Genomic DNA, 229,531 nt, shown 5'->3' on the forward strand with positions numbered 1-229,531 from the left:
AAACTCGCTGTTCGCGCCCGGTCGCGTGATGCTGCCCGCATAGAACACCGGATCGCCGACCTTGAACAGCGTCACGTCCGGACCTGCTGCGACGACCGTGCCTGCGGCGTCCCAGCCGAGCACGCGCGGCGCCTTTTCGACGGTATCTTTCGGCGCGCGCACCTTGGTGTCGACCGGATTGACCGAGATCGCCTCGACTTTCACGAGCAGATCGCGACCCGTCGCTTCGGGTTTGGGGATATCCACGTCGATCAAGGCTTCGTCCTGGTCGATGGGCAAATAGCGGTAAAGGCCAACGGCTTTCATAAGTGCTCCCGTGTTTGTTCGGATGAGGTTGAAGAACCGGTGAGGTCCGCACGGGTTTTGATGCTTGCTGCCCGCGCCGTTTCACAGAGACCGCCGATCCATGGACATGATCGTAAGCCGCCTCTTACTTCGATAAAAGCGGCATAATCGCTGAAACATCTTTTTGATTTTCCAAATAATGGACGTTCCGGCATCTACTCTTCGCGATTCGCGGCTGGCTGGCAGCGAACGCGATCGGCTGGACTTGCTCGACGTCGCACTATTCGTGCGCGCCGCGCTGCTGGCAAACGTGTCGGCGGCGGGACGCGAGTTCGGCCTGTCTGCGGCGGTGGCAAGCTCGCGGATCGCGCAACTGGAAAAGCTGCTCGGCGCCCGGCTGCTGCATCGAACCACACGCCGCATCAATCTCACGCAGGACGGCGAAGTCTTCATGGCGCGCGCCGAAGCGCTGCTCGACGCGGCCGCCGCAGCACGCGCTTCGGTGGGCCGAGGGCAAGCGGAACCGCAAGGCCGCCTGCGCGTGTCGATGCCGTCGTCGTTCGGGCGGCAACACGTGTCGCCCGTCATCACAGAGTTTCTGCGGCGTTATCCGGGCGTGAGCGTCGATTTGCGGCTGACCGATCAGCTTGTCGATCTCGTCGATGCGGGTATCGACGTGGCGATCCGTATCGGCGTGCTCAAAGATTCTTCGCTGGTCGCGCGCCGCCTCGCGGTCAACCGGCGTGTGTTGTGTGCGGCCCCGTCCTACCTGGCGCAGCGCGGCACACCACATCATCCATCGGATCTCGTACAGCACGAGTGCATGATTCTGTCGGATCAACGCGACTGGGCATTCGAAACGCCGGCTGGAACGCTCGACGTGCGCGTGAGCGGGCGCATGGTCACCGACAACGGCGAAGTGATCCGCGACGCGCTCCTCGCGGGTTTCGGCATCGCGCTCAAATCGACATGGGACGTCGCGCCGTTTTTGCGCACAGGCGAACTGGTGAGCGTGCTCGAAAACTACCCGCTCGCCGAGAAGGTGGCGATCTGGGCTGTGTATCCGAGCCGCGCCTTCGTACCGCCGAAGACGCTCGCGTTCATCGACTTTCTTGCCGCGCATTTCGGCGATCCACCCTTCTGGGACGTGGAGCCGGAGTGAGATTGGTGACATGCGGCATCGCTGATCTGAGCGCCGACGCGGACTGTGAGAAGGACAGCAGGTTCGCGAGGTCGTCGTGAACCATGCGTCCGTTAGCCTCGGTTCGGCATAACTCACAGATAGAAGATCTGCAGCTAGCGCCAAGCCGACTTCCGTCAGCAGCCGGAAGTCAGCTTGCAATACCTCACGAGCCAGCCTTGCCGGCTGCGTTACCTGACGATTTCCCATCGGTGTTCACGTCGGCCTGCGCGTCGTTCTGCGTCTTTTCCTGATACTCGCCGCCGCCGCGGCGATCCGTGTCCTGCAGCCCACGCTCGACGTCGCTATGCGCCTGCTTGCCGACACGCCGTGGCTCTTCGTCGTGCTGCGAGCCGGCGCTCTGGTCGTTCTCATGGGGCAACGGCGCGGCTGCGTCTTCCAATGACTCCGGATGCTTCTCGGCATGCGGATCGGCCTGCTTGCCGCCGTCCGACGATTGCGGTGTGCTTTTCATAACCCGCTCCTTGTGCGTTCACTATTACAGCCGACGCGAACGCGCCGGCTACGCTCCGTTCAGGCGTTTTCTCATTGCCGCGGTGATGCGCTGGCGAGTCTTCGAGTAGTCGGCCCACGGGTCGCTCTTCAGATTTGCAAGACGCTCATGCAGGTTCGCGATATTCCACTGATCGCCGCCAGTGGTTGACGCCACTTCGTCCCAGGCGAGCGGCACCGAAACGCCGAGCCCCGGCCGCGCCCGCGCGGAAAACGCGGCGACCGTGCTGGAGCCGCGGTTATTGCGCAAATAATCGACGAAAATCTTCTGCTTGCGATTTTGCGCGCCCATTTTCGCGCTGAAATATTTGGGCAGCGTGCTCGCCATGTGCTGAGCGACCGCCTGCGAAAACTCTTTCACCTCGTCCCAACCCGCGTGTTTCGACAGCGGCACCACGACATGGAAGCCCTTGCCGCCGCTCGTCTTGCAAAAAGACGTGAGGCCGAGTTCGTCCAGCAGCGAGCGCGTCAGCTGAGCGGCCTCGATCATCCGGTCCCATCCCAGCGACGGATCCGGATCCAGGTCGAACACGACGCGATCCGGTTTTTCGATGTTCGATGCGACGCCATTCCAAGTGTGAAATTCGATGGTGCCCATTTGCGCGGCGCCGACCAGCGCCTTCACACTCTCCACGGTGATGAGCGGAGGATGACCGGGGTCGAGCCCGGGGTGCTGCGTGATGTTCGGGATCGACAGCTTCTGGCTGTGCTTCTGGAAAAACAGTTCACCGCCAATGTCTTCGGGTGCGCGCACGAGCGACACAGGCCGGTCCGCCAGATGCGGCAACATCCACCGCGCGACCGATTCGTAGTACTGCACGAGGTCGATCTTGCGCGCGCCGGTGCTCTTGTCGATCACGCGGTCCGGATGCGATACGCGAACGCCGGCGACTTCGGCGGGCGACGCGGATTTTTTCGATCGCGATGCGGCGGGTTTAGTGTCCGCGGCTTCGTCTTTCAGTGTGGCGGTTTTGGCAGCTGCTTTGCTCGCTGTCTTTGCGGCCGGCGTGGTTGTCGTTGCTTCGCCAGCAGTTTTAGCGGTCGTTTTAGTGGTCGTTTTAGCCGACGCCTTCGCGGTGGCTTTTACGCCCTTTTCCGTGTCGTTGTCCGTTGCTTCTCCCGCCGCCGCTTTGCCGGCAGAGCGCTTCTTATTCGCGCCTGAAGTCTGCACGTCGTCATCCGCTTCAGCCGCCGCGCGCCGTCCTGAACGTTTCTTCGGCGCCGTGTCGGATTGGGCCTCGATATCGGTTTGCTGTTGCACGTCGTCCCCCTTGCGTGGTGCTTCCTTGACGATCTGGCGCGCCGGCTTGTCGCTGCGCAAACTGACGAACGACGCCTGGCGCACGATACCGTCGCTCGTCCATTCGGCGAAATTGCATTCGGCGACGAGCACGGGCTCGACCCAATGCACCGGCGTGCGACTGCGCTCGCGCGGCGGACTCGCGAACGGCATGCGTTTCGTCTCGTGTGCGTCGAGTTCTTTCTTCACCGAGCGCAGCAACGCGGCGTCGAAACCGGTGCCGACGCGCCCCGCATATTGCAACTTGCCCTTGCTGTCGTACACGCCGAGAAGCAGTGCGCCGAAGGCCGCGCGGCTGCCCGAGGGTTCCGAATAGCCGCCGATCACGAACTCCTGGCGTCGGCGGCATTTGAGCTTGATCCAGGTGGCCGAGCGGCCGGAGCTATAGCCGCTGTCGCGCCGCTTACCGATGATCCCTTCGAGCGCCATATCGCACGCGCTTTTCAGCAGATCGTCGGCGCTGAACTCGAAGTCGTTCGAAAAGCGCAGCACGCTGTCGTCGACGGGTTCGAGCAGCGCGCGCAGAATCGCGCGTCTTTGCTGCAGCGGCACGCCGCGCAAGTCGTAGCCGTTCAGAAACGGCACGTCGAACAGATAGACGACGATGTCTTGCGGCCGGTTCGAATCGAACGCGTTTTGCAACGCCTGAAAGTTGGGCACGCCGTTCTCGTCGAGCACCACGGCTTCACCGTCGAGCCACGCGCTTTCCACTCCGAGTCGTTCGAACGCCTTCACCTGCTTGCCGAACTTCGCGGTCCAGTCGTTGCCCGCGCGCGTGAACACCTGCACGTCGCGGCCCTTCCCGCTCGCGTCGATGCGAGCGAGCACGCGATACCCGTCGAACTTGATTTCGTACGACCAGTCGTCCCCGGGCGGCGTAGCGTCGACGAGCGTCGCCAACTGTGGCTTGAGCGTCGCGGGCAGTTTCGCTGCCACCGCGCCTTCTATTGCCGGCGCAGCAGCGAGTTCGCGCAGCGACTCGCTGCTGCGCGTCGCCACGATGTCCGGACGCTTCGGATCGCCGCGGACGGGAGCCGCCGCAGTTCGCTTCGCTGCAACCTGCTTGTCTTTTGGCTTGCTCGTCTGCTTGCTCGTCTGCTTGCTGGCCTGCTTGCCGCCTTTGCCATTGGAGGCCGGCGCGGCGCCGAGCACACTGCCCGGCTGTTCTGCGAGAACATCATATTCGCTCTCGGGACGCGCCTCGTCGTCGCGTTCCTTGATGAGCAGCCATTGCTCCTTGTCGGCGTTGCCGCGCATGTGGCTGCGCACGAGCGTCCAGCCGCCGTGCAGTTTTTCGCCGTGCAGATGGAACTTGAGCTTGCCGGCCCGATAAGCACGCGCCGCCTCGGCCGCGCCGCCGACCGGCTCCCACGTGCCGCGATCCCAGACGATCACCGTGCCCGCGCCGTAATTGCCCGCCGGAATTTCGCCTTCGAACGAACCGTACTCGACCGGATGATCTTCGACATGAACGGCGAGACGCTTGACCGATGGATCCAGACTCGGCCCTTTCGGCACCGCCCACGAAAGCAGTGCACCGTTCAATTCGAGACGGAAGTCGTAGTGCAGGCGCCGCGCGTGGTGCTCCTGAATCACGTACGACAGGCCTTCGTCCGGTCCTGGCCGCGCCGCATTGCGCCCGACGCGCTTTTTGGTCGCCTTGTTGCCGGCGGGCTCGGGCGTTTCGTCGAAGCGGCGCTTGCGGTTGTAGAGATCGAGTCGGTCGTTCATCGCGCGAACTCCATCGGGGTCGAGGTGGCGATGGCTTGCGGCGCCTGAACCGAGTCAACGCAGCCAACCGAGCGAACGGAGCCGTCGGACCGGCGCACGAGCGGGTTCATGCCGCGGTTCTCGCCGCTATCTCTGCCCTGTTGCGCCCGCCGCTCCATCATGCCGCCGCGCGGCGCTTGCGCGCGGTCGTAGTCGACTTGGCTGTGGCCCGGCCGCCTCCACTGCCGCTGCTAGTGCCGCTTCCACTCGAGCGAGGCGCGCGCGTGGAGCGCGTCGTGCGTGGCTTTTTACGCGACGCCGTCGAGCCGCTGTCCTCTTGCGAATCGCTGTCTTCGTCGGCAGTCTCGTCGGCGGCAGCGCGCTTGCGCGTGCCCGAAGCAGGCTTGCTCTTACCGCGACCAAGGCTGCGCTTGAGCAGGTCGGACAAGTCCAGAATGTCGGCCGATTGACGCGACTCGCGCGGCGCTTCGATATCGGTGATTTCCTCGGTCTTGCCCTCGCGGACCTTCCGGTCGACCAGCGCCATGATGTCGTCGCGGAACGTGTCGTGATACTTCGATGGGTCCCAGGTATCGCTCATGTCGTCGATCAGCTTCTGCGCCATGTCGAGCTCACGCGCGCTGACGCCCGCCGCCTTGGTGCCTTCGGCCGGCAGCTTGAATTCGTCGAAGTCGCGGACTTCCTCTGCCCAGCGCAGCGTGTTCAGGGCGAGCACCGGGCCGACCGGAATCAGTGCGGCAAGATGCTGCTTGTTATGCAAGACGACACTCGCCACGCCGACCTTGCCCGACGATTTCATCGCCTCGCGCAACAGCGCATAGACCTTTTCGCCTTTGCGGTCGGGCGTCAGAAAGTACGGGGTGTCGAGGTAGAGAAACGAGATGTCGGGCGCGTCGACGAAAGCGAGAATATCCACCGTCTGCGTGGATTCGGGATTCGCGGCGCGAATCTCGTCATCCGTCAGCACCACGTACTTGTCCTTCTCGTATTCGAAGCCGCGCACGATGTTATCGCGCGTCACGTCCTTGCCGGTGCGCTTGTTGATCTGCTTATAGCCGACCGGATCGATCGTGCGCTTGTCGAGCAGGTTGAAGCCGACCTTCTCCGACTTCGTCGCCGGATACAACTGCACCGGTACGTGGACAAGGCCGAAGCTGATCGCGCCTTTCCAGATCATATGTGCCATCGTGCGCTCCCTGGGCCTAAGACCCATGGAGAAGCACCAAGCGTGCCACGGTTTTTTGACGACGCGCGGCGCAAGGCCGTTGGGCTATGCGCACGCCGCGCTGTAAGTCTTGCATGTTGGCGGCAAAAACTACGGAGTCCCGTGCATTGCCGCCCTTACCTCTATCGGCAAAGCAGCGGTACCGAAGCGAAACCGCGAAACCGCACGCGTCCGCCGCGCGTCGGCTCTCCGTCCAGTCGATAAGCAGGAAACCGCTGGACGAACCGACCAATGGCAATGCGCGCCTCGAGCCGCGCGAGCGACAGACCCGCGCACTGATGGATGCCGAAGCCGAATGCGAGGTGGCGGTTGGGCGCGCGGCGGATATCGAAGCGGTCGGGCTCCGCAAACTGCTCCGGATCGCGATTGGCGGCGCCGATGCACAGCGTGATCGGCGTGCCGCGAGCTACCGGCAGGCCGCCGATCTCCGTGTCGCTGGTCGCCATGCGGTTGCCGAGCTGGTTGGAGCTCTCGAAGCGCAAACATTCTTCGACGGCCGATTCGATCAACGACGGATCTTCCAGCAGCGCGGCGCGCTGATCGGGCCATTCGGTCAGCGCGACAAGCCCGTTGCCGATCAGGTTCGTGGTCGTTTCGTGGCCGGCATTCAGAATGAAGATGCAGTTCTGCAGCAACTCTTCTTCCGACAATTGTTCGCCGTCGCCGCTTTCGCCGCGCTCGCCTTGAATGAGGCGCGTGAGGACATCGTGTTGAGGATCGCCCGGTTCGCGCCGGCGCCGCGCGACCAGATCGCGCAGGTAGTCGACGAACTCGGTCACCGCGCGATTGCCCCGTTCGAACTGCTCGCTGGTGAGCGAAGGTTCGAGCGCGCCGAGAATAGCGAGCGACCAGTCGCGCAACGGCTCGCGTTCCGCATGCGGCACGTCGAGCAGGTTGCCGATGATCTCCACCGGAATCGCCGACGCGAATTCGCCGATCAGATCGATGCGCCCACGTTCAGCCGCGGCATCGAGCAGACCGTCGACGAGACGCACCAGACCGGGTTCCATCGCCGCTATCGCGCGCGCGGTCAGCGCGCCGGCGATCAGCTTGCGCACGCGCGTATGGCGCGGCGGATCGTTGAACACGAGGCTCGTGGTGTGATGCGTGTAGAGCGGCGAGTCGCCGTACTTGGGCTTGAATTCGACGGTCTTGTCCGAACTGAAGGTCTTCGGGTCGCGATATACGGCCTGCACGTCGCGAAACCGCGTCAGGAAAAGCGAGCCATCCGGCATGCGCTTCACTGGCTCATGCGTGCGCAATGCGCTGTAAACCGGGTATGGATTCGCGTAGAACTCGGGGCTCAGATGGCGCAGGTCGAAGTCGCGCGCGAGGATGGCTGTGTCGCCGGCGGTCGCCGTGGGCATGCGTTGTCTCCGTATAGTGTGCGTTGTTGCTCCTGCATCGCAATGACCGTGCTCCGCGCATTTAGTGTGTTCTGGCGGTGCTTTGCGAGCGAGCGGTCGTCAAAGCCTTTCTCGTTGAAGGCGCTCTCGCGCCGACTCGAAGGCCTGGATGCAGCGAGCGTGGCGCATCGTTTGACTCGTCAGTATGAACGAGGCGCGCGGGGATTGCATTGCCGCTAACCCGCGTTTTGACGCCCGCGACGGCGCACCCTGTCGAGCCGTTACAATAAGCGGATTTCCTGCGAGCCCCGCGCTCGCCTTTTTCTCGTCAATGCGTCGTTCATGAACCTCGTCATTCAAAGCCCCGCGCCGATTTCCGCCGATCATCACAAAACGCTCGTTGCGCTCTCGCGCGGCTCGCACGCCACCGTCGCCGACGCAAACGCTATCCGCATCTCCGACGCCGATATTGCACAGCGTCCGGACCTGGACGTTTATTGCGGCACGCATCGGCTGGATTACGCGTTTGTCGAAGCGGGCCGTCAGTTGCGCGACTTCGGCCTCGTCGCGATGGACATGGATTCGACGCTGATCACGATCGAATGTATCGACGAAATCGCGGACTTCTGCGGTCTGAAAGCGGAAGTCGCCGCGATCACCGAGGCCTCGATGCGCGGCGAGATCAAGGACTTCAACGAAAGCCTGACGCGCCGCGTCGCGCTTCTCAAGGGACTCGACGCAAGCGCGCTCGAACGCGTCTATGAAGAACGCCTGCAGCTTTCGCCCGGCGCCGAGCAGATGCTGGCAGGCGCGAAAGAAGCGGGACTGAAAACGCTACTCGTTTCCGGCGGATTCAATTTCTTCACCGAGAAGCTGAAGGCACGGCTCGGCCTCGACTTCACGCGCGCCAATACGCTCGACATCGTGGACGGCAAGCTGACGGGCAAAGTGATCGGCGAGATCGTCAATGCCGATGTGAAAGCGCGCACGCTGCGCGAGACCTGCGCGCAGCTCGGCATCGAGCCGTCGCGCGCAATCGCAATGGGCGACGGCTCCAACGATCTCAAGATGATGGCCGAAGCGGGACTTTCTGTTGCGTTCCGCGCGAAGCCGGTCGTACGTGAAGCCGCCAGCGTGGCGTTCAACTATGTAGGACTGGATGGGTTGTTGCGGTTGTTTTGAAGTCTGCTGCGCGCGGGCGTGGTTGCGTCATCGTTGCGCCTGATGGCCGCGACTCGCTGAGCGCAGCACAATAAAAAGCCCACCGCGAATGCGTCACGGTGGGCTTATCTCACTGCGCCGACGCAGCGTCAGTTCACGCGAGTGCCGCGAGACACTGCTCGATATCCGCGCGCAAATCGGCTTCTTCCTCGAGGCCGATATAGAACCGCACCAGCGTGCCGCGATGTGGCCACTCGCCTTCGGTGCGCATCGATGCAATGTCGTACGGCATCACGAGGCTATGCGCGCCGCCCCAACTCCAGCCGATGGCAAACAGCTCCAGCGACTCGCAGAAGGTGTCGATCTGCGCGGCGCTATACCGTCCGTCGAACACGACGGAAAATAATCCGCCAGCTCCCGTGAAGTCGCGCTTGAAGAACTCGTGCCCCGGACAGTCTTCAATCGCCGGATGCAACACCGCGGCGATCTCCGGCCGCGTCTTCAGCCACTGTGCGAGCGCGAGCGCCGAGCGGTCGTGCTGCTGGAAACGCACCTGCATCGTTGGCAGGCTGCGCAGGATCAACGAGCAGTCATCCGACGACACGCCGATGCCCATGCGCATGCGCGCCGCCTTGAGCTTCAGATGCAGTTCGCGATCGACGGTAATGGTGGCGCCCATCAGCACGTCGCCGCCACCCGACTGATACTTCGTGAGTGCCTGCACCGAGATGTCGACGCCGTGATCGAACGGACGGAAACCGAGCCCGGCGGACCAGGTGTTGTCGATCGCCGTCACCACGTTGCGCGCGCGGGCGGCCGCGGTGATAGCAGGCACGTCGGCCACTTCCATCGTCACGGAACCGGGTGCTTCCAGCCAGATGAGCCGCGTGTTCGGCTGGATCAGCTCGGCAATGCCCGCACCGATCATCGGATCGTAATAACGAACGGTCACGCCAAAGTCGCGTGCGAGCCAGTCGCCGTGATCGCGGTTCGGCGAGTAGACGTTGTCGGGAATCAGCACGTCGTCGCCCGCTTTGACGAGCCCGAAGTACACGTTCGAAATAGACGACAGTCCCGAAGGCTGCAACAGCGCGTGATTGCCGCCCTCGATCGTGGCAAGGCGCTGCGCAAGAGCGAGCGACGTGGGCGTTGCGTGCAGGCCATAGCGCCATTGGGCGTCGTTTTTCCAGTCGAGCGCGCGCATGGTCGCGAGGTCCGGGAAAACGACGGTCGACGCGCGCGTGACCGGCATGGAGAAAGACTCGAAGCCCGGCGTGAGCTTGTCCTCTGCGTGCACGATGCGAGTCTGCAAAGACCGTTTGAGTTTGGATTGGGTCATGATGAATTCAATGAAGAAAGACGATGCGAAAAGCGGCGAACGCCGCGCCGCTCACGCAAGAGTAGACGAGTCGGCGGAATTTCGCCGCGCCGGGTGTGGGTGCCGCGAATCCGCGAAGATCACCGGACGCGGAATCACTCGCCGGTTTGCAGGTTGCTGACGCCGCCTACCGGCCGGCCCGCACCCGTTGGCGCTGCCGGCGGAGCCGCGGCTGCGGGCGCCGCCGCATCGGAGCGAGTCGCGGAAGCCGCGCCGCCCGCAGCGGTTTTGCCGTCTTTCGGAGCAGCGGCCGCTGCCGGCACCGCTTGCCCGGCTGCCAGCGGCTTGAGATCGAACGGCTGGGGGTTCGAATCGTCCACGTTCATCCGGTCGCCCGCCACGGAACCGTCCGCCGCGAACTTGCCGACCCAGTTGCCGGTAATGTGCGTGCCGTCGTTCGACTCCTCGACTTCGAGCGTGTCGCCATCGCGGTCGCCGGCGATCAGAATCACTTCACCGGTGTCCGTGAACTGATACTCGCCATGAACGCCGGACGGATCGTCCGTCTTCGGACCAAGGCGCAGCACGATCTGGCGGGAGCCGAGCATGCCGCTATAGCGCGGAAATCTGGCGAACTCGGGGCTCGGCTTGAGCGGCAACTGGATCGGCGGGGGCGCGGCGAGTTCCTTTACCGCATCGCTTTGCGCTCGCGCCGTTTCCGGCGCCGACACCACCACGCTCACGGACAGCAATGCGGCAACGCTCATAGCCGTCCAGCCGCGCCGACGCATCGCGCCTTTAACCGGTTTCGATTCCTGCATCCGTTCTTTCCTCAATTACCTTGGCTACTGCCTGCTGCGCTTCAGGCGACTCAGATCCGTTCGAAGATCGCGGCGATGCCCTGCCCGCCGCCGATGCACATCGTGACGAGTGCGTAGCGGCCGCCAATGCGTTGCAGTTCGTACAACGCCTTCACGGTGATCAACGCGCCGGTGGCGCCAATCGGATGACCGAGCGAAATGCCCGAACCATTCGGGTTGACCTTGGCCGGATCGAAGCCCAGTTCCTTGCTGACCGCACAGGCTTGCGCGGCGAACGCTTCATTGGCCTCGATTACGTCGAGGTCCGCAACCGTCAGCCCGGCACGCTCGAGCGCCTTGCGGCTCGCGGGCACGGGACCGATGCCCATATAGGCGGGATCGACGCCCGCATGCGCGTACGAAACGAGCCGCGCCAACGGCTTGATGCCGCGCTGCTCGGCAACGCTGCGCTCCATCAGAACGACCGCAGCGGCAGCGTCGTTGATGCCCGAAGCGTTGCCCGCCGTGACCGTGCCGTTTTCTTTCGCGAACACGGGCTTGAGCTTGGAAAAATCTTCCGCCGATGCGTTCATGCGCGCGTGTTCGTCGGTATCGAACACGGTGTCGCCTTTCTTCGACGGAATCGTGATCGGCAGGATCTGTTCCTTGAAGTAACCGCTCGTGATCGCGTTGGCTGCGCGGCGATGCGATTCGAGCGCGAGCGCGTCCTGCGCTTCGCGTGAAATGTCGTATTTGCGAGCAACGTTCTCGGCGGTCACGCCCATGTGAATGGACTGGAACGGATCGTTCAACGCGCCGACCATCATGTCGACGAGGCGGGCGTCACCCATGCGCTGACCGAAGCGCGCGGCGGGCATCGAGTAAGGTGCGCGGCTCATGTTCTCCGCGCCGCCGCCGATCGCGATGTCCGCGTCGCCGAGCAGCACGCTTTGCGCGGCCGACACGATCGCCTGCAAGCCCGAGCCGCACAGACGGTTCACGGTCAGCGCGGGCGTGTGCTGCGCGACGCCGCCGTTGATGGCGGCCACGCGGGCCAGATACATGTCTTTCGGTTCCGTATGCACGACGTTGCCGAACACCACGTGGCCGACTTCGTCGCCGGACACGTTTGCACGCGCGAGGGCCTCGCGCACGACGCGCGCGCCGAGGTCGGTGGGCGGAAAGTCTTTCAGACTGCCGCCGAAACCGCCGATTGCCGTACGCACACCGCTCACCACCACCACGTCCCGTTGCATTGCTCGCTCCTCGTTTAGTCTCTCAAGATGGTTCGCTCTGGCTCGACCCGTATTGCGGCGCATATTGCGACGCTTGATGCGGCTCGTAATGACGCGTAGTTTGGCGCGTAATGTGACACGTAACGCGCGACGCTCAGCCCGCGAGAATCCGTTCGACCGCCGCCCGCGAAGGAATCGGCGCGACCGCGCCGTAGCCTTGCGTGGATAACGCCGCGGCGACGTTCGCATAACGCGCCGCTTCGAAGGGATCGTCGCCTTCGACTAGCCGTGCGATGAACGCGCCGCCGAAGCAGTCGCCCGCGCCGGTTGCATCGACCGCGTTGACAACGTGACCAGGCACGACGCGCCGCTCGTCGGGCGTCGCGATGTATGAACCTTCCTTGCCCAGCTTCAGCGCAACCACGCGCGGGCCGTGCGACAGAAGGAAATCGACGATCTCGTCGCGACCGGTCAAACCGGTGAGTTCGGTGACATCGTCCCAGCTTGGCAGGCAGATGTCGGTCTGGCGGATGGCTTCGAGCATCACCGCGCGGGCCCGGTTCAACGGCCACAGCTTCAGGCGCAAATTCGTGTCGAAACTTACCTGCACGCCATTGGCGCGCGCATGCGTAATGGCTTCGAGCGCCGCGTCGCACGCGCTCAGGCTGATCGCGAGACTGATACCCGACAGGTGAATGACTTTGGCAGCGGCGATTGCGTCGAGCGGTAGGTCGCGCGGCGCATAACGGCTCGCCGCGGAACCTGCGCGCAGATAGTCGAACGCGTGACCGTCCGGACCATGCGAGACGAAATAAACGCCAGTGGACGCATTCGGGTCGACGCGTACGAGCGCGGTATCCACTTGCTCGCGCTCCCACAGATCGATCAGCAGGCGTCCGAAATGATCGGCGCCGACCGCGGACACGAAGCCGGTACGCGCGCCTTGCCGCGCCGCCGCGACGCAGAAGTTCGACGTGTCGCCGCCGAAGCCCTGCAGATAGTTCGGCTCGTCTTTCGCGGACTGGTTGAACTCGATCATCGCCTCGCCGAGCGCGAGGATTTCCGGTTTAGCCGACGTGTTCACCGACATCGTTCAGACCTCGCCCCACAGGTCGTGGCCGTCCGCGCCAGTGATTTTCACCGACACGAAATCGCCGACCTTGTAACGCTTCGACGCCTTCACGGCGGGCGCGATATACACGACGCCGTCGATCTCCGGCGCATCTGCCGCGGTGCGGCCGATACCGCCGTCGGCATTGATCTCGTCGACCAGCACTTTCAGCGTCTTGCCGACCTTCTTGGCGATGCGTTTCGCCGACACCTCTTCGGCCACTTCCATGAAACGCGCACGGCGCTCCTCGCGCACTTCATCGGGCAACGCGCCGTCGAGTTCGTTCGCCGTAGCGCCTTCAACCGGCGAGTAGGCGAAGCAGCCGACACGATCCAGTTCGGCCTCGCGGATGAAGTCGAGCAGCGTCTGAAACTGTTCTTCGGTCTCGCCCGGAAAGCCCGCGATAAACGTGCTGCGGATCGTCAGATCGGGGCACATTTCGCGCCACGCCTTCACGCGCTCCATCACTTTCTCGGCGTTGGCCGGGCGCTTCATGCGCTTCAACACTTCAGGATGCGCGTGCTGGAACGGCACGTCGAGATACGGCAACACGTGACCCTTGTATGGGCCTGCCGCCATCATCGGGATGACCTCGTCCACGCTCGGATACGGATACACGTAGTGCAGGCGCACCCACGCACCGTATTGGGCGGCCAGTTCGCCGAGCGCGCCAACCAGGTCGGTCATGCGCGTCTTGATCGGCTTGCCGTTCCAGAAGCCCGTGCGATATTTGACGTCGACGCCGTATGCGCTCGTGTCCTGCGAAATAACGAGCAGTTCCTTCACGCCGGACTTGAACAGATTTTCCGCTTCGAGCATCACGTCCGCGACCGGGCGCGATACGAGATCGCCGCGCATGGAAGGGATGATGCAGAACGTGCAGCGGTGATTGCAGCCTTCGGAAATTTTCAGATACGCGTAGTGACGCGGCGTGAGCTTCACGCCAGCGGCCGGCACGAGATCGACGAACGGATCGTGCGGCTTCGGCAGATGCGTGTGCACATGCTGCATCACTTCGCCCAACGCGTGCGGACCGGTGACGGCCAGCACCTTCGGATGCACTTCTTCGATGAGCCCCGAGCCGCTCGCGCTTTTCTTCGCGCCAAGGCAGCCGGTAACGATCACCTTGCCGTTTTCATTGAGTGCTTCGCCGATCGCGTCGAGGCTTTCCTGCACCGCTTCGTCGATGAAGCCGCAGGTATTGACGACCACGAGGTCCGCACCGTCATACGTGCCGGAAATCTCATAGCCTTCGGCGCGCAGCTGCGTGATGATCTGCTCGGAGTCGACGAGAGCTTTCGGGCAGCCGAGGCTGACGAAGCCGACCTTCGGACTGGAAGGCGTCGGCGAGGTGGAGGAAATGGTCTGCGGCATAGGTGAATCCGGCGTATAGCGGTGACGTGGCGACAATGGGGACGATCGGGACAGCGCGGCGAGGACGGGAGAACGGGTCGTTCACAACGCCCAGATCCTGAGAACGAGCGTCCCGCGCACGCAACCCGCTATTGTACCGCGCTCGCGCCGCTCAGCCTGCCGCGCGCCGCACCAGCCATGCCGCAAGTCCGCGCCGCTATGCGCTGCACGGCGAGACGCCGCGCCTGGCGGGCTCGGACGGCTACTTCTTTTCCGGTTCGGGATTGGCCTGCGGGCTAGCGGGCGCCGCGGTATTGGCTCCGCCCGGCACGTTGACCGCGCCGCCCGGCGTGAACGGGAACGTGGCGAACATGGACTTCGCCTGGTTCTGCATCTGCTCCTGCATCTGCACGAACATGTTCTTCGACTGCTCGATGTAGCTCGTCATCATGCCCTGCATCATCGGCGCCTGCATGTTCATGAACTGCGACCACACCTCGGGGTTCATCGCCTTGCCTTCATACAGGTTCTTCGACTGATCGGCGAGCTTTGCCTGAATGTCGATGAAAGCCTGGATGTTCTTCTCCAGATACGTGCCCATCATGCCCTGCATCGCGTGGCCGTAGAAACGGATGATCTGCGACAGCATCGACGACGAGAACATCGGCAAGCCGCCGCTCTCCTCCTCGAGGATGATCTGCAGCAGGATCGCACGCGTCAGGTCTTCGTTGCTCTTGGCATCGATGACCTTGAAATCCTCCTGGTCCAGCACGAGTTGCTTGACGTCCGTCAGCGTGATGTACGTGCTTGTCTCGGTATCGTACAGCCGACGATTCGGATATTTCTTGATCAGTCGTTCGGCTGCTTTCTTTGTAGTAGTAGTCATGTAACGCCTTTGAGCGCAAGTAGAGCGCGGACGGCGTGCCGGCTGCGCAATCGGGCATTTGCGCAACCGGGACGCCGCCGGAACCATCCGAGCCAGACCGCGCTGCCTTGTGAGCGGCGCGCCTGTAACTCAGCCCATATGCAAACCGCCGTTCAGCGAAAAATCCGCGCCCGTCGAAAAACCCGATTCTTCCGACGCGAGCCACGCCACGATCGAGCCGATTTCGTCCGGCTGTCCGAGGCGGCGCACCGGAATCGTCGCAACGATCTTTTCCAGCACGTCGGGGCGGATCGACTTGACCATGTCCGTGCCGATGTAGCCCGGCGACACGGTGTTGACCGTCACGCCCTTGGTGGCCACTTCCTGCGCGAGCGACATCGTGAAGCCGTGAATGCCGGCCTTCGCGGTCGAGTAGTTGGTCTGGCCGAACTGCCCCTTCTGCCCATTCACCGACGAAATGTTGATGATGCGGCCCCAGCCGCGCTCCACCATACCGTCGATCACCTGCTTGGTGACATTGAAGAGACTCGTTAGGTTGGTATCGATCACCGCGGTCCAGTCTTCGTGGGTCATCTTGCGGAACACCACGTCGCGGGTGATGCCCGCATTGTTCACCAGCACGTCGATCTCGCCGACTTCGGCCTTGACCTTGTCGAACGCGGCTTTGGTCGACTCCCAATCGCCGACATTCCCTTCGGACGCGACGAAATCGAAGCCCAGCGCCTTCTGCTCTTCGAGCCACTTCACGCGGCGCGGCGAATTCGGACCGCAGCCCGCGATGACCTTGTAGCCTTCCTTGTGCAGCCGCTGGCAGATGCTCGTGCCGATGCCGCCCATGCCGCCCGTTACATACGCAATTCGCTGTGTCATGACCTTGACTCCATTATCGTTTTCGAGGCGCCGACCGGCTGTTCCGACCGGCTACCTCTGCCCTCGCCTGATGCTTGATCGCGCCGCCCTCTCGCGAACGGCTGTGAGGCCGCTACTGCGCTCGCGCGCCGCGTGCGGCGCGCCTGAACACCTGGTCCGGCACCTCCTGGCGCCTCGCGCACAGGCGGGGCGCGCGCTCGTTCAAACCCGCTCGAGCGCCAGTGCGACGCCCATGCCGCCGCCGATACACAGCGAAGCGAGACCCTTCTTCGCATCGCGCTTCTGCATTTCATACAGCAGCGTGACGAGAATCCGGCAGCCGGACGCACCGATCGGGTGGCCGATCGCAATCGCCCCGCCGTTCACGTTGATCTTCGACGTGTCCCAGCCCATCTGCTTGTGTACCGCGAGCGCCTGCGCGGCGAACGCTTCGTTGATTTCCATCAGGTCGAGATCGTTCACGCTCCAGCCTGCCCGCTCGAGGCAGCGGCGCGAAGCCGGTACCGGGCCCATGCCCATGACCTTCGGATCGACACCCGCGTTCGCGTACGCCTTGATGCGCGCAAGCGGCGTGAGGCCGAGCGCTTCCGCTTTCTTCGCGGACATCACGAGCACCGCCGCCGCGCCGTCGTTCAGACCTGACGCGTTGGCCGCCGTGACCGTGCCTTCCTTCGAGAAAGCCGGCTTGAGCCCTGCAAGCGATTCAGCCGTCACACCGTGGCGCACGAACTCGTCGGTGGCGAAACGCACCGGGTCGCCCTTGCGCTGCGGGATTTCGACCGGCACGATTTCGTCGTCGAAACGGCCCGACTTCTGCGCGGCTTCGGCCTTGTTCTGCGACAACGCCGCAAACGCGTCCTGCTGTTCGCGCGTGATGTCGAATTCCTTCGCGACGTTTTCAGCCGTTACGCCCATGTGGTACTGGTTGTACACGTCCCAGAGGCCGTCGACGATCATCGAGTCGATCAGCTTTGCGTCGCCCATACGGAAACCGTCGCGCGAGCCAGGCAGCACGTGCGGTGCGGCGCTCATGTTTTCCTGACCGCCGGCGATCACGATGTCCGCGTCGCCCGCAATGATCGCGTTGGCGGCCAGCATGACCGCTTTCAGGCCTGAACCGCAGACCTTGTTGATCGTCATGCCGGGCACTGCCGCAGGCAGGCCGGCCTTGATCAGCGACTGGCGCGCCGGGTTCTGCCCCGAGCCCGCCGTGAGCACCTGACCCAGGATTACTTCACTCACCTGCTCGGGCTTCATGCCCGCGCGTTCCAGCACCGCGCGGATCACCGTCGCGCCGAGTTCGGGCGCCGCGATCTTCGCCAGCGACCCACCGAATTTGCCTACTGCCGTACGGGCGGCCGATACGATCACAACATCAGTCATTTCGATATCCTCCGGGCACATCGGCTGATTACGCCGCAGCCCGTCACGTTAAAAATCTTGTTGCTCGTCAAAAACGCTCACTCGTCCCGTTGCCTGCGTCCGGTCGAACCGCACGCCGTAGCGCCTTACTCGCGCTGCCGCACGTAGCGCCCCGGCGCCGGCTCGATTACCGGGAACTCCTGCGATCCGGCCACCGCGCGCGGCTTCACCTTCTTGCCGCCGTACTGATCGAGCCATGTGGTCCACTCGGGCCACCAGCTGCCGGGCACTTCTTTCGCCGCGCCGAGCCATTCGTCGGGCGTTTCCGGCAATTCCGCGGTTTCGCCCTCGAGCGTCCAGTAACTGCGTTTCTTTTTCGCGGGCGGATTGATCACGCCGGCGATATGACCCGACGCGCCGAGTACGAACTTCAACGGACCGGTGAGGAGCGGCACCGACGCATAAGCCGTTTGCCACGGCACGATATGGTCTTCGCGCGAACCGTAGATGAAGGTGGGCACGTCGACCTTCGACAGGTCCACCGGCTCGCCGCAAGTAGTCAGCGCGCCTGGCTCCCGCAGACGGTTTTCGAGGTACGTATTGCGCAGATACCAGACATACATGGGGCCCGGCAGGCTTGTCGAGTCGCTGTTCCAGTACAGCAGGTCGAACGGCACCGGCGTGCGTCCCTTCAGATAATTGTCGACCACGTAGTTCCACACGAGGTCGTTCGGCCGCAGGAACGAAAACGCGTTGGCGAATTCGACCCCGCGCATCAGTCCCGGCGGCGTACCGTTCTTGCCGCCGATGGTCTGCTCGCGCATCTGCACATGCGCTTCGTCGACGAAGATATCGAGTACGCCCGTATCGGAGAAGTCGAGCATCGCGGTGAGCAGCGTCATGGACGCAGCCGGATGTTCGCCGCGCGCCGCGGCCACCGCGAGCGCCGTGGCGAGCAGCGTGCCGCCTACGCAGAAGCCGAGCGTGTTGATCTGCTCGCGCCCGCTGATCCGGCTCACCGTTTCCAATGCCGTGAGAACGCCATCACCGACGTAGTCGTCCCACGTTTTATGGGCGATCGATGCATCCGCGTTACGCCAGGAAATCAGAAACACCTGATGTCCCGAATCGAGCACATGCGCGACCAGCGAGTTCTCCGGCTGCAGGTCGAGAATGTAGTACTTGTTGATGCAAGGCGGCACGATCAGCAACGGACGCTCGCGTACGGTCGCCGTGCGCGGCTTGTACTGGATCAGCTGCATCAGCTCGTTTTCGAAAACGACCGAGCCTTCGGTGGTCGCGAGATTTTCGCCGACCACGAAGCGCGATTCGTCTGTTTGCGAAATCTTGCCGCGCTGCATGTCCGTAAGCAGATTCATCACGCCTTGACGCAAGCTCTCGCCATGGCTTTCCAGCAAGGTTTTTTGCGCCTCGGGATTCAACGCGAGGAAGTTGCTCGGCGATGCGGCGGCCGTCCATTGCTGAACTGCGAAGCGGATGCGCTCGCGCACTTTCGGTTCGGCTTCCAGCGCGTCGACCATTTCCTGCAGATAGCGCGCGTTCAGCAGATACCAGGCGGCGGTGAATGCGAAGGCCGGCGTGGAACTCCATGCGTCCGAACTGAAGCGGCGGTCCTTGAGTTCGGGCGCCTTTGGTGCCGCGCCGTTGCCGCTCGCCTGCTGAAGCAGAACCATTGCTTCGCGCGTGTAGTCGGCTTGCAGTTTCTGCAGACGCTCGGGCGGAATCGCCGCGGCTGGCATGTTCAAGCCTGCCAGCGACGGCATGGCTGGCATCGCACCCGCTGCCAGCTTGCTGAAGTCAGGCATGCCTGGGAAGCCGGGGAAAGACCCGAGTCCAGGAAACGTCGCTGGGAATGTTCCAGGAAATGTTCCTGAAAACGACGGCATTTGCGGCAAGCTCCAGGGTGCTGCGCCTTGCGCTGGAGGAACCTGCGGCATGGCGAACGGCGTGCCGTTGCCAGCGGGCGCCGCGCCGAGCGCGCGCCACGCATTTAACCAGGCGTCGAAAAATTGCTGCATGCCCGCGGCCGGTGTAGCTCCGCTCGTGTCGGCCTGCTGCGTTTGCTCCTTCGAGGAGTCGGTGCTGGGGGAAGCTGAGGAATGAGAAGCTGCCATACCTGCTTTTGACCGGTAAGTCCTTGCGGACGGTTGAGAGGCAGGTTCATGCGCACGTGGGCGATCGCTCGCGCCCTCGTCACGCCCTGTCCCATGTACGAGGAGCTGTGAGAAACATTCTTGCTCCCCATCGCAAGGCATGTCAATGCTTGTTCCCGATTTTGCCGCAGTGCGATAGTTTTTTAATTATCGTTTTCCCTGTATCGCCTGACGTGATTTTCGGCCATATGTCAAACGCATGGCTGATCTGCAAAAAAGCTCGCGTTCTACGGCGCTTTAATCACATTTATTAAGCGCAGCACAGCGCTGAATCGCGGCTGGTTTATCGACTCGATCAGGTTCCGGCAGCGCAGCAAAAAGCGTAGTTCCCGCTATGGGAAACGGGCAGACGCGTGCTCCTAGATAGCGCGGCGTGCGACGCGTGCGAACGATCGCCGTGTGCCGGGGCCGCACGTTAGTCGTCATATCGTTAGGCCTCGGATCACACCGCGGGTCAGTCGCTGAACGTCAGTCACCGAGTGTTTGTGCCTGATCGTCGAGCCAGATCAAGGCGGCCATCCGGCCAGTCTCCCGATCGCGACGATACGAATAGAACCGTTCACGTTGCGTGACCGTGCACAGATCGCCGCCGGCAATGCGCGTCACGCCGAGCCGCTGCAAACGCAAGCGCGCGAGCGCAGGAAGGTCCGCAAGGTATTTGCCGGCGTTTCGCGGATGTTTGACGAAAGCACCAGCCGTGGCCTCGCGCCCGCTTTCGTCCGTGCCGTTCATGAAGGCGTCACGCACGTCCGCACCTACTTCGAACGACTCTGGTCCAATGCACGGTCCGAGGTACGCGTGCAACGCGCCCGCTTGCACGCCGGCGAGTTCCGCGACACGCTGCGCCGTTTGCTCCACGATGCCTGCCGCGAGTCCGCGCCATCCCGCATGCGCCGCGCCGACTGCGCGCCCCGCTTCGTCGCACAACAGCACCGGCATGCAGTCGGCGATCATCACGACGCACGCGATGCCCGCGCGATCGGTAACGCTCGCGTCAGCCTGCGCCGGCGCACCGCTCGCGCGCGCTTCGCTAAGCGCGTCTTCTGCACGCACGATGCGCGCTCCGTGAACCTGATCGAGCCACGCTGCCTCAGTCAAGCCAGCTAGTTCCAGGAGCCGCGCGCGATTGGCGGCGACGGCCGCCGGATCGTCACCGGATTTCATCCCGAGATTCAGGCCGCCGGGCTGGTCCGCGCCGTCGCGCCAGCGCCCGAACGGCGGCTCGCTCACGCCGCCGTCGCGTGTGGTGACGAGCGCACGCACGCGCGGCGCCACGTTCCAGGCGGGTTGCACGACATCGGCAAAGCTCAGTTGCGGCAGGCTCGTCATGCGCGATCGTCCTCGTCTTGCTCTGAATGGTCCGCGGCTGCGTCGCCTTCATCGTGCTCATCGAGGTCGTCCATCTCCTCGCCAAGCGACGCTTCGTAGCCGTCTTCCTCATAGTACGTCTCGTCGAACTCGCCCGCATCGTCGCGGCCGAGACCGAGCGCCGCCGACAGCGCCGCGATGTCCTCGGGCACGTCGGCGCGCCATTGCATCGTGCGGCCGGTTTTCGGATGAATCAGACCAAGGCGCCATGCATGCAGCGCCTGACGCGCGAACTCGCCCGGCAGCGGCGTCACCGAGCGCTTGCCGCGGGCGCGCCCATAGACAGGATCGCCAAGCAGCGGATGGCCAATGTGCGCGCAGTGCACGCGAATCTGATGCGTGCGTCCTGTTTCCAGATCACAGTGGATCGCGGTGACCGGCTGACGCTGCCAGATTGCCGTATCGACGCGCCGGAAATGGGTGCGCGCCGGTTTGCCCGATGCGCCCGTAACCACTGCCATGCGGGTACGCTCGCGCGGATCGCGGCCGATCGGCGCGTCGATCGTGCCTTCTTCGGGCATGTTGCCCCACACGAGCGCGAGATAGCGGCGCTTCACCGTGCGCGCCTGCAACTGGCGCACGAGGTCGGTCTGCGCTTCGAGCGTGCGCGCAACCACCATCAGCCCTGACGTTTCCTTGTCCAGCCGATGCACGATGCCCGCGCGCGGCAAGCCCGCCGCCGCGTCTCCGTAACGGTACAGCAGACCGTTCAGCATCGTGCCGCTCCAGTTGCCGGCCGCGGGATGCACGACCATGCCGGCCGGTTTGTTGATGACCACGAGCGTGTCGTCTTCGTAGACGATTTCCAGCGGCACTGGTTCGGGCGTGAACGCGAGCTGTTCGGGCAGCAGATCCGGCACGAGTTCGATCGTCGCGCCGAGCGGAACCGGCTGGCGGATTTTCGCGGGCTTGCCGTCGATGCGCACGCGCTCCGCCTCGATCCAGCTTTGAAGGCGGTTGCGCGAAAACTCGGGGAAGACGCGCGCGAGCACCTTGTCGAGGCGCTCGCCCGCCAGTTCGTCCGGCACCACGACATGGCGCGGGGTTTCGTCGGTGACACGGTTCGCCACGGTGGGTATCGTGCTCGCCGCACGGGCCTCGCCGAGCGCGTCGACGCCGAGATCGTCGTCGAGCGAATCGGCGCCCAACGCGTCGGAGGGGTCGGCGCTTACGTTATAATCTTCGTTGCTATTCCCGGCACCGGTTGCAGCGCCTGGAGTATTTGAGCGGGTCATTGAGTCTGGGTCACCTGGACGTAAAGCTAGACTGGAAAATGCGAGCCTTGAACACCATCACTAAAGCGGCGATCAATTTGAAGGCCATGAAGAACGCGGCCCGGAAAGTGGCCGGATACATTGCGTGTGCCGCAGCCGTCGCGGTTGTTGCGGCTTGCCACGGCCTGCCGGAGAAGACCGACGAAACGGCAACGTGGAACAACAACAAATTATATACGGAGGCGAACGACGCCTTGAGCGGCGGCGATTTCGGCAAGTGCGCGAAATACTTCGAAATGCTCGAAGGCCGCGACCCGTTCGGCCACTTCGCACAGCAGGCGCAGATCAACGTCGCGTATTGCAACTGGAAAGACAATGAAGCCGCGGCCGCCGACCAGGCTATCGACCGCTTCATCCAGCTGCACCCGGATCACCCGGACATCGCGTATGCGTACTACCTGAAGGGCATGATCCACTTCAACGACGACCTCGGTCTCTTCGGCCGCTTCTCCGGTCAGGACATGAGCGAGCGCGATCCGAAGTCGCTGCGTGAGTCGTACGACGCGTTCAAGGTCGTCGTCGACCGTTATCCGAACAGCAAATACGCGCCCGACGCCGCACAGCGCATGCGCTACATCGTGAACGCGCTCGCGTCTCACGAAGTCCACGCGGCAGATTACTACTACCGCCGCGGCGCCTATGTGGCTGCGATCAACCGCGCGCAACTCGCGTTGAAGGAATACAAGAACGCACCGGCTATCGAAGACGCACTGCACATCATGATGCTGTCGTACGAGAAGCTGAACCAGCCGCAACTGGCCGACGACACGAAGCGCGTCCTGGCCGGCACCTTCCCCGACAGCCCGTACATCACGGGTCATGCAAGGCCGGGTAAGGAAAAGTCGTGGTGGCAGTTCTAAGCCGCGCGGCACGCTGAAACATCGGCTGCAAGTGAAAAACGCCACGACGTAAGTCGTGGCGTTTTGCTTTGCGCGGTGGATCCAAGCGTCGGTCTATGCGTTCGCTGATGCGTTCTGCGTTCGCGCTTCGTCAATCGCGCTCGAACAACGCAATCGACTCCACATGCGACGTGTGCGGGAACATGTTGACGACACCCGCACCCACTAGCCGATAGCCCGCCTCATGCACGAGCAGACCGGAGTCGCGCGCAAGCGTCGACGGGTTGCAGGACACGTAGACAATACGCTGCGGCAGCGGCCCGTCGCCGCTCTGAGCAATCTCCGCCAAAGCTTTCGCGACCGCGAGCGCACCTTCGCGCGGCGGGTCGATCAGGAACTTGTCGAAGTGGCCGAGCGCACGAATGTCGTCGGCGGTGACTTCGAAAAGATTGCGGCACGCGAACGACGTATGCGCCGCCACGCCGTTCAGTTCCGCGTTGGCGAGCGCGCGCGAGGTCAGCACTTCGCTGCCTTCGATACCCACTACTTCCTTCGCGACACGCGCGAGCGGCAGCGTGAAGTTGCCGATGCCGCAGAACAGGTCGAGCACGCGGTCGCTGCGCGCCGGGGCCAGCAGGCGTAGCGCGCGGCTCACGAGCACGCGGTTGATCGCGTGATTCACCTGCGTGAAGTCAGTCGGCTTGAACGGCATCCGCATGTCGTATTCCGGCAGCGTGTAGTCGAGCTGCACATCGAGCGGATAGAGAGGCGTGACGGTGTCGGGCCCGCCCGGCTGAATCCAGAACTGGACCTTGTGCTCGTCGGCGAATTCGCGCAGCACCTGCTCGTCGGCAGGAGTCAACGGCTCCAGGTTGCGGACGACGAGCGCCGTCACCGACGACCCGACCGCCAGTTCGAGCTGCGGCATGCGATCGTAAATGGACAGCTTGCGCACCATGAAGCGCAGCGGCATCAGCATGGCTGACACATGCGGCGGCAGAACTTCGCAAGTTTTCATATCCGCGATGTAGCTGCTTTTCTTCTCGTGAAAGCCGATGCGCATGCCGCCTTTTTCCGGCAGAAAACGTACCGCGAGACGCGCGCGGTAGCGGTAGCCCCAAGCCGGTCCGTGAATCGGCCGGAACACCGTTTCGGGGCGCAGCTTCGCCAGATGCTGAAGGTTGTCCTCGAGCACGCGCTGCTTGACCGCGACTTGCGCGCGAATATCCAGATGCTGCATCGAACAGCCGCCGCAAATGTCGAAGTACACACACTTCGGCTTGGTGCGCATCACGCTTTCGCGGAACACCTGGACGACTTCGGCCTGCTCGAATTTCGGCTTGCTGCGATGTGTCGAGTAGCTCACGCGCTCACCGGGCAGCGCGCCTTCGACGAAGACCACCTTGCCGGGCGTGCCGTCCTCGCTCTCCATGCGGCCAACGCCGCGGGCTTCCATATCGAGTGAAACGATTTCAATGACCGGTTCATTGCCGGTAATGACGAGCGCTGGCGCCGGAGCGGGCGTCTTATGAGATTTCGACGGGCGCTTCGGCGAGCGACGGTGGGGGGCAGTTCGGGACACCTGCTACTTCCTGGCAAACTTTGGGGAAAGGCGAGATTGTAGACGAAGCGCCGGGCGACGCCCTCACCCCACGCGCATCGCCGGACCGCCTGCAGCGCTACTGATCGAACGCTGCAAGATACTCCGCCCATTGTGGCGCCGTTTCGACCGCCAGTGCGTTCTTGACCAGATTGATCTCGTCGGCGTATTCCGCGGCGGAAAACGCACCGCGAATGAGCTGAAAGCGGCAATAGAGCAGATACGTATTGACGACGTCGGTCTCGCAGTAATTGCGGATTTCCCCAATCCGCCCTTCCTGATACGCATGCCACACCTGGCTGCCATCCATGCCCATCTTGCCGGGAAAGCCGCACATCTTCGCCAGCGCGTCGAGCGGCGCGTTGGCGCGCGCCTGGTACATCGCGAGCACGTCCATCAGATCGGTGTGGCGCGCATGATAACGGCTGATGTAGTTGTTCCACTTGAACTCGCGGTCGTCCTCGCCGAGATCCCAGAACCGGTAGGCGGGTATCCCGTTGACGAGCGCGCGATAGTTCAGCACCGGCAAGTCGAAGCCCCCGCCGTTCCACGACACGAGCTGCGGCGTGTACTTCTCGATCACGCGATAAAACGACTGCACGAGCGCCGCTTCGCCGTCTTCCAGCGTGCCGAGCGAGCGCACGCGAAAACCGTTGTTGTCGCGGAACACACAGGAAATTGCGGCGATCCGTTGCAGATGATGCGGTAGAAAATCGCTGCCCGTCTTCTCGCGGCGGGCAGCGAACGCATGCTCGGCGACTTCGGCGTCGCTCATTGTGGCGGGCAAATCTTCGAGGCGGCGGATGCCGGCGACATCGGGAATCGTCTCGATGTCGAAAACAAGAATCGGTGTCATCTGGTCAGAGAACGGCGTCTTTCCGAACGCCGTTAGAGGCGAAAAAGCGCTTCAAGCGCACGAGCGCTTCTTGCTGGATCTGGCGCACACGCTCGCGCGTGAGGCCCATTTCATCGGCGAGTTCTTCGAGCGTGGCGGGCTCGATGTGGTTCAGGCCGAACCGGCGTTCGATCACATGACGATGCTTGTCCGACAAGCGTGCAAGCCACGCGCGCGTGAGCGTTTCCAGTTCGCGATGCTGGACCTCCGCGTCCGGCGACTGGCTCTGGTCATCGGACAACAGATCGAGCAGGCTGCTGGCGGGATCGAGATCGAGCGGTGCGTCGAGCGACGCCGTGTGCTCGTTCAGCGCGAGAATGTCAGTGACTTCGTCAGTGGTCTTACCAGTCAGATACGCAATGTCGTCGATGCTGGCGTCGCGGCGCTCGGCTGCTTCGCCCGAATTCATCGAGTTTTTTTCCAGATGGCGCTTTGCACGCAGCACCTGATTGAGCTCGCGAATCACGTGCACCGGCAAGCGCACGGTGCGCGCCTGGTTCATGATCGCGCGCTCGATGCTCTGTCGGATCCACCACGTCGCGTAAGTAGAAAACCGGAAGCCGCGCGTGGGATCGAATTTTTCGATCGCATGCATCAGGCCGAGGTTGCCCTCTTCGATCAGATCGAGCAGCGGCACGCCGCGGTTCAGATAACCCTTAGCGATGCTGACGACAAGCCGCAGATTGCGCTCGATCATTACCTGCCGTGCTTCGAACTCGCCCGCCTTCGCAAGACGGGAGTACTTCTGCTCCTCTTCGACAGTGAGGAGCGGCTTTACGCTGATGCGGTTCAGATAATGCTGGATCGTGTCGGCCGTCAGCTCGGCCTGCAGCAGCGCGCGGAAGTCGTCGGCGTCGGGCACGACTTCGGCCGCGCCTTCGCGCGCGTCGCCGCCTTCTTCCGCGCTTTGACGCTCGTCGAGTTCGCGTTCTTCAACAGTCTCTTCTTCCGCTTCGGAAGCGCCGCTTTCGTCCACCGAAGCGGACGTGGCATCGCTGATCGTTTCAGATTCGGCTTGCGGCAGGCGGCGCTTCGATTTCGGCATGGTCGTATCGCTTATTGCGGCGGCAAATACTTCAGTGGGTCGACAGGTTTACCCTGTCGGCGAACTTCGAAATGCAACATGACGCGGTCTGAATCGCTGTTACCCATCTCGGCGATTTTCTGCCCTTTCGTTACCGCGTCCCCCTCTTTTACCATCAAAGAGCGGTTGTGTGCATATGCGGTGAGATAAGTTGCATCATGCTTGATGATAATGAGATTGCCGTAACCACGCAGCCCATTTCCGGCATAAACCACGCGGCCGTCGGCGGAGGCCTTTACTGCATCGCCCGCCGCGCCGCCAATGTTGACACCTTTGTTTGTCGAATCGTTAAATGTACCGAGCAACGGGCCACGCACCGGCCACGCGAAGTTCACGTTGCCGGATGCGCCGGCGCTCGAATCGCTCGCCGCACCTGCCGCACCTGTACTGGACGGCGGCGTGAGCGCAGCGTTGTTCGCAGTCGTACCGTAGATCGGCGGCGCGGCGACGCCGGCCGCACCACCTGCGGGCGGCGACGTGCCGTTAAGCGGCGCGCCCTGCACTGTGCCGGTGCTGCCGATGGGCGCGGTCGTCACGCCCGGCGTCAACGCGGCGGTATTCGCGCCCGGCGGCACGACGCGCAGCAGTTGATCCACCTCGATCTGATTCGGGTTCGTGAGATTGTTCCACGCGGAAATGTCACGGTAGTTCTGGCCGTTCTCGAGTGCGATCCGATACAGCGTGTCACCGGGCTTCACGCGGTAGTAGCCCGGCGGCGGCGGCCCGAGCGGCACCGGCGGCTGCTGCGCAGCTTGCGTGCTGAGCACATTGCCGCCGGAGCGGTCGACGACCGGCGCCTGATCGAGCCGGGATGCACAGGCTGTCATCAACAGGGACAAGGCGAGCACGCACACGCTGCGCTGGGTTACGGACATAGGGATATTCAGACTGGTTCTTTGCATCGCGCGCAACATACTCATCGGTGTCAAATCACTCCGGATTTTAAGGGTACAAAGAAAACGCGATCAAGCCGCGACTCGCGCCACTGCGCCGGTCCGAGACGCTCGACGAGCGTCAGTACCTGGCTCTGACCTTCCTGCGAGCCGACCGGCGCGATCAGACGGCCGCCGATCGAGAGTTGTTCAAGTAATGCTTGCGGTACGTCGAGGCCCGCGGCGGCGATCAGAATGGCGTCGAACGGCGCCGCCGATGGCAGACCCAAACGCCCGTCGCCATAGTGCAGCCGGATGTTCGGAATTCGCAGCGGACGCAAGTTTGTCTTCGCGCGCTCGGACAACGGCTTGATCCGTTCGATCGAATACACCTCGCGCGCGACCTGGCTCAGCACCGCCGCCTGATAACCGCAACCCGTGCCGATTTCGAGCACGTTGGTCAGCGTGCGGCCCGCCGCCGCGAGTTCGATCATTCGCGCGACCACCGACGGCTTCGAGATAGTCTGGTGATGCCCGATCGGCAGCGCGGCATCTTCGTAGGCCTGAACCGCGAGACCCGGGTCGACGAACATGTGGCGCGGCACGACCGACATCGCATTCAACACGCGCTGATCGGTAACGCCGTTTGCACGCAGGCGTTCGACCATGCGTTCGCGAACCCGTTCCGAGGTCAACGCCATGGCCCCGTTCAAAGCGACGTTCGGCGCTGCGCTGCGCTCTGCCGGCCGGCTTGCGGATTTTGCCGACGACGCCAGTTGCGCAGCCGGTTTGGCTGGCGCTCGCGTGGGCGCCGGTGCCGGCGCAGCGGTTCTGCCCGATGACGACGGCCGCACGGTCGCACTTTGCACGACAGGCTTCGCCGGCGTTTTCGCTGCAGGCGCGGGCGCGGCGAGCGGCTTTGGCGGCGTCATGACCTGTGGCCTCGCCTGCGCACCGGCCGGCGACTTTGCCGGGACCGGCGCCTGCACTCGACCTTGCTTCGACTGCGGTTTGCCCGCTACACCGGGCTGCAGATTCCTGGCGGGCTGTTGCCGCGCATTGAGCGCCGCGCTCGCGGCAAGTGCTGCGGCGCGCACCTCGCCCGGACGGCCTTCCGGCCGGCGCGGCTCGCGCACCAGATCCTCGAGACCGAGCGGGAAGCGCTTCGCGCGCTCGCTCGTCATGAAGCGCCGCTACCCGCGCGCGCCCAGTCGCGCGCCGCCGGCAACATCTGCGTGTGGGTCAGATCCAGTTGCAGCGGCGTGATCGACACATGACCGTTGGCGACTGCGTGGAAATCGGTCCCTTCGCTAGCATCGCGGGCGCTGCCCGACGGTCCGATCCAGTAGATCGGCTCGCCGCGCGGATTAGTCTGGCGGATCACCGGCTGGGACGGGTGCCGCTTGCCAAGACGCGTGATATGCCAGCTGCGCAATTGCTCGTACGGCAGGTTCGGAATATTGACGTTCAGAAGCGGATGCCCCGGCAGCGGATGTGCAAGATAGTGCGCGACGATCTCTGCGGCGACGCGCACCGCGTCTTCGAGATGCACCCAGTCCTTGTCGACCAGCGAGAAGGCGATGGCCGGCACACCGAACATGATGCCTTCCGTAGCGGCCGCGACGGTGCCCGAATAGAGCGTGTCTTCGCCCATGTTCTGACCGTTGTTGATACCCGACACGACGAGATCGGGCGTGTGGTCGAACATGCCCGTCAGCGCGATGTGCACGGAGTCGGTAGGCGTGCCGTTCACGTAGTAGAAACCATTGGCCGAGCGCAGCACCGAAAGCGGCCGCGACAACGTCAGAGAATTGGACGCGCCGCTGCAGTTCTGTTCGGGTGCCATCACGGTCACGTCCGCGAGCGGCTTGAGCGCTTCGTAAAGCGCGGCAAGGCCGGGCGCCAGATAACCGTCGTCGTTGCTGAGTAGAATTCGCATGCGGCGATTGTAACCGAGGAAAGAAGGCGCGCGAACGACACGACCGGGGTGTTGCGCGCACCACGCAAAGCGCAGGCGCCGGGCTCGCCACAAGGCGAACGAGGCTTGCAGCAACGCGACCTGCGCGCTCCGCCAACGGGGATAAACGTACGGTCGTACGGATGCTTTACACTCGAAGCGACTGTGAACCCCGACCGAATGGAGACACGATGCGCGCGATTCGCTGCAATCAATATGGGCCGCCCGAAAGCCTCACCGTAGAGAACCTGCCGGAGCTTTTGCCCGAGGCCGGGCAGGTCGTGATCGACGTGAAGGCCGCCTCCGTCAACTTTCCCGATGTGCTGATCATCGAGAACAAGTATCAGTTCAAACCGCCGTTGCCCTTCACACCCGGCTCCGAGGTCGCGGGAATCGTGCGCGCGGTCGGCGCGGGCGTCACGCAGTTCACGCCGGGCTCACGCGTGGTCGCGTTCACCGGTTCGGGCGGCTTCGCGGAGCAGGCCGTAGCGAGCGCGTCGGCATGCGTTCCGCTTGCGGACGGCGTCGACTTCGAACTCGCTGCGGCGTTCACGCTGGCGTATGGCACGTCGCACCATGCGGTTGTGGATCGCGCCGCGTTGCAAGCTGGCGAGACGATGCTCGTGCTAGGCGCGGCAGGCGGTGTCGGCCTCGCGGCTGTCGAAATCGGCAAGGCGCTCGGCGCTCGCGTGATCGCGGCCGCTTCAAGCGACAAAAAGCTGGGCATATGCAAAAAGCATGGGGCAGACGCGACGATCAACTACAGCACCGAAGACTTGCGCGAGCGCATCAAGGCACTCACCGACGGGCGCGGTCCAGACGTGATCTACGACCCGGTCGGCGGCGTGTATACGGAGCCGGCGTTTCGCAGCATCGGTTGGCGCGGGCGCTATCTGGTGGTGGGTTTTGCGAACGGCGAAATTCCAAAGCTGCCGCTCAATCTGACGTTGCTCAAAGGCGCAAGCGTGGTCGGCGTGTTCTGGGGAGATTTCGCGAAGCGCGAGCCCGAGCGCAATCATGCCGCGTTCGAACAGATGGTCGGCTGGATAGGCGAAGGCAAGCTCAAACCTTACGTGTCGGCGCGCTACCCGCTCGAAGAAGCAGGGCGCGCGCTGCGCGACATGGCCGAGCGCCGGGTGATCGGCAAGGTGGTGATTACGCCATGACTGTCGGCGCCCTGTGGCTACGGTAGGGCTGCGGCCCTGCAGCAGACCACTGGGCGTTCGGCAAAATAAAACAGCGTGTGGCTCTTCAGCTCACACGCTGTTTTTCTTTTCTGCGGCGGTTGCGATCCCTAGAGCTTTTCGGTATCGCCGGTTTTCGGCTGCCACTTCATCAGATGCCTTTCCCCGACGCCGACGATCGCGTCGAGCACCAGCGCGAACGCGGTCAACACCAGGATGCCGGCAAACACCGTGTTGATGTCGAAGGTGCCTTCGGCTTGCAGAATCAGGTAGCCGACGCCGCGCGCCGAGCCGAGATACTCGCCCACCACCGAGCCGACGAAGGCCAGGCCCACCGACGTATGCAAGCTCGAAAACACCCAGCTCATCGCGCTCGGCAAATAGACGAAACGCAGCAGCTGCTTGCCGTTCGCACCTAGCATGCGCGCGTTGGCGAGCACGACCGGGCTCACTTCCTTCACGCCTTGATACACGTTGAAGAACACGATAAAGAACACCAACGTGACGCCCAACGCGACCTTCGACCAGATGCCGAGCCCGAACCACACACCGAAGATCGGCGCGAGAATCACGCGCGGCATCGAGTTCGCGGCCTTGATATACGGATCGAATAGCGCGCTCGCGAGCGGCGACAGCGCAAGCCACAAACCGACACCAAGACCGAGCGCCGTGCCGAACGCAAACGCGAGCACGGTCTCGAGCAGCGTGATCCACAGGTGCAGATAAATCTCGCCGGTCGTGAACCACTCCCAGATTCGCAGCAGCACTTTTTGCGGTTCGCCGAAGAAGAACGCTGCCTTGTTCGGGTCGTCGAAATAAAACGCCGGCAAGAGCGTCGGGCTCGTCAGCACGTACCAGAGCACGAAGCACAGCACGAGCAGCAGCCATTGCCAGATCACCAGATTCGCCCGGTTAGGGCGCAACGTCTTCCACATGACTCGGTTTGCCTTAGACGATTGATAGACGTAAAACGTGACGCGCGCCAACGGTCATTAGACGGCGCTCAGTTGTTGCTGATAGCCCTTGAGCACCTCGTCGCGCAGCACGCTCCAGATTTGCGCATGCAATTCGACGAAGCGCGGATGCGAGCGGATTTCCGCGACGTCGCGCGGACGCGGCAAGTCGATCGTGAATTCGCCGATGGGATGCGTACCCGGCCCCGCCGACAGAACGACCACGCGGTCGGACATCGCGATCGCCTCGTCGAGATCGTGCGTGATGAAGAGCACTGCCTTGCGTTTGGCCGCCCACAGCTCGAGCAACTCGTTTTCCATCAGCTGACGCGTCTGGATGTCGAGCGCCGAAAACGGTTCGTCCATCAGGATGATGTCCGGATCGAGAATCAGCGTCTGCGCCATCGCGACGCGCTTGCGCATGCCGCCCGACAACTGGTGCGGATAACGGTCGCCGAAGCCGCCGAGGCCCACGCGCTTGAGCCATTCGTCCGCCTTCTCGCGCGCCTCGGCCTGCGGCACGCCGTGAAATGCGAGGCCCGCGAGCACGTTGTCGATAGCCGAGCGCCAAGGCATCAATGCATCGGCCTGGAACATGTAACCCGCGCGCCGGTTGATGCCCTTCAACGGCTCGCCGAATACGCTGACCGAGCCCGACGACGGCCCAAGCAAACCAGCGCCGACGTTCAGCAACGTGGATTTACCGCAGCCGGTCGGGCCCACCACGGAGACGAACTCGCCCGGCGCGATTCTCAACGTGGTGTCCTTGACCGCCGTGTAGCGTTGCGCGCGGTTGTCGCGCGCAGCGAACGTGCAAGTGATGTTTTCGAGCGCCAGGGCTGCAACGGTCATCGTTCGACTCTGTTCGTGGATCGGTTCGGAATGGGACGTCACGCGCCGAGCGAGGCGTGACGTGACGTGACGTGACTTAGTGCGAGGAGAACGACCTTAGGCCTTCACCGTGGTCAGCGCTTTCTTGACGAAGTCGTTCGTCCACGTCTTCGATACGTCGATCGGCTTGCCCTGCACCGCCGGATCGAACGCCTGCAAGGTTTTGAGCGCCGTCGCAGGGCCATCTGCGGGCATCAGGCCATCGGGCGACATCGCTTCCTTCACGTGCTGCCATGCGTCCAGATAGACCGCGCGATCTCCGAGCAGATACCCTTCGGGCACCGTGTTGATGAGTTCCGTGCCGGTCGCGGTCTGCAGCCACTTGAGCGCGCGCACCATCGCGTTGGTCAGCGCCTGTGTGGTGTTCGGATTCTTCGTGATGAAACTTTGCGATGCGTACAGGCACCCTGCCGGCATGTCGCCACCGAACACGCTGCGCGTGTCGGCGAGCGTGCGCGTATCCGAGACGACGCGAATTTCGCCGGTACGTTCGAGTTTCGTCATGACGGGGTCGAGATTGGCGAGCGCGTCGATCTGCCCGGACTGCAGTGCCGCGATTGCGCCGGCGCCCGCGCCGACGCCGATGAACGCAACGTCTTTCGCGGTCAACCCGCCCTTGGCCAGCACGAAGCTCGCCATGATCGAAGTCGACGATCCCGGCGCCGTCACGCCGATTTTCTTGCCCTTCAGATCGGCGATCGATTTGTAGTTCGGCATGGTCTTCTTCGACACCGCGAGCACGATCTGCGGCGCGCGCCCCTGCAACACGAACTCGCGAAACGACTGCTTCTGCGCCTGCAGCAGCAACGTGTGTTCGAACGCGCCGGAGACGACATCCGCGCTGCCGCCCACCGCCGCCTTCAACGCTTGCGAGCCGCCGGCGAAATCGGAAATCTCGACGTCGAGTCCTTCGTCCTTGAAGTAATTGCGGCGCTCGGCGATCGTGAGCGGCAAATAGTAGAAGAGGTTTTTTCCGCCGACAGCAATGGCCACTTTCGTGGTTTCCAGTTTGCTCTGTGCGAAAGCGAGCGGCGTGGCCGTCAGCGAGGCGCCAGCAAGCGCGGCGGTACCGGCGAGGAAGCTTCTGCGATGCATGTTCGTTGTCTCCAAGGCTCTTGCAAAATCTGGTCTTGCGATTTTATTTATTCGGCTGCAGCGGGCGTGGCTCACACGCGTGGCTCACACGCGTGGTTCACACGCGTGGCTCACACGCGTGGTTCACACGCGTGGTTCACACGATTTGTTGCGCGTGCAACCTTGCGATGTGGTCTGCATCATAACCTAGCGATTGCAGGACTTCATCGGTATGTTCACCCAGTTCGGGGCCGAGCCAGCGCGTCTCGCCAGGCGTCTCCGAGAGCTTCGGCGTGACCGCCGGCAGCGTGATCTCGCGGCCGTCCTGCCACTTGAAGCGCTGGATCATCTGGCGCGCCATGTACTGCGGATCGGTGAACATGTCAGCCACGCTATAGATGCGGCCCACCGGCACGTCTGCTGCGTTGAGCACCGCGAGCGCTTCGTCGATGGTGCGTGTGGCGAGCCACGCAGCAATCGCAGCGTCGATTTCCTGCGTGCGCGGCACGCGGCCGTCGTTATGCGCGAGAGCGGGATCGTTCGCGAGGTCTTCGCGTTCGATCGCGATCATCAGGCGCCTGAAGATCGGATCACTATTGCCGCCGATCACGATGCTGCCGTCGCGGCAAGGATAGGTGTTGGACGGCACGATGCCAGGCAGCGACGCGCCGGTGCGCTCGCGCACCATGCCGTAGACGCCGTATTCGGGCACGACGCTTTCCATCATGTTGAACACGGCCTCGTACAGCGCGACGTCGACGACCTGCCCCTTGCCGCCGTTCACCTGCTTGTGATGCAGCGCCATCAGCGCGCCGATCACACCGTGCAGCGCCGCGATCGAATCGCCGATCGAGATGCCGATGCGCGGCGGCGGCAAATCCGGATAGCCGGTGATGTGCCGCAAGCCGCCCATCGACTCCGCGATCGCGCCGAAGCCGGGCCGGTCACGATACGGTCCGCTCTGGCCGTAGCCGGACAGGCGCACCATCACGAGCCCGGGGTTCTCCGCCGACAGCACGTCATAACCGAGCCCAAGTTTCTCGAGCAGGCCAGGCCGAAAATTTTCGACGACGATATCCGCTTCGCGTGCGAGACGCCGCACGATCTCCTTGCCCTCCTCGGCCTTCAGATTGATCGTGACGGATTTCTTGTTGCGCGCCTGCACGGCCCACCATAACGACGTACCGCCGACTTCCGGATAGAGCTTGCGCCATTTGCGCAGCGGATCGCCGCCCTTGGGGTCTTCGATCTTGATCACGTCCGCGCCGAACTCGCCGAGAAAGCGGGCGGCAAACGGCCCCGCGATCAGCGTGCCGAGTTCCAGCACCTTCACGCCGGCAAGCGGTCCGGGTTGGCTTTGCGGCGCCTCTTTCGCCTCGTTGGCGCCTGATTCGGGAGTTGCGCTCATAGTCTCCTTCTTTCTGTTCTGTTTTTGTGGCGGCGACGCCGCTCGCGCGATTGCAGCGCGGTGTCGCTACATCGTGCGGCGATCGAGCATCGCGCGGGCTATTGTGCCGGCGTCGACGTATTCGAGTTCGCCGCCTACCGGCACGCCGCGCGCAAGGCGCGTGACGGACAGCCCGCGCGCCTTGAGCGTCTGCCCGAGGTAATGCGCGGTCGCCTCGCCTTCGTTAGTGAAATTGGTTGCCAGCACGACTTCTTTCACGACGCCGTCAGACGCTCGCCTGACCAGTCGGTCGAAATGTATCTCCTTCGGGCCGATACCGTCGAGCGGGCTCAGACGGCCCATCAGCACGAAGTACAGACCGCGGTACGTCATGGTCTGTTCGAGCATGATCTGGTCGGCAGGCGTTTCGACGACGCACAGCAGCGTTGGATCGCGCTCCGGGTCCAGGCACACTTCGCAGATCTGCGCTTCGGTGAAGGTGTTGCACTTCTCGCAGTGCTGCAGATGCTCGGTCGCGAACAGCAAGGCGCGGCCCAGCTTTTCCGCGCCGTCGCGATCGTGCTGCATCAGGTGATACGCCATGCGTTGCGCGGACTTTGGCCCGACTCCGGGCAGCGCGCGCAGCGCTTCGACGAGCGCCGACAAGGCGGAAGGTTGTTTCATGCGAATCGGCGTCGAGGTGGGGTTGCCAGGGCAGATGGGTTTGTAATGCGGTTCGGCGTGTTGCGGTTCTTCAGATGCTGTCAGGCTTTGCCCGCCTGCGGATGGATCGCAGGAGCGGGTTTGAGTCTCATGTCCGGCGCCAAGTCCAGGCGGCATCCAGAGGGCGCGCCTGCGCGGCGCGCAACGACCGGCTCTTGGATGCGAAGCCGGTGATTGCAGCGCGCAGCCGTCAAACGCGACGCCCGTCGCTCACACGCGGCGTTAGCTCACCGTTCGAGCCCGCTCCAACTTGCAGCGTCGCTTTTAGAACGGCAGCTTGAAGCCCGGCGGCAGCGGCAGGCCCGAGGTCATGCCGCCCATTTTTTCCTGAGCGGTGGCTTCGGCCTTGCGCACGGCGTCGTTAAACGCAGCGGCGACGAGGTCTTCCAGCATGTCCTTGTCGTCGGCGAGCAGGCTCGGATCGATCGACACGCGGCGCACGTCGTTCTTGCAGGTCATCGTGATCTTCACGAGACCGGCGCCCGACTGCCCCTCGACTTCGATCTGAGCGAGCTGCTCCTGCATCTTCTTCATGTTTTCCTGCATCTGCTGGGCTTGCTTCATCAGCCCGGCGAGTTGACCTTTCATCATGGAAATGCTCCTTCTTGATAGCGTGAAATTCTAAAATCGCGCGCGCCCCAGTGTGTTTCCGGCGTGATCGCACAGCGAATCAGTGAACCGAGGACGCGCCGTTCGGGCCGGCGTCCGGACTAATCGAAGTACTCGAACTAATCGGGCGGATCGAGCCCGGCACGATGCTCGCGCCGAACTCGCGGATCAGCGACTGCACGAACGGATCGGCGCCGATTTCGCGCTCCGCTTCCTGCTGACGTTGGGCCCGCATGGCGGCGTCGTGAGCGGCTGCCGTGCGGCGCGCCGGGCCGACCTCGACCTGCACGTCGACATGCTGGCCCAGCTTTTCGACGAGCGCGCTTTTCAGTTTCGCAACCTGCGAAGCCTCCGCGTACTGCGGCACGGGCACGTTCAGTTTCAGGGTATTGCCTTCGAGCGCCATCAGTTCGCTGTTGAATGCGAGCTGATACGAGATGCCCTTGAGCGGGAGGTCGACGGCGAGCGCAGGCCAGTCGCCTTTGAACCCGAGCGGATCGAGCGGCACAGCGGGAGGCAGCGGACGCTTATCGACGACCGGCGTCGGCGCGGACGCCGGCGCGCTCACGCGGACGTCGTCAGGGCCGCTGTCGAACACGGGCATGTAGTTGTCGTCGGGTGGCCCATAGTAGCCGTCATCCGATGCCGACAGCGGCACATAGTCGTCAGGCGGCATGTCGTCCCACGGAGGAACCGCCGAGCCGTTCGGCTGCGACTCTTTGCGCGCCGCCGGTTGTGCCGGCGCCGCAGCTGCTAACGCGCGCGCGCCCGAGGCGGACTCCGGCTGTGCCGCGCCACGCGGCGCGCCGGGCGTTGGCACGGGAACCACCACGAGCGGCGCGGTTGGCTTCGTCGCGGCCGCACTCGCGTTGGCCGACGCCGCAGGCTTCGGGGTCGACGCGGCATTCGCGCGGCCACGGTCGGACGACACCTTCAGGCCAGCGCTGCGCAGAACGTCGAGTGCGGCGCTCGCGCCGCCCGCACGGCGCGGCGGTGCGTCGGGCAACGTCGCAGGTGCGGCTTGGGCCGCTTCATTCGAATCCGCCGAGGACGCGGCTTCGCTCGCGCGCGCGAAGGCGGCGGCAGCCGGTGCGCTGAGCGTGGCGGGCGGCGTGCTCTCCGAAGATGCTGTTTCCGCCGACGTGGATTCCGATGCGAGCGCAGCAGGCGTACTCGCTGCTGCGGGCGTCGGTGCAGGTTCGGGGGGCACTGAAGCGGATCCGGACGCTGTGTCGACAGCACCCGGGCCCGTCGCCAGGTTCGCGGCAGACGAAGCGGGCTCATCGTCCCACGGAGCCAGCGCACGCGCTGTCGTACTTTCCGAAGCGGCGGACGTTCCCGCGACCGGCGTGGGCACATCGACGCGGGCAGGCGTCGGGGTAGCATTCGCTTCGTTCGGGATCGGGGCTGACTCTTGAGCCGTGTGTTGAGCGACGTCGCTGGAAGTTGACACAGCTTGTGTGCTCCGCGCGAAGTCCTGCCTCTGACCGGCGCTTGCAGGCGCACCTCCGGCAGCACCGGCAACGCGTCCCGGCTCACGAGCCGGCTCAGCAGGAGAAACCGCGCCGCGCGGGCCCGCCGCCAGCCGTACGGGCGGCGCAGCATCTCCCGCCGACGAACCCGCCGCCGCTACCGCGGGCGTCGCCGCCCGCTTTCCTCCGCTCGCGCCTGTCTGACCAGACTGCCGGCCAGGTCCAGCAGCTCCGCCGCCGCCCGTTGGAGCAGGTTCGAACGCAAGCATGCGCAGCAGGGTCATCGTGAAACCGGCGTATTCGTCGGGCGCGAGACCGAGTTCGCTCCGGCCGATCGTCGCAATCTGATAGAACAGCTGCACCTGTTCGGCGCTGAGGGTCTCGGCAAAGCGGCGCAGGTCGCCCGCCTCCGGCCACTCGTCCAGTACCGACGACGGTGCGAACTGCGCCCACGCGATGCGATGCAACAGGCTCGCGAGATCCTGCAACGCGGTCGAGAACGACAGACTGCGCAGCGCCATTTCGTCAGCAACCGACAGCACAGCCGCGCCGTCGCCTTCGGCGAGCGCATCGAGCAGCCGGATCAGGTAGCTCTGATCGAGCGCGCCGAGCATGCCTCGCACAGCCTCTTCATTCACCTGGTTAGCCGAATACGCGATAGCCTGGTCGGTCAGCGAGAGCGCGTCGCGCATCGAACCGTCGGCGGCACGCGCGAGCAGGCGCAACGCCTGGGCCTCGTACGGCACTTTTTCTTCGCCCAGAATGTGTTCGAGGTGCGAGACGATGTGGCCGGCGGGCATCTGCTTCAGATTGAATTGCAGACAACGCGACAGCACCGTGACCGGAATTTTCTGCGGATCGGTCGTGGCGAGAATGAACTTGACGTGCGGCGGCGGCTCTTCCAGCGTCTTCAACATTGCGTTGAAGGCGTGGTTCGTGAGCATGTGCACTTCGTCGATCATGTAGACCTTGAAACGTGCATCGACCGGCGCGTACACCGCGCGCTCCAGCAAAGCCGCCATTTCGTCGACGCCGCGATTACTTGCCGCGTCCATCTCGACATAATCGACAAAGCGCCCTTCGTCGATTTCACGGCAGGCCCGGCAGACTCCGCACGGCGTGGAGGTCACGCCCGTTTCGCAGTTCAGCGCTTTGGCGAAGATGCGCGACAGCGTCGTCTTGCCGACGCCACGCGTGCCGGTAAAAAGATACGCGTGATGCAGACGGCCGCCGTCGAGCGCGTGCGTGAGCGCGCGCACCACGTGCTCCTGTCCGACGAGCGACGCGAAATCTTTCGGCCGCCATTTGCGTGCGAGAACTTGATAGGTCATCGGGAAATTGTATCAGTAACAATGCCGTGCAAAACCGATTCGCGACCCGGCGCCAACGCGCGCGGCCGCAAGATTGAACCGCGCGATTGAAAGCGACTAATGGAGCGATAGAAAAATATATTGGCGGCATCGCGAAGCGCCGTTGCACATCGTCCGGGCGACATGCACAGCCTTATGGCTGAAGGCGCGGAGCGAATGGGCAGCCGTGCAGTGCGAACAACAGCACATAGGCAACCGGCATCTGAAACAGACGCGATCAAAGCGAGCGCAAGGGGAGAAAAACAGAACGAACAGAAAGAGGAAGGTGACGAGCCTGACCCTCGGCACTGGTGGAAAACGGCTGTGGCTGCTTCGTTCCCGACCTGACCAGGTTGACCATCCCTCCATGCGAGGAGGCCCGTCACGAAACATTCTATCACTGCCTGGCTCTTCGCGCGACTGTTAATACGATCAAAGCGACGATCGAAGCGCAAAGCGCGCACCGAATCGCCGCCGTTCCCGTCTCGCCACACGGCTTGTGCCGCGTTTGTGCCGCGTACTTGAGTTTGATCGCCGGACCTCCACATAGGCTACGTCGTAGTTGATGAAACACGGTGGCACTTCATCGGCAGCTCTCGGCCCCACTGCCCCTGATGAGTACTATCGCCCCCGGCAACGCATAGCGAATTAAGCTAAACTGCCGTACGGATGACCCGCATGCGCGAGCCTTCCGCCCACGCAGACTGGTCTCCGACTTTTCGCGCGCAGGTGGTGAGGTTCGGAGTGCGGCTAAGCGAACGGAAGTTTCCCTAGGTTTTGACGTATCGTGGCGAGCAATTCAGGCGGGCCTCGAACCGATAGAGGTATTCATACAATGAGCGAACAAATCAAGCATATTAGTGACGCATCGTTCGAACAGGACGTCGTGAAATCCGATAAACCCGTGCTGCTCGACTTCTGGGCTGAATGGTGCGGTCCGTGCAAGATGATCGCGCCGATCCTCGACGAAGTCGCCAAGGATTACGCCGATCGCCTGCAAATCGCGAAGATCAACGTCGACGAACATCAGTCGACGCCGGTCAAGTTCGGCGTGCGCGGCATCCCCACGCTGATCCTGTTCAAGAACGGCGCTGTCGCCGCACAGAAAGTCGGCGCATTGTCGAAGTCGCAACTCACCGCGTTCCTCGACGGCAACCTGTAAAACGGTCGCGCAGGCGCGCCGCGAGGTCTACCGGACCCGCGCGCGCCTCGTCTGCCCTGTTGTGGGGCGGCAACGTTTCCTACAAGAAAGATGCCGTAGCGCCCCACTGGCGGAAACTGGCGTGTGCTATGCTAGAATCCGCAAAACGTCGAAAAGACGTGTAGGTCCTTGAGCGGTTCCGCTCACTTCTCCTCCCAGATTCCATTTCGTCGCACCTTCTCCTGCGGGTTCTCCGTATGCATTTATCCGAGCTTAAGACTCTGCACGTGTCCGAATTGATCGAGATGGCCAATGGCCTCGAGATCGAAAGTGCGAACCGCCTGCGCAAGCAGGAATTGATGTTCGCCATTCTAAAAAAACGAGCCAAAACGGGCGACACGATCTTCGGCGACGGCACGCTTGAAGTGCTGCCGGACGGCTTCGGCTTCCTGCGGTCGCCGGAAACGTCCTATCTCGCCAGCACGGATGACATTTACATCAGCCCGTCGCAAATTCGCCGCTTCAACCTGCATACGGGCGACACGATCGAAGGTGAAGTGCGTACGCCGAAAGACGGCGAGCGCTATTTCGCGCTGGTGAAGGTCGACAAGGTCAACGGCCAGCCGCCGGAAGCCTCGAAGCACAAGATCATGTTCGAAAACCTGACGCCGCTGCACCCGAACAAGGTGCTGCTGCTCGAACGTGAAATGCGCGGTGAAGAGAACGTCACCGGCCGCATCATCGACATGATCGCGCCGATCGGCAAAGGCCAGCGCGGCTTGCTGGTTGCGTCGCCCAAGTCCGGCAAGACCGTGATGCTTCAGCACATCGCGCACGCCATCAAGCAGAACCATCCCGACGTCGTACTGTTCGTGCTGCTGATCGACGAGCGTCCCGAAGAAGTGACGGAAATGCAGCGTTCGGTGGCTGGCGAGGTGATCGCCTCCACGTTCGACGAACCCGCCGCGCGTCACGTGCAGGTCGCCGAAATGGTGATCGAAAAAGCCAAGCGCCTCGTCGAAATGAAGAACGACGTGGTCATTCTGCTCGACTCGATCACGCGTCTCGCGCGTGCATACAACACCGTCGTGCCGGCTTCGGGCAAGGTGCTGACGGGCGGTGTCGATGCCAACGCATTGCAACGCCCGAAGCGCTTCTTCGGCGCGGCGCGAAATATCGAGGAAGGCGGCTCGCTCACAATCATCGGCACGGCGCTGATCGAAACCGGCAGCCGCATGGACGATGTGATTTACGAAGAATTCAAGGGCACCGGCAACATGGAAGTGCACCTTGAGCGCCGTCTTGCAGAAAAGCGCGTGTACCCGTCGATCAATCTGAACAAGTCCGGCACGCGTCGCGAAGAATTGCTGATCAAGCCTGAAGTGCTGCAAAAAATCTGGGTGTTGCGCAAGTTCATTCACGACATGGACGAAGTCGAGTCCATGGAATTCCTGCTCGACAAAATTCGCCAGACGAAGAGCAACTCCGAGTTCTTCGACATGATGCGCCGTGGCGGCGGCAGCTAAGAAAAGCTGCGCACGTACACTGTATGAGAAAACCGCTCGTCACCGACGAGCGGTTTTTTTTCGCCCAGCAGATCTGCAATAGCGCGGCTTCGACTCCAGCAATTCAGTCCCACATTCCAACCTGTACGTGAACGTACACGTTGAAGTAAAATCTGACGACGCTTTTCTGTCAGGCCATGCTTATGTCGAACGACTCACCCACTCTGCTTACCGTACGTGACGCGGCCGAGCGCCTCGGCGTCACGCCTCGCACGTTGAAATACTACGAAGAGCGCGGGCTTGTATCGCCCGCTCGCAGCGAAGGCCGCTACCGTCTTTACGACGACAACGACTTACAGCGGTTCGGGCGCATTCTGCGTTTGCGTTCGTTGGGTTTCTCGCTGCACGGCATTACTGAGATGCTCAAACGGCCGCTCGAACCGGTCGGGGGCGGACATCGTTTTTCAACCGAATCGCTGCAGCAGATCCACGACGCGATCGCTGGACAGGTGGACGCACTCGACGCACGCATTCAAGCCATGCGCCGTGAGCTCAAGGAAGCGCAGAAGCTGCGCGACGAATTGAGTCCGGACCTCGATTATCTGAAGCGCCGTCTAGCGGGCGAAAACGCGGACGCCCTGCTCGAACAGCGCCGCAATGCGCTGGCGAAAGGCGCGAAAGCTTCGAAGACTGCCAAAGGTCGTGAAGACCCTCAAGCGCCTAAGATCGTCAAACACAAGGAAGCCGGCGCAAGACCCGCTGCGAAGCCCGGGAACAAACCGCGCGCCTCGACAGCGGGCAAGCGGTCATGAGCACAGCGTGGCCTCGCACCCGCTGGCCCGGTGCGGAGAAACTGCGTGGCGATGTATTCCCCTGGGTGCTGGCGGTCGTCACGGGTCTCGACTATTTCGACAACTCGATTTTTTCGTTTTTCGCGAGCTATATCGCCGGCGGCGTGAACGCGTCGCCGGACGAACTCGTGTGGGCTTCGAGCGCTTACGCGGTGGCTGCAGTGCTGGGCATTCTTCAGCAGGAATGGTGGGTCGAGCGCTTCGGATACCGCCGATATGTCGCCGGTTGCATGCTCTTCTACGCGATGGGCGCCGTAGCGGCCGCGCTGTGCGAATCGTCGGTTGAACTTGCGTTCGCACGCGGCTTTCAGGGCTACTTCATCGGCCCGATGATGGGCACCTGCCGCATCCTGATCCAGATGAGTTTCACGCCCAAACAACGCCCCGCTGCAACCCGGGCGTTCCTGATCCTGATCGTCCTGAGCAGCGCGCTCGCGTCGTTGATCGGCGGCCAGCTGGTTTCGTACTTCGGCTGGCGTGCACTCTTCGCCTGTACCGCCCCCGTCGGCATGCTCTTCATGGTTCTCGCCGTGCTAGCACTGCCCGACGCGGGCAACCGTCTGCCCGAGGAGCGCGGTTCAGCACACTTCTGGCCGTACATCGTGTTTGCCTTTGCGCAAGGCGCACTGCAAATCGTCATGCAGCAGGTGCGCTTCCAGTTGTTCAGCGCGTCGCCCGGCCTGATCCTGCTCACACTCGCCGGCATCGTCGCGCTCGGCTGGTTCGCGTATCACCAATGGCATCACCCCTCGCCGCTCATGCGCCTGCACGCGTTGCGCGAGAAGGTGTTCCAGGTCGGTCTCGTGCTGTACATGTTCTATTACTATCTGTCGACGGCGTTTAGCTATCTCATTTCCCGTTTGCTCGAGAGCGGTCTCGGCTACCCGATCGAGAACGCCGGGCAACTCGTCGGCGTCACGTCGCTGATTTCAGCGAGCGCGCTTTTCATCTACCTGCGCTTCGCAAAACTTCTGACGCGCAAGAAGTGGATCATCGTGCCGGGCTTCGCCATCGCCGCGCTCACGGCCGCGTGGATGACCCGCATGTCGCCGTCCGTCGGCGAAGCGGCGCTGGTGGGGCCGCTCCTGTTGCGCGGCCTGCTGTTGCTGTTCATCGTGCTGCCGGTCGCGAATCTGACCTTCAGGATATTCGCGATAGAGGAATTCACGCACGGTTACCGGTTGAAGAACATCGTGCGGCAACTCACGATCTCCTTCGCCACCGCGTCTGTGATCATCGTCGAGCAGCATCGGCAGGCGATACATCAGGCGCGACTCGCGGAGTTCGTGAATCCGTACAATCCATTGTTTCAGGACTCGCTTGCCGCGCTCACGCGCACGTTGTCCGCCGCGGGCCGTTCGCCGTCGGACGCGCATTCGCTTGCGCTCGTGGAGATCAGCCGGTCGGTGGTGCGGCAGGCCAGTTTTCTGACCTCGCTCGACGGCTTTTACTTTCTGATCGGCATCGCGATTTGCGGCGGTATTTTTGCCGCGTGGCAAAAACAGATCGACTAACGGTTTCATCGGCCCATGCTTTCGAAACTCACTCAATGGCTCGGCGCCCGCCGGCGCGAGCGCGCGCTGCGCGACTACGCAATCGGCGATGCCCTGTGGCAGGCCACGCTCGACGGTTTGCCGTTCCTCGCGCAGCTGGATGCCCCGGATCGCGCGCGCCTGCGCGAGATGAGCAGCCTTTTCATCGCACAAAAGGAGTTCTCGACCGCGCATGAGCTCGAGTTGACCGACGCAATGACCGTCGCCATTGCGGCCCAGGCGTGCCTGCCTGTGCTGAACCTGAGCCTCGATCTTTATCGCGGATGGGTCGGCGTGATCGTATATCCGGGCGAATTTGTGATCCGCAAGACGGTCGAGGACGAAGACGGCGTCGTTCACGAGGTCGAGCACGACGCGAGCGGCGAAGCATGGGAAGGCGGCCCCGTCGTCCTGTCGTGGGAAGATGCGCAGATGACGGACGGCACGGACGCATATAACGTGGTGATTCACGAGTTCGCGCACAAGATCGACATGCTCAACGGCGAAGCGGACGGCCATCCGCCGCTCGTGCGCCGCTGGCACGCGCCACTCGACTCGCAAGCCTGGGCGGATGTGTTCGACGCCGCCTACGATCAGTTCTGCGCCCGCATCGACGCCGTGCCGCAACGCCGCTGGACGCGCTTCGAGCGGGAATCGCTGATCGATCCCTACGCCGCGGATCATCCATCGGAATTTTTCGCGGTGTGCAGCGAGGCGCTGTTCGTCAAGCCCCAAGCTTTCGAAGCGGAGTATCCGGAGCTGTATCGGCTTCTCGCCCGATATTATCGACAGGACCCGGCGCGAGTCGGCCTGACGTTCGCGTCGCCGCAATAGGCGAAATATGGGCAAAACACCTGACGGAATTCGTCAAGCGACTGATTTTCTGGCATAATCGCCGTTTTTCGACCACAGGCAAGTGGCTCGCGCCTAGATGCAGTCCGCGCATAAGCGACCGCACGCGGGTTGGCTACCGCCAGATTAAAGGAAAGATCATGAAAGAAGGCATTCACCCGAATTACCGCGAAGTCCTGTTCATCGACATGTCGAACGACTTCAAGTTTGTGACGCGCTCGACCATCCAGACGCGTGAAACCGCCGAATTCAACGGCCAGACCTACCCGCTCGCCAAGATCGAAGTGTCGTCGGAATCGCATCCGTTCTACACCGGTCAGCAAAAGATCATGGACACGGCAGGCCGCGTCGAGAAGTTCAACAAGAAGTTCGGTTCGCGCGCTACCGGCAAGGCAGCAGCGAAGTAATACCCGCCGCTTTGGCTGGCCGGGCAAAATCAGGCCTTTTGGCCACTTTCGTCCGGCAGCGAAGCAGCAAAAGAAGGGCAGCGCGAGCTGCCCTTTTTTGTCGCCTGCGCGCAACTGGAAAGCCGGTGCCGACGTGGCCAACGTTCAAGCCGCCTTACACGTGGACAGCCGGCTCGGTGTAACGGCACGCTCGACGCCGTTGCAGCCCCGCCGTTGCAGCCCATTACCGGCCGTGACGCGCACACTGGCTCCCGACTACAATGCCGGATGCTCCAATAAGGCCATGCCAGCCGGACCGGCCGTCCAGTGGCGGCTTTCGCTTATTAAATATCCCAAACCGCATGAGACCTGTCGTTCGCCTCACTGCTTCCGCGACCAGTGCGCTCCCGCGCTGGCTGCTGTTGACCATCTGTATCGTCTACGCGTCGTTCGGCCTGTTCGGCCGCGATCCGTGGAAGAACGAGGACGCAGCCGGCTTCGGCGTGATGTGGACCATGGCGAACGGCAGCGCGCATGACTGGCTCCTGCCGAATCTGGTCGGCAAGTACCTGACCGAAGACGGCCCCCTTGGCTACTGGCTCGGCGCCAGTGCGATCCGCGTGTTCGCGCCGTGGGTGGACGCGAGCAATGCGTCCCGTGTCGTTACCGGCTTGCTGTTTTGCGCGGGCTGCGCTTTTGTCTGGTACGCCGCCTACCTGCTCGGCCGGCGCGCCGAAGTCCAGCCGTTCAAGTACGCGTTTGGCGGCGAGCCGGAACCTCGCGACTACGGTCGCACACTCGCCGACGGCGCCCTGCTGATCCTGCTCGCCTGCTTCGGCCTCGCCGAGCGCGGCCACGAAACCACGCCGCAGTTGGTGCAGTTCGTGTGTATCGCAATGCTCGTCTACGGGCTCGTGCGAATGATTGACAAGCCGATTCAGGGCGCGGCGATCTGGGGCCTGGCGATGGGCTTCGTCACGCTCGCGAGCAGCCCCGTGCTGGTCGGCGCGCTTCTGCTGGGCACGCTCGCCATGACGTTGATCGTCCGCGAGACGCGCTCGCGCTGGCTGCTGCTCGCAGGTCTGCCGATCGCGCTGGCGCTCTCGGTCGCGTGGCCGATCGCCGCGCTCTGGGCTTTTCCCGTCGACGCCGTCTGGTATCTGAACCAATGGGTGCACGTCAGCCTGAGTTCGTTCGCCGGCCCGCCCGGCTCGGTCGCGGCTTACGCGCTGAAAAATCTGCCGCTCTTCACGTGGCCCGCATGGCCTCTCGCGCTCTGGGCATGGTTCAGCTGGTCGGGTCTGCGCCGCGCGCCGCACGTCGCGATTCCGCTTTCCGTGATCGGGCCGCTGCTCGTGCTCGTCGTGTTGCAGAGCCATCAGTCGAACCGGCTTTATATGTTGCTGCTGCCCGCGCTCGCAGTGCTGGCCACCTTCGCGCTGCCCACGCTCAAACGCGGCGCCATCAACGCAATCGACTGGTTCGCATTGCTCAGTTTCACGATCCTCGGCAGCTTCGTCTGGCTCGTGTACGTGGCCGGGCTGACCGGATTCCCGCATCCGCTCGCGCGCAACCTCGCGCGTCTCGCGCCGGGCTTTGCGCCGCAGTTCAAAATACTGTCGTTCGTCTGCGCGGTCGCGGTGACGATTTGCTGGTTCGTGCTCGTGCAATGGCGTCTCGCGCGCCATCCGAAGGTGCTGTGGCGCAGCGTCGTGCTCTCGAGCGCCGGCACGACGCTCATGTGGGTGCTGCTGATGACCTTGTGGTTGCCGGTCGTCAACTACAGCCGGACTTACAAGGACGTCGCCGAACAGATCGCGAGTCACTTGCCTGAGGACTACACCTGCATATCGCCGGTGCGCCTCGGCAATGCGCAAATTGCGACGTTCGCGTATTTCGGCGACATGCACTTCGCGTTCAATCAGGATTGCGACGTCATTCTGCGCCAGGACACGCAAGACTTCGGCGAGCCTAGCGCGATGTCCGACTTCATGTGGAAGCTGGTGTGGGAAGGCCGCCGCGTGGCCGACCGCGACGAACGCTTCCGCTTGTATGTGCGTATCGACCGTCCGAAGCCGCCGGTCGTGAAACGGCGCAACTGGCACAAGAAGCCTGGCTGACCATGCTTGCCGACGTACGGAAAATCGCCGGGCTCGCGTGGCCGGTGCTGATCGGTCAACTGGCTATCATCGCTTTCGGCGTGATCGACACGGCCATGGTCGGCCGTTACTCGGCTGTCGATCTAGCGGCGCTAGGCCTCGGCTCGTCGATTTACATCTCCGTCTACATCGGCTTGACCGGTATTCTCACCGCGCTGCAACCGATCACCGCGCAACTGTTCGGCGCACGCCGCTACCAGGAGATCGGCGAGGAAGTCCGGCAATCGCTGTGGCTCGCACTGGCGCTCACGGTCATCGGCTTTCTGATCCTGTTCTTTCCCGGCCATCTGCTGCATCTCGCGCGTGTGCCCGATGCGCTGCACGAGCGCACGGTGTCGTATCTGCGGATACTCGCATTTGGCCTGCCTGCCGGCCTCGTGTTTCGCGTCTACGGTTCGATCAGCAATGCAGTGGGCAAGCCGCGACTCGTAATGATCCTGCAGATCGGCGCGCTGTTGCTAAAGGTGCCGCTCAATACGTGGTTCATTTTCGGCGGCCTCGGCGTGCCGGCACTCGGCGGCCCCGGTTGTGCGCTTGCCAGCACCTTGATCAACTGGGGGCTCGCGCTCGTCGGCATGGTGCTGCTCACCCGTGTCGACGTCTTCACGCCGTTCGCGATCTTCAAGCGCTTCTGCTGGCCCGTCTGGCGGCGCCAGGCCGCGCAGCTGCGACTGGGCATTCCGATGGGACTGTCGTATCTGATCGAAGTCACGTCGTACACCTTCATGGCGCTCTTCATTGCGCGCTTCGGCACGACGACGCTCGCCGGGCACCAGATCGCCGGCAACATCGGCGCGGTGTTGTATATGACGCCGCTGTCGATCGGCATTGCTTCGTCGACGCTGGTGGCTCAGGCGCTCGGCGCGCACCGCCCGGAAGCCGCGCGCACGTTGTCGCGCCACGGAATCATGATGGCGGTCGCCCTCGCCTGCTGTTACGGCGCAGTGCTGCTCGTGCTGAGACCCTACGTGATCAAAGGCTATACGCCGAACGCGCAAGTCGTGGCGGCGGCGCTGCCGCTCGTGCTGATCGTCGTCTGCTATCACCTGTTCGACGCGCTGCAGATCACCACCGCGTTCGTGTTGCGCGCGTACAAGGTCGCCGTCGTGCCGACCGCAATCTACGCTGTCGCGCTGTGGGGCGTGGGTCTCGGCGGCGGTTATCTGCTGGGCTTCAATGTGACCGGCGCGATCCCGACCTGGCTGACAGGGGCGCGCGGCTTCTGGGTCGCGAATACGGCGAGTCTTGCGATCGCGGGCATCGGCTTGCTGCTTTACTGGCGCGTGGTCAGCAAACGGCATGTGCGCGCGGGCGCGGTGCTGCGATCCGAAGCGGCTGATTGAGGGCGACGTTGGCGGCATCGTCACTTGCTCCCAACAGCCACCCGCAATCAACCCGATCAATTCCTGTCTGCGCAAACCGCGCGCTTTAGCGGCACGCGTCGCTCCTCTGCCCGTTCCGCATGCTCACCCCGCATGCGTCAGGTTCTCTGCCCGTTCCGCATGCTCACCCCGCATGCGTCAGGTTCTCTGCCCGCTCCGGCCGCACCTCATGCAATCCCTGATCGTGGCGCTCGAAAACCTCGCGCGCGGCGAACAGCGCGTTCAATGCCGCCGGGAACCCGGCATACAAGGCCATCTGCATGAACACCTCGACGATTTCCTCGCGCGTGCAGCCGACGTTCAGCGCCGCCTCGATATGCACCTTCAGCTGCGGTTGCGCACAGCCGAGCGTCGCAAGCGACGCGATGGTGGCAATCTCCCGCGCGCGCAGATCGAGTTGCGGACGGCTGTAGATATCGCCGAAACCGAATTCGATCAACAGTCGCCCGAAGTCCGGTGCAATCGGCGCAAGCGCGGCGATCACCTGCTCGCCGGCAGAACCGTCGATTTCCCTCAGTTTGTTCCAGCCTTGCGTGTAACGCTCGTTTTGCGCGTAGTCCATGGTGACTCCTTTTCCTTTTCCGAGTGTGAGAACGATGAGGTGTCGTCGATCCGTCGTGACTGACTCTCCGCTGCGGACGTCTGGCCAGCCGCTTCGCCTTCGTAATACGCGATCTTGTCGACGATTGCGCCAAGGTTGGCCTGCAAGTCGGCAATCCGCGCCAGAACCGCATCGCGATGCGCTACCAAAAGGTCGCGGCGCGCACCGAACGTCTGCTGACCCTCGGCACGCAGCGCCGCGAAGGCCTGCATGCCGACGATCGGCATGCCGGTGGCTTTGAGGCGCATCAAAAACCGCAGCCAGTCGAGGTCGGCCGGCGAATACAGGCGATGCCCCGCCTGCGTGCGGCCAACCGCGCGAATCAGCCCGGCCTGCTCGTAATAGCGCAGCGTATGGGTTGAGACGCCGATGGTGTCGGCGACCTGCCCGATGGTGAGTGCGTTCGACGTGTTCGACATGACAGGACTCAGGTTAGGACTTAGAGTGCACTCTAAGTCAAGTGCGTCGCGCTGTCATTCTCACGCGACCTCGGAACTCAGCCGGCCCTGCAATGCGGTGCGATCGCGGTTCAATCGCGGTTCGATGCAAGCAATCCGGCTCACAACCGCCTTTTTGCCAGGCAAAAGGTTTAAAGATTGTTCACGACGATTTACTTGCCGTTGATCGGCCGGTATAAATCGTCGGCGGTCGCCAATAAGCGCGCGCGTTTGTCCTATGCTTAAGCGCAGCGCCTGCTGACACATTGCGTCGTCCGTTCCCGGCTAACTTTTGCCCTCAATGGAGTGCTTGCCATGCTGAAAAAGCTCGTGATGCTGTGCGTTGCCTTGATGTTGTCGCTGTCGGCGGGATTCGCGTCCGCTGTCGAAGTGAATTCCGCCGATCAGGCCGCACTCGAATCGGTCAAGGGCATTGGGCCCGTGCATGCGAAAGCGATCATCGAAGAACGCACGAAGAACGGGCCGTTCAAGGACGCCGACGATCTGGCCACGCGCGTCAAAGGCATTGGCAGCAAATCGGTCGTGAATCTGGAAGCGGCGGGCCTGACGATCAACGGCTCGTCTACGCCGCCAACGGGCGCGAAACCCGCGGCAAAGTCCACGCCGACGAAGACCGCGCCTGCGGCCAACACCGCGGCCACTACTGCAACGACGGCAACGACGACCGCAACCCCGGCCGCCCCGGCCGACGCCTCAGGCGCAAAAGCTTCGAAGTCGTCGAAGAAAAAGGCTAAGGCCGCAGCCTCGGACGCGGCCGCGGCATCCGCGCCGCCGCCCACTGCCACTGCACCGGCAGCCCCCGCCGCTGCAGCCAGCGCGCCTGCCGACGCATCTGGCGCAAAGGCGTCGAAGAAGAAAGCGAAGAAGAGCAAAGCCGCGTCGGCAGCGGCGGCTTCGGGCGGCGCATAAAGAACCTGCGCGCAAAAATCGGATCAGAGACTGACTAAGCCAGCAAGGCAGAGCGCCAGCAGCGAAGTTTCGGTGCAATCCGCGCGATCCGCGTGTGACGAGCATGCCACGCTGCCGGCAATGCGCCTGCCTTCCCCCGACGCCGCGCAGCCGCGCGGCGCGTCACCCGCCGACCCGTCATCGACGCGTCGGCATTCAAGAGAGACCGTCATGAGCCTACTCGACACCCTCGGTTCCCTGGTTGGCAAAACGCCCGAAGGCGGCGGCCAGCAAGCGCTGATCGCCGCCGCACTCGAATTCGTCAATAGCCAGCCGGGCGGCCTGAACGGCCTGATCCAGCGCTTCCAGGAGAAGGGCCTCGGCGACGTCGTATCGTCGTGGGTCAGCAACGGCGAGAACCAGCCGATTGCAGCCGATGCTTTGCACAGCGTGCTCGGATCCGAAGCCGTCACCGGACTTGCCGCCAAAGCCGGCGTGCAACCGGATCAGGTCACCGGCCTGCTCTCGCAGATCCTGCCCCACGTGGTCAACGCCGCAACGCCAGACGGCGAAGTGCCGGCCGAAGGCAAGCTGAACGCGACCACCGTGCTTGGCGCGCTCGGCGGCCTGTCCGCGCTGTTCGGCAAGGGCACTGCGTAAAGGCACTGCATAAGCGCGCTGAGCGACGCAAGCACTGCCTTGCCTGCCCATTGAGCAGGCAAAAAAAGCGGCAACGAAGGTGACTTCGTTGCCGCTTTGTCATTTGCGAAGCTAGTGCGTGACACGTCGCCCGGCGTAGGGCGTCAAATCAAATCAATGCGTGATCAATGCGTGGGCCAACGCGCCGCATTGATACGACGCGTCAGCACACGACATCGATTAGTGCACGACTCGCTCGAACACCAGGTTGCCATCTTCCAACTCGACCGGAATCACGTCCTTCGGACCGAACTTGCCGGCCAGAATCAGCTTGGCGACCGGGTTCTCGATCTCCTGCTGGATTGCGCGCTTTAACGGCCGCGCGCCGAACAGCGGATCGTAGCCGACCTTGCCGACATGCTCCAACGCCTCGTCCGACACCACGAGTTGCATGTCGAGCTTGGCGAGCCGCTCGTGCAGACGCTGCAGCTGGATTCGCGCGATGGACTGCACGTTCGAGCGATCGAGCGCATGGAACACCACGACGTCGTCGATACGGTTCAGGAACTCGGGGCGGAAGTGCAGCTTCACCTCTTCCCACACCGCGTCCTTCACGGCTTCCTGCGGTTCGCCGACCATTGCCTGAATGACCTGCGAACCGAGGTTCGACGTCATCACGATCACCGTGTTCTTGAAGTCCACGGTACGGCCCTGGCCATCGGTCATGCGGCCGTCGTCGAGCACCTGCAGCAGCACGTTGAACACGTCCGGATGCGCCTTCTCGATTTCGTCGAGCAGAATCACGCTATACGGCTTGCGGCGCACGGCTTCCGTCAGATAACCGCCCTCTTCGTAGCCCACATATCCGGGCGGCGCGCCGATCAAACGCGCGACGCTGTGCTTCTCCATGAATTCGCTCATGTCGATGCGGATCAAGTGATCTTCCGAATCGAACAGGAACGCCGCCAGCGCCTTGCACAACTCGGTCTTACCTACGCCGGTCGGTCCGAGGAACAGGAACGAACCGTACGGACGGTTAGGATCCGACAGACCCGCGCGCGAGCGGCGGATCGCATCGGCCACCGCGCTGATCGCCTCGTCCTGACCGATTACGCGCTCATGCAGCTTGTCTTCGATCTGCAGCAGCTTTTCACGCTCGCCCTGCATCATTCGCGAAACCGGAATACCGGTAGAGCGCGACACGACTTCCGCGATTTCCTCCGCGCCGACCTGCGTGCGCAACAGACGCGGACGCGTCGGATTGTTCTGCTCCTTCGCTTCGGCCTGCGTGACTTCCTTCAACTGCGCCTCGAGGCCCGGCAGCTTGCCGTATTGCAATTCCGCGACCTTTTCCAGCTTGCCTTCGCGCTGCAAGCGCGTGATTTCCGCACGCGTCTTGTCGATCTCTTCCTTCAGTTGTGCGCTGCCCTGCACTGCTGCCTTTTCCGCAGTCCAGATTTCTTCGAGGTCCGAATATTCGCGGTCGAGCCGCTCGATTTCTTCTTCGATCAGTTGCAGACGCTTTTGCGACGCTTCGTCCTTCTCTTTCTTGACAGCTTCGCGTTCGATCTTCAGTTGGATCAAACGACGGTCGAGCCGGTCCATCTCTTCGGGCTTCGAGTCGATTTCCATTTTGATCTTCGACGCCGCTTCGTCGATCAGGTCGATTGCCTTGTCCGGCAGGAAACGATCGGTGATGTAGCGATGCGACAGTTCCGCCGCCGCGACAATGGCCGGGTCGGTGATGTCCACGCCATGGTGCAGCTCGTACTTCTCCTGCAAGCCGCGCAGGATCGCGATCGTGGCTTCGACCGTCGGCTCGTCGACCAGCACCTTCTGGAAGCGACGTTCGAGCGCAGCATCCTTTTCGATGTACTTGCGATATTCGTCGAGCGTGGTCGCGCCGACGCAATGCAGTTCGCCGCGCGAGAGCGCCGGCTTCAGCATGTTGCCCGCGTCCATCGCGCCTTCGGCCTTGCCTGCGCCGACCATCGTGTGAATTTCGTCGATGAATACGATGGTTTGCCCTTCGTCTTTTGCGATGTCGTTCAGCACCGCCTTCAGGCGCTCTTCGAATTCGCCGCGATATTTCGCGCCCGCCAGCAACGCAGCCATGTCGAGCGACAGCACGCGCTTGCCCTTGAGCGTTTCAGGCACTTCGCCGTTGACGATCCGCTGCGCGAGCCCTTCGACGATCGCCGTCTTACCCACGCCCGGCTCGCCGATCAGCACCGGATTGTTCTTCGTGCGGCGTTGCAGAATCTGAATGGACCGGCGGATTTCGTCGTCACGGCCGATCACCGGGTCGAGCTTGCCGGCACGCGCGCGCTCGGTCAGGTCGACCGTGTACTTCTTCAGCGCCTCGCGCTGGCTTTCGGCATCCTGGCTATGCACTTGCGAGCCGCCACGCACGGCGGCAATCGCGCTTTCGAGCGACTTGCGCGACAAGCCATGCTGGCGCGCGAGGCGGCCGGCTTCGCCCTTGTCGTCCGCGATCGCAAGCAGGAACATTTCACTTGCGATGAACGTGTCGTTGAGCTTTTGCGCTTCCTTGTCGGCCTGATTCAGCAGACCCGTGAGCTCGCGGCCGATCTGCACGTTGCCGTCCGTGCCTTGCACCTGCGGCAAACGCGTGATGGCGTCGTCGAGCGCAGTTTGCAGCGCCTGAACATGCACGCCGGCGCGTGAAAGCAGCGAGCGCGCAGAGCCGTCCTGCTGCGCGACCAACGCCGCGAGAACATGAACGGGTTCGATGTATTGATTGTCATGGCCGACCGCGAGACTCTGCGCGTCAGCCAGCGCTTCCTGGAATTTAGTGGTGAGTTTGTCGATTCTCATGCGAGACCTCCAATTTCGATTACCACCAAAATGAGGCGTTTTATTCAGGTTTCAAGCGCTTTTTTAACGTCGCAACGGAGTTTTTAACATCTCCCGCGAAGAAAATGCGCGGCTGTGTGTCACCGCCGCGCTCAGGAAATAGACACCGACTTGTCGCTCGCCGTCGTGACAGGCGTTAACGGCACGACCGGAATGACGGTGCGTATGCCGAGCAGCGCCGCAAGCGGACCTTGCGGACCCGCCACTTCGTCGATCGTATGGCGATCGAGTTCTGCGAGAAAAGCATGACGCGCCGCTTCGAGCGCGCCGCGCAGCCGGCACTGGGGCGTAATGACGCACGGTCGGCGTTCCCCGTTCTGATCCGGCAGGCAGGCCACTAGCGCGAAGTCGCTTTCTGTTGCGCGCACGACCTCGCCGACCGTCAGCGAACGGGTTCGTCCGGCAAGCCTCAAGCCGCCGTTGCGGCCGCGCACGGTTTCCACCCAGCCGAGTTCGCTCAGCTGCTGCACCACTTTCATCAGGTGATTTTTGGAGATGCCGTACGCCTGCGATATGTCCTGAATGGTCGATAAGCCCTCGCCTCGAACCGCGAGGTATAACAGGACGCGCAGCGAATAGTCGGTGTAGTCGGTCAGTCTCATAGGTGCAGTATCACAATGAGCGCAAGCCGCGATCCGTGGGATAACCGCGTCGATGCAAGGGTTGCCGGAGGCCGCAGCTTCGCCATAAGATGCACATGGCAGATATTTATAATGCTGCTTGAGTAAAAGTTGGGCGTTCGCGCCCATGGTAACGTTTCCCGCCGCGCCCATTCGCAGGAAAAGCGCGCTTTTTTCAGTCCACTTCGGCGGAACGCGCCCTATTTCCGGCGGTTCGTGCCGGTGCGCGGCGCGCTGGGGCAAGCGACGAGCCAATCGTCGCACACTTCCGGAACTTGCATGAAGCCTTCTTTTCCCGCCGCGCCGGTTGTCGAGCGCGCCGCCGAGCCTGACGAAGCCAATATCCGCAAGCTTGTGTACGGTTTCTACGATCGCGTACGCGCAGATCCGCTGCTCGGGCCGGTTTTCGATGCGAAGCTGGCCGGCCGCTGGGACGATCATCTACCGAAAATGTGTACGTTCTGGGCGAGTCTGGTGCTGGGCGCTAAGCAGTACCGCGGCAATGTGCAGCAGGCGCATCAGCCACTCGAAGGGATCGAGCCGCAGCATTTCAGCCGCTGGCTGTACCTGTTCCTCGATACTGTCGAGTCGCGTTATGAGACGGCCGCCGCCGTCCGCTTCATGGAACCGGCGCTGCGCATTGCGCAGAGTTTGCAATTGAGCCGTTTCGGTTGGGACTACAAGATTCCGGCGGAACAACAGGCGTTGCTCGAACGCGTGGCGCCAAAGCGCTCTCCCCGCGGCGATGAACCGCAGCTCCCCGAGCGGCCCCCTGGGGAGCCGTTTCCAACGCGCATTATCGGGCGGACGCGCGACGAGTGACGGTGATTGACGGCCCGAGCGGCACGCCTCATCACGCTGTCTCGCAACCCGCCGCTGATGCGACGAGCGCGGCAAACGCCTACTCTGAAGATCCGTTCCCGGATTCGATGCCCCATCGTGCGAGCGCTGTATCGTCGGTCACGCGGGCGTCGACCCAGCGCTCGCCCGCTTCTGTCTTCTCCTTCTTCCAGAACGGCGCCTGGGTTTTCAGATAGTCCATCACGAACTCACACGACGCAAACGCGTCCCCGCGATGCGCGGCCGTGGTCGCCACCAGCACGATCTGGTCGAGCGGATAAAGTTTGCCCACGCGATGCACGATCAGCACCTCGATGCCCGGCCAGCGCCGGCGTGCGCTTTCCACAATCGCTTCGAGCGACTTCTCAGTCATGCCCGGATAGTGCTCGAGCTCCATTGCCTCGACGGCGCTGCCCTCGTTCAGATCGCGCACGGTGCCGACGAAGCATGCCACGGCGCCTATCTTCGGATTGCGAGCGCGCAGCGCGGCAACTTCGGCGCTGAGGTCGAAATCTTCGGTCTGGACACGTACGGGCATGGCGGGCTCCTTGCGGTTCAACCGCCGGTGACGGGTGGAAAAAACGCGACCTCGCAACCCTCGGTGATTCGCGTGCCGGCGTTCGTCATGACGTGATTGCAGGCCATGCGCAGCGCGCGGCCTTCGGCGAGCGTGTCGGCCCAGATGCCGCCACGCACACGCAGCCAGGCGCGCACGTCGCCGACGGTCGCGACGCCTTCGGGCACGTCAACGGTTTCGTCAGCCAGATCGAGCGCTTCACGCACGCTCGCAAAATATCGCAATTGAATCTTCATGGGATGCCGCCGGCGTTGCCGGCCTCAATTCAGCAATTCGGAAAAAGGAATGAAACGCACGGTTTCGCCGGCGCTGATCGCATGATTGGGCGGATTGTCGATCAGACCGTCGCCCCATACCGTGGACGTCAGCACGGCCGAGCTCTGGTTCGGGAACAGATCGAGCCCGCCAGCGTTGTTGATGCGCGCACGCAGAAATTCGTTGCGGCGATCGGCCTTGTTCTGCGTGAAGTCCGCGCGCAAAGACAGCGCGCGCGGTGCGGCGGCCTGCACGCCCGCAAGCCGCAAAATGAACGGACGCACGAACAACAGAAAGGTCACGAAGCTCGACACAGGGTTGCCGGGCAGACCAATGAAAAACGTTTCGGCCGACGCAGCGGCATGCTCCGCATCAGATGCGTGATTAGCGCTGGTTTCACCACTAGGCTCGCCGCTCCCCGCGCCGCGACGCACGGCGCCGAACGCGAGCGGCTTGCCGGGTTTCATCGCGATCTGCCACATCGCGAGGCGTCCTTCCGCCTCGACGGCCGGCTTCACGTGATCTTCTTCGCCGACGGACACGCCCCCGCACGTCAGGATGAGATCGTGCGCGTGCGCGGCTTTACGCAGCAGGTCGCGCGTCGCATCGAGGCGGTCGGCGACGATGCCAAAGTCGCTCACCTCGCAGCCGAGCTTCTCTAGGAGTCCACGCAGCGTAAAGCGATTTGAGTTGTAAATCGCGCCGGGCTTCAGCGGCTCGCCGGGCATGGTCAACTCGTCTCCGGTGAAGAAAACGGCAACCCGCACCCGGCGACGAACTTCCAGTTCAGCACAACCGACCGACGCGGCAAGCCCCAACGCCTGCGGCGTGAGCCGCGTGCCGGCCGGCAGGATGACCGAACCGCTTTGAATGTCGGCGCCTTGCGCGGTGATCCATTCGCCGGGCCGGGGGCTGTGCAAAATGGTGACCTCGTCGCCGTCGGCTTCCGTTTGCTCCTGCATGACGACGGCGTCGGCACCCGGCGGCACGGTCGCGCCGGTGAAAATGCGGGCTGCCGTACCGGGCTTCAGCGGCTCGGGCGCGTGGCCGGCCGGGATGCGTTGCGACACCGGCAGACGGCGATTGCCGTGCGTCGTCACGTCGGCGGCGTGGATCGCGTAGCCATCCATTGAACTGGTATTCATTGGCGGGACGTCGAGCGGCGAGACGACATCCGCCGCAAGCACGCGGCCTGATGCTTCGAGCGTCGGAATGAATTCGCTGCCGATGACCGGACTCGCAGCGCTGAGCAGGGTCGCCAATGCGTCGGCGGTGGCGAGCATCGGAGCGCGGGGCGTGGGTGTGGACATCTGGGGTTCGAAGCCGCAGGTTAAAAGAACATTGTAGCGGCCGAAGGCTGAGCCTTGTCACGCCCGCTCTTATCGGAGCGTTTCGCCGCGCGCGGCGGAGTTCTGAGGCGCTTGTCGCAGCGAGTGCGGCAAGCGCGCCGCGTCCAACGCGACGCGACCGCCGGCTCGGCTTCCGCACTATCGGCGCGGCATGTCACGCGGGCCGCTGGCCCGCGCGCCAGTCGCAATTACGCGCTGGTGTTCGCCACGATGAAGTCCTTCACGCGCTGTGCGTCGGCGGGCAGCACTTCAAAACGCTGCGGCAGCGACTCCAGCCCCGTGAACGCGGCCGGACGCTCCGGCTCGCGCAACAGCGCTTCGCGAATCGTTTCGCCAAACTTGATCGGCTGCGCCGTCTCCAGCACGATCATCGGCACGCCGGGTTGCAGATGTTCGCGCGCCACTTTCAGGCCGTCTGCCGTATGCGTGTCGATCATCGTGTCGTAGCGCTGGAAGACGTCGCGAATCGCTTCAACGCGGTCGTCGTGGCTGCTGCGGCCCGATACGAAGCCGAACTCCTTCACACGAGCGAAGTCGCCGCTCGCCGCGAGGTCGAAACCGCCCTTTTCCTCGACGTCGCGGAACAATTGCAGCACTCGCGCCGGATCGCGGCCGAGCAGATCGAACACGAAACGCTCGAAGTTCGACGCCTTCGAAATGTCCATGCTCGGGCTGCTCGTGTGATACGTCTCCGCGGCCTTGCGCACGCGGTAGATGCCGGTGCGGAAAAATTCGTCGAGCACGTCGTTTTCGTTCGTAGCCACCACGAGTTTTTCGATCGGCAGACCCATCATGCGCGCGATGTGACCCGCGCACACGTTGCCGAAATTGCCCGACGGCACCGTGAACGACACGCGCTCGTCGTTGCTCTTGGTCGCAGCGAAATAGCCCTTGAAGTAATAAACGACCTGCGCGACGACGCGCGCCCAGTTGATCGAATTGACCGTGCCGATCTTGTACTTCGCCTTGAACGCGTGGTCGTTCGAAACGGCTTTGACGATGTCCTGGCAATCGTCAAACACACCTTCGACCGCGAGGTTGAAAATGTTCGGGTCTTGCAGACTGTACATCTGCGCGGTCTGGAACGCGCTCATCTTCTTGTGCGGCGACAGCATGAACACGCGAATGCCCTGCTTGCCGCGCATCGCGTATTCGGCGGCGCTGCCGGTGTCACCCGAAGTCGCGCCGAGAATGTTCAGCGTTTCGCCGTGTTTTGCGAGCGCATATTCGAACAGGTTGCCGATCAACTGCATCGCCATGTCTTTGAACGCAAGCGTGGGACCGTTCGACAGTTCCAGCAGCGACAGCGGCGCGCCGTTCTCGACGCCGAGTGTTTTGAGCGGCGTGATCTGTTCCGCGCCTTCGTCGTCGCGCACGTTGCAATACGTTTGCGCCGTGTAGGTCTTCCGGGTCAGCGCGCGCAGGTCTTCAGCCGGAATGTCGTCGCTGAACTTCGACAATATTTCAAAGGCGAGGTCCGCATACGGCAGCGTGCGCCAACGCGCGAGTTCGTCGGCGCTGACGCGCGGGTATTCGGCCGGCAGGTACAGCCCGCCGTCTTTTGCGAGACCGCCGAGCAAAATGTCGGAAAAAGTGTGGCGCTCGCCGGCTCCGGCGCCGCGCGTGGAGAGGTAGTTCATAGTTCGGCCTAGTTCAGCGCTTCCATGCGCAGCTTCGTAACTTGCGAGACAACGGTCTGCAACGCTTCGATCGAGCTGATCGCCGCATTGACATTTTTTTCAACCGTTTCGTGCGTGATCAAAATGATGTCGGTCTCGCCCTTGCCGTTTGCATCGACGTGCTCCGATTCCTTTTGCAGCAGCGCGTCGATCGAAATGCCCGTGTCGGCCAGAATGCGCGTGATGTCGGCCAGCACGCCCGTCACGTCCGCGACCCGCAAACGCAGGTAGTAGCCGCTCGTCACTTCGTCGATCGGCAGAATCGGTGTGCTCGACAGGCGATCCGGCTGGAAAGCCAGATGCGGCACGCGATGCTCCGGGTCGGCCGTATGCAGGCGCGTCACGTCGACCAGATCGGCGACCACCGCAGACGCCGTCGGCTCCGCGCCTGCGCCCTTGCCGTAGTAAAGCGTGGTGCCGACTGCGTCGCCGTGCACGACGACCGCGTTCATCGCGCCTTCCACATTGGCGAGCAGGCGCTTTTCCGGAATCAGCGTGGGGTGCACGCGCAATTCGATGCCCTTGTCGGTGCGCCGCGCGATGCCGAGCAGCTTGATGCGATAGCCGAGTTCCTCGGCGTATTTGATGTCAATTGCGGCGAGCTTGCTGATGCCCTCCACATAAGCACGGTCGAACTGCACCGGCACGCCGAACGCGATCGCGCTCATGATCGTGGCCTTGTGTGCGGCGTCCACGCCTTCGATGTCGAAGGTCGGATCGGCTTCTGCGTAACCCAGTTCCTGCGCGGCCTTCAGCGCGGTCGCGAAGTCGAGCCCGCGGTCGCGCATTTCCGAAAGAATGTAGTTCGTCGTGCCGTTGATGATGCCCGCGATGTACTGGATGCGATTGGCCGTGAGCCCTTCGCGCAGCGCCTTGATGATCGGGATGCCGCCCGCCACCGCCGCCTCGAACGCGACCATCACGCCATTGGCGCGCGCCGCTTCGAAGATTTCCGTGCCGTGCACCGCGAGCAGCGCCTTGTTGGCCGTGACCACGTGCTTGCGATTCTTGATTGCGCGCAAAACCAGGTCGCGCGCCACGCCGGTGCCGCCGATCATTTCCGCGACGATGTCGATCGAAGGATCGTCGAGCACCGCGTTGAAGTCGTCGGTGAGCGCCACGCTCGCCGCGTCAGCGCCCAGCGCCGCGGTCGCCTTCGCCGGATTGCGCACTGCAATGCGCGACACCTCGATGCCGCGGCCGGCCCGGCGTTTGATTTCTTCCTGATTGCGGCGCAGTACCGTGAAGGTGCCGCTGCCTACCGTGCCGAAGCCCAGCAGTCCAACTTTGATCGGTTCCATGCAGCGTGTTTTCGAGTAAATGTTTAAAAAGTGGCCCCAGCCCCAGCGCTTCGCGCCAGGCCCCGAGGGGGTGAGAAAGCCCGGGCGGCCCGGCGTTTTCTCACGAGGAAACGGGTGTCGGATGCAATGCGCCGCCGAAGCGCGAGTCGCCTATTGTGCGCTAGGCCGTGTGACGTTTGCGATAACCGTCCAGAAAACGCGCGATCCGGTTGATGGAATCCGCGAGGTCGTCGACATTCGGCAGGAACACGACGCGGAAATGATCCGGCGTTTTCCAGTTGAAACCTGTGCCCTGCACCAGCAGCACGCGCTCTTCCAGCAACAGGTCGAGGATGAACTGCTGGTCGTTCTGGATCGGATAAACCTTGGGGTCGAGGCGCGGGAACATGTACAGCGCCGCTTCCGGCTTCACGCAGCTCACGCCGGGGATCGACGTGAGCATGTCGTACGCGAGCTCGCGCTGTTTGTAGAGGCGCCCGCTCGGCACGATCAGGTCGTTGATGCTCTGATAGCCGCCGAGTGCGGTCTGGATCGCGTACTGGCCGGGCACGTTCGGGCACAGGCGCATGGACGCGAGAATGCCGAGTCCTTCGAAATAGTCTTTCGCGCTGCGGCGGTTCTCGCCGGTCAGGCCCGAAATGAACATCCAGCCCGCGCGGTAGCCGCAGGAGCGGTAGCTCTTCGACAGGCTGTTGAACGTGACCGTCAGCACGTCTTCCGAGAGCGCCGCCATCGACGTATGCGTCTTGCCGTCGTAGACGATCTTGTCGTACACCTCGTCGGCGAAGATCACGAGGCCGTGCTGCCGCGCTATCTCGATCAGCCCGAGCAGCAGTTCGTCGGAGTACAGCGCACCGGTCGGATTGTTCGGGTTGATGACGACGAGCGCGCGCGTGTTCGGCGTGATTTTCGCGCGGATGTCGTCGAGGTCGGGCATCCAGCGGTTGCCTTCGTCGCAGATGTAGTGCACCGGCGTGCCGCCCGCGAGGCTCACGCCGGCCGTCCACAGCGGATAGTCGGGCGCGGGCAGCAGCACCTCGTCGCCGTCGTTCAGGAGCCCCTGCAACGCCATCACGATGAGCTCGGAGGCGCCGTTGCCAATGTAGATGTCATCCAGCTCGACGCCGTGTACGCCCTTTTGCTGCGTGTAATGCATGATCGCCTTGCGCGCGGCGAACACACCCTTGGAGTCCGAGTAGCCGGACGAGCCCGGCAGATTCAGGATCATGTCCTGAATGATTTCGTCGGGCGCCTCAAAACCGAACGGCGCCAGATTGCCGATGTTCAGCTTGATGATGCGGTGGCCTTCTTCTTCGAGCCGCTTCGCGTGTTCGAGGACGGGCCCGCGAATGTCGTAGCAGACATTCAACAACTTGTTGGATTTGAGAATCGGTTTCACGGCGGGCACTTCATCCTGGTTAATTGGCTTGGAGCCTTGGGCCTGCAGCTTCGGGCGAACGGGTACGGCCGGCGCGGGTCGGGCCGCCCTGCGCGGCCACTTCCCGAGGTTTAGTGCAGAGTCTGCCCGGAGCTCTTTGCGGCGGATTGCGCCGATGCACCAGCGAGACCGGCTAAAGCGGGCTAGAGCAGGCCAAAGCGCAAGCTAAAGCGGAACAAAAGCGGACGAAAAGCGGGCAAAACCAGGGCGCGTGGCCGATAGACCCGCCCCGGATCGTCAGCGCGGCTTGTGGCGGCGCTTGGCGAGAGGAGCCGCTGGGCGGCTGTAGGGTAGCCCCCTTTCCTCTCGGAAAAAGGGCCCCCTTGGAACTGTACGTGCGGCTTTCACCGCATACAGCTCGAGCCTACAAACAATGCTCCGTCTACGACGGGACCGGCTTCGTTACTACAAGTTTACCAGCGTGCACTTGCTGGTGGCAGTGCGGGTGAAGCAATACCCGGTTAGACAGCGCGTCCGACCCGCCATGCATCCGATATTCAAGATGATGGTCATGCCAGCCGGTGTCCTCCGTCAGGGCACAGCCACAGTGCGCACACAACCCGCTCTGCGACATATATAGCGTCGCCCATTGCTTCCGGTAACGCACCGATTCCCACATGCGTTCCTGACGCAACTGCTCGCCATACTGCTCCCACGTCGGATCAAAGGGATGGTAGTCCCCTTTGACCTTCTTGTGCCGTTTGATAACCGTACCGTTGATCTGGTGCAGCTCAAACAGTCCCTTGCTACCGTCTTTCCAAACCACGGGAGCGGCAAAGACCCACTGTCGTTCACCAACGGAGTGGAAGTACTTTTGTCCCACCCATCTGGCGTTCTTCTGCGGGTGTCGCCTCTTCGACCACCACCAGAGTCTCCGGAAAACCAGATACTCCATGCGGTTGTACGCCTGCTTGGCCACGACGGGACTGTGATACTGCGCCCAGCCCCGTAGCATCGGGTTCAGCAGCCGGATCAGATCCTCCTGCCTCACCGTCTTGTTGCCGCTGATCGTTTCCGACACCTTGCGATAGAACGCTTGCGCGTTTTTCTTGCTCGGCTTGATGAGCAGTTTTCCCGAGTACTTCCGGAAATTCCACCCAAGGAAATCGAAGCCGTCATCAATGTGGGTGATCCGCGTTTTCTCCTCCGACAGTCGCAGTCCCCGAACAGCAAGGAATGCTTCCACCCAAGGCTTGACCTCGCTCTCCAGCATCTCTTTCGAGTCGCCGGTGATCACAAAATCATCCGCGTACCGCACCACATTCACTTTCAGCTTCTTGGCCTTCGCGATCCCGAATTTCGCACCGAGATGCGCAACCAGTTCACGTTCCAACCCATTCAGCGTCACGTTGGCCAGCGTCGGGGAAATGATGCCCCCCTGCGGCGTACCGGCCTCCGTCGCCTGCAACTGACCTTTATAAATCAGGCCAGCCTTCAACCACTTCAGCAGAATGCCTCTGTCCATTGGGACATTGGCAGCCAGCCAGTCGTGATTGATCCAGTCAAAGCAGCCTTTGATATCGGCTTCCAGCACCCATCGGGCAGAGCCCTTCTGGGACGTGGCGACGAAGATCTGCGACATGGCATCGGCCGTCGAACGATTGAGTCTGAACCCATATGAGTTCGGATCGCTCGTCGATTCCGACACCGGCTCCAGTGCCAGCAGATACAGGGCCTGCATCGCCCTGTCCCGCATGGTCGGAATGCCCAGAGGGCGCTCCTTTCCATTGGCCTTGGGGATAAAGACCCTCCGTAATGGCAGAGGCTTGTACCCACGCCGCTTCAACCTGCCGACAGCTGCCCATCGGCTCTCAGGCGAGTCCCATAGCTCGCGATCGACTCCGGCCGTTCGCGCACCCTGGTTCTGCGTAACACGTCGTACCGCGTACAGCTTTGCGGACAACGTGCGGGTCAGCATCCGTTGCAGGGCTTTCACCCTGCGCCAGTCACTTTCCCGCGTCGCCTTCGCAATTCGTATCTGCATCCCTCTCACGTTCCGTTCGACCCGACGCCAATCTACGGCGTACCAGTGGTCAGGCACGTGGGAAAGCGCAGATCCATCCTTCCGGACGGATACTTTCATGCTGCTCTCCTACCTTGGGTTGATCATTCCCACAGCAGAAGGCGCATCTTCCCCAGCGGGGTAGATACACCCCGCTGGGGAACAACAGTTGAACAAGTATGGGCGCATGCGCCCATACGTCATCCATGTACTACGCACGGACGCGAGCGTCCGTGTCTACCAAAGTACCAAGGTCTGTCAGCCATCTTGCGACGGTAGACCAGACGGAAGTCTGCCCGCTTTCGCGTGGGATGATGTCTCAACCCCTATCCGGGCCATTACAGCCCGGCATTCGCTTTTTCCGTCCTCCCATACCCGCACCGTCAACAGCGTTCCTTGCGGTCCACCTGCCAGCCAAACCGCGCTGGCAACGATACGGGCTTACCGCGTTCCCGGTATGTCACACGACTGACGTAGGTTCTGCCTATTCCCCGACGGTCCAACGACGACGCAATCCGACCTTCTAGCGGATTGACCGACCGCGTACCTTTTGGTTAGTGCCTACCAGCAGCTTTGGCACTGCATTATTAACGAGGTTTATCAGCAGTTCACTTACATTAACCTTATCAGCCAGCCTAGCTCCTTGACCCCATTGCTGCTAGGAGTCTCCGGATGACCACCTCACGGCATTCATCCGCCCGAAACCGCCGGGGGCTACATTGTCAGAGAAGCTTCACACCCCACCGTTACCAGTGACGCATGTCCTCCTAGGCTACTGCTGGTCGCACAGCAGGTTCCCTACCGCACAGGGGGTTACCCTGTGTGGTTGAACAATGACAAACCGAGCTTGCGCTCGACCTACCCTGAAATCACATACTCCAATCCGCTTTGTTAGCGGAGTTGAAGCCGCTAACTGGGCGGAACCTGACGGTAATCAGGTCAATGCAATTGCGCACAAGAGTCCGAAGACTCCAACGCGTCTAAGGCTACGATTCCAAGCCAGACAAGCACCCGGTTTCGCTTGCTACACAAGGGGTGGCCACAAGGTGCCACCAATGGGACGGCTTTCGCCGTCCAGTCGATGCGACTCGCGTCGCACAAAAAGTTATAATTTAGCGGATTTTGGCCGACTTCCGCAATGCACCAACCGTAACGGGACCACAACGAACCGTGACGGAACCGCAACGGGAGCTTTTTCGGCCCTTTCGTGTCCCACCGCGTCTGACCGCCCTGCTCGCGCTTGCCACGACCAGGCCGCCAACACGCATGATGTCTCGCGACGACTTCGGAAAACGAATTTGAAATTACATCAGGATTCCAGCGGCGCCCTCAATACCGTGACCGGTTACGGCGACGGCTATGTCGAAATCAATCTGGTGCGTCATTCCGGCAGCATCCTCGTGCTTCCGGAAGCGCCTGTCATTCCCTGGCCTGTCTCGTCCTTCGAGGAACTGAGCCCTGAGCTTTTCTCGATGCTGGTCGAACCGGCGCCCGAAGTGGTGATCTTCGGCAGCGGCGAGCGGCTGCGGTTTCCGCACCCGCGCCTGACTGCCGCGCTTACCGCCAAACGCATCGGCGTCGAAACGATGGACTTCAAGGCCGCCTGCCGCACGTACAACATCTTGATGGCCGAGGGCCGCAAGGTCGCGGCCGCGCTGCTGATCGAAGGTTAGCGGGTCTGGCAATCGGTGCGCCGACGCCGTATCTGTTGCGTCGGCGGCCCTGGGTCGACCGCAGCGGCGCGACTTGGGCGGATGCGTTGAGCTAGCGTTGCTGTCGTGGCCCGGAGTGCGGGCCGGGTTGCTGGCCACAGCGCTGCTTCAAGAGCGATCAGGAGCGCCTCGCGCGAATTGCAGCAGCCCCGCCCTCGCCGGGTCACGGACGATCACGTACACTGCGCGCCATCGATGCGAAGCCGGCGGTCCGGACATCAGCGATTTCGGCTCCCGCTGCCCCCGCTGCGCGAGCCGCTCAGCTCACCGAGGCAGCGGCCAACGCCTGTTCGTAGGGCACCGGTGCCCTACGGCGCACGCAGCGGCGCGCGAAATGCGCCGGCACGTGAGCGGCCATAAGATCTGGCGCGAGCCAAGGCGCAGCAGCACAGCAGCAGGCCACGAAGTCCGGGCCTGCCGCCCATTCCGAATAACAACGCAGCGCCGCCCATGCGGCGTCGCCAGAAAGGTTTAAATCGATGAACGATACGCCGTCGAGGCTACCGCTCAACCGCACCGCGATTCTGCTGCTGGTGCTGGCCCTTGCCGTGATCTGGTTCGTGCCGCTCGGGTGGCGCCATCTGCTGCCGAGCGATGAAGGCCGCTACGCCGAAATGGCGCGGGAAATGTTCGTGACCGGCGACTGGATCACGCCGCGCTACAACGGCTACAAGTACTTCGAGAAGCCGCCGCTGCAAACGTGGGCGAACGCGCTCACGTTCGCGTGGTTCGGCATCGGCGAATGGCAGGCGCGGCTCTACACGGCGCTCACCGGATTTGCCGGCGTGCTGCTGATCGGTTTCACGGGCGCGCGCGTGTTCAATACGGCGACCGGCGTGTTCGCAGCGCTGGTGCTCGCGACGTCGCCCTACTGGAACCTGATGGGCCACTTCAACACGCTCGACATGGGCCTGTCGTTCTGGATGGAACTCACGTTGTGCGCATTGCTGCTCGCTCAGCGCCCGAATCTCGAGACCGCCCGTGTGCGAGGCTGGATGTGGCTGTGCTGGGGTTCGATGGCGCTCGCCGTATTGTCGAAAGGCCTTGTCGGCGTCATTCTGCCGGGCGCCGTGCTGGTGATCTACACGCTGGTCGCGCGCGACTGGGTGGTGTGGAAGCGCCTGCATCTGATCGGCGGCCTCATCGTCTTCTTCGCGATCGTCACGCCGTGGTTCGTGCTGGTGCAGCAGCGCAATCCCGAGTTCCTCAACTTCTTCTTCATCGTTCAGCAGTTCAAGCGGTACCTGACGCCCGAACAGAACCGTCCCGGGCCGTTCTATTATTTCGTGCCGGTGCTGATCGTCGGCTTCCTGCCCTGGCTCTCGGTGGTACTGCAGAGTGTGCGTCACGCGTGGCGCCTGCCGCGCCAGCCGAATGGCTTTGCGCCTGTCACGATGATGCTGGTGTGGACCGGCTTCATCTTCCTCTTCTTCAGCGCGTCGCATTCCAAGCTGCTCTCGTACACGCTGCCGATCGCGCCGCCCATCGCGCTGCTGATCGGAATGTATCTGCCGCTCGTCACGCGGGACCAGTGGCGCCGCCATCTCGCCGGCTATGCACTATTTCTCGTAGTGGCCGCGTTCGTCGCGCTCTTTCTGCCGCGCTTCGGCAGCCAGCGCAATCCCGCCGAGCTGTACGCGCAGTACCGCACGTGGGTACTGGCCGCGCTTGCCGTCGCGTTCGTGCTGACGCTCGCCGCACTGTGGTTCAATCGCCGCAGCCGCGCCGGCAGCCTCGGCACGATCGCGAGTTTTGGCGCGGCGTGGCTGTTGCTCGGCACGATCGCCGGCATCGGTCACGACGTGTTCGGCCGCCTCAGTTCCGGCGCGCCGCTCGCGCCCGCGATCAAGGCGCAGATGGCGAAGTTGCCGGCGGACACGCCGTTCTACTCGGTCGGCGTGCTCGACCACACGCTGCCGTTCTACATCGGCCATACGATGACGATGGTCGAGCATCCCGACGAACTCGCGTTCGGCGTGTCGGTGGAGCCGCAGAAATGGCTGCCGTCGGTCGAGGCGTGGGTCGAGCGGTGGAAGGCCGACCGCTACGCACTGGCACTGATTCCGCCCTCCACTTACGAGCGGCTCCTGAAAGAAGGCCTGCCGATGCAGGTCGTTGCGCAGGACTCGCGCCGCGTCGTCGTAATGAAGCCGCTCGCTGCGGGCGCGGTGGCCGCGCCCGTGGAAAAAACCCAGCAGTGACCCCATATCAGGACCTGAACGACCGATGAACCCCATTTCCCTCTTTTGCATTCTCGCCGGCGTCGCGTTGAACGCCGGTGCGCAGTTGCTGCTCAAAGCCGGAACGAATGCGGTTGGACACTTCGAATTCACCCGTGCGAACATCGTGCCGATCGCCTTTCGCATTGCGACGCAGCCGCCGATCGTCGGCGGTGTGGCCTGCTATGTGATCAGCCTCGCCGTCTGGATCGTCGGGCTGTCGCGCGTGGATGTGTCGATTGCCTATCCGATGCTGTCGCTCGGCTATGTCGTCAACGCTTTCGCCGCGTGGTATCTGTTCGGCGAGGTGCTGTCGGTGCAGAAACTGGTCGGCATCGGCGTCATTCTGGTGGGCGTGGTGATAGTCGCGCGCAGCTAGCGCGGCCACGAACCAGGCGCAGCAAAGTTGCCGCAAAGATAGCGTAAGCCGGCATCCGCACCGGCTAAGCAAAACGTAAGGTTGATCGCGGTATGCTCCGCGGTTTGCACCCTTTTTAGCCTTGGCCCGGATTTGCGCGTAGTGTGTGTTCACCGCGCCCCTTCAGGCCGCGGCCCTTTCGATCGAGCGAAGTATTCATGACCCAGTCAACCGTTCCGCCTCTGCCGTTCCTGCCGTTCGTCAAGCCGGAGATCGATGAAGAAACGATCCGCGGGGTAGCCGACGTCCTGCGCTCGGGCTGGATCACCACCGGCCCGCAGAACCAGAAGTTCGAAGCGGCGCTCTCTGAATTCTGCGGCGGCCGTCCCGTGCGCACGTTCAACTCAGGTACGGCGACGCTCGAGATCGGACTGCGCATTGCCGGCGTGGGCGAAGGCGACGAAGTGATCACGACGCCCGCCTCGTGGGTGTCGACCAGCAACGTCATTTACGAAGTCGGCGCGACGCCGGTGTTCGCCGACATCGACCCGGTCACGCGCAACATCGACCTCGACAAGCTCGAGAAGGCGATCACGCCGCGCACCAAGGCGCTGATTCCGGTTTATCTGTCAGGCCTGCCCGTCGACATGGACCGCCTGTACGCGATTGCGCGCGAGCACAAACTGCGTGTGGTGGAAGACGCCGCGCAGGCGTTCGGCTCGACTTGGAACGGCAAGCGCATCGGCGCGATCGGCGACATGGTCTCGTTCAGCTTCCACGCGAACAAGAATCTCACGTCGATCGAAGGCGGCGCACTCGTGCTGAACGACGAGGACGAAGCCGTCCTCGCACAAAAATACCGGCTGCAGGGCATCACCCGCACGGGTTTCGACGGCATGGACTGCGACGTGCTCGGTGGCAAATACAATCTGACGGACGTCGCCGCGCGCGTGGGCCTCGGTCAGTTGCCGCACCTCGAACGCTTTCTCGCGCAACGCAGGAAACTGGCGCGCGCATATTTCGCCGGCTTCGAGGGCGGCGCGGCACTGAAGCTGGGCGTTGGACTGCCTTTCGCCGACTTCGAGAACAGTAACTGGCACATGTTCCAGATCACACTGCCGCTGGAGAAGCTTTCGATCGACCGCGCCGGTTTCATGGGCCAACTGAAGGAACGCGGTATCGGTTCGGGCGTGCACTATCCGGCCATTCATCTGTTCTCGCTGTACCGCGCGCGCGGCTTCACGGAAGGCATGTTCCCGCACGCCGAGCGTTTCGGCGCGACGAACGTCACGTTGCCGCTCTTCACACTGATGAACGAAGGCGACGTAGAGCGCGTGTGCCGCACGGTCAACGAAATTTGCGAACAATACGGAAAATAAGCGGAAATGATTTATACGGAACAACGCGCCGTCGCACCGGAAGTGTCGATCATCATTCCGGTGTACAACGAGGAAGCCGGACTTGCGGCGCTATTCGCGCGGCTCTATCCGGCGCTCGACGCGCTCGGCACGTCTTATGAAGTGATCTTCATCAACGACGGCAGCCGCGACAAATCCGCCGCGCTGCTCGCCGAGCAGTTCCGCGCGCGCCCCGACACGACCCGCGTCATCCTGCTGAACGGCAACTACGGGCAGCACATGGCGATTCTCGCGGGCTTCGAACAGTCGCGCGGCGAGATCGTCATTACGCTCGACGCCGATCTGCAAAACCCGCCGGAAGAAATCGGCAAGCTGGTCAACAAGATGCGCGAAGGCTTCGACTACGTCGGCACGATTCGCCTGCAACGTCAGGACAGCTTGTGGCGCCGCAAGGCTTCGCGCGTGATGAACCGTCTGCGCGAGCGCATCACGCGCATCAAGATGACCGATCAGGGCTGCATGCTGCGCGCGTACAGCCGCCACATCATCGACACGATCAATCGCTGCGGCGAAATCAACACGTTCATTCCGGCGCTCGCGTACACCTTCGCGCAGAATCCCGTCGAGATCGAAGTCGCGCACGAGGAGCGCTTTGCCGGCGAATCGAAGTACTCGCTCTATTCGCTGATCCGCCTGAATTTCGACCTTGTGACCGGCTTCTCGGTCGTGCCGCTGCAGTGGCTGTCGTTCATCGGCGTGATCCTGTCGCTCGGCTCCGCGGCGTTGTTCGTGCTGCTGCTGATACGGCGCTTCATCATCGGGGCGGAAGTTCAGGGTGTGTTCACGCTGTTCGCCATTACGTTCTTCCTGCTCGGCGTGATCATCTTCGCGCTCGGGCTGCTCGGCGAATATATCGGCCGGATCTATCAACAGGTGCGCGCGCGTCCGCGCTATCTGGTGCAGACCATTCTCGAACAGCGCGACGGCGCGGCCGTGGTTGAAATGCCGCGTCAAACCGTCGTGCAGGCGATTCAACCGGCGCCGCTCGCCGACCATCAAGGCGAGGGCCCGAACCGATGAAACCGCGCGCCGTCGTATTCGCGTATCACAACGTCGGCGTGCGCTGCCTGCAGGTACTGCTCGCGCGCGGCGTGGACGTGGCGCTCGTCGTCACACACGAAGACAGCCCTACGGAAAACATCTGGTTCGGCAGCGTGGCGACGGTCGCGGCCGAGCACGGCATTCCTGTGGTGACACCGGCAGACCCGAAGAGTCCCGAATTGCGAGCGGCCGTCAGCGCGGCACATCCCGACTTCATCTTCTCGTTCTACTACCGCCACATGCTGCCGGTCGACCTGCTCGCGCTCGCCGCGCGCGGGGCCTACAACATGCATGGCTCGCTATTGCCGAAGTACCGCGGCCGCGTGCCCACCAACTGGGCGGTGCTGCACGGTGAAACCGAAACCGGCGCGACGCTGCACGAAATGGCCGCGAAGCCTGACGCGGGCGCGATCATCGCGCAAACGCCAGTGCCGATTCTGCCCGACGACACCGCGGCGCAAGTGTTCGACAAAGTCACGGTGGCCGCGGAACAGACGCTGTGGCGCGTCCTGCCGGCGTTGCTCGCCGGCGAAGCGCCGCATCTGCCGAACGATCTTTCGCACGGCAGCTACTACGGCGGGCGCAAGCCGGAGGACGGCCGCATCGACTGGACACAGCCGGCTCAACAGGTCTACAACCTGATCCGCGCAGTCGCGCCGCCCTATCCCGGCGCGTTCACCGACATCGACGGCCGGCGTTTCGTCGTCGCGCGCGCGCGGCTTGCGGCGCCGGGCGCGCTTCGCCCAGATTTGCCGCCGGGCCTGCACGTAGGCGATAATGGCGTTTTCGCGATATGCGGCGACGGTCGCGCAATCGCCATCCACGAATTGCGGCATCAGCACGACGGCACTGAAACCGTCGTCACTCCGGCCACATTCGCCCAGCTCATTCAAACTCCCCGACATTTATGAAGAAAGTCCTGATCCTGGGTGTGAACGGCTTCATCGGCCATCACCTGTCCAAACGCATTCTCGAAACGACCGATTGGGAAGTCTTCGGAATGGACATGCAGACCGAACGTCTGGGCGATCTCATCAATCATGAGCGGATGCACTTCTTCGAAGGCGACATCACGATCAACAAGGAGTGGGTCGAATATCACGTCAAGAAGTGCGATGTGATTTTGCCGCTGGTCGCGATCGCCACACCGGCTACCTACGTGAAGCAGCCGCTGCGCGTGTTCGAACTCGACTTCGAAGCGAACCTGCCGATCGTGCGTTCGGCGGTCAAGTACGGCAAGCATCTGGTATTTCCGTCGACCTCCGAGGTCTACGGCATGTGCACGGACGAGCAATTCGATCCGGAAGAATCGCAACTGTCGTACGGTCCGATCAACAAGCCGCGCTGGATCTACGCGTGCTCGAAGCAGTTGATGGACCGCGTGATCTGGGGCTACGGCATGGAGGGTTTGAACTTCACGCTGTTCCGTCCGTTCAACTGGATCGGCCCGGGCCTCGACTCGATCTACACGCCGAAGGAAGGCAGCTCGCGCGTGGTCACGCAGTTCCTCGGCCACATCGTGCGCGGCGAGAACATCAGCCTCGTCGACGGCGGCGCACAAAAGCGCGCGTTCACGGATATCGACGACGGCATCGGCGCGCTGATGAAGATCATCGAGAACAAGGACGGCGTCGCAACGGGCAAGATCTACAACATCGGCAACCCGACCAATAACTTCTCGGTGCGTGAACTCGCGCACAAGATGCTGACGCTCGCCGCGGAATTTCCGGAATACGCGGACACCGCGAAAAAAGTCCAGCTGGTCGAAACGTCGTCGGGCGCGTATTACGGCGCCGGCTATCAGGACGTACAGAATCGCGTGCCGAAGATCGACAATACGATGCAGGAACTCGGCTGGGCGCCGAAGTCCACCTTCGACGAAGCGCTGCGCAAGATTTTCGAAGCGTATCGCGGCCACGTCGGCGAAGCACGCGCGCTCGTCGAACAGCAGTAAGGGCTGATCCTTGGCCCGAATCGTCCTGAAAATCGACGTCGACACGCTGCGCGGCACACGCGAAGGCGTGCCGAATCTCGCGCGTATTTTCGACCGCTTCAAGGCGCGCGCTACTTTCCTCTTCAGCCTCGGCCCCGATCACACGGGTTGGGCGATGCGCCGTGTGCTGCGGCCGGGCTTTTTGCAGAAGGTGTCGCGCACGTCGGTGGTCGAGCACTACGGGCTCAAGCAGTTGATGTACGGCGTGCTGCTGCCGGGACCGGACATTGGAGCCAAGGCGTCGGCGGAAATGCGGGCGATCCACGAAGCCGGTTTCGAGTGCGGCATTCATACCTGGGATCACGTGTACTGGCAGGACAACGTGCGCTCGAAAGATCGCGCGTGGACGTCGGCGCAAATGCAGAAAAGCCGCGACCGTTTCACCGAAATCTTCGGTGCGCCGCCCGTCACGCACGGCGCGGCCGGCTGGCAGATGAACGGCCATGCGTTCGAGCAGATCGACGCGTGGGGCATGCACTACGCGTCCGACGGCCGGGGTCATTCGCCGTATTTCCCTGTGGTCGACGGAAGAACGCTCGCGCATGTGCAGATGCCGACCACGCTGCCAACGCTGGACGAAGTACTCGGCGTGGACGGCGTGGACGAACACAACGTCGCGGCCTTCATGCTGAAGCACACAGAAAATAATCCGCACGATCAGGTGTTCACGCTGCACGCGGAACTCGAGGGCCAGAAGCTCGCGCCGATCTTCGAACAGTTACTGGAAGGCTGGCGTGCACAAGGCCACACGTTTGCGACCATGGGCGATTACTACGCCACGCTGGACCGCGGCGCGCTGCCATCGTACCCTGTTACGTGGGGCGAAATTCCAGGGCGCTCCGGCGAACTGATCGTCCAGCCGTGACTGGCCGCCCGGCATGCTGACTTCACGCAGCCGTTGAGTTGTTGTCCGGCAGCCCGTCCTGACGACCCGACCGCCACGCGAGAACATGCGTGCACCGGTAGCCCTTTCCCCCAACTCGATGCCAGGCCGACGCCGCCTTGTCGGATTCACACCGCGCCGCCGCCTATAACAACCGGAGAACCTCGTGTCCATCGCAGTCGACCAACCCATCCCCGACTTCACCGCTCCCGCCACCGGAGGCGAGATCACGCTGTCCAAACTGCGGGGCAAGAAGGTGGTGCTGTATTTCTATCCGAAGGACAACACACCCGGCTGCACGACCGAAGGTCTGCAGTTCCGCGATCTCTATCCGAAGTTCAAGAAGGCCGGCGCGGAAATCATCGGCGTGTCGCGCGACAGCCTGCGCTCGCATGACAACTTCAAGGCAAAGCTCGAATTGCCGTTCCCGCTGATCTCGGATCCGGAAGAAAAGCTGTGCGCGCTCTTCAACGTCATCAAAATGAAGAAAATGTATGGCAAAGAAGTACGGGGAATCGAGCGCTCCACGTTTCTCATCGATAGTGACGGCGTGCTGCGCACGGAGTGGCGCGGCGTGAAAGTGCCCGGGCATGTCGACGAGATTCTGGAGGCTGTACAAGCGCTTTGAGGCGCGTTATATTGGGTTGCAATGAGTGCCTGTCCACCCCAAAATTTTCGTCGCTGCGCCACATTCGACGGCTGCTTTGCCGGATTCATCGGGTCCGTCGGAGTCGTCAGGCGCAATGCGAACACCGTAGGCGAGCCGCTTGCCCCGTACGCCGGGGCGGCGGCTTTTTTATTGCGCGCAGCCGTTCGTTCACTCGGCCGCGCGTTCATCGTTAAGGAGCCGATCGAAGACCAGGCGAACCGGCATCTCTAGACCGAATGCGCGCCTCCGGGCGCAAACTGCGTGCGCAACATCGGCACGGGCAGAATGCGACAGGCGGCGCACGATATGTGACCCGATTATTTCGAGGGAAACCATGCCTTTGCCTACCCCCCCCAGCAAGCTCGGCAATCTCCTGCCGCCTGACGAATACAAAGCCAAAGCCGCCGCACCGGCGCGCTCCGCTTCGAAGAAACAGGCCGAAGGCGAATCCGCGGAGCCGGCCGATTACGGCCGCGCGAACGTCGCCACACCCATGGCGCACGCTGCCAATGCCGCGACCACGTTGCGACCGGTGCCGGCATCGTCGGCGGCCGTAACGGGGACCGCAGCCGACGAGGCCGTTCAGGCACGCGGCGCGTCGGGCTCCGGGCGCAAGACGAGGCAAACCGCCGCGCTGCTGCAACCGGTTCCCGCTGCCCGTCCGCAAGCCGAACCCGCCGCCGAGCCGCAGCCGGCCGTCGCACGCACGCCGAGCGCGAAGCAGCCCACGGCGAGCACGCCGGCCGCCGCGCCTACCGCGCGCGGCACGAATAAAAAACGCGGCACCGCCGCCGAGCCGGTCGAAGTCCAGAAGCTCTTCGTGCTGGACACGAACGTGCTGATGCACGACCCGAGCTGCCTGTTCCGTTTCGAGGAACACGACGTCTATCTGCCGATGATGACGTTGGAAGAACTCGACAACCATAAGAAAGGCATGTCGGAAGTCGCGCGCAACGCTCGTCAGGTGAGCCGCACGCTGGACGCACTGGTCGCGAACGCGGGCAACATGTCTGAGGGCATTTCGCTCGCGCGTCTGGGCAGCCGCGAGGCGTCCGGGCGTCTGTATTTCCAGACCAAGCTGACCGCGATCGAACCGGTTGAAGGTCTGCCGGAAGGCAAAGCCGATAACCAGATTCTCGGTGTCGTGCGTGCGTTACAGCGCGACCGGATGGATCGCCAGGTCGTGCTGGTGTCGAAAGACATCAACATGCGCATCAAGGCGCATGCGCTGGGCCTGCCCGCCGAAGATTACTTCAACGACCAGGTGCTCGAAGACAGCGACCTGCTGTATTCGGGCATCCGCGCGCTGCCGCAGGATTTCTGGACCAAGCACGCGAAGGGCATGGAAAGCTGGCAGGACACCAAGACGGGCACCACGTATTACCGTGTGACCGGTCCGCTGTGCCCGTCGATGCTCGTCAACGAATTCGTTTATCTCGAGCCGCAGAACGGCGAGCCGGCGTTCCACGCGTTGGTGCGCGAGTTGAACGGCAAGACAGCGCTACTGCAAACGCTGCGCGACTATGGCCATCACAAAAACAACGTGTGGGGCATTACGGCGCGCAACCGCGAGCAGAACTTCGCGCTGAATCTGTTGATGAACCCCGAGATCGACTTCGTGACGCTGCTCGGCCAGGCCGGCACCGGTAAGACACTCGTTGCGCTCGCGGCAGGTCTCGCACAGGTGCTGGACGACAAGCGCTATAACGAGATCATCGTGACGCGCGCCACGGTGCCGGTTGGCGAAGACATCGGCTTTCTGCCCGGCACGGAAGAGGAAAAAATGCAGCCGTGGATGGGCGCCTTCGACGACAACCTCGAAGTGCTGCAGAAAACCGACGACGCAGCCGGCGAATGGGGCCGCGCCGCGACTCAGGAACTGATCCGCTCGCGCCTGAAGATCAAGAGCATGAACTTCATGCGCGGACGGACTTTCGTCGACAAGTACTTGATCATCGACGAGGCGCAGAACCTGACGCCCAAGCAGATGAAAACGCTGGTCACCCGCGCGGGTCCCGGCACGAAAATCATCTGCCTCGGCAATATCGCGCAGATCGACACACCTTATCTGACGGAAGGTAGTTCGGGCTTGACGTATGTGGTCGACCGTTTCAAGGGTTGGGCGCACAGCGGTCATGTGACACTCGCCCGCGGCGAACGCTCGCGCCTCGCCGATTACGCGTCCGAAATCCTTTAAGAATCAATTAGCTGGCTGTACCTCGAAGCCGCGCCCGGAACTTTCCGGGCGCGGCTTTTTCATTGCCGCGGCGTCTTTGGCCAGCAACACTTAGCGCACGAACTTCAAGTAATTTGTCAAGAATTCTTGCCGCTTCCGCATTTCACCGGCTACCATCCGGACATCGTCCGTCATTAAACGAGCGTTTACCGCTTTACTCTTCATGCGCCGACTTGCGTTCTCGCTGCTGACCGTGTTGCTGCTCGCCGCCTGTGCCGGCGCGCCGCAGAAGACGTCGTCGCGCGGTTCGTCAGGCGCCGTTAACGTCACAAACGGGGCGTACCGCGCGCCGCCACCGGGTTTCCCCAACTTCGTCGACCACAGCATTGGCCGCGAGGAAATTTCTATTCAGGCAATGAGCCTGGTCGGCGTGCCCTACCGTTGGGGCGGCAACACGCCGGATAGCGGCTTTGATTGCAGCGGCCTGGTTCGCTATGTGGTGTCGCGCGCGGCTTCGGTGAATTTGCCCCGCACGACCGCCGATATGAGCGGACGCGGCGAATCGGTCGAACCGGACGAGATCGCGCCTGGCGATCTGATTTTCTTCAACACGACCGGGCGCGCCCACTCGCACGTGGGCATTTATGTGGGCAAGCTGCGCTTTGTCAACGCGCCGTCGACGGGCGGCACTGTGCGGCTCGATTACCTGACCAATCCTTATTGGGCAAAGCGCTTCGACGGCATTCGCCGGGTGGCCGGACCGGCCGCGAAGCCGGTACCGTTCGACGCGCCTAGTTACCAGGCGGCAGCGCCTCAGACGGAGCGTGCGGTAACACAGGCGGCGAGCACGGCAGATCGCAGCGGCGAAGCGCCGGCGGCGAACGCACCGTTGGCTTCGACTCGAGCAGTTCCCGTCTATGCGACCGGTTCGTCGGCCTCCCCAGTAACGGCTCGCGCTGGCGCCGAGCCGCGCGCGCCATCGACATCGCCATCGACCGCGGCGGCCGAGCCGGCCCTTGCGGCAACGGCGGCAACGCGCTCGCCGCAAGCCGATCCCTTCGAACCACCACCGCCTGCTATGAGCGCGGCGCAGGTTCAGGCGCGCGCAGCGGGCGCAAAGTCGCCGACGCCTGCTATGTCTGCTCAGGCCAGTGGGTATGACGGCGGCGCGAGCGCACAGGCTCAACGGCAAGCCGCTGCAGGTTCCCCGCCCGTTTCCGAAACGGCCGCCGCGCGAGGCGCCGATGCGATCGACGCAGCCGCCGATGCGTTCGAGCCGCCACCGCCCTCTTCAGTCGCAGCTCGTCAGGCACGCCAGGCGCGGCAGGCAGACGCGGCAGAACGCACACCGGGCGATAACGGCAGCGTACAGATCATGCGAGCCTCGACGGCCTCACGAGGCGTCGCGGCCCCATCGCAAACGAACGACGACCCGATCGCCCGGTTTGCCAACGGAAATTTCTAGCTAGCCGACCTATCTGACCGTGCGCCGTCACGCATGCGCACGGCTGAAATGGCTATGGACCATCGGCGTTGCGAGGGGTCACAAAGTGGCCGCATTCTCTTCACCCCCAGCGGCGCCGGTCATGACAATGCGCTCAGACATGCCGATTGAGCTCTTCGAGTGTGATGGGCGCCGTGCCGATCTTCCCGACAACGACACCGGCGGCCGCGTTAGCGAGGCGCGCTGCACTTTCCATGTCTTGGCCGGCAGCCAGCGCGGCGGCCATGGTGGCAATCACTGTGTCGCCCGCGCCGGATACGTCGTAGACCTCGCGCGCCTGTGCGGGAATACGAACATGCCGGTTGCCGACAACGAGGCTCATGCCCTCCTCGGATCGCGTAACGAGCAACGCGCCCAGTTCCAGATCGTCGCGCAGTTTGAAGGCGCGCCGCTCGAAGTCCGACTCGCCATTCCACTTTCCCGCGGCCTGCGCGAATTCATCTCGGTTCGGCGTAACGACGCTCGCGCCGCGGTATATCGAGTAGTCCGGTCCCTTTGGATCGACCAGAATGCACGCGTTCGCCGCCCGCGCGTCGCCCATCATCATGCGTAGGTGCGCAAGGCCGCCCTTGCCGTAATCCGAGAACACGACGGTCTTGCAGGTCTTCAGCTTCTCCCGGAACTGGGCCACTAGCGGAAACAACAACTCGTGGTCCGGACGCTGTTCGAAGTCAGCGCGCACGATTTGCTGGTTGCGTGAAATGACGCGAAGCTTCACGGTGGTTTGCAACGCCGGATCGCGGACGAACGCGCAATGAACATTGCGAGATTCCAGCAAAGACTGCAAGGCACGCCCATCGTGATCGTCGCCCACGACCGACAACAGCGTTGTCTGAACACCGAGGTTCACCGCGTTGACGGCGACGTTCGCCGCGCCGCCCGCCACGTCTCGCGTGCGCTGAACGTGAACTACCGGCACGGGTGCCTCTGGCGAAATACGCGTGCTGTCTCCAAACCAGTAGCGATCCAGCATGACGTCACCCGCGACGATGACGGAAGCCGATGAGCAGTCTAGACTCACTTCAGGATTCCTTTGAGATGTTGTTGACGACGTTTCAAAACGCGGTGTGCAGATGGCGTATCAACCGCTTTTGGCTTCGCTGGCCGCGTTGTCGGCTGGGGCCGGTTCGCGGCAACCACGGGTAGACGTCGCCGCGCAGTAGGCCGGGGAAGCCGAGATAGCCTTTGTCGTAGCTCGTGATAAAGACCAGCAACCCGGACAGCGCAGCTAGTCAAATGATGCCCCAATCGGCTTCTCATAATTCGTTATCCTGAATTAATAGTCGCGATCCACGAACAAGTCGCGTGGGCCAGGCGCGCGGACATTCCTATACATGAGATGGCGAGCCAAAGCCGTCTGAAGTTTTCACACCAACATCACGGCAATCAGATTCGTGCGATTTCCGCGCGCACAAGCGCCGTCCGGAGTCGCGGCTCGGCCAGCACACGTTGGCCGCCGATCTGCTATCGTCATCGGTATTCTTCCGAACGGGTGGCGACAATGGATCTCGGGCTGAAAGACAAAGTGGTGCTGATCACGGGCGGCAGCAAGGGAATCGGCTTTGCGTGCGCCCGGGCCTTCGCGCTGGAAGGTGCGAAGGTGGCAATCGTTTCGCGTGATCCGGCCAATCTGGCGCGCGCTTACGAACAGCTCAAGCAGGAAGGCTTGCACGTGCATCGCACGCGCGCCGATCTGCATGAGCCGCATAGCGCCGCCGACATCGTCGAGGAAGTGAGCACGGCCGTCGGCCCGATCGACGTGCTCGTCAACAGCGCCGGCGCGGCGCGTCGCTACGACCCCGAAACGCTCGATGCAGACGCGTTTCGCGCCACGATGGAAGCGAAGTATTTCCCTTACATCTACTCGCAGCAGGAAGTGCTGCGCCGCATGGCCGAGCGCGCGAAAAGCGGCGATCGCGGAGAACCGGGCACGATCGTCAACATCATCGGCATGGGCGGGAAGATTGCGAGCGATATCCATATCGCCGGCGGCGCCGCCAACGCTGCACTGATGCTGGCCACGGTCGGCCTCGCCCACTACTACGCGCGCTACGGCATTCGCATCAACGCGATCAATCCGGGAGCAACGCTCACTGAGCGCGTCGAAGAAGCAGTCAAGCTCGAAGCAACGCAACAAGGCATTCAGAGCGCCGAAGCGCTCGCGCGTGGCCAGGCCAGAGTGCCGCTCGGGCGCTACGCAAAACCGGAGGAGATTGCAGATGTCGCGCTGTTTCTGGCGAGCCGCCGCGCGAGCTATGTGACGGGCGCGATCGTCCCGATGGATGGAGGCAGCGCGCCGCTAATCTGAGCAACGCGCGCCGTGCGTCGAGCCTGTACCACGGCGCTGCGGCTGCGGGCGAACGGTCCTGCCGTCCGGCCCGGAGCCTGCCAGTTACAGGAAGTGGTGGCCGAACCACCAGGCGGCGGCGGCGAGCGCCGCTGACGCCGGAATCGTCAGAATCCATGCCCACACGATGTTGCCGGCCACGCCCCAGCGAACCGCGCTCAGCTTCTGCGTCGCGCCCACGCCGACGATCGCACCGGTGATCGTGTGCGTGGTGGATACCGGAATACCGAGCCAGGACGCGGTGAACAACGTGATCGCCCCGCCCGATTCGGCACAAAAACCGCCTACGGGCTTGAGCTTGGTGATTTTCTGACCCATGGTACGGACGATCCGCCAGCCGCCGAACAGCGTGCCAACCCCCATCGACAGATAGCAGCCGCCGATCACCCACAGCGGTGGCGCCTCAGCGATCGACGACGCGTAGCCGGTTGCGATCAACAGCATCCAGATAATGCCGATTGTTTTCTGCGCGTCGTTACCGCCGTGGCCAAGGCTGTACAGACCCGCCGACACGAGCTGCAGACGCCGGAAGCGCCGGTCGACCTTGCTCGGCGGCGTACGGAAATAGATCCACGACACAGCCAGCATGAAAAACGAACCGAGCACAAACCCGAGCAGCGGCGAAATGAAAATGAACGCCACCGTCTTGAGCAATCCGTCGAAGTTGAGCGAACCCCAGCCAGACTTGGCAAGCGCCGAGCCGACGAGTCCGCCGATCAGTGCGTGCGAGGAACTCGACGGTATGCCGTAATGCCACGTGATCACGTTCCAGCCGATCGCACCCACCAGGGCGCCGAAAATCACGTAATGATCGACGATGCCCGGGTCTATCGTGCCTTTGCCGACAGTTGCGGCCACTTTCAGGTGAAACACGAAATATGCGACGACGTTGAACGCGGCGGCGAAAGCCACTGCCTGCTGCGGCTTCAGAACGCCTGTCGAGACGACGGTGGCAATCGAGTTGGCCGCGTCGTGAAAGCCGTTCATGAAGTCGAAAATGAGCGCGACGGCGACCAGGCCGGCCACGACCCAGATAGCGAGTTGTATCGATTGCATTATGCGTTTTCCAGCACGATGCCTTCGATGATGTTTGCTACGTCTTCACACTTGTCCGTGATCGTTTCAAGCAATTCGTAAATGGCTTTGAGCTTGATCAGGGTTTTGACGTTGTCTTCTTCGCGGAACAGCTTGGACATGGCCGAGCGCAACACCCGGTCGGCCTCGGACTCCAGCCGGTCGATGTCCTCGCACGCTTTCAGAATCTGACTTGCCTGCTTCATGTCGGACAACAGGCTGACGGCGAATTGCACCCGCTCGGAAGTCGCCGTGCAGATGTGCGCAAGCTGGCTTGCCTCGGAGGTGACCGACTGGACGTCGTAAAGGGAAATAGCGGTGGCGACGTCCTCCATCAGATCGAGGATGTCGTCCATCGTGGTGATGAGCTTATGGATCTCATCGCGGTCGAGCGGCGTGATGAAGGTCTTGTGCAGCAGGTCGATGGTTTCGTGCGTGAGTTTGTCTGCAGCCTTCTCGGCTTTCTGCACGTTTTGCTTATGAGTTTCGGCGTCTTGCAGGTTGTCGATCAGGAGCTCGAGTTCGCGGCTCGCCGAGACGATGCACTGTGCGTGCGCATTGAAAATATCAAAGAACTTGCCCTCGGTGGGCATGAATCGACCGAACATTGGGATCCCGAAAATTGGTCACTTAATGGCTGACATAAAACCGCCATATTGTACCGTTGCGGGCCCGATGTAGCACTTTGCAAAGCGCGGTTACAACAGCGGCTATTGCGTTTGCGCGATTTTCCGGTCGCGCCGCCGCTATTTACGGTTAATCGCCGTAGAAATTCTGCGCGCCCGCAAAGTTGTCGAACTTCGTGTATTGGCCGTGGAACGTGAGCCGAACCGGTCCGATCGGGCCGTTCCGCTGCTTGCCGATAATGATTTCGGCCGTGCCTTTATCCTGGCTGTCGGGGTTATACACTTCGTCACGGTAGATGAACAGGATCACGTCGGCGTCCTGCTCGATAGCGCCCGATTCCCGCAGATCCGACATGATCGGCCGCTTGTTCGGACGTTGCTCCAGACCGCGATTGAGCTGCGACAAAGCGATGACTGGCACGTCCAGCTCTTTCGCGAGGCTCTTGAGCGATCGCGAGATTTCCGAGATTTCGGTGGCGCGGTTTTCACCCGACGACGATCCGCTCATCAACTGCAGGTAGTCGATGATAATGAGCCCGAGCTTTCCGCACTGACGCGACAGACGCCGCGCGCGCGAGCGCAATTCCATCGGATTCAGACCGCCGGTTTCGTCGATGAAAATCTGCGCCTCGCTCATTTTTTGCACGGCGTGCGTGAGCTTCGGCCAATCCTCGTCGGTCAGGCGGCCGGTTCGCATGCGGTGCTGATCGAGGCGACCGACTGAGCCGAGCATACGCATGGTGAGCTGAGAGCCCGGCATTTCCATCGAGAACACAGCGACCGGCAAGCCGTATTCGACAGCGACGTACTCGCCGATGTTCATTGAAAACGCCGTTTTACCCATCGACGGACGTCCTGCAACAATGATCAGCTCGCCGCCGTGCATGCCCGAAGTCATGCGGTCAAGGTCGACAAAACCGGTCGGCGTGCCCGTCACGTCGCTCGGATTCGCCGTGTGATACAGCGTGTCAATCCGCTCGACGACCTGAGTCAGCAGCGGCCCGATTTCAAGAAAGCCCTGCGTGCCACGCGCGCCGTCTTCCGCGATCGAAAACACCTTCGATTCCGCCTCGTCCAGCAATTGCCGGACTTCCTTGCCTTGCGGATTGAAAGCGTCGGCCGAGATTTCATCGGCGACGGAAACCAGCCGACGCAGTACCGCGCGGTCGCGCACGATTTCCGCATACCGCCGGATATTCGCCGCGCTCGGCGTGTTCTGCGCGAGTGCGTTCAGGTACGCGAGGCCACCGACCTCTTCCGCCTTGCCCGATGTTCCGAGCGCTTCGTAAACGGTAATGACGTCGGCCGGACGCGTCGCCGCGATGAGCTTGCCGATGTGCTCGTAGATGATGCGGTGATCGTAGCGATAGAAGTCGCTTTGCGACAGGAAATCGGCAATCCGGTCCCATGCGGCGTTGTCCAACAGCAAACCGCCCAGCACCGATTGCTCGGCCTCGATCGAATGCGGCGGGACTTTCAGCGACTCGAGTTGGGGATCTTTGGACGGTGCGTTCATGGAGAGGAATTATCGTGGAAATCAGGCGACCGCGGCCAGCGGAACGAGCAAAAAATAACGGGCACAAAAAAGGCAGGGGCCGGTTGCCCGGCCCCTGCCCTCAGCCAGCAACAACCTGGCCAACACTATCTGATGCTTGATGCGGTCGATTCAGACGCGCTCTTAAACGTGCTCGCCGAGTACCGACACCGTCACGTCGACAACCACGTCGGTGTGCAGCGAAACCTGAATCGGGTGGTCGCCCACCGTCTTCAGCGGGCCTTCCGGCAGGCGAACTTGCGCCTTTTCAACCGCGAAGCCTTGCTTGCCCAGTGCTTCGGCGATGTCGGCGTTCGTCACCGAGCCGAACAGACGGCCGTCCACACCGGCCTTCTGGCCGATCTGAACCGTCGAACCGGCCAGCTTTTCGCCTTGAGCTTGAGCAGCAGCCAGCTTTTCAGCGGCGGTCTTTTCGAGTTCAGCGCGGCGGACTTCGAATTCGGCCAGCGCTTCCTTCGTTGCACGGCGAGCTTGCTTGTTCGGGATCAGGAAGTTACGTGCGTAACCGTCCTTGACCTTCACGATATCGCCCAGGTTGCCCAGATTGACGACTTTTTCCAGAAGAATGATTTGCATTCGGATGCTCCTTATCGCGTCGTCAGGTTAGGCCTTGTGCTGGTCGGTGTACGGCACGAGCGCGAGGAAACGTGCGCGCTTGATTGCCGTGTCCAGCTGGCGTTGATAGTGCGACTTCGTACCCGTGAGACGCGCCGGCGTGATCTTGCCGTTTTCGCCGATGAAGTCTTTCAGCGTTTCGATGTCTTTGTAGTCGATGTATTCGACGCCAGCAGCCGTGAAACGGCAAAACTTCTTACGCTTGAAGAGCGGATTTTGTTGCTGACGACGCTTGTCGAATTTCTTACCAGTCGGGCGGGGCATGTTCAGTCCTTTCCAATGTCCTGCAATGCTGTGATGTGAAATACCAGAGTTCTTGCGTTGCGGTGCTTTTTCGCCAGGAAGCCTGTGAAGAGCGTTTCCACGCCCATCGGACAGCTTTCCAGCTTACCGCTCGCCTCGCCTGCGGCTACCGCCTGCATGGTCAGTTCGACTTGCCGGGCAATACCGGCTTCGACGACTTCCGTGCGGTGGTGCAACGTGCAGCTGGCAATCGGAACGCCGGCGGGGGTGTACCGCACCGGTTCGCGTTCGACGACGCTGGCTGTGAGCTGCAGCCGGTTCATGAAGCCTTTGACAAGGGCGACGCTTGATCTGGTAGCTTAAATAGTGTGTCTTAAGCCTGCGCTTCGGACGGTTGCGTAGCAGCCGACTTCTTGGCTTCTTCGCGCTGCACTTCCTTCATCATCGGCGAAGGGCCGGTTTCGGCTTTCTTCATCTTGACGATGAGGTGACGCAGAACGGCGTCGTTGAACTTGAACGCGTGTTCCAGCTCGTCGAGCGTGGTCTGGTCGCATTCGATGTTCATGCAGACGTAGTGAGCCTTCGCGAGTTTCTCGATCATGTAGGCCAGTTGGCGACGGCCCCAGTCTTCGATACGGTGGATCTGGCCACCGTGCGACGTGATCGTGCTCTTGTAACGCTCGATCATGGCGGGCACTTGCTCGCTCTGATCGGGATGCACGATAAAGACGATTTCATAATGACGCATACACACTCCTTGTGCTGACTTTTGGATAGAAGCCACCCGGGCGTCGAACCGGTGTGGCAAGTGAGAAGCCGAAGATTGTAGCCCGATTGGGGACGGACTGCAAGACATTGCACCGTCCCAAGCTGCGATTGAGGCGTGTTTTCAACGATTTAGCACCAACCTGAACGCGGCGCATGAACCAACGCCGTTCAAATTTAGCCTTCATGCGCTGCGGGCAGCTGCCGGCGCTGCTCCCTCACGCAGCTTCGTGGCCGGCGCCTACAGAGGCCGCTCCAAGCCTCAGCCGTGCCCGACACCGCGCCGCAGCGTCCCGGAGCGCACCGCTCGCGCATGCGTGGCGTGGCGTGGCGTGGCGTGGTCGTGCGTCAGCGCTAAAGCGCGCTAATACCCCGGCCGGTTCCAATAATCCTCGCTTGCGTAGATCTCTTTCAGATAATCGATGAAATAGCGGACCTTGGCCGGCACATAGCGCTGCTGCGGGTAGACCGCGAGAATGTCGTAATCGGGCAGCGCGAATTCGTCGAGCACCGTTTCCAGTTCACCGCGCGCGAGCTGCTGCTGGATTTCCCAAGTGGACCGCCAGCCGAGTCCGAGCCCTTCGGACACCCAGCGGTGCAATAGTTCGCCGTCGTTGCAATCGAGCGTGCCGCCTACCCGCACCGTGACCAGCTTGCCGTTACGGCGAAAATACCAGCCACGGTTCTGGCCGCCTTGCAGATTGAACGCGAGACAGTTGTGCCGCGGCAGGTCTTCGAGCGTTTTGGGCTTGCCGTGCTGGCGAAAGTAATCCGGCGTGCCGCAAACCACGCGCCGGTTCGACGCGAGTTTCACCGCCACGAAGTTCGGATCCACCGCGCCGCCGATCCGTATCGACAGGTCATAACCCTCCCGCACCAGATCCACGACGCGATCGGTCAGGTTGAACGACACCTGCAATTCCGGCTTGTCGGCGACAAACGCCGGCGCGAGCGGCGCGACGTGCTTGCGTCCAAACGCGGCCGGCGCCGACACGATCAGATGACCGTTCACCGCGCGCCGCCCGGCGCTCAGTTCGTTCTCGGCCTGGTCCCATTCGGTCAACAGTCCGCGGCAACGTTCGAGAAAGGCCGCGCCGTCCTCGCTGACGACGAGCCGCCGCGTCGAGCGATACATCAGCTTCACGCCGAGGCGCTTTTCGAGCGCGTCGATGCGCCGCCCGAGGATCACCGGCGACACGCCCTCCTCCAGAGCCGCGGCCGCAAGGCTACCCGCGTCGGCGACGCGCACGAAGGTTTCTATCTGCTTGAATCGATCCATGGCGGTCTCCTTGCGGACGCACGCTGCGTGTGCCCGCATTCCATACTTTTTGTTTCGAAATAAGCGACGCGGACTGATCTTATCAAACCTTTAGGTCAAGCCTAAAGTGCGTTCAAGAGCCTTATTCGCCAATTTCCAAACATTGAGGAGACATTCATGGCCAAGATGAGAGCCGTCGACGCCGCCGTGCTGGTGCTCGAAAAAGAAGGTATCGACACCGCGTTCGGCGTGCCGGGCGCAGCGATCAACCCGTTTTACTCGGCCATGCGTCGCGCGGGCAACATCAGCCACGTGCTCGCGCGCCACGTCGAGGGCGCTTCGCACATGGCCGAAGGCTATACCCGCGCGCAGCCCGGCAATATCGGCGTGTGCATCGGTACCTCAGGGCCTGCCGGCACCGACATGATCACCGGTTTGTACTCCGCTCAGGCCGACTCGATCCCTATTCTGGCTATCACCGGACAAGCGCCGCGCGCGCGCCTGTACAAAGAAGACTTCCAGGCCGTCGACATCGAATCGATTGCGAAGCCGGTCACCAAGTGGGCCGTGACCGTGCGCGAGCCGGCGCTCGTGCCGCGCGTGTTCCAGCAGGCTTTCCATCTGATGCGCTCGGGCCGTCCGGGACCTGTGCTGGTCGACCTGCCCATTGACGTGCAGCTCGCCGAAATCGAATTCGACATTGACACGTACGAACCGCTGCCGGTCTACAAGCCAAAGGCAACGCGCAAGCAGATCGAAGCCGCCCTCACCTTGCTCAACGATTCCGAGAAGCCGCTGATCGTGTCAGGCGGCGGCGTGCTGAACGCAGCCGCTGAAGATCTGCTCGTGCGCTTCGCCGAAACCGTCGGCGTGCCGGTGATCCCGACGCTGATGTCGTGGGGCGCGATTCCCGACGACCATCCGCTGATGGCCGGCATGGTCGGCCTGCAAACCTCGCACCGTTACGGCAACGCGACGATGCTCGCGTCCGACTTCGTGCTCGGCATCGGCAACCGTTGGGCGAACCGTCACACGGGCAGCATCGACGTTTATACGAAGGGCCGCAAGTTCGTGCACGTGGACATCGAGCCGACGCAAATCGGCCGCGTGTTCGGTCCGGACCTCGGCATCGTGTCGGACGCGAAGGCCGCGCTCGAACTGTTCGTCGAAGTCGCGAGCGAATGGAAAGCCGCAGGCAAGCTGAAGGATCGCAGCGCATGGGTCGCCGATTGCCAGCAGCGCAAGCAGACCATGCATCGCAAAACTCACTTCGACAACGTGCCGATGAAGCCGCAGCGCGTCTACGAAGAGATGAACCAGGTGTTTGGCCGCGACACGTGCTACGTGAGCACGATCGGCCTTTCGCAGATCGCCGGCGCACAGTTTCTGCATGTCTACAAGGCACGCAACTGGATCAACTGCGGCCAGGCCGGCCCGCTCGGCTGGACGATTCCGGCTGCGCTCGGCGTGCGCGCAGCAGATCCGCAACGGCCGATCGTCGCGCTCTCGGGCGACTACGACTTCCAGTTCATGATCGAAGAACTCGCGGCCGGCGCGCAATTCAAGCTGCCGTACGTGCATGTGGTCGTGAACAACTCGTACCTCGGCCTGATCCGCCAGGCGCAGCGCGCATTCGACATGGACTTCTGCGTGCAGCTCGGCTTCGAGAACATCAACTCGCCGGAAATCAACGGCTATGGCGTGGATCACGTCGCGGTAGCCGAAGGCCTCGGCTGCAAGGCGATTCGCGTGTTCAAGCCGGAGGAACTCAAACCGGCGTTGCAAAAAGCGCAGTCGATGCTCTCCGAGTTCAACGTGCCGGTGATCGTCGAAGTGATTCTCGAGCGCGTGACCAACATCTCGATGGGCACCGAGATCGACGCGATCAACGAGTTCGAGGAACTCGCCGTGACGCGCGAAGACGCGCCGACTGCGATCAGCATTCTCGACTGAACCGGACGGCCGAAATCGCGGGGGCGCGATTGCACGACTGCACTGCAATCGCGCTATGAAGTTTTTCAATGACCGACCAGAGAGACCTGAGCACCATGCCCAAATTCGCAGCGAATCTCACGATGCTTTTCAACGAAGTTCCGTTCCTCGACCGCTTCGCGGCCGCAGCCGACGCGGGCTTTAACGCCGTCGAATTCCTGTTTCCGTATCCGTACCGGATCGCCGAGCTGAGCGAGCGTCTTCAGCAGAACCGGCTGAAGCTCGTGCTGCATAACCTGCCCGCGGGCAACTGGGAAGCCGGCGAGCGTGGCATTGCCTGCCTGCCCGATCGCGTAACCGAGTTCCAGGAAGGCGTGGGCCGTGCGATCGAATACGCGAGCGCGCTGAAGGTGCCGCAACTGAATTGCCTCGTGGGTATTCCGACGGCGGGCGTCGATGCCGACAAAGCGCGCGCGACCATCGTCGATAACCTGCGTTTTGCAGCGGGTGAATTGAAGAAGGCCGGTATCAGACTGCTAGTCGAGCCGTGCAACTCCTACGACATTCCGGGCTTCGCGTTGAATCGCTCGAGCGAAGGCCTCGACGTGATTCGCGCCGTAGGGTCGGACAATCTGTTCCTGCAATACGACATCTATCACATGCAACGGATGGAAGGCGAACTCGCGGCAACGATCAAAAAGAATCTGCCGCAAATCGCGCATATCCAGCTTGCCGACAACCCGGGGCGCAACGAACCCGGCACCGGCGAAATCAACTACCCGTTCCTGTTCGACCTGCTCGACTCGATTGGCTACGACGGCTACGTCGGATGCGAATACAAGCCGCGCACGAACACCACTGCCGGCTTGTGCTGGGTGCAGAGCGTGGCCGGGCAAAGGCGCGGCGCCGCGCACGTCGCCGCCTGAACGATGCGCTGAACACCGCGTCGTGCAGACCGGGCGCGTGACGCCTCGAAAGAAGTCCCGCCAAGGGACCGCTAACAACACTGGAAACACTGGAGATTCAGACACATGGCAAAGATCGGTTTCATCGGGCTCGGCATCATGGGCGCGCATATGGCGCGCAACCTCCTCAAGGGCGGTCACACGCTGTTCGTGAACGGCGCGTACCCGGTGCCCGAAGATCTGGGCAAGAGCACGAACGTGGTGTCCGACTCGACCGCTGTCGCGCAAGCCGCCGACATCGTGATCATCATGGTGCCCGACACGCCTGACGTGGCCAACGTGCTTTTCGCCGACGACGGCGTCGCCGCCGGCCTCACAGCAGGCAAGCTCGTGATCGACATGAGCTCGATCTCGCCGCTCGATACTCAGGCGTTCGCGAAGAAGATCAATGCGCTCGGCGTCGATTATCTCGATGCGCCGGTGTCCGGCGGCGAAGTCGGTGCACGCGAGGCAACGCTCACGATCATGGTCGGCGGCCCGGAGAAAGCCTTTGCGCAAGCAAAGCCGCTCTTCGAACTGATGGGCAAGAATATCTCGCTGATCGGCGACAACGGCGCGGGTCAGACGTGCAAGGTCGCGAACCAGATCATCGTGGCGCTGAACATCGAGGCAGTGGCCGAAGCACTGCTGTTCGCATCGCGCTCCGGCGCCGATCCGGAACGTGTGCGCAAGGCCTTGATGGGCGGCTTCGCTTCGTCGCGCATTCTGGAAGTGCACGGCGAGCGCATGACGAAGCGCACTTTCAATCCGGGCTTCCGGATCGAACTGCATCAGAAGGATCTAAACCTCGCACTCGACGGCGCGCGCAAGCTCGGCATTGCGCTGCCGCACACCGCGAGCGCGCAGCAACTGTTCAGCGTATGCGCGGCGAACGGCGGCAAGGCATGGGATCACTCGGCGATGGTTCGCGCGCTCGAAATCATGGCGAATTACGAAGTCGCACAAGCGCCGGATAGCGAAGCGAAAGCAGCTTGAACTTGCAGCGTTTCTTCGCGGCTTGCGAATCAGATGCAGCAATGGCCGCATGCATGGAGAAGCGTAAATAGCCTGGTAATACCCGGTTACCGCGGATGTTGCCTCGTCAACGCTACGGCAATCGCAGGTGGGGCGCCCGGTTCGTCGCGCGGCATCGCGGCGGAACGGGCAAATCGTGCCGCTCTGGGCTGAGAGCGGCAAAGTGGGGTCCGCAGCGGCACCCGGCGGCGCCGGGGAAGCCTTGGTCGGTCAGACGTCGTCGTCGGGTGTCCGGCTGTCGGATTCATTCTCAGGTTTTCTCCGCCACTCAATGGCGTAGCGCGCCCTCATGCGGCGCCGGGATGCACGCACGTTTGCATTTGCTTGCAACTTCGTGGCCACTTCCTTACCTTTCTTGACACTCCGTCACCCGCTATCTCCTACACTCGTGAGTCGTTGCATGCATCCGGGCGCGCCTGCTGCCTGATCAACGCGTTCGCGTTGTGCGGCGTGCTCAGCATCGCAACGAGTGCTTAACTCGTACGCAAAGCATGCTTGCGTACCAACATGAGGAGTGTGATCGATGGGTATTCTCAGTTTCATCAAGGAAGCCGGCGAAAAATTGTTCAGCGCCGCGTCCACGACGGCCAAGGCCGAATCCGCGCCCGCCGCACCGGACCTCGCCGCGCTGAACAAGACCGCAGGCGACGCGATCGCCACTTACATCCGCAGCCAGGGTCTGAACGCAACGAATCTGCAGGTGACGTACGACGGCACGAGCCATACGGTCACCGTATCGGGAGAAGCCGCCGACCAGCCGACCAAGGACAAGATCCTCGTGGCAGCCGGCAATGTGCAGAACGTCGACAAGGTCGACGACCAGTTGAGCGTGACCGCCCCCGCCGCGGCGCCCACGCAATTCCACACGGTGGTGCCGGGCGACAACCTGTGGAAGATCGCGGAGAAGTACTACGGCAGCGGCGCTAAAAACGACGTGATCTTCCAGGCCAATACGCCGATGCTGAAAAGCCCGGACAAGATCTATCCCGGCCAGGTGCTGGTGATTCCGGCTGCTTAATAGCCGATCGCAAATGCCCGCCTCGGGCGGGCAAAAACAGTGCGATAAAACGCAACGCGGCGCTCGAAGTCATTACTCGAGCGCCGCATTTTTCTTTGATAACTTCTATTGAACGCCGCGAGGCGTCAATACGTATCGAACGCTTTTTGCAAAGCGACTGGTCCGGCGCCGCCAGCGGCCAATGCCACCATCAGCAACACACGCGCCTTGTACGGATTGAGCGAGCCGGCGCTGACAAAGCCGAGTGCATCGTCGGCGGCCGCGCCGTTGCGCATTACATGCCCTGAGCCCACACGCGACGAACGCACTACCGCGACGCCCTGCGAAGCGGCATCGGCCAGAGCCTGCGTCAGCGACGCGTGAATCGAACCATTGCCCGTGCCCGCAACGACGATGCCGCGCACGCCGGCTGTCACGAGCGCATCGACGGCAATGCGGGACACGCCGGCATAGCTCGCGACGATTTCCACATGCGGCCAGTTCGCACCGATCACGAATTCAGTGGACAACGTATGCGGACGTACGACGCTGCGCTGAAATTCGACGCGCCCGTCCTGCACCCAGCCAAGCGCACCGACTTCGGGCGACTGGAATGCATCGACGGCATAGGTGCTCGTCTTGACCACGTCACGCGCACTGTGAATCTTGTTGTTGAATGCGACTAGAACGCCCTGTCCGCGCGCGCCGGCATTTGCCGCGACGGTCACGGCGTTCAGCAGATTGAGCGGTCCATCGGCGGAGAGCGCGGACGCGGGGCGCATTGCCGCTGTCAGCACCACCGGTTTGTCGGACTTGACCGTCAGATGCAGCAGATACGCGGTTTCTTCGAGCGTATCGGTGCCATGCGTGACCACCACGCCGTCGATGTCGTCGTCAGCAAGCAGCGCGTTGATGCGTTGCGCGAGCGCGGTCCACAGCGGCATCGCCATGTCCTTGCTGTCGACGCTCGCAATCTGCTCCGGCGCGATGCGGGCTACCGTCGACAACGCCGGCACCACGGCCAGCAATTGCTCGACGCCGACCACGCCGGCCTGATAGCCAGACGTATTGGTAGCGTCCGCGGCCGCGCCGGCAATCGTGCCGCCGGTGGCGAGCACGGCGATGCGCGGCAGCAACGCGGCGGCGCTGGGAGAGGAAGAAGAAGTCTGTGCGTTCATGGCGGCGATTGTAAGCGATGACGCGCCGCCGTCGCGCGCCTTTGAAGCGGCCAAGGCCGCTTTCCCCGTTAGCGCCTCACACTGCCTCGCGCAACTGCGCGGCGATTTCCGCCTCGGTCAGTTGCGGTGCGAACATCTCGATCAACCGGTAGGCATATGCGCGCAAAAACGCGCCCTTGCGCAAGCCGACCCGCGTCGTGCTCGCCTCGAACAGGTGCTGCGTGTCGAGCGCGACCAGTTCGCTGTCGCGCTTCGGGTCGTAGGCCATTGCCGCGACCACGCCGATGCCCATGCCGAGCTCCACATACGTCTTGATCACGTCGGCGTCGATCGCGGTCAGCACCACGTCGGGCAGCGCCCCCGCTTTCGCGAACGCCTGGTCGATATGCGAGCGGCCCGTGAAGTCCTGGTCATACGTGACGATCGGGAATTCGGCGATTTCGTCCAGCGTCAGATTGGGGCGGCCGACGAGCGGATGATCCTTCGGCACGACCACGACGTGATGCCACGAATAGCATGGAAACGTAACGATGTCGGGGAACCGGTCGAGCGCTTCCGTCGAGATGCCGATGTCCGCCTCGCCGTTGATGATCATCTGCGCGATCTGTTGCGGGCTGCCCTGGCGCAGCGCCAGATGCACCTTCGGAAAAACCTCGGTGAATTGACGAATTACCTTCGGCAGCGCGTAGCGTGCCTGCGTGTGCGTGGTCGCGACCACCAGATGGCCACTGTCCTGATCCGCGTACTGACGCGCGACGCGGCGCAAATTCTCCGCGTCCAGCAGCATCCGCTCGATCAGTTGATGCACCGCCTTGCCCGGCTCCGTGAGACCCGTGAGCCGCTTTCCGCGTCGAATGAAAATGTCGACGCCGAGTTCGTCCTCGAGATCCTTGATCTGTTTCGATACGCCTGACTGCGACGTGTACAGCACGTTCGCCACTTCGGTCAGGTTCATGTTCTGACGCACGGCCTCGCGCACGAAGCGCAATTGCTGGAAGTTCATCTTGAAGAGTCCGGTTCAGCGAGAGTTGAGTTGTTCGAGTTATTCAGTTCATTCGCGTTGGGTCGCATCGGGTCATGCGCTCATTGCGCCGGGAAGACCCGGAGCGCGCGCGGCACCGCCGTCACGCCGTCGCCGATCGAGAGACGCAACTCGCGCCATGCTTCCCGATCGAGTTCGGCTTCGAGCAGATTGCCCTCGCGGCCCGCGAGCTCGACCCGCACGGAGCCGCCCAGTGTCACGACGCGCCGCACATCGACGACGATCCCCTCGCGGTGCCCCGCCGACTGCGGATACAACTGCAAATCGTGCGGACGCACATAAGCGAAAGCCGGACCGCTGAAGTCGGTGCTGATGGCGACCGGCAACGCCGCGCCGTCCACCACGAACCCGCTCGCGTCGACGTTGCCGTGCAGGCGGTTCGCCGCGCCGAGAAACTCATACACAAACGACGTTTGCGGATGGTCGTACACGTCCTGCGGACTGCCGACCTGCTCCACATGTCCACGATTGAGCACCACGATACGGTCCGCCACTTCGAGCGCCTCTTCCTGATCGTGCGTGACGAAAATCGTCGAGATATGCAGATCGTCGTGCAGACGCCGCAGCCAGCTGCGCAATTCCTTGCGGACCTTCGCATCGAGCGCGCCGAACGGTTCGTCGAGCAGCAGCACTTTCGGCTCGACGGCAAGCGCGCGAGCGAGCGCGATACGCTGCCGCTGCCCGCCCGACAATTCCGACGGATAGCGCTGCGCGAGCCAGTCGAGTTGCACGAGCTTGAGCAGTTCATGCACCTTCTCGCGAATCACCGCTTCCGACGGGCGCTCCTTCCGAGGCTTCACTCGCAGCCCGAACGCCACGTTCTCGAACACCGTCATATGACGGAACAGCGCGTAGTGCTGGAACACGAAACCCACTTCGCGCTCACGCGCGCCGACGGTCGCGACGTCCTGGCCCTGCAGGACGACCTGCCCGCCGTCCGCGTATTCAAGGCCCGCGATCACGCGCAGCAACGTGGTCTTGCCGCACCCCGAGGGCCCGAGCAGCGCAACCAGTTCGCCCGGCGGAAAATCGAGCGAAACGTTATCGAGCGCGACGAAATCGCCGAAGCGCTTCTGCAGGTTACGTACGGTGATACCCATTACAGCTCTCCTTGCTTGAGCGGGTGTTGCTGCGAAGATTGCATGTTCAGCGACTGCGCGGTCGACGGCAAAGCGGACGGCAGCGTGACGGGTCCGGCGTGCGCCGGCACGTCGCGAGCGTCCGACAGTTCCGCCGACATATGACGCTCGGCGAGCAGTTTCAGTGCGAGCGTCACGAGTGCGAGCAAGGCCAGCACCGACGCCACGGCGAACGCCGCCGAGAAGTTGTATTCGTTGTAGAGAATTTCGACGTGCAGCGGCATGGTGTCCGTCTGGCCGCGAATATGGCCCGATACGACCGACACCGCGCCGAACTCGCCCATCGCGCGGGCGTTGCACAGAATCACGCCGTACAGCAGGCCCCATTTCACATTGGGCAGCGTGACGCGGCGAAAGATCTGCCAGCCGGACGCGCCGAGCACATGCGCGGCTTCCTCTTCGTCGTTGCCTTGCGCCTGCATCAGCGGGATCAGTTCGCGCGCGACGAACGGGAACGTCACGAAGATTGTCGCGAGCACAATGCCGGGCACGGCGAAGATGATCTGCACGTTATGCGCTTGCAGCCACGGACCGAACCATCCTTGCGCGCCGAACATCAACACGTAGATGAGACCCGAGATGACGGGCGAAACCGAGAACGGCAGATCGATCAACGTGGTGAGGAGCGCCTTGCCGCGAAACTCGAACTTCGCGATGCACCACGAAGCCGCGAGGCCGAACACCAGATTGAGAGGCACGGCGATTCCCGCTGTAATTGCCGTCAGCTTGATGGCCGCCAGCGCATCCGGATCGGCGAGCGACTCCAGATAAAAACCAAGCCCCTTGTTCAACGCCTGATAAAACACGGCGACGAGCGGCACGACGAGAAAGAGCCCGAGAAACAGCAGCGCAATGCCGGTCAGAATCCAGCGGACAAGCGGCGGTTCGGTGACCGGATCGGGCCGGCGCGCAATGTTCAGTGGCGCGCGCGGAGCCACGGCGTGCGGCGTGACGCCGTCGGCGTTATCGACGTGACCTGCCGAATGGCGGCTCATTGCGCACCTCCGCCAATGCTTGCAACGCTCGCGGCGCCAGGCGCCGGACCTGCGTTGCCGCGGCTCGTGCGGCGCTGCAGATACCACTGCAGCGTATTGATGAAAAGCAGCATCAGGAACGAGACTACGAGCATCACGACGGCAAGCGCCGTCGCGCCGGCGTAGTCATACTGCTCGAGCTTCGTGATGATCAGCAGCGATGTGATTTCCGACTTCATCGGCACATTGCCTGCAATGAAAATGACCGAGCCGTATTCGCCTAGTGCGCGCGCGAACGCGAGCGCAAAGCCCGTCAGCAGTGCCGGCAACACGGCCGGCAACACCACGCGGCGAAACGTCAGCCAGCGCGATGCGCCGAGGCAAGCAGCAGCCTCTTCCTGCTCGCGCTCGAACTCTTCGAGCACCGGCTGCACCGTGCGCACGACGAACGGCAAACCGATAAAGGTCAGTGCGACGAGCACGCCCACCGGCGTAAATGCGACCTTCAGACCGAGCGGCTCCAGGAACTGTCCAATCCAGCCGTTGCCCGCGTACACGGCCGCGAGCGAAATGCCGGCCACCGACGTGGGCAGTGCGAACGGCAGATCGACCACGGCGTCGACGATGCGCTTGAACGGAAACCTGTACCGCACGAGCACCCATGCGACCAGAAAGCCGAACACCGCGTTGATCAGTGCGCCGCCGAGCGCGGAGAAGAACGTCAGCCGGTACGAGGCCAGCACGCGCGGCGAGCTGACGGCGCGCACGAACTGACTCCAGTCGAGGGTGGCTGTCTTCAGAAAAGTCGCCGCGAGCGGAATCAGCACCACGAGGCTCAGATAAGCCACCGTGATGCCGAGTGTCAGGCCGAAACCGGGCAAGGCGCTTGGTTTGCGGAAGGTCAACGTGGTCATGCTCGATACTCTTTCGGTTGATGCTCGTGTTGCCGGCCGCCTGGTCCTGATCGGCCAAAAGCGCGCCAGCGGCGCGCTCCGGAAAGTGACGCGCCGTGGCGCGTCACGTTGCCTCGGTTCGCGCCTGCCGCGGCGCGGACATGGGCGGTGTTACTGAGGCTGGTAGATCGAATCGAACACGCCGCCGTCGGCAAAGTGCGTCTTCTGCGCGTTGGCCCAGCCGCCGAACGAATCGTCGACCGTGTACAGCTTCAGCTTCGGAAACTTCGAGGTCAGTTCGGCCGGAACCTTGTTCGAACGCGGACGGTAGAAGTTCTTCGCCGCGATTTCCTGGCCCTGCTCGCTGTACAGGAAGTTCAGATACGCTTCGGCCAGCTTGCGCGTGCCATGTTTGTCGACGACCTTATCTACCACCGCCACCGGCGGCTCGGCCAGAATGCTCACGGACGGCACGACGATTTCGAACTTGTCCGGACCGAATTCCTTCAGCGACAGAAACGCCTCGTTTTCCCACGCAATCAGCACGTCGCCGATGCCGCGTTGCACGAAGCTGGTGGTCGCGCCGCGCGCTCCGGAATCGAGCACGCCGGCATTCTTGTACAGCTTGCCGACAAACTCCTTGGCCTTCTGCTCATTGCCGCCCGGCTGATGCGCTGCATACGCCCATGCCGCGAGATAGTTCCAGCGCGCGCCGCCCGAGGTCTTCGGATTCGGCGTCACGATCGACACGCCGGGTTTGGTCAGATCGTCCCAATCCTTGATGTGCTTGGGATTGCCCTTGCGCACCAGAAACACGATCGTCGACGTATACGGCGACGCGTTGTCGGGCAAGCGCTTCTGCCAGCCTTTATCGATCAAACCCTTGTTCGCGATGGCGTCGATGTCATAAGCGAGCGCGAGCGTCACGACGTCGGCCTGCAAGCCGTCGAGCACCGAGCGCGCCTGCGCACCCGAGCCGCCGTGCGACTGCTTGAACGTGACGGTCTCGCCGGTCTTCGCCTTCCATTCTTTGGCGAAAGCCTGGTTCACATCCTGGTAGAGCTCGCGAGTGGGGTCGTAGGACACATTGAGCAGCGTCGTGTCGGCGGCTTGCGCCTGGCCCGCCGCGCCAAGGACGCCAAGCGCGGCTGCCGCGCCGAACGCGAGCGCTGCGATAAGTTTTCGGCTCCTGCCTGCCCGGCCCGCTTCGTGATTGTTCATGCCAAGTTCTCCGCATGTTGGTGCGCTGAAACAGCGTGTGTTGTTTTGCGTCGGGTCACGTGCACATGAGCGACTGGAGGCTAGTCTATCCAGGGGCTTTCATCATTAAAAATAATGTTTATTCATTTTTTAATACGCAAAAGTGGTAATGACAGCCAGATAAGGCGTTGCGGCATGAAAACGGATGTCTTGACGTCGATTTACGACGTTCCAGCGAGGGGTCGAGCCGCAAACTTAAAGTAAAGCTTGAATTGCGCCGGATACTGTATAAAAATACAGGCACCTGTTCATCCATACAGTGGCGCCATGACCAAACTCACCGCACGACAGCAGCAGGTTTTCGATCTGATCCGCCGGGCCATAGAGCGCACCGGTTTTCCGCCCACGCGTGCGGAAATCGCCGCCGAACTGGGCTTCAGCTCGGCCAATTCGGCTGAAGAGCATCTGCGGGCGCTTGCACGCAAGGGCGTGATCGAACTCGCGGCCGGCGCGTCGCGCGGCATTCGCCTGCTTGCTGGCCCGGACGAGGCGCCGCATCAGTTCACGTTGCCGCACGCCAGCATCATGCAACTGTCGCTGCCGCTCATCGGCCGGGTTGCCGCCGGCAGCCCGATCCTCGCGCAGGAACATATCGCCCAACACTATGCGTGCGACCCGGCGCTCTTCTCGAGCAAGCCCGACTACCTGCTCAAGGTGCGCGGGCTGTCCATGCGCGACGCGGGTATCTTCGACGGCGATCTGCTCGCGGTGCAGAAAAGAAGCGAGGCCAAAGACGGCCAGATCATCATTGCGCGGCTTGGCGACGACGTCACGGTCAAGCGCCTGAAGCGCCGCGCGAACGGTATCGAGTTGATTGCCGAGAACCCCGATTACGAGAACATCTTCGTTGAGACAGGCAGTGCGGATTTCGCGCTGGAAGGAATCGCTGTCGGGCTTATCCGCCCGGGCGAATTCTGACAGCACGGGTTTGGCTTAATGAGCGACAAGCTCAGTGCGTCATTAGCCAACCGCTCGCCTGCTCACCGACTAAAGCAGTACTCATGTTGAATCGCCCGGAGAGACTCATGGAACGCCTTGCCCGCCTGTTGCCGTTTCGCCAGTTCGGCCGTCTGCGCCATCTGCGCAAGCTGGTACCTTGCTCACTGATCGAAGCGTCCACGGCTGCTACCGCGTCGCTGTTCGACTTGCCCGCTCGCGGGTCCGACCGGCAGGCTGCGTTGCCGTCTTCATTGCCGGCATTCGCTCGCGTGTCGCTGAACTCGGGGCTCAATACTGCCGAGCCCGAGCGCCGTGCGCCGGTGCGCGTGTACCACGGGCCGTCGCGGCTCATCATGGTCGGCACTGTAGACGCGGTGTGCCGCATGATTGACCGTTGCATCGCCGAGGAAACCAACGTCCACGGAGCGGTGTTCGAGTCCTGACGAGTTGTGAGGTGTGGGGCGCGTCGCTCACATGGTTTGTGGCAGCGCACGGATCGTTTCAGCGCGGTTGCGGTCCACGTTAGATCACACCTGATGGAGATTTCCGCTCGATGGCAGTTTCAACACCCAGGAAGCGCAGCGCCCGTCCGCTTGCAGTCACGCTTACCGTCACGTTGATCGTGATCGCGCTGATCGCGGCGTTGGGCTTCGCTTATGCCTCCCCGTATATCGCGCTCAACAACCTCAAACGCGCCGCCGACGCACGTGACGCGCAGACGGTGAATCGGTATGTCGATTTTCCTGCATTGCGCGAGAGCCTGAAGCAGCAAGTCACGGGCTTGCTGACGCGGCGGCTTGACTCACATGGAAACGGTATTCCGTTGGCTGCGATCGGCGCGATGATTGGCGTCGCGTTGATCGGCCCGCTCGTCGACGCGTATGCAACACCCGACGGCGTGGCTGCGCTTTTGAACGGCATGCCGCCGCGCGGCGAGCCGGGTGAGCGGCCCAACGCCGCGCCGGTGACCGGCAATCCGCCCGCTGCCAATGCGCCCGCCCCCGCATCGTCCGGTGCGGACAGCCGCACGCCCGGCGGCGCTACGGGTGATCCGAACGGCAACGCGGTTGATAGGGCCACCCCGCCCCAACCGCCGCAAACCACAGCCGGCTACCGCGGCCTCAACGAGTTCGCCGTCACATACCAGCACGGTGCCGGGGACGCGCGTTACTCCGCCATCTTCATGCGCGAGGGTCTTTTCACGTGGAAGCTGGCGGCGGTCAATCTGAACGAGTGAGCGCCAGGCGCGGCTTGACACATCGAACGCGCACGCGGCCGATCTGACGCAATGCACTCGTAATGCACACGCGCCGCCCGCTACTCCGTCCTCCGCGTTCATCCGGACCAAAGCTCACGAGCACCCACCCGCACCAAGGCTGCATGCCCGGCGCGGGTGGCCGTGCGCCCGAACCGCATCGTCAGGCCGCTTCCTGCTGCTGCTCATGCGCTGAAGAGCACGCGACCAGAATGCTGCATGACACCCGGTCGAGCAGCGGTGTATTGCCGGCACCCATCCACCATCGGGACAAGCCTGTGCGGCAACGGTGGCCCACCACCACCAGGTCGACGTGCAACTCGTTGGCAAGATTGGCGATCTCGTCGATCGGATGGCCGAACGCAAAGTGACCCTGCGCGTTGACGCCGCGCTCGGTCAGCCAGTCCACGCCCTCTTGCAGGATGTCCCGCGCGGTCTTTTCGAAGCTGCCGCACGCGACGTCCGTCAGCAGTCCCGCGCTTTGCGCAATGCTCGAACGCATGTCCACCACCGAAAGCAGATGCGTTTGCGCCTTCAGATCCAGCGCAAGGTCGGCGCCGCAACGCAGAGCCTTGCGGCCTTCACGCGAGCCGTCGTAGCACAGCAGGATTTTCTGGTAGCTCGCCATCGTTCTTCCCCTTTCCGCAAAAGCGCGGTCTGAATCAATCATGGTGCGCCGCAATTCAGCTTGCAAGGGATGGAAAACGCTAAGTGCGATTGCTGCACGCCCCGGCCTTGTGCATACGAGGCACACTCGATGAGGACAACGCCGGCGACGCCTTTGCGGCAGTGCAAGAACCCACAGCGCGGGGCGCTCCTTAAACCGCCATTTCCCGGCTGATGACCTAGAATGAGCAGCCTTCCCGTCGATTCGCCTCTTTTGCCTGAGCCTCGATCCCTATCCATGCCCGACACCGCTATCGAATTCCAGCAGGTTGAAAAAAGTTACGGCGAAAAGAAAGTTGTCGACGGACTGTCGTTTCATGTCGACGTCGGTGAGTGTTTCGGCCTGCTCGGACCGAACGGCGCCGGCAAGACCACCACATTGCGCATGCTGCTCGGCATTGCCACGCCGGACGCCGGCTCGATCCGCCTGTGCGGCGAGCCGATTCCCGGCCGGGCGCGCATCGCGCGGGCGCGCGTGGGCGTGGTGCCGCAGTTCGATAACCTCGATCCCGACTTTACCGTCCGCGAGAACCTGCTGGTGTTCGGCCGCTACTTCGGCTTGAGCGCCGCGCAATGCCGCGCGATGGTGCCGTCGCTGCTGGAATTCGCGCGGCTGGAGAGCAAGGCCGACGCGCGCGTGAGCGAACTGTCGGGCGGCATGAAGCGGCGCCTCACGCTCGCGCGGGCGCTCGTCAACGATCCCGATGTGTTGATCATGGACGAGCCGACTACCGGCCTCGACCCGCAGGCACGCCATCTCATCTGGGAGCGACTGCGCTCGCTGCTCGCGCGTGGCAAGACGATCCTGTTGACCACCCACTTCATGGAAGAAGCCGAGCGGCTATGCGACCGGCTGTGCGTGATCGAAGAAGGACGCAAGATTGCGGAAGGCGCGCCAAGGGAGCTGATCGAGTCGGAAATCGGCTGCGACGTCATCGAGATTTTCGGCCCCGATCCGTTCGCATTACGCGATGAGCTTGCGCCGCTCGCACAGCGAACCGAGATCAGCGGTGAGACGCTCTTCTGTTATGTGAACGACGCCGGGCCAGTGCATGCGAGACTGAAGCAGCGAGCGGACCTGCGCTATCTGCACCGCCCGGCGAATCTCGAGGATGTATTCCTGCGCCTCACGGGCCGCGAAATGCAGGACTGACTTCCATCGACACTGCACGAGACACGCAATGGATGCACGCACTTATCGAAGCAACGAAGCCACGCCACCCATGCAGGCCCCCTTCGCCGCGTTGCCCGCGAACGCGGTCAACTGGATTGCGGTCTGGCGCCGCAACTACCTTGTGTGGAAGAAGCTCGCGCTCGCCTCCATGTTCGGCAATCTCGCCGACCCAATGATCTACCTATTCGGCCTCGGTTTCGGTCTCGGGCTGATGGTCGGCCGCGTCGACGGCGTGTCGTATATCGCGTTCCTAGCAGCGGGCACCGTTGCGTCGAGCGTCATGATGTCCGCGAGTTTCGAGTCGATGTATTCGGGCTTCTCGCGCATGCACGTGCAACGCACGTGGGAAGCAATCATGCACACGCCGTTGACGCTCGGCGATATCGTGCTTGGCGAAGTGATCTGGGCGGCCAGCAAGTCGGTGTTGTCGGGCGCCGCGATCATGCTGGTGGCGAGCGCGCTCGGCTACGCCAGTTTTCCGTCAGTGCTGCTCGCGTTGCCCGTGATCGTGCTGACCGGCCTCGCGTTCGCAAGTGTCGCGATGGTCGTGACCGCGCTCGCGCCGTCGTACGACTTTTTCATGTTTTATCAAACGCTGGTGTTGACGCCGATGCTGTTGCTCTCCGGCGTGTTCTTCCCGATCTCGCAGTTGCCTGCCGCCGCGCGTGGTGCGGCCGAGGTCCTGCCGCTGGCGCACGCGGTCGATCTGATACGGCCTGCGATGCTTGGTCGCCCGCTCGACAACGCCCTGTGGCACGCGGCCGTGCTGGCGGGTTATGCGGTGGGCGGGTTTATCGTCGCTGCAGTGCTGTTTCGGCGCCGGATGATGAAGTAACTCGTGCTGAAGTAACTCGTGCCGCGCGGCAGAGAGGCGCGGACAATTCGAGGGCTGCTGACCCGATGGGTCAGCGCCCACGAATGAATTTGCTGCACGGACGCGAGCTCAGTCCTCTTCGTCGGTCCAGGGAATGTCGACGTCCGAGATGAACGCGACTGTCGCAAACGGGCCGCCTTCGTGACGGCCGATCTTGCCATCGGCACGCTGCCATTCAACCCGGAACATCGTGCCCGGATCGTCGGCAATCAGCCGCACGGTGCGGATCTCGTCCGGATCGGCGTCCTCGACCGGACCGTCGAGCGAAATCTGCAGTTCTTGCGGCCAGAGACCGTCGGCCGGATCGTAAATCTTGTCGCCGTCCGGAATCAGTGTGAATGCTTCGACGCCGATCGTCGCCGAAGCATCAACGATCATTTTGGCTAGCGCGCGCAGCAGCGCGGTGGCCCGCGCCGAATTCGCCTGACGGATCGCAAGGTCCCCGCGCGTCAGCGCCTGCTCGAGTTTTGGGTTCGTTTTTTGTTGCGCCATTCGATGTCCTGAGTGCTATCGCCGAGTGTGAACAGTGCGGCTGAAAACCCGCCGCCGCTGCCGATTTTCCGGGCTGCATCCTACCATTCGTGCGCGCCGCGCCGCGCGCAAAAGCACGACACGAAGGCAGAAGCCCGTCCTGCTCACCACAGTTTAGGTCGTGATTTGCCGACAGGGAGGGACATTTGCCTTTCGTTGCATGTCCCAGCGAACTCAGGGCGCCGGATTCGGCTGCAGCTGATGCAGTGCGTCGATTTCATCGAGCACGTCCTGCGACAGCTTTACGTCGGCGCTCGCAATGTTCTCCTTCAACTGATCGAGCGAGGTCGCGCCAATCAGATTGCTCGTGACGAACGGCCGGCTATTGACGAAGGCAAGCGCCAACTGGGCCGGCGACATGTGATGGCGCTTTGCCAGTTCGACGTAACGCGTGGTGGCCTGGATCGCCTGGGGCTTGCTGTAGCGCTGGAAGCGCTCGAACAGCGATATGCGTGCGCCAGCCGGCCGCGCGCCGCCTTCGTACTTGCCGGACAGCCAGCCGAACGCCAGCGGCGAATACGCGAGCAGGCCGATGTTGTCGCGGTGCGCGTATTCGGAAAGCCCCACCTCGTAAGTGCGGTTGAGCAGACTGTACGGGTTCTGGATGCTGACGATACGCGGCAAGCCGAGCTTTTCCGACGCGCGCAGGAACTGCGCGACGCCCCACGGCGTTTCGTTCGACACGCCCACATGGCGCACCTTGCCCGCCTTGACGAAGTCGGCGAGCACGGACAGCGTTTCGTCGATAGGCACTGTGTATTCATCGTCGACCCACGGATAGGCCGGACGGCCAAACGTCATCGTATTGCGATCCGGCCAGTGCAACTGGTACAGATCGATGTAGTCCGTTTGCAGGCGCTTCAGGCTGTCGTTCAGCGCCTCAGTGAGGTTTTTACGGTCGAACTGGTTGGTCTCGCCGCGGATATGTCGCGGGTTATGCGGCTGGCGCGCGGGGCCCGCGATCTTCGTAGCGAGCACGATTTTCTCGCGCGCGCTGCGATGCTTCGCGAGCCACGTGCCGATAAATCGCTCGGTCGAACCTTGCGTCTCGGCGCGCGGCGGCACCGGATACATCTCCGCGGTGTCGATCAGGTTGACGCCATGATCGAGCGCGTAGTCGATCTGAGCGTGCGCGTCCTGCTCTGTGTTCTGCTCGCCCCACGTCATGGTGCCGAGTCCGATCAGGCTGACCTGTACATCCGAATCGCCGAGTCTGCGGTATTCCATGGAAGCTTTCCTTGTTAGTTATATGAACATAAACCGCTCAAGTTACCATGCCCGCGCGATGCCTGCAGCACGGCTAGAATGCCGTGCAGGCGTGCAGTGCAAGCACGCGTCGCCCAACATTCCTTGCGCCGGTGCATCACGATGAATCCCGAACACCTCGAACTGCTGGTCACGCGTGTGATGCCCTACGGCAAGTACAAGGGTCGCCTGATAGCCGACCTGCCCGGCCATTACCTCAACTGGTTCGCGAGCCAGGGCTTTCCGCCGGGCGAGATTGGACAGCTGCTCGCGCTGATGCACGAGATCGATCACAACGGTCTGTCGTCGATGATCGAACCATTGCGCAAGCGCTGAAGCGTTCTTCCGATCAATTGCATCGCATGATAAGAGCAGCGGCGGGCTGTTCTGTTGCAGAAGATTAACCAGGTGTTACCGCGCAATGGATGCGCCGATGCGCCTTCGATCGCCGCATGCAGCACGCGCCTTGGAGTACCGGTGCGGCGCAAGGGTGCGCGTTGCGCAGGCACTCGGTGCGATCGTAATGCGCGGACACAAATGCGGCTGAACTCTCGGGCTCGCGATCTTTCTGATCCTTTATGTGAGGACGGGAGGCGATTGTGAGCAGACTCTTTGCATCGATGGCATTGCTGGCCGTGGTCGCGGGCGTCAGCGGATGCGCAGTCGCGCCCGGCTATGACTACGCCTACGCCCAACCCTATTACCCCGCTTATGGCTACGGATATGGCACACCCTACGCGCCGGTGTACGGCACGGTCGGCATCTGGGGCGGCTGGGGCGGACCGTGCTGCTACTACCACGGCGGCGGCGGACACTGGGGCGGCGGTTGGCACGGCGGTCACGGCGGCTGGCATGGCGGCCACGGCGGCGGATATGGGGGCTATGGGGGATCCCACGGCGGCAGTTCGTGGAGCGGCGGCGGGCATGGCGGACGCAGCCATTGAATCAAGCGGTCGATTCGACGACTGGGAACGACTTGGGACCTAAGGCGCCTGTCCGTGCATTCAGACAGCTGATCGGCAAATCCAGCGAGGCCGCGGGCCACTCGGGCGCCGCCGGGGCAATCGCCCGCGTTGCGCTAAAATTGCGGTTTCGATTCAAGCCTTTGGCCGCCCCATGTCTTCAGCTAGTACTGCCAGTCCGCGCCGCGTCAGTGTCGCCCCCATGATGGATTGGACCGATCGTCATTGCCGGTCGCTTCATCGCATCATCTCGCGTCACACGTGGCTCTACACAGAAATGGTGACGACAGGCGCACTGCTGCACGGCGATGTGCCGCGCCATCTCGCATTCACGCCCGACGAAGCGCCCGTCGCGTTGCAACTCGGCGGCAGCGAGCCAGACGATCTCGCGCGCTCGGCGAAGCTCGGCGAGCAATGGGGCTATGACGAAATCAATCTGAATTGCGGCTGCCCATCGGAGCGTGTGCAGCGCGGCGCGTTCGGCGCGTGTCTGATGAACGAGCCGCAACTGGTGGCCGACTGCGTAAAGGCCATGCGCGACGTCGTCTCCGTGCCCGTCACGGTCAAACATCGAATCGGCGTGGATGCCGTCGAGGATTACGGCTTCGTACGCGACTTCGTCGGCACCATCGCAGGTGCCGGTTGCAACGTCTTTATCGTTCATGCGCGCAACGCGATTCTCAAAGGGCTGAGCCCGAAAGAGAACCGCGAGATCCCTCCGCTCAAGTACGACTACGCGTATCAATTGAAGCGCGACTTTCCGCAACTGGAGATCATCATCAACGGTGGGATCAAGACGCTCGACGAAGTGCAGACACATCTTGCACACGTCGACGGCGTGATGCTCGGGCGGGAGGCGTACCACAATCCGTATATGCTGGCCGATGTGGACGCGCGCTTCTACGGGTCCACCGAAGCGCCGCTCACGCGCGAGCAGGTCGAGGCGAAGCTCATCGAATATTGCGGAGCCGAGATGGCGCGCGGCACTTATCTTGGTGCGATCACTCGTCACGCACTCGGTCTCTATCGGGGCGAAGCGGGTGCGCGCGGCTGGCGTCGCGTGCTGTCAGATAGCAAGCGCCTCGCTGCGCGCGACCTCTCTATCTTCAACGAGGCGAGACAGCATCTGCGTGAGCCAGCCGAAATTTTTGAATAAAGGACTAGGCAAACGCGGAATGTGTTCGTATAATCTCGTTTCTTCGTTGGCGAGTCAGGTTTTCCGGCAAGTCAAAGCAGATCTCAGTGGTGGCTGTAGCTCAGTTGGTAGAGTCCAGGATTGTGATTCCTGTTGTCGTGGGTTCGAGCCCCATCAGCCACCCCAAAGAATTTCGGCAGTAAAGATTGAAGTTGATTGCAAACGGCGTTGTGAGAAATCACAACGCCGTTTTTGTTTTGGGTCGTTGGTTTGGTTATCGTCTCCGCTTCCGTGACGCCCCGCTGTTTGTCCGCTAATCACCCCGTAAAACCCCTTCCCGATCAGGTCTTTAACCCGCATCTATCGCTTGGCGATCGGGGCCAGACCGTCGCTGGGCCCCGCCCGCTCTACGATCGCCCGATTATTTCACCAGCAAGAACAGTAATTTCAAATTATCGGCACAAATTCTCGATAGTAGGGGTATACACTGCCTCCATCGACGTTGCACCCACAGCCCCGGCTCCTGCGACGCCATTCCGAAAGTCGAACATCATTGGAGGTACATCATGAAGACCAAATTTATCGCCGCCCTTCTCGTTGCCGTTTCCGCCTCGATCGCTGCACCGGCTTTTGCAAGCGGCTACGGCCCGGCACCGTTCTATCGTCCGTCGGTCGGCGCACCGGCTTCGCAACAAGGCCAGAACGCGCAGACCGTCGCGGCTGAACGCGCTAACGCCGAATCGAACGCTTACGGTGGCGTGAACAACGCGTCGTCGCAATCGGGCACGCGTGAACCGGCATCGGGTCCGCAGTCGGTTTTCTTCGGCCACTAAGCATTCGCTGCCGAGCTTGCTGCGCTTAGCGGCAAGCTCAGAGGGCGCCGAGCATCGGGTTCCGATGCCGGCGCCCTCTTCAGTTTACGGATTCAAGCGGCCTCAACCCGCAACACCTGCGTCGATGACTTCGCGCGCGGCCCGAAAACCTGCTTCGGCCGCGGCGTGCTCGGTGGGCCACAGGCTGTCGATATGCACCAGCCGCCAGTCGACCACCACTGCGCTGCCCCGCAGCACCCGGAAATGCGCCTTGACGCCGGTGAGCACCTGTTCGACCGCGACTTCGATGTCGTAGTCTTGATAGCGCTCCTGGTAATCTCCCATGTCGAGCCCTTTCGGCTCCATCTTCACCTCCACGTCTGCCGTGCTTCCCGAGGACGTTCGCAGCGGCCAGCGTGCCCGCCGCGTCAACGCGATACTTGCGCCGCGCGAACGCCGTCACACGCGCTGATGCCGCATCGCGTAATCGCCGGCATTCATGCTCAATCGCAATCGCCTGAAAGGTACTGCCTGCCGTTACAGGTGATTTCGACTTCGTCCCCGCTTGCCTCGGCGACGAGCCCGCAAGCCAGCAATTCAGCGGTTACGGTCTGTGGGAATCGCGGCGGCGGCTGACCCACGCCGACCTCGTTCAAGCGGCGCAACGCTTCGATCGCTTCGGGACTCAATGACTTCGACATGGCTGCCTCCGTCGAAATGGCTAAATTCATCCTAGCAAGTTTCGAGAGCGAATGCAGTCGCATTGGTGCATCGTCATGGCCGAATGGCTTTGCGCGTGAATTTTCGCCGGCAAGCCGGGTCTATCCCGAACTCACGCAATCCGACCGGCTGCGAAGCACGCACAAGGAGAAGGAGATGAAGCGAAGCACTCTGACAGCTCTGTCCGCAGTCGCCGCACTGGCAGCGATGTGTGTAGGCGAAACGGCGCCGTGGGCAGGAACGGCCAAAGCGGCCAAAGCGGCCGAAGCGGCGCAAGCCGGATCAACGGCTTCCAAAGGCTCCGCTGCGCCGGCAAAGCAGCCGGCGGCGCCGGGCGACGCCGCGTCGTCGATGGCGAAGCCGCCCGAGGCGGCCTCCGGCTCGACAGGATCGAGCAACCCGGACAACATGCCGATCAAGCGTCCGCGCAAGCCGACCAACGACAAGATGATGCACGAGCCGCCCGCGAGCGGCGCGAACGCGAAATAGCGCGGCGCTTACAGGCGCGCGATCGAGACCTCCGTCGACTTGACGAGCGCGACGACTTCCGAGCCGACCTGCAGGTCGAGTTCGTCGATCGAGCGCGTGGTGATCACAGAAGTCACGATGCCAAACGGCGTGTCGACATCGACTTCGGACACAACCGGTCCACGGATGATTTCCTTGACCTTGCCTCTGAACTGATTGCGTACGTTGATTGCGGAAATGCTCATTGCAAGTGACTCCAGGGAAGCGATTAAAAACAGTCAGTCAAGGACGTCAGACAGCCCAGCGGACGTCTGTAGGCCGCCGGAAGCGGCCCTGGCTACGCGTGCCGCGTGCGTCTTCGGGCTGTCCGGACAATGCGTCGTCGTTTGGCGCATTTTTCAGAACGCGCTGCAGCACATGTTCTTCGAGCGCCGCGAAGCCCGCCGACGCACGCGCTCGCGGGCGCGCGAGCGGCACCGGCTGATCCAGCGCGATGCGCCCTTCTTCGATCAAAAGGATGCGGTCGCCTAACGCGACGGCCTCGTGCACGTCATGCGTGACGAGCAAGGCGGTGAACTTGTGCTCGCGCCACAGGCGCTCGATCAGCGAATGCATTTCGATGCGCGTCAGTGCATCGAGCGCGCCGAGCGGCTCGTCCAGAAGCAGCAGTTGCGGACGATGCACGAGCGCCCGCGCCAACGCGACACGCTGACGCTGACCGCCGGACAGTTGCGCGGGCCAGTCGCCGGCTCGCTCCAGCAATCCAACTTCGGCCAGCACCGCACGCGCGTCTTCCCGCGCGCTGCGGGGCAGTCCGAGCATCACGTTCTGCAACACGCTCTTCCACGGCAACAGGCGTGCGTCCTGAAACATGATGCGAGTGTCGAGCGGCCGGCCGTCTTCGGCACGCTTTTCGAGCACGCCCGCCGTGGTCTTCTCCAGACCGGCGACGAGACGCAGCAACGTCGATTTCCCACAACCGCTACGGCCGACAATCGCGACGAAACTGCCGCGCTCGATCGACAGGTCGAAGTCCGTCAGCACCTTGCGCTCGCCATACTGCTTGCCGACGCCGCGCAACCGGACCGAATAGTCGGCCGCGTTGTTCTCGCGACGTGGACCGTTTGGTTCGCCCGCCGCGCTCGCGTCGCGCACATAGCCGTGGGCTGTGTCGCGTGGCTGCGAGTCCGCGGCCAGGCCGGCGTCGCGATCGGCGATGCGCGCCTGCGCCAGTTCCGCTTCGAGATCGCTGCCCGCGATGCCGCCGAACGACGATGAGAATGTCGTTGCGCTCATGCCTTGCCTCCCCGTTGATAAGCCGGATGCCAACGCAGCGACACGCGCTCCAGGCTTTTTGCCAGCACGTCGGCGACCTTGCCGAGCGCCGCGTACAGCAGAATGCCGACCACGACGACATCGGTTTGCAAAAATTCGCGCGCATTCATCGTCATGTAGCCGATGCCCGACTGCGCGGAAATCGTCTCCGCGACGATCAGCGTCACCCACATCAGCCCGAACGCGAAGCGCACGCCGACGAGAATCGACGGCAAGGCGCCGGGCAGGATCACATGGCGATAAAGCGCGAAACCCTTCACGCCGTAGCTGCGCGCCATCTCGATGAGATTGGAATCGACCGAACGGATGCCGTGAAACGTGTTCACGTAGACGGGGAAAAACACACCCAGCGCTACGAGAAAAACCTTCGCCTGCTCCTCGATGCCGAACCAGAGGATCACGAGCGGGATCATCGCGAGCGCCGGGATATTGCGGATCATCTGCACGGTCGAATCGAGCGCGATTTCGACCGGCTTGAAGAGGCCCGTCGCGAGTCCGAGCACGAGACCGATCCCACCGCCGATCGCGAATCCGGACACCGCGCGCCACGTGCTGACCTTCACGTCCGCCCACATCTCGCCCGACTGGATCAGCGACCACGCGGCCTTCACGACGGCGAGCGGTTCGGGCAGAACGCGCGTCGACAGCACGCCGCTGCGCGCGGCGGTTTCCCATGCGAGGAGAATCAGAAGCGGTGCGACCCACGGCGCGAGCGACGCGCCGACTTGCCGTAACGACCCGACAGCGGACGCCAGCGCGGAACCGAAACCGGCGTCGCCGCGCGCGCTCGCGTCCCGATCCGCACTTACAGTAGATTGAGCCATGGTTACTTCCCTCATTGCGTGTCGAAGATGCCGTACCGATGCGGGCGACGCTCAGCTCGCGCTCGCCGCCTTCGGCAAATAGTTGTTGCCGACAATCTCGCCGAAGGGTCCCGACAACGGCCCGTCCGAAGTCTTGCTCTGCCGGTTCGGCAGCAGCGGGAACACGAGTTCGGCAAAACGATACGACTCTTCGAGATGCGGATAGCCGGACAGGATGAACGTCTGGATACCGAGGTCCGCGTACTCCTTCATGCGCGCTGCCACCTGCTCCGGGTTGCCGACGAGCGCGGTGCCCGCGCCGCCTCGCACGAGACCCACGCCGGCCCACAGATTCGGATAGACCTCGAGCTCGGCGCGCCCGCCCCGTTTGCCGCCGTGCAGCGCGGCCATGCGGCGCTGGCCTTCGGAATCCATCTTCGAAAACGATGCTTGCGCACGCGCGATGGTTTCGTCGTCCAGCTTGCTGATCAGCTTGTCGGCTGCGGCCCATGCTTCTTCTTCGGTCTCGCGCACGATCACGTGCAGGCGAATGCCGAACCGGATCGTGCGGCCGTGCGCGGCGGCGCGGGCCCGAATATCGGCGATCTTCCTTGCAACCGCGGCGGGCGGCTCGCCCCAGGTCAGATAGGTGTCGATATGCTCGCCCGCCATGTCGTGCGCGGCGGGCGACGAACCGCCGAACCACAGCGGCGGATGCGGCTTCTGCACCGGCGGATACAAGGCCTTGCCGCCCTTCGACTTCAGATGCTTGCCGTCGAAGTCGATCGCGTCGTTCGTATGCGCGGCGCTCAGCAGCTTGCGCCAGATGTGCAGGAATTCATCGGTGATCTCGTAGCGCGTGTCGTGATCGACGAACACACCATCGCCCTCGAGCTCGGCCGCGTCGCCCCCCGTCACCACATTGATCAGCAGGCGCCCGTTCGACAGACGGTCGAACGTGGCCGCCATGCGTGCCGCAAGACCCGGCGACGAAATGCCCGGCCGGATCGCGACGAGAAACTTCAGGCGCTTCGTCGCGGCGATGAGGCTCGATGCAACGACCCATGCGTCCTCGCACGAACGGCCGGTCGGCAGCAGCACGCCCTCGTAGCCGAGCGTATCGGCGGCGACGGCGATCTGCTGGAAGTAGTCGTAATCGGCTGCACGCGCGCCTTGCGACGTACCGAGATAGCGGCTGTCGCCATGAGTCGGAATGAACCAGAACACATTCATTTACTGCTCCCTGCGAATTCAAAACTGGATTGAATAAAGACGGTGCATGCCGCGCGCTAAACGCCAGGGCGAAACCAGACACCGGCGCAGGCGCGGGCCGCGCGCATACAGCCGGTCATCGGAGATGAGCCGGGCGATGCATCGCTAAAGAACGGAAGATGCGGTGTCGACGCTAAGGGCGACGGCGGCAAGCGCCGTCTACATGGAGAAAGAGTCTATGGAGCGGAGCGCGGCTTTTGAACGATTTTTTTGAGCTTAGGTTTTCCACTTCCGTGATTAGCCCGACGCTAAAGCATACGAACGCGACGCTTCGCGCAACCGGAAAAGCCGTCACCGCTGGCTATAATGGCGCACGTTTCCAATAATCCGGTGCGGGCAACGCGAACCACGCGCCTGTACCCTGGCGGTGCAATGCATGCAAAAACTCATCCTGCCGTTCGTCGCCGGTTTTCTGGCTTCTCTGTTCTTCCATGAATCGACGCTGGCGCTGCTGAATGCAGCCGGTGTTATCGACAAAAGCGGTTTTTCGACTGCCCCGTTTCTACCGCTCGGCCTGCCCGAGTTCATTGCTAACGCAATCTGGAGCGCGTTCTGGGCCGTACTCATGGCGTGGCTCTTGCGCGTGGCTCCCGAGCGACGCGCGCCGTGGCTGCCCGCGTTCGTGTTCGGCGGCATCGTGTTGACGGCGGCAAGCGTGTTCGTCGTGGATCCGCTGCGCGGGATCTGGCCAAGCGGCAACATGCTGCCGCGCCTCGCCATGGGCTTCGCGGCGAACGCAATGTGGGGCTGGGGCGCGCTCGTCTTCATGCGCGCCTTCATGGCGAGCGAAGAGGCGGATTGAGTCGGCCAGGGCGGTTCGTCGCGTCCGCCCGCGCCTTAACCGTGCAGATCCCGCAACGGATGTTCGTTGGCCGGCCACGGGCTTTCGAACATTTTCGCGACATCGGCGGCGCTCACGTCCTCAATGCGCGCGAAGCGCCAGTGCGGTGCGTTGTCCTTGTCGATAATGCGCGCGCGAATCCCTTCCACCGCGTCGCCTTGCAGGAAACTCGAACGCGTGAGATCGAGATCGCCGCGCAGCACTTCGGCCATCGAGCCTTCCGCGCGCGTCACCACCTCCAGCGAAACGGCCATGGAAAGCGGTGAGCGCTCCCGCAACACGGCAATGGTCTGCTCGGCCCAATCGGCGGTATCGCGATCGCACTTCTGCTGAAGCGAGGTGAGAATGCGCGGCACGTCGGGAAGCGCAAAATGCCGGTCGATCAAGCGCCGCGCGCGGGCAAGCGGCGACTGCTCCGGCTGCGGCGCGACCTGATAAGCGCGGCTTTCCCGCTCGACGCACGCAACGACGTCCGCGCCGCGCTCGAACAGTTCGCTGCGCAAGATGTCGATGAGCGCGGGCAGCGCGGCATCGTCGATATAGAGATCGGCGAGGCCGGCGTACAACGCGTCGGCAGCGCCTATCGCTTCGCCGGTCACCGCGAGATAGCGGCCGATCGCGCCGGGCGTGCGCGCGAGAAACCAGCTAGCGCCGACATCGGGGAAAAGGCCGATGCGCGTTTCCGGCATCGCCATTTTTGTCGACTGGGTAACGACGCGCAGGCCGCCGGTACGATGCGCGCCCTGCGAGATGCCCATGCCGCCGCCCATCACCACGCCGTTCGTCAATGCGATGTAGGGCTTCGGGTAAGTGAAGATTGCGTGATTGAGCCGGTATTCCTCGATGAAAAACGCGTCGCGCGCTTCGTGTTCGCCACGCTTCGCCGACTCGTAGAGGAAGCGGATATCGCCGCCCGCGCAGAACGCGCGAGGATGCTGGCTGCGCACGACGACCGCAAGCACATCGGGATTTTCGCGCCAGTCGTCGAGCGCGGCGTGGATCGCTCGGATCATGCCGAGCGACAGCGCGTTCAGCGCCTTCGGCCTTTCAAGCTCGATGAAACCAATGCAGTTGGCTACGTAAGTCGCGACTTCGTCGCTAGCTTCGGGCGAGGCGGAAAGAGACATGAAAGACAACGCACGGCGGCGCAAAGACGTGGAAACCCAACGTTATCACGGCCCGCGACTCGGGGTCGGTTTGGGGTGCAAGGCGCAGCCTTGCGCGACTTCGGGTGGGAACGCCGCCAAGGTAGGCGGTGACTCGTTGCCTAACGCGCCTTCTTCGTTGCGCGGCGCCGCGTAGCTGCGGGTTCCGCGCCCGGGCCATCTTGCACCTCGGATGGCGCCTCTGCTTGCGCCTCGACTGGCGCATTGTCTTGCGAAGAGCTTTGCGCGCCCGCGGCACCGGCCCTCTTCCTGCGCGAGACCGCCCCGTTAGCGTTCGAGCCTGCGATGCCAACTGGATCTGCATCCGCAGCGACACCGCCCGCCCCAAGCCAGGTGTCCATTGCGATTCCCACAACGGTGTCGAGTGGCGCCGACGGAAAAACCGGGCACGTCAGATGGAGCGCGACGATGCCATGCAACGTGGCCCAGAAAGCGTCGGCCCAGACCCTCGGATCCACCGATGCAGCAAGGCGCCCCGCCGCTTTCAGCTCGTCGAGTGCGGAAATCATGAATTGCAAGGCGGCCGCGCCCGGATCGTCTTCCGTGCCGGTCTGCTCCGCCTGAACCCGCGTTTGCGCCTCGCTCCCAATTGCCGGGGCGGACTTCAACGGGCTGGACACCGCGGCGGCCGCCTTCGCACCGAGCGCCGCGCCGGTATAGCTTGGATCTTCCATGAAGATCAACCGATACGTTTCCCGATGAGCGACGCCAAAGGCAACATAAGCCCGCCCCATTCCCTTGAGCCGTTCAGCCGGGTCGGCAATGCCCGCGAGCGGCTCGAAGGTCTGCAGCAACTGTGCATAGCCTTCCGCGCACAGCGCCCGGGCGATCTCGTCTCGGCTCGCGAAGTGCAAATACAGCGCAGCGGGCGAATACTCGATCGCTTCGGCGATCTTCCGCATTGAGAGCGCGGCAAAGCCTTCACGCATCACGATATGTCGTGCGGCTGCAAGGATGCGTTCCCGCAACGCCTGCTTCTCCCGATTCTTTCTTTCAGCGATTCCCATGCGAGGCATTTTCCAGTTGACAAACTGAAAAGTCAAATTAAACTGAACACCGTTCACTGAACACTGTTCACAAAACATTGACCAATCAACAGCTGGCGTGCATCGAGGCGCGCCGCGTCACCTGGAAGGTACCGTCATGCACAACGAAGGAAAGGTCGGCCTGTTCGGAGCTGCCGGCGCCGCCGGCCGGATCATCGCGGCATCGCTTGGCGCGGCGGGCCGCGACTACCGCGTCGTCGGCAGGTCGCGGGAAGCGCTGGTCGCCGCTTTCGGCCACGATCCGCACGCGGAGATCGTCACGTGGAATCCGGACGATCCGGCTTCTATCAGCGCCGCGGCAGAGGGGCTGCAGAGCGTCGTCTATCTGGTCGGCGTGCCCTACGACCGCTTCGCCGAGCACCCGCCGCTAATGCAGAAAACGCTCGCAGGCATCACGGCAGCGGGCGTGGAACGCTTCATTCTGATCGGCACCGTCTATCCCTACGGTCGTGCGGTCAGCAATCCGATCGCTGAGGACCATCCTCGCGAGCCGCACACGTTCAAAGGAAAAATGCGGCTCGCCCAGGAAAATCTGGTGTTGCAGGCGCACGGAAAGAACGGACTGTCGACGCTGGTTCTGCGGCTACCGGATTTCTACGGCCCGGGCATCGAGCGCAGTCTGCTCAACGGCGTATTCGAAGCTGCCGCAAATGGAAAGCGCGCGCAGATGATCGGTCCCGTCGATGTGCCACACGAATTCATTTATCTGCCGGATATCGGAACCGTGGTCGAGACGCTTACGCGCACGCCCGAAGCGTATGGGCGCTGGTGGCACCTTGCCGGCGCGGGCACCATCACGCAGCGGGAAGTGGCACGACAGGCTTATGCACTGGCAGGCGGCCAGCCGAGGCTGATGGTGGCCGGAAAGACGATGCTGCGCGTGCTCGGCCTCTTCAATCCGCTGATGCGTGAGCTGGTCGAGATGAATTACCTGATGACCGAACCGATCGTGCTCGACGACTCTGCGTTGACAAAGCTGATCGGTCCGATCGCGAAGACGTCTTACGAGGAAGGCATCCGCCAGTGCATGGCCGCCGCGCTCGGTTCTGCTCAGCCTAGCGAGCCGCGTTCCCAGGCGGAAAGTGCCCGCTCTTGAGCAGCACAGGCGTGCCGTTACTGATCTGCAAGTGCTCGCGCGCCACGGCTTCTATGCGCGGGCGTCCGGCGTCGAACGCGCGCATCCAGCCTTCCAGGTCTTCGGAATGTGCGCCGAAGTGGTCTTCGAGCGCCTCGACAGAGATTGCGCACGGTACGGGCTCACCGTCCACCAGCGCGGGAAAGACAACGGTCAGATTGGAATCGCGGTAGGCTGGCGCGCCCTCGGGAAACCTGATTTCCATGGTCGCCTCATCAGAAGTATCCGGCACACAACCGGAGCCCGCGAGAACCGGCCGGCCCCGGACGACCTGAATATGGTACTCGCGCGGCCGGACCGAGGTCCACCCCGCCGAGGGGCCGGAATCGCGAGATGCGTCGGCATGAGTTCGCGCGCGGGCTCGCTCGTCAGGTGCCCTCATGACCTACCTCGAAGCAGACGTTCGCCGGTCATGACTGGCCTCCCAGCAGACGGTCGACGTAATTGCGCGCGGCCTGTTCAACGTAGGCGAGCGCCTCTTCTTCGCTGCCGAACCGTTGCTGATCGCCGAGATCCAGTAGTGTCTCGATCCGGTGTGCATCGTCCGGACCAAGCTGGGCCAGGCTGACCGAGCCGACGTAGGTGCCGGCGGTGCCGTCGGTGCTGTCGGTGCCCTGGTCGCTGGACGCCGGCACGAGGCGCGCGGCGGCACTGATGTAGTAGCCGCGGTAAGGGCCGCTGACCCGTTCAGCCATGTTCGTTCTCCTCGTTGCGATAGATCAGGTAAGGCGCGCGGCGATCGAATAAGTTCTGTACGTTTTCACGGTTGCACTTGTCGGATCCGTCGAGGTCGAACCGACTTTACGGCACGTTCCGTGCTGTTGCAGTGCCTCCATTTCGAGTTCAGCGAGCGCAATATGGGAAAATATTTTCTGCACGATCACGAACTGCCCGAGCCGGATGCGGCGAACAAATGGTTTGCGTATGCCGAAAGCCATGATATCGACATCGCGAAAGCCATCAGCATCTGGGAAGACGCGGCCACTGAAAGCGGCGCCGAAAGCCGCCGTCTCGTCAGCGCGGCGGGCATTACTGTCGAAACGCCCTGAGCTTGCGCCTGCGCTTGGCAAGCCAACCGATCAAAGGAAACAATCACGATGCATTTCATGACGCAACGGCCGGGCCGAAGTCATTCGCCGCGTGGCAACGCGCGGGCTCTGCTGCGCCACACGTCCCTCCTTCTTGCATTCCCAGCGGCAGTTGCGCTGGGCGCGGGCCTGGCGGGGTGTGCGTCGTCGAACACGACGTCCCTCATCAATCTGCCGAACGGCCAGACCGGCTTCGCGGTCAATTGCAGCGGCGCCGACGCCGGTTCGAGCTGGGCCTCGTGCTATGTGCAGGCGGGCAAGGCGTGCGGCGCGACCGGCTATGACATCGTGTCGAAAGACAACGACGAAGGCGGGACCGCGGGCGGCAGCGTGACGAACGTCGTGTCGGCCAACGTCAAAAACCGCTCGATGATCGTGCGCTGCAAGTAGGAACCGACAGGAGCCGACGTCACCGGCAAGCCCCGGCAAAGCTCGATCGCATGTACAACGGATCCAGCCAGAGCCTTCGCGGTGACTCGGGCGCGCGCTTCAATGTGCCTGCATCTTCGAGAACATGTTCAGCACGGTAACTCCGGCAATGATCAGCCCGAGCCCGATGACGGCCGGCACGTCGGGCACCTGCCCATAGAGCAGCAGCGCAACTAGCGTGATCAGCACGATGCCCGCGCCCGACCACACGGCGTAGACGATGCCGACCGGAATGCTCCTGAGTGTTAGCGACAGGCAGTAGAAGGCGACTCCGTAGCCGAGTACCACCACCGCCGACGGCACGAGCCGCGAGAAACCGTCCGACGCTCGCATGGCGGAAGTGGCAATCACCTCGGCCACGATCGCGATACCAAGCAATGCATAAGGCGGCAGCCGCATCGGCTCAGACCTTTGCAAGCGCGAGCTTGCTGTAGTCGTGACCGAGGTGCGCGCAAAGGGCTTCCACTACGAACTCATGATCGGCACGCTGGGGCAAGCCGGACACCGTGACCGAACCGATCACGCCCGAGCCCGCGACCGTCAACGGAAACGCGCCGCCGTGCGACGCATATTCGGTGGCGGGCAGACCGTGCTTGTCCGCGAGCGTGCTGCCGGCCTGCTGCATTTTCAGACCGATCGCATACGAGCTGCGCCGGAAATGCGCGACCGTGTTGCCCTTGCGGCGCGCCCAATCGACATTGTCCGGCGTCGCGCCGTCGAGCAGGCTGAAGAACAGAGGCTGACCGAACGTGCGCACGTCGATGGCGGCAGGAATGCCGCGCGCTTTCGCGACTTCATGCAGATAGGCGCCGATTTGCCATGCGCGGTCAGCATCGAATTGGGGGAACACGAGCGCGTGTTCCTGAGCGGCAATGATCTGCAGGTCGTGAGCGATGTCCATGAAGTTCCAGGAGCAAGTGTGAGTGCGGGCTCGCCGTCGTGCATTCGCGACCGACTCGGTGTGAATTCGTCGTGAGTCTCATTCGTCGTGAGTCTCGCGCAAACGACATGACGGCGCGCCGGGAAATTCCGATTCTAGCGCAGCGTCTTGCAGCGGCCTGGCGCGATGCGACGCCGCCCACGCATCGCGCGACGTTTCGCTTAAAGGCGCACGATGAATGCGAGTGATTGCCGGGGAGCTGCAAGCGGGAAGCCGCCTGTTAAACGACTATTGCATCGACTATTGCATCGTCCTCTGATCTGGTCTATAATCTTTTCTTCGACGGACGCGGGGTGGAGCAGTCTGGCAGCTCGTCGGGCTCATAACCCGAAGGTCGTAGGTTCAAATCCTACCCCCGCAACCAAAAGCTGGAACGTCGAAAACAACATTGAAGGCTTGCCAAACCGGCAGGCCTTTTTTGTTTTGCGCGGCCGTTTTTTCGAGTCGATATCTCTGGCATGGGTCAATGCCCGATGGACGCTCGATGATCTGCGTGATCAAGCACACGGATACGCCGCGCATAAGCGCACGCATGCCTCCTCGCCCCGCCCGCTCGCCGGCGCCGCCCTCATCACGCGTCACCATCTCTGCGCACGGTAAAACGCCGCCCCAGTGATAAACTCCTAGCACTCTTTCTCGTGCCCTTCCTATGAAATTCTGTTCTGTCTGCGGCCACGGCGTCAGCCTGAGCATTCCGCCGGGCGACAACCGCGAGCGCTTCGTATGCGGCAGTTGCGGCACGGTGCACTATCAGAATCCGCGCAACGTCGTCGGCACCGTTCCGGTCTGGGACGACAAGGTGCTGCTATGCCGCCGCGCGATCGAACCGCGCTACGGCTACTGGACGCTGCCTGCAGGCTTCATGGAAATGGGCGAGACAACGGCGGAAGCCGCTTCGCGCGAAACGCTCGAAGAAGCCGGCGCGCGCGTCGAGGTACAGAGCCTCTTCTCGCTGCTGAACGTGCCGCATGTGCATCAGGTGCATCTTTTCTACATGGCGCGCCTGCTCGATCTGGACATTGCCGCGGGCGAGGAGAGTCTCGAAGTCAAGCTCTTCGAGGAACGCGACATTCCGTGGGACGAGATTGCATTTCCCACTGTCGGACAAACGCTGCGCTTCTTTTTCGCCGACCGCGCGGCCGGCAGCTTCGGCCTGCATACGGGCGACATCTTCCGCTCGCTGCGCGAAGGCTGAGCGGCGCGCATGGTTCCCTGGCTCGGACCCGACGATCCGTTTCCGCCCGTCGAGCGCGCGCTCGGCGCGGCAAGCGGCGCTCCGGGCCTGCTTGCCGCAAGCGGCGATCTGCTGCCGTCACGCCTGATCGACGCGTACCGTCACGGCATCTTTCCGTGGTATTCGGACGGCCAGCCCGTGTTGTGGTGGAGCCCCGACCCCCGCATGGTCCTGCGCCCGGCCGAATTCAAGATATCGCCATCGCTGCGTAAAACGCTCAAGCGCGTGCTGCGCGACGACGCGTGGGAAATTCGCGTCGACCAGGATTTCGCTGCCGTGATGCGCGCCTGCGCGGAGGCGCCGCGGCGTGGCCAGCGCGGCACCTGGATAACTGCGGACGTAGTGGAAGCCTATTCGTCGCTGCATCGCGTGGGAGACGCGCACAGCATCGAAACATGGTTCGAAGGCGAGCGCGTGGGCGGCTTGTACGGCGTCTCGTTCGGCAAGATGTTCTTCGGCGAATCCATGTTCGCCAACGTCACGGACGCCTCGAAAGTGGCGCTGGCCGCGCTCGTCGGGCACTTGCGCCGTCACGAAATAGAAATGATAGACTGCCAGCAGAACACGTCGCATCTGGCGTCGCTCGGCGGTCGCGAGATAGCGCGCAAGGCATTCATCGCTCATGTTCGCGCGTCTGTCGACGCACCGCGCATTCCCTGGCGCTTCGACAAGACCGTGTTGCTCGATGTGCTCGCGCGAGCGGCGTAGGAAGAATCAGGCCGAATCCGGATCCGTTCAACGAAACGCGCGGATCACGTGCTGCACCATGAGCCGCACAATGAACTGCAACACGCTTTGCAAGAGATCTGCAAGACAAGTTGCAACGCACGCCGGGTTTGCATTACCAGAGATGCTTCGAGAGCTGCCAACGTGACTCATCCTAACGAGCTGCCTCTTTCTCCGCTTTCGGCGCTGCAATTTTATGCAACGGCGCCCTATCCCTGCAGTTATCTCGACGGGCGTATCGCGCGCTCGCAAGTCGCGACGCCCAGTCACCTGATCAACTCGGACGTCTACACGGACCTCGTCAAGGCGGGCTTCCGGCGTTCGGGCGTGTTCACTTATCGGCCCTATTGCGACGGTTGCCGCGCATGCGTGCCGGTGCGCGTGCCGGTCGACAGATTCGAGCCGAACCGCACACAGCGGCGCGTCTGGAAAAAGCATGGCGGCATGATCGCCACGGTCGCGCCGCTTCACTACGACGAGGAACACTACGCGCTCTATATGCGCTATCAGTCGGCGCGACATGCGGGCGGCGGCATGGACCGCGACAGCCGCGACCAGTACGAACAGTTTCTGCTGCAAAGCCGGATCAACTCGCGACTCGTCGAATTCCGGGAACCGCTGCCGGACAACCCCGAATCGCCTGGTCTTCTGCGCATGATCAGCATGATCGACATTCTCGGCGACGGGCTATCGTCCGTGTACACGTTCTTCGAGCCGGGACTGCCGCATACGAGCTTCGGCACGTACAACATCTACTGGCAGATCGAGCAGGCGCGCAGCCTGAAGTTGCCGTATGTGTACCTTGGGTACTGGATTCGCGAGAGTCCGAAGATGGCCTACAAGGCCAACTTCCGGCCGCTCGAAGGTCTGGTTGACGGCGTATGGCGGGTGCTCGATCCCGAAGGCGCAGATCTCCCGCAGGTCGACGCGGCGTCGAGGGGCAAACGCGGGCCGCTGCTGCCTTAGGTGCGGACTTAGCTGCCAACTTAGCTGCGGGCTTAGCTGCGGGCTTCGCTGCGGACACAAGCAACGAGCGCGACGCCTGCCCCGCCTTATCTCATTGACACAGCAAAGCCGGTAAAATAGCGGGTTCCCATTTTTTGGCCGCCCGGCTCCGTCCTGTGTTCAGTTCCCTCTATCCGCTCATACGCGCCCAACTCTTTCGCATGGACGCGGAAGACGCTCATCACCTGACCTTGCGTGTGCTCGGCGCCGCGGGCCGCACCGGCCTCGCCGGCGCGCTCGCCGCGCGCGTGCCGGACGCGCCGCGCACGGTGATGGGGCTGACGTTCCGCAATCCCGTGGGGCTTGCAGCAGGGCTCGACAAGGACGGCGCGTCGATCGACGGGCTCGCCGCGCTCGGCTTCGGCTTCATCGAAGTGGGCACGGTCACGCCGCGCGCGCAGCCCGGCAATCCGCGGCCGCGCATGTTCCGCCTGCCCGAGGCGAATGCCGTGATCAACCGCATGGGCTTTAACAACGCGGGCGTCGACCAGTTCGTGAAAAACGTGCAGGCCGCGCGCTATCGCGGCATTCTCGGCTTGAACATCGGCAAGAACGCCGACACACCGATCGAACGCGCCGCCGAAGACTACCTGTATTGCCTCGAACGCGTCTATCCGTTCGCGAGCTATGTGACGGTCAACATTTCGTCGCCGAATACGAAGAACCTGCGCCAGTTGCAAGGCGCGGGCGAACTCGACGCGCTGCTCGCGGCGCTCAAGGACAAGCAGCAGCGTCTCGCCGACATGCACGGCAAGCTGGTACCGCTCGCGTTGAAGATCGCACCCGATCTCGACGACGAGCAGATCAAGTCCATCGCCGACACGTTGTTGCGCCACCGCTTCGAAGGCGTGATCGCGACCAACACCACGCTGTCGCGCACCGCCGTCGCAGGCATGCAATACGGCGACGAAGCCGGCGGCCTGTCGGGCAGGCCGGTGTTCGACGCGTCGAACGAAGTAATCCGCAAGCTGCGCGCCGAAGTCGGTGAGGCAGTGCCGATCATCGGCGTGGGCGGGATCTTTTCCGGCGACGATGCGCGCGCGAAGCTCGCCGCCGGCGCCTCGCTCGTTCAGCTTTATACCGGCTTCATCTATCGGGGACCGGCGCTCGTCGCCGAATGCGTGCAGGCGCTTCGCTGACCCAAGGCACGCGAACGCAGGCACGCGAACCCAAGCCCGCGGCGGCCGGGTAATACAGGCATGAACAAACGATATTTAGCGTTCGACAGTCTGCTTTGTTAAGCTTTCGTCCGCTAAAACGACATACGAACAAAAAGGAACACAATGCAACTCGGGTTGTTGAAGAAAATTTTCGTCGCCGCTCTGATCGGCGCTTCGTTCACCGCGGTCACGGCCCATGCCGACGACCTGCTGGATCAGGTCAAGCAGCGCGGCACGCTGCGCATCGGCCTCGAAGGCACCTTCCCTCCGTTCAATTCAAAAGCGCCGTCGGGCGAACTGGTCGGCTATGACGTCGACATCGCCAAAGCAGTGGCGGCGAAGCTCGGCGTGAAGCCGGAATTCGTCACGACCGAATGGAGCGGCATCATTGCGGGTCTTCAGGCCGGCAAGTTCGACGTGATCGTCAACCAGGTCGGGATTACGGATGCGCGCAAGCAGGCGCTCGATTTCTCGCCCGCTTATACGTACTCGGCCGCGCAGCTGATCCAGCGTAAGGACGACACGCGTCAGTTCAAGTCGCTCGACGATCTGAAGGGCAAGAAGCTCGGCGTCGGCCTTGGCACCAACTACATGGACATGGCGAAGTCGGTGCCGGGCATCGACGTGAAAACTTACCCGGGCGCACCCGAATATCTGCGCGATCTGGCAGCGGGCCGTCTCGACGCGGCGCTCAACGACCGTCTGATGCTCGCGTATCTGTTGAAGAATTCGCAGTTGCCGCTGCGCACCGGCGCGAATGTCGGCGCGGGCAACCCGTCGGGCATCCCGTTCAAAAAGAACAATCCGAAGTTCGCCAAAGCAATCGACGACGCGATGACGCAGCTCGAAGCGGACGGTACGTTCGCGAAGATCTCGGACAAGTGGTTCGGCATCGACGTGAGCAAGCCGATCAAGTAACCGGCTCTGCATGAAACGAAGGGCGGCTTCTCCGGAATGCCGCCCTTCGCACTGTTGCAGCACGCGCCCAGCCCGGGCGATGTGCGTCTCGCGCGCCAAACCGAGCACCGCTCATGTCCACCACTTCCCTGCTCGTTCAATCGCTTCCTGTGCTCGCGCAGGGCGCTGTCCTCACGGTCAAGTTCGCAGTTCTGTCGATGTTCTTCGGACTGATCGCCGGCGCCATGCTTGCGTTGATGGGCGTGAGCCACAGCCGCACATTGAACTGGATTGCACGCATTTACGTGAGCGTGATGCGCGGCACGCCGCTGCTCGTGCAGATCTTCGTGATCTACTATGGCTTGCCGAGCTTCGGCATTTCGCTCGACCCGACGCCGGCCGGCGTGATCGCGCTGTCGGCAAACGTGGCCGCGTATCTGTCGGAAAGCATGCGCGGCGCAATCCTCAGCATTCACCAGGGGCAATGGCTCGCCGCCTACAGTCTCGGACTCTCGCGGCGCCAGACGCTGCGCTATGTGATCGCGCCGCAAGCCCTGCGCATTGCGGTACCGAGCCTGTCGAACAGTTTGATCAGCCTCATCAAGGACACTTCTTTGGTCTCCGTGATTACGGTGACCGAACTGCTGCGTAGCGCACAGGAAATCATCGCATCGACGTATCAGCCATTGCCGCTCTACCTTGCGGCGGCGGCAGTCTACTGGGTGCTATGCCAGATACTCGAACTGCTGCAGCGCTGGTATGAACGGCGGCTCGCCTTGCCCTCCAGGCACTGAGCACTGAGCGTGCAGCCGGCGTCATTCGCCCGCAAATCTGAGCCCTAAGGCTGCGCGCGCCGCATCGGCCATTGCGATCATCTGCAACGACTTGCTGTGCGGCATTACCGGACTCTCGATCTGTCCCGCCCGGATCAGCTTGCAGAAATGCGCGGTCTCGTAGTTCAGACCGCCGCCTTCGAACGGCTCGTCGAGCTCGATCACGCGACCGTCGGCGTAGCGGATAGTCGCACGCGACGGGTTCCACCACGGTTCGTAAATCGTCACGTGCCCGCTCTTCGCCATCAGCAACGCGTCGCCCTTGCCGTGCAGATCGAGGCCGCAGAAGAGTTGTGCGATGCCGCGCTCATGCTGGCTGTTCAGGCTCGCAAATGTATCGACGCCGGTCGCACCGAGGCGCCCGAGCGTTTGCACGTCGAGCGGCGCGCCCAGCCAGTCGACGGCGAGAAACATCTCGTAGATGCCGATATCGAGCAGCGCGCCGCCCGCATGCTCGAACGACAGCGAAGGGTGATCGTCGGGCACGCCCGGCACTGAACAGCCGGCCCGCACGAGCCCGACTTCGCCAATCGGATCGTCTTTTAGATGCGCCTGCAACTTTCTGTACAACGGATAGAACGGTGGCTTCATCGCCTCCATGAAGAGGCGTTTCTCGCGACGCGCGGCGTCCTGAATGCGCTCGAGTTGCGGCCTGTTGATCGCGGCGGGCTTTTCGCACAGCACGTGCAGGCCGGCTTGCAGTGCCGCGATGGCGTAATCAGCGTGACTATCCTGAACGGTCGCGATATAGAGCGCGTCGATTCCGCTGGCGAGCAGCGCATCGAAGCTCGCGCAGAGCCGGCCGCCGAATTCGTCGGCGAAAGCCTGCGCCGGCCCGGCACGGCGCGACCACAACGCTGTGAGACGCGCGTTGTGCACATAGGCGAGCCCTTGAGCGAACCGGCGGGCAATGCGACCCGTACCGACGATTCCCCAACGGATCATGCCGTCCGATGGAATGGCCTGGGTTGCGTCCGTGGCCTGCGTGATGGCGTTAGTGGCGTCAGTGGCGGCGTTTGCCGGGGCATGTGTGCCCGCATTGATCACAGCGTTTGTCTCGATCACCTGGCGTCCCTGCGGTTAAGAGCAAGGCGCTATTGTCGCGCATGCCGCCCGCAAGTGAGTCGACCTAAGGGAAACACAACGCGCCGGTGACGCTGCAAGCCTGACCGTCAGCCATTCGGCGCGCCGCTGCGGCAACGCGCGCAGCAGCGCCAGAAGCCACACGTCGGCCCGGCGTTATCCCGCGTTTCCGCCATGCGCGGGCGGGACCGGCGGCGCTGCGGCGAAGGTGCCCGCGATCTCTTCGGTCGTGAAGTCGATCATCGCCATCGACGCAAGCTCGGCCTCTTTAGGATCGCGCCGTTCTATCGCTTCGACCACGCGCCGGTGCGAATTCACTGCGCCTTCCCACATCCCTTCTCTCTCATTCACGATCGGGTTGCCCGTCGCCAGTGCGCCGCGAATGATCGCCGCCATCTGCTTGAAGAACTGATTCCCGCTCGCGACGACGATGCGCGTATGAAAGAGTTCGTCGGCTTCCTGATACCCCGGTTCTGCCGGACGGATCACGCGAAACGCCTCGAACGCGTCGCGCACCGCAGCGATGTCCGCCGCGCTGCCGCGCGCCGCGGCCTGCGCCGACGCCCGCGGCTCGATCAGAATGCGAAACTCGATCACGTCGCGCAGAAACAGCGGATCGGGCTTCGCGCGAAAACGCCAGTTCACGACGTCTTCGTCGATCATGCGCCAGTCGCTCATCGGCCGGATGCGCGTGCCGATCTTCGGCCGCACATCGAGCATGTCGCGCGCGAGCAGCATCGACAGCGCCTCACGCATGACCGTGCGGCTCACGTCGAACTCTTTCGACAGCACGTCTTGCGGCGGCAGTATCGCGCCGTACTTCTCCTCGACGATGCCCGTAACGAGCCCGTCCATCACCTTGCTGACCAGTGATCGATCTTTGTTTCCCTGTTCCATGACCCTCTCCCCGAAGCGGTGTTCGCCCCCGCGTAGCCTGTTGATAAACCGACGTTCTTTGTGTGTTTTATCGTCACGTGGTGTTCATCCACGATACGTTGCTAGCTTCACAACGGTTACGCCAGTTGGGACACTTCCTGACAGGGTTATCCCTCTGAAGAATTGTTTCTTCTATGTAACGCGCTACGTGCCAAAGGGCCACAAGCTTGCGTTTCAAGCATGCCTGCGGCCTCGACTTTGCATCGTGCGACGACGCACGTTGAACGATAAATTGTCTGAACCTAAATGGTCTCGAATCAGTCATGGCTTTTTGCATACGGTGGACCCGGTTCAACGTGTTCGCAGTGCGCGGATGCGGGCAATGCATGCGTCGGTGCCGGTGTCGCAAGGCGCGAACCGGCAACCGATCCATAGCGACCGCCGAAGAAAACGAGCGGCGCGTTTTCGCCAAGCGAAAACATCAACACCTCGCCGACGAACAACGTGTGGTCGCCGCACGGATGCCTGTCCACCACGCGCGCTGCGAAGCGCGCTGCCGCATGTTCGAGAAGCACCACGTCCGCAAGTCCGTCGACGCCGGTAAAGCACGGCGCAAGCCGGCTCTGCGGCTCGCCCGCGAAGTGCCGGCTGTGCGCCTCCTGGGCGTCCGACAACACGCTTACACCGAACACCGCGCAGCCCATCAGGCGCTCGTGCATACGCGCGCTCTGCCCGACCGACACCACGATCAGCGGCGGCCTGAGCGAACCCGACATGAAGGCGTTCGCAGTCATCGCGTGCAGACGTTCGCCACTGCCGGTCGAGATCACGACGACGCCAGTCGCGAAGCGCCCGAGCGCATGCCGGAAGCCACGCTCGTCGAAGTCCGCGTCTGCTGCGCGCGGCTCGTCAAGCCGAAGTGCGTCGACGTGCATGGCCGCTCTCCTGATCGAAGCGATATGCGTCAAGCGGCTTGTGCGCGATGAAGTGAAACCACCAGGCGTCGCTGTCCTCTACGTCGTCCGGAATGCGCCTGCCATCGCAACTGCCGAACACCGCATCGCATTGCAAGCCCACCTGCGCGAGTTGCCGGCGCTGTTCGCGAAGCGTCGTGTAGACGATCACAATGCCGAAGTTGTGAGCCGCCGCTGTCTTGACTGAGTAACCGCCGTAGTCGTGGTTCAGCTTGCCGTTACGCACGTAGTTCAACGTGCCGAGCTGGAAGCGGCGAAGTGAACGCAGCGTGCGCCAGCCGAGTTTGAGCGGATTGGAGGTGAACTGCGGCAGCAGTTGCCAGATGTTCTCGCGATAACCGGGGCCGCCGCGATTGTGCGACGAGAACAGCACATAACCGCCCGGCCGCACCACGCGATTCATTTCTTCGAGGATCTTCACGCGACCGTCGTAGTCCACGCAGTCGATACCGTTCCAGCTAAACGCAGCCAGCCCATAATGATTCGACGGCAGCTCCGACATCTCGCGCGCATCCATATGGCGCAAGTCGCGGCCGGGATAGCGCGACCTCGCAATGTCCAGCAGCTTTGGCGTGTAGTCGATGCCGGTGTAGTCGTTCGAGACTGCCAGCATCAACGCAACGGTGCGCCCGGTGCCAATGCCGATGTCGAGCAACGGCGTTGCCGCGCAGCGCGGCGCGAGCCACTGGAACGCGGCCTCCTCGCCGGCGTCGGAGAAGGTTTTGCCCGCGGCGAAAACGCGCGCCGCGTCGCGCGAATTCCACGCCACGCGATTGATGCGGTCGAGGTCGGATTGTGTATTCACGGCACTCCTCCAGCGTATCGGAGTGCGCCGCAAAAAGTGATGAATGTCGGCTTGCCAGACGGCGCACTGGCGAGCAGATCGGGACAGCGCGCCGTCAACGCCGAGGCGCGTGGCACGCTGTCCCACGAGTTTCATCACGCTTCTCCGGTTAGGCGAAATGCACGCGCATGCTTGACGAGCCATTGCGCCGCGCGCGTACGGGGCCCGCTGCAATGCGTCGCGACAGTTTCGCCGGCTTCGAGCCTGGCGGCAGCGGACTGCTCACCGAACTGGCTGCGATAGAAGTCTTCGAAATGCGACATCACGTTTTCCTGCGCGCTCGCGGACAGAATTGCGTGGTCGGTGCGCTCGCAGAAAACCACGCGAACGCGGTTCAATCGCTGCAACCTGATGCCACGCACTCCGAAGTATTTCTCGAGTTCTTCAACGCCTTCGTCCAAAACGCCATAAAGAAGGCGCGTCTCGACCCCGCGCGCGTCGAGCGCCGCAAACGGACGACGCTCCTCGTTCGCGCCAAGCTGCAGTCCGGTGATTCGCTCGATCCGATCGGCCAGCGTCGCTCGCAAAAGCGCCGCAACACGGGTGGCCAGTTCGCGCGCAACGGGCCAGCCGCCCGTCTGCCCTTTAACCACGCGCAGCCATTTGCGCGGCTCGCACATCGAACGAAAATAGCTGCGCGTCGAACCGATCGCCGCGACTCGCACGGTCGGCTTGCCGTGTTCATCGCAGATGTTGCGCCACGTGAATTTCTGCAGATTGACGAGCATCGCACCCGTCACCGCGGGCTCGCGCGATGCAGCATGAAGACCGGCGTAGGCGCCCGCGCAGATGCCGAGCAGCACGGCACCGCGGTGGCCACGCGCCGTGAGCCAGCGCGCGGCGCAGGCGGCATCGTCGGCGCCGCTCTGCGCGTAGAGCGCGTCGAGCGTGACCGCATCGAGCGAAGGCTGACTGTCGCCGAGTCCGCCGAGATCGACGCGAAGCGAGGCAATACCTTGCCGTGCGAGACGCCGCGCAAAACGCACGCCGAGCCGCGCGTTGCCGATTCTGGACACTGCGCCCGTGTTGACGATCAGCACCGCGGGGGCACCTGTGCTGCCACCGCTCGTCGCTGAATGAGAATGAGGCACGCAGTAGATGCCGAACAGTCTGCCGTTGTCGATCGATACGGGCGTTTCGGTCACGCCGGCTTCGACAATGTGGCCTTCGACATCGCCTGCATATGCACTCACGGCCGACACCGCTGCAGGGCTGCCTGTCGAGTCTCCCGCCAGCCAGTTCTCAATCGACTCGAACGCCGCGTGCGGTATCTCGCTGTCGAGCGCCTCCATCATGAACTTGCTGTATTCGTCGAAGCTGTGGCGCTCGACCTCGACACCCTGCTCCCGATAATGCGTGACCAGCGCATCGACGCGTGTCGCGTCCAGCGAATCGAGCACCAGCACCCGCCTTGCTGGTGACGGCGCATCGCGCCGCAGATCGACCGCACGCAAGCTTTCGATGGTTTCGCGATAGAGGCGAAAGCCGTACGCCTCGACGAACTCGTCGGTGTCCGGCTCGGGCGTGCAATCCATTGCCGCGGGCATCGACAGCCACTGACGATATCCGGCACGCAACTCACGCTGATAATTTTTGCCGGACAGCACGGGCGAGAGCAGCACAAGACCGTCGACGTCGCCCAGTTCCTGAGCGGCAAGCGCGGCGAGTGTGCCGCCCAGCCGCAAGCCGCATAAGCTCACGTGCTCGATGCCCGTCGATTGCCGCAGCAACGCCACGGCCTGCCTGATGCTGTCGATCCACGCGCGCCAGAGGCCCGGCTCGCTTGCATCGCCCGCGGAGTCGCCCGTGCCCGGATAGTCGAAGCGCAGTACCGGGACGCCGCGCATTGCGAGGCGCTCGGCGAGCCGGCGCATGCCGCGGTAGGTGCAAAGCGCGTCGTAGCCGAATGGGTAGCAGAGCACCACGCCATGCGGCCCGGCTGCGGGATGCAACCAGCCGAACTGGCCATCGAAGACTACTGGCCTCACGCTACGCTCCTCACAAGTCTTCTTTCGGGCATTACAGCAAAGCCCGCCCCTCGCCTCTGTACGCCCTGCCACATTGCCTCGGGCCGCATTGCTTCTGCCACACTAACCCCGCCAATACGCATCGCCACACGCATCGTGCTGCCAGCCTGCCGACTCAACCGCCAGGCGGCATGCGTGCGCCAAGCGTCGAGCGTGTGGCAAGCAGCAGGTGGTACAAAAAGCGCGCGCGCAGCCGGTCGCGCAACGCGTAATGCTTCGACAGCAGCACGCGCCACGCGGCGCGTGCGTCACCGGCGCGCGCATACGCGGAAGCGGCGCGCGGTGCGACGCGCCGCAGCGCATCGTCGCGCGCGGCATGTGCGGCGGCGGGCACATCGCTCGCGCACAACTGCGCGAACGCGTGCATCGCGGGCAACGCATGCGTCGAGATCGACAAGGCCGTCTCGCGCGAAATGGAAACGAACTCGTCGACGAAGCAAACGGCCGCCGCCTCCACGCACAGGCGCAAACCGAAATCGAAATCGCACGCTTCGCCCACTTGCGCCGCGAGCCGATAACCGACACGTCGAGCGGCCAGCGTATCCACCAGATAGCCGTTGTTCGGGAACATCTGATCGATGCCGGCAAGCGCGGGCACGGCGAGCCGCCCCGCACGCTCAGGAACGCGGCGGTAGTCGCGATTGAGCCGCGCGGTGGCTTCGGGCCGTGGCGTGCCGTCGTCGGCGATCACGCGCTGTTTGCCAAATGCGGCGGTCAATTGCGGATCGGTGCGCCAGCACGCATCGAGCGTACTCAGCGCATGCGGTTCAAGCAGATCGTCGTCGTGCAGCAACACGAGCCGCGCGCCGCGCGCGCGAGCGAAGAGCCGGTTCACATTGGATGCCTGCCCAAGCCTCGGGCGGTTGCGTTCGTAGCGGATCGGATGCTTCGCGCGCGCCCGGCAACGCTTGACCATCTGCGCCGTGCGCTCGTCGCTCGAATCGTCGCCGATCACGATTTCGAACTCGCCGTATGTCTGCGCTTCACAACTTTCAATGGCTTCTTCGAGCAGACCCGGTCGATTGCAGGTCGGTATGCAGATCGAGATGAGCCGCGGGTTCAATTCTTTCGATTCCTTCACGCTGTCCTCGCGATGCCCGTTCACCGGCCGTATGCGGTCGAAGCTGATTTAACCGCGACGCAGAGCGCCCATCTGTACGCCCAGCCACACACGCAAGCGGCACACAAGCGCAGTATCTAACCCAGCGACAAGCCGACGCCCTCGTGCGGGACGCGCTCGTGGGTGCGGCTGCGCACCGACAACGCCCCGTACTAACCGCACCATTGCACGACATTCCCGCGGACAGCGCACCATGGAAAGAAGTATCGTCAGGAACATCGTCATCAACTTTGCAGGAGCGATCGCTCCGACGTTCATTTCCCTCGTCACGGTGCCCGCCTATATTCATCTGATGGGCGTGGAACGCTATGGCGTCATCAATCTGGTGTGGACGCTGATCGGCTACTTCAGCGTACTGGATCTCGGCACGAGCCTCGCCACCGAAAATCAGATCTCCAAAGCGCGCGCCGCTAACGACGACTCCCTCGAACGCATTTTCTGGAGCGCGTGGTTCATGAACCTCGGCACCGGCATCGTGGGCGGGCTCATCATTTACGCGGGTACGGTCGTCTACATCACGCATGGTGTGAAGATCGAGCCGACGTTCCAGCGTGAGGTGATGGCGAGCTTGCCGTGGATTGCGGTGGCCGTCCCCATTGCCAATGTGTCATGGGTGTTCGCGGGCGCGATCAACGGAGTCGAGCGCTTTGCGAGCTTCAACGTTAATCAGACGTTAGGCACCGCGCTCTTCCAGTTGTTGCCGCTCGCGGCGATCTTCTGCTTCTCGCCCTCGCTTGCCGTGGTCATTCCGGCCGCGGTTCTCGCACGGCTCTTCGCCGGTGTGATGCTGGGTGCCGCGGCGTTTCGTGCGATCGGCATTCGACGCGTGCGCATGCCGCAATGGCGCGTGATGGCCGAACTGTTCCGTTATGGCCGTTGGATGCTGCTCTTTTCCGGCGCCGGCATGATCGCGTCGACACTCGACCGCGTGCTGGTCGGCGCGCTGCTCGGCGCGAGCTTCGTGACTTACTATGCGACGCCGCAGAACCTGATCACGCGTCTGAACCTGCTGCCCGTCGCGATGGTGCGCACGCTGTTCCCACGCTTATCCGCCGTGTCGCGCGCGGACGCGGACGCGATCGCGCATAGCGCGCTCGCGTTGCTGAACGGCGCATTTACGCCTTGCCTGATCGTCGCGATGTTCGCGCTCAAGCCCTTCCTTGTCGTGTGGCTCGGGCCGACGGTGGCCGCTGCGGCGCCCGTCGCGTGCGTGCTGATACTCGCCGTATGGCTCGGCGGGCAGGCCGGCATTCTCGGCATACTCATCCAGGCGCAGACCAGTCCCGCCGCTATCGCGGGCGTGAGCTGGGCGCAACTGCCCGTGTTCGCCGGCGCACTGTGGTGTGGCATTCACTGGTTCGGCATCATGGGCGCGGCGGTCGTGGTGGTGTCGAAGGCGCTGTTCGACTACGGCGTGCTACTCCACTTCGCCCGGCTGCACGTGGGCTCCATCGTGCGCAATATGGTGGTGCATCTCGCGTTTCTGCTGGTAGCACTCGCGCTCGCCGAGTCGATCAGCGCGCCGTCCTCACTGATTGCCGCCGCGCTCGTGCTGGTGTGCGCAAATCTGGCTTTGTCGCTCCATGGCTCCAGCGAATTGCGCGGCCTCGTGTACAAGCTCTGGACCAGGCTGACCTTATCGGCAAGCTGAAGTCGGATCACACCTTCACGACATATCGCGCTGGCCACGGATCATTCGTGGACCTGCGCCTACGAAATCACGCAGACCCCGTAAAAAACGCCCGCCGTGAGCGCAACACCGCGCTTACAGGGGCGCCGAGTGGCTCACACGTTCCGCCATGCCGACGCGAGCGGCGTCGATATCGCGCGTGGCAATGGTGGCGAAGCGGCGCGGCTGGCAACTCGCAAGCGTGCGTTCGTAGATCGCCAGATAGCCGTCGCTCACGCGCTGCACGCTGAACTTCTCGAGATCCTGCACCGCGCGTGCGGCCAGTTCGGCGCGCCTCGCCGGATCGGTGAGAAGCCGCTCGAGCGCGTTTGCCAGCGTAGCGGGATCATGCGGCGGCACGAGCATACCCGCCTCGCCGCCGTCGAGCATCTCCGGAATGCCGCCCACGCGCGTCGCGACGATCGCGCATCCCTGCTCGCGCGCCTCGCATAGCACGAGGCCCGCCGGTTCGTTGTGCGAGGCCAGCACGAACACATCGGCCTGCGCGAGATAGGCCCGCGGATCGGCAATGAAACCTTCGAAACGCGCATGCCGCGCGACGCCGAGTTGCGAGGCCAGTTGCTCCATCGCGGCGCGGTCGGGGCCTTCGCCCACGAGATACAGCATCGCGCCGGGCACGCGCTCACGCACCGCCGCAAACGCGTGCAACAGGTCGCGGATACCCTTGCGTTCATACATGCCGGCCAGCGTCACGATGCACGGATGAGTCAGTAAAGGTAAGCGCGGCGCGATCGCGTCGGCGAGCCGCGGCGTGCCGAGCGCACCATTACGCACGACGCTCAGGCGCGACTTCGGAATACCGCGCCGTTCCATCGCGGCGGACACCGCTTCGCTGACAGCGACAACGCGGTCGCCGACACGCATCATCGTCGCGCTCTTCTGGAATTCGTTGTGCACCGTTGTAACGAGGACGAAGCGTCGCCGCGGCACGCCGAAGCGCGCGATCAGCGCGCCCGTCATCATGTGTGCATGTACGACGTCAGGGTCGATCTGCGATACCAGCCTGTTGAAGCGCGCCACCATCGCCGGCACACGCAAAGGTCGCGGCGATTGCGGCAACAGCACATGACGCACGCCGTGCCGCGCGAGCAGTTCCTCGAATCCGCCGCCGCCCGAGGCCACCGTCACGTCGTGTCCGGCGCGCGCCTGCATGCACGCGAGATCGACCATCACATTGACGATGCCGTTGCCCACATTCAGCGCGTGATTGGCGAGATGGATGATTTTCATGATTTTCCTGCAACGTCGATGGAGTTGCGATGAGCAGCCGCGAGCGCGGCCGTTGACGGCGTGAACCGGTACATCAATGCCTTGCCGTGTGCGTCTTCTTCGACGAATACGAGGTATTCGCCCGACGCGAGACGATGCGCGGTGACAGGCATCGGCACGTCGGCCCAGCCGCTCGCCGTGCCGACTTCCTTGCCCGGTGTCAGACGGCCGGCTTCGCGCCCGCTTGCGCGGTCATAAATCCGCACGGCTGCACTGCGCGTTTCGACGGCGAAGATGTAGTCGCCCGCCACCGCAAAGCCGTTGATCGACAGCCATTCGGGCGGACCGCGGTCCGGCAGGTCTATCAGATAGCGCAGTACCGGTTTGCCGGTTTTCCAGTGGTCGTAGCGGGCAAGCTGTGAACCGGCACTGTTCCAGTTGTCCTGAACAAACGGCCGCGCGCGCGTCGAGCCGGAGACAAACAGTGTGTCGTCTTCGGGAAAGTAGTTAAGCCGTGCGACGCGGTAAAACGGCGCGGGCACTGCGTATTGCCGCATCGCCGCGTACCGGTAGACCGGATTGCCGATGCGGTCGAATCCTTGCAGCGGGAAGCAGCGAATGCCGGCCGCCTCGGTGCCCTGCCAGACGTCGCCGCGACTATCTACCCACCAGCCTCGCATTGCGGGCGCATCGGCGCCGTTGCTGTTCTGATCGAATGCGGCATGGGAGAAGTCACCCGCGCCTGTCATGTCGCGCCAGATCCACTCGCCACGCGCCGGCTGATTGCGCGGCCAGTGTCCGTCTATGTGCGATTGCGCGAACAGCCCCGACGGAATCGCCGTCTCGCGATCTTCGGCGAAACGATAGATGCGCAGATATGACGAATACATGTCGGTGGTGTACAGCAGCCGATGCCCGTCGATGTCGCGCACCATCGGCATACCCCGCTGGCCGCCGAGGTACAGATGAAAGTACGGATCGTATGGGTAGCGGAAACGGTCGGCGGTATAACCCGCATACGACCACTCGTTGCCAGGCGCGCGCGTGAGGTCCAGCGTGAAGCGCTTGCTGCCGCTGTACACGGACGGCGGATTGCCGTCGACGAACTGCGCGCCGTCGACGAACAGCAGCCCTTGCAAGCTGAAGCGCTGCCGTCCATCGGGCGTATAGCTTTCGAGCAACGCGCCGTCGTAGGTGCTCGGCCCGGTGCCATAGGAGCGCGGACCGGCACCGTTCATCGACACATAAATGTTGTTCGCGCGATCCACGCCCACGCCAGTCAGACCGTTGAAGCGCCGGGGCCCCGGCGCGCCCGCGCGCCCCGCGTAGATACCGCCTTTTTCGCCGAAGCTGGCCGTCAATTTCATGGCCGTTCCTTGCTGCATGTTGCCCGTCGACGTACTGGTCCGTGCGCTCGCGTCGCCGATATAGATCAGGATCTGCTGGCGCACGCCGTTGTCCGCGATCAACAGGCGTCCGCGTGCGTCGACGGTCAGATCCGCCGGCACGACGCCTTCAGGCAACGGCAATTCGCCGATGACTGCCCCATTGCGCTCATGGTGCACGACGCGTTGCGCGCCGTCTGTGCGGCTGTTCTCCAAGACCCATAACGAACCGTCGGGCGCGAGCGCGAGGCGGCCCGGCTCACGCACCGGGAATGCGCCGATTGCCTGCATGGTCTGCGCGTCGAACACCTGCACCCGATTCTCGAGCGCGTTCGAGACAAAGAGCCGCGTATCGTCCGCGGCCAGACCACGAATCGCGTAGTCGGCCTTTGCGGAATAAGTGGCGATCAGCAGGAACGCGAGGCGGCTGCCGGCGGGGAACTTCACCTGCCCGGCGAACGGTACGCCGTCGCGAATGTCCGCGCGGCTGCGGCGCGAGATACCGGTCCACACTTCCCCCTCGCGTGGCGACGGTCTGTGCTTCGCGGTTTCGTTGCCGAGGCTGACCATGGTTTGTGCGACGTACACATACTCGTCGTTCGCGGCAATCGCGTCGCCACCCATCATTCCCCAGCCATGCGTCTCGCCACCGTGGCGGAGCAGCTCGCCATTGCGATACTGACCGAGTTCGCCACCGGCCTCGTCCCATGGTGCATTAGTAAAGACGTCGCCTTGCGGCGTGACGGCGATCGCCTGGATGTCGATCTGCATCCAGCGCTGGTCTCCGTAGCCCCATGTATTGCCGATCCATGACGTTACATAGGATGGCGAATTATTAGCACCGGTCGCTTGTGCGTTGGCTGGGGAGATGCTCGCCACCGCTTCGGTGGCTTCGGTCAACATCTTTGCAGCCGCAGGCGGAGCTTCCAGTTGGCCCGCAGGGACTCCACCGCCCGGCAACCGCGGACCGCCCGCGCCGTGCTCTGATTCGCCCGCCGCAAGCAGCACGACCAGCGGGAGCGCGAGAGCGCCCGCGCACACTAGCCGCTCGAATGTTTTGCGTGTGAGGCGTCGCATGTTTTCCGGCGTGTCAGAACACGTCGATCGCTTCGCGATAGACCTGCGCAACTTGTGCGGCCACCACCGGCCTGTCGAAGTTCTCGCGCGCATACTTGCGGCATGCCTCTTCGTCCGGCAACTTGAGCCGGCCGAGCAATGCATCGGCCATGCCTTCTCCGATCGCCTTAAAACCGCCGGACGGCAGCACCAAATCGCGCGACAACGGCGCCACGGCTTCAGGCAGGCCGCCTACCGGCGTGACCAGAACCGGTGTGCCGGCGGCAAGCGATTCGATCGTCGTCAGGCCGAAGCCTTCCAGCGATACGGTCGGCACCACCGAGAGGTCGGCCGCGCGATACCACAACGGCACGGTCTCGTCCGGCACGAAGCCGGCAAGCGTCACGTTGCCCTCGAGGCCGCGCGCGACGATGCGAGCCTGCAACTGCGACGCAAGCGGACCCTTGCCCGCAATAGTCAGCAATACGTCTGGTAGCAGCGGCTTCACAATCGCCATTGCGTCGATCAGATCTTCTAGCCCCATGCGCGACACCAGACGACGCATGCAGAAAATAAGAGGCCGGTCCGCTGCGAGGCCGAGTTGCCGACGCGCTTCGAGCTTCGTCATGCCAGTGTCGAAATGCGCGACGTCGACGCAGCCCGGCACGATGCGGATGCTGTCCTCATTCACGCCATAAGTCTCATGGAGCAGACGGCCGAAGGCCCGCGACAGCACGATATGACGTGTCGCGCCGCGATACACGAAACGTTCGAGCGCGACACGCAACGCGCGCGATAGCCCACCCCCGCCCCCCGGATATGACTCCGCCGCCCACGGTCCATGAAAATGAACGACCTTGGGCACGTTGCGAAACACGCCCGCTGTCGGCGCTGCATAAAGAGCGAAATGCGTCGCGACGATGTCAGGCATACGCGCGGCCCGCAACACACGCGAATATTTGCGGGAGCCCAGCAACCGCGCGCCGAGTTGCGCCTGCGCGCCCGCGAACGATTGAACGCGGCCACCGGAAGCCTCGATCACGTCAGCGCTGCCCGCCACCATGCCGCGCACGTTCACCCCTTGAGCGGGAAGCGTATCCACCAGCGCCTGAAACATACGATCAAGACCGCCTGGCCGTTCGTCGAACCAGTGCATGCCGATTTGCAGCGAATCGATCGGAACCGCGCTCATAGTTTCACCGGCTCAGTCGCGCATGCGGGCGGCAACGGTTGTGCCGCGCGGCGTGCATGCACCTGCTCGTAGACTGTCAGATAGCGCTCGGCCATGGCCTGCCAGCTCAGACTTTTTGCCACCTCTCTCGCACGCGTGCCGAGGCTTCGTGCGTAGTCCGTATCGCTCGCCACACGCATAATGGCCGCGCCGAGCGTCGCCGCGTCGTCGGGATCGTCGAGCACGACGCCGCTGCCCGGCTCGATCACTTCGGCGCCTCCGGCAGTGCGCACCGTGATGACCGGCAATCCCGCGGACAACGCCTCCAGCAATACCAGTCCCATTGGTTCGTAGCGCGAAGGAAATACGAACGCATCGACCGAGCGCATCAGCGCGGGCATGTCCATCACCATGTCGGTGAAGTGCACGCGTGCGCTCAGTCCGAGCGATTCGACCAGCGCCGGATACGGGCTGTTGTGCAGAATGCCCGCGACCGCGAGATGCACGTCGGCGGACGTATGGATCAGTGCATGCAGCACGGTGTCGAGATTCTTGCGCGACATGCGCAGATCGCCCGCGAACAACAGCATGAACGGTACTTGCGGCAAGCCGAAACGCGCGCGTTCGCATGCGCCTGGCGTGAACTCGTCGACATCCACGCCGTTATGAATCACCTGCATGCGCGCCGCGCCGACACCCAACGCCCGCACCTCGCCCGCCACCTTCTGCGAAACCGGCACGATGACCTCGGTATGGCGAAACGCCCATTTCTCGCATGCGACGTTGAGCCTGGTGTAGATAACCTGATACGCGTGATAGAAACTGTGCAGCAGACGAAACGGGTAGAAGCCGCAGCGATACCAGCCGTCGTGCACGAAGTGCGCCGCGTTGACGTCGGAGCGGGCCCATGCAATGAAGCCGTTGACATGAACCACGTCGAACTCATTGCGGTGAGCGCGAATCCATGCACCGCAGCGCAAAGCGAACATTTGATACTGCACCAGCCGGGTCGGCAGGCGGCTCTTCGCAACGCGCACAAAACGCACGCGCGGATGCGCGACCAGTTCCGCAGCCGCTTCCGCGGCAAGCAGCGTCACGGCATGCCCAGCGGCCAGCGCCGCCTGCACGATCTCGTAGTTCACGCGCCCTTGCCCATCGTTCTTGCGCACGACATGGGTAACGATGAGAATTCGCATCCCGTTGTCCTTCATTTGAATTATCAGGTCCGCGAAACCGTCGCGCTATTTGTGGCGTGCCGCTCTCGCGCATAGCGCAACGAAATCACCGGCAAGGTCACGCCGAGAAAGAAAAACATCCCGGATACGGAGGTAAGCGTGTTGATGAAAATCATCATCGAGAAGATGGCGACGGCCACACCTACGCCGGAGATAGCGAGAAGATCGGTTGGATGCGATCGGCTCGCGCGATACGCGCGCCACAGCAACATGACCACGCCTGTCGCGTACAGCAGCGTGCCTGGCCAGCCCATCACGAAGGGCACTTCCATCAGGCCGCTGTCGAAGTCGGCTATCGCGGAGGCCGACTTGTCGTCGGACAGTTTGGTGCCCTGACCCGTCGCGCCGAGGCCTTGGCCTGCGATATCGGTGAGTGCCGACGAAAGAAACATCTTGTAGAACTCCGCGCGCGCCTGGTAGCTGTTGTCCTCGCCGATGTCCTGGATGGTGCTGAAGCGGCGCATCACGGGCTCGGCCACCTGATCGATCATCATTAGCGGCGCGGCCATCACGGCAAGGCCGAATACACCGGCGAGCAAGCGCATCCGGCTCTTGCCGTCGAGCATGGCAAATGAATAGACAAGCGCAATTGCAAAACCGCCCCATGTACTGCGCGCGCTGGTGAGCAGCAGCGCGGGAATGCCGACACAGCCGAGCACAATGCGGGCTTTTCCGCGCGCTGCGAGCGACATCAGCAGGATAGTCATGAGCGTGACCGCGAACGGACCGCAAGAATTCATCGTGCTGCTGATGCGCATGCCGAACGGCACCGGCTGTCCCTCGGATTCCATCTTCGAGGCGATCAGCCAGAAGGCATCCCACGGCATCGGCGAAATGAATTCAAGCAAGCCGTAGAGACTCATCAGGAGTCCGCCGAAAACGAACGTCTTGAGCAGGACCCGGTGGTAGTGCGGATAATGGCGCCACGTCACGGTCATATAAAACGCGACCATCACTGGATAGAGCCAGTTGATCAGCGTAAAGGTTGCGGCGGCAGGACCGGCTTGCACAAAGCCCACCACGTATGCGTACAGAAGCGCGATCACGATCAACAGAAGCGGTGCGGCCCGGCGCTGTCCGAACGCAGAGACGTGCTTGATGAGCGTGAATCCCATGAGCGCCACCGCCAGCAACGGTGCAACCATGATCGGGCTTTGCTGATTGAACGCTCCGCTCACGAAGTCCGCGAGACGCCTCACCTCCGGCGTGAGAAAGAAAAGCCAGCAGACGAAACCGAGGTAGTGAGCCGGCGAGCGCCGGTACAGCAACAGCGCAACGCCAAAGGCACCGGCTGGAAAGAACAGCTCGACCACTTTGCCCTGATGCAGCAGGATGAGGCCCAGCGTCGCGCCGAACAGCAGCAACGGCCAACGTAGCGGGTGCCGCAATGTCCGCGACGCGCGGCGAGTGCGAGCGGTTCTGGCCGCTCCTCGTTCGCTCCTCGTCGTTGCACCGTGCCTGTCGTCAGCCGGCGTGCGCAGCGCGAGCCGAGCGCTCGACGGCGTGATCAGCAACCGCTCCATTACAGCATCTCGAACGTGTTGACGAGCGCAGCACGATCGCGCTCGCGCCGCCGCAACACAGCGAGCGGCTGCGAGGCGCGCATGTGCCGCGTGAGGCCAATAAATGGCACGCCATGTTCGAGGTATGGACCTTCCGTCTTGCGAAAGCCGAATTGCTCGTAGAACTCGCGCAAGCCGAGCGGCGCGCTCACACGCGCGGCGTGTCCCGGCCAACGCTCGGCAATGGCCTGCAATACGCGCTCCACCAGCATTTCAGCGGTACCGTCGCCGCGCCGCAGCGGGCTCGTCAATACCTTGTCGATCGTGATCTCGGGGTCTTCAGCGTCGCCGGGCCGCACGCGAGCATAGGCAAGAATCGGCATGGGGCGACCCATGTCCTCCACGGCGAACACATGCAGCGATTCCTCGTCGCGGCCATCGGCATCGAGGTAGACATGCGATTGTTCGACGACGAACACCGCGCTGCGCGCCCGCAGAATCAGGTACAGCTCGCGTGCCGAAAGCTGCTCGAATTCCAGCGTTTTCCAGTTCATCACGTTCCCCAGCGGATTCTTTTATGTTTAACGGACGGCGCCGCACGCCGCCCGCCTGGGCCACGTTCGACACGCCGGCCCGTCTGATGGCTACACGTTAAGGCCGCGATACATGCGTTTCCGTGCGGCGCCGCACTGACGCTGCGGGTTGGCGATTCTTAAATACGAGGCACCGGATCGCGCCTCACGTCGCGAATAAAAAAATCGGCCGCATGCATTCGTCTACATCGGCGAACGCGAAGAGACCGCTGCACAACTGAGGGGTACACCACCATGAAAACCGCATTGCGACGCATCCTTTCCGAATCCGCTCGCCTCGACGTATCGCCGGAGAGCCTCGCGGACGATGCCGATCTCTATGCCGCAGGCCTCTCCTCCCTCGCGACCGTGCACCTGATGCTCGCAATCGAGGATGAATTCGACGTCGAGATTCCAGACCGCATGCTCACGCGCCGGCTGTTTTCGAGCATCGATTCGATGGCCGCCGCCGTTACCGAACTGCAACAGGCGAAAGCAGCATGAACACCCCACTGCTGGATCCGGCTGCTTCGGCGGCCGCGACCACGCCTGCGGCTCTGACGGCGATCGAGCCCGGACCCGCCTGGCGCGCTGCGGCGCAACGCTGTGCGGCAGTCGCCGCGCAGTTCGCCGACGCCGTCGACAGCGAGGCCCGGTTTCCCGCCGAAGCGTTCGCGGCACTCAGGCGCGAGCGCCTGCTTTCGGCGATGGTGCCGGCGGCATACGGTGGCGCCGGCCTCTCGCTTGCGGACGTCGGCGCAATCTGCGAAACGCTTGCCCAGGGCTGCGCGTCCACCGCGATGATCTATGCGATGCATCAGATCCAGGTCGCCTGTATCGACGAGCACGGCAGCGAGTCGCCATGGCACCGGCAGTTGCTCACGCAACTTTGCGAGCAACAATGGCTTTTTGCATCGGCCACGTCTGAGGAAACGATCGGCGGCAATATGCGCACGAGCGCCTGTTCGGTCGAGGCAGACAGCGAGCGCTTTTCGATAGAAAAACTCGCCCCGACGATTTCATATGGCGCGCATGCCGACGCCATTCTGGTCACCGCGCGCCGCACGGCCGAGTCGGCCGCCTCGGACCAGGTGCTGATCGTCGCGTTACGCGAACAAACGCTGCTCGAAAAGCGCGGCGCCTGGGATTCGATGGGGATGCGCGGCACCTGCAGCGAAGGCTTCAGACTGGTCGCCACCGGTCTTGCCGCGCAGATCCTGCCGACGCCCTTCGCCGAGATCGCCGACCAGACCATGCTGCCGGTCTCGCACACGCTGTGGGCATCGGTATGGACGGGTGTGGCCGCCGACGCAGTGAATCGCGCGAAGGCCTTCTACAGGGCACAGGCTCGTTCGAAGCCCGGCGCGAATTCGCCGGCCGGCGTGCGCCTCGCGCATGCTGTCGGGTTGTTGCAGATGATGCAGGCGCGTCTTTCCGTAGCGCTCGACGCGGCGCGTGCTGCGCACGCCGCTCGCCTTCATGAATCGCAAGCCGATGCGCCGCTCGCGGCAATGCTTGGCTTTGCGTCGGACATGAACACGCTGAAAACCAGCATTTCGACGATTGCACTGGACGTCGTGCACGAAGTGATGATGATCTGCGGCATGGCCGGATACAAGAACGGCACGCCGTACAGCGTGGGACGCCATTTGCGCGATCTCTACTCCGCACCGCTCATGATCAATAACGACCGCATCGCGCAGAACACCGCGAGCCTGCTGCTCGCGCAGCGCCCTGCCGCGCCGGGGAGAGCCTGATGAATACGATGACCGATACCGCTGCTCTCGCTACCGCCACGAATGGCGACGAACACATTGCGCCCACCTTTCGCGACGAGTTGCTGGCCGCGGGCCTGTTGATCGACACCGGTGAAAATGGACTGTATGGCCGCAGCCAGATTTTCGAGGATGTCGTCGATCGGCTGAATGTGGCTATCACGCACCTTGGCGCCGATCAGGATGCCGAAGTATTGCGATTCCCACCCGCCATGCGCCGGACAGACTTCGAGGACAGCGAGTATCTGAAGAATTTCCCCGACCTCGCCGGCACGATCCACTCGTTTTGCGGCAACGACATGGGACACCGGCGCCTGTTGCAAGCGCTCGATCATGCAATGAGCGAGAGCGACGACGATCGCAGCGACGAATGGATGGCGCAGCAAAAGCCCACGCGCGTGGTGCTCACGCCGGCCGCCTGTTATCCGATCTATCCGGTACTGGCGCGGCGCGGCCCGCTGCCTGCGGGCGGACGCACCGTCGACGTGCTCTCGTATTGCTTCCGTCATGAGCCTTCTCTCGATCCCGGCCGTATGCAGATGTTCCGTCAGCGCGAATATGTGCGGCTCGGCAACGCGCACGAGGTAATGGCGTTCCGCCAGATGTGGATTGAACGAGGCTCGCTGCTCGTCTCCCTGTTGCAATTGCCCGTCGAAGTGGATCTCGCCAACGACCCGTTTTTCGGACGCGGTGGGAAAATTGTCGCCGATAGTCAGCGTGCCCAGGCGCTCAAGTTCGAACTGCTGATTCCTGTAGCGAACCCGGACAGCAAAACGGCGTGCCTGTCGTTCAACTATCACATGGACCACTTCGGCAAGATCTGGAAGATAGCCTGCGAAGACGGCACGCTCGCGCATACCGGCTGCGTCGGCTTCGGCATGGAGCGCATCACGCTCGCGCTGTTCCGTCATCACGGCCTGGACGTGAAAGCATGGCCGGACGACGTGCGCGCTTTGCTATGGGGCGACACTGCAACACGCGTCGCGCACGGCATGGCAAAGATGCAGGCGTTGGCTGCGGCACCGGCCACCGGAGACGGCGCATGAGTCCATCGCAGAGGCGCTTGCCGGGAAACGCATTCTCTACATCGCAGTTGCCTCGGCAACGCGCATCGACTGCTGACGCTTCGCACGTTTCATCGCAAGCAGCCGCACTCCACGCGCAAGCAGCGCGTGCGCGCCAGCACGAGCCGCATGCATGGCATCAGGGCGAGCGCGTCTGGCAGGAAACCAACTGCTATGTGGATCTGTGGATCGAATTGCTGCACGGCTTCGGTCTCGATCCGCGCGCGGCGTTTGGCTTCACCGTCACACAGGACTTCGAAGGCGATCAGTTCACGTTCTTCAAGTTTCCTCTCGAAGACCTGGAGCGACTCTACGGCACCCAGGTCCAGGAGCTCGCGATCTACGACTCGCTCGAAGCACGCGTGCTCGCGCAGACTCAGCGCGGCCACACCGTGCTCGTCGAAGTAGACGGCTTTTATCTGCCGAACACGCGCGCCACATCGTATCGTCGTGAGCATCCGAAGACCACGGTAGGCATCGACTTCATCGACCCGGCCGCGCGCCGCCTCGGCTATTTCCACAACACCGGCTATCACATGCTGGATGGCGAGGACTACGACGGCGTATTCCGCAAGCTGCCGCAATTCGCACAGCAGCCCGACCTGCTGTTTCCCTACGTCGAATTCGCGAAGCAGGCGCGGCCCGCGCTGGAGGGCACGGCACTCGCAGAAGCGTCGGCGGAACTGTTGTGCGCGCATCTAAGCCGGCGGCCTTTGACGAATCCGATTTCGGAATGGCGTGCCGCGTTCCCGGGCCACCTCGATACGCTCATGGCGCGCGGCGAGGCGTTCTTTCACCCGTACTCGTTCAATCTGATGCGGCAGCTCGGCGCGAACTTCGAGTTTCTCTCGAAGTACCTGCTGTGGCTCTCGGAGCAAGGCTTCGAGATTCCCGCGACGATCCCCGCCGCCGCGCAACGTATCGCGTCGGAGTCGATGGTCATGCAGTTCCGGCTCGTGCGAGCGATCGCGCGCGGACGCCGCGACGCGTGCGACGACTGCTTCGACGTCCTCGAAAGCGCCTACGAACAGACACTGCCGCCGCTCGCCGCTCTCGTGTCGTGACGCATGTGCCCCGAGCCCCGGGGACTCATCAGGAACCCGCCGTGGATGCACTGACGACCGACCCGGTGCCCGAATCCGATGACATAGGCGGCTTAAACGCCGTCGCGCCCGACGATATCTGGCCTCAGCGACTGGACACCGGCTGGCAATGTATCAGTACACCGGCGGGAGCATGCGAGTCACCGGGGGATCTGCCGGACCACGGCTGGCTGGCGGCGCAAGTTCCCGGCACGGTGGCGAGCGCGCGCCGTGCCGCGGGTCTCTTCGACGTGGTGCATCCCGAACCCCTCGCCTTCGACGATCACTGGTATCGCGTGACGCTGAACGGCACGGGCAAACGGCGCTTGCGTCTGCATGGACTCGCAACCATCGCGGAAGTCTGGCTCGACGGCATCAGACGCCTCGACTCCGATTCGATGTTCGTCGCACATGAGCTCGACGTCCAACTGAACGGCAGCGCGACGCTCGACATATGCTTTCGCTCTTTAGCGCCAGCGTTGGCGGCAAAACGCTCGCGCGCAAGATGGCGGCCGCGGCTCGTCTCGCCGCCCACGTTGCGCAACGTCCGCACGACGCTGCTTGGCCATATGCCGGGCTGGTGCCCTTCTGTACACGCGGTGGGACCGTGGCGGCCGGTCGAGATGCTGAGCGATGCACGGAACGCGGTGGACCGTTTCGAAGTCTCGAGCCGGATTGACGGCGACGACGGTATTGTTTCGCTAACGCTACGTTTCGTTCATCCGCACGATCGCGCAGCGTGCCGCGCTTCGCTCGGCTGCGGCGGCCACGTTTCGCCGTTGCAATGGCGCGACGCCTTCACACTGACCGGCAGCGTGCGGGTGCCATGCGTCGAACGCTGGTGGCCTCACACGCACGGGGCGCCCACTTTATATCCACTTCTATTGCACCTCGATGACAGCGAGGTCATTGCGCTGCCGCTCGGCTCGATCGGCTTTCGCGAGATCGCCGTGGACCGCGGCGCTGACGGTGCGGGCTTCGCGCTGCATATCAACGGCGTGCCGGTGTTTTGCCGTGGCGCGTGCTGGACGAGCGCCGATCTCGTGACGCTGGCCGGCAGCGAAGCGCAACTCCGGCACGCGTTCGAACTGGCCCGCGACGCAGGCATGAATATGCTGCGCGTAGGCGGCACGATGGTCTACGAGTCCGACCTCTTCTATACCCTCGCCGACGAATATGGCGTGCTCGTCTGGCAGGACTTCGCATTGGCGAATTTTGACTACCCGAACGACGCGGCTTTCCGTGCGTCGATCGAATGCGAGGCCTCGCAGTTTCTCGCCCGCACGCGCCGCTTTGCGTCGCTCGCGGTGTTGTGCGGCGGCAGCGAGGCCGATCAGCAGGCCGCGATGTTCGGGCTCCCGCCTTCGATGCGCGTGCAACCAGTGTTCGACGAGCTATTGCCCGCTATCGCCGCTCGTGAGCGGCCTGACGTGCCTTATGTGAGCAACTCGCCGTCGACCGGCGTGTGGCCGTTTTGTACTAATGAGGGCATCACTCACTACTATGGCGTGGGCGCGTACCAGCGGCCGCTCGACGACGCGCGCCGCTCACAGATACGGTTTGCTGCCGAATGTCTGGCTTTTGCCAACGTGCCGGACGACGCCACCTTGAATGAAGCGCTTGGTACGATCCATTCGCACGATCCGCGCTGGAAAGCCGCAGTGCCGCGCGATCCCGGCGCAGGATGGGATTTCGACGACGTCCGCGACCACTATCTTCAGACGCTTTATGGCGTCGAGCCGGCGCGTCTGAGATACGAAGACCCGCAGCGCTATCTGGACGCGTCGCGGGCAGTGGTGGCCGACTTGATGGCCGAGGTGTTCACCGAATGGCGCAGGAACGGATCGGACTGCGGCGGCGGACTCGTCTGGCAGCTTCAGGATTTGCGGCCGGGCGCGGGCTGGGGGCTGATCGACGCCACGGGACGGCCTAAAAGCGCTTTACACGGCCTCGCTCACACGCTCCAACCCATACAGGTGCTGCTCACCGACGAAGGCCTCAACGGCCTCGATATCCACCTGATCAATGAGCGCGCGCAAACGTTGTCAGCGCAACTCGAACTCGTCTGTCTGCGCGACGGCCGCGTGAAAGTTGCACAGGCGAGCCGCGCGGTGCAACTCGCGCCGCGCTCCACCGCCCGCATCGCCGCCGCTGCGTGTCTCGATCAGTTCTTTGATCTGACGCATGCCTACCGCTTCGGCCCGCGCGCACACGACGTAACGATCGCGACGTTGCGTGATGCGGCGAGCGGGAAGATTCTGTCCGAAGCGTTTCATTTACCCGAGCGGCGCATTGGCGATCGTCACGAACTCGGCTTGACCGTCGAAGTCGAGCGCGCAGGCGACGGCTGGCAGCTGGTGATAGAAGCACAGCGTTTCGCGCGCTTCGTTCATATCAATGACGCGAAATACCGCGCCGCGCACGACTGGTTTCATCTTGCGCCGAACCGCCCTCGCATCGTGCCGCTCATTCCGCTCGCGCCGAACGCATCGCAAAGCGCAGTGGTTGCGTGCGCATCGAACGTCGCCTTTAAAGCGGATGCAACAAATGCGGCACCCGCCGGTGAAGTGCTCGCACTGAATGCGGCGAGCCCCACCTTCTACGGGTAAACGTATCTTCTACCGCTCATCCCTTCGCAAGCCGCGTAAAACCTCGCGCTGCGCGAATACATTTGTCTGCTGCGGCCCATCACTGTCGTTTTTTTTGCGACTCCCTAAACCACAAATGACGAACCGTACGCCAGCGAACGCAAAGCGTTGAACACATCTGAATCAATTCCGGCACATCGCGGACATCGCGTGAAGCGGTGCCTGGAAAGGCCCGGTTCACCCCGGCGATTGCTGCGCGACACCCCTGCCAGTGGGTGCGAATCCAATAGGATCAAGCACTTGGCTCATATTAAAACAGCGCTCACGACGCCGGCTTCCAGGATGACCGATGTACAGAATTGAAACAAAAAGCCGCATCTGGGTGGGCCAACCCACACTGACGTCCTCGCTGCGTCGCACCAGTCAGGCTTTTCCCCATGGTTGGCACAGTCCTCGCTAATAGGAGAACGCGACACCGCGACGCCGCTGGGGAGCAACGAAAACGGCGTCGCGCATCAGGCAAATACGGGGCCGGTTCCATTCATCCTCCGCTGCGCGCAATGCAGCGGACTTATAAAAGGATGCGGGAATCGGATCAAAAACAGGAAGACGCGAACACGCGCGCCTTCACGCGAGGACCGATCATGTTGACACTTCAATCAGATCTGCATGGAAACCATTTGCTCGGCGCATTGCCGTCACACGAATGGCAAGCACTTGCTCCGCACCTCGAACTGGTTCATCTACGCACTGAGCAACTGCTCTGCGATTCGGGCCAACGTATTCACCATGTGTACTTCCCCACTACCGCAATCATTTCGATGCTGTCGACGATGGAAGACGGCAGCTCGGTGGAAATCGCCGCGGTCGGCCGCGAAGGCATGACGGGTGTGCCGGTGCTCACGGGCGGCGAGACCATGCCGAATCGCGTGCAGGTTCAATGCGCGGGCTTCGCGTACCGGATGAGCGCTCAAGCTCTGAAACAGCAATTCGCACGCTCCGATTTCCTGCGCCGGCTGATGTTGCTCTACATGCACGCTCTGCTCACGCAAGTCGCGCAAACGGCAGCCTGCAACCGTCATCACGCATTGAACAAACAACTGTGCAGGTGGCTCCTCATCGAAGTAGACCGTGTCGCGTCGAACGATCTGACGGTCACGCAGCAATTGATCGCCGACATGCTCGGCGTGCGCCGCGAGGGCATTACCGAAGCGGCCGGCAAGCTGCATGACGAAGGCCTGATCCATCATAGCCGCGGGCATATCAAGGTGCTCGACCGCAAGGGGCTCGAAGCGCGTGCGTGCGAATGCTACGGACTCGTCAAGCGCGAGTTCGACCGCCTTCTGCCGCGCCTGCGCCAGGCTGAGACTGTCGAATAAAACACCGCACCGTTCGACTACCTCGCAGAGTCAATAATGTTCAGGAATACTGCGCGATGCCTCGACGCAATCTTCGTGATCGCGGGAGGCCTGCTCGCCCATTGGATGCGGTTTTCGACGCTCGCCGCATTGCCGGATACGGAACGCCTGCTGATCGCGTTCAACTGCGTGCTGGTGCTGCTGATGTTTCCCGGCTTCGGCGTGTACGAAACATGGCGCGGCAAGCCTTTGATGTCGATGCTCGCAAGAGTCGCGGCTGCATGGCTCGCCGTCGTTGCCGGTGCGTTGCTGCTTGCATTCACGCTGCATCGCATGGATGAAGTGTCGCGTTTGTGGCTCGCCTATTCAACGCTGATTTCGGGCGTGCTGATCATCGCGACCAAATGCGGGGTGCACGTGGCGTTGCGCAGTGTACGGCGCCGCGGCATGAATTTCCGCACGGTTGCAATCGTCGGTGCCCCCGGGTTTGCGCGCACGTTGCTTGCCCATCTGGAACACGCGCCGCAAGCGGGCTTCAAGCCGGTCTGTGTATTCGATAGCAGCATTCACACCAGCATTCATGCGGGCATCGAAGCGTCCGGCGCTTACGGCGCGCGTCTGAACCGTCTGCCGGTACTGACCGACCTGAACGCATTTGCCGCAAAAGTGCGAGACGAAAACGTGAACGAAGTGTGGCTCGCATTACCCTTATCAGAAGAACGCATGATCTATCGTTTCCAGCGCATGTTCCGGAACGACTTCGTGAATCTGCGCTTTATTCCCGATGTACGCAGCCTCTCGCTTTTCAACCACTCGCTCGTCGACGTCGTGGGCTTGCCCACGCTGAACCTCGGAGCGCCGCCGTTCTCGCCGCCGCAGATGTGGCCGAAGCTGATCTTCGACCGCCTCTTCGCGGCGGCCGCGTTGATCGCGCTCGCGCCGGTTTTCCTGGTGCTTGCCGTCGGCATCAAGCTCACTTCGCGAGGACCGGTGTTCTTCCGCCAGACCCGTAAGGGCGCCGACGGCCAGACGTTCTCGATCTACAAGTTCCGTTCGATGACCGTGCATCAGGAGGCGCATGGCGAGCTCACCCAGGCCTCTCGCAACGACGCGCGAGTGACGAAGCTCGGCGGCTTCATGCGCCGCACGAGCCTCGACGAGCTGCCGCAGTTTCTGAACGTGCTGCTCGGCCAGATGTCGGTGGTCGGCCCACGTCCGCACGCAATCGAGCACGACGATCTCTACAAGGACCAGGTGTACGGCTACATGTACCGCTACCGTATCAAGCCCGGCATCACGGGTTGGGCGCAGGTGAACGGCTATCGCGGCGCAACACGCAAAGTGGAAAAGATGGAAGCGCGCGTGAAGTTCGACCTCTTCTATATCCACAACTGGTCGTTCTGGTTCGACATGAAGATCGTCTTCATCACGATCTTCAAGGGCTTTGTCGGCCGCAATGCATTCTGATCATGCCGCTACGTGAACCGCTCGTGAAAGTCTCCGTGATCGTGCCGACGTATCGACGCACCGCCGATCTGGCGCGGTGCCTCGCCGCGCTCGACGCACAGGACCGCCGCCCTGACGAGGTGATCGTCATCGCTCGTCACGACGACCATGCGACGCTCGACTGGCTTCGCACACGCGAAGCCATCCGGCCCGATCCGCGCCGCTATGTCGTGCTCGTGCATAAGCCGGGCGTGGTGGCCGCATACAATCTCGGCATCGAAAGCGCATGTGGCGACGTGCTGTGCTTTACCGACGACGACGCCGCTCCGCATTCCGATTGGGTCGCGCGAATCGCCCGCGCATTCCAGGGCGATCCGGGCCTGGGCGGTCTCGGCGGGCGCGACATCGTGCATGAACGCAATGGCATCCTGCAGGGGCAGAAGCCGTGCGTCGGCATCGTGCGATGGTATGGCCGCACGATCGGCAATCATCACATCGGCCACGGCCAGGCGCGCGAAGTTCACGTGCTCAAAGGCGTGAACATGGCGTTTCGCCGCGAGGCGATCGGCACACTGCGCTTCGACGCGCGCTTGCGGGGCAGCGGCGCGCAGGTTCATTGCGAAATGGGCTTCAGCCTCGAAGTGCGGCGGCGCGGCTGGAAGCTCGTCTACGACCCGGCGCTGCTCGTCGAACATTTTCCCGCTCAACGCGGCGACGAAGATCAGCGCTTCACATTTAACGACGCGGCTTTTTATAACGCGTCGTTCAATCTCCGACTCATCATGTGCGAACACCTGACGCCGCCTGGCCGATGGGCGTTCGTCGCTTATTCGACGCTAATCGGCGATCGCGCGGACCCGGGGTTCCTGCGTGCATTGTCGCTGGCATTCGAGCGCGGCGGACTGGCGCTTGCGCTTCGCAAATGGCGAGTGGGTTTACGCGCAATGCGCGGGGCATGGCAGGAAGCGGTGCGCTAACCATCGACGTACCGGCTACACGCGAAGGGACCATAAAATGACTATCAAAACAATTGCCGCGACGCTCGCGGCTGCATCTCTATGCGCCTGTTCACTGGCGCCCGGACCATACCTCGACACGAAACGGCTGGAACCGCCGGCACCGCCCGAGCAGACCGCCGAGAAGTTTCCGGTGCACGCAATCGACGTCGGTTATTTCCGCGAGCAACGCGCGGCCACCGTTCCCGCCGTCTGCCCGTTGACGTGCCTTACACCGCAAACGCGCGGCCTTTACGAGTATCGGCTGGGGATAGGCGACCAGTTGACCATCATCGTCTGGGATCACCCCGAACTGACGGGCGGCGTGGGCCTCGCAACCGGTACGCCGCCGTTGCCCGGAGGTAGCGCTGCGCCCTCGCCCGGCCCCACGCAGACGCAAGGCGCGACGCCCATCGCGCCCACCACGATGAGCAGCGGCGAAGGCGGTCTTACGGTGCGTGTCGCCAACAACGGCACGATCTTCTTTCCGCGCGTGGGCCGCATCAAGGTGCAAGGCATGACCGCGCAACAGGTTCAGGAAGCGCTGACGAAAGGTCTCGCGCGCACGATTCGGGACCCGCAACTCGACGTGCGCGTGTCGGGCTTCAACAGTCAGTCGGTGCAGGTGACCGGCAACCTGCGCACGCCCGCGTCCGAAGCAATCACCGATGCGCCGCTCACCGTGCTCGACGCGATCAACCGCGCGGGAGGCGCGCTGCCCGACGCCGATCTGCAGAACGTCGGCGTCACGCGCGACGGCAAACGCCATACGGTCGACGTAGCGGCGCTACTCGAAACCGGCGATCCGCAGCAGAACGTCTTGCTGAAGGACGGCGACATCATCGACGTGCCGGATCGCTCGAATAGCCGCGTATTCGTGCTCGGCGAAGTCAACAAGCCGACTTCGCTGCCGATGAACCGCGGCCGTCTCACGCTCGCCGACGCACTCACCGGCGCAGGCAGTCTCGATGTGAAGACCGGCGATCCGCGCTACGTCTATGTGGTGCGTGGCGCCGACAAAACGCTGACGCCGGACGTCTATCAACTCGATATGACGCAAGTGGACGCGTTGATGCTAATGACCAAGTTCGATCTGCAACCGAAGGACGTGGTGTACGTGCAAGTGTCGAATGCCGCGCGCTTCAATCGCGCACTCGAACAGATCACGCCGACTCTCCAGTCGCTGTTCTACACCGTCCAGTTGTCCAGATAAATTGCTTGCAACGGAGTATCGACATGAGTACGTATGACATGCTGGACCACGGGCCGGCGCCGGGCGGCGACGAAGACGCTGTAATGCGCGATCTGCTGCGCACGGTTACGGAGCAGATCTGGTGGGTAATCGGCATTGCAGGCAGCGTGATCCTCGCCGCAGTCGTCTACACGAAGATCGCCACGCCGGTCTATTCGGCCGACGCGCTGCTTCAGGTCGATGCGCAGAGCAGCGGCAACAACCCGCAAGGTCAGAAGCTGCTTTCGTTGACGCCGAGCGTGGGCCCGATGCGCACCGAGGCCGAGATCGAAATCATCAAGAGCCGCGCGGTGGTCGAGCCGGTGGTCGAGCAATTCAAGCTGAACTTCAGCACATCGGCGAACACGGTGCCGGTGCTGGGCAAGATTGCTTCGCTGTTCGCGAGCCCGGGGCACCCGTTCGCTGCACCGTTCGGACTGACCGAATATGCGTGGGGCGGAGAGCAGTTCGAGGTTGCCTCGATCGTCGTGCCGAAGGCGCTCGAAGGCGCGCAACTGACGCTGCGCGCGCTCGACAAGGGCCACTACGTACTGACCGATGCGCGCGGTGCAACGCTGTTGACCGGCGTGGCCGGCGTGCAGGCGCAAGGCCACGACATCACGCTGCTGGTGAAAAGACTGGTGGCGCGTCCCGGCACCGAGTTTTACATCACGCGATTCAATCAGCTTGACGCGGTATCGGGCCTGTCCACTGCGTTGCAGGTCACCGAGAAAGGCCGTGACACGGGCGTCGTGCAATTGTCGTATTCGGGTACCGACGCCCATGCGATCACCGCGATCACGAACGCGGTGGCCGCCTCGTATCTGAAGCAGCGCACCGAACGCGCACAGGAAGAAGCGAGCCACATGCTCGACTTTCTCAACAGCGAACTGCCGCGGCTGCGCGACGAGGTAAAGAAGACGGAAACCGCGCTATCGGAGTATCAGTCGAAAGTCGGTTCGTTCCAGCCGACTCAGGAAGCGGGCGTGTATCTCGCCGGTGGCCTCGACTACGAAAAGCAGATCGCGGCGCTGCGCATTCAGCGCGCGCAATTGCTGCAGCGTTTCACACCTGAAAGCCCGGAAGTGCTGCAGGTAGACTCGCAATTGGCGGCAATGGCCCGTGAGAAAGCGCGCTTCGAAGACCACTTTACGACGCTGCCGAGTTCCGAGCGTAACGCGCTCGCATTGCAACGCGATGCGAAAGTCGCCGAAGAGATTTACGTGGCGCTGCTCAACAGGATTCAGGAGTTGTCGATCTCGCGGGCCGGCACGATCGGCAACGTTCACATCGTCGACGAAGCGTTGCTGCCGTCGAAGCCCGTGCGGCCGAAGTCGGCACTCGTGATTTCTGCGGGCACGCTGCTCGGCGTGATCGGCGGCATTCTGTTCGCGTATTGCAGGCGCAAGTTCTTTACCGGCGTGGCCGATCCGGAATTTGTCGAACGCCGCTTCCAGTTGCCGATTTTCGGCGCGATCACGTTCAGTCCGGAACAGGCGCGCAGCGACCGGCAGTTGAGCGCGACGCGCGGAGCCGCTCTCGCCGCGCCTCGCTCGCGGCCGACCGAAGTGGAAGATGCTACTGCGTCCCCGAGCGGCATCGCGGGACTGTTGTCGTCCCGCTCGCGCGCGAATGCAGCAGCAGACGAAGCGCGCAGCGAGCCGGTCGGCACACAAACGGTGGTCTCGTCGGGCAGGACGCCGGTGCGCCCGCTGCTCGTGAAGACGCATCCGTACGACACGACTGTCGAAGGCTTGCGCGGCTTGCGCGCTACTTTGCAGTTCGGCCTGCTGGATGCGCCGAACCGCATCATCGCGATTACGAGTCCGGCGCCGTCCGACGGCAAGAGTTTCCTGAGCGCGAACCTCGCGGCGCTAATCGCCGAATCGGGCAAGCGCGTGCTGCTGATCGATGCGGATTTGCGGCGCGGTCGTCTCGCACAGTATCTCGGCCGCTCCCCTGAAGGCGGGCTCACCGAGTTGCTGACAGGCCAGGTGGACCTTGAAACGGCGGCACGCGCGACGGGCGTCGCGGGTCTTCACTTCATCGCCGCGGGCACTTATCCCCCGAATCCGTCGGAGATTCTCACCTCGTCGCGGTTCAGTGAAATCCTTGCGCGTTTCGAACAGCAGTTCGACCTGATCATCGTCGATACGCCGCCGCTGCTCGCGGTCGCCGACGCCGCAGTGGTCGCGAATCTCGCGGGCTCGACGGTGCTCGTCATGCGCGCCGGCGCGCATACCGAAGGCCATCTCGCGGAAGCGTTGAAGAAGCTGCGCCGTGCACGCGCGCGCGTGGTCGGTGGCGTGATGAACGCCGTACCGCTGAAGAGCCACAATAAAAACGGTACGTACGACTATGCTTATGCATACACGTACGCGACTGCCCATCCTGACGACACCGGCAAGACGGGCTGATTCACGCTGCAAGCGATAAACGGTAAGCGATCAAGGGCCGCGCTCCATGGAGACGCGGCCCTTTCTTCTATTGCCGCGTCGACGCGCGATGATGTAATGGTGAGAGTGCTGGAGCTATAGCAGACAGGGCGCCGACAGCGGAAAACCGCCGGCGCAGAACGAGTGAGACGTTCTGAGTGAAACGAGCCGCACAGACGGACCGCGGACGATCGGCGCCGCCCGGCTACGGCCTTATAGAAATGCGCTGACGTCTGTCTGGAACCGCTGGGCAAGCGCTTTAGCGACCTTCTTGCTGATCGAGCGGCGGCCCGCCAGGATATCGCTCACCACCGTCGGCGACGCGATGCCCATCAGATCCTTTTGCTTGAGACCGTGGGTCTCCAGCAGGTGCCGCAATACCTCGCGCGGCTCGCCTTTCGGAAGCGTCGTATTCTGCGCTTTCCAGGCGCGGACGAGCTCCGAAACGATCGCATGAAGATCGGCAAGCGGATCGTCCTCCTTGCCGTTCAGATGGGCGGCAAGCGCGCTGGCGAGCTCGACCATCGTCTGGTAATCATGCTCGTTGCGAATGGGAGTAATGGGCACGTGAGCCTGCAGGGCGGCCCAGCTTTGAGCAATGTCGGGAAAGGATCCCGGAAGGCGATCGGCATTCATGAGTGTAGGTTCATCCTCGTCCAAAGGTCGTGCTCGCATGCGTCACCACGTGACGAACGAATAACGACTGCCTGTTGTAATAAATCGCCGCGACAATCCGTGCCGGCTGTCGCCGCGTCGAAGACCGTGTATCGAGGCGGCCATGACCCACGCTGGCGCCTCCCCCCGGATAGCCGCTCGGGTGGCATCGCCCGGCGGCTTGTTCGATATGCTGCCCCTGCTGAAACAGGTTTGAATCGCCGAGCAAGGAAGCTCGCGAAAGCCTCGGCTCATCGTCCCCAACTGCTCCGCGACGCCGGCTGGGCAGGCCAGCCAACCTCGTCGGCGATGAGATCGGCGCCAGTTCTCTCCACTACCGCCGCCTCACTGCGCAAGCCCGCCGCGGCGATCGTGCGCGTCACCTCGGCCATGAACGCGCGGCGAAACACAGCCGACGAGAACCGCTCCGCGTTCGCACGGCAAGCGGCTGGCGTGATCTGCTCGCGCTGCCGCTCGAAACGGTCGATGGCATCGAGCATCGACACGACAGTCTGTCGTCCGAAATAAACGCCTGTAGGATGCGCTTCACCGACAGGCACAACTGTTTCGAGCGCTCCGCCCTTGCCGAACGCAATGACCGGCGTGCCGCAGGCCTGTGCTTCGAGCGGAACGATGCCGAAGTCCTCTTCGGCAGCGAAGACAAACGCCTTCGCGCGCTGCAAATAGTCCTTGAGCACGCCGGCCGGCTGGTAGCCGAGTATCGTCACATTCGGCCCGGCCTTGGCGCGAATCGCAGCCATTTCGGGGCCGTCGCCGATCACGACCAACTGGCGGTGCGGTGTTGCGCTGAACGTCTCGACAATCAGGTCGATGCGTTTGTACGGCACCATTCGCGAGGCCGTCAGATAGAAGTCTTCCTTGTTCGTGCATAGCTCGAACTGCTGCACGTCGACGGGAGGCGGAATGACGGCCGCGTCGCGACGGTACGTTTTCATCATGCGGCGCGCGACGAATTGCGAATTGGCGATAAGACGGTCCACGCTATTCGCCGAGTGCGAATCCCAGCCACGCAAGTAATGCAGCAGCAGGCGCACGAGCCAGGACCTGGGTCCGTGCGTCAATCCCGCTTCGCGCAGATACTGATGCTGCAGGTCCCACGCATAACGCATCGGCGAATGCACGTAACTCACATGCGTTTGATCGGGTCCGACGAGCACACCCTTCGCAACCGCATAGGAACTCGTGATAATGAGGTCGTAGCCCGAGAGGTCGAACTGCTCGACCGCGAGCGGCATCAACGGCAAGTAAGCGCGGTAGCGGCGCCGCGCGAACGGCAGGGATTGAATGAATGAGGTGGTGACCGGTTTGCCGCGCAACGGCCGGCGGTCTTCGAGGAAGTCGACGAGACTGAAAAGATCCGCGTCGGGAAAGCATTCGATGATCTGCTCGAGTACTTTCTCCGCGCCGCCGGGTGCGACGAGCCAGTCGTGCACGATCGCAACTCTCATGATCTCCTTATCCTCAGTCAACGCCTCTGGGCTTAACAACGAGTGTATGTGGCGCTTCGTTTGCTGCGTGTGCGCGTGCACACATTCGACGCGCGACGGGACGCGAATAATTAATCATCGCCATTCGCCTCTTGCGAACGAACAAAAACCAATTAATTCGCCTTCCTATGCGCCCTACGCTCGACGCCTCTCCAATCGCTACCCCGCTGCCGCTCGTGTCGCCGGTGTTCATCGATCCAGTTGCAGCGCCTGCCGCGCCGGTCGGCTCCGGCGTGTCGGCACCCACGGTCAGGCAAACGAGCGCATTGCCGCGCGTGCTCTTTGTCGACCAAAGCGGCCAACTCGGCGGGGCCGAGTTCGCGTTGCTGCAATTGGCAGAACATTGCAGATCGCATAGCGAAGTCGTGTTGCTTGCCGACGGTCCGTTTCGAATGCGTCTGGAAGCGCTCGGCGCCCGCGTGCAAGTGATGAACGACGCGACGGTTTCGGGCATCGCGCGGCAAGCGTCGGCTTTGAACTGCCTGCGCGTGCTGCCTGGCATCGTGCGGCAGGTCCGCGCTCTTGCTGCACGCGCGCGAGCGTTCGACGTATTGTTCGTCAACACACAAAAAGCGCTTGTGCTGGGCGCGCTTGGCAAGGTGCTGTATCGCAAGCCTGTGGTCTGGTATCAGCACGACATTCTCACGCGCGAGCATTTCGGCCGGGTGCAACTGAGCGTCATCAAGTGGGCGGTGCGGCTTGCGGTCGACCACGTGATCGTCAATTCGCAGGCATCGGCGAGGTCGCTTGCAGCGCTCACAGGTCTCGCCGCAGACTCGGTACCGGTCGTCTACAACGGCATCGACGCGAGCGCGTTCGATCGCGTGGATGGCACCGACATCGGCTCGCTCAGGCAGCGCCTCGGCTTGCCGGAGAACGCATGGCTTGCCGGTCTGTTCGGCCGCCTCGCGCCGTGGAAAGGTCAGCACATCGCGCTCGAGGCGTTGGCGCGATTGCCCGATGCGCACCTCGTTCTGGTCGGCGCACCACTATTTGGTGAGGATGCCTATGCGCAGCGTCTGCGCGACCAGGCCGCCGCGCTCGGCATTGCCGAACGCGTGCATTTCGCGGGCTTTCAGGACGACGTGCCCACGTGGATGAAAGCGATGAATGTGATCTTGCACACGTCCACGGAACCCGAGCCTTTTGGCCGTGTAATCGTCGAGGGCATGGCGGCGGGCCGGCCGGTGATCGCGGCGGCCGCAGGCGGCGTAACGGAGATCGTGCGGCATGGCCGCAACGGCTGGCTGGTGAAGCCCGGCGATGCAGCGGCGCTCGCGGAGGCAATCGTCGCGTTGCGCGCGGATCCGGCGCTCGCACAGCGCCTTGCGCAACAGGCGCTGACCGATGCGCAGGCGGAGTTTTCGGTGGAGCGGTATTTGCAGCGAATGATGGACGCGTTGACGGCCGCCATGCGGCGCCCCGGTGACAGAACGAATACTCAGGCGAGCCGCTAGAACGCGTGCCGCTGCTGAAACGATGGATGCGTGCGAGCCCGCGTGAGCAGGCTCGCGCGTGACTCAGTCCTTGCGGTATTCGACGGTTTGCACGCCGGTGTCCGTGCCGAGCAGACACAGATTTGCGCCGCGCGCCGCGAAGAGTCCGACCGTGACGACGCCTGGCCACGCGTTGATATGCATTTCGAGCGTGCGCGGGTCGCTAATACGCAGACCTTTGACGTCGATGATCTCGTTGCCGTTGTCGGTGATAAAGGGCGTGCCCTCTTTCGTGACGCGCACCACCGGCACACCGCCGAGCGCCGTCACGCGGCGGCCGATTGCGGTGCGTGCCATCGGCACCACTTCGATCGGCAGCGGAAAATTGCCCAGCGTGTCGACAAGTTTGCTCGCATCCGCGATACAGACGAATACGTCAGATACCGAAGCGACGATTTTCTCGCGCGTCAGCGCACCGCCGCCGCCTTTGATCATCGCGCCGCTGTGGTCGATCTCGTCCGCGCCGTCCACATAAACCGGCAGCGAATCGATTTCGTTCAGATCGAGCACCTTGATGCCGTGCGATTGCAGGCGCGCGGTGGTGGCAAGCGAACTCGACACCGCGCCGCGATAGCGCGCCTTGTTGGCGGCCAGCGCGTCGATGAAGCAGTTCGCGGTGGAGCCTGTGCCCACGCCGATCAACGAGCCTTCGGGCACGTTGGCGAGGACGTAGTCGGCGGCGGCCTGGCCGACCAGTTGCTTGAGTTCGTCTTGAGTCATAGGAATGCCGGCTAGCAGTAAAAAACACTAGTTTACCGGAGTGGAGGCCGCGGGCCGGCCGGAATTACTTCTTCACCGCCCGCTGCCTGACCGCCTCGAACAGACACACGCCGCTCGCCACGGATACGTTCAGGCTTTCCACGGTGCCGGCCATCGGAATCTGCATGACGACGTCGCAGGTATCGCGCGTAAGGCGGCGCATGCCCTCGCCTTCGGCGCCCATCACGAGTGCAACGGGACCGTCGAGCTCCGTCTCGTACAGGCTTTTGTTGGCCTCGCCGGCCGTGCCGACAACCCACACGCCGGCGTCCTTCAGTTCGCGCAACGCCCGCGCGAGGTTCGTCACGGTGATGTACGGCACGGTGTCGGCGGCGCCGCTCGCGACCTTCGCGGCTGTCGCGTTCAGGCCGACGGCCCGGTCACGCGGCGCGATCACCGCGTGCGCGCCGGCAGCGTCGGCGACGCGCAGGCAGGCGCCCAGATTGTGCGGGTCCGTCACGCCGTCCAGCACCAGAATGAGTGGCGAACCGTTGATGCCGTCGAGCAATTCAGCCAGGTTCTGCGCAAGCGGCATGTCGCCCGCGCGCGCGACGACACCCTGGTGACGCTCGGTGTGCGCGAGGCCCCACAGGCGCGTTTCGTCGGCGGCGATGAGACGCACGCCCGCTTCTTTCGCCACGTGCAGAAACTCGGTCATGCGACGGTCCTTGCGCGTGGCGTCGTAATAGACATCTTCGACGGTGGACGCGTCGTGCCTGATACGCGCGGTGACTGCGTGGAAACCGTATAGAACCTTGTGACGTGCCATGACTGTACAACCTTTGATTTAGCCCGGCAGGATCGCCGCGCTGCTGTGATGAATATATGTTGCCTGTGCGCGATCCAGCCAGCGCGTGAATGCGGGATTGACCGCAGATTGAACCAGGCAGATGAAACGAACACCGCGCGCAACCGGCACGTCAAGACGTACCCGCTGCGCGCGGTTCAAGCCATGAGGCGGCTTTAGCGCTTCTTGCGCGCCGTCGGCTTGGACGCCGGTTTGGGCGCCGCGCCGTGCTTCTTCGCGGCACCGCGCGCGGCGCGTGCTTCCTTGACGGCAGCGCTTTGTGCGGGAGCCGCTTTCTTGCGACGCGCGCCCGCCGCATTGCCGCCTTCGACCGGCGGCAATGCGCGCACGCGCGCGCCGCCGTTTTCACCGGATGATTTGTCGGCCGCCGCCGCGCCGCGCACCGGATGCGGCTTGATCGGCGTATCCCGCACGAGACGGAAGTCGATCTTCCGCGCGTCGAGATCCACGCGGCTCACCTGCACGCGCACGCGATCGGACAGGCGGTAGCGAATGCCGGTGCGCTCGCCGCGCAGTTCGTTCTTGATCTCGTCGTACTGGAAGTAGTCGGAGCCCAGTTCGGTGACGTGCACGAGGCCTTCGATGAAAAGCGAGTCGAGCTGCACGAAAATGCCGAACGACGTGACACCGTTCACCATGCCGCCATATTCTTCGCCGAGCTTGTCGCGCATGAAATAGCACTTGAGCCATGCCTCGACGTCGCGCGACGCTTCGTCGGCGCGGCGTTCGTTGGCCGAGCAATGCAGACCCAGTTCTTCCCAGATTGCCACGTTGTTCGAGCGCGAGCGGCCGCTTTTTTCCTCGTCGGCCTGCTGCATCGCGCGTGCGCGCGGCGACAGCGCCGTGTTCAGTGTGACGCCTTGCGGCGGCTCAGGCTGATACTTGCGGCCCTGCAGAATCGCGTAGATCGCGCGGTGCGTGAGCAGATCGGGATAACGGCGGATCGGGCTCGTGAAGTGGGCATACGCCTCGTAGGCGAGACCGAAGTGGCCGATGTTGTCGGGGCTGTACACGGCCTGTTGCATCGAGCGCAGCAGCATGGTTTGCAGCATCTGCGCGTCGGGCCGTTCGCGGATTTGCGCCATCAGCGCGGCGTAGTCGCTTGCATGCGGCTTGTCGCCGCCGCCGAGCGTGAGGCCCATGCCGCGCAGGAACGTGCGCAGATTCTCGAGCTTCTCCGCAGTCGGCCCGGCGTGCACGCGGAACAGACCCGGATGCTTGTTGCGCTTGAGGAAGTCGGCGGCGCAGACGTTCGCGGCCAGCATGCATTCCTCGATCAGCTTATGCGCGTCGTTGCGGGTACGCGGCACGATCTGTTCGATCTTGCCCTGTGCATTGCAGACGATGTACGTCTCGGTCGTGTCGAAGTCGATCGCGCCGCGCTTCTGGCGCGCGGCGAATAGCGACTTGTAGACGCCGTACAGATTCTGCAGTTGCGGCAGCAGCGCGGCGCGGCGCGCGGCTTCCGGACCCTTGGTGTTCTTCAGCACCGCGGCGACTTCGGTATAAGTCAGACGTGCGGCCGAATGCATCACGCCGGGATAGAACTGATACGCCTTCACTTCGCCGCGCGCGGTGACGATCATGTCGCACACCAGCACGCAACGGTCGACGCTCGGATTCAGCGAGCACAAACCGTTCGACAGTTTTTCCGGCAGCATGGGAATGACGCGGCGCGGGAAATAAACGGAGGTGCTGCGTTCGATCGCGTCCGCGTCGAGCCCGCTCTTCGGATGCACGTAGTGCGAGACGTCCGCGATCGCAACGATCAGGCGGAAACCATCGCCGCGGCCTACCTTGACCGGCTCGCAATAGACGGCGTCGTCGAAGTCGCGCGCGTCTTCGCCGTCGATCGTGACGAGCGGCACGTCGCGCAGGTCGACGCGGTGACGCACGTCGGCCGGTCGGACTTCATCGGGAAGTTTCGAGGCTTCGGCAAGCGCGTCGGGGCTGAACTCGTGCGGCACGCCGTACTTGCGCACGGCGATTTCGATTTCCATGCCGGGGTCGTCGATATCGCCGAGCACTTCGGCCACGCGGCCGAGCGGCTGCGAATGTCGACTCGGAAAATCGGTCAGCTCAACGACCACCACCTGACCGACCTTGGCCTTCTTGGTGTTCTGCGTGATCAGGATGTCGTGGCCAATGCGCTTGTCTTCGGGAGCGACGATCAGCGCGCCGTTCTCATTCAGCAGGCGGCCAATGACGCGCTTGTTCGCGCGGTCAGTGACTTCGACGATATGCCCTTCCGGCCGGCCACGCCGGTCATAGCCGACGATGCGCGCAAGCACGCGGTCGTTGTGCATGACCTTCTGCATTTCGGCGGTGGGCAGGAACAGGTCGTCCTGACCGTCGTCGCGAATCAGGAAGCCATAGCCGTCGCGATGGCCCTGAACGCGCCCTGCGACGAAGTTCGACGGATGAGTCAGTTGATACAAATTGCGCTGATCGAGCCGGATCTGGCCGTCGCGCTCCATCGCGCCGAGACGCTTGAAGAATCCCTCGCGCTCCTGGCGCTTGATCGACAAGGCTTCGGCGATGTCGTTGGCGGCGAGCGGCGCTTCGCTCGTACGCAGGACGCCGAGGATTTCCTCGCGGCTCGGAATCGGATACGGAAATTTGCTCAAGGGCTTGTCGATGATTTTTTCTCGTTGCATGGACGTCGGTCGGCGATGTGGCTCGGCTTAAGAAGCGTTTGCAGCGCGCATGATCCGCGCCTGCCGTTGCACTAAAAAGACTGTCTCGGGTCCGGCTCGTTCAAGGCTGAGTCCGACGGGCTTGTGCACCGTGCCAACGAACTACTGCGAGGCATTCTAACACCCGTGCGGCGCGCCACGCGGGCCGTCAATAGTCGCCAGGAAGCCCGCGCAGCGTCGTCGGCGGGTTGTTTAAGCAAGTTTTGAGAAACGCTTGACAGGCTCCATCCTGCCGCTATAATGGCGGTCTTTGCTGTTCATCACCTGCCCAGGTGGCGAAATTGGTAGACGCACTAGGTTCAGGTCCTAGCGGTGGCAACACTGTGGAGGTTCGAGTCCTCTCTTGGGCACCAAGATTCAAAACTAAAGCCGCCATGTTGTATGGGCGGCTTTAGTTTTTGTGAAAAGCGTTTTGTGCAAAGCGTTTGGTTTGATGGTCATGCAGTCTGATTGCCGGTCGCCGGCATTCAATGCATTGCTCGTAGTCGTAAAAGCCAAGTTTGTTTATAGCGGGGATTGACACGCTGCATCAGCCCGCTAAAATAGCGTTCTAGCTTGAAGACGTGCCCAGGTGGCGGAATTGGTAGACGCACTAGGTTCAGGTCCTAGCGGTGGCAACACCGTGGAGGTTCGAGTCCTCTCCTGGGCACCACAGTTGTTCCGGCGTAAGCCGCAGTAGTCCGAGAAACCCCGTAAGGTCAACGTCTTACGGGGTTTTTTGTCGTCTATAGATCCGTTGCGTTCAACTGACACCGAAGATTTCTGCCCTACCCCGATATCACGCTCGTTAATACAGACGGTCGGCCACGCTCAATGGCTCAGACGCACGACGCTGTCACGCCGGTGCACTTCACGTCCTGACGTTTTTCCGGTGACAGCTGCCGCAGCGCATCTGAAATAAGCTCGCAGACCAGGGACTGAATCGCCTCTTCGCCGACTGCCTGCGGCGTGCATATCTTCAAGAAGTGCAAGCCATTGCACAGGCTCATCAGCGTCAACGCGACGGCGTCCGGCGGCAAAGGCAGCTCGCAGCCGCCATGCACGACATTCGCTCGCAAATAGGCGCTGACTTCGTCCAGTTGTTCGTGGCGGAGCGCATTCACGCGCTCCCGGAATGCGCTGTCGCGGCGCGCAATGAGATGCGCCTCCAGCCATAGCGGAAAGGAATCGCTTGGCAGAAAGCAGCGGCTGTAATACGCGATCGCGCGCGAGCTCATATCGTCGCCCCGCTCCGCGACCATGGACTGCAGACGCGCACTTGCCTCGTCGACATCGCGACGGAGCAGTTCCAGCAGTAGTTCCTGTTTGCAGTGGAAGTTGGAGTAAAAGGCGCCGCGCGTATAACCCGCCGCCTTGACGATGTCCTCTACGCTCGTCGCGGCCAAACCCTTTTCAAGGAAAACGCTCCGCGCAGCCTCGAACAGACGCTCTCGCGTCTGCTGTTTCCTCCGCGCGCGCGTCAGGCGTTCGTGCTTCATCGCATAGCTCACCGGTGACGTTGCCGTCTGGACTCGCCGAGCCTCAGCGAACGTGTCAGATGGCGGGTTGATCGACAGCTCTACCGGTGCACCGAGCGGCGCACCGGCCATGTTTGTATATATAAATCATGACTGATTACATTGTCAATTTACAAAACGGGAATGGAAATGGCGAACCGTCCCGGCAAGCACGTTCGTCCTGACGTTACGCGGGCTCGGTTGCGGTCGCCGGCTGCGCGACGTTGACGTCGCCGAGGTAGACGCTTTCGCCCAGTTCACATTCACGCGACGCCTTGCCGAGCGCGTGAACTATCTCCACCCGGTAGAGGCCGCTGTCCTTTGCGAGGCCCAGGAACCGGAAATCGCCGAACGCGTCCGACACCGTTTCGGCAATCTTCTCGCCACGCGCGTACAGCACAACCACGGCATCGGCCACACACTCGACGATGCCTTTCGCCTCGGCACTGACGCTTCCGCCGATAAAGCAGCTTTCCCAGCGCTCAAGGCCGCTGTACCACACGCGAGGTTGTGTGCCGAGGCGCGGTTGCAAAACCTTCAGCCCTTCTTGCCTCGCTTTTTCCGCCATCTTTGCGTCGTCCAGCTTGACCGTTTCGAACACGCCGGTCGGGCATGACTGTTCACATCTGGGACGTTGCCAACCCCCGTCGAGCAGGTGGGCGTCGAAGATCCATGTCTGCGGCAGTTGCAGTTCCTCGTTCCACACAATCGCCTTGTAAGGGCAGGACTTCACGATATCTTTCCGCCCGCGCGCCTTGTCAGGATCGATGATGACGATGCCGTCGGCACGTTTGCGAACGGCGCCGTCACCCGCTCGCACGCATGGCGCGTCGTCGCAGTGATTGCACATCACGGGCAGGTAGGTCGTGTCGACCATGTGCGAGCGGCCCTGCACACGGCGCAAGATCCGGATGGGGCTCCCGGCGCCGGCCGCAGCGGGCGCGGCGTAACCGGGGAAGTCGTTGCCGACGTGCTCGTCGCGCGCGGCGATGACGCAGTTCTGGCAGTTCTCGCAACGTCCGACCTTGATAATCAGATTCCATTTTTTCACGCTGTGCTCCTTACGCTGCGCGGGCGAGCAGAAACGCTTCGGCGCCTCGCCATCTTTCGACCTGCACGAGGCATGAATTTGGGCTCATGCTGCTCGTTCCTGCCGTTTGGGGCCGGTCGGGTGTCAGCATATTCATGCAACCACCAATTTCGACGCGCTCGCCGTCGACTTCGATCAATTGAAACTCGGCGCTCGCCTCATATGACTTGACGACCCCTGCGGTGACCAGCGGCGAAACGTCGGCCGCGCAGATCACAGCTCCGCGGTCGTTGTAGACCTTGACGAGATCGCGATGACCGATGCATCGCATCGCCGCATCGGCCGCGCTCAACCTGAGGAGCCAGAAACGGTGACCGCCGATGAGCGCGCGATGATCCTCGACACTGTTGATGGACGAATTCTTGCCGTCACAATGCGTATGAAAGCTATAACGGCTGTGCGTGGCGATCAGCTGCAATGGGTACCGGCGAGCCAGGTCCGAGCGCAGTCCTTCCCACGACGGGATATAGCGGTTCAGCGGCGGCCGCTCAGGGTTGTCCGCGGTATGGCGCTTGAGCAGTTCGGGAATGAACTCGAACTTTCCGCTCGGCGTTTGCAGTCCCATGCCGAATTTTTCGGCGTGCTGCGACGGCAGCGGATGCGGTTCCTGCAAGTCCTTGCGACGGCCCTGCGCGAACCAGCGCATATCCGGCGGCTGGCGTAATTCCGCTTTCTCGGGTGGCACGACGAAATAGCCTTTGCGGCAGAAATCTCGCCACGAAACGTGATCGGGTAAATCCGACGATTCGAACACGCGCTTGACCCAGTCGAGTTCGCTGCATCCCTCGGTGAACACGCCGCCGAGGCCGAGCCGGCTCAAGATGGCAGTGAAAATGTCGTAGTCGGAGCGCGACTCGCCCAGTGGCTCGATGCATTTGTGCTGCATGGTCATGATGCGATGATTGACCGTGCTGAAACCATGATGTGCGTAGCCGCCGGAATTCGACCATTCGCCAATGTCCCATCGCTCGAGCGACGTGCACGCGGGCAGGATGATGTCGGCGAACTGCGCCTCGCCTTCCATCCAGATCGACTGGTTCACGACGAACTCGATACTCGGGTGCCGGTAAGCCTCGGCCCAGCGTCCGGATCGGGTCACCGTGCTGAAGGCAGAGCCGCCATATCGGTAGATCATGTGGATGGGCGAGTAACCGGGCATCGGGTAACTGAACGGCGCAAATTGCGCTTCCTGAGAAATGCCGTCCCATAGATATCCGGTCGCATGGCCGTTGATGATCGCGTCGGGCAGTTGCTGGCGGGGCACCATCTGCTTGACCGGATTCATGGTGAGAATATGCGGCATGCGCTGGTAGTTGTTCACCGCGTTCGCGGTCCAGGCCAGGTCGCCGGACATGCCGCCGTCCGCATAGCCAGGAAAATAGAACTGCAGATCGTGCGGGACCCCGATCTCCAGGCAGCCGAAATTGACGCCCGGCTTGCCCCAGCCTTGCATTGCCATCATCATGACCATGCAGCGCGCCCATTGCGCGCCCGTGGCTCCACGTGCCGCGCCGCCAAATCCCGCCCCTGTCATGCCGACGGCGAGATAGACCTTCCTGTTCCCCCACCGCCGCGCGAGCGCGCGAACGTCTTTTGCAGGAACGCCGGTTTCCGGCTCCTGCCATTCCGGCGTCTTCGGCACACCGTCGGATTCGCCCAGCAGATAGGCACGCCATTCGTCGAAGCCGGTCGTGCGCGTGGCAACGTAGTCTTCGTCATATAAGCCTTCTATGGCCCATACGTGCATGATGGCAGTAGCCAGCGCCGCATCGGTTTGCGGTCGCACGGGAATCCATCGTCCGCCGAACAGTTGCGCAGTCGGATTGCAATGCGGATCGATGTGCACGAACTCGATACCAAGCTCCTTCGCCCACAGACGCCTCGCCGTTCCTTCGAACCCGGCGTATGCGCCATTGGTGCTCTCCGGGTCGCAAGACCAGAATACGATCATTTCCGCTTCCTTCAGGCAATCTTCGACGCCGCCGTAGCCGGACGGCACGCCGACCCGCATCGAGTTGCCGAAGTGATGCATCGCCCCCCAATACCATCCCTCCCAACTGTCCGGATTCGCGGCCACGCGGGTGAACCCGATCAGGTTCGCAAACCGGGTCAGCGCGCTCAGGTAGTAGCCGACATTGCCCCATTGGTGATGCGAAGACATCGGAAACGTGATCGAACCGGGACCGTGAACGCGCTTTTGCCGGTTGATCTCCCGCGAGACGATGTCGAGAGCCTCGTCCCAACTGATCGGCACATAGCCGGACGTGCCACGGTTTTGGGGATTGCGTTCACCATCAGGGTCGAAGTCGACCCGCTTCATCGGGTGAAGAATGCGCTTGTCCGAGTAGACGAGTGACTTGATCGCCAACGCATGCGGCGCGACCATGCCTCGTCGCGGCGGGCTGAAACGGCGTCCGCGCGCCTCGATCTCCCAGCTTGCTGCATCGGAGCGATCCAGGTCTATCGGCGTGACCCGGACGATGCGGCCATCCTTTACATAGACGAACAACGGCCCGCCATTCGTGCAGGTCGCATAGCGCCGCGTGCCATCGCGCATCGGCGTACCCATCGGCAGGCTGACGGTTTGCATCATGCTCAGTGTTTGCATGAGCCAGACCAGCAGTTCGTCGTCGCCTTCCGTCACGACCTTGAAATTCTTCGCTGCATGCACGATCTCGGCCTGATCGGGACGTGGGGAGAGGAATTTGAGCGCGGTGGCGACATCCTTGAATGCGATGCGTACGTCCGGCTTTCGGCGCCTGTCTGCAAGAGAACGGACTCGCCCGTTCTTTATCTGGATTGCGCGCCCCATGCTTTCATCCATCAATCCGATCGAGGCGACCAGGTCGTGCTCTTTCAAACGATGTCGATAAGCCGGAAAGCGGCGCGCCGTCAGTTCGAGAACTTTGGGCAGCGCAAAAAGAATGGTCTTGAGGACCTGTCGTTTCATCATTCGATCCTATGTGAGCTTTGTGTTGGAAGCGCAGCGGGCGGACTTGCGCTAGAACGTGTACGCCACGTTCACGAAAACGCTGACGGGATCCAGCCTGAGCGTGGATTTCGACACGACCTGGGTTCCCGTGGCGGTCTGCCCGTGCAAGGTCAGGTTGGTCTTGACCGGCATGTAGTTGACGTTGCTTCCAACAGACCAGTGCTTTGTGAGCGCGTAACTTGCGCCTAGCTCGAATACCGGATTCCACGACGAACTAAGCGTCGCGTGCGCCGATCCGCCGGGTCCAAAGCTTCCTTCGACGAACGCTTTGTTAGTAGCCCGTACCTGTGTGAACCACGTATAGTTCACGCCGAGCCCTACGAATGGCCGGAACGCAGAGCCGGCCGAAAACAGGTGATAGCGAAGTTCGATCGCCGGCGGCATGGGCTTCGTCGTGCCGAGATTGCCGTACTTCGCGAACGTCCCCTCCCCAATCAGATCGACTTTCACTGGAAAACCCAGAAGCGCCGCAACGCCGATGTTGTCCGTCACGTAGTATTCGGTTGTGATCCCCACCGTATCCGACGTCGATGCATGCGCCCCTGTGCCCGTGAGCGTCTGATTCACCGGCTGCCCGCCGACGCTCTCGACCGTGAGCGGCGTTGCGTGGCCCTGTGGCGCCACATGCAACCATCCGAGCGACAGCGTCAAGCTGCCTGCGCTCTGCGCGTGGGCCGCATCAGTCAGCGCGATCCCGCAGACGCACGCCACCGCTCCGGCAATGCCGGTTCTCCTCTGCTTCATCATTGTTTTCTCCTGTCTCCAGTTGCCGCAACTGTTACGAATTGGGCTTGTCCATGCCATTAGTGAGGCATTCTTTTAACTTTTTAATAGTCGTACTAAATTAATTGAATCGTTGCACGTGCGATGAAAAGGCAATGCACGCAAACGTCTTTGCTTGCGGCGATGCCCTATCGTCGCGTCCCTGCTATGGCGGCTTCATTGCTCCTGCTGCTGGCGCACACAAGAAAACGAAATGGCGAACGGAAAGCGTGCGAGTGCCGAGGCGGCCAAAGCCTCCAGCGCGAGATCGGGAAGTTCAACGCGCAGCGCTAGACCCGTTGTTGCGTCTTCAACGACGCTAATGCTGGCGCCTTCGATGCCGACCGCCGCAAGAGCGCAATCAACTGCGTCTAACGTCTCGCGCCGTTTGAGCGAGGGCTTGAAAATCTTGCCGAGAGCCGTCAGCGGCATGGAGTCGACAATGCGGATCGCCTTCGGCAGCGCGGCGCGCTCCTGAATCTCGCCACGCAGGAAATCGAACAATTCCGCTTCTGTTGCGCTCATGCCCCGCTTCATTTCAACATAGGCGACGGGCAGCTCGCCTGCGTGTGTATCCGGGCGGCCCACTGCCGCGGCGAGACGTACCGCCGGATGACGATGCAGCGGTTCTTCGATTGCCGCGGGATCGATGTTGTGTCCACCCCGGATAATCAGCTCTTTTTTGCGGCCGGTGAGCCAGAAATAACCGTCGGCGTCACAACGGCCGAGGTCGCCCGTGTTAAGCCAACGGCCGCCGTCTCCCGTATCCATCCAGATGCCGCTGTTCTGCTCTGCTCTCGCATAGCCGACGAATACATTCGGGCCGGAGATCAGCAACTGTCCGACTTCATTTGCAGCGCAGTCCCGGACGTAGCTTCCGGCTTCGTCGACCACCACTGCTTTCATCGCCTGACCGGGCAGACGCAGACCGATCGAGCCGGCCCGGCGTTCGCCGAGCGGCGGGTTGACGCTGCTGACGCAACTGCCTTCCGTGAGACCGTAACCTTCGAGAATTCTTATTCCCGTGCGAGCCTGAAATGCGCGGAGCAACTCGACCGGCATGGGTGCGGCGCCGCATAGTGCGTATTCGAGTGAACCGATATCCCGGCCTTCGACTGGAACCTCCATCAATGAACCATAGAGGGTCGGCACGCCGCTGAAAAAGTTGATCCGGTAGTGCTCGACGATTTCCCAGAAACGCTTGACGACGCCCTCGCCCCGATAACCCTGTGCAGTACCGAGCACGACATGCGCGCCGCGCGAAAATGGCAGCAGACCCGTCACCGTCACGGCGTTGACGTGAAAGAGCGGTAGTCCGCAGAAAATCGTCTTCCCGGGTCCGACGCTTTCCCCAAGGAACCGGCCGGCGCTCCACGCATTGGCCACTTCGTTGCCGTGTCGGCGCATCGCGATCTTGGGCAAGCCGGTCGTGCCGCCCGTGCAGAAATAGGAGGACACGTCGTCCGCATTCATCTGCTGCGCGGTGCAAAGCGCCTCGCCCGACTCGCGCGCAACTGCCGTCGCGAAATCGTGGAACTCAATCTGCGAGGCCACGGCGCGACTCTCGCCGACAGGTTCGTGCTGCGGCGAGCACTCGCCGGCGAGATCGACGAGCACGACATGCCTGAGCGAAGGCACCTTATGCAGAATCGGCTTCACCTTCTGCCAGACGTCAGTGCCCGGGAACGGTGCCAGCGTGACAAGCACGGCAGCGCCCGACGCCTTCAGCAATTGACCGATCGCCTCGCCTTCGAGCATCGGGTTGATCGCACAGACGATCCCCACCGCCTCGCCGCCCCAGATCACACAATGCGTCTCGGGCAAATTGGGCAGCACATAGGCGACGACGGTGGCGCGCTGTACGCCGAGGCGCGACAGCATGTTCGCCGTGCGCGTGATATCGCGCAGCAGTTCGCTGTACGTCCAGTGCTTCGCGTTCGCGTAATCGTCGGCAGTTGCGAAATACGAAAGCGCCGGTGCGGATGGATCGATTGCGGCGCCCCGGCAGATCATCTCGTAGGTGTTTGACGGCAGGTCGGCCGGTTGTCCTTGCGCTTCGATAGCAAGAACATCCTGTAGGTTGGCGACGCCTTTCATGATGCCTCTGCGACAACCAGGTTACGCTGCACCCCGAGGTCGATCGAACCGTCGGGGCTGGCGATACGCGCTTCCACCACGTCTCCCATACTGAGATACTGCGGCCGCTCGGACTGCATCTTGAGGAACATGCGCCACTTTTCCGCTTCTGGAAGTTGCGCCGCGGCGCGCTGCTTCTCGGGCGATGGAACGATGAGCGCGCAGCCGGACGGCGTCCCGGTCGCGAGCAGGTCGCCTGCGTACAGGTCATGCACTCCGGAGAGTTCAGTCAAAGTCTCCGCCGGACCGTAGACGAGTCCCGCCGTCGAGTCGCTCTGGCGAACCGCGCCGTTCACAGTCAGCGTCAGCTTGAGCTCCTTCAGCTTGGGAATGTCCTGCTGTTGAAGCAGACAGAGGTATGGACCGACAGGGCCAAACGTGCGGTAGCTCTTGCCCTTGTAGAACTGCATTTGCGGAATCTGGATATCGCGCGCCGAATAGTCATTCACGATGACGATGCCCGCTACGAAGTCGTGGAGATTCTCGTCGGTAACCGTTTGGCGGGTCGTGACGTTGCGCTTGAGAACAAGGCCCAGTTCGATCTCGTAGTCGAGAAACTGCACCTCTTTGGGCTTTACCAACCGGGAATCGGCGGCAACCATACAGCTAGACGCCTTCGTGAAGATCATGTTGAACTTCTTCACATCGGGGTCCAAGCCGGACTCGATCATATGCTGACGGTAATTGGCGCCCTGGCAGATGAACTGCTGATCGGCCGTAACAGGCGAGAGCCACTGCACATCGGACTCCGAGATCTTCTGGCCGTCGAGGTACAGCAACTGCTCGACAGGATTGGCCTCGATGAACTCCGCGGTGGACTTGAACTCACCGGGGATGGGCGTAATAGCGCCATCGGCCACGACGCCCCAATGTGCGCGGCCCTCATGCAGGTAATGCAGAACGTGAACTGGCATAGGTCGATCTCCGGATTCAAATAAAAGGTGTGGTGTCACGCGAAAATTCTGGCCAGCGTCCTCAGCTTGCTCAGCGTGAGATCTGGGCAGCGTCGCAAATTCGAAATCAATGCGGCAATGCTCGCGGGAGTGAATCGGGGCCTCGTGAAACTGCGTGGCATCGTCGGACCCCACTGAGCCATCGCCTCGCGGCTCACGGCATGAATGCCCGTTGGCGCGGCGGACGTGAACAGATCGCCGTCGCAGTAGTGCTCATGCTTGTCGCCCCATGGGTCCTGCCAGTAGTCGAATATCTGGCTGCCCAGAATATGCCGGCCGATGCCCCACGCGTGCGTCCAGCCTTTATCGCGCAGAACGCGTTGGCCCATTCCGACCGCGTCGGCGTCCACGACTTCGTAGGCACTATGGCTGTAGGTCGCCACGAAGCCCTGTGCGAGTGCAAGCGTGTGATGATCGGCCGGCTCGTCACCGAGATCCAGCCGCAGGAATGCAACTGCGGGCGAACCGTCGGGAAGCACCTGCACGTCGCTCGGAATGAAGCCGAAGTGGCGCGTGTACCACGCACAGGTTTCCTGATAGTCGGCGAGTTCGAGCACGACATGCCCGAGCCGGATGACCTCCGGCGGCTGTTCGGGCGGCCGCTGTGTATCGTTGATGCGGACTGCCGCATCGACGGAATTGAAAGGCAACGGCTGCCGATGGGGCAAAGCCTCCGCTGGCGACTGGCCCCATATCGCATCGACTCGGAAACCCGACGGATCGGTTAGCTGAACGACGTAACCGCCGCCCACGAGCGCAGACGCTTGCACCTGGGACGCGCCCGGCAGGTTGGCCAATGCATCGAGTTCGGCCAGACTGCCGACCTGCAAACCGAAACCGGCAAAGCGAGCTTTCTGCGCCTTGCGCACGGCGTAGCAGAAATGCGAAGCGCCGGTACCGCGAAGAAGCAGGAGCGCTTCGTCCCGCGATACGCTTAGGAGCCCGAAGTCGTTGAGGAATCGTTCTGCCTGCTCGAGGTCTGGCCGCTCGAACATCAGATAACTCAATGCCGTTGCTTTCGCCGTCGGGTTGGCGTGACGAGCAGGCTGTGCGGTAGTGATTTTCATGGCGGGATGTGATCAGGCGATCGTAGTGACCGATGCGGCTTCGAAAGCCGGCGAACCGGCAGCGCTCGCATACGGTGGAAGATGTCGGCGCCCACCGAGGTTGCCGACGGAACCGTGAATCTGAGAGGTCCCTGGACAGCAGCGGGATAGACCTGTCACGCGACGGCTCACGGGTCGCCGGGCAATCGCTGTCTCCGCTGGCGGGCATTTCGCCGCCACGGCATGAACGACGCATGACGACGCCGCCATGCGCGGAAGAATGAAGTAGTGCCGGCCGGTCGGCGCGACACCCTTTCGGGTTGCTGTCTCCACAGTCACTCCATCTGTTTTCGTTAGACCGGCCGTTGCGCCGTTGATGACATTAAACTCATCGCTGATTGTTTTGTCAATGTAGACGTTCGAATCTATACTGTGGACATAACCAGATCAGGATTGAACATGACGAACACGACAAATCGTCGGACAGCCCAGCGTCCGGCGCGTAAGGCGCCCGTCTCGCCGGCTCCCGTCGTCGAAGAACGCGAGCCTCGCGGCGCGCGCCGCAAACGTGAGACACGCGCGCGGCTGCTGGACGCGGCGCTCAGGTTGATGGCCGAAAAAGGCATGGAGGGCGTGGCGATCAACGAGATCACCGAGGCGGCAGACGTCGGCTTCGGCTCGTTTTACAACCACTTCGAGTCGAAAGAGGCGATCTACGCGACGCTGATCGACAACGTGTTCGAGGAATTTGCGGACATGCTCGATCGTCTCGCGGGCGGCATTTCCGATCCGGCCGAAGTGGTCTCGGTCTCGGTTCGCCATACGGTGCTGCGCGCACGGCGCGACCCGGTTTGGGGACGTTTCCTGATTCGCGAAGGGTTCTCTGCTCGTGTCGTGAGCCGCGGGCTGGGCCAGCGACTGCTGCGCGACATTGGCAACGGCATCGCTGCGAAGCGTTTCATCGTCGCAGATCCGTTTGTCGCGTTTCTGGCAGTGGGAGGCACGGTCCTCTCAGTGATTGCAGCCGATCTGAACTTTGCCGCACCGGGCGCAACCGCACCGGCAGTGCTCGCAGAACTCGGCTTTAGCGGCGAGCATTTTCCCGAGCGCACGGCGGCCATGCTGCTGCAAACGCTGGGTCTGAAGCGCGCGGAGGCGGAAAAGATCGCGGCGCGTCCGCTGCCCGTCGTGGACGAGGCCGCAGAGGAGTAGTGAGAGGGATGACTGACGCGAGCGGTCCGGGTGCGTTTGCCATCGCGCCCAGCATGTCCGCCGGAATGTCACCCCCGGTGCCGCTCGCACCTCGCTCATAGAGCGTGATACGCAGCTCGCGGAGCTGCTTTAATTCTCGCCGCGCAGGACGGATTGGTCGGCGATCGTTGCAGCGCTATCGGACAAACGGGGACATGCCAGCGCCGCCTTCCCCGTTTTCACTCGTCATTGCCCCGACGCCGCCGTCTGCTGGTTCACTGGCAGCTCGCCCATCGCCTGGAAAAGCGCCGCCGTGTCGCTCATGCGCTGGCTCTCCGCCCGCACCGCGCCCATTTGCGCGTTCAGATAGCGCGCTTCGCTCGCGTACTGCGCCGTGGCAGGCAGCGAGCCCATCCGGTGGCGCGACGCGGTGTCGTCGAATGCCGCGCGCGCGGCCTGAGCGGCTACTTCGTTCGACGCCAGCGTCTGCGCATCGTTGTCGAGTGCGGCCAGCGAATTCGCCACGTCCTGGAACGCGGAAAGCACCGTCGCCTTGTAGTGCAGCACTGAGGCGTCGTAGGCATCGATCGACGCGCGGCGCTGTGCAACGAGCGCGCCGCCATGGAAGATCGGCTGCGACAGGCTGGCGCCGATAGCCCATAGGCCGCCTGCGCCCGAAAGCAGCGCCGGCCAGCTAAAGCCGCCGCGGCCCATCGAGGCGGTCAGCGACAGGCTCGGGAACATCTGCGCCGTTGCAGAGCCGACATCGGCGGCTGCAGCCTTGACGGCGGCGTCGGCGGCCTGAATGTCAGGACGCGCACGCAGCAGGTCCGAAGGGACAGCGACGGGCACATGCTCGGGCAGCGACAGCGTGTCGAGTGCCGGCACGCTCGGCGGGTTGTCGGGCGTACGGCCGAGCAGCACAGCGAGTGCATGAATCGCAGAGGCGCGCTGCTGACGCAGCGCCGGCAAAGTCGCCGCGACCGACGCGGCATCCTGTTTCGACCCAAGCGCCTGCACGCGCGAGACCGAGCCGAGCGCATAGCGCTGCTGATCGTCGCTTGCCGTGTCGTTGGATACGGCAACGATCCGTTCAGTGAGCGCGATCTGCCGGTCGAGCGCCGCGACATTGATCGAAGTACCCACGATGTTCGCGGCCAGCGCACGCCGCGACGCTTCCAGCTCATACGCCTGTACGTTCACGCGAGCCGCGCTTGCCGAGTTCATGTAACGCGTTTGGCCGAACAAATCGAACGTGTAGTGCGCCGCAAGCTGACCTGCAAAGAAGTTGTATTGCACCTGCTCGGGACCCAGTCCGGGCACGACCGGTGACCGGGCGCGCTGGACCTGTGCGACACCGTCGATCGACGGAAGCGTCGTCTCGCCGATCTGCGCCCGCAGTTGCTGTTGCGCCGACGCGAGCGTGCGCTGTGCCGACGCGAGCGTAGGACTGTTGCGCAAGCCCTCGTCGACGAGAGCGTCGAGCGCATCGGAGCGATAGAGGCGCCACCATTGCGGCGCCGAGGTCGCGCCTACCTCGAAAGTCTGTGTAACGCCGCCCGCCGCCACTGTCTTCGAAGGCTGCGCCTGCGCGCCGTAATGCTCGGGCGAAGGCATGGCCGGCGGCTCGCCGCCCGGTCCGAACGAACACGCGCTCACAGCGAGTGCCGCAGCCACCGCCAGCACGGATGTCCTGTAGTTGAAGCTCATGATCAAACCTCCGTATGCTCGACGACGACCGGTTGCGTGCCGCGCTCGTCATGGCGGACCTTGAAGCACGTCGCGTACAGCGCCGGCAGAAAGAACACGGTCAGCACCGTGGCGATCGTAATGCCGCCCATCAGCGCGGTTGCCATGGGTCCGAAGAAGCCCGAGCGAAGCAGCGGAATCAGCGCGAGCACGGCGGCGGCCGCCGTCAGCATGATCGGCCTGAAGCGCCGCACCGTTGCGCCGATGATGGCGTCGAAGCGTGCATGCCCCGCCGCGAAGTCCTGATCGATCTGATCGACCAGGATCACCGAGTTGCGCATGATGATGCCGAACATCGCGATCACGCCGAGCAGCGCGACGAATCCGAATGGCTTGCCGAACAGCAGCAGCGCCGTTACCACACCGATCAGACCCAGCGGCGCCGTCAGCACCACGATGAACGTGCGCGCAAAGTTCTTGAGCTGAATCATCAGCAGCGTGAGCACGGCAATGATCATCAGCGGCATTTCCGCATTGATCGACGTTTGCCCCTTCACGCTTTCTTCGACCGCACCGCCCACGTCGATCCGATAGCCGACAGGCAGCGTGGCGCGCACCGAGGTGAGTGCGTGGTCGATGTCGCGCGTGACGTCGATGCCCTGTGCGTCGCCGCGCACATCGGCCTGCACCGTAATGGTCGGCTGCCGGTCGCGTTCCCAGATCACGCCGTACTCGAGCGTATCGCGTACATGACCCAGCGAGCCGAGCGGCACTGGGCCATTCGGTGTCGGAATCGCGAGGCTCGTGAGCTTTGCCGGATCGACGCGCTCGCTCTTCGGCGCGCGCAGATCCACGTTGATCAGCTTGTCGCGCTCGCGATACTGCGTGACCGTATATCCCGATAGCGTCATGGCGAGAAAGCCCGATACGTCTTCCGAACTGACGCCCAACTGGCGCGCCCTGTTCTGGTCGATCTCGAACGAGATGGAGCGTTCGGCCGGTTCGTCCCAGTCGAACTGGACGTTGCGCGTGCGCGAGTCGCCACGGACCTTCTCCGCGACCGTCTCGGCGAGCGAGCGCACCGTCGCGATGTCGTCGCCGCTCACGCGGAACTTGATCGGGAAGCCCACGGGCGGCCCGTTCTCGAGTCGTGCAACACGGGTACGAACGCCGGAGAAGTCTTTCTCGAGTTTCGCGTCGAGCCAATGCATCAGCTCCTCACGGGTCTCGACGTCCCTGGCCGTAATCACGAATTGCGCGAAGTTCGGCTGCTGAAGCTGCTGGTCGAGCGGCAGATAGAAGCGCGGCGCGCCCGTGCCGACGAAGTCGACGAAATGCTGGATCTCCGCCTTGCCGTCGAGCACTTTCTCGAGGCGCTTCGCCTCACGCAGCGTTGCCTCGAACGAAGCGCCTTCGGGCAACCTCAGGTCCACGAGCAGTTCAGGCCGTTCGGAGTTCGGGAAAAACTGCTGCGGCACGCGCGTGAACGCGCCCATGGCTATCGCAAACAGCACGGCGGTCACCCCGAGCACAACCCAGCGCCGCTCGATGCACCACGTCACCCAGCCTGCCAGACGCTTGTAGAAGCCTGTGTTGTAGACATCGTGCTCGTGCTGGTGCCCATGACCGCTGCCGGCATGACCCTTGCGCTCCGGCAACATGTGAAAACCCAGCAGCGGCACCAGCACGACGGCCGCGAACCACGAAACGACGAGCGCGATTGCCGACACTTCGAAAATGGAGCGCGTGTACTCGCCCGTGCTCGATTTCGCGAGTGCGATCGGCAGGAAACCGCAGACGGTCACGAGCGTGCCGGTCAGCATCGGAAATGCGGTGCTGGTGTAGGCAAACGCCGCAGCGCGCGTGCGGCTCCAGCCCTGCTCCAGTTTCACCGCCATCATTTCGACCGCGATGATCGCGTCGTCGACGAGCAGGCCGAGCGCGAGCACGAGCGTGCCGAGCGACACCTTGTCGAGGCCGATACCGAACAGATGCATGCATAGCGCCGTCACCGCGAGCACGATCGGAATGGTGATCACGACCACCATGCCCGTTCGCAGGCCGAGCGAAACGAGACTCACGACGAGCACGATCGCCACAGCCTCGCCGACCGAGCGCACGAACTCGTCGACCGAGTGCTTGACCGCATGCGGCATGCTCGAAACGGGGGCGAGCTTCAGACCCGCGGGCAGCGTGGCCTGCAGTTCGGACGCCTTTGCGTCGAGCGCCTTGCCGAGGTCGATGACGTCGCCACCCTTTTGCATCGTCACGCCCATGCCGAGCACCGCCTGTCCGCCGACGCGCATCTGCGTCACGGGCGGATCGTCATAGCCGCGCCTGATCGTAGCGATGTCGCCGAGCCGGAACGTGCGCTTGTTGATCGTGATCAGCACGTCCGCCAACGCCTGCTCGTCCTTGATCGCGCCGCTTGGCCGCACGAACACGCGGTCGTCAGCCGTGGTGACCGTGCCGACGGGCGCGACGGTATTCTGCGCGTCGATGGCTTGAGCCAGCTGCTGCGGCGTGATCGAAAGCCGCGTGAGCTGCGCATTCGAGACCTCGACGAAAATGTGCTGGTCGGGATCGCCGAAGTAGTCGACCTTCGCCACGCCGGGCACGCGCAGCAGCACCGTGCGCAGCTTGTCGGCGTAGTCGTGCAGCTGCGCGGGCGTGAAGCCGTCGCCCTCGAGCGCGTAGATGTTGGTGTAGACGTCGCCGAACTCGTCGTTGAAGAATGGCCCGACCGTACCCTTCGGCAGCGTTGCCCGGATATCGCCCACCTTCTTGCGAACCTGGTACCAGGTCTCGGGCACTTCCTTGACGGGCGCCGAGTCCTTCATCGCGAAGAAAATCATCGACTCGCCGGGGCGCGAGTAGCTCTTGATGTTGTCCACATACGGCGCCGCCTGCAACTGGCGGCCGATGCGATCCGTGATCTGCTCCTGCACTTCGCGCGCGGTCGCGCCCGGCCAGTAGGTCTGAATGACCATCGTGCGAAACGTGAATGGCGGATCTTCCGATTGCGCGAGGCGTGTATAGCCGATCACGCCGAAGAGCGTCGCCAGTCCGATCAGGAAGATCACGAGCTGCTGGTGACGCAGTGCCCAGGAGGAGAGATTGAAACCGCCTGTGTCAGCGGTCTCTTTGTCGGAAGCATTCACGGGCGGCATGTCCGGCCCGTTCTCATGGTCGCGTGCGTTCATGACGGGAAGTCCTCCGGATGCAGCGGCGGTACGACTTGCACATGCTGCCCCGAACTCACGGCGTGCACGCCTTGCAGGATCACGCGGTCGCCGTCATGCAGGCCTGAACCGATCGACACCGTACGTTCTTCGTATCGCTGGACCGTGACCGGGCGCAACTCGAGCGTGTCGCTCCCGCTACGCACGACCCACACCGCGGGATTCTCGCCACGATGGAAAAGCGCAGTCACCGGCAGCGTGAAGGTCTGTCCGGCTGCGTTGCCCTGAACCGAATCGAACGCGACGTTGGCTGTCATGCCAAGGCGCACTTCCGGGCTCGCTGCCGCGAGCGTCAGCTTGACCCGCCAGGTGCGGCTTTCCTGATCGGCGGCGGCCGACACTTCGCGCACGCTCGCTTCAAACGACTTGCCCGGCAACGCGGGCAGCGTCACACGCGCCTTGCTGCCGGCCTTCAGCGAGTTGACCACGCGCTCCGGGGCATCGCAGACGATATCCACATCACCCGTCCAGTCGATGTGATACACGGCCTGCGTGGCCTGAACGTTCTGCCCGGTGTTGGCATCTTCGGAAGTCACCACGCCGTCGTGATCCGCGGCAAGCGTTGCATAGCGCAGGTGATCGGCGGCGAGCGCCATCTGCGCCAGCGAGGAATTGCGCTGCGCCAGCGCGGTCGCGTAGGCGTCCTGGGTCTGTTCGAGCTGTGCGGGCGCAATCAGGTTCGCGTGCGCCTGCGCCTCGTCGCGGTCGAGCTGCTGTTTGGCAAACACGAGGCGATGTTCTGCGGCGTCGAGCTGCGCTCGCGCGCTCACAAGGTTGTTCTGCAGATCGGTTGGGTCGAGCAGCGCCACCGTCTGTCCCGCCTTGACGGTATCGCCGATACGCACTCGCCGCTCAGTGATCTTGCCGCCGACGCGAAACGAAAGCGTCGTGGAATAGCGCGCCTCCACCTGCGCGGGCAGCGACTCGCCCGGGATGCGTCCGTCGGGGCGAACCACACGTGCAACGACCGGCTTGGCCTCGGGCGCCACGACCTCGCGTTGGTGACATGCGGAAAGAAGGATTGCGCTGCACGCCATGAGGATGACGGGCGCCCGATGCGTCGACCGGATGATGGAAGGTAACAACGAACGCGCCCGCTTCAGCGCGACAGGAACGGAATGTTTCACGATGTTCACAAGACAGGTGGTGAGTCCAGGTAGAAAAGTCGTCCGCGCTGATGAAAGGCCGCCGTGCCCGGAAGCACGCGTTGCCATTGGCGCGAAAACAGGAAAGCCCTCTGATGCGCTACTGATCCTCTCGAGCGCCGCGGCAAACGATGGCTCCGGTTTCTGGCCGCCTATCGAACCTGGCGCGCAACACATGTGTGTTGCAGATCAGCATTGACGGAGCCGCGCGATTGCGTAAGCGCACGCGTTGCTCTGCACGGCATCTGCGGATTCCGGCCTGGTGTCCGTCAACGCCTGAGACGCCGCCGCTGTATCCACCCTGCTCGTTCAGTCCTGCTAGCCCACGTTTCCGCATGTCAGCCGCACGGATGAGATTAGACCCATTACTGATGATGTTGTCAACTATGACGTTTAAATCTAAAATCGGAACAGACAATGACCGAGGAGGCAACAATGTCTGATGGCTCCAACCCGCGCGCGAGCCGCCGACACGCAGTCATGGCCCCGATTCCGGCGCGCGAGCCGCTCGCCGGAGATTCGCCGCGTCTTGCCCGGCGCAAGAGCGAAACCCGCGCCCGTCTGCTCGACGCCGCGTTCGGACTGATCGCGAAAAAAGGAATGGACGGTGTGACGATCAGCGAGATCACAGACGCAGCCGATGTGGGATTCGGCTCCTTCTACAACCACTTCGACTCGAAGGAAGGCATCTTCACCGCGCTGGTCGAATGGCTGTTCGAGGAATTCGCCAATACGCTGGATCGACTCGCAAGCGGCTTGTCGGACCCCGCGGAAGTGATCGCGGTGTCGATTCGTCATACGCTTTTGCGCGCTTGCCGTGAGCCGGTCTGGGGAGAACTGCTGATACGCGAAGGCCTGTCTATGCGCGCGCTCAGCCGAGGGCTCGGCCTGCGACTCCTGCGCGATACGGAGAGAGGCATTTCCGAGCAACGCTTCGTGGTGGCCGACGAGCTGATGTGCGTGATTTCCGTCATCGGCACGGTGCTCGCAGGGGGGGCCGTCGAACTCAATTCCGCCGCGTCGTCGAAACGTGTGGTTCGTATCCGCAAAACGCTTCGATCAAAACAGGAGAAGCTCGCAGAGAACACGGCGGCCATCGTCCTGCAGGCGTTCGGCCTGAAACGCGCGGAGGCGGAGAAGATCGCCCGGCGTCCGCTGCCGGCGCCGCTCCAAAGCCAGCAATGTGTTTGAGGAACCGCCAGGCCGTGTCTTACTCTCTTCTGATCAGGCAGCGTGCATCTGCGGCAACCAGCGACGCCCAGCTATTCGAACTGGACGCACTGAGCCGACGATGTCGACAGATTGATGGCAAACTCTCTGCAGCCCGATCTCGCGAGAACACATGCGCAGCTCGAGGTCCTGGGTGCGATGCCCGCCGAGGACACCGGTTCGGAAACCCCTGCGGTGGCGAGAACTGCTGTTCGCCATACTGAAAAGGCTACGCGCGGCCAACATTTCGCTGTCGAACCCAAGAACCGTGGTGGTTCAAGAAGCGAGAAGTGGCGAACTGATCGCGTGACAGCAATCCACTTAGAAAAGGCCCGTGGAATAGCCCTGTCTCATGGCTTTATGTGCACGCTGCACGTTGCTTGAAGACACGGCCCGCGTTGAGCATTCCCGTGGGGTCGAGCAGCGCCTTGAGTTTGTTCATCAGTTCGATTTCCGGTTCCGAGCGGCTGTAATGCAGGAACGGCTCTTTAATCACCCCGATGCCATGTTCGGCAGAAATACAGCCTTCGGCCTCGCTAACGGCGGCATAGATCAGCTCTTCGACTTCCAGCAGGTTTGAGGCGTCCGCATACGGGCCGGAAAGCAGATGCAGGTTTCCATCGCCGAGATGGCCAAAGAACAAATGCGTCTGCTGCGGGAAGCGTTCGCTCAAAGACGAGCGTGCATCGTCGACAAAGCGCTCCATCCTGTCCATCGGTATTCCGATGTCGAACGCCGCATGAGGTTTGAGCTTCGACAGCAATTCGCCGACCGTCTCGCGGTATGCCCACAACTGCTTCGCGTGATCGATGGTCTGCGCAATGATCACGTCCTGAACGACGCCTTCTTCGAGCATCCGTTCGAGCGACTGTTCAAGCGCGAGCCTGTCGTCATCGTAGGATTCGCCCAGCGTTTCAACCAGCACATACACGGGAAACCGCTCGTCGAACGGTGCCTTCAAATGAGCGATATTCATCGCCGCGCTCATGAAGTCCTGCCACATCAGTTCGAACGAAGAGAGACTTGCGAGCCGCGCGCGCAGGTACTTGAGCAGCCGCGTCGCGTCTTCGAACGACGCGACCGCACACAACGCCGTATTCGCCGCTGAAGGCTTCGGCTCCGGCTTGAGCACGAGGCGCGTGATCACGCCGAGCGAGCCTTCGGAACCGATAAAAAGCTGCTTCAGATCGATACCCGTCGTGTTCTTCGTCACCCGGTTCATCATCGACAGCACCGTGCCGTCGGGCAACGCAACTTCCAGTCCGAGAATCCGATCGCGCATCGTACCGAAGCGGATTACGCGATTGCCTCCCGCATTCGTCGCCGCGTTGCCGCCGATCTGACACGTGCCGCGGGCACCGAGATCGAGTGGAAAGAACCAGCCCTCCGCTTCGACGAACGTTTGCAACTGTTCGAGCGGCACACCGGCTTGCACCGTCAGCGTTCCGCCGATCCTGTCGAACGATTCGATCGCATTGACGCGCGCAAGCGACAACGCGACTTCACCCGCCTGCGGCGTCGCACCGCCCGCCAGTCCAGTCAGTCCGCCCTGTACGACGACCGGTTGTCGATGCTTCGCCAGCACGCGCAATGCGCTTGCAACATCGGCGGGCGTGCGTGGGAACAACGTCATTCGTGGCCGGACACGCGGCGCGTCGCTCCAGTCACCAGCGTGTGCATCGGCAACGGACGCATCGAGCGACACGCAATCCGCGCCCAGTGTTTCGACAAGTGAGAGCTGGAGTGCGTCCGGATGCTGTGCATGCATGTTCCGATCCCCCGCTCAGGTCGCCACGCGTTCGATCTGTCCGCCGAAGCGGCCGACGAAACTGCCTGCGATCAACGCGATCAGCGCGACGACCGTCAGGAAGATGCCAGGCGCGGTCAATGCGCCGGTGTGATGCAGCAGTTGCGTGACGACCAGCGGCGTAATGCCTGTGAAGAGCACGGTCGCGAGGTTGAGCGACAGCGCGATGCCGCTGAAACGCACGTTGGTCGGAAAAAGATCGGCCAGCAGATACGCGTACGCGCCGTTCACAAAACCGCCGACGATGCCGATGATCACGAACGCAAACAGCGGATCAATGCCATGCGCGGCCACGAGACGGTAAAACGGATAGCTGCCGAACAGCATCAAAAGCGAACCGATGCGATGCCAATGCCGCGAAGGCACCGAATCGCCGAGCCACGCGAATAACAGCAGCGACGCAGACATCGTCGCGATGCCGAGGTTCTGTCCGGCGCTGACTGCCGTAGGCGCGTAGTGCAGAACGGTCGTCAGGTACGACGGCAGCACGACGAAAAGAAGGCTGTTCGATGCATTCACAATCCCCGCCACGCCGACCCCGATCGCGACCTGCTTCGGGTAGTCGGTCAGCACCTTTCTGAACGGACGCTTAACCTTGTGACTCTTGAGCCGCTGATACTCGTTCGATTCTTCGAGCGAAGTGCGCAGCCAGTACGAGACCAGTCCGATCACGCCGCCGAAGATGAAAGCAATGCGCCAGCCGAACGCGAGCACGTCGGCGGCGTTGAGCAGCGAGTGCAGCGCGAGGCTGATCAGCGTCGCCGTCAGTACGCCGGAATTCAGGCAGAAGATCACGAGTCCGCTGACGAGACTCGCTCGCACCGGAATCTCTTCAACGACGTACGTGATCGAGCAAGGCAATTCGCCCGCGAGGAAAAAGCCTTGTGCGAGACGCAGCAGCACTAGCAGCACGGGCGCCAGCACGCCGATCGACGCATAGCCTGGAATCAGCCCGATGCCGATGGTCGCCGCCGACATCGCCAGCACGGACACCAGAAAAATCACGCGCCGCCCGAAGCGGTCGCCGAGACTGCTCAACACGATGCCGCCCAACGGACGCGACACGTAGCCGATCGCGAACACGCCGAACGTGCTGATCAGCGACGCCAGCGGATCCGTTGCGGGAAAAAACTGCCGCGCGATTTCACGCGCGAACACGCCGTAGATGATGAAGTCGTAAATCTCCAGCGAGCCGCCGAGGCTCGCGAGTATCACCGTCTTCCACTTCTGCCTGACCGCTGGCTGGCGTGCAACCGCCGCAATGTCTGCTGAGGCCATCGAGTTGTCTCCGTCATGGTTTTTTATCGGAATGTCTATGGCACGCGCTATTCGACCGGTACGGGTGTCGCCGCGGGCGTGCCTGTTCTCAACGCGGCGTCCCGGCCGCCGAATGCTTGCACCAGTCTGTCCTGATCGGCCTTGGCGGCAGCATCGGCGGCCTCGGGATCGACCAGCGTCCGAAGCTGCCGTTCGAAGCGCGCCAGCACGTCGGCGTATTCCGGCAACGGCGCAAGATCACGCAGCTCTTCCGGGTCATTTTCCAGATCGAACAGTTCCGGCCGCATGCCGACGTAATGGTGGTACTTGTAGCGGCTGTCCGCGACCATATAGGCGGCGCTCTCCGATCCCACGGCGTGATATTCGCTGAACGCGAGGCGCTCAGGCACGTCTTCCGTGCGGGCAAGTTTAACGAGCGACTCGCCCGGACCGTCGATCATTTCCGCATCGCAGCCCGTGCATTCGAGCAGCGTATTCTGGATATCGACCAGCGACACCGGCGTGCCGCTCACCTTCCCCGCCGGAATGTCCGGACCGGCGACGATCATCGGCACACCCGTCGACTCGCGGTACATCAGGCACTTGTTCCACATGCCGCGCTTGCCGAGGTTGTCGCCGTGATCGCTGCTGTAGATGATCGTCGTCGATTCGTCGAGCCCGTTCTCACGCAGCGCGGCGAGCACCTTGCCGACCTGCGCGTCGAGAAACGACACGAGCGCGTAATAGCACGCGACGGCGAGGCGCCGACGCTCGTCGCTGCCGATCGCGGCGTCGTGATCCATATGCCGCGCCTGACGTTCCACCCACGGATGCCGCACGTAACCCGTCGACGGATGCAGCGCCGGGAGATCGATCCCGTCTGGATCATAAAGATCGAAGAATTCCTGCGGCACGACGAGCGGAAAATGCGGCGCAACGAGGCCGACGAACAGCACCCAGGGTTTGTCGTCGCGGCTGTGCGCGCCGAGCCAGTCGCACGCCGTATCGGCCACGCGCATGTCGAAGCGGTTGTAGTCGGACATGCCCGGACCGATCTTGTCGTAGAGCGGAGAGCGGCCCATCGTCTCGGGCATCGGATTGCGCACCGAGCCCCACACCTGGCCGATGCCATCGAGAATGTGCACCGCGTGATGCTGCTTGCGAAAGCCAACGGGCGACGCCTCCGTCTTGTAGTGCAGCTTGCCGATCGACTCTGTCATCACGCCGCTCGCCGACAGATGCTGCGCCCAGCCAGGCGTGCTGCCGTCGTATGCGATTGCGTTGTCCCAGCAGCGGATGTCGTGAACATAGCGCCCCGTCGCGAGACTCGCGCGCGCCGGCACGCAGATCGGCGACGGCGTGTATGCGTTGCTGAAGCGCGTGCCGCGCTGCGCGAGCCTATCGAGCGCCGGCGTCTTGATGAGCGGGTGTCCGGCGCACCCCATCAGGTTGTGCTGATGTTCGTCGGACAGAATGAAAAGGACATTGGTGGGCTTCATGGCGCTGTCTCTGCGGCTTGTATTGGGTATTGCCGCGTCTCCTGCAGTTCATAGTGGTCCAACGCCGCATGACGCGCAATTGACATTTTGTGAAAGGCGAATAACTATTGGTTATTCGCTTTTCGCGCCCGGCCATTGCTTATGGATCCAATCGAACGCTTCTTTCAAGCTGGATTGAAGCTCAGTCACCTGCGTCTGCTCACAATGTTCGACAGCCTTGGGCAAATCCGGCTCGTCGCCGAAAAGCTCAACGTGACGCAGCCTGCCATATCGAAGCAGCTTGCCGAACTGGAAGCGGGCCTAGGCGTGCCCGTGCTGACGCGTGTGGGCAACCGGCTGTTCTTCACGCCGGTCGGCGAGGCGCTAATGAAGCGCGCTCGCGAGGTATTTCATCAGCTTGAACAGGCGCGCTTCGAGGTCGATGCGTTGACGAGCGGCATCTCGGGCAAGATTTCCGTCGGCGCGGTCGCGACCGTAATGCCTGTCTTCGCCCCCGAACTCGTGGTCGAACTGAAAAAACACGCGCCGCATGTGAACGTAAGCTTTTACGAGGCCACCAGCGACCGCCTGTTTCCGATGCTCGCCGCAGGCGCGCTCGATTTCGTCCTGAGTCGCACGGGGCCGCCGCGCGCCGACACGGCGGCATTCGCTTCGCATGCTGTGCTCAATGATCCGATCGTCGTGGTCTGCGGGCGCGAGCATCCGCTTGCCGGGCGCCGTACGATCGGTGCGTCCGATCTCGCCGGGCTGCCGTGGATCCTGCCGCCGCGCGAAGCGCCCACCTTTCTCTCGCTGCAAGCGTGGATGCACGAACACGAACTCGAGTTTCCCGATGGTTGCGTGCAATCCATTTCGTTGCAAGCGAACGAAGCAATGATCGCGTCGTATCCCTTTCTTGCGCTGATGCCGCTCGCAGTCGCGCGGCAAGGCGTGCATCGCGAGAAACTCGTGATTCTTCCGTTAGAAGGAACCCGCTTTCTGGAGACGGTGCAGCTGTTCTATAACCACTCGTCGGCGAATCCTGTCCTGCCCGTCGCGCTAACCTGTATTGAGTTAGCTGAAAAGCGGATTTCAAGTTTGCTGCTAGCGTAAGGTTCGTAGATCCAAGTAAATCGACCCATTGCGGTGTCGTCCTCGATCGACGATAGCGTAGTTCTGGAACGACCGCGCGTTTTCCGCCTTGCTCAGATCTGCAATCAACTTGCACAGATCCGCACTCGCTAAGGGACCGGTCACCCGCCTAAGATGCCTCTACACCGACAGCGAGGGATGAGCCAGCGTGGCTCGGCGCACACGGAAACACCTCACGTATTGGCATCCGTCGATGTCGCTTCAGCACGAGCACACCATGGCAGACCTGTCGACCGCCTTTCTCACTGAGCAGCAGATCATGATTCGCGACGCGGCACGTCGTTTGGCCGCCGGCGTGGTCGCACCTACGGCGGCAGAGCGTGATCGGACCTCAGCCTGGCCGCATGCAGAACTGAAAACGCTGGCCGATGGCGGCTTCCTCGGCATGTTGATTCCCGAAGAGTATGGCGGCGTCGGGGCTGGATTTGTCGAGTTCTGTCTCGCACAACACGAGTTCGCCGCTGTCGATGCGGGCTTGGCCACCATCCTGCACGTGCACAACATCACTGCAATGTGCATTGCCGCCAACGGCACCGAAGCACAGAAGCGTAACTACCTGCCGGCGATGGCGCGTGGCGAGGCGATTGGTGCGACGCTGATTTCCGAGCCGCAAGCCGGCTCAGATACCGCGGCCTTGCGTGCCACCGCACAGCGCGACGGTGATTGCTTCGTGCTCAACGGCACCAAGCAATTCGTCTCCAACGGGAGCGAAGCGGGCGTGGCCGTTGTTCTGGCCCAGACGGACAAGTCCAAAGGTAAGAAGGGCTGGAGCACCTTCGTTATCGACCCCAGGCAGGCGGGCTACCAGGTCAGCCGGATCGAAAGCAAGCTCGGCCAGCATACGGCACACACCGCACAGATCGTGTTCGACAATTACCGCGCTCCGGCGACGAGCCTGCTGGCTGAAGAAGGCTGCGGATATTCCACCATCCTCGGAAGCCTGTCGGATGGCCGCATCGGCATCGCCTTCATAGCGGCAGGCGCTGCACGGGCTGCCCTCGATGCTGCGCTTCAGTATGCGAACGAGCGCGAGGTTTCCGGAAGGACAATCATCGAACTGCAGGGTGTCGCATTCGATCTGGCCGACATGGCTGCGCAAGTCGACGTGGCCTTTCAGTATTGCCTGCACGCGGCACAGCTTTGCGAAGCCGGCATGGAATGCGGCAAGGAAGCCTCCATTGCGAAACTGTTCGCCAGCGAGATGGCGGAGAAGGTCTGCTCGCAGGCGCTGCAGATTCATGGCGGCTACGGCTACCTCACGGACTTCCCGGTTGAGCGGTATTTCCGCGACGTGCGCGTGACCAGTATCTACGAAGGCACGAGTCACATCCAGAAGCTGATCATCGCACGCTCGCTGGCTTGAGCACGGGCGGTTGTCCGCACAACAAGCTTTGACGGAGACGACATGACATTGCCGCTCGAGGGTATTCGCGTGCTTTCGCTCGCGCAACAGTATCCCGGCCCGTTTTCAACGCTGGTGATGGCAGATCTCGGAGCAGAGGTCATTCTGGTGGAACGCCCCCCCGCAGGCGACCCCGCTCGCATGCAGCCAGATTTCCATGCCGCGTTGAACCGCAACAAGCGCTCTGTTGCGTTGGACCTGAAGACGACGGCAGGCAGGGACGCGCTGCGCAGCTTGATCGCCACCGCCGACGTGCTCATGGAAGGTTTCCGCCCCGGCACGATGGATGGGTTGGGCTTCGGCTACAACGACGTAGCCGCGATCAACCCGCGCTGCGTGTATGTGTCGATCTCCGGTTTCGGTCAGCATGGCCCGTATCGCGACCGGCCGGCGCACGACCTGTCGTACCAGGCGATCTCGGGTTTGCTGTTCCGGCAGGCCGAGACCGGCAGGATCGAGCCACTGCCGGAGTTGGCGATCGGTGACCTGACTGCCGCCATGTTCGCGCTGACCGGATGTCTCTCAGCGTTGCTGGAGCGCACCAAGACGAACAAGGGCCGCCATGTGGACGTGTCGATGACCGACGGCCTCGTGTCCTGGATGGCGGCATCGCTCAGCCCACTGATGAACGGCGGCCCGCCTGGACTCGCGCAAATCAATGCGGAACCGGGCTACGGCATCTACCGCTGCGCGGATGGCCGGCTGCTGTCGCTCTCGATTGCTTACGAAGACTGGTTCTGGAAGCCGCTTTGCGGATTGCTGGAAATTCCCGATGTCGCCCATGCCACGCATGACGAGCGCGTCCAGCGTGAGGCCGAATTGCGGCAGCGGATTGGGCAAGCTATTTCACGTCTGCCGCGCGCTGAATGGGCGGCCTTGCTGGACGGCGCCGGTATTCCATGGGGGGACGTCAATACGCTCGACGAAGTGGTGGACGACCCGCATTTCCGCGCGCGCGGCATGTTCACGCAGGCCATGGATGCCGATGGCAGGCGGCGCTGGCACGTAGCGCAGCCGTTGATATTCGATGGTGTGCGTTCCGGGCCGGTGAGCGGCGTGCCCGTCGTCGGAGAAGACAACGTAGCGCTGTTGCAGCGTCAATCGTGATCCACACCAAACGCAATCACAGCGATCCCGGAAGAACTTCAGGAGCAGGAGCATGAGCGAAATTTATGTTGTGGGCGTCGGTATGACGCCGTTCGGACGTCTGACGGAAATGAGCCTCAAGGCCATGGTTCGTCAGGCGACAGAAGCTGCGCTGAACGATGCGGGCCTGCAGAAGGATTCGATCGAAGCGGCATTCTTCGGCAATGCATCGCAAGGACACATGGAGGGCCAGCAGATGATCCGCGGCCAGATTGCCCTGCGCGACATGGGCATCAGCCGTATTCCCGTGGTCAACGTCGAGAACGCCTGCGCCAGTGGAAGCAGCGCGTTCACGCTGGCGGTCAACCACTTGAAAGCAGGTGCCGGCGATATTGCGCTGGCGGTGGGTGCGGAGAAGATGTACTCGGCGGATCGCAGCCGCATGTTCTCCGTTTTCGACAGCGCACTGGACATCTCGTGCGCGGCCGACGTGCACGCCGATCTGCTTCGCATGGGTGAAGGCGTCGAGGTGCCGCCGGGCACGACCTCGCCGAAACCGTACAGCGTGTTCATGGACGTCTATGCAGCCTTCGCTCGCGCTCACATGAAACGCTTTGGCACCACGCAGCGCCAGATTGCAGCGGTCGCGGCGAAGAATCACGCGCATTCGGTGCACAACCCGCTGTCGCAATACCGCACGTCATACACCATTGACGACGTGCTCGCGGCGGCGCCAATCACCTACCCGCTCACGGTGCCGATGTGTTCGCCAGTGTCGGATGGCGCCGCAGCCGCGATTCTGTGCACGGGCGCCGCATTGCGCCGGCTGGGCCTCGATACGCACCGCGCGGTGCGCGTGCTGTCGTCGGTGATTCAGACCGGCAGCGATCGAAACTATACCGACGTGCGCAACCACCTCACCGTACATGCGGCAAGGCGGGCGTACGAGGCGGCTGGCGTCGGCCCGCGCGATGTATCGGTGGCGGAAGTGCATGACGCGACCGCAATGGGCGAAATCATCCAGATCGAGAACCTCGGATTTTTTGAGTTCGGCGAAGGCGGCCCGGCTTCCGAACGCGGCGACACCTCGATCGGTGGCCGCATTCCGGTCAATCCATCGGGCGGGTTGGAGTCGAAGGGACACCCGGTAGGCGCAACGGGCATTGCCCAGGTGCATGAACTGGTGACGCAGTTGCGCGGCGAGGCTGGACCCCGTCAGGTCGATGGGGCAAGCATCGCCGTGGCTGAGAATGGCGGCGGACTCTATGGGGTGGAAGAGGCTGTTGCTTGCGTGACCATTCTCGAGCGCTGAGCCCTGCAGATTTCTACCGCACCCGGACACCATCGGCAGGTCAGCGCCGATATGACCCAGGCGTGGTGCCGGTCCACGCCTTGAAGGCGCGGTTAAAAGCGGTGGTATCGGCGAATCCAAGCCGGGCCGCCAATTCCGCAATCGGCAATGTGCCGGTATTCAACCGCTCAATGGCCACGTCTTTGCGTATTTGATCTTTCAGTGTCTGGAACGTGATGCCTTCTGCGGCCAGGCGGCGCTGCAGCGTACTGATCGACATGTACAGACGCCCCGCTACCGCGTCCATGTCGGGCCACTCCGGCTCTCTTTGCAGCAGCACCGCCCGCACCTGCGCGCGCGTCGCGTAGTCGCAGGGATGCGGCAAGACGAAATTGCCAGGCGCGTTTTCGATCAGCGCGCGCAGTGCGGCCTCGTCACGCCGCACCGGCGCGTTCAACGCTGCCGCATCGAACCAGACCGCCGAGCGCGTCTGTCCGAACTGAACCTGGCACGGGAACATGATGGTGTGGAAAGTGCCCCACTGCGGCACTTCGTAACTGAAGTCGACTCTGCGTGGCGGCAGGCGATCGCCTTTGAGCCACGCGAGCATATGCCAGAACACCCGCATCAATACGTCGTGCGCAATGTGGCGGTGCGCAACTTCGGCGTCGGAGAACTGCAGCGTGAAGCCGGCAAGCGCGTCTTCGCGTGCGTAGTGCAGCGCTACGTCGTGTTGCAGTAGCCGGAATGTGTGTGCCGCGCGGCGCATGGCAACTTCCAGGCTGGGCGCGCCGAGCGCGGAGCGAATGATCAGTGTAAAGCCGCCGGGCCGCATGGGATGCGACAGAAACCCGATGCACTCGTCGTCGAGCGCCACGATCAGTTGCCTCAGTAGCGCTCCGTACTGCTTCGGCGTGATCCGCGCACGTGGATCGTCGAGCACGGCAGGGGAAATCCCGCAGCCTTCCAGCAACGCGGCAATCTTCGCGTCCGACATGGCGGCCTGTTCCCTGGCTCCTACCAGCGAGCCATGCACCAGACTGACGGGAACGGTATGCGTTTGAGCAGACATGCATGTCATTTAATCAGATTTACCGCGCTTACGCAGATGAGTTGAGCGGATCCGCAAAGAAGATGAATGGATACGCCATCGCGATTTGACGAGAGGCTTCTAAGATCTATGTATCAAGTGACCCGCCAATGGAGCCTCTACTTATGCACGCAGCAGCTGTTCTCACGGAGGTTCGCGACGGTGCAATCTGGCTTACGTTGAATCGCCCGGAAGCCATGAACTCCATTTCGCCCGCGGTGGTTCAAGGGCTGATGCACGGGCTCGACCTTGCAGCAACGTCTAACGAGGTCCGTGCCGTAGTCCTCTGCGGCACTGGGCGCGCTTTTTGTGCGGGCGCCGATTTGAAGTTCGTGCGCAGCACCGGCGACGCAGACGGCGTCGGAAGTTTTCTCGGCGACTTTCTGGTGTTGCTGAACCGGCTCGAAGCGTTCCCCAAGCCGGTGATCGCCGCGGTCAACGGCATGGCACTGGCAGGCGGCCTGGAGATGGTCTTGTGCTGCGATCTGGTCGTGGCCGCACGCTCGGCGCAGTTCGGCGACGCACACGCTAACTACGGCCTGTTGCCAGGCGGCGGCGGGTCGGTACGGCTGCCTCGCAAGATAGGCCCGACGCGCGCGAAGTACCTGATGTTCACAGGCGAGTTCGTGTCCGCCGAGCACATGAAGTTGGCTGGCCTCGTCAATGAGGTCGTCGATGACCCGGCGCTCCTGGAAGCGGTCGGCGCACTGGTTGCGTCGATTGCCGCGAAGAGCCCGCTTGGCCTCGCTCGGATGAAGGCACTGGTCGACGACGGTCTTCAGCAGCCGCTTGAAACGGCGTTGCGACAGGAACTGCTGATGAGCGCGCTGCATGAGCAAAGCCATGACATGCACGAAGGTTTAGCGGCGTTTGAAGAAAAACGTGCCCCCCGGTTCGTGGGGCGTTGATGGAACGGCCGACGCCTGTTCGGCAGCATGGGAAAGGATCAAATGAACCTGAATGACAAAGTCGCCATCGTGACCGGCGCGGCATCCGGCCTCGGGCTGGCAACCTGCAAAACGTTGCGTGCTGCCGGTGCAAAGGTGGTGGGATTCGATCTCGATGGCGCAAAGGTGGCCGAGGTGCTAGGGCCCGACATGACGGGCTTGGCCGTCGATGTTGCCGACGAGCGTAGCGTGATGGCCGCCGTGGAGAGGGTCCGCGACGTTCATGGTGCGGTGCATATCGCGGTCAACTGCGCGGGCATTCTGGGTCCGTGCAAGACGATTTCGAAAAGCGAGCTGTTTCCAACTGAATTGTGGAACCGCGTGCTCGGCGTCAACCTGACCGGCACCTTCAACGTGGTTCGACACGCGGCGTTGGCCATGACGGCAAATTCACCGGACGCCAGCGGCGAGCGCGGCGTCATTATCAATACCGCGTCGGGTGCGGCCAAGGCGGGTCAAATGGGACAAGCGGCGTACAGCGCCAGCAAGGCCGGCGTGGTCGGCATGACGCTGCCGATCGCACGCGATCTTGCGGAACACGGCATCCGTGTCATGGCCATTTCGCCTGGATTGTTTGAATCCGGCATGTCGGCCGGCATGCCGGCGAAAGTGTCCGACGGTCTCATCGACAAAATGCTGTTCCCGCGACGCATGGGTAAGGCGGAGGAGTTCGCTGGTTTGGTCCGTCACGTGATCGAGAACGCGTATCTGAACGCGCAAACGCTAGACATCGACTGCGGTACGCGCTGAACTCGCCAACCAGAGGAGACAAGGATGCAACTGTCCGACTATTTCGACGCCGCCGCATCGCGCTACCCGAACCGGGAAGCTTTTGTGGACGGCGACGGCACGATCCGTATCAACTTCGCCGAAGCGCAGAAGCTCGTCTATGCCGTGGCTCATGCACTGCGTACCGACGATTCGCTGGGGCTCGGCGCCCACATCGCCATCTACTCGCCAAACGATTACCGCATCAGCCTGCTGCAGATTGCGATAAACCGGGCAAGCATGGTTTGGGTTTCGATCCATACGCGCAATGCGGTTGAAACCAATATTGCCGTTCTCGACTATGCGGACTGCGATCTCGTTTTCTTCCACAGCAGCTACGAGGCGTTTGTTCCGGCGATGAAAACTGGTCTGCCGCGCACGAAGACATTCATTTGTCTCGACCGCGCTTCAGAGCATGGGGCGAATTTCGCCGAATGGATTTCGTCGCATCAGAACGTGACGTTGCCGGAAAGCGAGGTGGACGAGGATCGCCTCGCGGTGCTCCAGCCCACCGGGGGCACCACAGGTCCGTCGAAGGGTGCGCTGCTGACCAACCGGGCCGTCGAGATGAGTCTGATCTCGGTGTTTTCCGCACTCGACATGGACCACGAGACCCGCGTGCTGGCCGTCGCTCCCCTCACCCATGCGGCCTGCTTCGTGACGCTCGCTGCGGCGGTTCGTGGCGGCGCGACGGTGGTGTTACCGAGCTTCGATGCCTACAACGTACTCGATACCATCGCCCGCGAGCGCATCACGCACTTATTCCTGCCGCCGACGATTGTCTACGCGTTGCTGAGTTCTCCGGCGTTGGACCACGCGGACACGTCGTCTCTGCGATGCATTGCCGTAGGTGCCGCCCCGATTGCGCCGGAGAAGCTGAAGGAAGCTGTACGTCGCATTGGCCCAGTCATCTACGAGGTTTACGGGCAGAGCGAATGCCTGTTCCCCGTCGTCGCCAAACAACCTGCGGACTACCTGCTGGAATCGGGCGAGTTCGACGAGGACGCCCTGCGCTCGGCAGGGCGTGCCGTGCCGTTCGCGCGTGTCGAGATCATGGGCGACGATGGCGCCCTTGTCGGCCCCGGTGTACGCGGGGAGATCGTGGTGCGCTCGGCCATGGTGATGGCCGGCTACTACAAAAAGCCCGAGGATTCGAGCGCGGTCTCGGCCCGCGGATGGCATCACACGACCGATATCGGCATACGGGACGCGCGGGGGTTCATTACCATCGTGGACCGCATGAAGGACATGATTGTCAGCGGTGGCTTCAACATCTTCCCCGCTGAAGTGGAGGCTGCGATCAACGCGCATCCGGCCGTATTGGATTGTGCAGTGGTTGGCGTGCCGGACGAAAAGTGGGGCGAGGCCGTGAAGGCGATCGTGCAACTCAAGGCGGGCCAGGAAATCTCGGAAGCGCACCTGATCGAGCTATGCAAGCAGGCGCTGGGGAGCGTCAAGGCGCCCAAATCGGTGGAGTTCTGGACGGACCTGCCGCGTAGTGCGGTGGGCAAGATACTCAAACGGGAAATACGCGCGCGGTTCTGGGAGGGACAGTGGAGGTCCGTCTGAGCTTGCGGCACTTATGCGGACGGCGATAAACTCGCCGCCCGCCATCAATATCCTGCCTGTCACGCTTGAAGCTGCGTTCGCGACCTAGCCGATTCCATGCGCCAGCACGTGGCGTACGAAAGGAAGCACGCTCTCCCCTGCCAGCATGCCGAGCAGACCCACAAGCGCGATCGTCGGCGGCGCCGGCGACTTCACGTTGATAACGCTATAGACGAGCCCGACCAACACTCCGGCAGCGAGCGACACGAGGTAAGGTTTCATGAAGTTTTCCAGTTCCGAGCAGGGAAACAACGCTCACATTTCAAGCACGACGCGGCCACGGGTCCCAGCCTGGACCGCCTCGTATGCAGCCTTTGCATTTTCCAGCGCGTATCGTTGGGCAATCACCGGCGGCTCGAAGCTTCCTTTCTCGAATTCGGCTCTTAACGCATCCATGAAGGGTGCAGAGTCGGCAACGCCAAGCTTCGCGCTGTCTGCCCCGTATAGCTGTGTCTCGTTGTGATAAAAGTCGATCAGATCGAATTCGACGCGCCGCTTGCCCGTGGCACTGATTTCAACCACGCGCCCGCGCCGCTTCGCAAGCGAAAGCGCAAGTTCGAACGTCACGCCTCCTACCGCATCGTAGACGAGGTCGACACCACCGTTTGCCAGCTCGCGCACACGCAGTGCTGCGTCCTCCGATATGGGCACGTAATGGTCGATGAGGCGACCCGCAGGTGAATCCGGAAGCGGTTCATGACGATCCACTGCAATCACTCGCGCGCCGCGTGCTTTTGCAATTTGCGTCACGGCACCGCCAACGCCTCCCGACGCACCAATCACAGCGATGGTTTCGCCCGCGGAAAGTCGTCCGTACTCGACTGCGCCGAGCCATGCAACGACGAAATTGACGCCAATGGAAGCGGCTTCGGCGTGTGAAAGATTGGCCGGCTTGCGCGACAGCGCTTTCACGGGAATTCGCAGAAATTCAGCGTGAGTCCCGTCGCGCGTGAAACCAATGTCGCCTCCCGTGCCCCAAACTTCTGCTCCGATCCATTCGGCAGGACCTTCGACCACAACGCCGCTGAAATCGCGGCCAGGAATTCGCGGCGGTACGGTGTGCGAGAAGTGACCCGAAAGATTCTTGACGTCACTAGGATTGACCGAGGCCGCCTTGACCTGAACCACCGCCTGCTCTGCATCGGCATGCGGGGTCTCCAGATCGAGATACTCGAGTACGCCCGGGTCACCAAACGAGCGGAATTGAATTGCTTTCATGGCCTGGTCCTTTGACGGTTCTGGCTGCACTGGAGTCAGTGCATGCATTCACGAGTCAAAGTGTAGTGCGCGATGCGGCGGGCGTTGCGACAATGACTTCTGTGTTTCGGACAAATGCAAAGGAGCGTCCGATTGATTTACCGACTGTCCCGCACTACCCTTTCGCGCAACAACACACGAATCGATGCCATGTCCAAAGCAGTTCCTCCTGACCTGTCGGATAGCACGGAGCCCGGAAAGTCCTTGGCCCGGACGTACCCTCGTGGACTGCACATCGAGCCGCATTCACATGACTGGGCGCAAGTTCTCTATGCGGTGGCGGGCGTCATGTGGGTCGAGGTCGGACGCCAGGCGTTGGTGGTCCCGCCTCAGCGGGCGGTCTGGCTGCCTCCTGGTACCGTACATTCGATTCGAATGATGAGTGCGGTCGAGATGCGAAATCTCTACCTGAGAAAACGCGACGTCGAGCATTTAACCAAACGCCCGGACGTGTTCGAAATCAATGGCCTTTTGCGCGAGCTCATCACGACCATTGCAGAGCGCGAAGCGGAGCGAGACGACGAATACCTGGACCTCGCATACCGGTTCGCCGCGCTGGAACTCGCACACGCGAATCGCTACTCGCTACGAATCCCATTGCCGGATGGCACCGACCGTCGGCTCGAAGTCCTTTGTCGAGCGGTCATAGAAAATCCGTCGGTCGACATCAGCTTCGAGCAACATGCGGCGTCCGTGGGCGCGAGCGTGCGCACCTTGGCGCGACTGTTTTCCCGCTCGCTAGGCATCGGCTTCGCTGAATGGAGGCGGCAGGTACAACTTGCGATTGCGGTTTCCAGGCTCGCCGAAGGTCAGTCGGTCAGTACCATCGCTCGGGCGCTTGGATATCAGCCAAGCAGCTTCAGTGACATGTTCCGGCGAGAACTGGGAACGTCGCCGAGTGAGTTCGATGCAGACCGGACGCTCGCCGATGCGTCCGGGGCGCCGGAGCCGGCTCCTGGCCTGGATTAGGCTCGCCACCCGCGATGAAAGTGCGCTTCGCGAGCCGCGCCCGGTCGTCCGTTCATCGGCTCGCGCGGGCTACAAGCCTCTGCTATCGCAGCCTTTCCTCTACCGCCGCTGGCTTGCAAAAGCGCCAGGATCGAGTCATCCGCCGTGACATGGAACAGAAAGTGCTGCATCCAGCGCTCATCAAACGAATGCCGGAACTCGTCCAGTCACGGGGCTTCCGCTCGAGGGAGAGCTAATGGGCTCGCAACGCACAGAGTGTCAACGGCCAGTCCTCGCGACTGATTGCCGTGGCCTTATCGGCAACATGAAGACGACGGCGCTCGTTTCCACCCATGGGTCCATTGATTTCATGTGTTATCCGCGCATGGATTCGCCCACCATCTTCGCCGCGTTGCTGGACAAAGAAGGTGGCCAGTTTTCGATCACTCCATGCTCTGCCGATTTCACTTCGAAGCAGATGTATTTGCCGGAGACCAACGTCCTCCTGACCCGCTTCATGACAGGCGATGGCGTTTGCGAGCTTGTCGATTTCATGCCGGTCGTCAATGACTCCAAGGGCAAACTCTCGCAGTCGACTGCAAACTGCGTGATCCGGGCGGTCAAGGTTCTGTTTGGCTCGATGCACCTTTCAGTCTCCTGCACACCGCGCTTCAATTACGGGCGCGCGGGCCACACTGTCGAGCAGACAACGGGAGGCTTCCGGTTTGTGCCCGATGACGGTGCCGCACCTCTTCTCCTTCATGCGTCAACATCACTTGCATGCGACCGCGGCACGGTTGAAGCCACAGTGAAGCTTAGCGAAGGCGACACGCTTTGCATCGTGCTCGGCGCCGAGGCCGAGCTCGCGGAACAGAAGATTGATGGTGAGGCGCTGCTCAGCGATACCACCGACTTCTGGAAGCGCTGGTCTTCCCAGTCGTCTTACCGCGGCCGTTACCGGGAGATGGTTCTTCGCTCGGCGCTTACCCTCAAGCTACTCAGTTCGAGTGAGCACGGCGCGATTATCGCGGCGCCCACCTTCGGACTTGCTGAATCGCAGGATGGCTCACGTAGATGGGACTACCGCTTTACGTGGATACGCGATGCCGCATTTTCCGTCTATGCGCTATTGCGGCTCGGCTATACGCAGGAAGCGGAGCATTTCATGCAATGGATTGCGAACCGGAACCGGGACTGCGCTTCGGACGGCTCCCTCCAGGTGATGTATGCCGTCGACGGCCGGCCTGTGCCAGAAGAAGAAGCCCTCGAACCGTTTGGCGGCTCAACCGGCAGCTTCCTGATAGGCAACGCTGCCCGGGACCAGAAGCAACTGGATGTCTATGGGGCGCTCCTCGATGCCGTGTACCTGTACAACAAATATGGCGTCAGCATTTCGTACGAAGGCTGGCGCCATGTAGCGCGAACTGTGCAGTACGTGGTCGCGCACTGGCGGGAGGCGGATAGCGGAATCTGGGAGTTGCGCAATGGTACCCGCCCGTTGCTGCATTCTCGCCTCATGTGTTGGGTGACTATCGACCGCGCTCTGCGGCTTGCTGAGAAGCGCTCGTTGCCGGCACCGTTTAGCGACTGGTTCGCCGCAAGGGACGAGATTTATCGCGACATCCACGAGAATTTCTGGAACCCGGAGCGCAACAGCTTCGTCCAGACTCCGGGCTCGACCACGTTCGACGCCTCCGTGCTGATGATGCCACTGGTACGGTTCATCGGCCCGCAGGACCCTCGCTGGATCGGAACGCTTGACGCAATCGGCGCAGAACTGAAGGTCGACCCGCTGATATTCCGCTACACGCGCGGTTCGACGCTCGACGGCCTGCCCGGTATGGAAGGCGGATTCAGCGCGTGCTCTTTCTGGTACGCCGAGGCTCTCGCGCGCTCCGGAAGAGTCGACGAGGCCCGCCTCGTATTCGAAAAGATGCTGGCTTACGCGAACCACGTCGGCCTGTTCTCAGAGGAAGTCGCCACGACGGGAGAATCCCTCGGCAACTTTCCGCAAGCACTGACTCACCTCGCCCTGATCAGTGCTGCTTACCGGTTAGACCGCGACCTCGATGGAACCCATGTTCCGTGGACCTGACACTGGGACATTGCGACGCAGGGCAGCAATCAGTCTGAATCTAGGCTGCAACACCCATCTGGAAGAACCGTTTAGGGGTTCGACGGAACCGGCGGCGGACAGGCGCTGAGCGCTCGGCAGGTACGCCGCTTGCGAAAGTTGGTGGAGTTCTCTCTACCAATATCGCGTGATGTCCACCGTACTGCTCGTCGACGATGACCTTGAAAACAGATGGGCGCTGCAACTGGCGCTGGAAAGTCGCGGCCACCGGGTCGTGCTAGCCGGGAACGGATGGGATGCGCTGCGCAAGGCACAAGCCGACTTTCCGGAACTCGTTCTCACCGATCTGGAGATGCCTGAGATGAGCGGCAGAGAGCTTTGCCAGCGTCTAAAGTGCCGGCCTGTATTTTCCGACATACCGGTGGTGTTGCTGTCGGCTATGCCGGAACCTGAAGAAGAAGGGATACGCTCCTGGAATGCGTTCCTCCGGAAGCCGGCCCCGATTGAAGTGTTGCTCGATACCATCGACACGTTCATCGCTGCACGGCTGACTTACGCGCGCGCATCGCAGCGCGCCGAGTACCCTATTGTGGTGCGATGGACAGCTATCGATTCGCGATGCTGGCCTTGACTGCATCGCAGCGCGTAGCCACTTTGGCACGTCGTCACTTTAGATCGTGACGGTGCTGATTGGAAAGTTGGCTCCATCCATGCTCTGCACCGAAACCCGCAAACCGTCGTCCGGCTCATGCTGTTCGGTAAAAGAACATTCACTGGGTTTGAGCATCCTGTTCTTCTTTCGCGGGATTCAATCGAGTCGTCGCAACGTTGCACTGTTGGGGAGCAACGGCAGTCCATAGTGCCGAGTCGAGTCTTGAGCCGGGCCGCACCAGACGCAGCGCGTGGGAGCCGTCGCAAAACTCGAGGCATTCTATCTCCATGCAATCGCCAACCGGTTCCGATGCATTGCGACAGACGCCGCGAAAGTGCTTGAACGGAAGCCCTCCTTCTCGCAGCATATCGAGAGCCGATGGCTCTCCCTCGAGTTCTTCCTTCGTTAATCGGCATCTATTTAGTAAGGTTGTTGCAGCTTCGGCGTCGTGCATCTTCGTACCCCGTTGGAGAGTCATGGCGAATGCCGCCGGGGGGCGGTGTTCCACTCCATAACGCTAGCAATTTTTGTGCAATGCAGCACTGCTATGCGCTGCTTGGCTCCAGCGTCCGCACCGGCGCCTATGTAGCGGCGCCGGTCTGAATTATGGGCTTATTGCCGCATAACCCAAGCACCACAAGGGATGCAAATCCGGCGTCAACGCAGGCAAACTTTGTACAAAGCGGAGCGCGACATTGCCTTCACAAAACCTTCATAAACCGGCCGGCGACGATTTTCTCTAATAAGGACGGCGTTCGCCCGCCCTTCGATAGCGTGCAGCGTCACGCGCGGGTCATGAAGCCAGAAGGAATGGTTTTTGCCCATACTGGTGCATCGCGCAATATGAGGAACCATCATGACTTCGGACGGCAGCAAACCCTTACCCGACCGTGACGCACTGGCGGAATCCAGCTTCGCGATCTATGCCGGCCCGTTGGTCACCGAGGCCATCGGACAGGTGTCGGCTCTGCGGGACGATGCAGATGCCGAGAAGCTCCACAAACTTCGCATCGCCCTGCGCCGCTTGCGTACTTTGCTCTGGGCATATCGGCCGATTCTCGATGAGAAATTCGACAACGAGCAGCGCGCCCTTTTCAAGTTCATGGCCAACGCAGCGGGCAACACGCGCGATTGGGACATATTGATCAAGCTCGTTGAGAAAGACAGTGACCAGGCTCTTCTGGATGCATTCAGAAGAAGTCGAAACGAGACGGCCGAAAAAAGCGCCGAAACTCTGCGTAACGCACATCTCGACAAGACACTACGCAATGCAGTGAGCGAAGCGAACCGGGAGTTGAACACATCGCCGACACGAACACCGCTGCGGAAATTCGCGCAAAAGCGGGTAAAGACGGCGCAGCAACAATTGAAAAAACGGATGCGCCACGCGTCGAAAGCGGGCAGTTCTGACTACAACTCGTATCACGACGTGCGCAAAGCTGGAAAGAAGGTGCGCTATCTCATCGAGTTCTTCGAGCCGTTGCTGGGCAAAAAACAGCGCAACGGACTGAAGGGACTCAAGCGGCTACAGAAGCATTTCGGCGCACTAAACGACGCCGTTGCGAGCCGTGACTTGCTCGACGCGAATCGTTCTTCGTTGCCTGCAGATGTCGATGCAACGTCAGTCTTTCGTGCGTTGAAGAAAGAACAGCAGCGCCAGATTAAAGCGGCGTCGAAACTGCTTGGTTAAATGCTCGGGCCAGTCACCACACTCGCCTTGCAAGGCGCTGTGGTGTGCTGGCCCGTTGTGTGTTCGTTGTGTGTGGTTAGCGCCGCCGTGCGGCGGCTAACAACGTGGCGTCATTCGAGCAACGGGGCAATCTTGTCCAGCGTCACAGAAGGCACAAACTCCTTGCTTTGATAAACCTTCGCCAATTCCGCTTCTGGAATTACCCGTGCGCCTGATGGCAGCGACGTGTCAGCCTTCTCGAATGCTGCTTCCCAGATGGCCGCAAGATATCGCGCTCCCGCACCCATCAGCCTCGCCGTATCGTCTCCAAAAGCATTCCAGAGACCGTCGACTACCTTCGCCGAACTGCCGCCGCCGAGGCGAATATATTCGTCGATCAGCTTGCTGGGAGGGAGCATGTCTGCCGCCTGCGCCATCAGCGTTACGGTGGCGAAAGCGGCATCGCGTCCATTAGAAATGGCGGGGATCGTACCTTCGAAGCGTTTCGCTTGCGGAGCAATTTTGGGCAGCAACTCAGTCGAGTGCCGGTCGACCATCTTGTCTTCGTACGTCGAATGGACTCCCTTGCCCGGCCACGTTTTGCTGGTTGCGCCCGGGGCATCGCGGTATCCGTCGGCATGATAGGACCCGTGAAGCGGCTGGCACGCATCGCCAACGTAGTGAGCCAACACGCCTGCGGCGCACAGGAATCGCGTATCGTCTCGGGCCTTCAACTGCCGAACCATCTCGTCAAAGATCTGCCACACGCGGAACGGCAGCAGTCCCTCTGAGCGACTGTCCGCCTGGCCTTCGTCTGCATACCACTTCAGCCATACAGAAACACTCATGTTGTCGATGCTGCTCAACGTGACGTCGCGCAAGGTCTTGCCGTTGGCATTGGGCTCGTCGATATCGGCGTAATGGGTCGGATGTTCGGGCCCGGCGTTCTGCGCGTAGTCCCGTCCGCCAGGCACACGCGCTGGCGTCTTCTTCCACACGAGGTCGGGCACATCGGCAAGTTCAACGAATTCGCCGTTGGCGAGTTTCGCGTGGATCTGCTGCGGCGGCGTCAGCTCATCAGGACGAAAACTGATGCGCTCGATATTCGCCTTCATGAACTCCCGCAGTGGACCGTTCGCTACCGATTCGATTGCAGCGGTCGCGATGCTGTAATGACCCGTTTGTCCCCAGTACGGGTTAGCGCCTTGATTGTGGTCGCGGACCAGGTCGACGTCGAGCAACTGACATGCAGTGCTGAGCCCGGTAGCCAGCGCATAGTTCAGACGCTTGTCGCCCTCAAGTAACGTCTGGCCGCCCCACTCCACCGCCAACGGATGCAGCTTGGGCTTTTCCTTGTCTCCAGACTTCAGGTACCACACCGTGCCCGAGTCGCCGGCCTGTGTTTGCGTCGAGCCCGATGTTGGCGCGATGAGAAACTGCGAAACATAGTCATAGCCCGCCAACGATTTGTGGCGGTAGAAAAGTGCCTTGATGGTTCCGTCGAGCAGTCCCGAAGCGCTACCGAACGCAGTCACGGGCTGGTCGACAAGTCGAAGGCTCAGGCTCAGTTCATTCAGGTCGGCGATTTCCTCAGGCGTCCCTTCGATGCCGAAGGGCTGGCTCGACCAGTCGTTGACGTCGTGGACTTCGACGAGACCAATGTCTAGCGTCAAATAACTGCGGCTCCCAGGAAACTCCGGAAAGACGGAGGTGAACGGTTCCCGCGTCAGTTGCCGCTCAGAGGCGATGCCGATTTCGGCAACTGCACCACGCAGACGCGCTTTAACGGGACTTCCAGGCTCCCCGCACACGTGCCGATTCGTGAGCGCATAGGTTGTATGGCCGTCGGTCACGAGACATCCCACGCTCGCGGTGCGTTCGACACCCTGCGCCTGCGCGAGCAGCGGACATCCGCCGCCAATATAGGTCGAGGGCCAGCGGGTATCGGCCGGGGCGTTTGTTGACGGCTCGGTCTCCTGCACTGCGACGACACAAACCGGAACTGCGCGGCCGTCCGGCATATAAAGCGTACGCGGCACCATATGGTCCGGGTCGACCTTGCCAAATCCGAATTCCGTCGCATCTACCCAGTTGCGCACGAGCACGATGACTGCAGGCCACGAATACGGACGCACTTCCGAATTGTCGAACGTGCGAATGCCTTTCTCAAGTGGCGAACGGCTTCTGTCGGAATCGGCATTGTCCCCGGGCCAGGGGTCGTCTTTCCGGATCAGGTACAGACCCACAGCAGTGCCTACGACGTTCGCCTTGTTCGACAGATGCCAGTGATAAAGCTCTCTGGCTTCGAGCAAGTCCTTCAGTGAGAGGCTCTGGAAATTCTGCTGCGTGGACAGTGGGCTCATCTCATCACCTTCGCGAGTTCGACCAGGAGCGGCCGGTTAGGATGCGCGTCGTGGGACGAGAAACTGTCCACTTCGCACGTTCGCATTCAGGTTGGATGACCCATGTGACAACTTCGCGAAAGCATCGCTGGCGAAGTCGCAACGCGGGATTTCCAGGTCGCGGCGGACCGCAGATGATTTAATCGACCCTTGATTTACAGGAACATCGTGCGGGTGGCGCAAGGAACACGTCTCAGTCCCTTGCGCGCTGCCAACAAGTCAGAAGGCGCGCGAGCGGAGCGCCGCGACCGCCTGCTTTCATCCTTTCGCGGGGCGCCCCGTCTTCACCGCTTCTACCGCGGTCACGGCCGCCAGAAGACGTTTCAACGCCGCGGCCTCGAGCATGAGTAGCCCCGCCCGCAACAGCTCGCTCTTTTTGACGGATACGCCCGCGTCCAGACATTTCTGCTTCAGGGCCGCAATCTTTTCGTAGTCGGATTTCGGCATCGTAAAGCTGTCTCGCACCACCTTTTCCTTTCTGGCACGACGGGGCTTCTGTTCAGCCTGCGCCTTTACTTCTTCCTGCTTCGAAGCAGCGGCGCGCTTTGCTTTCGGTGCAGTTTTCGTCGGGACAGGATTGTTGGTTGCAGGCTGCTCGGCAGGTTCGGCCTGCGATACGTTAACGCTCTCCTGACCTTTCGAGTTCTTGGGGAAATGAAACGCCTTTTTTGTTGGCTGTCGTAGAGTCGGTGCGGCCATGGCTGATCCTTTTTTAAGAGTAACGGTATAAACAGTATATACGGTTATTTATCTGGGAAGTGGTCGATAAGTGGTCTATGGATGCGTGCGCCGCGCGCCTCGTGACTACGGCGCCGGTTGCGAATGGCCCCGCTCCGGTCCCGCCGCTCGCACCTGCACATCGTCTGGGGGCAGCGAAGAATCGGTCCTTGACCGTCTCGACCCAGTATCATGTCGCATCGTCGCCGATCGGTTTGACGTGCCGCGAAAGCCCATCGCCGTTGCGGTTGGAGACTCTCGACGCGGGCCTGCCGCACCACCCGGGAGGAGCCGGCATCGTTGACTTGGCGTGCTTCGTCCCGTATTGTTAAATGGACCCTTGGAGTGAGAGGTGGGCCTACGTCAACCGCTCGCACATATGCAACGAGCCTTGCTTTGTGGCACTCTCCGGTCCCCATCATCTTTGGATAGCAGCATGCCTGGTTACACTGGCGAGCTTGCCCGACGGCCTGCCCGGGCACCCGATTACGCAGCCGAAAATCAGGCCCTCGTCGCTCTAGCCCGGGCCCAGGCTGGCTCGCGCGAAGAACTTCTCCAGGCAATTGCAGACACCGCGCTGTTGCTGTGCTCGGCGGGCAGCGCAGGCATCAGCCTCATCGAGCAGCAACAAGGCGAGCAGGTGTTCCGCTGGCTTGCCGTATCAGGACTCTGTGCGGGCCTTCAGGGAAAAACGACCGCATGGGAAGACTGCCCCTGCGGAGTAACCTTGCGGGCCGGCACCGCCCAGTTGTTTGTCGAGCCACAGACGCAGTTCCCGTGTTTGTCATTCCCTGGCATAAGCGTCCCGGAAGGTGTCGTTGTTCCTATCAATGTGGGAGGCAAGGACCTCGGTGCGATATGGGTCATGTCCCACCGGGACGACTGCCGATTCGACCTCGAAGACGCCCGGCTGTTATCGAATCTTGCCGTCTTCGCGGGCTCTTCGCTGACAATCGTTGACGCACGCGATATCAGCGAGGAAAGCGAGCGCAGGCAAAACGAATTCATCGCGATGCTCGGGCACGAACTGCGAAATCCGATGGCGCCGATCGACAGTGCGATTGGCGCGGCCAGGCATCTGTGCGCCGACAACCAGCGAGCGGCCCGCGTGCTGGATATCGCACACAGGCAGATGCGCCACCTGCGCACTCTCGTAGACGACCTGCTGGACGCCGCGCGCCTGCAGCACGGAAAGCTCACCATCAAGCTCAGCGACACATCGTTCAACGACATTGCGTTCGATGCGCTGTCGGCAATCAGGCATCACATTGAAGCGCGCAAGCATAAGCTGACGGTCACCGGCCTCGACGAGCAGTTGCCTGTCCGTGCCGATCATGTGCGGTTGAGTCAGGCCCTCGGCAATCTGCTGTCGAACGCTGCAAAGTACACCGCAGTCGGCGGCGATATCCGGATGAGCGTAAGCATCGAGCCTTCGAATTCCACTGACGGCGTCTCTGACTCGGTACTCGTCGAGATTCAGGACAATGGCATCGGTATCGAAAGCGTCGCTCAGCAACAGATATTCGAACTGTTTGCCCAAGGAGCGAGAGGCGCAGCGCGGGCAGACGGCGGCCTCGGCATCGGACTCGCCGTTGCGAAACGCATGGTGGAACTCCACGACGGCGAGATCTTGTTGCGCAGCGACGGTCCAGGAAGCGGAACGACGGTACGCCTTCGACTACCGATACTGAGGCCGGTCGCTGATACGCACGTCGCTCAACAGGTGCAAGCGCGTGCGGAGACGAAACGGGCGCGGCTGATGGTGGTCGACGACAATCGCGACGCGTTGCAGGCACTCGGGCTTCTGCTCGAAGTGGAAGGTCATGAAGTCACCACGTCGGACAATGGCACCGACGCAATCAAGCTGATGTCAGAGCGCCGCCCGGACATCGCACTGATCGATATCGGAATGCCGGTGATGGACGGATTCGAGGTCGCACGCCTCGTCCGGTTGAATCCAGAACTTAACGGCATCGTGCTGGTGGCACTCACCGGCTACGCAGCCGAATCCGACAAGTCCCGAGCGCTTGCCGCTGGTTTCGATTTCCACCTGACCAAGCCGCTTTCGCTGGACAAACTCGAATACATCCTGTCCAACCGGTCCGAAGGCACGCTTAGCGGCATGGTTTGAAGCCTGGGTGCCGCGCACCGGTTTGTATCGCCATCGTTTTGTTCTGATCCACAGCTCCCTCTGATCGGCCGGCGCTTTCGCAACAGCCGCGGCATGCGGCTTGCTACGCCTTCAAAACCCTCGACGTCCCACTAGTCGCCCTCCCGCACCGCCCGCCTCGCCGCGGGACTGATGCTGAAGTGAAGGCGCGCGGCTTGTGTCGTTCTGAAATTGCACGACCCGGCAGTCCATCGAAAAACGATAATTTGCGGAGTTCACGGAGCCGATGCAGACATCTCACCCAGCGCACCCGGTAGCAATATTCCTCGGCAAGACGCGTATCGCTGCCGACGATCCGCTCGCCCTCGGCGCTGTATTGGCGGACCTCATCGAACACGAGTTCGATCGCGCGCCCCACATGCCGCTGCCCGGTCAGGGCGAGACTCTTTCGCGTTGGCGTGTTCTCGCCGATGTCGCGGCGCACGATCTGGGGCTCGTCAAACTCTACGAGGGCCACACCGACGCCCTGGCGATCCTCGCGGAACTCCATGGCCCCACGCCGCCGAGTGGGAGCAAATGGGGCGTCTGGGCGGCCGAATCACCCAACGCGCGCGTCCGTGCAACGCGAGAAACAACCGGAAGCAATGGTGCCGACGTGGTCCTTGACGGTACCAAAGCGTGGTGTTCGGGAGCAGGCGTTCTCAGCCATGCACTCGTGACCGCGTGGCTCGACGATCAGCCAGTGCTCGCTGCCGTCGCCATGAGTCACCCTTCCGTTTCGATCGATACCTCGAACTGGCAGGCCGTCGGTATGCAGGCCACGGCAAGCGCAGACGTGACTTTTCGCGGCACGCCCGCGACGCTCGTTGACAACGCCCATGCCTATGTGAATCGGCCCGGCTTCTGGCATGGCGGCGCCGGCATCGCGGCGTGCTGGTACGGAGCCTCGGCGCGCATCGGCGAAGTGCTGCGTGACGCCTGCCGGCAGCACGCGGACCCGCACCGCCTCGCGCATCTGGGAGCGGTCGATTGCGCGCTGGCAGGCGCGGCGTCGGTGCTGCGGGAGACGGCCGCGCATATCGACGCGCATCCTCACGCCATCGTGCAACGCGAGGCACTGCGTGCGCGGCTGGTCGTCGAAGACGCAGCGACTGCCGTGATGCGTCACACCACGCGCGCACTCGGCGCCGGAGCGCTATGCCGCAACGGCCGCTTCGCCCGCGCGATGGCCGACCTGCCCGTGTTCATTCGACAAAGTCACGCGGAGCGCGATCTGGCGGCGCTCGGCGAAACGCTCCTTCAAGAAGGTGGCGGCAGCACGCACACCTGCGAACCGGAGAACTCCCCGTGGACGCTATGACGCGCGACGCCGACCGCTATTTCGATGACCTGTACAAGCACAGCGACGATCCGTGGAACCTGCGCAACGGCTGGTACGAACGCCGCAAGCGCTCGCTCACGCTCGCCGCTTTGCCACGCGAACGTTACCGCAATGCGTTTGAGCCCGGATGCGCAAACGGCGAATTGACCGCCGAACTTGCGACGCGCTGCGACACGCTACTTGCCGTCGACCTGCACGAGCGCGCGGTGCGTGCCGCACGCGAGCGCGTGGCGCACGCGCCGCAAGTGCGCGTCGAGCAATGCGCGGTGCCCCGAGAGTGGCCGACGCAGAGCGGACCGTTTGACCTGATCGTCGTGAGCGAACTGGCCTATTACCTCGACGACAACGAACTGGACATGCTCGCCGCACGGATCGCCGACACGCTCTCGTCCGACGGCACACTGCTCGCGTGCCACTGGCGCTGGCCCTTCGCCGAGGCGTTGCAGGAGACTACCAAGGTGCATGCGCTACTCGATACGCGTTGTGGCTTGACGCGGCTTGTGCATCACGAGGAAGCCGATTTCATCATCGATGTCTGGTCGCGCGATGCGCGCTCGGTAGCGCAACATGAGGGCCTTTTATGATCGGTGTCGTCGTTCCCGCACACAACGAAGAGGCGCTACTCAAGCCCTGCCTGATAGCGCTCGCCGAGGCGTCGTGCCATCCCCTGCTTGACGGCGAAGCTGTGCGTATCGTCGTCGTGCTCGACGCGTGCGACGACCGCACCGGCGTCATTGCACATGCGCATGGCGCACAGACGCTGAGCGTAAGCGCGCGCAACGTCGGCATAGCACGCGCGGCCGGCGCCGATCTGCTGCTGGCCGAGGGGGCGCGCTGGCTGGCCTTCACCGACGCCGACAGCCGCGTCTCGCCGGGCTGGCTCGCCGCGCAGCTCGCGCTGGGCGCCGACGCTGTTTGCGGCTCGATCGCCGTGGACGACTGGAGCGAGCATCCGCAGAGCGTGCGCGACTTCTTTCGCGCAACCTACATGGATGCGGACGGCCACCGGCATGTGCATGGCGCCAATCTCGGCGTCAGTGCGCAGGCGTATCTTCGCGCGGGCGGTTTCCCGCCCTGTGCGTGCAGCGAAGACGTGGGGCTTGTCGATCGGCTGATCGCTACGGGCGCACAGATCGCATGGAGCGCAGCACCGCGCGTCGTGACGAGCGCCCGAACGGCAGTACGCGCACGCGGCGGTTTTGGCGATACGCTCGTCTCATGGGCGGCAAGCTAGCGCGCTGATCTTTCGCGTCGCCATGCATTGCCGCGAAAAAACGGAGCAATGCCCCTTCAGAACGGACTGATGCCGGACATGCCGCCGTCGACTGCGAGGTCGGCGCCGGTCACGTATCCGGATGCATTCGACGCAAGAAAGAGGATTGCCGCAGCAACCTCGGCGGGTTCGGCCGGCCGCTTCATGGGAATCACATTCGACCATTCCAACAGTTGCGCGTCGGATATGCCCAGCGTATCGAAGATCGGCGTATGGGCCACTCCCGGCGAAATGCTGTTCACCCGCACGCCGAGTTCGACCAGATCGGCTGCAAAGCATTTTGCCAGCGAGACCACCGCCGCTTTCGAAGCGCAATATGCGGAAAAATTCTTCGTGCCCTGACTGGCCGCGAGCGACGCCACGAGGACGATCGACGCAGGTCGGGCGAGGAACGGCAACGCCTCTCGTACCGTCGAGAACACGCCGCCGACATTGATGTCGAGAAGTTCGGAAAATTGCTCCAGCGTCGTCTCGCGCAGCGGAGTTTGCCGGGAGATACCTGCGTTCGCGACCACCACATCGACATTGCATTTGAAACGGCCGACCGCTGTTTGATATAGCCGTTGCATGTCTTCCGGGTTCGCGGCATTCGCCATGACCGGCAACGCGTTCTCGCCGAGTTTGTCCGCGGCCTGCTGGAGTTTTTCCGCGTTACGCCCGCTGATCACCACGCGCGCGCCTTCGGCTATAAACCGTTCAGCGGTTGCGAAGCCTATACCGCTGCTGCCGCCCGTCACCACCGCCAGAGCATGGTCGAGTTGCATCGCGTTATCCCCGCAAGTTGACGACTAACGCACGGCCTGGCCGGATTGCGCGCGTCGTGTGGCCGGTGCCCTGCAGATCGTTCGCAATGAAAACCGCACCCGCTCCAAAACGCTGCGCTGTGTCGCGCGCTTGCACGCTGATTTCCAGTTCGCCTTCGAGCACCACGACATATTGCCGTGATGGCGGGTTGTGCCAGCCGAGAAAGTAATCACCGTCGAATTCATGCATGAGCACGCTTTCGCATGGCAGCGGCGAAGACAGCGAGACGGCAACGCCCTTGAACAACACCGGACTCGTCTCGAAGTCCTGGATAGTCCTGAAGTTCGAATGTCCGTCGGCGCCCGCGTATATCTCGATGCATTCCATCGGATCTCCTTTTCTCGTCGACGAACAGGTGCAAGCGGTTCGGCATATGTGCAGACGATTCCACACGGCCATCAACCGCTTGCGGACAAAAATCGAGTCTAGGAGGTGAAACGCAAAAGATCACGCAGGCGCTTTGTGAACTGACTACGCGTTGAAGCCGCCGTCGATCGTCAGGCTCGCACCGGTGACGAACCCGGCGTCCGGTCCGACAACATAAGCCACCATGCCGGCGATCTCATCAGGATGTGCATGACGTGGCAATGCCATGAGGCCATGCAATGCCGATGCAAAGTCGCCGCTTTCCGGATTCATGTCCGTGTCGGTCGGGCCAGGCTGCACGTTGTTGACTGTGATCCCGCGCGGGCCAAGGTCGCGTGCAAGGCCTTGAACCAGTCCTCGCAGCGCCGACTTGCTCATCGCATAAGCAGCGCCGCCCGCAAAAGGTATACGCTCCGCGTTGCAACTGCCGATGTTGACGATGCGCCCGCCATTTCCCATGTGCGGAAGCACCGCCTTGATGGCGACGAACACCCCGCGCACGTTGACTTCCAGCGTCTTGTCGAAGTCTTCCAGCGAGAAGGTGTCGACCGGGCCCATCAACAGCACACCGGCGTTATTGACCAGGATGTCGATCTTGCCGAGCGCCGCCGCTGCCTCGTCGACGGCGCGCGTCAGTGCCGCTGGGTCGCCTGCGTCGGCCTGCAGCGCGATGGCACGCCCGCCCTCAGCCGTGATGCTTTCCGCGAGATCGTTCGCAATCGCCGCCGAGCCTTTGTAGGTGAACGCGACAGCCGCACCGTCGCGCGCTAACCGTCGCACGATGGCGGCTCCGATTCCGCGGCCGCCGCCGGTTACAAACGCCACTTTGCCGTTGAGGGTTGAGTTCATGATGTCGTTCCTTGTTGAATTGAGTGCATGAAGTATGGGCTCGACACCTGGTTACCGGTAGCGTCTGATGTAGAGTTGGTCTTTCAACCATTGGTATCAAATCGCGATGGAAGCGTTGAACTCGATCGAGTCGTTCGTCCTTAGCGCGGAGTCGGGCAGCTTTTCGGCGGCCGCCCGGCGACTCGGCCTCACGCCCGCGGCGGTCAGCAAGAACGTGGCTCGCCTCGAGGCGTCGCTCGGACTGCGTCTGTTTCAGCGCACCACGCGGAACCTCACGCTCACGGCGGCCGGCGAACGTTTCCTGCGGGACGTGGCCGATCCGTTCTCCGCGGTTCGCGATGCCATTGCAAATGCAGCCACGCATGAGGGCAAGCCGTCCGGCGCGCTGAAGGTCAGCATGGCGCTGGCATTCGGTCGCGAGTATCTGCTGCCGTTGCTCGGCGAGTTTCTTCAACGCTACCCGGCGATCATTCCCGACTGGCACTTCGACAATCGCCCGGTCGATCTGGTCGCGGGCGGTTTCGACGCCGCGATCGGCGGCGGCATCGAACTCACGCCGGGAGTCGTCGCACGCGAACTCGCGCGGACCCACGTCATCGTGGCAGCATCCCCTTCGTACATGGCGACACGGGCAATGCCGCGTCATCCCGGCGATCTGGCCGACTTCGACGGCATCGTGCGGCGCTCGGCGACATCGGGACGTCTGCGTTCATGGACGCTGCGTAACCAGGTCGGCGAGCAGGCCGAGGCCGAGTGCCGTCCGAAGATGATTTTCGACGACCCCGAGGCGATGGCCCACGCGGCCATGCTAGGCCACGGTGTCGCATTTCTTCCGATGCCGCATGCGGCGCGCTGGCTCGCGAGCGGAGCGCTGGTCCGCCTGCTACCCGGCTGGTACGCGGACCACGGACCGATTTCGATCTACTATTCGAACAAGAAGCTCCTCCCCGAAAAAACGCGTGTCTTCATCGACTTCGTGGTCGCTGCTTTCCGGGAGCAGAGGCTCGCGTCGAAGTTCGACGCGCGATAACACGAGACGCGCAACCCATTTGTCATCGCGGCTCGACAGCCCCGAATCTGCTCGCTGCACGCCGCGCGAGGGAAAACCCCTAAACCGTGAAGCGGGCTCGTCCGCCCCGCCACGCATGGGCCTCGGCATCGCATGCCTCGAATCGTTACCCTCACGATAACGAACGCCTGGCAAACGTCATTGAACGGTCATCTCGCGCTCCCATAGACTCGCGCCATATTCAAAAGAATTAGCAACCGCCTTGCGTGAGGTCAGAGCAAGCACATGGCGAGCTCGAGCCGACAGCTTTTGCATGAGACACGGGACAGGAGACACGAATGATCATTTATGGAACTGCGCTGCTTGCTTTCTGCCACCTCGCCGGTCTGTTTCTCGGCGACCTGCTCGGGGTCGCCATCGGCGTGAAGACGAACGTTGGCGGGGTCGGCATCGCGATGCTGCTACTGATCTTCCTGCGGCTCTATCTGCACGGCAAGGGTTTGCTGCCCAAGGAAACAGAAGCAGGCGTTGGCTTCTGGGGCGCAATGTACATCCCCGTCGTCGTCGCGATGGCGGCCAACCAGAACGTCGTCGCCGCGCTCAAAGGCGGCCCCGTCGCGCTGCTTTCGGCACTGGGCGCGGCAGCCTTGTGCGCCATCTGTATCGCTGTGCTCTCACGCACCGGTCGCGACAGCACGTCGTTCATCGGCAGCCCGCAACCCGAAGAAATCTGAAGCAGGAGCCAGCCATGATCCAGATGCTCGACAAAGTACTGATACACAACGGCCTCGTCACGGCGTTCGCGCTGGTTGGGCTCATCATGTGGGTGTCGTCGGTGATTTCGCGCAAGCTCACGTTCGGGCGCGTGCACGGCTCGGCGATCGCTATCGTGATTGGACTCGTGCTCGCTTACTTCGGCGGAGTTTTCACCGCGGGCCAGAAAGGTCTGGCGGACCTGCCGCTCTTCGCCGGCGTCGGCCTGATGGGCGGCGCGATGCTGCGGGACTTCGCAATTGTCGCGACGGCCTTCGAGGTGCAGGCCACCGAAGCGCGCAAGGCCGGGCTCATCGGCGTCGTCTCGCTGCTGCTCGGCACGGTGCTGCCGTTCATTGTGGGCGCAAGCGTCGCTCATGCGTTTGGCTATACCGATGCGGTCAGCATGACGACCATCGGCGCGGGTGCGGTGACCTACATCGTCGGACCGGTGACGGGAGCGGCGATCGGTGCAAGCTCGGACGTGATCGCGCTCAGCATCGCGACGGGCCTCATCAAGGCGATCATCGTCATGATCGGCACGCCGCTCGCGGCCGGATTCATGGGACTCAGGACGCCCCGCTCCGCAATGATCTTCGGCGGCCTTGCGGGCACGGTGAGCGGCGTGAGCGCGGGACTGGCGGCCACCGATCGGCGGCTCGTTCCTTATGGCGCGCTGATCGCCACGTTTCATACGGGCGTGGGCTGCCTGCTCGGACCCTCGCTGCTGTTCTTCACGACGCGCGCACTGGTCGGCGGCTGAACTTTATCGCAGGGTTTCGCGGGTGATGCGTGGCGACTGTTGTGCGGCGTCATGCGCCAACTTGCGGGACAGGCGCAAGCGGCCACGAACGCGGGCACTTATGTTATGCGCACGACAAAGCCGCGGCCCAAAACCTCAACCGGCGTTTCTTGTTCGAAGACGGCACACGGCCATGAGCGCGAGCAGATTCGGATCGCGCTCGCGTGCCCGCAGGAAGCTGACGCCGATCGTCTGGCGCATCATGTATTGCGGTTTAAGCGGGATGAACTGCACCTTGTCGCCGAATACGCCTTGCACGCGGCCGGGCAACAGCGTATAGCCGACGCCTCCGCTTACCAGGTTCATCAGCGAATAGATGTCGCCTACTCGCATGGTCACGTTGGGCGTGAATTCGGCGACGCGAAATGCTTCCTGGAAGCCGTGATAGGTCGCAAAGCCCTCGCCTAGCGAAACGAAGGTTTCGTCGCGGCAGTCGCGCAGATCGACGGCATCGAGGTTTGCATACGGCGAATCCGCGGGCGCGGCGAAGAAAATATCGTCTTCGAAAAGCGGGATCGACTCGACTTCGGGCTCGGCATCGGGCAACGCCATCAGTGCCGCATCGATCGCGCCCTGCTTGAGCTTCTCGATCAGTTCGGCATTCGGACCGAGCACCAGTTCGACCTGAAGTGCCGGCCGCCGCACCTTGAGGTCGACGACGATGCCCGGCACGGTCCTGATAGTCAGCGAATACAGCGAGCCGATCTTCAGCCGATCCGACGAATAACCCGCGGCCTCGCGCGTCGCCCGGATGCCGTCGGACATCAGCGTGATGACTTCTTGCGCGACGTCCGCGAGCATTTGCGCCGCATCGGTGGACTTCAGATTGCGGCCTTCATGGCGAAACAGTGCGCAGCGCACACCCTGTTCGAGCGAGTGCAGCGCGCGATGCACGCTGACCGTACTCACGTTCAGCGCCTCGGCCGCTTTCGCGAGACTGCCGGTCTGCATGAATGCGAGCAGCACTTCCAGTTTGCGGAAGGTAATCTCGTCGTCGATTCGGTCGCGCATGTCGAGCTGTGGAACGGTCGAAACCGTCGATTATCGGCTCGCGAGCGCCTGCGGCAAATAGCGTTATTCCCTCACGGGCTGAGCGAAGCAGCCGGCGGGGGCACGGGTTGCGTCAATTGCTTGAGCTGCAGCAGTTGCGGCAGTTGTGTCAGTTACGTCAGTTGCGCGGCTGATGGCGCTGCCAGTACCACCCGGGTACCTGATGCAGTTCGCTCAACAGCTTGCTGCGGCGATGTTCCCGCCGATAGTGACCTACAGTGAAGACGACCGCGATCAGGAGGACCGTTACACCCATGACGATGCTAATCAATTCTTCGTTCATTACCGCCCTTCGTTCAGTACAAAGTTCTGACCGTGACTGCTGCGAGCTCAGCGCTTTCGCGCCACCGCGTTGAGCATGGAATGGCCCGCGCCGGTCACATGCAGGCGCTGGTGCCCGCAAGCGAGTTCCTCGAGGGCGACCAGTTGACGTTCAAGCAGCGTGTCGAGTTCTTGCCTACACATGTCGATCTGGTCGGGCGCGGCCTTGACCAGCATCAGCGTGGCGAACTCTTTTGGACTCAGCATGGGTTGTCTCTCACAAATTTTGTATTAATAAAGACGGAAGAACGAATTACCTGCGGGCCGTTCCACTCCGGTAAATTTCGACATTTATCTCGGTTTTTCACTAATGCGAGGCGGAGATGCGTCGGGTGAACATTCTAAACTGAAAGGTACGGTGGTTATCAATCGAATAAACCATCGACGCGTACAGACGATAGCCGTTATATAAACATATGATATGCGGCTTTATGAAACGCCCGATGCGTCTTGGATTCATCCGCACGCCTACCTGAGCGTGCGCTGCAGTCAGTGGACATGAATAATCCACAGCAATTCGCCAGATGTCAATTACGTGTCAACGGCCAAATTAAAAGAGCAAAACATAATCGACACTTAATTACTTGGCAAAATGTCCGACGATGTTCGAATTAGTCCAAACAATTAATAATCCGCGGGACGCTAATTTTTGCGACTCGCGAATTCCCGTAAAAGACATTCATCAGCTTGCGTGGCTGTCACCGCATAACAGCCTTATCTGCCTGTAACATGCAGCTGCAGCGCAAGGTCACGCTCGGGCGGAAGCCGGTCGCCCGTCGACAGATGGTTTGTCGCGATATAGGCCCGGATCTGATCCCCGATCAGGTGATAGAGCCGACGCGGCTGTACCGATTTGAGCTCCATGGTCCGAATCCCTGACATACCCAACTGGCCTGACCAAGTACGGTGAAATCGCGGGGAAAAGCGCGGGGTTGGCTTGAGACCGTGCGTACCAGCGACCAGTCAACTCCGTATTTACCCGCAAATCGTCAAAGTGGCTTGACCAATTCTGACAGGGAAAGTTATTCTACGTTCAGCGAATACAAGGCTAGTTCAGCTTCTGTCCCGGTTTCGATGACATCACGCGGCAACGGCGCCGCTATCAGCGGTAGCCATCCGCGCTCTCGCACACGATGTTTCTGTCCTGCTCCAACTCTTCGATAAAAAAGCCCACATAGGTCATTTAGTCATGCTTACAGTTGTCTGCGAGAAACCCGGCACTCTTCGATCCGAAACGCGCTCGATTCCCGAACGCGGGCCGGGCGAAGTATTGCTGAGGGTCAGGCGCGTCGGTGTGTGCGGGACCGACATGCACATCTTCACGGGCAATCAGCCGTACCTTGAATACCCACGCGTGATGGGCCACGAACTGTCGGCCACTGTCGAGGCAGCCGACGCGGAGTCCGGCCTCGCTGCCGGCGATGCGGTCTATGTCATGCCTTATCTGTCCTGCGGCACATGTGTTGCATGCCGCAACGGCAAAACCAATTGTTGCGTGAACATCAAAGTACTCGGCGTGCATCGTGACGGCGCAATGACCGAATATCTGAGCGTCCCTGCTCAATTCGTTCGCAAAGCGGAAGGCGTTACGCTCGATCAGGCCGCGATGGTCGAATTCCTCGCCATTGGCGCGCACGCTGTCCGACGCGCGGACGTCAGCGCCGGTCAGCGCGTGCTGGTCGTCGGCGCGGGGCCCATCGGCATGGCTGCGATGATCTTCGCGGGCCTTCGGGGCGCAACGGTCACCGCGCTCGACTCGAGAGCAGACCGCTTGAAGTTCTGTTCCGCGAAGCTAGGCGTGGCAGCGTCGGTCACCCTCGGTAATGGCGACATTGAAGCGCTGAGCGAGCTGACGGACGGCGAGTTCTACGATGTGGTGTTCGATGCAACCGGCAATCCGGACGCCATGCGCCGCGGCTTCGAATTCATCGCACACGGCGGAAAATATGTGCTGATCTCCGTCGTGAAGGACGTCATATCGTTTTCGGATCCGGAGTTCCACAAGCGCGAAGCAACGCTGCTGGGAAGCCGCAACGCGACGCTCGAAGATTTCGACACGGTACTCGATGCGATGCGTGCGGGCAAAATCCCCGACGCGGCTCTGAACACGCATCGCCTGCAGTTGTCGTCGCTTCCCGCCGATTTCTCGAAGCTGCTCGATCCGTCAGCAGGCGTCGTGAAAGCCATCGTCGAATGCTAACGAACGGAAACCGCGCATGACCAACACGCCCTGTCCAATCCTTCAGTTCGGGACCAGCCGATTCTTGCAGGCACACGTCGATCTGTTCGTCTGCGAAGCTGCGCGTCGCAATCCGGATGACGCGCTCGGAAAGATCGCGATGGTGCAGACCACTGCGAGCACGCAAAGTCGCGCGCGCATCGACGCGATCCGCGCAAACGCGCGCTACCCTGTCCGCATTCGCGGCTTGCATCGCAAGGAAACCGTCGATCTGACCATCGAGTGCGACAGCGTTGCGCAAGCGCTGCATGCCGACGACGACTGGCCGATGTTGCTCGAATCCATTCGCGACGAAGTGAAAGTGATCGTTTCGAATACCGCGGACAACGGCTATGCGCTCTTTGCTGAAGACACCGCCTCGGTGCTTGACGGCCGCACAGCGCCACGCGGCTTTGCGGCGAAGCTGGCCGTTCTGTTGCATGAACGCTATCGCGCGGGCGGCAAGGCAATCACGCTGCTGCCGTGCGAACTGGTTTCGCGCAATGGCGACGTATTGCGAGATTTGGTGCTTTCGATCGCGCGCGGCTGGCAAATGGACGCTGACTTTCTGCGCTATCTGACGAACGATTGCATCTGGGTCAATTCGCTCGTCGACCGGATCGTCTCCGAAGCCATCGAGCCCGTCGGCGCCGTGGCCGAGCCGTACGCTTTATGGGCGATCGAACAGCAGGACGGCATGGTCTTGCCCTGCCGTCACGAAAGCATCGTGGTGACCGACGATCTGGCGCACTACGAACGCCTGAAGCTTTTCCTGCTGAACCTCGGTCATACCATGCTGGCGCAATGCTGGCTCGATTCGCAAGGCGGTCCGGCCACCACCGTCCTCGACGGCATGCGAAACGAATCGTGGCGCGCAACGCTCGAATCGACATGGACCGGCGAGGTGCTTCCCGTGTTCGAAGCGCTGGGTCAGAGTGAGATTGCGACGAAGTATCTCGACGATGTGCGAGACCGCTTCAGCAATCCGTTTCTGGCGCACCGGCTTGCCGATATCGCCAACAATCACCAGGAAAAGAAACAGCGCCGGCTCAAACCCGTTGTCGAACTCGCCAGCGAACTCGGCGTGCGGGTCGAGCAAAAGCATCTCAAGGCCGCACTAGCCGGTGCATAGTCGTTCATAATCGTTGGCACTGGTCATGATCAAAACAGGCGGCCCGGCTCCGGGCAAGAGGCCGTCATGAATAAGTAAAGGAGACAATATGCGCAACATGCGTTGGATAGTGATACTGCTGTGCTTTCTTGCGATCGCGATCAACTACATCGACCGCGCGAACATGGCCGTGGCGGCGCCCGCCATCCAGAAAGCGCTGGATATCGGCCCCGCTCAAATGGGTCTTATCCTGAGCGGCTTCTTCTGGACCTATGCGTTGATGCAGATGCCGTTCGGCTGGTTCGTCGATCGCATTGGTGCGCGCATCGCATTGCCGCTCGCGGTGGGCTGGTGGTCGCTGTTCACGGCGCTGACCGCGGCAGCGACCAGCGTCGGCGCCATGTTCGGTTGCCGTCTGCTGCTAGGCATCGGCGAAGCCGGCGCCTACCCTTCGTGCGCGAAGCTCGTGAGTCAATGGTTCAAGCCCGCACAACGCGCGCTTGCCACAAGCATCTTCGACAGCGGATCGCGGGTCGGGTCCGCACTGTCCATTCCGGTGGTGGCGCTCATCATCAGTGGGCTTGGCTGGGAAGCGTCGTTCGTCATCACGGGCGTGGTCGGCTTCGTGTGGGTTCTCGGATGGTTTCTGGTCTACCGGAATCCTTCGCGCGGCGATCTGACCGGCGAGTCCGATGGAGATGTCCCGCAAACCGCCGTTCCCGGGCGGAAGGTTCCGTGGCTCTCGCTCTTCAGGCATCGCACGCTGTGGGGCATGATGCTCGGCTTCTTCTGCCTGAACTTCGTCATCTATTTCTTCATTACCTGGTTTCCCAGCTATCTCGTCCAGACGCGCGGTTTTTCGCTGAAGTCGCTCGGCACGCTCGGCATGATTCCGGCGTTGATGGCGATTCCTAGCGGCTGGCTCGGCGGCTTCGTATCCGACGCGCTGTATCGCCGCGGCTGGAGCCTCACCAAGGCACGCAAGACCTGCATGGTCGCCGGTATGCTGCTGTCGTCGGTCATCACGCTATGCGCGTTCACGACGAACATCTACCTGATGCTCGCCTTCTTCGGCATTGCTTATGGAAGCCTCGCTTTTGCCGCTGCGAGCATCTGGTCGCTGCCCGCCGACGTCGCTCCTACGCCCGATCACGTCGCCTCTATCGGCGGCATCCAGAATTTCGCGTCTAATTGCGCCGGCATTGTGATCACCACGTTCACGGGCCTGATGGTGTCGTTGACGCACGGCTCGTTCACGATTCCACTGTGCGTGGCGGGAGGATTTTGCGTACTCGGCGCGTTCAGCTACCTCGTCATTGTGCAAAAAATCGAGCCGTTGCCCGTCGAAGGCGATGCATACGACGCCGAACGCAGCCACGCTCATTCAACGGTATGAACATCATGTCCAGTCAATCAACGCAATCCGATCCTGCAGTCATTCGCCTGCATGCAAACGACGACGTCGTCATCGCAACCCGGCAGTTGATGTCGGGCGCGCGCATCGCGTCGGAAGATCTGGTCATCGCCGGACTGATTCCTCCCGGCCACAAGATCGCGACACGCGCTATCGCTGCAGGGGAGCCGGTCAAACGCTACAACCAGATCATCGGAGTAGCAACGCAGCCGATCCAGCGTGGCCAGCACGTCCACGTTCAGAATCTCGGCATGGCCGAGTTTTCACGCGCTCACGAGTTCGGCGTGGCGGTGCATGCAACGCAATACGCCGCCGAGCCCGCGACCTTCATGGGCATTCGTCGCGCCGATGGACGAGTTGCAACACGCAACTACATCGGCGTGCTGACGAGTGTGAACTGTTCGGCCACCGTCGCGCGTGCCATCGCCGATCACTTCCGGCGCGACGTGAATCCGCATGCGCTCGCCGACTATCCGAATGTCGACGGCGTCGTCGCATTGACGCACGGGCTAGGCTGCGGCATCGACACACTCGGCGAGGGGCTTGCGGTTCTGCGCCGCACGCTTGCCGGATATGCGGTTCATCCGAACTTCCACTCGGTGCTGTTCGTCGGGCTTGGCTGCGAGACGAACCAGATTGCAGGCGTGCTCGAGTCTGCCGGATTGAAGGACACGGAACAGTTGCGCAGCTTCACGATTCAGGATTCCGGCGGATCGAAGAAGACAATCGAGCGCGGCATCGCGATGGTCAACGAGATGCTCGCCGACGCTAACCGTGTGAAGCGCGAGCCGTTGCCGGCATCGCATCTGATCGTCGGTCTGCAATGCGGCGGGTCCGACGGGTATTCCGGCATCTCGGCCAATCCGGCGCTGGGTGCAGCGGTCGATCTTTTGGTGCAGCACGGCGGCACGGCGATTCTCTCGGAGACGCCGGAAGTGTACGGCGCGGAACATCTGCTCACGCGGCGCGCCGTCAGTCGCGCGGTCGGCGAAAAACTGCTGGCACGCATTGCGTGGTGGGAAGAGTATTGCGCGAGAAACGGTGCGGCGCTCGACAACAATCCCTCCGCGGGAAACAAGGTCGGCGGCCTGACGACGATACTCGAGAAGTCGCTCGGCGCGGTGGCCAAGGGTGGCACGACAAATCTCGTCGACGTGTATCAGTACGCCGAGCGCATCGATGCGAAGGGATTCGTCTTCATGGATTCGCCCGGCTACGACCCAGTGTCCGCAACGGGCCAGGTCGCGGCGGGTGCCAACCTGATCTGCTTCACGACAGGGCGCGGTTCGGCCTACGGCTGCGCGCCCTCGCCTTCGTTGAAGCTGGCGACGAATACCGCGCTGTGGGAACGGCAGGAAGACGACATGGACATTAACTGCGGCGGCGTGATCGACGGGTCCGCTTCGATCGAAGAACTCGGGGAAGCTATTTTCGCGCAGATGCTCGAATGCGCGTCGGGTGTGCCTTCAAAAAGCGAAGTGAACGGCTACGGACAAAGCGAGTTCGTGCCCTGGCAGTTGGGTGTGATCACCTGAAGACAACAGCGGCACGCGTTGTCGCTTGCATCGTCCTGCGCCGCCGCGAACGCTCGGCGCGCCATGGGCCACGCAAGCGCGCCGGCCGCGGATTCGCCGCATGCCGCTGCGCTGCGCCACCATCGGCAGCTTCGCCGTTAGAACCGGGAGACACAACGACGCCGGCGTTATGGTCGTCGTTGAATACACCGTTCAGCTCGATTGCACGAAGCATCGCTTGAAGTTTTTTCAGCATCACAGCACAGAGTCCTCATCAGGCATCGCACTCGCGGCCAGCTCATCGTGACGCAGTGTGGCCAGTCACGCGTAACGCCTCACGCGCAACGGCGATTCAAGCGGCACTCAAGCGCGCCAGTTCCGTATCGACCAGCAGCTTCTTCAACTCCGGCACGCACGAACCGCAGTTGCCGCCGGCCTTCAGGCACGCGGTGATCTGCGCGGCGGTCTTCAAGCCCTGCTCGCGAATCGCCGTACAGATCGTATTGCGCCCCACGCCGAAGCACGAGCAGACCGTCGGCCCGGTATCGGCGCCCTTGCCTATGGGTTGGCCCGCTAGCACGGCAATCCGGTCGGCTTCGTCGAGCTTGTCCTTCGCAAACAGGCTTGCAAGCCATTCGCGCGCCGGCAAGTCGGGACGCGCCGACAGGAAAACACAGTTCTCGATGCGGTCGTCAACCACATGAACCGCGCGATAAACACCGGCGGTGCGGTCCTCGTATTCGAGCCAGTCGGCATGTGCATCGTCGACTTCGAACAGCGCCCGCGCCCAGGCGCCGCGATCGCCCTGCTCCGAGAGCTGGTTGCGGCCCGCGAGTTCATAGCGCACGAACTGTGTGCCGTGAATGCGGGTCCAGTACGTGATGCCGGTGAGCGCCGGAGCGCGCCGGCTCAGCGAGAAGCCGTGCCACGCGACGTGAAACTTGTCGACACGCACCGGCGTATGTTTGAACTCGGGCTCGCCGGATAACGGATCGACCGATGGATTGACCACGGCGCCCACGCGCGCGTCGGAAGCCACCTGATCGTTCCAGTGAATCGGCACGAACACGCTGCCGCGTGCCATGCCGCCGCCATATTGCACGCGCGCCACCATCGCACCCCAGCGACTCGATACGCGTGCAAGGTCGCCTTCGCGCACGCCGCACAACAGCGCGTCCTGCGGATGCATGTCGACGAATGCCTCCGTGACATGACCCGCGAGTTTCTCCGACTTGCCCGTGCGGGTCATGGTGTGCCACTGGTCGCGCACGCGGCCCGTGTTCAGCGTCAGCGGATAGTCGTCGTCGGGCGCGTTAGCCGGCGCGCGCGGCGGCGTGGCAATGAAGCGCGCCTTGCCGTCCGCGTGGCTGAAGCGGCGATCGTCGAACAGACGCACGGTGCCCGGAGCGGCAGGATGGTTGTCCGCGCGCACAGGCCACTGCACGGGTTGCAAACCGGCATAGCCGTCGCTATCGAGACCCACTAGCCCCGCGAGATTGAACGCGCGATGCACGCCGCCGTCTTCTACGCCTTCGTCTTCCACGCCTGCGCCTTCACGGCCCGTGCTGCTCCCGTTACGCCATGCACTTAGCCGCGCATGCTCGTCGAAGATCTCCTGCTGGCTCGCGAACTCGAAACCTGCATAGCCCATGCGCCGCGCCACGTCGCAGATGATTTTCCAGTCCGCGCGCGCTTCTCCCGGCGCGGGAAGAAATGCGCGCTGCCGAGAAATCCTGCGCTCGGAATTGGTGACGGTGCCGTCCTTCTCTCCCCAGCCGAGCGCGGGCAGAAGTACGTGAGCAAACGCATTGGTGTCCGTGCGCTCCACAATGTCGGAGCAGACCACGAGATCGCAGCGGGCGAGCGCGCGTTTCGCCTGGTCGCTGTCGGGCAGGCTCACGACGGGGTTGGTACCCATGATCCAGACCGCCTTGATCCGGCCTTGCTCGATCGCCTCGAACAGTTCGACCGCTTTGAGTCCAGGCCGCGATGCGATCGCAGGTGCGCCCCAGAAGTGCTGAACGATTTCGCGATGCTTCGCGTTGTCGAGTTCCAGGTGCGCGGCGAGCGTGTTTGCGAGACCGCCCACCTCGCGCCCGCCCATTGCATTTGGCTGTCCGGTGAACGAGAACGGACCCATTCCGGGCTTGCCGATGCGCCCCGTCAGCAAATGGCAATTGATGATGCTATTAACCTTGTCAGTGCCGGCGCTCGACTGGTTCACGCCTTGCGAATAGACGGTCACCACGCGCTCGGTCCGCGCGAACAGGCGGTAGAACTCGAGCAGATCGTGAGGATCGAGCTTGCATGCTTTCGCGCATTGGGCGAGGTCGAAGCGGGTCGCCGCGCCGTTCGAATCATCGTTCACATCACTGGCTGAAGCGGCGGCTAACGCCTCGGCAAATCCACTCGTATGCGCATCGACGAACTGCGCATCTATCGCGCCGTGTTCCGCGAGAAAGCCAAGCAAGCCGTTGAAGAGCCGCACGTCGGTGCCCGCGCCCAGCGGCAGATGCAGATCGGCCATCTCGCAGGTCGCGGTGTAGCGCGGATCGATCACGACGATCTTCATGTCGGGCCGCGCTTCCTTGATCTTGACAATCCGCTGGAACAGGATCGGATGACACCACGCCGTGTTCGAACCCACCAATACGACGAGATCGGCCAGTTCGAGATCTTCGTAGCAGACCGGCACGATGTCCTCGCCGAAAGCCCGCTTGTGTCCCGCAACCGATGACGACATGCACAGCCGCGAATTGGTATCGATGTTCGCGCTGCCGACATAGCCCTTCATCAGCTTGTTCGCGACGTAGTAGTCCTCGGTCAGCAACTGCCCCGAGACGTAAAGCGCGACAGCATCCGGCCCGTGCTCTTCAACGACCTTGCGAAAGCCGCCGGCCACCGCATCGAGTGCATCGTCCCACGACACGTCGCGCAAGACGCCGCTCCCGGGCTCGCGCATCTTCGGATGAAGCAGCCGTCCGTCGAGTCCGATCGTTTCGCCGAGCGCCGAGCCTTTCACGCACAGGCGGCCGAAGTTCGCGGGATGCAGTTCGTCGCCTGCCATGTCATGTCCGCCGTCCGGCCGCGCGCTGACGCGCACGCCGCAACCGACGCCGCAATACGGGCAGGTGGTCCTGACAGTGTCACGGCTGTCGTCAGCCGCGCTCGAAATAGCGATGGGGAAACTCACGGTGTCTTCCAGGTCAGGCGGCCTGCGTTTCGCAGAGCGTTTTACCGAACAGCAAATGGCTGCGCAGCGAAGAAATGTCGGTACGGCTCTGGATCAGGTCGAAATACCACGCGCCTTCTTTCACGTCGCCGTATAGCACCGCGCCGATCACGCGGTTATCTTCGATCACCAGACGCTTATAGACGCCGCGGCGCGGATCGCGCAGCACGAGGTCTTCGCTGTCCGGACCGCCGATGAAATCGCCGGCCGAATACAGTTCGACGCCGGTGACCTTCAGCTTCGTCGCCGTCGCACGTTGCACATAACGGCGATGACCCGCGCCGGCGAGATGCGCGCCGCACACGCGCGCCTGGTCCCAGATCGGCGCGACGAGGCCGAACGTCGCGGTGCGATGCTGCACACATTCGCCGACCGCATAGATGCGCGGATCGTAGGTCTGCAACGTGTCGTCGACGACGATCGCGCGCTCGCAATGCAGCCCCGCCTGTTTCGCGAGGTCGATGTTCGGCCGCACACCGGCCGTCATCACCACGAGATCCGCGGGGACCTCCGTGCCGTCGTCAAAACGCACCGCGGTGACGCGATCCGGTCCGACGATTTCCGCGGTATTCGCCTTCAGCAGGAAACGCAAACCCTTGCGCTCCAGCGCCTGCTGCAACAAGGCCGACGCGCTTCGGTCGAGCTGGCGGTCCATCAGGCTGTCCGTGACGTGCACGACCGTTACAGACATGCCTTGGCGCATGAGCCCGTTCGCGGCTTCGAGACCAAGCAAACCTCCGCCGATCACGACCGCGTGACGATGTCTGCGTGCCGCATCGAGCATCGTTTCGACATCCTGAATATCGCGGAACGCGATCACACCCGGCAGAGTGTGACCGGGCACGGGAATGAGAAACGGCTTCGATCCCGTTGCGATCAGCAGCCGGTCATAACCCGCTTCGACGCCATTCCTGGAGCGCACGATGCGGCGCGTGCGGTCGATTGCGACCACCGGATCGCCGGCATGCAGACGAATCCCGTTCTCTTCATACCAGCTACGCGAATTGAGAATGATGTCGTCGACGCTCTTCTCGCCCGCCAGCACCGGCGAAAGCATGATGCGGTTGTAGTTGCCGTATGGCTCCGCGCCGAACACGGTGATGTCGTAGAGATCCGGCGCGAGCTTGAGCAGTTCCTCGACCGTGCGCATGCCGGCCATGCCGTTGCCGATCACGACGAGACGCGAGCGTGAGGGCGTTGCCAACGGTCTGCCTCGCGGCAAGCGCGCATCGATTTCCGCTTTCATGCCGCGACCCACACCTTGCCGCCCTCGACGCGCACGGGATACGCACTCACCGAATTCTCGGGTGCTTCGAGGCACTCGCCGGTGCGCAGGTCGAAGTGATGCTTGTAGATCGGCGAAGCGACCACGATGCGCTCCCCGAGGCTACCGATCAGCCCGCGCGAAAGTACCGCCGCGCGCGAGCCCGGATCGAAATTGTCGATTGCGAACACGCCGCCCTCGCCGTCCGCGACGTGAAATACCGCTACCTGCTCGCCGTTGACGAGCGCGCAGACGCCCGTATTCGGAACGATGTCATCGAGCGCGCATACGGGCATCCAGGAAGCCGAAGTCTGTTCGTTGCTCATGCTGGGTTCCTCACTCATGTAGGTAGTTGTCAGGCGGTTCATACGGCGTCATTCGGTTTCATTCGCTCGCGACGCGGTTCGCGACACAATCCGGACGGCAAATAAAAAACGTCCCGCGGATGCAATCGCCAGAGCGACTGTATTCGTGGGACGCCGTTGTCCGAACCAGTAATCTACGAAGGGACTTCTTGCTGCGTGCGGGCCGGATCGTCATTGATCCGCTGCCTTCTTAATGCAAAGCCCATGCCATCGGAGAACAGCAACACAGTCACGGCGCGCAACGCCCGCCGGTTATAGCCACCGCACAAGTCGCCGCGCCGGACCGCCCGACCGGAGCAGACGCATTGCGAGGCATGAAAGCGCAACAATGGTGCGACGCAGCACCGTCTGCGTGCAGCGCATCGTGGCGAGGTGCAACGAGCCGGACGTCGGACGCGTGTGCTGACGGGCGACGCTCTGCCGGATTGCGGCGGCGAGCGCGGGCTGTTCGAGCGCCGCTTCGCGAGCCTCATGTTCGCCGCTAAAGCGCATGGCCCACGCGCACAGCGCCCCGGCGTCTGCTGGGTGTCGCCGTGCTTGTGACGGTGCTGCTATCAAGCGCAATCAGCAGGGACCGCCTTTGATCCTTTGTAAGGCATAAGGCGATCACACTCCTCATCCAGCACTACGTTCAGACGTCGGTGGACAGCGTGACGGATTCCCACGCGGCGATTTCATCGGACAATGCCGACAGTTTCGTGCGCACGAGGCTGAGCGCATCGCTGCCCAGCAGCAGGTGAGCGGGCGGCCGCCCGGCAGAGATCGCGGCCAGCATGGCGCGTGCAGCCTTGACCGGGTCGCCGGTCTGCTTGCCGCTCTTCTCTTCGCGAGCCTTGCGCACCGGATCGAACAAGGCGTCGTAATCCGGGATGGAGCGCGGCGTGCGCGCCATCGAGCGGCCTGCCCAGTCGGTGCGAAAGGAGCCCGGCGCCACGGCAGTCACCGCGATGCCGAACGGCTCGACTTCCTTGCCGAGCGCTTCCGAAATGCCCTCGAGCGCAAATTTGCTGCCGCAGTAATAGGCGATGCCCGGCATCGTGATGTAGCCGCCCATCGACGTGATGTTGAGAATGTGGCCGCGGCGGCGTTTGCGCATGTACGGCAGTACTGCTTTGATCATTGCCACTGCGCCGAACACGTTCACGTCGAACTGCCGCCGCATTTCGTCGAGCGGCGACTCTTCCAGCACGCCTTCGTGGCCGTAACCGGCATTGTTCACGAGGACATCCACTGGGCCGACATTGGCCTCCACTTCAGCCACGACGC

The 229,531-nt window shown here is 62.5% G+C and carries 203 protein-coding genes, 4 tRNA genes and 1 other RNA gene (1 of these 208 cut by a window edge); 91 read left to right on the plus strand and 117 right to left on the minus strand.

From position 1 onward, the window contains the following. A partial coding sequence (locus tag ACTJLB_RS21120; RefSeq protein WP_440784351.1) for an alcohol dehydrogenase catalytic domain-containing protein occupies positions 1-306 on the minus strand: 306 nt, incomplete at its 3' end. Positions 307-484: 178 nt separating this feature from the next. Between ACTJLB_RS21120 and ACTJLB_RS21125 the strand changes: the two genes are divergently transcribed. Continuing rightward, positions 485-1,447 (plus strand): LysR family transcriptional regulator, encoded by a 963-nt coding sequence (locus ACTJLB_RS21125; RefSeq protein WP_440784353.1) that lies wholly within the window; start codon positions 485-487, stop codon positions 1,445-1,447. A 184-nt stretch (positions 1,448-1,631) separates the two neighbouring features. Here the strand turns inward: ACTJLB_RS21125 and ACTJLB_RS21130 are convergent, their stop codons facing one another. The 4 genes from ACTJLB_RS21130 to ACTJLB_RS21145 all read right to left on the minus strand — a co-directional run bounded on the left by ACTJLB_RS21130 (position 1,632) and on the right by ACTJLB_RS21145 (position 7,601). Then, positions 1,632-1,940, minus strand: a complete 309-nt coding sequence (locus tag ACTJLB_RS21130) for a hypothetical protein (protein ID WP_020065876.1) — start codon at positions 1,938-1,940, stop codon at positions 1,632-1,634. A 48-nt stretch (positions 1,941-1,988) separates the two neighbouring features. Next, the gene (ligD, locus tag ACTJLB_RS21135) at positions 1,989-5,009 is read right to left on the minus strand and encodes a DNA ligase D (RefSeq protein WP_440784354.1); all 3,021 of its coding nucleotides are present in this window, start codon (positions 5,007-5,009) and stop codon (positions 1,989-1,991) included. A gap of 157 nt (positions 5,010-5,166) precedes the next feature. After that, positions 5,167-6,195 (minus strand): non-homologous end joining protein Ku, encoded by a 1,029-nt coding sequence (gene ku / locus ACTJLB_RS21140; protein WP_020065874.1) that lies wholly within the window; start codon positions 6,193-6,195, stop codon positions 5,167-5,169. 161 nt (positions 6,196-6,356) lie between these two features. Next, positions 6,357-7,601, minus strand: a complete 1,245-nt coding sequence (locus ACTJLB_RS21145; protein ID WP_440784356.1) for a cytochrome P450 — start codon at positions 7,599-7,601, stop codon at positions 6,357-6,359. A gap of 321 nt (positions 7,602-7,922) precedes the next feature. Between ACTJLB_RS21145 and serB the strand changes: the two genes are divergently transcribed. Next, complete coding sequence (gene serB, locus ACTJLB_RS21150) at positions 7,923-8,762, plus strand: phosphoserine phosphatase SerB (protein WP_440784357.1); 840 nt, start codon at positions 7,923-7,925, stop codon at positions 8,760-8,762. A 133-nt stretch (positions 8,763-8,895) separates the two neighbouring features. Here the strand turns inward: serB and ACTJLB_RS21155 are convergent, their stop codons facing one another. From ACTJLB_RS21155 to ACTJLB_RS21205, 11 genes are all read right to left on the minus strand, one after another. Beyond that, positions 8,896-10,080 (minus strand): cystathionine beta-lyase, encoded by a 1,185-nt coding sequence (locus tag ACTJLB_RS21155; protein WP_020065871.1) that lies wholly within the window; start codon positions 10,078-10,080, stop codon positions 8,896-8,898. A gap of 134 nt (positions 10,081-10,214) precedes the next feature. After that, positions 10,215-10,880, minus strand: coding sequence for a hypothetical protein (locus tag ACTJLB_RS21160; RefSeq protein WP_408417910.1), 666 nt, complete (start codon positions 10,878-10,880; stop codon positions 10,215-10,217). 50 nt (positions 10,881-10,930) lie between these two features. Next, positions 10,931-12,115 (minus strand): beta-ketothiolase BktB, encoded by a 1,185-nt coding sequence (gene bktB / locus ACTJLB_RS21165; protein WP_114196985.1) that lies wholly within the window; start codon positions 12,113-12,115, stop codon positions 10,931-10,933. A gap of 133 nt (positions 12,116-12,248) precedes the next feature. Further along, on the minus strand, positions 12,249-13,184 hold the full coding sequence (locus tag ACTJLB_RS21170) for a sugar kinase (RefSeq protein WP_131321198.1): 936 nt from the start codon (positions 13,182-13,184) through the stop codon (positions 12,249-12,251). Between the two features lie 3 nt (positions 13,185-13,187). After that, positions 13,188-14,579 carry a 30S ribosomal protein S12 methylthiotransferase RimO gene (gene rimO / locus ACTJLB_RS21175; protein WP_042318966.1) on the minus strand — a complete coding sequence of 464 codons (1,392 nt, stop codon included), beginning with the start codon at positions 14,577-14,579 and terminating at the stop codon, positions 13,188-13,190. 241 nt (positions 14,580-14,820) lie between these two features. Further along, positions 14,821-15,444: a polyhydroxyalkanoate synthesis repressor PhaR gene (gene phaR / locus ACTJLB_RS21180; protein ID WP_020065866.1), complete on the minus strand. Its 624-nt coding sequence runs from the start codon at positions 15,442-15,444 to the stop codon at positions 14,821-14,823. Between the two features lie 129 nt (positions 15,445-15,573). After that, entirely contained in the window at positions 15,574-16,314 is a 741-nt protein-coding gene (locus ACTJLB_RS21185) for a 3-ketoacyl-ACP reductase (RefSeq protein WP_020065865.1), read from the minus strand. A 201-nt stretch (positions 16,315-16,515) separates the two neighbouring features. Then, the gene (locus ACTJLB_RS21190; protein ID WP_020065864.1) at positions 16,516-17,697 is read right to left on the minus strand and encodes an acetyl-CoA C-acetyltransferase; all 1,182 of its coding nucleotides are present in this window, start codon (positions 17,695-17,697) and stop codon (positions 16,516-16,518) included. Between the two features lie 125 nt (positions 17,698-17,822). Continuing rightward, the gene (gene phaC / locus ACTJLB_RS21195; protein WP_440784497.1) at positions 17,823-19,715 is read right to left on the minus strand and encodes a class I poly(R)-hydroxyalkanoic acid synthase; all 1,893 of its coding nucleotides are present in this window, start codon (positions 19,713-19,715) and stop codon (positions 17,823-17,825) included. A gap of 603 nt (positions 19,716-20,318) precedes the next feature. After that, entirely contained in the window at positions 20,319-21,179 is an 861-nt protein-coding gene (pgeF, locus tag ACTJLB_RS21200; protein WP_440784358.1) for a peptidoglycan editing factor PgeF, read from the minus strand. Continuing rightward, the gene (locus ACTJLB_RS21205; RefSeq protein WP_440784360.1) at positions 21,176-22,453 is read right to left on the minus strand and encodes an RluA family pseudouridine synthase; all 1,278 of its coding nucleotides are present in this window, start codon (positions 22,451-22,453) and stop codon (positions 21,176-21,178) included. Before ACTJLB_RS21205 ends, pgeF begins: the two co-directional genes overlap by 4 nt. Positions 22,454-22,539: 86 nt before the next feature. Between ACTJLB_RS21205 and ACTJLB_RS21210 the strand changes: the two genes are divergently transcribed. Next, positions 22,540-23,352 carry an outer membrane protein assembly factor BamD gene (locus ACTJLB_RS21210; RefSeq protein ID WP_123282643.1) on the plus strand — a complete coding sequence of 271 codons (813 nt, stop codon included), beginning with the start codon at positions 22,540-22,542 and terminating at the stop codon, positions 23,350-23,352. A gap of 130 nt (positions 23,353-23,482) precedes the next feature. Here the strand turns inward: ACTJLB_RS21210 and rlmD are convergent, their stop codons facing one another. From rlmD to surE, 6 genes are all read right to left on the minus strand, one after another. Continuing rightward, positions 23,483-24,913, minus strand: a complete 1,431-nt coding sequence (gene rlmD / locus ACTJLB_RS21215) for a 23S rRNA (uracil(1939)-C(5))-methyltransferase RlmD (RefSeq protein ID WP_440784361.1) — start codon at positions 24,911-24,913, stop codon at positions 23,483-23,485. Positions 24,914-25,010: 97 nt separating this feature from the next. Next, entirely contained in the window at positions 25,011-25,787 is a 777-nt protein-coding gene (locus ACTJLB_RS21220; RefSeq protein ID WP_440784362.1) for a 3'-5' exonuclease, read from the minus strand. 4 nt (positions 25,788-25,791) lie between these two features. Continuing rightward, positions 25,792-26,871 (minus strand): RNA polymerase sigma factor RpoS, encoded by a 1,080-nt coding sequence (gene rpoS, locus ACTJLB_RS21225; protein WP_020065857.1) that lies wholly within the window; start codon positions 26,869-26,871, stop codon positions 25,792-25,794. An 11-nt stretch (positions 26,872-26,882) separates the two neighbouring features. Next, positions 26,883-27,830, minus strand: a complete 948-nt coding sequence (locus ACTJLB_RS21230) for a peptidoglycan DD-metalloendopeptidase family protein (protein WP_408189732.1) — start codon at positions 27,828-27,830, stop codon at positions 26,883-26,885. 5 nt (positions 27,831-27,835) lie between these two features. After that, positions 27,836-28,966 (minus strand): protein-L-isoaspartate(D-aspartate) O-methyltransferase, encoded by a 1,131-nt coding sequence (locus ACTJLB_RS21235; RefSeq protein ID WP_440784364.1) that lies wholly within the window; start codon positions 28,964-28,966, stop codon positions 27,836-27,838. After that, positions 28,963-29,721 carry a 5'/3'-nucleotidase SurE gene (gene surE, locus ACTJLB_RS21240; RefSeq protein ID WP_020065854.1) on the minus strand — a complete coding sequence of 253 codons (759 nt, stop codon included), beginning with the start codon at positions 29,719-29,721 and terminating at the stop codon, positions 28,963-28,965. Before surE ends, ACTJLB_RS21235 begins: the two co-directional genes overlap by 4 nt. Before the next feature lie 209 nt (positions 29,722-29,930). Between surE and ACTJLB_RS21245 the strand changes: the two genes are divergently transcribed. Further along, positions 29,931-30,905, plus strand: coding sequence for an NADPH:quinone oxidoreductase family protein (locus ACTJLB_RS21245; RefSeq protein ID WP_440784365.1), 975 nt, complete (start codon positions 29,931-29,933; stop codon positions 30,903-30,905). 128 nt (positions 30,906-31,033) lie between these two features. Here the strand turns inward: ACTJLB_RS21245 and ACTJLB_RS21250 are convergent, their stop codons facing one another. The 8 genes from ACTJLB_RS21250 to ffs all read right to left on the minus strand — a co-directional run bounded on the left by ACTJLB_RS21250 (position 31,034) and on the right by ffs (position 39,765). After that, positions 31,034-31,858 carry an ABC transporter permease gene (locus ACTJLB_RS21250; protein WP_020065852.1) on the minus strand — a complete coding sequence of 275 codons (825 nt, stop codon included), beginning with the start codon at positions 31,856-31,858 and terminating at the stop codon, positions 31,034-31,036. A gap of 57 nt (positions 31,859-31,915) precedes the next feature. After that, positions 31,916-32,728 carry an ABC transporter ATP-binding protein gene (locus ACTJLB_RS21255; RefSeq protein ID WP_020065851.1) on the minus strand — a complete coding sequence of 271 codons (813 nt, stop codon included), beginning with the start codon at positions 32,726-32,728 and terminating at the stop codon, positions 31,916-31,918. A 96-nt stretch (positions 32,729-32,824) separates the two neighbouring features. After that, positions 32,825-33,862, minus strand: a complete 1,038-nt coding sequence (locus tag ACTJLB_RS21260; RefSeq protein ID WP_087750906.1) for an ABC transporter substrate-binding protein — start codon at positions 33,860-33,862, stop codon at positions 32,825-32,827. A gap of 136 nt (positions 33,863-33,998) precedes the next feature. Beyond that, positions 33,999-35,249, minus strand: coding sequence for a CaiB/BaiF CoA transferase family protein (locus tag ACTJLB_RS21265; RefSeq protein ID WP_020065849.1), 1,251 nt, complete (start codon positions 35,247-35,249; stop codon positions 33,999-34,001). A gap of 66 nt (positions 35,250-35,315) precedes the next feature. Further along, positions 35,316-35,912, minus strand: a complete 597-nt coding sequence (gene recR / locus ACTJLB_RS21270) for a recombination mediator RecR (RefSeq protein ID WP_440784367.1) — start codon at positions 35,910-35,912, stop codon at positions 35,316-35,318. 303 nt (positions 35,913-36,215) lie between these two features. After that, positions 36,216-36,542 (minus strand): YbaB/EbfC family nucleoid-associated protein, encoded by a 327-nt coding sequence (locus ACTJLB_RS21275; RefSeq protein ID WP_013588467.1) that lies wholly within the window; start codon positions 36,540-36,542, stop codon positions 36,216-36,218. A 79-nt stretch (positions 36,543-36,621) separates the two neighbouring features. Further along, a complete protein-coding gene (locus tag ACTJLB_RS21280) occupies positions 36,622-39,363 on the minus strand; it encodes a DNA polymerase III subunit gamma/tau (RefSeq protein ID WP_440784369.1) in 2,742 nt (913 codons plus the stop codon). A gap of 303 nt (positions 39,364-39,666) precedes the next feature. Further along, positions 39,667-39,765, minus strand: an RNA gene (gene ffs / locus ACTJLB_RS21285) — signal recognition particle sRNA small type. Between the two features lie 451 nt (positions 39,766-40,216). Between ffs and trxA the strand changes: the two genes are divergently transcribed. From trxA to ACTJLB_RS21325, 8 genes are all read left to right on the plus strand, one after another. After that, positions 40,217-40,543, plus strand: a complete 327-nt coding sequence (trxA, locus tag ACTJLB_RS21290) for a thioredoxin TrxA (protein WP_006048864.1) — start codon at positions 40,217-40,219, stop codon at positions 40,541-40,543. Between the two features lie 236 nt (positions 40,544-40,779). Then, positions 40,780-42,048 carry a transcription termination factor Rho gene (gene rho, locus ACTJLB_RS21295; RefSeq protein ID WP_006048863.1) on the plus strand — a complete coding sequence of 423 codons (1,269 nt, stop codon included), beginning with the start codon at positions 40,780-40,782 and terminating at the stop codon, positions 42,046-42,048. A gap of 182 nt (positions 42,049-42,230) precedes the next feature. Further along, complete coding sequence (locus tag ACTJLB_RS21300) at positions 42,231-42,839, plus strand: MerR family transcriptional regulator (RefSeq protein WP_440784373.1); 609 nt, start codon at positions 42,231-42,233, stop codon at positions 42,837-42,839. Beyond that, a complete protein-coding gene (locus ACTJLB_RS21305; protein ID WP_440784375.1) occupies positions 42,836-44,392 on the plus strand; it encodes an MFS transporter in 1,557 nt (518 codons plus the stop codon). Before ACTJLB_RS21300 ends, ACTJLB_RS21305 begins: the two co-directional genes overlap by 4 nt. A 15-nt stretch (positions 44,393-44,407) precedes the next feature. Continuing rightward, the gene (locus tag ACTJLB_RS21310) at positions 44,408-45,244 is read left to right on the plus strand and encodes a zinc-dependent peptidase (protein ID WP_440784376.1); all 837 of its coding nucleotides are present in this window, start codon (positions 44,408-44,410) and stop codon (positions 45,242-45,244) included. 158 nt (positions 45,245-45,402) lie between these two features. After that, on the plus strand, positions 45,403-45,669 hold the full coding sequence (locus tag ACTJLB_RS21315; RefSeq protein WP_020065843.1) for a type B 50S ribosomal protein L31: 267 nt from the start codon (positions 45,403-45,405) through the stop codon (positions 45,667-45,669). Positions 45,670-46,010: 341 nt separating this feature from the next. After that, a complete protein-coding gene (locus ACTJLB_RS21320; protein ID WP_440784378.1) occupies positions 46,011-47,768 on the plus strand; it encodes an ArnT family glycosyltransferase in 1,758 nt (585 codons plus the stop codon). Positions 47,769-47,770: 2 nt separating this feature from the next. Continuing rightward, the gene (locus tag ACTJLB_RS21325; RefSeq protein WP_088174571.1) at positions 47,771-49,150 is read left to right on the plus strand and encodes an MATE family efflux transporter; all 1,380 of its coding nucleotides are present in this window, start codon (positions 47,771-47,773) and stop codon (positions 49,148-49,150) included. A 163-nt stretch (positions 49,151-49,313) separates the two neighbouring features. Here ACTJLB_RS21325 and ACTJLB_RS21330 read toward each other — a convergent pair whose 3' ends face one another. Together ACTJLB_RS21330 and ACTJLB_RS21335 are read right to left on the minus strand one after the other, a co-directional pair. Next, complete coding sequence (locus ACTJLB_RS21330; RefSeq protein ID WP_020065840.1) at positions 49,314-49,751, minus strand: carboxymuconolactone decarboxylase family protein; 438 nt, start codon at positions 49,749-49,751, stop codon at positions 49,314-49,316. After that, on the minus strand, positions 49,703-50,209 hold the full coding sequence (locus ACTJLB_RS21335) for a MerR family transcriptional regulator (RefSeq protein WP_440784379.1): 507 nt from the start codon (positions 50,207-50,209) through the stop codon (positions 49,703-49,705). The genes ACTJLB_RS21330 and ACTJLB_RS21335 overlap by 49 nt, the downstream gene beginning before the upstream one ends. A gap of 333 nt (positions 50,210-50,542) precedes the next feature. On the opposite strand from ACTJLB_RS21335, the gene ACTJLB_RS21340 reads away from it, so the two are divergent. Both ACTJLB_RS21340 and ACTJLB_RS21345 read left to right on the plus strand, forming a co-directional pair. Next, complete coding sequence (locus ACTJLB_RS21340; protein WP_440784381.1) at positions 50,543-51,157, plus strand: ComEA family DNA-binding protein; 615 nt, start codon at positions 50,543-50,545, stop codon at positions 51,155-51,157. 120 nt (positions 51,158-51,277) lie between these two features. Beyond that, positions 51,278-51,796 (plus strand): YidB family protein, encoded by a 519-nt coding sequence (locus ACTJLB_RS21345; protein WP_440784382.1) that lies wholly within the window; start codon positions 51,278-51,280, stop codon positions 51,794-51,796. A 219-nt stretch (positions 51,797-52,015) separates the two neighbouring features. Here ACTJLB_RS21345 and clpB read toward each other — a convergent pair whose 3' ends face one another. Then, complete coding sequence (gene clpB, locus ACTJLB_RS21350) at positions 52,016-54,613, minus strand: ATP-dependent chaperone ClpB (protein ID WP_020065836.1); 2,598 nt, start codon at positions 54,611-54,613, stop codon at positions 52,016-52,018. Between the two features lie 131 nt (positions 54,614-54,744). Beyond that, a complete protein-coding gene (locus ACTJLB_RS21355) occupies positions 54,745-55,254 on the minus strand; it encodes an Rrf2 family transcriptional regulator (RefSeq protein WP_440784383.1) in 510 nt (169 codons plus the stop codon). A 297-nt stretch (positions 55,255-55,551) separates the two neighbouring features. On the opposite strand from ACTJLB_RS21355, the gene ACTJLB_RS21360 reads away from it, so the two are divergent. Then, entirely contained in the window at positions 55,552-56,094 is a 543-nt protein-coding gene (locus tag ACTJLB_RS21360) for a group III truncated hemoglobin (RefSeq protein ID WP_440784384.1), read from the plus strand. 79 nt (positions 56,095-56,173) lie between these two features. Here the strand turns inward: ACTJLB_RS21360 and moaE are convergent, their stop codons facing one another. The 7 genes from moaE to ltrA all read right to left on the minus strand — a co-directional run bounded on the left by moaE (position 56,174) and on the right by ltrA (position 64,794). Beyond that, positions 56,174-56,650 (minus strand): molybdopterin synthase catalytic subunit MoaE, encoded by a 477-nt coding sequence (gene moaE, locus ACTJLB_RS21365; protein ID WP_310065291.1) that lies wholly within the window; start codon positions 56,648-56,650, stop codon positions 56,174-56,176. 17 nt (positions 56,651-56,667) lie between these two features. Further along, positions 56,668-56,925: a molybdopterin converting factor subunit 1 gene (gene moaD / locus ACTJLB_RS21370; protein WP_027778435.1), complete on the minus strand. Its 258-nt coding sequence runs from the start codon at positions 56,923-56,925 to the stop codon at positions 56,668-56,670. Positions 56,926-56,949: 24 nt separating this feature from the next. After that, positions 56,950-58,254, minus strand: a complete 1,305-nt coding sequence (locus tag ACTJLB_RS21375) for a molybdopterin molybdotransferase MoeA (protein WP_440784385.1) — start codon at positions 58,252-58,254, stop codon at positions 56,950-56,952. A 227-nt stretch (positions 58,255-58,481) separates the two neighbouring features. Next, positions 58,482-59,933: a threonine synthase gene (gene thrC / locus ACTJLB_RS21380; RefSeq protein WP_128594944.1), complete on the minus strand. Its 1,452-nt coding sequence runs from the start codon at positions 59,931-59,933 to the stop codon at positions 58,482-58,484. An 8-nt stretch (positions 59,934-59,941) separates the two neighbouring features. Then, a complete protein-coding gene (locus tag ACTJLB_RS21385) occupies positions 59,942-61,273 on the minus strand; it encodes a homoserine dehydrogenase (protein ID WP_440784386.1) in 1,332 nt (443 codons plus the stop codon). A 160-nt stretch (positions 61,274-61,433) separates the two neighbouring features. Next, positions 61,434-62,681 carry a pyridoxal phosphate-dependent aminotransferase gene (locus ACTJLB_RS21390; protein WP_027804278.1) on the minus strand — a complete coding sequence of 416 codons (1,248 nt, stop codon included), beginning with the start codon at positions 62,679-62,681 and terminating at the stop codon, positions 61,434-61,436. A 412-nt stretch (positions 62,682-63,093) separates the two neighbouring features. Beyond that, positions 63,094-64,794 carry a group II intron reverse transcriptase/maturase gene (gene ltrA, locus ACTJLB_RS21395; protein ID WP_410800044.1) on the minus strand — a complete coding sequence of 567 codons (1,701 nt, stop codon included), beginning with the start codon at positions 64,792-64,794 and terminating at the stop codon, positions 63,094-63,096. Between the two features lie 1,217 nt (positions 64,795-66,011). Here ltrA and ACTJLB_RS21400 point away from each other — a divergent pair. The 11 genes from ACTJLB_RS21400 (at position 66,012) to ACTJLB_RS21450 (ending at position 78,627) form a co-directional block, all read left to right on the plus strand. Further along, the gene (locus ACTJLB_RS21400) at positions 66,012-66,386 is read left to right on the plus strand and encodes an Mth938-like domain-containing protein (RefSeq protein WP_020065827.1); all 375 of its coding nucleotides are present in this window, start codon (positions 66,012-66,014) and stop codon (positions 66,384-66,386) included. Positions 66,387-66,904: 518 nt separating this feature from the next. Continuing rightward, complete coding sequence (locus tag ACTJLB_RS21405) at positions 66,905-68,626, plus strand: glycosyltransferase family 39 protein (RefSeq protein WP_408485077.1); 1,722 nt, start codon at positions 66,905-66,907, stop codon at positions 68,624-68,626. Positions 68,627-68,651: 25 nt separating this feature from the next. Continuing rightward, on the plus strand, positions 68,652-69,023 hold the full coding sequence (locus tag ACTJLB_RS21410; RefSeq protein WP_440784388.1) for an SMR family transporter: 372 nt from the start codon (positions 68,652-68,654) through the stop codon (positions 69,021-69,023). A 197-nt stretch (positions 69,024-69,220) separates the two neighbouring features. Then, a complete protein-coding gene (locus ACTJLB_RS21415) occupies positions 69,221-70,381 on the plus strand; it encodes a DegT/DnrJ/EryC1/StrS family aminotransferase (protein ID WP_440784390.1) in 1,161 nt (386 codons plus the stop codon). Between the two features lie 6 nt (positions 70,382-70,387). Beyond that, entirely contained in the window at positions 70,388-71,440 is a 1,053-nt protein-coding gene (locus ACTJLB_RS21420; RefSeq protein ID WP_088174583.1) for a glycosyltransferase, read from the plus strand. Continuing rightward, positions 71,437-72,372 carry a formyltransferase gene (locus ACTJLB_RS21425; RefSeq protein WP_087750970.1) on the plus strand — a complete coding sequence of 312 codons (936 nt, stop codon included), beginning with the start codon at positions 71,437-71,439 and terminating at the stop codon, positions 72,370-72,372. The genes ACTJLB_RS21420 and ACTJLB_RS21425 overlap by 4 nt, the downstream gene beginning before the upstream one ends. Further along, positions 72,369-73,415 (plus strand): bifunctional UDP-4-keto-pentose/UDP-xylose synthase, encoded by a 1,047-nt coding sequence (locus tag ACTJLB_RS21430; protein ID WP_020065820.1) that lies wholly within the window; start codon positions 72,369-72,371, stop codon positions 73,413-73,415. Before ACTJLB_RS21425 ends, ACTJLB_RS21430 begins: the two co-directional genes overlap by 4 nt. Before the next feature lie 10 nt (positions 73,416-73,425). Next, positions 73,426-74,319 carry a polysaccharide deacetylase family protein gene (locus ACTJLB_RS21435; protein WP_440784391.1) on the plus strand — a complete coding sequence of 298 codons (894 nt, stop codon included), beginning with the start codon at positions 73,426-73,428 and terminating at the stop codon, positions 74,317-74,319. A 184-nt stretch (positions 74,320-74,503) separates the two neighbouring features. Further along, positions 74,504-74,965, plus strand: a complete 462-nt coding sequence (locus tag ACTJLB_RS21440; protein ID WP_020065818.1) for a peroxiredoxin — start codon at positions 74,504-74,506, stop codon at positions 74,963-74,965. Between the two features lie 355 nt (positions 74,966-75,320). Further along, positions 75,321-77,183 (plus strand): PhoH family protein, encoded by a 1,863-nt coding sequence (locus ACTJLB_RS21445; protein ID WP_440784393.1) that lies wholly within the window; start codon positions 75,321-75,323, stop codon positions 77,181-77,183. Positions 77,184-77,385: 202 nt separating this feature from the next. Next, positions 77,386-78,627, plus strand: coding sequence for an NlpC/P60 family protein (locus tag ACTJLB_RS21450; protein ID WP_440784395.1), 1,242 nt, complete (start codon positions 77,386-77,388; stop codon positions 78,625-78,627). Between the two features lie 133 nt (positions 78,628-78,760). Here the strand turns inward: ACTJLB_RS21450 and rfaE1 are convergent, their stop codons facing one another. After that, positions 78,761-79,687, minus strand: a complete 927-nt coding sequence (gene rfaE1, locus ACTJLB_RS21455; RefSeq protein WP_440784397.1) for a D-glycero-beta-D-manno-heptose-7-phosphate kinase — start codon at positions 79,685-79,687, stop codon at positions 78,761-78,763. A gap of 480 nt (positions 79,688-80,167) precedes the next feature. Between rfaE1 and ACTJLB_RS21460 the strand changes: the two genes are divergently transcribed. Next, positions 80,168-80,974 (plus strand): SDR family NAD(P)-dependent oxidoreductase, encoded by an 807-nt coding sequence (locus tag ACTJLB_RS21460; protein WP_440784398.1) that lies wholly within the window; start codon positions 80,168-80,170, stop codon positions 80,972-80,974. Positions 80,975-81,058: 84 nt separating this feature from the next. Here ACTJLB_RS21460 and ACTJLB_RS21465 read toward each other — a convergent pair whose 3' ends face one another. From ACTJLB_RS21465 to ACTJLB_RS21500, 8 genes are all read right to left on the minus strand, one after another. Further along, on the minus strand, positions 81,059-82,069 hold the full coding sequence (locus tag ACTJLB_RS21465; protein WP_020065812.1) for an inorganic phosphate transporter: 1,011 nt from the start codon (positions 82,067-82,069) through the stop codon (positions 81,059-81,061). Continuing rightward, entirely contained in the window at positions 82,069-82,695 is a 627-nt protein-coding gene (locus tag ACTJLB_RS21470) for a DUF47 domain-containing protein (protein ID WP_020065811.1), read from the minus strand. The genes ACTJLB_RS21465 and ACTJLB_RS21470 overlap by 1 nt, the downstream gene beginning before the upstream one ends. Positions 82,696-82,843: 148 nt before the next feature. Beyond that, positions 82,844-84,229 (minus strand): replicative DNA helicase, encoded by a 1,386-nt coding sequence (locus tag ACTJLB_RS21475; protein ID WP_020065810.1) that lies wholly within the window; start codon positions 84,227-84,229, stop codon positions 82,844-82,846. Between the two features lie 162 nt (positions 84,230-84,391). After that, positions 84,392-84,844: a 50S ribosomal protein L9 gene (gene rplI, locus ACTJLB_RS21480; RefSeq protein ID WP_020065809.1), complete on the minus strand. Its 453-nt coding sequence runs from the start codon at positions 84,842-84,844 to the stop codon at positions 84,392-84,394. Positions 84,845-84,871: 27 nt separating this feature from the next. After that, positions 84,872-85,147, minus strand: a complete 276-nt coding sequence (gene rpsR, locus ACTJLB_RS21485; RefSeq protein ID WP_006048825.1) for a 30S ribosomal protein S18 — start codon at positions 85,145-85,147, stop codon at positions 84,872-84,874. 2 nt (positions 85,148-85,149) lie between these two features. Beyond that, positions 85,150-85,449, minus strand: a complete 300-nt coding sequence (gene priB, locus ACTJLB_RS21490; protein WP_020065808.1) for a primosomal replication protein N — start codon at positions 85,447-85,449, stop codon at positions 85,150-85,152. Positions 85,450-85,499: 50 nt separating this feature from the next. Further along, on the minus strand, positions 85,500-85,874 hold the full coding sequence (gene rpsF, locus ACTJLB_RS21495; protein ID WP_006048823.1) for a 30S ribosomal protein S6: 375 nt from the start codon (positions 85,872-85,874) through the stop codon (positions 85,500-85,502). Between the two features lie 381 nt (positions 85,875-86,255). Further along, complete coding sequence (locus tag ACTJLB_RS21500; RefSeq protein WP_020065807.1) at positions 86,256-87,170, minus strand: LysR family transcriptional regulator; 915 nt, start codon at positions 87,168-87,170, stop codon at positions 86,256-86,258. A 156-nt stretch (positions 87,171-87,326) separates the two neighbouring features. On the opposite strand from ACTJLB_RS21500, the gene gcl reads away from it, so the two are divergent. From gcl to lysM, 4 genes are all read left to right on the plus strand, one after another. Further along, complete coding sequence (gene gcl, locus ACTJLB_RS21505) at positions 87,327-89,102, plus strand: glyoxylate carboligase (RefSeq protein ID WP_440784400.1); 1,776 nt, start codon at positions 87,327-87,329, stop codon at positions 89,100-89,102. A gap of 95 nt (positions 89,103-89,197) precedes the next feature. Further along, positions 89,198-90,007, plus strand: a complete 810-nt coding sequence (gene hyi, locus ACTJLB_RS21510; protein WP_131320568.1) for a hydroxypyruvate isomerase — start codon at positions 89,198-89,200, stop codon at positions 90,005-90,007. 105 nt (positions 90,008-90,112) lie between these two features. Beyond that, the gene (locus ACTJLB_RS21515; RefSeq protein ID WP_020065804.1) at positions 90,113-91,021 is read left to right on the plus strand and encodes a 2-hydroxy-3-oxopropionate reductase; all 909 of its coding nucleotides are present in this window, start codon (positions 90,113-90,115) and stop codon (positions 91,019-91,021) included. Between the two features lie 562 nt (positions 91,022-91,583). Continuing rightward, the gene (gene lysM / locus ACTJLB_RS21520) at positions 91,584-92,078 is read left to right on the plus strand and encodes a peptidoglycan-binding protein LysM (protein WP_088174593.1); all 495 of its coding nucleotides are present in this window, start codon (positions 91,584-91,586) and stop codon (positions 92,076-92,078) included. Positions 92,079-92,203: 125 nt separating this feature from the next. Here lysM and ACTJLB_RS21525 read toward each other — a convergent pair whose 3' ends face one another. The 6 genes from ACTJLB_RS21525 to ACTJLB_RS21550 all read right to left on the minus strand — a co-directional run bounded on the left by ACTJLB_RS21525 (position 92,204) and on the right by ACTJLB_RS21550 (position 98,504). Next, positions 92,204-93,235 carry an asparaginase gene (locus ACTJLB_RS21525; protein ID WP_310065304.1) on the minus strand — a complete coding sequence of 344 codons (1,032 nt, stop codon included), beginning with the start codon at positions 93,233-93,235 and terminating at the stop codon, positions 92,204-92,206. 76 nt (positions 93,236-93,311) lie between these two features. After that, complete coding sequence (locus tag ACTJLB_RS21530; protein WP_020065801.1) at positions 93,312-94,238, minus strand: CysB family HTH-type transcriptional regulator; 927 nt, start codon at positions 94,236-94,238, stop codon at positions 93,312-93,314. Positions 94,239-94,318: 80 nt separating this feature from the next. After that, entirely contained in the window at positions 94,319-95,377 is a 1,059-nt protein-coding gene (locus ACTJLB_RS21535) for a sulfate/molybdate ABC transporter ATP-binding protein (RefSeq protein WP_020065800.1), read from the minus strand. Next, positions 95,377-96,411, minus strand: coding sequence for a sulfate ABC transporter permease subunit CysW (cysW, locus tag ACTJLB_RS21540; protein ID WP_020065799.1), 1,035 nt, complete (start codon positions 96,409-96,411; stop codon positions 95,377-95,379). The genes ACTJLB_RS21535 and cysW overlap by 1 nt, the downstream gene beginning before the upstream one ends. Beyond that, complete coding sequence (gene cysT, locus ACTJLB_RS21545) at positions 96,408-97,304, minus strand: sulfate ABC transporter permease subunit CysT (RefSeq protein ID WP_020065798.1); 897 nt, start codon at positions 97,302-97,304, stop codon at positions 96,408-96,410. Before cysT ends, cysW begins: the two co-directional genes overlap by 4 nt. A gap of 150 nt (positions 97,305-97,454) precedes the next feature. Next, a complete protein-coding gene (locus ACTJLB_RS21550) occupies positions 97,455-98,504 on the minus strand; it encodes a sulfate ABC transporter substrate-binding protein (RefSeq protein ID WP_440784402.1) in 1,050 nt (349 codons plus the stop codon). Between the two features lie 306 nt (positions 98,505-98,810). Here ACTJLB_RS21550 and lexA point away from each other — a divergent pair, with 306 nt between their 5' ends. From lexA to ACTJLB_RS21565, 3 genes are all read left to right on the plus strand, one after another. Beyond that, complete coding sequence (gene lexA, locus ACTJLB_RS21555; RefSeq protein WP_027775193.1) at positions 98,811-99,461, plus strand: transcriptional repressor LexA; 651 nt, start codon at positions 98,811-98,813, stop codon at positions 99,459-99,461. Between the two features lie 107 nt (positions 99,462-99,568). Continuing rightward, entirely contained in the window at positions 99,569-99,925 is a 357-nt protein-coding gene (locus tag ACTJLB_RS21560) for a hypothetical protein (protein ID WP_088174594.1), read from the plus strand. Between the two features lie 110 nt (positions 99,926-100,035). Further along, a complete protein-coding gene (locus tag ACTJLB_RS21565) occupies positions 100,036-100,719 on the plus strand; it encodes a DUF2939 domain-containing protein (RefSeq protein WP_440784403.1) in 684 nt (227 codons plus the stop codon). A gap of 181 nt (positions 100,720-100,900) precedes the next feature. Here the strand turns inward: ACTJLB_RS21565 and ACTJLB_RS21570 are convergent, their stop codons facing one another. Beyond that, entirely contained in the window at positions 100,901-101,365 is a 465-nt protein-coding gene (locus ACTJLB_RS21570) for a universal stress protein (protein WP_020065794.1), read from the minus strand. 276 nt (positions 101,366-101,641) lie between these two features. On the opposite strand from ACTJLB_RS21570, the gene nodI reads away from it, so the two are divergent. Then, positions 101,642-102,556, plus strand: coding sequence for a nodulation factor ABC transporter ATP-binding protein NodI (gene nodI, locus ACTJLB_RS21575; protein ID WP_020065793.1), 915 nt, complete (start codon positions 101,642-101,644; stop codon positions 102,554-102,556). 28 nt (positions 102,557-102,584) lie between these two features. After that, positions 102,585-103,412: an ABC transporter permease gene (locus ACTJLB_RS21580; protein WP_408417972.1), complete on the plus strand. Its 828-nt coding sequence runs from the start codon at positions 102,585-102,587 to the stop codon at positions 103,410-103,412. Positions 103,413-103,520: 108 nt separating this feature from the next. On the opposite strand, the gene ACTJLB_RS21585 is transcribed toward ACTJLB_RS21580, so the two are convergent. Further along, positions 103,521-103,943 carry a hypothetical protein gene (locus ACTJLB_RS21585; protein ID WP_020065791.1) on the minus strand — a complete coding sequence of 141 codons (423 nt, stop codon included), beginning with the start codon at positions 103,941-103,943 and terminating at the stop codon, positions 103,521-103,523. A 213-nt stretch (positions 103,944-104,156) separates the two neighbouring features. Continuing rightward, complete coding sequence (locus ACTJLB_RS21590; RefSeq protein WP_440784404.1) at positions 104,157-105,209, minus strand: NADP(H)-dependent aldo-keto reductase; 1,053 nt, start codon at positions 105,207-105,209, stop codon at positions 104,157-104,159. 141 nt (positions 105,210-105,350) lie between these two features. On the opposite strand from ACTJLB_RS21590, the gene ACTJLB_RS21595 reads away from it, so the two are divergent. The 5 genes from ACTJLB_RS21595 to ACTJLB_RS21615 all read left to right on the plus strand — a co-directional run bounded on the left by ACTJLB_RS21595 (position 105,351) and on the right by ACTJLB_RS21615 (position 108,157). Then, positions 105,351-105,563, plus strand: coding sequence for a DUF3820 family protein (locus ACTJLB_RS21595; RefSeq protein WP_440784405.1), 213 nt, complete (start codon positions 105,351-105,353; stop codon positions 105,561-105,563). 263 nt (positions 105,564-105,826) lie between these two features. Then, positions 105,827-106,171 (plus strand): hypothetical protein, encoded by a 345-nt coding sequence (locus ACTJLB_RS21600; protein ID WP_440784406.1) that lies wholly within the window; start codon positions 105,827-105,829, stop codon positions 106,169-106,171. A 172-nt stretch (positions 106,172-106,343) separates the two neighbouring features. Further along, on the plus strand, positions 106,344-107,345 hold the full coding sequence (gene dusA, locus ACTJLB_RS21605) for a tRNA dihydrouridine(20/20a) synthase DusA (RefSeq protein WP_440784407.1): 1,002 nt from the start codon (positions 106,344-106,346) through the stop codon (positions 107,343-107,345). 89 nt (positions 107,346-107,434) lie between these two features. After that, positions 107,435-107,510, plus strand: a tRNA-His gene (locus ACTJLB_RS21610). Positions 107,511-107,890: 380 nt separating this feature from the next. Beyond that, positions 107,891-108,157 carry a hypothetical protein gene (locus ACTJLB_RS21615; RefSeq protein ID WP_020065786.1) on the plus strand — a complete coding sequence of 89 codons (267 nt, stop codon included), beginning with the start codon at positions 107,891-107,893 and terminating at the stop codon, positions 108,155-108,157. 102 nt (positions 108,158-108,259) lie between these two features. Here the strand turns inward: ACTJLB_RS21615 and ACTJLB_RS21620 are convergent, their stop codons facing one another. Both ACTJLB_RS21620 and ACTJLB_RS21625 read right to left on the minus strand, forming a co-directional pair. Next, positions 108,260-108,502: a DUF6566 family protein gene (locus ACTJLB_RS21620; protein ID WP_027775201.1), complete on the minus strand. Its 243-nt coding sequence runs from the start codon at positions 108,500-108,502 to the stop codon at positions 108,260-108,262. Positions 108,503-108,639: 137 nt separating this feature from the next. Next, complete coding sequence (locus ACTJLB_RS21625; RefSeq protein ID WP_087750954.1) at positions 108,640-108,837, minus strand: hypothetical protein; 198 nt, start codon at positions 108,835-108,837, stop codon at positions 108,640-108,642. A gap of 175 nt (positions 108,838-109,012) precedes the next feature. On the opposite strand from ACTJLB_RS21625, the gene ACTJLB_RS21630 reads away from it, so the two are divergent. Next, entirely contained in the window at positions 109,013-109,345 is a 333-nt protein-coding gene (locus tag ACTJLB_RS21630) for a hypothetical protein (RefSeq protein WP_408485054.1), read from the plus strand. 8 nt (positions 109,346-109,353) lie between these two features. Here ACTJLB_RS21630 and ACTJLB_RS21635 read toward each other — a convergent pair whose 3' ends face one another. From ACTJLB_RS21635 to ssuD, 4 genes are read right to left on the minus strand one after another with little or no spacing between them, the layout of a single operon-like run. After that, entirely contained in the window at positions 109,354-109,569 is a 216-nt protein-coding gene (locus ACTJLB_RS21635) for a TOBE domain-containing protein (RefSeq protein ID WP_020065782.1), read from the minus strand. A gap of 46 nt (positions 109,570-109,615) precedes the next feature. Continuing rightward, on the minus strand, positions 109,616-110,620 hold the full coding sequence (locus ACTJLB_RS21640; RefSeq protein ID WP_440784408.1) for an ATP-binding cassette domain-containing protein: 1,005 nt from the start codon (positions 110,618-110,620) through the stop codon (positions 109,616-109,618). After that, on the minus strand, positions 110,617-111,483 hold the full coding sequence (gene ssuC, locus ACTJLB_RS21645; protein ID WP_440784409.1) for an aliphatic sulfonate ABC transporter permease SsuC: 867 nt from the start codon (positions 111,481-111,483) through the stop codon (positions 110,617-110,619). Before ssuC ends, ACTJLB_RS21640 begins: the two co-directional genes overlap by 4 nt. Before the next feature lie 51 nt (positions 111,484-111,534). Continuing rightward, a complete protein-coding gene (gene ssuD / locus ACTJLB_RS21650) occupies positions 111,535-112,695 on the minus strand; it encodes an FMNH2-dependent alkanesulfonate monooxygenase (protein WP_440784410.1) in 1,161 nt (386 codons plus the stop codon). Between the two features lie 415 nt (positions 112,696-113,110). Between ssuD and ACTJLB_RS21655 the strand changes: the two genes are divergently transcribed. Then, a complete protein-coding gene (locus ACTJLB_RS21655) occupies positions 113,111-113,536 on the plus strand; it encodes a hypothetical protein (RefSeq protein ID WP_087750950.1) in 426 nt (141 codons plus the stop codon). A 35-nt stretch (positions 113,537-113,571) separates the two neighbouring features. On the opposite strand, the gene ACTJLB_RS21660 is transcribed toward ACTJLB_RS21655, so the two are convergent. Then, on the minus strand, positions 113,572-114,702 hold the full coding sequence (locus ACTJLB_RS21660; protein ID WP_310354962.1) for an enoyl-CoA hydratase/isomerase family protein: 1,131 nt from the start codon (positions 114,700-114,702) through the stop codon (positions 113,572-113,574). 140 nt (positions 114,703-114,842) lie between these two features. After that, entirely contained in the window at positions 114,843-115,748 is a 906-nt protein-coding gene (locus tag ACTJLB_RS21665; RefSeq protein WP_440784411.1) for a TetR/AcrR family transcriptional regulator, read from the minus strand. A 136-nt stretch (positions 115,749-115,884) separates the two neighbouring features. Here ACTJLB_RS21665 and ACTJLB_RS21670 point away from each other — a divergent pair, with 136 nt between their 5' ends. Continuing rightward, positions 115,885-116,883: an NAD-dependent epimerase/dehydratase family protein gene (locus ACTJLB_RS21670; RefSeq protein ID WP_440784412.1), complete on the plus strand. Its 999-nt coding sequence runs from the start codon at positions 115,885-115,887 to the stop codon at positions 116,881-116,883. Here the strand turns inward: ACTJLB_RS21670 and ACTJLB_RS21675 are convergent. Beyond that, positions 116,843-117,127, minus strand: coding sequence for a DUF1488 domain-containing protein (locus ACTJLB_RS21675; protein ID WP_020065774.1), 285 nt, complete (start codon positions 117,125-117,127; stop codon positions 116,843-116,845). The two genes, ACTJLB_RS21670 and ACTJLB_RS21675, sit on opposite strands and share 41 nt — an antisense overlap. A 205-nt stretch (positions 117,128-117,332) precedes the next feature. Further along, complete coding sequence (locus ACTJLB_RS21680; RefSeq protein ID WP_131320575.1) at positions 117,333-117,617, minus strand: hypothetical protein; 285 nt, start codon at positions 117,615-117,617, stop codon at positions 117,333-117,335. Positions 117,618-117,779: 162 nt separating this feature from the next. On the opposite strand from ACTJLB_RS21680, the gene ACTJLB_RS21685 reads away from it, so the two are divergent. Together ACTJLB_RS21685 and ACTJLB_RS21690 are read left to right on the plus strand one after the other, a co-directional pair. Next, on the plus strand, positions 117,780-117,971 hold the full coding sequence (locus ACTJLB_RS21685) for a hypothetical protein (protein ID WP_027775212.1): 192 nt from the start codon (positions 117,780-117,782) through the stop codon (positions 117,969-117,971). A gap of 48 nt (positions 117,972-118,019) precedes the next feature. Then, complete coding sequence (locus ACTJLB_RS21690; protein WP_440784413.1) at positions 118,020-118,400, plus strand: hypothetical protein; 381 nt, start codon at positions 118,020-118,022, stop codon at positions 118,398-118,400. Positions 118,401-118,499: 99 nt separating this feature from the next. Here ACTJLB_RS21690 and ACTJLB_RS21695 read toward each other — a convergent pair whose 3' ends face one another. Beyond that, positions 118,500-118,838 carry a DMT family transporter gene (locus ACTJLB_RS21695; protein ID WP_087750944.1) on the minus strand — a complete coding sequence of 113 codons (339 nt, stop codon included), beginning with the start codon at positions 118,836-118,838 and terminating at the stop codon, positions 118,500-118,502. A gap of 4 nt (positions 118,839-118,842) precedes the next feature. Further along, on the minus strand, positions 118,843-119,340 hold the full coding sequence (locus ACTJLB_RS21700; RefSeq protein ID WP_310354953.1) for a heme-degrading domain-containing protein: 498 nt from the start codon (positions 119,338-119,340) through the stop codon (positions 118,843-118,845). A 326-nt stretch (positions 119,341-119,666) separates the two neighbouring features. On the opposite strand from ACTJLB_RS21700, the gene ACTJLB_RS21705 reads away from it, so the two are divergent. The 7 genes from ACTJLB_RS21705 to ACTJLB_RS21735 all read left to right on the plus strand — a co-directional run bounded on the left by ACTJLB_RS21705 (position 119,667) and on the right by ACTJLB_RS21735 (position 125,195). Further along, positions 119,667-119,743 (plus strand) — tRNA-Met (locus ACTJLB_RS21705). A 285-nt stretch (positions 119,744-120,028) separates the two neighbouring features. Continuing rightward, positions 120,029-120,574 (plus strand): NUDIX hydrolase, encoded by a 546-nt coding sequence (locus tag ACTJLB_RS21710; RefSeq protein WP_013339039.1) that lies wholly within the window; start codon positions 120,029-120,031, stop codon positions 120,572-120,574. 9 nt (positions 120,575-120,583) lie between these two features. After that, positions 120,584-121,321: a leucyl/phenylalanyl-tRNA--protein transferase gene (gene aat / locus ACTJLB_RS21715; protein ID WP_440784414.1), complete on the plus strand. Its 738-nt coding sequence runs from the start codon at positions 120,584-120,586 to the stop codon at positions 121,319-121,321. 162 nt (positions 121,322-121,483) lie between these two features. Beyond that, positions 121,484-122,305: an arginyltransferase gene (locus tag ACTJLB_RS21720; protein WP_214875457.1), complete on the plus strand. Its 822-nt coding sequence runs from the start codon at positions 121,484-121,486 to the stop codon at positions 122,303-122,305. A gap of 155 nt (positions 122,306-122,460) precedes the next feature. Continuing rightward, entirely contained in the window at positions 122,461-123,483 is a 1,023-nt protein-coding gene (locus tag ACTJLB_RS21725) for a quinone-dependent dihydroorotate dehydrogenase (protein ID WP_088174610.1), read from the plus strand. Positions 123,484-123,627: 144 nt separating this feature from the next. After that, positions 123,628-124,422 carry a cystine ABC transporter substrate-binding protein gene (locus ACTJLB_RS21730; protein WP_020065762.1) on the plus strand — a complete coding sequence of 265 codons (795 nt, stop codon included), beginning with the start codon at positions 123,628-123,630 and terminating at the stop codon, positions 124,420-124,422. Positions 124,423-124,535: 113 nt separating this feature from the next. Further along, positions 124,536-125,195 carry an amino acid ABC transporter permease gene (locus ACTJLB_RS21735; protein WP_440784415.1) on the plus strand — a complete coding sequence of 220 codons (660 nt, stop codon included), beginning with the start codon at positions 124,536-124,538 and terminating at the stop codon, positions 125,193-125,195. Positions 125,196-125,216: 21 nt separating this feature from the next. Here the strand turns inward: ACTJLB_RS21735 and ACTJLB_RS21740 are convergent, their stop codons facing one another. The 6 genes from ACTJLB_RS21740 to ACTJLB_RS21765 all read right to left on the minus strand — a co-directional run bounded on the left by ACTJLB_RS21740 (position 125,217) and on the right by ACTJLB_RS21765 (position 132,119). Next, positions 125,217-126,179: a Gfo/Idh/MocA family protein gene (locus ACTJLB_RS21740; RefSeq protein WP_440784498.1), complete on the minus strand. Its 963-nt coding sequence runs from the start codon at positions 126,177-126,179 to the stop codon at positions 125,217-125,219. 294 nt (positions 126,180-126,473) lie between these two features. Beyond that, positions 126,474-127,214, minus strand: coding sequence for a FadR/GntR family transcriptional regulator (locus ACTJLB_RS21745; protein ID WP_020065759.1), 741 nt, complete (start codon positions 127,212-127,214; stop codon positions 126,474-126,476). A gap of 296 nt (positions 127,215-127,510) precedes the next feature. After that, positions 127,511-128,128, minus strand: a complete 618-nt coding sequence (locus tag ACTJLB_RS21750; RefSeq protein ID WP_408417993.1) for a flavin reductase family protein — start codon at positions 128,126-128,128, stop codon at positions 127,511-127,513. Next, complete coding sequence (locus ACTJLB_RS21755; RefSeq protein WP_440784416.1) at positions 128,103-128,972, minus strand: class I SAM-dependent methyltransferase; 870 nt, start codon at positions 128,970-128,972, stop codon at positions 128,103-128,105. The genes ACTJLB_RS21750 and ACTJLB_RS21755 overlap by 26 nt, the downstream gene beginning before the upstream one ends. A 134-nt stretch (positions 128,973-129,106) precedes the next feature. After that, positions 129,107-130,999 carry a serine aminopeptidase domain-containing protein gene (locus tag ACTJLB_RS21760; RefSeq protein WP_440784417.1) on the minus strand — a complete coding sequence of 631 codons (1,893 nt, stop codon included), beginning with the start codon at positions 130,997-130,999 and terminating at the stop codon, positions 129,107-129,109. 154 nt (positions 131,000-131,153) lie between these two features. Then, positions 131,154-132,119 (minus strand): glycosyltransferase family 2 protein, encoded by a 966-nt coding sequence (locus ACTJLB_RS21765; protein ID WP_241077829.1) that lies wholly within the window; start codon positions 132,117-132,119, stop codon positions 131,154-131,156. 232 nt (positions 132,120-132,351) lie between these two features. Here ACTJLB_RS21765 and ACTJLB_RS21770 point away from each other — a divergent pair, with 232 nt between their 5' ends. Then, positions 132,352-133,809: an oligosaccharide flippase family protein gene (locus ACTJLB_RS21770; RefSeq protein WP_408196921.1), complete on the plus strand. Its 1,458-nt coding sequence runs from the start codon at positions 132,352-132,354 to the stop codon at positions 133,807-133,809. Between the two features lie 114 nt (positions 133,810-133,923). On the opposite strand, the gene ACTJLB_RS21775 is transcribed toward ACTJLB_RS21770, so the two are convergent. From ACTJLB_RS21775 to ACTJLB_RS21800, 6 genes are read right to left on the minus strand one after another with little or no spacing between them, the layout of a single operon-like run. Further along, positions 133,924-135,078, minus strand: coding sequence for a glycosyltransferase family 4 protein (locus tag ACTJLB_RS21775; RefSeq protein WP_440784418.1), 1,155 nt, complete (start codon positions 135,076-135,078; stop codon positions 133,924-133,926). Further along, entirely contained in the window at positions 135,075-137,519 is a 2,445-nt protein-coding gene (locus ACTJLB_RS21780) for a hypothetical protein (RefSeq protein WP_440784419.1), read from the minus strand. Before ACTJLB_RS21780 ends, ACTJLB_RS21775 begins: the two co-directional genes overlap by 4 nt. Before the next feature lie 13 nt (positions 137,520-137,532). Beyond that, complete coding sequence (locus tag ACTJLB_RS21785; protein ID WP_440784420.1) at positions 137,533-138,690, minus strand: glycosyltransferase family 4 protein; 1,158 nt, start codon at positions 138,688-138,690, stop codon at positions 137,533-137,535. Then, the gene (locus tag ACTJLB_RS21790; RefSeq protein WP_440784421.1) at positions 138,687-139,865 is read right to left on the minus strand and encodes a glycosyltransferase family 4 protein; all 1,179 of its coding nucleotides are present in this window, start codon (positions 139,863-139,865) and stop codon (positions 138,687-138,689) included. Before ACTJLB_RS21790 ends, ACTJLB_RS21785 begins: the two co-directional genes overlap by 4 nt. Before the next feature lie 23 nt (positions 139,866-139,888). Then, the gene (locus ACTJLB_RS21795) at positions 139,889-141,427 is read right to left on the minus strand and encodes an O-antigen ligase family protein (protein ID WP_440784422.1); all 1,539 of its coding nucleotides are present in this window, start codon (positions 141,425-141,427) and stop codon (positions 139,889-139,891) included. Then, positions 141,427-141,960 (minus strand): GNAT family N-acetyltransferase, encoded by a 534-nt coding sequence (locus ACTJLB_RS21800; RefSeq protein WP_020065748.1) that lies wholly within the window; start codon positions 141,958-141,960, stop codon positions 141,427-141,429. Before ACTJLB_RS21800 ends, ACTJLB_RS21795 begins: the two co-directional genes overlap by 1 nt. Positions 141,961-142,233: 273 nt before the next feature. On the opposite strand from ACTJLB_RS21800, the gene ACTJLB_RS21805 reads away from it, so the two are divergent. The 10 genes from ACTJLB_RS21805 (at position 142,234) to ACTJLB_RS21850 (ending at position 155,934) form a co-directional block, all read left to right on the plus strand. Then, positions 142,234-142,482 carry an acyl carrier protein gene (locus ACTJLB_RS21805; protein WP_020065747.1) on the plus strand — a complete coding sequence of 83 codons (249 nt, stop codon included), beginning with the start codon at positions 142,234-142,236 and terminating at the stop codon, positions 142,480-142,482. Next, entirely contained in the window at positions 142,479-143,735 is a 1,257-nt protein-coding gene (locus tag ACTJLB_RS21810; RefSeq protein ID WP_440784424.1) for an acyl-CoA dehydrogenase family protein, read from the plus strand. Before ACTJLB_RS21805 ends, ACTJLB_RS21810 begins: the two co-directional genes overlap by 4 nt. Next, complete coding sequence (locus tag ACTJLB_RS21815; RefSeq protein ID WP_288823912.1) at positions 143,735-144,799, plus strand: amino acid--[acyl-carrier-protein] ligase; 1,065 nt, start codon at positions 143,735-143,737, stop codon at positions 144,797-144,799. The genes ACTJLB_RS21810 and ACTJLB_RS21815 overlap by 1 nt, the downstream gene beginning before the upstream one ends. Then, positions 144,796-145,881 carry a DUF1839 family protein gene (locus tag ACTJLB_RS21820; protein ID WP_440784425.1) on the plus strand — a complete coding sequence of 362 codons (1,086 nt, stop codon included), beginning with the start codon at positions 144,796-144,798 and terminating at the stop codon, positions 145,879-145,881. Before ACTJLB_RS21815 ends, ACTJLB_RS21820 begins: the two co-directional genes overlap by 4 nt. Before the next feature lie 41 nt (positions 145,882-145,922). Next, a complete protein-coding gene (locus tag ACTJLB_RS21825) occupies positions 145,923-148,508 on the plus strand; it encodes a glycosyl hydrolase 2 galactose-binding domain-containing protein (protein WP_440784426.1) in 2,586 nt (861 codons plus the stop codon). 623 nt (positions 148,509-149,131) lie between these two features. After that, on the plus strand, positions 149,132-149,866 hold the full coding sequence (locus ACTJLB_RS21830; RefSeq protein WP_006048767.1) for a Crp/Fnr family transcriptional regulator: 735 nt from the start codon (positions 149,132-149,134) through the stop codon (positions 149,864-149,866). A 36-nt stretch (positions 149,867-149,902) separates the two neighbouring features. Then, complete coding sequence (locus tag ACTJLB_RS21835) at positions 149,903-151,312, plus strand: undecaprenyl-phosphate glucose phosphotransferase (protein WP_020065741.1); 1,410 nt, start codon at positions 149,903-149,905, stop codon at positions 151,310-151,312. Positions 151,313-151,314: 2 nt separating this feature from the next. Then, positions 151,315-152,268, plus strand: coding sequence for a glycosyltransferase family 2 protein (locus ACTJLB_RS21840; protein WP_440784427.1), 954 nt, complete (start codon positions 151,315-151,317; stop codon positions 152,266-152,268). Positions 152,269-152,305: 37 nt separating this feature from the next. Then, positions 152,306-153,499 (plus strand): polysaccharide biosynthesis/export family protein, encoded by a 1,194-nt coding sequence (locus tag ACTJLB_RS21845; protein ID WP_288823917.1) that lies wholly within the window; start codon positions 152,306-152,308, stop codon positions 153,497-153,499. A 23-nt stretch (positions 153,500-153,522) separates the two neighbouring features. Then, positions 153,523-155,934 (plus strand): polysaccharide biosynthesis tyrosine autokinase, encoded by a 2,412-nt coding sequence (locus tag ACTJLB_RS21850; protein WP_440784428.1) that lies wholly within the window; start codon positions 153,523-153,525, stop codon positions 155,932-155,934. Positions 155,935-156,165: 231 nt separating this feature from the next. On the opposite strand, the gene ACTJLB_RS21855 is transcribed toward ACTJLB_RS21850, so the two are convergent. Both ACTJLB_RS21855 and ACTJLB_RS21860 read right to left on the minus strand, forming a co-directional pair. Next, positions 156,166-156,588 (minus strand): helix-turn-helix domain-containing protein, encoded by a 423-nt coding sequence (locus ACTJLB_RS21855; RefSeq protein WP_020065737.1) that lies wholly within the window; start codon positions 156,586-156,588, stop codon positions 156,166-156,168. 269 nt (positions 156,589-156,857) lie between these two features. Further along, complete coding sequence (locus tag ACTJLB_RS21860; RefSeq protein WP_440784429.1) at positions 156,858-158,075, minus strand: glycosyltransferase family 4 protein; 1,218 nt, start codon at positions 158,073-158,075, stop codon at positions 156,858-156,860. 167 nt (positions 158,076-158,242) lie between these two features. Here ACTJLB_RS21860 and ACTJLB_RS21865 point away from each other — a divergent pair, with 167 nt between their 5' ends. Then, positions 158,243-159,571 carry a glycosyltransferase gene (locus ACTJLB_RS21865; RefSeq protein WP_440784430.1) on the plus strand — a complete coding sequence of 443 codons (1,329 nt, stop codon included), beginning with the start codon at positions 158,243-158,245 and terminating at the stop codon, positions 159,569-159,571. 63 nt (positions 159,572-159,634) lie between these two features. On the opposite strand, the gene rpiA is transcribed toward ACTJLB_RS21865, so the two are convergent. From rpiA to rnr, 3 genes are all read right to left on the minus strand, one after another. Then, a complete protein-coding gene (rpiA, locus tag ACTJLB_RS21870) occupies positions 159,635-160,330 on the minus strand; it encodes a ribose-5-phosphate isomerase RpiA (RefSeq protein WP_440784431.1) in 696 nt (231 codons plus the stop codon). 64 nt (positions 160,331-160,394) lie between these two features. Further along, positions 160,395-161,138 (minus strand): 23S rRNA (guanosine(2251)-2'-O)-methyltransferase RlmB, encoded by a 744-nt coding sequence (rlmB, locus tag ACTJLB_RS21875; protein WP_310065340.1) that lies wholly within the window; start codon positions 161,136-161,138, stop codon positions 160,395-160,397. 194 nt (positions 161,139-161,332) lie between these two features. Then, positions 161,333-163,834 carry a ribonuclease R gene (gene rnr, locus ACTJLB_RS21880; RefSeq protein ID WP_020065732.1) on the minus strand — a complete coding sequence of 834 codons (2,502 nt, stop codon included), beginning with the start codon at positions 163,832-163,834 and terminating at the stop codon, positions 161,333-161,335. A gap of 305 nt (positions 163,835-164,139) precedes the next feature. Here rnr and ACTJLB_RS21885 point away from each other — a divergent pair. After that, positions 164,140-164,226 (plus strand) — tRNA-Leu (locus ACTJLB_RS21885). A gap of 212 nt (positions 164,227-164,438) precedes the next feature. Further along, positions 164,439-164,525: transfer RNA gene (locus tag ACTJLB_RS21890), tRNA-Leu, on the plus strand. A gap of 166 nt (positions 164,526-164,691) precedes the next feature. Here the strand turns inward: ACTJLB_RS21890 and ACTJLB_RS21895 are convergent. From ACTJLB_RS21895 to ACTJLB_RS21925, 7 genes are all read right to left on the minus strand, one after another. Continuing rightward, positions 164,692-165,351, minus strand: a complete 660-nt coding sequence (locus tag ACTJLB_RS21895) for a TetR/AcrR family transcriptional regulator (RefSeq protein ID WP_440784432.1) — start codon at positions 165,349-165,351, stop codon at positions 164,692-164,694. A 205-nt stretch (positions 165,352-165,556) separates the two neighbouring features. Continuing rightward, positions 165,557-166,420 (minus strand): 4Fe-4S dicluster domain-containing protein, encoded by an 864-nt coding sequence (locus tag ACTJLB_RS21900; protein WP_440784433.1) that lies wholly within the window; start codon positions 166,418-166,420, stop codon positions 165,557-165,559. 10 nt (positions 166,421-166,430) lie between these two features. Continuing rightward, positions 166,431-169,409 (minus strand): molybdopterin-dependent oxidoreductase, encoded by a 2,979-nt coding sequence (locus ACTJLB_RS21905; protein ID WP_440784434.1) that lies wholly within the window; start codon positions 169,407-169,409, stop codon positions 166,431-166,433. 51 nt (positions 169,410-169,460) lie between these two features. After that, on the minus strand, positions 169,461-170,198 hold the full coding sequence (locus tag ACTJLB_RS21910) for an OmpW/AlkL family protein (RefSeq protein ID WP_088174632.1): 738 nt from the start codon (positions 170,196-170,198) through the stop codon (positions 169,461-169,463). A gap of 192 nt (positions 170,199-170,390) precedes the next feature. After that, positions 170,391-172,310 (minus strand): acyl-CoA synthetase, encoded by a 1,920-nt coding sequence (locus ACTJLB_RS21915; protein ID WP_440784435.1) that lies wholly within the window; start codon positions 172,308-172,310, stop codon positions 170,391-170,393. Further along, positions 172,307-173,263: a fumarylacetoacetate hydrolase family protein gene (locus tag ACTJLB_RS21920; RefSeq protein ID WP_440784436.1), complete on the minus strand. Its 957-nt coding sequence runs from the start codon at positions 173,261-173,263 to the stop codon at positions 172,307-172,309. Before ACTJLB_RS21920 ends, ACTJLB_RS21915 begins: the two co-directional genes overlap by 4 nt. A 35-nt stretch (positions 173,264-173,298) precedes the next feature. Continuing rightward, positions 173,299-174,369, minus strand: coding sequence for a VOC family protein (locus tag ACTJLB_RS21925; protein ID WP_440784437.1), 1,071 nt, complete (start codon positions 174,367-174,369; stop codon positions 173,299-173,301). 438 nt (positions 174,370-174,807) lie between these two features. On the opposite strand from ACTJLB_RS21925, the gene ACTJLB_RS21930 reads away from it, so the two are divergent. Further along, a complete protein-coding gene (locus ACTJLB_RS21930) occupies positions 174,808-175,560 on the plus strand; it encodes a TetR/AcrR family transcriptional regulator (RefSeq protein ID WP_440784438.1) in 753 nt (250 codons plus the stop codon). Positions 175,561-175,785: 225 nt separating this feature from the next. Here ACTJLB_RS21930 and ACTJLB_RS21935 read toward each other — a convergent pair whose 3' ends face one another. From ACTJLB_RS21935 to ACTJLB_RS21945, 3 genes are read right to left on the minus strand one after another with little or no spacing between them, the layout of a single operon-like run. Next, entirely contained in the window at positions 175,786-177,249 is a 1,464-nt protein-coding gene (locus ACTJLB_RS21935) for an efflux transporter outer membrane subunit (RefSeq protein WP_440784439.1), read from the minus strand. 2 nt (positions 177,250-177,251) lie between these two features. Beyond that, positions 177,252-180,431, minus strand: coding sequence for an efflux RND transporter permease subunit (locus tag ACTJLB_RS21940; protein ID WP_440784440.1), 3,180 nt, complete (start codon positions 180,429-180,431; stop codon positions 177,252-177,254). After that, complete coding sequence (locus ACTJLB_RS21945) at positions 180,428-181,606, minus strand: efflux RND transporter periplasmic adaptor subunit (protein ID WP_440784441.1); 1,179 nt, start codon at positions 181,604-181,606, stop codon at positions 180,428-180,430. Before ACTJLB_RS21945 ends, ACTJLB_RS21940 begins: the two co-directional genes overlap by 4 nt. A gap of 444 nt (positions 181,607-182,050) precedes the next feature. Here ACTJLB_RS21945 and ACTJLB_RS21950 point away from each other — a divergent pair, with 444 nt between their 5' ends. After that, entirely contained in the window at positions 182,051-182,806 is a 756-nt protein-coding gene (locus ACTJLB_RS21950; protein WP_440784442.1) for a TetR/AcrR family transcriptional regulator, read from the plus strand. A gap of 376 nt (positions 182,807-183,182) precedes the next feature. Here the strand turns inward: ACTJLB_RS21950 and ACTJLB_RS21955 are convergent, their stop codons facing one another. From ACTJLB_RS21955 to ACTJLB_RS21965, 3 genes are read right to left on the minus strand one after another with little or no spacing between them, the layout of a single operon-like run. Continuing rightward, positions 183,183-184,592, minus strand: a complete 1,410-nt coding sequence (locus ACTJLB_RS21955) for an FAD-binding oxidoreductase (protein WP_440784443.1) — start codon at positions 184,590-184,592, stop codon at positions 183,183-183,185. A gap of 15 nt (positions 184,593-184,607) precedes the next feature. Continuing rightward, on the minus strand, positions 184,608-185,909 hold the full coding sequence (locus ACTJLB_RS21960) for an MFS transporter (RefSeq protein WP_020065718.1): 1,302 nt from the start codon (positions 185,907-185,909) through the stop codon (positions 184,608-184,610). 47 nt (positions 185,910-185,956) lie between these two features. After that, positions 185,957-187,387 carry a sulfatase-like hydrolase/transferase gene (locus tag ACTJLB_RS21965; RefSeq protein WP_440784444.1) on the minus strand — a complete coding sequence of 477 codons (1,431 nt, stop codon included), beginning with the start codon at positions 187,385-187,387 and terminating at the stop codon, positions 185,957-185,959. Between the two features lie 141 nt (positions 187,388-187,528). Between ACTJLB_RS21965 and ACTJLB_RS21970 the strand changes: the two genes are divergently transcribed. The 4 genes from ACTJLB_RS21970 to ACTJLB_RS21985 all read left to right on the plus strand — a co-directional run bounded on the left by ACTJLB_RS21970 (position 187,529) and on the right by ACTJLB_RS21985 (position 192,318). Then, positions 187,529-188,479, plus strand: coding sequence for a LysR family transcriptional regulator (locus ACTJLB_RS21970; protein WP_088174642.1), 951 nt, complete (start codon positions 187,529-187,531; stop codon positions 188,477-188,479). Positions 188,480-188,735: 256 nt separating this feature from the next. Then, entirely contained in the window at positions 188,736-189,881 is a 1,146-nt protein-coding gene (locus tag ACTJLB_RS21975) for an acyl-CoA dehydrogenase family protein (RefSeq protein ID WP_440784445.1), read from the plus strand. A 42-nt stretch (positions 189,882-189,923) separates the two neighbouring features. Next, the gene (locus ACTJLB_RS21980) at positions 189,924-191,027 is read left to right on the plus strand and encodes a CaiB/BaiF CoA transferase family protein (protein ID WP_440784446.1); all 1,104 of its coding nucleotides are present in this window, start codon (positions 189,924-189,926) and stop codon (positions 191,025-191,027) included. A 52-nt stretch (positions 191,028-191,079) separates the two neighbouring features. Further along, positions 191,080-192,318: a thiolase family protein gene (locus ACTJLB_RS21985; RefSeq protein ID WP_440784447.1), complete on the plus strand. Its 1,239-nt coding sequence runs from the start codon at positions 191,080-191,082 to the stop codon at positions 192,316-192,318. Between the two features lie 40 nt (positions 192,319-192,358). Here the strand turns inward: ACTJLB_RS21985 and ACTJLB_RS21990 are convergent, their stop codons facing one another. Beyond that, complete coding sequence (locus ACTJLB_RS21990) at positions 192,359-193,369, minus strand: AraC family transcriptional regulator (RefSeq protein ID WP_440784448.1); 1,011 nt, start codon at positions 193,367-193,369, stop codon at positions 192,359-192,361. A gap of 143 nt (positions 193,370-193,512) precedes the next feature. On the opposite strand from ACTJLB_RS21990, the gene ACTJLB_RS21995 reads away from it, so the two are divergent. From ACTJLB_RS21995 to ACTJLB_RS22005, 3 genes are read left to right on the plus strand one after another with little or no spacing between them, the layout of a single operon-like run. Next, on the plus strand, positions 193,513-194,295 hold the full coding sequence (locus ACTJLB_RS21995; RefSeq protein WP_440784449.1) for an enoyl-CoA hydratase/isomerase family protein: 783 nt from the start codon (positions 193,513-193,515) through the stop codon (positions 194,293-194,295). Positions 194,296-194,337: 42 nt separating this feature from the next. Then, a complete protein-coding gene (locus tag ACTJLB_RS22000) occupies positions 194,338-195,084 on the plus strand; it encodes an SDR family NAD(P)-dependent oxidoreductase (RefSeq protein ID WP_440784451.1) in 747 nt (248 codons plus the stop codon). Between the two features lie 24 nt (positions 195,085-195,108). Further along, positions 195,109-196,671, plus strand: a complete 1,563-nt coding sequence (locus ACTJLB_RS22005) for a class I adenylate-forming enzyme family protein (protein ID WP_440784452.1) — start codon at positions 195,109-195,111, stop codon at positions 196,669-196,671. 84 nt (positions 196,672-196,755) lie between these two features. Here ACTJLB_RS22005 and ACTJLB_RS22010 read toward each other — a convergent pair whose 3' ends face one another. Next, complete coding sequence (locus ACTJLB_RS22010) at positions 196,756-196,932, minus strand: DUF1427 family protein (protein WP_020065713.1); 177 nt, start codon at positions 196,930-196,932, stop codon at positions 196,756-196,758. A gap of 33 nt (positions 196,933-196,965) precedes the next feature. Next, entirely contained in the window at positions 196,966-197,928 is a 963-nt protein-coding gene (locus ACTJLB_RS22015; protein WP_131318107.1) for a quinone oxidoreductase family protein, read from the minus strand. A 189-nt stretch (positions 197,929-198,117) separates the two neighbouring features. Between ACTJLB_RS22015 and ACTJLB_RS22020 the strand changes: the two genes are divergently transcribed. The 4 genes from ACTJLB_RS22020 to ACTJLB_RS22035 all read left to right on the plus strand — a co-directional run bounded on the left by ACTJLB_RS22020 (position 198,118) and on the right by ACTJLB_RS22035 (position 203,331). After that, positions 198,118-198,936 carry an AraC family transcriptional regulator gene (locus ACTJLB_RS22020; protein WP_440784453.1) on the plus strand — a complete coding sequence of 273 codons (819 nt, stop codon included), beginning with the start codon at positions 198,118-198,120 and terminating at the stop codon, positions 198,934-198,936. A gap of 304 nt (positions 198,937-199,240) precedes the next feature. Further along, entirely contained in the window at positions 199,241-201,010 is a 1,770-nt protein-coding gene (locus ACTJLB_RS22025) for a glycoside hydrolase family 15 protein (protein ID WP_440784454.1), read from the plus strand. 169 nt (positions 201,011-201,179) lie between these two features. After that, on the plus strand, positions 201,180-201,620 hold the full coding sequence (locus ACTJLB_RS22030) for a response regulator (RefSeq protein ID WP_440784455.1): 441 nt from the start codon (positions 201,180-201,182) through the stop codon (positions 201,618-201,620). Positions 201,621-202,497: 877 nt separating this feature from the next. Beyond that, positions 202,498-203,331 carry a CHAD domain-containing protein gene (locus ACTJLB_RS22035; RefSeq protein WP_440784456.1) on the plus strand — a complete coding sequence of 278 codons (834 nt, stop codon included), beginning with the start codon at positions 202,498-202,500 and terminating at the stop codon, positions 203,329-203,331. A 110-nt stretch (positions 203,332-203,441) separates the two neighbouring features. Here ACTJLB_RS22035 and ACTJLB_RS22040 read toward each other — a convergent pair whose 3' ends face one another. Both ACTJLB_RS22040 and ACTJLB_RS22045 read right to left on the minus strand, forming a co-directional pair. Continuing rightward, positions 203,442-205,673 (minus strand): S1/P1 Nuclease, encoded by a 2,232-nt coding sequence (locus ACTJLB_RS22040; protein ID WP_440784457.1) that lies wholly within the window; start codon positions 205,671-205,673, stop codon positions 203,442-203,444. A 297-nt stretch (positions 205,674-205,970) separates the two neighbouring features. Beyond that, on the minus strand, positions 205,971-206,411 hold the full coding sequence (locus tag ACTJLB_RS22045; RefSeq protein WP_440784458.1) for a hypothetical protein: 441 nt from the start codon (positions 206,409-206,411) through the stop codon (positions 205,971-205,973). Between the two features lie 454 nt (positions 206,412-206,865). On the opposite strand from ACTJLB_RS22045, the gene ACTJLB_RS22050 reads away from it, so the two are divergent. From ACTJLB_RS22050 to ACTJLB_RS22065, 4 genes are all read left to right on the plus strand, one after another. Beyond that, positions 206,866-208,560 carry a hybrid sensor histidine kinase/response regulator gene (locus tag ACTJLB_RS22050; protein WP_440784460.1) on the plus strand — a complete coding sequence of 565 codons (1,695 nt, stop codon included), beginning with the start codon at positions 206,866-206,868 and terminating at the stop codon, positions 208,558-208,560. Positions 208,561-208,825: 265 nt separating this feature from the next. Further along, positions 208,826-209,899 (plus strand): acyl-CoA dehydrogenase, encoded by a 1,074-nt coding sequence (locus tag ACTJLB_RS22055; protein WP_440784461.1) that lies wholly within the window; start codon positions 208,826-208,828, stop codon positions 209,897-209,899. Continuing rightward, a complete protein-coding gene (locus ACTJLB_RS22060) occupies positions 209,896-210,504 on the plus strand; it encodes an SAM-dependent methyltransferase (RefSeq protein WP_408418262.1) in 609 nt (202 codons plus the stop codon). Before ACTJLB_RS22055 ends, ACTJLB_RS22060 begins: the two co-directional genes overlap by 4 nt. Further along, the gene (locus ACTJLB_RS22065) at positions 210,501-211,154 is read left to right on the plus strand and encodes a glycosyltransferase (protein WP_087752169.1); all 654 of its coding nucleotides are present in this window, start codon (positions 210,501-210,503) and stop codon (positions 211,152-211,154) included. The genes ACTJLB_RS22060 and ACTJLB_RS22065 overlap by 4 nt, the downstream gene beginning before the upstream one ends. A 56-nt stretch (positions 211,155-211,210) precedes the next feature. Here ACTJLB_RS22065 and ACTJLB_RS22070 read toward each other — a convergent pair whose 3' ends face one another. The 3 genes from ACTJLB_RS22070 to ACTJLB_RS22080 form a co-directional block, all read right to left on the minus strand. Then, entirely contained in the window at positions 211,211-211,957 is a 747-nt protein-coding gene (locus tag ACTJLB_RS22070) for an SDR family NAD(P)-dependent oxidoreductase (RefSeq protein WP_087752170.1), read from the minus strand. Between the two features lie 4 nt (positions 211,958-211,961). Then, complete coding sequence (locus ACTJLB_RS22075) at positions 211,962-212,324, minus strand: hypothetical protein (protein ID WP_087752171.1); 363 nt, start codon at positions 212,322-212,324, stop codon at positions 211,962-211,964. Positions 212,325-212,468: 144 nt separating this feature from the next. Continuing rightward, positions 212,469-213,212, minus strand: coding sequence for an SDR family oxidoreductase (locus ACTJLB_RS22080; RefSeq protein WP_440784462.1), 744 nt, complete (start codon positions 213,210-213,212; stop codon positions 212,469-212,471). A 106-nt stretch (positions 213,213-213,318) separates the two neighbouring features. On the opposite strand from ACTJLB_RS22080, the gene ACTJLB_RS22085 reads away from it, so the two are divergent. From ACTJLB_RS22085 to madM, 3 genes are all read left to right on the plus strand, one after another. Beyond that, positions 213,319-214,242: a LysR family transcriptional regulator gene (locus ACTJLB_RS22085; RefSeq protein WP_425181077.1), complete on the plus strand. Its 924-nt coding sequence runs from the start codon at positions 213,319-213,321 to the stop codon at positions 214,240-214,242. 317 nt (positions 214,243-214,559) lie between these two features. After that, positions 214,560-214,955, plus strand: coding sequence for a malonate transporter subunit MadL (madL, locus tag ACTJLB_RS22090; protein ID WP_020065696.1), 396 nt, complete (start codon positions 214,560-214,562; stop codon positions 214,953-214,955). 14 nt (positions 214,956-214,969) lie between these two features. Beyond that, positions 214,970-215,737: a malonate transporter subunit MadM gene (gene madM, locus ACTJLB_RS22095; protein WP_020065695.1), complete on the plus strand. Its 768-nt coding sequence runs from the start codon at positions 214,970-214,972 to the stop codon at positions 215,735-215,737. Positions 215,738-215,872: 135 nt separating this feature from the next. Here madM and ACTJLB_RS22100 read toward each other — a convergent pair whose 3' ends face one another. The 4 genes from ACTJLB_RS22100 to ACTJLB_RS22115 all read right to left on the minus strand — a co-directional run bounded on the left by ACTJLB_RS22100 (position 215,873) and on the right by ACTJLB_RS22115 (position 218,029). Then, on the minus strand, positions 215,873-216,787 hold the full coding sequence (locus tag ACTJLB_RS22100) for a LysR family transcriptional regulator (RefSeq protein WP_088174660.1): 915 nt from the start codon (positions 216,785-216,787) through the stop codon (positions 215,873-215,875). 157 nt (positions 216,788-216,944) lie between these two features. Beyond that, positions 216,945-217,109 carry a hypothetical protein gene (locus ACTJLB_RS22105; protein ID WP_020065693.1) on the minus strand — a complete coding sequence of 55 codons (165 nt, stop codon included), beginning with the start codon at positions 217,107-217,109 and terminating at the stop codon, positions 216,945-216,947. 47 nt (positions 217,110-217,156) lie between these two features. Beyond that, positions 217,157-217,354, minus strand: coding sequence for a hypothetical protein (locus ACTJLB_RS22110; RefSeq protein WP_027775273.1), 198 nt, complete (start codon positions 217,352-217,354; stop codon positions 217,157-217,159). 507 nt (positions 217,355-217,861) lie between these two features. Next, positions 217,862-218,029 carry a GntR family transcriptional regulator gene (locus ACTJLB_RS22115; RefSeq protein WP_408418081.1) on the minus strand — a complete coding sequence of 56 codons (168 nt, stop codon included), beginning with the start codon at positions 218,027-218,029 and terminating at the stop codon, positions 217,862-217,864. 307 nt (positions 218,030-218,336) lie between these two features. On the opposite strand from ACTJLB_RS22115, the gene ACTJLB_RS22120 reads away from it, so the two are divergent. From ACTJLB_RS22120 to ACTJLB_RS22135, 4 genes are all read left to right on the plus strand, one after another. After that, positions 218,337-219,347 carry a zinc-binding alcohol dehydrogenase family protein gene (locus ACTJLB_RS22120; RefSeq protein ID WP_440784463.1) on the plus strand — a complete coding sequence of 337 codons (1,011 nt, stop codon included), beginning with the start codon at positions 218,337-218,339 and terminating at the stop codon, positions 219,345-219,347. A gap of 16 nt (positions 219,348-219,363) precedes the next feature. Next, positions 219,364-220,497 carry a mannitol dehydrogenase family protein gene (locus ACTJLB_RS22125; protein WP_440784464.1) on the plus strand — a complete coding sequence of 378 codons (1,134 nt, stop codon included), beginning with the start codon at positions 219,364-219,366 and terminating at the stop codon, positions 220,495-220,497. 88 nt (positions 220,498-220,585) lie between these two features. Next, entirely contained in the window at positions 220,586-221,872 is a 1,287-nt protein-coding gene (locus tag ACTJLB_RS22130) for an MFS transporter (protein WP_087752178.1), read from the plus strand. Next, on the plus strand, positions 221,869-223,425 hold the full coding sequence (locus ACTJLB_RS22135) for a UxaA family hydrolase (protein WP_020065688.1): 1,557 nt from the start codon (positions 221,869-221,871) through the stop codon (positions 223,423-223,425). Before ACTJLB_RS22130 ends, ACTJLB_RS22135 begins: the two co-directional genes overlap by 4 nt. A gap of 331 nt (positions 223,426-223,756) precedes the next feature. On the opposite strand, the gene ACTJLB_RS22140 is transcribed toward ACTJLB_RS22135, so the two are convergent. The 4 genes from ACTJLB_RS22140 to ACTJLB_RS22155 all read right to left on the minus strand — a co-directional run. Further along, positions 223,757-226,597, minus strand: coding sequence for a molybdopterin-dependent oxidoreductase (locus ACTJLB_RS22140; protein WP_440784465.1), 2,841 nt, complete (start codon positions 226,595-226,597; stop codon positions 223,757-223,759). Positions 226,598-226,610: 13 nt separating this feature from the next. Further along, a complete protein-coding gene (locus ACTJLB_RS22145) occupies positions 226,611-227,882 on the minus strand; it encodes an NAD(P)/FAD-dependent oxidoreductase (protein WP_440784466.1) in 1,272 nt (423 codons plus the stop codon). Beyond that, positions 227,879-228,226, minus strand: a complete 348-nt coding sequence (gene nirD / locus ACTJLB_RS22150) for a nitrite reductase small subunit NirD (RefSeq protein WP_310065368.1) — start codon at positions 228,224-228,226, stop codon at positions 227,879-227,881. Before nirD ends, ACTJLB_RS22145 begins: the two co-directional genes overlap by 4 nt. 670 nt (positions 228,227-228,896) lie before the next feature. Continuing rightward, positions 228,897-229,531, minus strand: the 3' portion of a protein-coding gene (locus ACTJLB_RS22155; RefSeq protein WP_408418095.1) for an oxidoreductase. 199 nt of this gene lie beyond the right edge of the window; only the last 635 of its 834 coding nucleotides appear in the window; the start codon falls outside the window, past its right edge — the gene reads right to left on this strand; its stop codon occupies positions 228,897-228,899.

Origin of the sequence: Paraburkholderia sp. 22098, from assembly GCF_052045935.1 — a bacterium.
GTDB classification, from domain to species: domain Bacteria; phylum Pseudomonadota; class Gammaproteobacteria; order Burkholderiales; family Burkholderiaceae; genus Paraburkholderia; species Paraburkholderia caledonica.

Excerpts from the sequence above, each read along its gene's own strand:
- ACTJLB_RS21125 (WP_440784353.1), top strand. The coding sequence starts at position 485 with ATGGACGTTCCGGCATCTACTCTTCGCGATTCGCGGCTGGCTGGCAGC.
- ACTJLB_RS21130 (WP_020065876.1), bottom strand. The coding sequence starts at position 1,940 with ATGAAAAGCACACCGCAATCGTCGGACGGCGGCAAGCAGGCCGATCCG.
- ligD (WP_440784354.1), bottom strand. The coding sequence starts at position 5,009 with ATGAACGACCGACTCGATCTCTACAACCGCAAGCGCCGCTTCGACGAA.
- ku (WP_020065874.1), bottom strand. The coding sequence starts at position 6,195 with ATGGCACATATGATCTGGAAAGGCGCGATCAGCTTCGGCCTTGTCCAC.
- ACTJLB_RS21145 (WP_440784356.1), bottom strand. The coding sequence starts at position 7,601 with ATGCCCACGGCGACCGCCGGCGACACAGCCATCCTCGCGCGCGACTTC.
- serB (WP_440784357.1), top strand. The coding sequence starts at position 7,923 with ATGAACCTCGTCATTCAAAGCCCCGCGCCGATTTCCGCCGATCATCAC.
- ACTJLB_RS21155 (WP_020065871.1), bottom strand. The coding sequence starts at position 10,080 with ATGACCCAATCCAAACTCAAACGGTCTTTGCAGACTCGCATCGTGCAC.
- ACTJLB_RS21160 (WP_408417910.1), bottom strand. The coding sequence starts at position 10,880 with ATGCAGGAATCGAAACCGGTTAAAGGCGCGATGCGTCGGCGCGGCTGG.
- bktB (WP_114196985.1), bottom strand. The coding sequence starts at position 12,115 with ATGCAACGGGACGTGGTGGTGGTGAGCGGTGTGCGTACGGCAATCGGC.
- ACTJLB_RS21170 (WP_131321198.1), bottom strand. The coding sequence starts at position 13,184 with ATGTCGGTGAACACGTCGGCTAAACCGGAAATCCTCGCGCTCGGCGAG.
- rimO (WP_042318966.1), bottom strand. The coding sequence starts at position 14,579 with ATGCCGCAGACCATTTCCTCCACCTCGCCGACGCCTTCCAGTCCGAAG.
- phaR (WP_020065866.1), bottom strand. The coding sequence starts at position 15,444 with ATGACTACTACTACAAAGAAAGCAGCCGAACGACTGATCAAGAAATAT.
- ACTJLB_RS21185 (WP_020065865.1), bottom strand. The coding sequence starts at position 16,314 with ATGACACAGCGAATTGCGTATGTAACGGGCGGCATGGGCGGCATCGGC.
- ACTJLB_RS21190 (WP_020065864.1), bottom strand. The coding sequence starts at position 17,697 with ATGACTGATGTTGTGATCGTATCGGCCGCCCGTACGGCAGTAGGCAAA.
- phaC (WP_440784497.1), bottom strand. The coding sequence starts at position 19,715 with ATGCAGCAATTTTTCGACGCCTGGTTAAATGCGTGGCGCGCGCTCGGC.
- pgeF (WP_440784358.1), bottom strand. The coding sequence starts at position 21,179 with ATGACGAGCCTGCCGCAACTGAGCTTTGCCGATGTCGTGCAACCCGCC.
- ACTJLB_RS21205 (WP_440784360.1), bottom strand. The coding sequence starts at position 22,453 with ATGACCCGCTCAAATACTCCAGGCGCTGCAACCGGTGCCGGGAATAGC.
- ACTJLB_RS21210 (WP_123282643.1), top strand. The coding sequence starts at position 22,540 with ATGAAGAACGCGGCCCGGAAAGTGGCCGGATACATTGCGTGTGCCGCA.
- ACTJLB_RS21220 (WP_440784362.1), bottom strand. The coding sequence starts at position 25,787 with ATGACACCGATTCTTGTTTTCGACATCGAGACGATTCCCGATGTCGCC.
- rpoS (WP_020065857.1), bottom strand. The coding sequence starts at position 26,871 with ATGCCGAAATCGAAGCGCCGCCTGCCGCAAGCCGAATCTGAAACGATC.
- ACTJLB_RS21230 (WP_408189732.1), bottom strand. The coding sequence starts at position 27,830 with ATGAGTATGTTGCGCGCGATGCAAAGAACCAGTCTGAATATCCCTATG.
- ACTJLB_RS21235 (WP_440784364.1), bottom strand. The coding sequence starts at position 28,966 with ATGACGAGCGAGCGCGCGAAGCGCTTCCCGCTCGGTCTCGAGGATCTG.
- surE (WP_020065854.1), bottom strand. The coding sequence starts at position 29,721 with ATGCGAATTCTACTCAGCAACGACGACGGTTATCTGGCGCCCGGCCTT.
- ACTJLB_RS21245 (WP_440784365.1), top strand. The coding sequence starts at position 29,931 with ATGCGCGCGATTCGCTGCAATCAATATGGGCCGCCCGAAAGCCTCACC.
- ACTJLB_RS21250 (WP_020065852.1), bottom strand. The coding sequence starts at position 31,858 with ATGTGGAAGACGTTGCGCCCTAACCGGGCGAATCTGGTGATCTGGCAA.
- ACTJLB_RS21255 (WP_020065851.1), bottom strand. The coding sequence starts at position 32,728 with ATGACCGTTGCAGCCCTGGCGCTCGAAAACATCACTTGCACGTTCGCT.
- ACTJLB_RS21260 (WP_087750906.1), bottom strand. The coding sequence starts at position 33,862 with ATGCATCGCAGAAGCTTCCTCGCCGGTACCGCCGCGCTTGCTGGCGCC.
- ACTJLB_RS21265 (WP_020065849.1), bottom strand. The coding sequence starts at position 35,249 with ATGAGCGCAACTCCCGAATCAGGCGCCAACGAGGCGAAAGAGGCGCCG.
- recR (WP_440784367.1), bottom strand. The coding sequence starts at position 35,912 with ATGAAACAACCTTCCGCCTTGTCGGCGCTCGTCGAAGCGCTGCGCGCG.
- ACTJLB_RS21275 (WP_013588467.1), bottom strand. The coding sequence starts at position 36,542 with ATGATGAAAGGTCAACTCGCCGGGCTGATGAAGCAAGCCCAGCAGATG.
- ACTJLB_RS21280 (WP_440784369.1), bottom strand. The coding sequence starts at position 39,363 with ATGACCTATCAAGTTCTCGCACGCAAATGGCGGCCGAAAGATTTCGCG.
- trxA (WP_006048864.1), top strand. The coding sequence starts at position 40,217 with ATGAGCGAACAAATCAAGCATATTAGTGACGCATCGTTCGAACAGGAC.
- rho (WP_006048863.1), top strand. The coding sequence starts at position 40,780 with ATGCATTTATCCGAGCTTAAGACTCTGCACGTGTCCGAATTGATCGAG.
- ACTJLB_RS21300 (WP_440784373.1), top strand. The coding sequence starts at position 42,231 with ATGTCGAACGACTCACCCACTCTGCTTACCGTACGTGACGCGGCCGAG.
- ACTJLB_RS21305 (WP_440784375.1), top strand. The coding sequence starts at position 42,836 with ATGAGCACAGCGTGGCCTCGCACCCGCTGGCCCGGTGCGGAGAAACTG.
- ACTJLB_RS21310 (WP_440784376.1), top strand. The coding sequence starts at position 44,408 with ATGCTTTCGAAACTCACTCAATGGCTCGGCGCCCGCCGGCGCGAGCGC.
- ACTJLB_RS21315 (WP_020065843.1), top strand. The coding sequence starts at position 45,403 with ATGAAAGAAGGCATTCACCCGAATTACCGCGAAGTCCTGTTCATCGAC.
- ACTJLB_RS21320 (WP_440784378.1), top strand. The coding sequence starts at position 46,011 with ATGAGACCTGTCGTTCGCCTCACTGCTTCCGCGACCAGTGCGCTCCCG.
- ACTJLB_RS21325 (WP_088174571.1), top strand. The coding sequence starts at position 47,771 with ATGCTTGCCGACGTACGGAAAATCGCCGGGCTCGCGTGGCCGGTGCTG.
- ACTJLB_RS21330 (WP_020065840.1), bottom strand. The coding sequence starts at position 49,751 with ATGGACTACGCGCAAAACGAGCGTTACACGCAAGGCTGGAACAAACTG.
- ACTJLB_RS21335 (WP_440784379.1), bottom strand. The coding sequence starts at position 50,209 with ATGTCGAACACGTCGAACGCACTCACCATCGGGCAGGTCGCCGACACC.
- ACTJLB_RS21340 (WP_440784381.1), top strand. The coding sequence starts at position 50,543 with ATGCTGAAAAAGCTCGTGATGCTGTGCGTTGCCTTGATGTTGTCGCTG.
- ACTJLB_RS21345 (WP_440784382.1), top strand. The coding sequence starts at position 51,278 with ATGCGCCTGCCTTCCCCCGACGCCGCGCAGCCGCGCGGCGCGTCACCC.
- clpB (WP_020065836.1), bottom strand. The coding sequence starts at position 54,613 with ATGAGAATCGACAAACTCACCACTAAATTCCAGGAAGCGCTGGCTGAC.
- ACTJLB_RS21355 (WP_440784383.1), bottom strand. The coding sequence starts at position 55,254 with ATGAGACTGACCGACTACACCGACTATTCGCTGCGCGTCCTGTTATAC.
- ACTJLB_RS21360 (WP_440784384.1), top strand. The coding sequence starts at position 55,552 with ATGAAGCCTTCTTTTCCCGCCGCGCCGGTTGTCGAGCGCGCCGCCGAG.
- moaE (WP_310065291.1), bottom strand. The coding sequence starts at position 56,650 with ATGCCCGTACGTGTCCAGACCGAAGATTTCGACCTCAGCGCCGAAGTT.
- moaD (WP_027778435.1), bottom strand. The coding sequence starts at position 56,925 with ATGAAGATTCAATTGCGATATTTTGCGAGCGTGCGTGAAGCGCTCGAT.
- ACTJLB_RS21375 (WP_440784385.1), bottom strand. The coding sequence starts at position 58,254 with ATGTCCACACCCACGCCCCGCGCTCCGATGCTCGCCACCGCCGACGCA.
- thrC (WP_128594944.1), bottom strand. The coding sequence starts at position 59,933 with ATGAACTACCTCTCCACGCGCGGCGCCGGAGCCGGCGAGCGCCACACT.
- ACTJLB_RS21385 (WP_440784386.1), bottom strand. The coding sequence starts at position 61,273 with ATGGAACCGATCAAAGTTGGACTGCTGGGCTTCGGCACGGTAGGCAGC.
- ltrA (WP_410800044.1), bottom strand. The coding sequence starts at position 64,794 with ATGAAAGTATCCGTCCGGAAGGATGGATCTGCGCTTTCCCACGTGCCT.
- ACTJLB_RS21405 (WP_408485077.1), top strand. The coding sequence starts at position 66,905 with ATGAACGATACGCCGTCGAGGCTACCGCTCAACCGCACCGCGATTCTG.
- ACTJLB_RS21410 (WP_440784388.1), top strand. The coding sequence starts at position 68,652 with ATGAACCCCATTTCCCTCTTTTGCATTCTCGCCGGCGTCGCGTTGAAC.
- ACTJLB_RS21415 (WP_440784390.1), top strand. The coding sequence starts at position 69,221 with ATGACCCAGTCAACCGTTCCGCCTCTGCCGTTCCTGCCGTTCGTCAAG.
- ACTJLB_RS21420 (WP_088174583.1), top strand. The coding sequence starts at position 70,388 with ATGATTTATACGGAACAACGCGCCGTCGCACCGGAAGTGTCGATCATC.
- ACTJLB_RS21425 (WP_087750970.1), top strand. The coding sequence starts at position 71,437 with ATGAAACCGCGCGCCGTCGTATTCGCGTATCACAACGTCGGCGTGCGC.
- ACTJLB_RS21430 (WP_020065820.1), top strand. The coding sequence starts at position 72,369 with ATGAAGAAAGTCCTGATCCTGGGTGTGAACGGCTTCATCGGCCATCAC.
- ACTJLB_RS21445 (WP_440784393.1), top strand. The coding sequence starts at position 75,321 with ATGCCTTTGCCTACCCCCCCCAGCAAGCTCGGCAATCTCCTGCCGCCT.
- ACTJLB_RS21450 (WP_440784395.1), top strand. The coding sequence starts at position 77,386 with ATGCGCCGACTTGCGTTCTCGCTGCTGACCGTGTTGCTGCTCGCCGCC.
- ACTJLB_RS21460 (WP_440784398.1), top strand. The coding sequence starts at position 80,168 with ATGGATCTCGGGCTGAAAGACAAAGTGGTGCTGATCACGGGCGGCAGC.
- ACTJLB_RS21465 (WP_020065812.1), bottom strand. The coding sequence starts at position 82,069 with ATGCAATCGATACAACTCGCTATCTGGGTCGTGGCCGGCCTGGTCGCC.
- ACTJLB_RS21470 (WP_020065811.1), bottom strand. The coding sequence starts at position 82,695 with ATGTTCGGTCGATTCATGCCCACCGAGGGCAAGTTCTTTGATATTTTC.
- ACTJLB_RS21475 (WP_020065810.1), bottom strand. The coding sequence starts at position 84,229 with ATGAACGCACCGTCCAAAGATCCCCAACTCGAGTCGCTGAAAGTCCCG.
- rplI (WP_020065809.1), bottom strand. The coding sequence starts at position 84,844 with ATGCAAATCATTCTTCTGGAAAAAGTCGTCAATCTGGGCAACCTGGGC.
- rpsR (WP_006048825.1), bottom strand. The coding sequence starts at position 85,147 with ATGCCCCGCCCGACTGGTAAGAAATTCGACAAGCGTCGTCAGCAACAA.
- priB (WP_020065808.1), bottom strand. The coding sequence starts at position 85,449 with ATGAACCGGCTGCAGCTCACAGCCAGCGTCGTCGAACGCGAACCGGTG.
- rpsF (WP_006048823.1), bottom strand. The coding sequence starts at position 85,874 with ATGCGTCATTATGAAATCGTCTTTATCGTGCATCCCGATCAGAGCGAG.
- ACTJLB_RS21500 (WP_020065807.1), bottom strand. The coding sequence starts at position 87,170 with ATGGATCGATTCAAGCAGATAGAAACCTTCGTGCGCGTCGCCGACGCG.
- gcl (WP_440784400.1), top strand. The coding sequence starts at position 87,327 with ATGGCCAAGATGAGAGCCGTCGACGCCGCCGTGCTGGTGCTCGAAAAA.
- hyi (WP_131320568.1), top strand. The coding sequence starts at position 89,198 with ATGCCCAAATTCGCAGCGAATCTCACGATGCTTTTCAACGAAGTTCCG.
- ACTJLB_RS21515 (WP_020065804.1), top strand. The coding sequence starts at position 90,113 with ATGGCAAAGATCGGTTTCATCGGGCTCGGCATCATGGGCGCGCATATG.
- lysM (WP_088174593.1), top strand. The coding sequence starts at position 91,584 with ATGGGTATTCTCAGTTTCATCAAGGAAGCCGGCGAAAAATTGTTCAGC.
- ACTJLB_RS21525 (WP_310065304.1), bottom strand. The coding sequence starts at position 93,235 with ATGAACGCACAGACTTCTTCTTCCTCTCCCAGCGCCGCCGCGTTGCTG.
- ACTJLB_RS21530 (WP_020065801.1), bottom strand. The coding sequence starts at position 94,238 with ATGAACTTCCAGCAATTGCGCTTCGTGCGCGAGGCCGTGCGTCAGAAC.
- ACTJLB_RS21535 (WP_020065800.1), bottom strand. The coding sequence starts at position 95,377 with ATGGGTATCACCGTACGTAACCTGCAGAAGCGCTTCGGCGATTTCGTC.
- cysW (WP_020065799.1), bottom strand. The coding sequence starts at position 96,411 with ATGAGCCGCCATTCGGCAGGTCACGTCGATAACGCCGACGGCGTCACG.
- cysT (WP_020065798.1), bottom strand. The coding sequence starts at position 97,304 with ATGACCACGTTGACCTTCCGCAAACCAAGCGCCTTGCCCGGTTTCGGC.
- ACTJLB_RS21550 (WP_440784402.1), bottom strand. The coding sequence starts at position 98,504 with ATGAACAATCACGAAGCGGGCCGGGCAGGCAGGAGCCGAAAACTTATC.
- lexA (WP_027775193.1), top strand. The coding sequence starts at position 98,811 with ATGACCAAACTCACCGCACGACAGCAGCAGGTTTTCGATCTGATCCGC.
- ACTJLB_RS21560 (WP_088174594.1), top strand. The coding sequence starts at position 99,569 with ATGGAACGCCTTGCCCGCCTGTTGCCGTTTCGCCAGTTCGGCCGTCTG.
- ACTJLB_RS21565 (WP_440784403.1), top strand. The coding sequence starts at position 100,036 with ATGGCAGTTTCAACACCCAGGAAGCGCAGCGCCCGTCCGCTTGCAGTC.
- ACTJLB_RS21570 (WP_020065794.1), bottom strand. The coding sequence starts at position 101,365 with ATGGCGAGCTACCAGAAAATCCTGCTGTGCTACGACGGCTCGCGTGAA.
- nodI (WP_020065793.1), top strand. The coding sequence starts at position 101,642 with ATGCCCGACACCGCTATCGAATTCCAGCAGGTTGAAAAAAGTTACGGC.
- ACTJLB_RS21580 (WP_408417972.1), top strand. The coding sequence starts at position 102,585 with ATGGATGCACGCACTTATCGAAGCAACGAAGCCACGCCACCCATGCAG.
- ACTJLB_RS21585 (WP_020065791.1), bottom strand. The coding sequence starts at position 103,943 with ATGGCGCAACAAAAAACGAACCCAAAACTCGAGCAGGCGCTGACGCGC.
- ACTJLB_RS21590 (WP_440784404.1), bottom strand. The coding sequence starts at position 105,209 with ATGGAATACCGCAGACTCGGCGATTCGGATGTACAGGTCAGCCTGATC.
- ACTJLB_RS21595 (WP_440784405.1), top strand. The coding sequence starts at position 105,351 with ATGAATCCCGAACACCTCGAACTGCTGGTCACGCGTGTGATGCCCTAC.
- dusA (WP_440784407.1), top strand. The coding sequence starts at position 106,344 with ATGTCTTCAGCTAGTACTGCCAGTCCGCGCCGCGTCAGTGTCGCCCCC.
- ACTJLB_RS21615 (WP_020065786.1), top strand. The coding sequence starts at position 107,891 with ATGAAGACCAAATTTATCGCCGCCCTTCTCGTTGCCGTTTCCGCCTCG.
- ACTJLB_RS21620 (WP_027775201.1), bottom strand. The coding sequence starts at position 108,502 with ATGGAGCCGAAAGGGCTCGACATGGGAGATTACCAGGAGCGCTATCAA.
- ACTJLB_RS21625 (WP_087750954.1), bottom strand. The coding sequence starts at position 108,837 with ATGTCGAAGTCATTGAGTCCCGAAGCGATCGAAGCGTTGCGCCGCTTG.
- ACTJLB_RS21630 (WP_408485054.1), top strand. The coding sequence starts at position 109,013 with ATGAAGCGAAGCACTCTGACAGCTCTGTCCGCAGTCGCCGCACTGGCA.
- ACTJLB_RS21635 (WP_020065782.1), bottom strand. The coding sequence starts at position 109,569 with ATGAGCATTTCCGCAATCAACGTACGCAATCAGTTCAGAGGCAAGGTC.
- ACTJLB_RS21640 (WP_440784408.1), bottom strand. The coding sequence starts at position 110,620 with ATGAGCGCAACGACATTCTCATCGTCGTTCGGCGGCATCGCGGGCAGC.
- ssuC (WP_440784409.1), bottom strand. The coding sequence starts at position 111,483 with ATGGCTCAATCTACTGTAAGTGCGGATCGGGACGCGAGCGCGCGCGGC.
- ssuD (WP_440784410.1), bottom strand. The coding sequence starts at position 112,695 with ATGAATGTGTTCTGGTTCATTCCGACTCATGGCGACAGCCGCTATCTC.
- ACTJLB_RS21655 (WP_087750950.1), top strand. The coding sequence starts at position 113,111 with ATGCAAAAACTCATCCTGCCGTTCGTCGCCGGTTTTCTGGCTTCTCTG.
- ACTJLB_RS21660 (WP_310354962.1), bottom strand. The coding sequence starts at position 114,702 with ATGTCTCTTTCCGCCTCGCCCGAAGCTAGCGACGAAGTCGCGACTTAC.
- ACTJLB_RS21665 (WP_440784411.1), bottom strand. The coding sequence starts at position 115,748 with ATGGGAATCGCTGAAAGAAAGAATCGGGAGAAGCAGGCGTTGCGGGAA.
- ACTJLB_RS21670 (WP_440784412.1), top strand. The coding sequence starts at position 115,885 with ATGCACAACGAAGGAAAGGTCGGCCTGTTCGGAGCTGCCGGCGCCGCC.
- ACTJLB_RS21675 (WP_020065774.1), bottom strand. The coding sequence starts at position 117,127 with ATGGAAATCAGGTTTCCCGAGGGCGCGCCAGCCTACCGCGATTCCAAT.
- ACTJLB_RS21680 (WP_131320575.1), bottom strand. The coding sequence starts at position 117,617 with ATGGCTGAACGGGTCAGCGGCCCTTACCGCGGCTACTACATCAGTGCC.
- ACTJLB_RS21685 (WP_027775212.1), top strand. The coding sequence starts at position 117,780 with ATGGGAAAATATTTTCTGCACGATCACGAACTGCCCGAGCCGGATGCG.
- ACTJLB_RS21690 (WP_440784413.1), top strand. The coding sequence starts at position 118,020 with ATGCATTTCATGACGCAACGGCCGGGCCGAAGTCATTCGCCGCGTGGC.
- ACTJLB_RS21695 (WP_087750944.1), bottom strand. The coding sequence starts at position 118,838 with ATGCGGCTGCCGCCTTATGCATTGCTTGGTATCGCGATCGTGGCCGAG.
- ACTJLB_RS21700 (WP_310354953.1), bottom strand. The coding sequence starts at position 119,340 with ATGGACATCGCTCACGACCTGCAGATCATTGCCGCTCAGGAACACGCG.
- ACTJLB_RS21710 (WP_013339039.1), top strand. The coding sequence starts at position 120,029 with ATGAAATTCTGTTCTGTCTGCGGCCACGGCGTCAGCCTGAGCATTCCG.
- aat (WP_440784414.1), top strand. The coding sequence starts at position 120,584 with ATGGTTCCCTGGCTCGGACCCGACGATCCGTTTCCGCCCGTCGAGCGC.
- ACTJLB_RS21730 (WP_020065762.1), top strand. The coding sequence starts at position 123,628 with ATGCAACTCGGGTTGTTGAAGAAAATTTTCGTCGCCGCTCTGATCGGC.
- ACTJLB_RS21735 (WP_440784415.1), top strand. The coding sequence starts at position 124,536 with ATGTCCACCACTTCCCTGCTCGTTCAATCGCTTCCTGTGCTCGCGCAG.
- ACTJLB_RS21740 (WP_440784498.1), bottom strand. The coding sequence starts at position 126,179 with ATGATCCGTTGGGGAATCGTCGGTACGGGTCGCATTGCCCGCCGGTTC.
- ACTJLB_RS21745 (WP_020065759.1), bottom strand. The coding sequence starts at position 127,214 with ATGGAACAGGGAAACAAAGATCGATCACTGGTCAGCAAGGTGATGGAC.
- ACTJLB_RS21750 (WP_408417993.1), bottom strand. The coding sequence starts at position 128,128 with ATGCACGTCGACGCACTTCGGCTTGACGAGCCGCGCGCAGCAGACGCG.
- ACTJLB_RS21770 (WP_408196921.1), top strand. The coding sequence starts at position 132,352 with ATGGAAAGAAGTATCGTCAGGAACATCGTCATCAACTTTGCAGGAGCG.
- ACTJLB_RS21775 (WP_440784418.1), bottom strand. The coding sequence starts at position 135,078 with ATGAAAATCATCCATCTCGCCAATCACGCGCTGAATGTGGGCAACGGC.
- ACTJLB_RS21780 (WP_440784419.1), bottom strand. The coding sequence starts at position 137,519 with ATGCGACGCCTCACACGCAAAACATTCGAGCGGCTAGTGTGCGCGGGC.
- ACTJLB_RS21785 (WP_440784420.1), bottom strand. The coding sequence starts at position 138,690 with ATGAGCGCGGTTCCGATCGATTCGCTGCAAATCGGCATGCACTGGTTC.
- ACTJLB_RS21790 (WP_440784421.1), bottom strand. The coding sequence starts at position 139,865 with ATGCGAATTCTCATCGTTACCCATGTCGTGCGCAAGAACGATGGGCAA.
- ACTJLB_RS21795 (WP_440784422.1), bottom strand. The coding sequence starts at position 141,427 with ATGGAGCGGTTGCTGATCACGCCGTCGAGCGCTCGGCTCGCGCTGCGC.
- ACTJLB_RS21800 (WP_020065748.1), bottom strand. The coding sequence starts at position 141,960 with ATGAACTGGAAAACGCTGGAATTCGAGCAGCTTTCGGCACGCGAGCTG.
- ACTJLB_RS21805 (WP_020065747.1), top strand. The coding sequence starts at position 142,234 with ATGAAAACCGCATTGCGACGCATCCTTTCCGAATCCGCTCGCCTCGAC.
- ACTJLB_RS21810 (WP_440784424.1), top strand. The coding sequence starts at position 142,479 with ATGAACACCCCACTGCTGGATCCGGCTGCTTCGGCGGCCGCGACCACG.
- ACTJLB_RS21815 (WP_288823912.1), top strand. The coding sequence starts at position 143,735 with ATGAATACGATGACCGATACCGCTGCTCTCGCTACCGCCACGAATGGC.
- ACTJLB_RS21820 (WP_440784425.1), top strand. The coding sequence starts at position 144,796 with ATGAGTCCATCGCAGAGGCGCTTGCCGGGAAACGCATTCTCTACATCG.
- ACTJLB_RS21830 (WP_006048767.1), top strand. The coding sequence starts at position 149,132 with ATGTTGACACTTCAATCAGATCTGCATGGAAACCATTTGCTCGGCGCA.
- ACTJLB_RS21835 (WP_020065741.1), top strand. The coding sequence starts at position 149,903 with ATGTTCAGGAATACTGCGCGATGCCTCGACGCAATCTTCGTGATCGCG.
- ACTJLB_RS21840 (WP_440784427.1), top strand. The coding sequence starts at position 151,315 with ATGCCGCTACGTGAACCGCTCGTGAAAGTCTCCGTGATCGTGCCGACG.
- ACTJLB_RS21845 (WP_288823917.1), top strand. The coding sequence starts at position 152,306 with ATGACTATCAAAACAATTGCCGCGACGCTCGCGGCTGCATCTCTATGC.
- ACTJLB_RS21850 (WP_440784428.1), top strand. The coding sequence starts at position 153,523 with ATGAGTACGTATGACATGCTGGACCACGGGCCGGCGCCGGGCGGCGAC.
- ACTJLB_RS21855 (WP_020065737.1), bottom strand. The coding sequence starts at position 156,588 with ATGAATGCCGATCGCCTTCCGGGATCCTTTCCCGACATTGCTCAAAGC.
- ACTJLB_RS21860 (WP_440784429.1), bottom strand. The coding sequence starts at position 158,075 with ATGAGAGTTGCGATCGTGCACGACTGGCTCGTCGCACCCGGCGGCGCG.
- ACTJLB_RS21865 (WP_440784430.1), top strand. The coding sequence starts at position 158,243 with ATGCGCCCTACGCTCGACGCCTCTCCAATCGCTACCCCGCTGCCGCTC.
- rpiA (WP_440784431.1), bottom strand. The coding sequence starts at position 160,330 with ATGACTCAAGACGAACTCAAGCAACTGGTCGGCCAGGCCGCCGCCGAC.
- rlmB (WP_310065340.1), bottom strand. The coding sequence starts at position 161,138 with ATGGCACGTCACAAGGTTCTATACGGTTTCCACGCAGTCACCGCGCGT.
- rnr (WP_020065732.1), bottom strand. The coding sequence starts at position 163,834 with ATGCAACGAGAAAAAATCATCGACAAGCCCTTGAGCAAATTTCCGTAT.
- ACTJLB_RS21895 (WP_440784432.1), bottom strand. The coding sequence starts at position 165,351 with ATGAAGCACGAACGCCTGACGCGCGCGCGGAGGAAACAGCAGACGCGA.
- ACTJLB_RS21905 (WP_440784434.1), bottom strand. The coding sequence starts at position 169,409 with ATGAAACGACAGGTCCTCAAGACCATTCTTTTTGCGCTGCCCAAAGTT.
- ACTJLB_RS21910 (WP_088174632.1), bottom strand. The coding sequence starts at position 170,198 with ATGATGAAGCAGAGGAGAACCGGCATTGCCGGAGCGGTGGCGTGCGTC.
- ACTJLB_RS21915 (WP_440784435.1), bottom strand. The coding sequence starts at position 172,310 with ATGAAAGGCGTCGCCAACCTACAGGATGTTCTTGCTATCGAAGCGCAA.
- ACTJLB_RS21920 (WP_440784436.1), bottom strand. The coding sequence starts at position 173,263 with ATGCCAGTTCACGTTCTGCATTACCTGCATGAGGGCCGCGCACATTGG.
- ACTJLB_RS21925 (WP_440784437.1), bottom strand. The coding sequence starts at position 174,369 with ATGAAAATCACTACCGCACAGCCTGCTCGTCACGCCAACCCGACGGCG.
- ACTJLB_RS21930 (WP_440784438.1), top strand. The coding sequence starts at position 174,808 with ATGACGAACACGACAAATCGTCGGACAGCCCAGCGTCCGGCGCGTAAG.
- ACTJLB_RS21935 (WP_440784439.1), bottom strand. The coding sequence starts at position 177,249 with ATGAGCTTCAACTACAGGACATCCGTGCTGGCGGTGGCTGCGGCACTC.
- ACTJLB_RS21940 (WP_440784440.1), bottom strand. The coding sequence starts at position 180,431 with ATGAACGCACGCGACCATGAGAACGGGCCGGACATGCCGCCCGTGAAT.
- ACTJLB_RS21950 (WP_440784442.1), top strand. The coding sequence starts at position 182,051 with ATGTCTGATGGCTCCAACCCGCGCGCGAGCCGCCGACACGCAGTCATG.
- ACTJLB_RS21955 (WP_440784443.1), bottom strand. The coding sequence starts at position 184,592 with ATGCATGCACAGCATCCGGACGCACTCCAGCTCTCACTTGTCGAAACA.
- ACTJLB_RS21960 (WP_020065718.1), bottom strand. The coding sequence starts at position 185,909 with ATGGCCTCAGCAGACATTGCGGCGGTTGCACGCCAGCCAGCGGTCAGG.
- ACTJLB_RS21965 (WP_440784444.1), bottom strand. The coding sequence starts at position 187,387 with ATGAAGCCCACCAATGTCCTTTTCATTCTGTCCGACGAACATCAGCAC.
- ACTJLB_RS21970 (WP_088174642.1), top strand. The coding sequence starts at position 187,529 with ATGGATCCAATCGAACGCTTCTTTCAAGCTGGATTGAAGCTCAGTCAC.
- ACTJLB_RS21975 (WP_440784445.1), top strand. The coding sequence starts at position 188,736 with ATGGCAGACCTGTCGACCGCCTTTCTCACTGAGCAGCAGATCATGATT.
- ACTJLB_RS21980 (WP_440784446.1), top strand. The coding sequence starts at position 189,924 with ATGACATTGCCGCTCGAGGGTATTCGCGTGCTTTCGCTCGCGCAACAG.
- ACTJLB_RS21985 (WP_440784447.1), top strand. The coding sequence starts at position 191,080 with ATGAGCGAAATTTATGTTGTGGGCGTCGGTATGACGCCGTTCGGACGT.
- ACTJLB_RS21990 (WP_440784448.1), bottom strand. The coding sequence starts at position 193,369 with ATGTCTGCTCAAACGCATACCGTTCCCGTCAGTCTGGTGCATGGCTCG.
- ACTJLB_RS21995 (WP_440784449.1), top strand. The coding sequence starts at position 193,513 with ATGCACGCAGCAGCTGTTCTCACGGAGGTTCGCGACGGTGCAATCTGG.
- ACTJLB_RS22000 (WP_440784451.1), top strand. The coding sequence starts at position 194,338 with ATGAACCTGAATGACAAAGTCGCCATCGTGACCGGCGCGGCATCCGGC.
- ACTJLB_RS22005 (WP_440784452.1), top strand. The coding sequence starts at position 195,109 with ATGCAACTGTCCGACTATTTCGACGCCGCCGCATCGCGCTACCCGAAC.
- ACTJLB_RS22010 (WP_020065713.1), bottom strand. The coding sequence starts at position 196,932 with ATGAAACCTTACCTCGTGTCGCTCGCTGCCGGAGTGTTGGTCGGGCTC.
- ACTJLB_RS22015 (WP_131318107.1), bottom strand. The coding sequence starts at position 197,928 with ATGAAAGCAATTCAATTCCGCTCGTTTGGTGACCCGGGCGTACTCGAG.
- ACTJLB_RS22020 (WP_440784453.1), top strand. The coding sequence starts at position 198,118 with ATGTCCAAAGCAGTTCCTCCTGACCTGTCGGATAGCACGGAGCCCGGA.
- ACTJLB_RS22025 (WP_440784454.1), top strand. The coding sequence starts at position 199,241 with ATGAAGACGACGGCGCTCGTTTCCACCCATGGGTCCATTGATTTCATG.
- ACTJLB_RS22030 (WP_440784455.1), top strand. The coding sequence starts at position 201,180 with ATGTCCACCGTACTGCTCGTCGACGATGACCTTGAAAACAGATGGGCG.
- ACTJLB_RS22035 (WP_440784456.1), top strand. The coding sequence starts at position 202,498 with ATGACTTCGGACGGCAGCAAACCCTTACCCGACCGTGACGCACTGGCG.
- ACTJLB_RS22040 (WP_440784457.1), bottom strand. The coding sequence starts at position 205,673 with ATGAGCCCACTGTCCACGCAGCAGAATTTCCAGAGCCTCTCACTGAAG.
- ACTJLB_RS22045 (WP_440784458.1), bottom strand. The coding sequence starts at position 206,411 with ATGGCCGCACCGACTCTACGACAGCCAACAAAAAAGGCGTTTCATTTC.
- ACTJLB_RS22050 (WP_440784460.1), top strand. The coding sequence starts at position 206,866 with ATGCCTGGTTACACTGGCGAGCTTGCCCGACGGCCTGCCCGGGCACCC.
- ACTJLB_RS22055 (WP_440784461.1), top strand. The coding sequence starts at position 208,826 with ATGCAGACATCTCACCCAGCGCACCCGGTAGCAATATTCCTCGGCAAG.
- ACTJLB_RS22060 (WP_408418262.1), top strand. The coding sequence starts at position 209,896 with ATGACGCGCGACGCCGACCGCTATTTCGATGACCTGTACAAGCACAGC.
- ACTJLB_RS22065 (WP_087752169.1), top strand. The coding sequence starts at position 210,501 with ATGATCGGTGTCGTCGTTCCCGCACACAACGAAGAGGCGCTACTCAAG.
- ACTJLB_RS22070 (WP_087752170.1), bottom strand. The coding sequence starts at position 211,957 with ATGCAACTCGACCATGCTCTGGCGGTGGTGACGGGCGGCAGCAGCGGT.
- ACTJLB_RS22075 (WP_087752171.1), bottom strand. The coding sequence starts at position 212,324 with ATGGAATGCATCGAGATATACGCGGGCGCCGACGGACATTCGAACTTC.
- ACTJLB_RS22080 (WP_440784462.1), bottom strand. The coding sequence starts at position 213,212 with ATGAACTCAACCCTCAACGGCAAAGTGGCGTTTGTAACCGGCGGCGGC.
- ACTJLB_RS22085 (WP_425181077.1), top strand. The coding sequence starts at position 213,319 with ATGGAAGCGTTGAACTCGATCGAGTCGTTCGTCCTTAGCGCGGAGTCG.
- madL (WP_020065696.1), top strand. The coding sequence starts at position 214,560 with ATGATCATTTATGGAACTGCGCTGCTTGCTTTCTGCCACCTCGCCGGT.
- madM (WP_020065695.1), top strand. The coding sequence starts at position 214,970 with ATGATCCAGATGCTCGACAAAGTACTGATACACAACGGCCTCGTCACG.
- ACTJLB_RS22100 (WP_088174660.1), bottom strand. The coding sequence starts at position 216,787 with ATGCGCGACCGAATCGACGACGAGATTACCTTCCGCAAACTGGAAGTG.
- ACTJLB_RS22105 (WP_020065693.1), bottom strand. The coding sequence starts at position 217,109 with ATGAACGAAGAATTGATTAGCATCGTCATGGGTGTAACGGTCCTCCTG.
- ACTJLB_RS22110 (WP_027775273.1), bottom strand. The coding sequence starts at position 217,354 with ATGCTGAGTCCAAAAGAGTTCGCCACGCTGATGCTGGTCAAGGCCGCG.
- ACTJLB_RS22115 (WP_408418081.1), bottom strand. The coding sequence starts at position 218,029 with ATGTCAGGGATTCGGACCATGGAGCTCAAATCGGTACAGCCGCGTCGG.
- ACTJLB_RS22120 (WP_440784463.1), top strand. The coding sequence starts at position 218,337 with ATGCTTACAGTTGTCTGCGAGAAACCCGGCACTCTTCGATCCGAAACG.
- ACTJLB_RS22125 (WP_440784464.1), top strand. The coding sequence starts at position 219,364 with ATGACCAACACGCCCTGTCCAATCCTTCAGTTCGGGACCAGCCGATTC.
- ACTJLB_RS22130 (WP_087752178.1), top strand. The coding sequence starts at position 220,586 with ATGCGCAACATGCGTTGGATAGTGATACTGCTGTGCTTTCTTGCGATC.
- ACTJLB_RS22135 (WP_020065688.1), top strand. The coding sequence starts at position 221,869 with ATGAACATCATGTCCAGTCAATCAACGCAATCCGATCCTGCAGTCATT.
- ACTJLB_RS22145 (WP_440784466.1), bottom strand. The coding sequence starts at position 227,882 with ATGAAAGCGGAAATCGATGCGCGCTTGCCGCGAGGCAGACCGTTGGCA.
- nirD (WP_310065368.1), bottom strand. The coding sequence starts at position 228,226 with ATGAGCAACGAACAGACTTCGGCTTCCTGGATGCCCGTATGCGCGCTC.